Origin of the sequence: Nocardia sp. CA-107356, from assembly GCF_050946365.1 — a bacterium.
In the GTDB taxonomy this organism is placed as follows: domain Bacteria; phylum Actinomycetota; class Actinomycetes; order Mycobacteriales; family Mycobacteriaceae; genus Nocardia.
Genome location: NZ_CP191992.1, coordinates 5789994 through 6018343, shown reverse-complemented (window position 1 = coordinate 6018343; position 228350 = coordinate 5789994). Strand labels below are relative to the sequence as shown.

General features: G+C 65.1%; 202 protein-coding genes, 13 pseudogenes and 1 riboswitch (2 of these 216 cut by a window edge). Of the genes and pseudogenes, 115 read left to right on the top strand and 100 right to left on the bottom strand.

What is annotated here, in order from left to right; genetic code table 11:
• Both ACQP1G_RS27225 and ACQP1G_RS27220 read left to right on the top strand, forming a co-directional pair.
• Nucleotides 1–1532, top strand: the 3' portion of a protein-coding gene (locus ACQP1G_RS27225) for an FAD-dependent monooxygenase (RefSeq protein ID WP_433192400.1). It extends 13 nt beyond the left edge of the window; the window shows 1532 of its 1545 coding nt (coding positions 14–1545); its start codon lies beyond the left edge, outside the window; it ends in the stop codon at nucleotides 1530–1532.
• A gap of 399 nt (nucleotides 1533–1931) precedes the next feature.
• On the top strand, nucleotides 1932–2474 hold the full coding sequence (locus ACQP1G_RS27220; RefSeq protein ID WP_433192399.1) for a VOC family protein: 543 nt from the start codon (nucleotides 1932–1934) through the stop codon (nucleotides 2472–2474).
• Here the strand turns inward: ACQP1G_RS27220 and ACQP1G_RS27215 are convergent.
• The 4 genes from ACQP1G_RS27215 to ACQP1G_RS27200 all read right to left on the bottom strand — a co-directional run bounded on the left by ACQP1G_RS27215 (nucleotide 2453) and on the right by ACQP1G_RS27200 (nucleotide 5249).
• On the bottom strand, nucleotides 2453–2851 hold the full coding sequence (locus tag ACQP1G_RS27215; RefSeq protein ID WP_433192398.1) for a cold-shock protein: 399 nt from the start codon (nucleotides 2849–2851) through the stop codon (nucleotides 2453–2455). The genes ACQP1G_RS27220 and ACQP1G_RS27215 overlap by 22 nt on opposite strands.
• A gap of 31 nt (nucleotides 2852–2882) precedes the next feature.
• Nucleotides 2883–3983: an SPFH domain-containing protein gene (locus ACQP1G_RS27210; RefSeq protein ID WP_433192397.1), complete on the bottom strand. Its 1101-nt coding sequence runs from the start codon at nucleotides 3981–3983 to the stop codon at nucleotides 2883–2885.
• 46 nt (nucleotides 3984–4029) lie between these two features.
• On the bottom strand, nucleotides 4030–4263 hold the full coding sequence (locus tag ACQP1G_RS27205; protein WP_433192396.1) for a hypothetical protein: 234 nt from the start codon (nucleotides 4261–4263) through the stop codon (nucleotides 4030–4032).
• 65 nt (nucleotides 4264–4328) lie between these two features.
• Nucleotides 4329–5249, bottom strand: a complete 921-nt coding sequence (locus ACQP1G_RS27200; RefSeq protein ID WP_433192395.1) for a hypothetical protein — start codon at nucleotides 5247–5249, stop codon at nucleotides 4329–4331.
• Between the two features lie 124 nt (nucleotides 5250–5373).
• Here ACQP1G_RS27200 and ACQP1G_RS27195 point away from each other — a divergent pair, with 124 nt between their 5' ends.
• Complete coding sequence (locus ACQP1G_RS27195; protein ID WP_433192394.1) at nucleotides 5374–8310, top strand: tetratricopeptide repeat protein; 2937 nt, start codon at nucleotides 5374–5376, stop codon at nucleotides 8308–8310.
• Between the two features lie 65 nt (nucleotides 8311–8375).
• Nucleotides 8376–9494: a BTAD domain-containing putative transcriptional regulator gene (locus tag ACQP1G_RS27190; protein WP_433192393.1), complete on the top strand. Its 1119-nt coding sequence runs from the start codon at nucleotides 8376–8378 to the stop codon at nucleotides 9492–9494.
• Nucleotides 9495–9524: 30 nt separating this feature from the next.
• Here the strand turns inward: ACQP1G_RS27190 and ACQP1G_RS27185 are convergent, their stop codons facing one another.
• The 10 genes from ACQP1G_RS27185 to ACQP1G_RS27140 all read right to left on the bottom strand — a co-directional run bounded on the left by ACQP1G_RS27185 (nucleotide 9525) and on the right by ACQP1G_RS27140 (nucleotide 21923).
• Complete coding sequence (locus ACQP1G_RS27185; RefSeq protein ID WP_433192392.1) at nucleotides 9525–10853, bottom strand: ABC transporter ATP-binding protein; 1329 nt, start codon at nucleotides 10851–10853, stop codon at nucleotides 9525–9527.
• 34 nt (nucleotides 10854–10887) lie between these two features.
• Nucleotides 10888–12624 carry an ABC transporter permease gene (locus tag ACQP1G_RS27180; protein WP_433192391.1) on the bottom strand — a complete coding sequence of 579 codons (1737 nt, stop codon included), beginning with the start codon at nucleotides 12622–12624 and terminating at the stop codon, nucleotides 10888–10890.
• Nucleotides 12621–13340 (bottom strand): MgtC/SapB family protein, encoded by a 720-nt coding sequence (locus ACQP1G_RS27175; RefSeq protein WP_433192390.1) that lies wholly within the window; start codon nucleotides 13338–13340, stop codon nucleotides 12621–12623. Before ACQP1G_RS27175 ends, ACQP1G_RS27180 begins: the two co-directional genes overlap by 4 nt.
• 234 nt (nucleotides 13341–13574) lie before the next feature.
• A riboswitch (M-box (ykoK) riboswitch) is annotated at nucleotides 13575–13746 on the bottom strand.
• 53 nt (nucleotides 13747–13799) lie between these two features.
• The gene (locus ACQP1G_RS27170) at nucleotides 13800–14420 is read right to left on the bottom strand and encodes a TetR/AcrR family transcriptional regulator (protein WP_433192389.1); all 621 of its coding nucleotides are present in this window, start codon (nucleotides 14418–14420) and stop codon (nucleotides 13800–13802) included.
• 35 nt (nucleotides 14421–14455) lie between these two features.
• On the bottom strand, nucleotides 14456–15775 hold the full coding sequence (locus tag ACQP1G_RS27165) for a pyridoxal-phosphate dependent enzyme (protein ID WP_433192388.1): 1320 nt from the start codon (nucleotides 15773–15775) through the stop codon (nucleotides 14456–14458).
• The gene (locus ACQP1G_RS27160; protein ID WP_433192387.1) at nucleotides 15775–17391 is read right to left on the bottom strand and encodes a decarboxylase; all 1617 of its coding nucleotides are present in this window, start codon (nucleotides 17389–17391) and stop codon (nucleotides 15775–15777) included. Before ACQP1G_RS27160 ends, ACQP1G_RS27165 begins: the two co-directional genes overlap by 1 nt.
• Entirely contained in the window at nucleotides 17388–18674 is a 1287-nt protein-coding gene (locus ACQP1G_RS27155; protein WP_433208845.1) for a heavy-metal-associated domain-containing protein, read from the bottom strand. The genes ACQP1G_RS27160 and ACQP1G_RS27155 overlap by 4 nt, the downstream gene beginning before the upstream one ends.
• A gap of 2 nt (nucleotides 18675–18676) precedes the next feature.
• Nucleotides 18677–19990: an aminotransferase class V-fold PLP-dependent enzyme gene (locus ACQP1G_RS27150; protein ID WP_433192386.1), complete on the bottom strand. Its 1314-nt coding sequence runs from the start codon at nucleotides 19988–19990 to the stop codon at nucleotides 18677–18679.
• 153 nt (nucleotides 19991–20143) lie between these two features.
• Nucleotides 20144–20578, bottom strand: coding sequence for a CBS domain-containing protein (locus ACQP1G_RS27145; RefSeq protein ID WP_433192385.1), 435 nt, complete (start codon nucleotides 20576–20578; stop codon nucleotides 20144–20146).
• An 85-nt stretch (nucleotides 20579–20663) separates the two neighbouring features.
• Nucleotides 20664–21923, bottom strand: coding sequence for a PucR family transcriptional regulator (locus ACQP1G_RS27140; RefSeq protein WP_433192384.1), 1260 nt, complete (start codon nucleotides 21921–21923; stop codon nucleotides 20664–20666).
• A 291-nt stretch (nucleotides 21924–22214) separates the two neighbouring features.
• Here ACQP1G_RS27140 and ACQP1G_RS27135 point away from each other — a divergent pair, with 291 nt between their 5' ends.
• Nucleotides 22215–23369: an esterase/lipase family protein gene (locus tag ACQP1G_RS27135; protein ID WP_433192383.1), complete on the top strand. Its 1155-nt coding sequence runs from the start codon at nucleotides 22215–22217 to the stop codon at nucleotides 23367–23369.
• A 17-nt stretch (nucleotides 23370–23386) separates the two neighbouring features.
• Here ACQP1G_RS27135 and ACQP1G_RS27130 read toward each other — a convergent pair whose 3' ends face one another.
• The 3 genes from ACQP1G_RS27130 to ACQP1G_RS27120 all read right to left on the bottom strand — a co-directional run bounded on the left by ACQP1G_RS27130 (nucleotide 23387) and on the right by ACQP1G_RS27120 (nucleotide 25014).
• Nucleotides 23387–23584, bottom strand: coding sequence for a hypothetical protein (locus tag ACQP1G_RS27130; protein WP_433192382.1), 198 nt, complete (start codon nucleotides 23582–23584; stop codon nucleotides 23387–23389).
• Nucleotides 23585–23778: 194 nt separating this feature from the next.
• The gene (locus tag ACQP1G_RS27125; protein ID WP_433192381.1) at nucleotides 23779–24015 is read right to left on the bottom strand and encodes a hypothetical protein; all 237 of its coding nucleotides are present in this window, start codon (nucleotides 24013–24015) and stop codon (nucleotides 23779–23781) included.
• A 201-nt stretch (nucleotides 24016–24216) separates the two neighbouring features.
• Nucleotides 24217–25014: an SAM-dependent methyltransferase gene (locus tag ACQP1G_RS27120; RefSeq protein ID WP_433192380.1), complete on the bottom strand. Its 798-nt coding sequence runs from the start codon at nucleotides 25012–25014 to the stop codon at nucleotides 24217–24219.
• Nucleotides 25015–25461: 447 nt separating this feature from the next.
• Here ACQP1G_RS27120 and ACQP1G_RS27115 point away from each other — a divergent pair, with 447 nt between their 5' ends.
• Together ACQP1G_RS27115 and ACQP1G_RS27110 are read left to right on the top strand one after the other, a co-directional pair.
• The gene (locus ACQP1G_RS27115) at nucleotides 25462–25686 is read left to right on the top strand and encodes a DUF397 domain-containing protein (protein ID WP_433192379.1); all 225 of its coding nucleotides are present in this window, start codon (nucleotides 25462–25464) and stop codon (nucleotides 25684–25686) included.
• Nucleotides 25687–25774: 88 nt separating this feature from the next.
• Nucleotides 25775–26662: a helix-turn-helix domain-containing protein gene (locus ACQP1G_RS27110; RefSeq protein WP_433192378.1), complete on the top strand. Its 888-nt coding sequence runs from the start codon at nucleotides 25775–25777 to the stop codon at nucleotides 26660–26662.
• Between the two features lie 38 nt (nucleotides 26663–26700).
• On the opposite strand, the gene ACQP1G_RS27105 is transcribed toward ACQP1G_RS27110, so the two are convergent.
• The gene (locus ACQP1G_RS27105) at nucleotides 26701–27654 is read right to left on the bottom strand and encodes a carbohydrate kinase family protein (RefSeq protein ID WP_433192377.1); all 954 of its coding nucleotides are present in this window, start codon (nucleotides 27652–27654) and stop codon (nucleotides 26701–26703) included.
• Nucleotides 27651–28319, bottom strand: coding sequence for a class II aldolase/adducin family protein (locus ACQP1G_RS27100; protein ID WP_433192376.1), 669 nt, complete (start codon nucleotides 28317–28319; stop codon nucleotides 27651–27653). The genes ACQP1G_RS27105 and ACQP1G_RS27100 overlap by 4 nt, the downstream gene beginning before the upstream one ends.
• Nucleotides 28320–28372: 53 nt before the next feature.
• Here ACQP1G_RS27100 and ACQP1G_RS27095 point away from each other — a divergent pair, with 53 nt between their 5' ends.
• The gene (locus ACQP1G_RS27095; protein ID WP_433192375.1) at nucleotides 28373–29011 is read left to right on the top strand and encodes a TetR/AcrR family transcriptional regulator; all 639 of its coding nucleotides are present in this window, start codon (nucleotides 28373–28375) and stop codon (nucleotides 29009–29011) included.
• A 41-nt stretch (nucleotides 29012–29052) separates the two neighbouring features.
• Here ACQP1G_RS27095 and ACQP1G_RS27090 read toward each other — a convergent pair whose 3' ends face one another.
• The 4 genes from ACQP1G_RS27090 to ACQP1G_RS27075 all read right to left on the bottom strand — a co-directional run bounded on the left by ACQP1G_RS27090 (nucleotide 29053) and on the right by ACQP1G_RS27075 (nucleotide 31145).
• Nucleotides 29053–29280, bottom strand: a complete 228-nt coding sequence (locus ACQP1G_RS27090) for a hypothetical protein (protein ID WP_354956967.1) — start codon at nucleotides 29278–29280, stop codon at nucleotides 29053–29055.
• Between the two features lie 310 nt (nucleotides 29281–29590).
• Complete coding sequence (locus tag ACQP1G_RS27085) at nucleotides 29591–29929, bottom strand: putative quinol monooxygenase (RefSeq protein WP_433192374.1); 339 nt, start codon at nucleotides 29927–29929, stop codon at nucleotides 29591–29593.
• On the bottom strand, nucleotides 29926–30621 hold the full coding sequence (locus ACQP1G_RS27080) for an SDR family oxidoreductase (protein ID WP_433192373.1): 696 nt from the start codon (nucleotides 30619–30621) through the stop codon (nucleotides 29926–29928). The genes ACQP1G_RS27085 and ACQP1G_RS27080 overlap by 4 nt, the downstream gene beginning before the upstream one ends.
• 14 nt (nucleotides 30622–30635) lie before the next feature.
• Entirely contained in the window at nucleotides 30636–31145 is a 510-nt protein-coding gene (locus ACQP1G_RS27075) for a DUF2599 domain-containing protein (protein ID WP_433192372.1), read from the bottom strand.
• A 132-nt stretch (nucleotides 31146–31277) separates the two neighbouring features.
• Here ACQP1G_RS27075 and ACQP1G_RS27070 point away from each other — a divergent pair, with 132 nt between their 5' ends.
• Entirely contained in the window at nucleotides 31278–32393 is a 1116-nt protein-coding gene (locus tag ACQP1G_RS27070) for a lipase family protein (protein ID WP_433192371.1), read from the top strand.
• 5 nt (nucleotides 32394–32398) lie between these two features.
• Here ACQP1G_RS27070 and ACQP1G_RS27065 read toward each other — a convergent pair whose 3' ends face one another.
• On the bottom strand, nucleotides 32399–32686 hold the full coding sequence (locus ACQP1G_RS27065; protein WP_433192370.1) for a hypothetical protein: 288 nt from the start codon (nucleotides 32684–32686) through the stop codon (nucleotides 32399–32401).
• Nucleotides 32687–32960: 274 nt separating this feature from the next.
• Between ACQP1G_RS27065 and ACQP1G_RS27060 the strand changes: the two genes are divergently transcribed.
• From ACQP1G_RS27060 to ACQP1G_RS27030, 7 genes are all read left to right on the top strand, one after another.
• On the top strand, nucleotides 32961–34178 hold the full coding sequence (locus ACQP1G_RS27060) for a lipase family protein (RefSeq protein WP_433192369.1): 1218 nt from the start codon (nucleotides 32961–32963) through the stop codon (nucleotides 34176–34178).
• A 261-nt stretch (nucleotides 34179–34439) separates the two neighbouring features.
• The gene (locus tag ACQP1G_RS27055) at nucleotides 34440–35858 is read left to right on the top strand and encodes a lipase family protein (RefSeq protein WP_433192368.1); all 1419 of its coding nucleotides are present in this window, start codon (nucleotides 34440–34442) and stop codon (nucleotides 35856–35858) included.
• 95 nt (nucleotides 35859–35953) lie between these two features.
• Nucleotides 35954–37015: a fused (3R)-hydroxyacyl-ACP dehydratase subunits HadA/HadB gene (locus tag ACQP1G_RS27050; protein WP_433192367.1), complete on the top strand. Its 1062-nt coding sequence runs from the start codon at nucleotides 35954–35956 to the stop codon at nucleotides 37013–37015.
• Nucleotides 37016–37127: 112 nt separating this feature from the next.
• On the top strand, nucleotides 37128–38063 hold the full coding sequence (locus tag ACQP1G_RS27045) for a helix-turn-helix domain-containing protein (protein ID WP_433192366.1): 936 nt from the start codon (nucleotides 37128–37130) through the stop codon (nucleotides 38061–38063).
• A gap of 49 nt (nucleotides 38064–38112) precedes the next feature.
• A complete protein-coding gene (locus ACQP1G_RS27040) occupies nucleotides 38113–38955 on the top strand; it encodes an SAM-dependent methyltransferase (protein ID WP_433192365.1) in 843 nt (280 codons plus the stop codon).
• Between the two features lie 55 nt (nucleotides 38956–39010).
• The gene (locus ACQP1G_RS27035; RefSeq protein WP_433192364.1) at nucleotides 39011–39658 is read left to right on the top strand and encodes a TetR/AcrR family transcriptional regulator; all 648 of its coding nucleotides are present in this window, start codon (nucleotides 39011–39013) and stop codon (nucleotides 39656–39658) included.
• A complete protein-coding gene (locus ACQP1G_RS27030) occupies nucleotides 39655–40263 on the top strand; it encodes an Rv1733c family protein (RefSeq protein ID WP_433192363.1) in 609 nt (202 codons plus the stop codon). Before ACQP1G_RS27035 ends, ACQP1G_RS27030 begins: the two co-directional genes overlap by 4 nt.
• Before the next feature lie 205 nt (nucleotides 40264–40468).
• Here ACQP1G_RS27030 and ACQP1G_RS27025 read toward each other — a convergent pair whose 3' ends face one another.
• Nucleotides 40469–42019: an acyl-CoA carboxylase subunit beta gene (locus ACQP1G_RS27025; protein ID WP_433192362.1), complete on the bottom strand. Its 1551-nt coding sequence runs from the start codon at nucleotides 42017–42019 to the stop codon at nucleotides 40469–40471.
• Between the two features lie 444 nt (nucleotides 42020–42463).
• On the opposite strand from ACQP1G_RS27025, the gene ACQP1G_RS27020 reads away from it, so the two are divergent.
• Genes ACQP1G_RS27020 through ACQP1G_RS27010 form a run of 3 tightly spaced genes read left to right on the top strand, consistent with a single transcriptional unit; the run spans nucleotide 42464 to nucleotide 45446 of the window.
• Nucleotides 42464–43429: a transcriptional regulator gene (locus ACQP1G_RS27020; protein WP_433192361.1), complete on the top strand. Its 966-nt coding sequence runs from the start codon at nucleotides 42464–42466 to the stop codon at nucleotides 43427–43429.
• A 47-nt stretch (nucleotides 43430–43476) separates the two neighbouring features.
• Nucleotides 43477–44427 carry an acyl-ACP desaturase gene (locus ACQP1G_RS27015; protein ID WP_433192360.1) on the top strand — a complete coding sequence of 317 codons (951 nt, stop codon included), beginning with the start codon at nucleotides 43477–43479 and terminating at the stop codon, nucleotides 44425–44427.
• On the top strand, nucleotides 44424–45446 hold the full coding sequence (locus ACQP1G_RS27010) for an alpha/beta hydrolase (RefSeq protein ID WP_433192359.1): 1023 nt from the start codon (nucleotides 44424–44426) through the stop codon (nucleotides 45444–45446). Before ACQP1G_RS27015 ends, ACQP1G_RS27010 begins: the two co-directional genes overlap by 4 nt.
• Before the next feature lie 100 nt (nucleotides 45447–45546).
• On the opposite strand, the gene ACQP1G_RS27005 is transcribed toward ACQP1G_RS27010, so the two are convergent.
• From ACQP1G_RS27005 to ACQP1G_RS26995, 3 genes are all read right to left on the bottom strand, one after another.
• Nucleotides 45547–46185, bottom strand: coding sequence for an MspA family porin (locus tag ACQP1G_RS27005; RefSeq protein WP_433192358.1), 639 nt, complete (start codon nucleotides 46183–46185; stop codon nucleotides 45547–45549).
• A 311-nt stretch (nucleotides 46186–46496) separates the two neighbouring features.
• Nucleotides 46497–46964, bottom strand: a complete 468-nt coding sequence (locus tag ACQP1G_RS27000) for a hypothetical protein (RefSeq protein WP_433192357.1) — start codon at nucleotides 46962–46964, stop codon at nucleotides 46497–46499.
• 178 nt (nucleotides 46965–47142) lie between these two features.
• A complete protein-coding gene (locus ACQP1G_RS26995) occupies nucleotides 47143–49884 on the bottom strand; it encodes a discoidin domain-containing protein (RefSeq protein ID WP_433192356.1) in 2742 nt (913 codons plus the stop codon).
• Between the two features lie 165 nt (nucleotides 49885–50049).
• Between ACQP1G_RS26995 and ACQP1G_RS26990 the strand changes: the two genes are divergently transcribed.
• A complete protein-coding gene (locus ACQP1G_RS26990; protein WP_433192355.1) occupies nucleotides 50050–51093 on the top strand; it encodes an LLM class flavin-dependent oxidoreductase in 1044 nt (347 codons plus the stop codon).
• On the opposite strand, the gene ACQP1G_RS26985 is transcribed toward ACQP1G_RS26990, so the two are convergent.
• Entirely contained in the window at nucleotides 51054–52109 is a 1056-nt protein-coding gene (locus ACQP1G_RS26985) for a fused (3R)-hydroxyacyl-ACP dehydratase subunits HadA/HadB (RefSeq protein ID WP_433192354.1), read from the bottom strand. The genes ACQP1G_RS26990 and ACQP1G_RS26985 overlap by 40 nt on opposite strands.
• 101 nt (nucleotides 52110–52210) lie before the next feature.
• The gene (locus tag ACQP1G_RS26980; RefSeq protein WP_433192353.1) at nucleotides 52211–52360 is read right to left on the bottom strand and encodes a hypothetical protein; all 150 of its coding nucleotides are present in this window, start codon (nucleotides 52358–52360) and stop codon (nucleotides 52211–52213) included.
• 335 nt (nucleotides 52361–52695) lie between these two features.
• Here ACQP1G_RS26980 and ACQP1G_RS26975 point away from each other — a divergent pair, with 335 nt between their 5' ends.
• From ACQP1G_RS26975 to ACQP1G_RS26930, 10 genes are all read left to right on the top strand, one after another.
• On the top strand, nucleotides 52696–53904 hold the full coding sequence (locus ACQP1G_RS26975) for an esterase/lipase family protein (protein ID WP_433192352.1): 1209 nt from the start codon (nucleotides 52696–52698) through the stop codon (nucleotides 53902–53904).
• 576 nt (nucleotides 53905–54480) lie between these two features.
• Nucleotides 54481–55698: an acetyl-CoA C-acetyltransferase gene (locus tag ACQP1G_RS26970; protein WP_433192351.1), complete on the top strand. Its 1218-nt coding sequence runs from the start codon at nucleotides 54481–54483 to the stop codon at nucleotides 55696–55698.
• Between the two features lie 29 nt (nucleotides 55699–55727).
• Nucleotides 55728–56480 carry an SDR family oxidoreductase gene (locus ACQP1G_RS26965; protein WP_433192350.1) on the top strand — a complete coding sequence of 251 codons (753 nt, stop codon included), beginning with the start codon at nucleotides 55728–55730 and terminating at the stop codon, nucleotides 56478–56480.
• A gap of 10 nt (nucleotides 56481–56490) precedes the next feature.
• Nucleotides 56491–57474, top strand: a complete 984-nt coding sequence (locus tag ACQP1G_RS26960) for an NADPH:quinone oxidoreductase family protein (protein ID WP_433192349.1) — start codon at nucleotides 56491–56493, stop codon at nucleotides 57472–57474.
• Nucleotides 57475–57516: 42 nt separating this feature from the next.
• Nucleotides 57517–58278 (top strand): 3-oxoacyl-ACP reductase FabG, encoded by a 762-nt coding sequence (gene fabG, locus ACQP1G_RS26955; protein ID WP_433192348.1) that lies wholly within the window; start codon nucleotides 57517–57519, stop codon nucleotides 58276–58278.
• A gap of 111 nt (nucleotides 58279–58389) precedes the next feature.
• The gene (locus ACQP1G_RS26950; protein WP_433192347.1) at nucleotides 58390–59583 is read left to right on the top strand and encodes an acyl-CoA dehydrogenase family protein; all 1194 of its coding nucleotides are present in this window, start codon (nucleotides 58390–58392) and stop codon (nucleotides 59581–59583) included.
• Nucleotides 59580–60680 (top strand): acyl-CoA dehydrogenase family protein, encoded by a 1101-nt coding sequence (locus ACQP1G_RS26945; protein ID WP_433192346.1) that lies wholly within the window; start codon nucleotides 59580–59582, stop codon nucleotides 60678–60680. Before ACQP1G_RS26950 ends, ACQP1G_RS26945 begins: the two co-directional genes overlap by 4 nt.
• A gap of 49 nt (nucleotides 60681–60729) precedes the next feature.
• On the top strand, nucleotides 60730–61053 hold the full coding sequence (locus ACQP1G_RS26940) for a putative quinol monooxygenase (RefSeq protein ID WP_433192345.1): 324 nt from the start codon (nucleotides 60730–60732) through the stop codon (nucleotides 61051–61053).
• Nucleotides 61054–61085: 32 nt separating this feature from the next.
• Entirely contained in the window at nucleotides 61086–62087 is a 1002-nt protein-coding gene (locus ACQP1G_RS26935) for an NADP-dependent oxidoreductase (RefSeq protein ID WP_433192344.1), read from the top strand.
• A gap of 15 nt (nucleotides 62088–62102) precedes the next feature.
• On the top strand, nucleotides 62103–62729 hold the full coding sequence (locus ACQP1G_RS26930; protein ID WP_433192343.1) for a TetR family transcriptional regulator: 627 nt from the start codon (nucleotides 62103–62105) through the stop codon (nucleotides 62727–62729).
• A gap of 192 nt (nucleotides 62730–62921) precedes the next feature.
• Here the strand turns inward: ACQP1G_RS26930 and ACQP1G_RS26925 are convergent, their stop codons facing one another.
• Nucleotides 62922–63401 carry a hypothetical protein gene (locus ACQP1G_RS26925; RefSeq protein WP_433192342.1) on the bottom strand — a complete coding sequence of 160 codons (480 nt, stop codon included), beginning with the start codon at nucleotides 63399–63401 and terminating at the stop codon, nucleotides 62922–62924.
• 428 nt (nucleotides 63402–63829) lie between these two features.
• On the opposite strand from ACQP1G_RS26925, the gene ACQP1G_RS26920 reads away from it, so the two are divergent.
• Complete coding sequence (locus ACQP1G_RS26920) at nucleotides 63830–65320, top strand: glyceraldehyde-3-phosphate dehydrogenase (RefSeq protein WP_433192341.1); 1491 nt, start codon at nucleotides 63830–63832, stop codon at nucleotides 65318–65320.
• Nucleotides 65321–65447: 127 nt separating this feature from the next.
• Here the strand turns inward: ACQP1G_RS26920 and ACQP1G_RS26915 are convergent, their stop codons facing one another.
• Nucleotides 65448–66626 carry a hydroxylase gene (locus ACQP1G_RS26915; protein ID WP_433192340.1) on the bottom strand — a complete coding sequence of 393 codons (1179 nt, stop codon included), beginning with the start codon at nucleotides 66624–66626 and terminating at the stop codon, nucleotides 65448–65450.
• 183 nt (nucleotides 66627–66809) lie between these two features.
• Between ACQP1G_RS26915 and ACQP1G_RS26910 the strand changes: the two genes are divergently transcribed.
• Nucleotides 66810–67376, top strand: coding sequence for a hypothetical protein (locus ACQP1G_RS26910; RefSeq protein ID WP_433192339.1), 567 nt, complete (start codon nucleotides 66810–66812; stop codon nucleotides 67374–67376).
• Nucleotides 67377–67515: 139 nt separating this feature from the next.
• Here the strand turns inward: ACQP1G_RS26910 and ACQP1G_RS26905 are convergent, their stop codons facing one another.
• From ACQP1G_RS26905 to ACQP1G_RS26895, 3 genes are read right to left on the bottom strand one after another with little or no spacing between them, the layout of a single operon-like run.
• Entirely contained in the window at nucleotides 67516–67776 is a 261-nt protein-coding gene (locus ACQP1G_RS26905; RefSeq protein WP_433192338.1) for a hypothetical protein, read from the bottom strand.
• Nucleotides 67776–68432, bottom strand: coding sequence for an NAD-dependent epimerase/dehydratase family protein (locus ACQP1G_RS26900; protein ID WP_433192337.1), 657 nt, complete (start codon nucleotides 68430–68432; stop codon nucleotides 67776–67778). Before ACQP1G_RS26900 ends, ACQP1G_RS26905 begins: the two co-directional genes overlap by 1 nt.
• Nucleotides 68429–69058: a DUF6597 domain-containing transcriptional factor gene (locus ACQP1G_RS26895; protein WP_433192336.1), complete on the bottom strand. Its 630-nt coding sequence runs from the start codon at nucleotides 69056–69058 to the stop codon at nucleotides 68429–68431. The genes ACQP1G_RS26900 and ACQP1G_RS26895 overlap by 4 nt, the downstream gene beginning before the upstream one ends.
• 131 nt (nucleotides 69059–69189) lie before the next feature.
• Here ACQP1G_RS26895 and ACQP1G_RS26890 point away from each other — a divergent pair.
• Nucleotides 69190–69339 (top strand): annotated as a pseudogene (locus ACQP1G_RS26890) (esterase family protein); the annotation flags it as partial.
• A gap of 23 nt (nucleotides 69340–69362) precedes the next feature.
• On the opposite strand, the gene ACQP1G_RS26885 reads toward ACQP1G_RS26890, so the two are convergent.
• Nucleotides 69363–70580, bottom strand: a complete 1218-nt coding sequence (locus ACQP1G_RS26885) for a PucR family transcriptional regulator (RefSeq protein WP_433192335.1) — start codon at nucleotides 70578–70580, stop codon at nucleotides 69363–69365.
• 827 nt (nucleotides 70581–71407) lie between these two features.
• Here ACQP1G_RS26885 and ACQP1G_RS26880 point away from each other — a divergent pair.
• From ACQP1G_RS26880 to ACQP1G_RS26820, 13 genes are all read left to right on the top strand, one after another.
• On the top strand, nucleotides 71408–71671 hold the full coding sequence (locus ACQP1G_RS26880; RefSeq protein ID WP_433192334.1) for an acyl carrier protein: 264 nt from the start codon (nucleotides 71408–71410) through the stop codon (nucleotides 71669–71671).
• 3 nt (nucleotides 71672–71674) lie between these two features.
• Complete coding sequence (locus tag ACQP1G_RS26875; protein WP_433192333.1) at nucleotides 71675–77704, top strand: aminotransferase class III-fold pyridoxal phosphate-dependent enzyme; 6030 nt, start codon at nucleotides 71675–71677, stop codon at nucleotides 77702–77704.
• Complete coding sequence (locus ACQP1G_RS26870; RefSeq protein WP_433192332.1) at nucleotides 77701–78597, top strand: hypothetical protein; 897 nt, start codon at nucleotides 77701–77703, stop codon at nucleotides 78595–78597. The genes ACQP1G_RS26875 and ACQP1G_RS26870 overlap by 4 nt, the downstream gene beginning before the upstream one ends.
• On the top strand, nucleotides 78594–78848 hold the full coding sequence (locus ACQP1G_RS26865; protein WP_433192331.1) for an acyl carrier protein: 255 nt from the start codon (nucleotides 78594–78596) through the stop codon (nucleotides 78846–78848). Before ACQP1G_RS26870 ends, ACQP1G_RS26865 begins: the two co-directional genes overlap by 4 nt.
• Nucleotides 78845–80566: a fatty acyl-AMP ligase gene (locus ACQP1G_RS26860; RefSeq protein ID WP_433192330.1), complete on the top strand. Its 1722-nt coding sequence runs from the start codon at nucleotides 78845–78847 to the stop codon at nucleotides 80564–80566. The genes ACQP1G_RS26865 and ACQP1G_RS26860 overlap by 4 nt, the downstream gene beginning before the upstream one ends.
• 76 nt (nucleotides 80567–80642) lie before the next feature.
• Nucleotides 80643–82046: a cytochrome P450 gene (locus ACQP1G_RS26855; protein ID WP_433192329.1), complete on the top strand. Its 1404-nt coding sequence runs from the start codon at nucleotides 80643–80645 to the stop codon at nucleotides 82044–82046.
• A 158-nt stretch (nucleotides 82047–82204) separates the two neighbouring features.
• Nucleotides 82205–84916, top strand: coding sequence for a PEP/pyruvate-binding domain-containing protein (locus ACQP1G_RS26850; RefSeq protein WP_433192328.1), 2712 nt, complete (start codon nucleotides 82205–82207; stop codon nucleotides 84914–84916).
• Nucleotides 84913–86244, top strand: coding sequence for an aminotransferase class I/II-fold pyridoxal phosphate-dependent enzyme (locus tag ACQP1G_RS26845; RefSeq protein WP_433192327.1), 1332 nt, complete (start codon nucleotides 84913–84915; stop codon nucleotides 86242–86244). Before ACQP1G_RS26850 ends, ACQP1G_RS26845 begins: the two co-directional genes overlap by 4 nt.
• Before the next feature lies 1 nt (nucleotide 86245).
• Nucleotides 86246–87649 (top strand): nucleotidyltransferase domain-containing protein, encoded by a 1404-nt coding sequence (locus ACQP1G_RS26840; protein WP_433192326.1) that lies wholly within the window; start codon nucleotides 86246–86248, stop codon nucleotides 87647–87649.
• Nucleotides 87650–87672: 23 nt separating this feature from the next.
• The gene (locus tag ACQP1G_RS26835) at nucleotides 87673–88410 is read left to right on the top strand and encodes an HAD family hydrolase (RefSeq protein WP_433192325.1); all 738 of its coding nucleotides are present in this window, start codon (nucleotides 87673–87675) and stop codon (nucleotides 88408–88410) included.
• Nucleotides 88410–89342: a diacylglycerol/lipid kinase family protein gene (locus tag ACQP1G_RS26830; protein WP_433192324.1), complete on the top strand. Its 933-nt coding sequence runs from the start codon at nucleotides 88410–88412 to the stop codon at nucleotides 89340–89342. The genes ACQP1G_RS26835 and ACQP1G_RS26830 overlap by 1 nt, the downstream gene beginning before the upstream one ends.
• On the top strand, nucleotides 89339–90115 hold the full coding sequence (locus ACQP1G_RS26825; RefSeq protein WP_433192323.1) for an SDR family NAD(P)-dependent oxidoreductase: 777 nt from the start codon (nucleotides 89339–89341) through the stop codon (nucleotides 90113–90115). Before ACQP1G_RS26830 ends, ACQP1G_RS26825 begins: the two co-directional genes overlap by 4 nt.
• A gap of 200 nt (nucleotides 90116–90315) precedes the next feature.
• Nucleotides 90316–90789 carry an HAD-IIIC family phosphatase gene (locus ACQP1G_RS26820; protein ID WP_433192322.1) on the top strand — a complete coding sequence of 158 codons (474 nt, stop codon included), beginning with the start codon at nucleotides 90316–90318 and terminating at the stop codon, nucleotides 90787–90789.
• Nucleotides 90790–90889: 100 nt separating this feature from the next.
• Here the strand turns inward: ACQP1G_RS26820 and ACQP1G_RS26815 are convergent, their stop codons facing one another.
• Nucleotides 90890–91762 carry a LysR family transcriptional regulator gene (locus ACQP1G_RS26815; protein WP_433192321.1) on the bottom strand — a complete coding sequence of 291 codons (873 nt, stop codon included), beginning with the start codon at nucleotides 91760–91762 and terminating at the stop codon, nucleotides 90890–90892.
• A gap of 102 nt (nucleotides 91763–91864) precedes the next feature.
• On the opposite strand from ACQP1G_RS26815, the gene ACQP1G_RS26810 reads away from it, so the two are divergent.
• Nucleotides 91865–92770, top strand: a complete 906-nt coding sequence (locus ACQP1G_RS26810; RefSeq protein ID WP_433192320.1) for an MBL fold metallo-hydrolase — start codon at nucleotides 91865–91867, stop codon at nucleotides 92768–92770.
• 292 nt (nucleotides 92771–93062) lie between these two features.
• Here ACQP1G_RS26810 and ACQP1G_RS26805 read toward each other — a convergent pair whose 3' ends face one another.
• The gene (locus ACQP1G_RS26805) at nucleotides 93063–93920 is read right to left on the bottom strand and encodes an alpha/beta fold hydrolase (RefSeq protein ID WP_433192319.1); all 858 of its coding nucleotides are present in this window, start codon (nucleotides 93918–93920) and stop codon (nucleotides 93063–93065) included.
• Nucleotides 93921–94019: 99 nt separating this feature from the next.
• On the opposite strand from ACQP1G_RS26805, the gene ACQP1G_RS26800 reads away from it, so the two are divergent.
• Nucleotides 94020–94364 (top strand): winged helix-turn-helix transcriptional regulator, encoded by a 345-nt coding sequence (locus ACQP1G_RS26800; protein ID WP_433192318.1) that lies wholly within the window; start codon nucleotides 94020–94022, stop codon nucleotides 94362–94364.
• A gap of 8 nt (nucleotides 94365–94372) precedes the next feature.
• Here ACQP1G_RS26800 and ACQP1G_RS26795 read toward each other — a convergent pair whose 3' ends face one another.
• On the bottom strand, nucleotides 94373–95134 hold the full coding sequence (locus ACQP1G_RS26795) for an alpha/beta fold hydrolase (protein WP_433192317.1): 762 nt from the start codon (nucleotides 95132–95134) through the stop codon (nucleotides 94373–94375).
• Nucleotides 95135–95205: 71 nt separating this feature from the next.
• Here ACQP1G_RS26795 and ACQP1G_RS26790 point away from each other — a divergent pair, with 71 nt between their 5' ends.
• Both ACQP1G_RS26790 and ilvD read left to right on the top strand, forming a co-directional pair.
• Nucleotides 95206–95619: a MarR family winged helix-turn-helix transcriptional regulator gene (locus tag ACQP1G_RS26790; protein ID WP_433192316.1), complete on the top strand. Its 414-nt coding sequence runs from the start codon at nucleotides 95206–95208 to the stop codon at nucleotides 95617–95619.
• A gap of 57 nt (nucleotides 95620–95676) precedes the next feature.
• Entirely contained in the window at nucleotides 95677–97383 is a 1707-nt protein-coding gene (ilvD, locus tag ACQP1G_RS26785; protein WP_433192315.1) for a dihydroxy-acid dehydratase, read from the top strand.
• A 103-nt stretch (nucleotides 97384–97486) separates the two neighbouring features.
• On the opposite strand, the gene ACQP1G_RS26780 is transcribed toward ilvD, so the two are convergent.
• On the bottom strand, nucleotides 97487–98371 hold the full coding sequence (locus tag ACQP1G_RS26780; RefSeq protein WP_433192314.1) for a sigma-70 family RNA polymerase sigma factor: 885 nt from the start codon (nucleotides 98369–98371) through the stop codon (nucleotides 97487–97489).
• Nucleotides 98372–98473: 102 nt separating this feature from the next.
• On the opposite strand from ACQP1G_RS26780, the gene ACQP1G_RS26775 reads away from it, so the two are divergent.
• Nucleotides 98474–98821: a DoxX family protein gene (locus ACQP1G_RS26775; RefSeq protein WP_433192313.1), complete on the top strand. Its 348-nt coding sequence runs from the start codon at nucleotides 98474–98476 to the stop codon at nucleotides 98819–98821.
• Nucleotides 98822–99178: 357 nt separating this feature from the next.
• On the opposite strand, the gene ACQP1G_RS26770 is transcribed toward ACQP1G_RS26775, so the two are convergent.
• Nucleotides 99179–99841 (bottom strand): permease prefix domain 1-containing protein, encoded by a 663-nt coding sequence (locus ACQP1G_RS26770; RefSeq protein WP_433192312.1) that lies wholly within the window; start codon nucleotides 99839–99841, stop codon nucleotides 99179–99181.
• The gene (locus ACQP1G_RS26765) at nucleotides 99826–100179 is read right to left on the bottom strand and encodes a PadR family transcriptional regulator (protein ID WP_433192311.1); all 354 of its coding nucleotides are present in this window, start codon (nucleotides 100177–100179) and stop codon (nucleotides 99826–99828) included. The genes ACQP1G_RS26770 and ACQP1G_RS26765 overlap by 16 nt, the downstream gene beginning before the upstream one ends.
• A 66-nt stretch (nucleotides 100180–100245) precedes the next feature.
• Here ACQP1G_RS26765 and ACQP1G_RS26760 point away from each other — a divergent pair, with 66 nt between their 5' ends.
• Genes ACQP1G_RS26760 through ACQP1G_RS26750 form a run of 3 tightly spaced genes read left to right on the top strand, consistent with a single transcriptional unit; the run spans nucleotide 100246 to nucleotide 102406 of the window.
• The gene (locus ACQP1G_RS26760; protein WP_433192310.1) at nucleotides 100246–100914 is read left to right on the top strand and encodes an LppX_LprAFG lipoprotein; all 669 of its coding nucleotides are present in this window, start codon (nucleotides 100246–100248) and stop codon (nucleotides 100912–100914) included.
• A complete protein-coding gene (locus ACQP1G_RS26755) occupies nucleotides 100911–101669 on the top strand; it encodes an ABC transporter ATP-binding protein (protein ID WP_433192309.1) in 759 nt (252 codons plus the stop codon). Before ACQP1G_RS26760 ends, ACQP1G_RS26755 begins: the two co-directional genes overlap by 4 nt.
• A complete protein-coding gene (locus ACQP1G_RS26750) occupies nucleotides 101669–102406 on the top strand; it encodes an ABC transporter permease (RefSeq protein ID WP_433192308.1) in 738 nt (245 codons plus the stop codon). The genes ACQP1G_RS26755 and ACQP1G_RS26750 overlap by 1 nt, the downstream gene beginning before the upstream one ends.
• A gap of 6 nt (nucleotides 102407–102412) precedes the next feature.
• Here ACQP1G_RS26750 and ACQP1G_RS26745 read toward each other — a convergent pair whose 3' ends face one another.
• The 5 genes from ACQP1G_RS26745 to def all read right to left on the bottom strand — a co-directional run bounded on the left by ACQP1G_RS26745 (nucleotide 102413) and on the right by def (nucleotide 108928).
• Entirely contained in the window at nucleotides 102413–104008 is a 1596-nt protein-coding gene (locus ACQP1G_RS26745) for a GMC family oxidoreductase (RefSeq protein WP_433192307.1), read from the bottom strand.
• Between the two features lie 116 nt (nucleotides 104009–104124).
• The gene (locus ACQP1G_RS26740) at nucleotides 104125–105540 is read right to left on the bottom strand and encodes an NtaA/DmoA family FMN-dependent monooxygenase (RefSeq protein WP_433192306.1); all 1416 of its coding nucleotides are present in this window, start codon (nucleotides 105538–105540) and stop codon (nucleotides 104125–104127) included.
• The gene (locus ACQP1G_RS26735; protein ID WP_433192305.1) at nucleotides 105537–106625 is read right to left on the bottom strand and encodes an LLM class flavin-dependent oxidoreductase; all 1089 of its coding nucleotides are present in this window, start codon (nucleotides 106623–106625) and stop codon (nucleotides 105537–105539) included. Before ACQP1G_RS26735 ends, ACQP1G_RS26740 begins: the two co-directional genes overlap by 4 nt.
• A 114-nt stretch (nucleotides 106626–106739) precedes the next feature.
• Nucleotides 106740–108191, bottom strand: a complete 1452-nt coding sequence (locus tag ACQP1G_RS26730) for an MFS transporter (protein ID WP_433192304.1) — start codon at nucleotides 108189–108191, stop codon at nucleotides 106740–106742.
• A 107-nt stretch (nucleotides 108192–108298) separates the two neighbouring features.
• Nucleotides 108299–108928 (bottom strand): peptide deformylase, encoded by a 630-nt coding sequence (gene def / locus ACQP1G_RS26725; RefSeq protein WP_433192303.1) that lies wholly within the window; start codon nucleotides 108926–108928, stop codon nucleotides 108299–108301.
• A 162-nt stretch (nucleotides 108929–109090) separates the two neighbouring features.
• Here def and car point away from each other — a divergent pair, with 162 nt between their 5' ends.
• Nucleotides 109091–112570, top strand: coding sequence for a carboxylic acid reductase (gene car / locus ACQP1G_RS26720; RefSeq protein WP_433192302.1), 3480 nt, complete (start codon nucleotides 109091–109093; stop codon nucleotides 112568–112570).
• 3 nt (nucleotides 112571–112573) lie between these two features.
• Here the strand turns inward: car and ACQP1G_RS26715 are convergent, their stop codons facing one another.
• A complete protein-coding gene (locus ACQP1G_RS26715; RefSeq protein ID WP_433192301.1) occupies nucleotides 112574–112816 on the bottom strand; it encodes a hypothetical protein in 243 nt (80 codons plus the stop codon).
• Nucleotides 112817–112986: 170 nt separating this feature from the next.
• Between ACQP1G_RS26715 and ACQP1G_RS26710 the strand changes: the two genes are divergently transcribed.
• The 5 genes from ACQP1G_RS26710 to ACQP1G_RS26690 all read left to right on the top strand — a co-directional run bounded on the left by ACQP1G_RS26710 (nucleotide 112987) and on the right by ACQP1G_RS26690 (nucleotide 118667).
• Nucleotides 112987–114471, top strand: a complete 1485-nt coding sequence (locus ACQP1G_RS26710) for a bifunctional phosphatase PAP2/diacylglycerol kinase family protein (RefSeq protein ID WP_433192300.1) — start codon at nucleotides 112987–112989, stop codon at nucleotides 114469–114471.
• 182 nt (nucleotides 114472–114653) lie between these two features.
• The gene (locus ACQP1G_RS26705; protein ID WP_433192299.1) at nucleotides 114654–115217 is read left to right on the top strand and encodes a hemerythrin domain-containing protein; all 564 of its coding nucleotides are present in this window, start codon (nucleotides 114654–114656) and stop codon (nucleotides 115215–115217) included.
• Between the two features lie 202 nt (nucleotides 115218–115419).
• Nucleotides 115420–116318 (top strand): IS5 family transposase gene (locus ACQP1G_RS26700; RefSeq protein WP_433208092.1). Its coding sequence is split into 2 segments (ribosomal slippage): nucleotides 115420–115824 and nucleotides 115827–116318, totalling 897 coding nucleotides; the frame shifts between segments, so codons are not numbered across the junction.
• Between the two features lie 119 nt (nucleotides 116319–116437).
• On the top strand, nucleotides 116438–117328 hold the full coding sequence (locus ACQP1G_RS26695; protein WP_433192298.1) for a helix-turn-helix transcriptional regulator: 891 nt from the start codon (nucleotides 116438–116440) through the stop codon (nucleotides 117326–117328).
• Nucleotides 117329–117932: 604 nt separating this feature from the next.
• The gene (locus ACQP1G_RS26690) at nucleotides 117933–118667 is read left to right on the top strand and encodes an SDR family oxidoreductase (protein ID WP_433192297.1); all 735 of its coding nucleotides are present in this window, start codon (nucleotides 117933–117935) and stop codon (nucleotides 118665–118667) included.
• 295 nt (nucleotides 118668–118962) lie between these two features.
• Here the strand turns inward: ACQP1G_RS26690 and ACQP1G_RS26685 are convergent, their stop codons facing one another.
• Nucleotides 118963–119331: an antibiotic biosynthesis monooxygenase family protein gene (locus tag ACQP1G_RS26685; protein ID WP_433192296.1), complete on the bottom strand. Its 369-nt coding sequence runs from the start codon at nucleotides 119329–119331 to the stop codon at nucleotides 118963–118965.
• 418 nt (nucleotides 119332–119749) lie between these two features.
• Between ACQP1G_RS26685 and ACQP1G_RS26680 the strand changes: the two genes are divergently transcribed.
• The 4 genes and pseudogenes from ACQP1G_RS26680 (at nucleotide 119750) to ACQP1G_RS26665 (ending at nucleotide 122489) form a co-directional block, all read left to right on the top strand.
• Entirely contained in the window at nucleotides 119750–120583 is an 834-nt protein-coding gene (locus ACQP1G_RS26680) for an NAD(P)H-binding protein (protein ID WP_433192295.1), read from the top strand.
• An 83-nt stretch (nucleotides 120584–120666) separates the two neighbouring features.
• Nucleotides 120667–120870: pseudogene (locus ACQP1G_RS26675) on the top strand (IS21-like element ISAau2 family helper ATPase IstB); the annotation flags it as partial.
• A 272-nt stretch (nucleotides 120871–121142) separates the two neighbouring features.
• Nucleotides 121143–121763: a phosphotransferase gene (locus ACQP1G_RS26670; protein ID WP_433192294.1), complete on the top strand. Its 621-nt coding sequence runs from the start codon at nucleotides 121143–121145 to the stop codon at nucleotides 121761–121763.
• A gap of 225 nt (nucleotides 121764–121988) precedes the next feature.
• Nucleotides 121989–122489 carry a MarR family winged helix-turn-helix transcriptional regulator gene (locus tag ACQP1G_RS26665; protein ID WP_433192293.1) on the top strand — a complete coding sequence of 167 codons (501 nt, stop codon included), beginning with the start codon at nucleotides 121989–121991 and terminating at the stop codon, nucleotides 122487–122489.
• A gap of 655 nt (nucleotides 122490–123144) precedes the next feature.
• Here the strand turns inward: ACQP1G_RS26665 and ACQP1G_RS26660 are convergent.
• A complete protein-coding gene (locus tag ACQP1G_RS26660) occupies nucleotides 123145–123678 on the bottom strand; it encodes an MspA family porin (RefSeq protein WP_433192292.1) in 534 nt (177 codons plus the stop codon).
• 1555 nt (nucleotides 123679–125233) lie between these two features.
• Between ACQP1G_RS26660 and ACQP1G_RS26655 the strand changes: the two genes are divergently transcribed.
• The 3 genes and pseudogenes from ACQP1G_RS26655 to ACQP1G_RS26645 all read left to right on the top strand — a co-directional run.
• Nucleotides 125234–125725, top strand: a complete 492-nt coding sequence (locus ACQP1G_RS26655; protein WP_433192291.1) for a MarR family transcriptional regulator — start codon at nucleotides 125234–125236, stop codon at nucleotides 125723–125725.
• A 55-nt stretch (nucleotides 125726–125780) separates the two neighbouring features.
• Nucleotides 125781–126018, top strand: a pseudogene (locus ACQP1G_RS26650) (IS1380 family transposase); the annotation flags it as partial.
• Nucleotides 125972–126163: pseudogene (locus tag ACQP1G_RS26645) on the top strand (dienelactone hydrolase family protein); the annotation flags it as partial. The pseudogenes ACQP1G_RS26650 and ACQP1G_RS26645, both read left to right, overlap by 47 nt.
• A 468-nt stretch (nucleotides 126164–126631) precedes the next feature.
• Here the strand turns inward: ACQP1G_RS26645 and ACQP1G_RS26640 are convergent.
• Nucleotides 126632–127084 (bottom strand): annotated as a pseudogene (locus tag ACQP1G_RS26640) (transposase); the annotation flags it as partial.
• A complete protein-coding gene (locus ACQP1G_RS26635; RefSeq protein ID WP_433192290.1) occupies nucleotides 127045–127644 on the bottom strand; it encodes a TetR/AcrR family transcriptional regulator in 600 nt (199 codons plus the stop codon). The pseudogene ACQP1G_RS26640 and the gene ACQP1G_RS26635, both read right to left, overlap by 40 nt.
• A 68-nt stretch (nucleotides 127645–127712) precedes the next feature.
• Between ACQP1G_RS26635 and ACQP1G_RS26630 the strand changes: the two genes are divergently transcribed.
• From ACQP1G_RS26630 to gvpK, 3 genes and pseudogenes are all read left to right on the top strand, one after another.
• Nucleotides 127713–128651 carry a haloalkane dehalogenase gene (locus ACQP1G_RS26630; protein ID WP_433192289.1) on the top strand — a complete coding sequence of 313 codons (939 nt, stop codon included), beginning with the start codon at nucleotides 127713–127715 and terminating at the stop codon, nucleotides 128649–128651.
• 60 nt (nucleotides 128652–128711) lie between these two features.
• The gene (locus tag ACQP1G_RS26625; protein WP_433192288.1) at nucleotides 128712–130295 is read left to right on the top strand and encodes a sulfatase-like hydrolase/transferase; all 1584 of its coding nucleotides are present in this window, start codon (nucleotides 128712–128714) and stop codon (nucleotides 130293–130295) included.
• A 306-nt stretch (nucleotides 130296–130601) separates the two neighbouring features.
• A pseudogene (gvpK, locus tag ACQP1G_RS26620) lies at nucleotides 130602–130703 on the top strand (gas vesicle protein GvpK); the annotation flags it as partial.
• Nucleotides 130704–130719: 16 nt separating this feature from the next.
• Here gvpK and ACQP1G_RS26615 read toward each other — a convergent pair.
• The 3 genes from ACQP1G_RS26615 to ACQP1G_RS26605 all read right to left on the bottom strand — a co-directional run bounded on the left by ACQP1G_RS26615 (nucleotide 130720) and on the right by ACQP1G_RS26605 (nucleotide 133179).
• The gene (locus ACQP1G_RS26615; RefSeq protein ID WP_433192287.1) at nucleotides 130720–131583 is read right to left on the bottom strand and encodes a DUF1206 domain-containing protein; all 864 of its coding nucleotides are present in this window, start codon (nucleotides 131581–131583) and stop codon (nucleotides 130720–130722) included.
• 312 nt (nucleotides 131584–131895) lie between these two features.
• A complete protein-coding gene (locus ACQP1G_RS26610; RefSeq protein ID WP_433192286.1) occupies nucleotides 131896–132069 on the bottom strand; it encodes a CsbD family protein in 174 nt (57 codons plus the stop codon).
• A gap of 519 nt (nucleotides 132070–132588) precedes the next feature.
• Nucleotides 132589–133179 (bottom strand): TetR family transcriptional regulator, encoded by a 591-nt coding sequence (locus tag ACQP1G_RS26605; RefSeq protein ID WP_433192285.1) that lies wholly within the window; start codon nucleotides 133177–133179, stop codon nucleotides 132589–132591.
• A gap of 124 nt (nucleotides 133180–133303) precedes the next feature.
• On the opposite strand from ACQP1G_RS26605, the gene ACQP1G_RS26600 reads away from it, so the two are divergent.
• Nucleotides 133304–134272 (top strand): SDR family oxidoreductase, encoded by a 969-nt coding sequence (locus ACQP1G_RS26600; protein WP_433192284.1) that lies wholly within the window; start codon nucleotides 133304–133306, stop codon nucleotides 134270–134272.
• Between the two features lie 14 nt (nucleotides 134273–134286).
• Here ACQP1G_RS26600 and ACQP1G_RS26595 read toward each other — a convergent pair whose 3' ends face one another.
• Nucleotides 134287–135063, bottom strand: coding sequence for an alpha/beta fold hydrolase (locus tag ACQP1G_RS26595; RefSeq protein ID WP_433192283.1), 777 nt, complete (start codon nucleotides 135061–135063; stop codon nucleotides 134287–134289).
• Nucleotides 135064–135191: 128 nt separating this feature from the next.
• Here ACQP1G_RS26595 and ACQP1G_RS26590 point away from each other — a divergent pair, with 128 nt between their 5' ends.
• Nucleotides 135192–136001 (top strand): helix-turn-helix domain-containing protein, encoded by an 810-nt coding sequence (locus tag ACQP1G_RS26590; RefSeq protein ID WP_433192282.1) that lies wholly within the window; start codon nucleotides 135192–135194, stop codon nucleotides 135999–136001.
• 307 nt (nucleotides 136002–136308) lie between these two features.
• On the opposite strand, the gene ACQP1G_RS26585 is transcribed toward ACQP1G_RS26590, so the two are convergent.
• The 4 genes from ACQP1G_RS26585 to ACQP1G_RS26570 form a co-directional block, all read right to left on the bottom strand.
• Entirely contained in the window at nucleotides 136309–137196 is an 888-nt protein-coding gene (locus ACQP1G_RS26585; RefSeq protein WP_433192281.1) for an aminoglycoside phosphotransferase family protein, read from the bottom strand.
• Between the two features lie 147 nt (nucleotides 137197–137343).
• The gene (locus ACQP1G_RS26580; protein WP_433209525.1) at nucleotides 137344–137502 is read right to left on the bottom strand and encodes a hypothetical protein; all 159 of its coding nucleotides are present in this window, start codon (nucleotides 137500–137502) and stop codon (nucleotides 137344–137346) included.
• Entirely contained in the window at nucleotides 137462–137746 is a 285-nt protein-coding gene (locus ACQP1G_RS26575; RefSeq protein WP_433192280.1) for a Tn3 family transposase, read from the bottom strand. The genes ACQP1G_RS26580 and ACQP1G_RS26575 overlap by 41 nt, the downstream gene beginning before the upstream one ends.
• Nucleotides 137747–138011: 265 nt before the next feature.
• The gene (locus tag ACQP1G_RS26570; protein WP_433192279.1) at nucleotides 138012–138971 is read right to left on the bottom strand and encodes a GlxA family transcriptional regulator; all 960 of its coding nucleotides are present in this window, start codon (nucleotides 138969–138971) and stop codon (nucleotides 138012–138014) included.
• Nucleotides 138972–139024: 53 nt separating this feature from the next.
• Here ACQP1G_RS26570 and ACQP1G_RS26565 point away from each other — a divergent pair, with 53 nt between their 5' ends.
• Nucleotides 139025–140281, top strand: a complete 1257-nt coding sequence (locus ACQP1G_RS26565) for an APC family permease (RefSeq protein WP_433192278.1) — start codon at nucleotides 139025–139027, stop codon at nucleotides 140279–140281.
• A 1191-nt stretch (nucleotides 140282–141472) separates the two neighbouring features.
• Here the strand turns inward: ACQP1G_RS26565 and ACQP1G_RS26560 are convergent.
• Nucleotides 141473–141628, bottom strand: a complete 156-nt coding sequence (locus tag ACQP1G_RS26560) for a DUF6131 family protein (RefSeq protein ID WP_433192277.1) — start codon at nucleotides 141626–141628, stop codon at nucleotides 141473–141475.
• A gap of 355 nt (nucleotides 141629–141983) precedes the next feature.
• On the opposite strand from ACQP1G_RS26560, the gene ACQP1G_RS26555 reads away from it, so the two are divergent.
• Nucleotides 141984–142571 (top strand): transposase, encoded by a 588-nt coding sequence (locus ACQP1G_RS26555; protein WP_433192276.1) that lies wholly within the window; start codon nucleotides 141984–141986, stop codon nucleotides 142569–142571.
• Between the two features lie 106 nt (nucleotides 142572–142677).
• On the opposite strand, the gene ACQP1G_RS26550 is transcribed toward ACQP1G_RS26555, so the two are convergent.
• The gene (locus ACQP1G_RS26550; protein ID WP_433192275.1) at nucleotides 142678–143568 is read right to left on the bottom strand and encodes a LysR family transcriptional regulator; all 891 of its coding nucleotides are present in this window, start codon (nucleotides 143566–143568) and stop codon (nucleotides 142678–142680) included.
• Nucleotides 143569–143666: 98 nt separating this feature from the next.
• Here ACQP1G_RS26550 and ACQP1G_RS26545 point away from each other — a divergent pair, with 98 nt between their 5' ends.
• From ACQP1G_RS26545 to ACQP1G_RS26530, 4 genes are all read left to right on the top strand, one after another.
• Nucleotides 143667–144482: an inositol monophosphatase family protein gene (locus ACQP1G_RS26545; RefSeq protein ID WP_433192274.1), complete on the top strand. Its 816-nt coding sequence runs from the start codon at nucleotides 143667–143669 to the stop codon at nucleotides 144480–144482.
• Nucleotides 144479–145114: an NADPH-dependent F420 reductase gene (locus tag ACQP1G_RS26540; protein WP_433192273.1), complete on the top strand. Its 636-nt coding sequence runs from the start codon at nucleotides 144479–144481 to the stop codon at nucleotides 145112–145114. Before ACQP1G_RS26545 ends, ACQP1G_RS26540 begins: the two co-directional genes overlap by 4 nt.
• Before the next feature lie 350 nt (nucleotides 145115–145464).
• A complete protein-coding gene (locus ACQP1G_RS26535; RefSeq protein ID WP_433192272.1) occupies nucleotides 145465–146208 on the top strand; it encodes an SDR family NAD(P)-dependent oxidoreductase in 744 nt (247 codons plus the stop codon).
• Nucleotides 146209–146216: 8 nt separating this feature from the next.
• Nucleotides 146217–147428 carry an acetyl-CoA C-acetyltransferase gene (locus ACQP1G_RS26530; RefSeq protein ID WP_433192271.1) on the top strand — a complete coding sequence of 404 codons (1212 nt, stop codon included), beginning with the start codon at nucleotides 146217–146219 and terminating at the stop codon, nucleotides 147426–147428.
• Between the two features lie 91 nt (nucleotides 147429–147519).
• Here the strand turns inward: ACQP1G_RS26530 and ACQP1G_RS26525 are convergent, their stop codons facing one another.
• From ACQP1G_RS26525 to ACQP1G_RS26470, 12 genes are all read right to left on the bottom strand, one after another.
• On the bottom strand, nucleotides 147520–148257 hold the full coding sequence (locus ACQP1G_RS26525; protein ID WP_433192270.1) for a FadR/GntR family transcriptional regulator: 738 nt from the start codon (nucleotides 148255–148257) through the stop codon (nucleotides 147520–147522).
• Nucleotides 148258–148378: 121 nt separating this feature from the next.
• Nucleotides 148379–149572, bottom strand: coding sequence for an acyl-CoA dehydrogenase family protein (locus tag ACQP1G_RS26520; RefSeq protein WP_433192269.1), 1194 nt, complete (start codon nucleotides 149570–149572; stop codon nucleotides 148379–148381).
• Nucleotides 149569–150480, bottom strand: coding sequence for an HpcH/HpaI aldolase/citrate lyase family protein (locus ACQP1G_RS26515; RefSeq protein ID WP_433192268.1), 912 nt, complete (start codon nucleotides 150478–150480; stop codon nucleotides 149569–149571). Before ACQP1G_RS26515 ends, ACQP1G_RS26520 begins: the two co-directional genes overlap by 4 nt.
• Before the next feature lie 19 nt (nucleotides 150481–150499).
• A complete protein-coding gene (locus ACQP1G_RS26510; RefSeq protein WP_433192267.1) occupies nucleotides 150500–151258 on the bottom strand; it encodes an SDR family NAD(P)-dependent oxidoreductase in 759 nt (252 codons plus the stop codon).
• Nucleotides 151259–151272: 14 nt separating this feature from the next.
• A complete protein-coding gene (locus ACQP1G_RS26505; RefSeq protein WP_433192266.1) occupies nucleotides 151273–152421 on the bottom strand; it encodes an acyl-CoA dehydrogenase family protein in 1149 nt (382 codons plus the stop codon).
• Complete coding sequence (locus ACQP1G_RS26500) at nucleotides 152418–153200, bottom strand: enoyl-CoA hydratase/isomerase family protein (RefSeq protein ID WP_433192265.1); 783 nt, start codon at nucleotides 153198–153200, stop codon at nucleotides 152418–152420. Before ACQP1G_RS26500 ends, ACQP1G_RS26505 begins: the two co-directional genes overlap by 4 nt.
• Entirely contained in the window at nucleotides 153188–154450 is a 1263-nt protein-coding gene (locus ACQP1G_RS26495) for a CaiB/BaiF CoA transferase family protein (protein ID WP_433192264.1), read from the bottom strand. The genes ACQP1G_RS26500 and ACQP1G_RS26495 overlap by 13 nt, the downstream gene beginning before the upstream one ends.
• Nucleotides 154443–156116, bottom strand: coding sequence for an AMP-binding protein (locus ACQP1G_RS26490; protein WP_433192263.1), 1674 nt, complete (start codon nucleotides 156114–156116; stop codon nucleotides 154443–154445). Before ACQP1G_RS26490 ends, ACQP1G_RS26495 begins: the two co-directional genes overlap by 8 nt.
• The gene (locus ACQP1G_RS26485; protein WP_433192262.1) at nucleotides 156113–157111 is read right to left on the bottom strand and encodes an acyl-CoA dehydrogenase family protein; all 999 of its coding nucleotides are present in this window, start codon (nucleotides 157109–157111) and stop codon (nucleotides 156113–156115) included. The genes ACQP1G_RS26490 and ACQP1G_RS26485 overlap by 4 nt, the downstream gene beginning before the upstream one ends.
• Entirely contained in the window at nucleotides 157108–157884 is a 777-nt protein-coding gene (locus ACQP1G_RS26480; RefSeq protein ID WP_433192261.1) for an enoyl-CoA hydratase-related protein, read from the bottom strand. Before ACQP1G_RS26480 ends, ACQP1G_RS26485 begins: the two co-directional genes overlap by 4 nt.
• Nucleotides 157881–158648, bottom strand: a complete 768-nt coding sequence (locus tag ACQP1G_RS26475) for a 3-hydroxyacyl-CoA dehydrogenase family protein (protein ID WP_433192260.1) — start codon at nucleotides 158646–158648, stop codon at nucleotides 157881–157883. Before ACQP1G_RS26475 ends, ACQP1G_RS26480 begins: the two co-directional genes overlap by 4 nt.
• The gene (locus ACQP1G_RS26470) at nucleotides 158645–159505 is read right to left on the bottom strand and encodes a 3-hydroxyacyl-CoA dehydrogenase family protein (protein WP_433208842.1); all 861 of its coding nucleotides are present in this window, start codon (nucleotides 159503–159505) and stop codon (nucleotides 158645–158647) included. The genes ACQP1G_RS26475 and ACQP1G_RS26470 overlap by 4 nt, the downstream gene beginning before the upstream one ends.
• A gap of 88 nt (nucleotides 159506–159593) precedes the next feature.
• Between ACQP1G_RS26470 and ACQP1G_RS26465 the strand changes: the two genes are divergently transcribed.
• From ACQP1G_RS26465 to ACQP1G_RS26445, 5 genes are read left to right on the top strand one after another with little or no spacing between them, the layout of a single operon-like run.
• Nucleotides 159594–161114: a 3-hydroxyacyl-CoA dehydrogenase gene (locus ACQP1G_RS26465; RefSeq protein ID WP_433192259.1), complete on the top strand. Its 1521-nt coding sequence runs from the start codon at nucleotides 159594–159596 to the stop codon at nucleotides 161112–161114.
• A 10-nt stretch (nucleotides 161115–161124) separates the two neighbouring features.
• Nucleotides 161125–162420, top strand: coding sequence for an MFS transporter (locus ACQP1G_RS26460; protein ID WP_433192258.1), 1296 nt, complete (start codon nucleotides 161125–161127; stop codon nucleotides 162418–162420).
• A complete protein-coding gene (locus ACQP1G_RS26455) occupies nucleotides 162413–163153 on the top strand; it encodes a carboxymuconolactone decarboxylase family protein (protein WP_433192257.1) in 741 nt (246 codons plus the stop codon). The genes ACQP1G_RS26460 and ACQP1G_RS26455 overlap by 8 nt, the downstream gene beginning before the upstream one ends.
• Nucleotides 163146–164384, top strand: a complete 1239-nt coding sequence (locus ACQP1G_RS26450) for a CoA transferase (protein WP_433192256.1) — start codon at nucleotides 163146–163148, stop codon at nucleotides 164382–164384. The genes ACQP1G_RS26455 and ACQP1G_RS26450 overlap by 8 nt, the downstream gene beginning before the upstream one ends.
• Nucleotides 164368–165393: a MaoC family dehydratase gene (locus ACQP1G_RS26445; RefSeq protein ID WP_433192255.1), complete on the top strand. Its 1026-nt coding sequence runs from the start codon at nucleotides 164368–164370 to the stop codon at nucleotides 165391–165393. Before ACQP1G_RS26450 ends, ACQP1G_RS26445 begins: the two co-directional genes overlap by 17 nt.
• A 359-nt stretch (nucleotides 165394–165752) precedes the next feature.
• Here the strand turns inward: ACQP1G_RS26445 and ACQP1G_RS26440 are convergent.
• The 3 genes and pseudogenes from ACQP1G_RS26440 to ACQP1G_RS26430 all read right to left on the bottom strand — a co-directional run.
• Nucleotides 165753–165918, bottom strand: a pseudogene (locus ACQP1G_RS26440) (IS256 family transposase); the annotation flags it as partial.
• A gap of 34 nt (nucleotides 165919–165952) precedes the next feature.
• Nucleotides 165953–166741 (bottom strand): 3-hydroxyacyl-CoA dehydrogenase family protein, encoded by a 789-nt coding sequence (locus tag ACQP1G_RS26435; RefSeq protein WP_433192254.1) that lies wholly within the window; start codon nucleotides 166739–166741, stop codon nucleotides 165953–165955.
• Nucleotides 166738–167610 carry a 3-hydroxyacyl-CoA dehydrogenase family protein gene (locus ACQP1G_RS26430; protein WP_433208839.1) on the bottom strand — a complete coding sequence of 291 codons (873 nt, stop codon included), beginning with the start codon at nucleotides 167608–167610 and terminating at the stop codon, nucleotides 166738–166740. The genes ACQP1G_RS26435 and ACQP1G_RS26430 overlap by 4 nt, the downstream gene beginning before the upstream one ends.
• Before the next feature lie 723 nt (nucleotides 167611–168333).
• Here ACQP1G_RS26430 and ACQP1G_RS26425 point away from each other — a divergent pair.
• From ACQP1G_RS26425 to ACQP1G_RS26415, 3 genes are all read left to right on the top strand, one after another.
• Nucleotides 168334–169032: a hypothetical protein gene (locus tag ACQP1G_RS26425; protein ID WP_433208836.1), complete on the top strand. Its 699-nt coding sequence runs from the start codon at nucleotides 168334–168336 to the stop codon at nucleotides 169030–169032.
• 402 nt (nucleotides 169033–169434) lie between these two features.
• Nucleotides 169435–169983, top strand: a complete 549-nt coding sequence (locus tag ACQP1G_RS26420; RefSeq protein ID WP_433192253.1) for a hypothetical protein — start codon at nucleotides 169435–169437, stop codon at nucleotides 169981–169983.
• A 1030-nt stretch (nucleotides 169984–171013) separates the two neighbouring features.
• Nucleotides 171014–173629: a helix-turn-helix transcriptional regulator gene (locus tag ACQP1G_RS26415; RefSeq protein ID WP_433192252.1), complete on the top strand. Its 2616-nt coding sequence runs from the start codon at nucleotides 171014–171016 to the stop codon at nucleotides 173627–173629.
• Nucleotides 173630–175031: 1402 nt separating this feature from the next.
• On the opposite strand, the gene ACQP1G_RS26410 is transcribed toward ACQP1G_RS26415, so the two are convergent.
• From ACQP1G_RS26410 to ACQP1G_RS26400, 3 genes are all read right to left on the bottom strand, one after another.
• Nucleotides 175032–176276 carry a patatin-like phospholipase family protein gene (locus ACQP1G_RS26410; RefSeq protein ID WP_433192251.1) on the bottom strand — a complete coding sequence of 415 codons (1245 nt, stop codon included), beginning with the start codon at nucleotides 176274–176276 and terminating at the stop codon, nucleotides 175032–175034.
• Nucleotides 176277–176396: 120 nt separating this feature from the next.
• The gene (locus ACQP1G_RS26405; protein WP_433192250.1) at nucleotides 176397–176525 is read right to left on the bottom strand and encodes a hypothetical protein; all 129 of its coding nucleotides are present in this window, start codon (nucleotides 176523–176525) and stop codon (nucleotides 176397–176399) included.
• An 878-nt stretch (nucleotides 176526–177403) separates the two neighbouring features.
• Nucleotides 177404–177568, bottom strand: coding sequence for a hypothetical protein (locus tag ACQP1G_RS26400; protein WP_433192249.1), 165 nt, complete (start codon nucleotides 177566–177568; stop codon nucleotides 177404–177406).
• A 1035-nt stretch (nucleotides 177569–178603) separates the two neighbouring features.
• Between ACQP1G_RS26400 and ACQP1G_RS26395 the strand changes: the two genes are divergently transcribed.
• On the top strand, nucleotides 178604–178951 hold the full coding sequence (locus ACQP1G_RS26395; protein ID WP_433192248.1) for an NUDIX hydrolase: 348 nt from the start codon (nucleotides 178604–178606) through the stop codon (nucleotides 178949–178951).
• Between the two features lie 254 nt (nucleotides 178952–179205).
• A complete protein-coding gene (locus ACQP1G_RS26390) occupies nucleotides 179206–179367 on the top strand; it encodes a hypothetical protein (RefSeq protein ID WP_433192247.1) in 162 nt (53 codons plus the stop codon).
• A gap of 873 nt (nucleotides 179368–180240) precedes the next feature.
• Here the strand turns inward: ACQP1G_RS26390 and ACQP1G_RS26385 are convergent.
• The gene (locus ACQP1G_RS26385; protein ID WP_433192246.1) at nucleotides 180241–180480 is read right to left on the bottom strand and encodes a hypothetical protein; all 240 of its coding nucleotides are present in this window, start codon (nucleotides 180478–180480) and stop codon (nucleotides 180241–180243) included.
• A 414-nt stretch (nucleotides 180481–180894) separates the two neighbouring features.
• The gene (locus ACQP1G_RS26380; RefSeq protein WP_433192245.1) at nucleotides 180895–181221 is read right to left on the bottom strand and encodes a hypothetical protein; all 327 of its coding nucleotides are present in this window, start codon (nucleotides 181219–181221) and stop codon (nucleotides 180895–180897) included.
• A gap of 183 nt (nucleotides 181222–181404) precedes the next feature.
• Between ACQP1G_RS26380 and ACQP1G_RS26375 the strand changes: the two genes are divergently transcribed.
• Nucleotides 181405–181530 carry a hypothetical protein gene (locus ACQP1G_RS26375; RefSeq protein ID WP_433192244.1) on the top strand — a complete coding sequence of 42 codons (126 nt, stop codon included), beginning with the start codon at nucleotides 181405–181407 and terminating at the stop codon, nucleotides 181528–181530.
• Between the two features lie 728 nt (nucleotides 181531–182258).
• On the opposite strand, the gene ACQP1G_RS26370 is transcribed toward ACQP1G_RS26375, so the two are convergent.
• Together ACQP1G_RS26370 and ACQP1G_RS26365 are read right to left on the bottom strand one after the other, a co-directional pair.
• Entirely contained in the window at nucleotides 182259–182516 is a 258-nt protein-coding gene (locus ACQP1G_RS26370) for a hypothetical protein (RefSeq protein WP_433192243.1), read from the bottom strand.
• Nucleotides 182517–182671: 155 nt separating this feature from the next.
• Complete coding sequence (locus ACQP1G_RS26365; protein ID WP_433192242.1) at nucleotides 182672–183319, bottom strand: ankyrin repeat domain-containing protein; 648 nt, start codon at nucleotides 183317–183319, stop codon at nucleotides 182672–182674.
• Nucleotides 183320–184127: 808 nt separating this feature from the next.
• Here ACQP1G_RS26365 and ACQP1G_RS26360 point away from each other — a divergent pair.
• Nucleotides 184128–184460: a hypothetical protein gene (locus ACQP1G_RS26360; protein ID WP_433192241.1), complete on the top strand. Its 333-nt coding sequence runs from the start codon at nucleotides 184128–184130 to the stop codon at nucleotides 184458–184460.
• A 1267-nt stretch (nucleotides 184461–185727) separates the two neighbouring features.
• On the top strand, nucleotides 185728–185913 hold the full coding sequence (locus ACQP1G_RS26355; protein ID WP_433192240.1) for a hypothetical protein: 186 nt from the start codon (nucleotides 185728–185730) through the stop codon (nucleotides 185911–185913).
• A gap of 810 nt (nucleotides 185914–186723) precedes the next feature.
• On the opposite strand, the gene ACQP1G_RS26350 is transcribed toward ACQP1G_RS26355, so the two are convergent.
• Nucleotides 186724–186846, bottom strand: a complete 123-nt coding sequence (locus ACQP1G_RS26350) for a hypothetical protein (protein WP_433192239.1) — start codon at nucleotides 186844–186846, stop codon at nucleotides 186724–186726.
• Nucleotides 186847–186952: 106 nt separating this feature from the next.
• Nucleotides 186953–188318, bottom strand: a pseudogene (locus ACQP1G_RS26345) (ISNCY family transposase).
• A gap of 504 nt (nucleotides 188319–188822) precedes the next feature.
• On the opposite strand from ACQP1G_RS26345, the gene ACQP1G_RS26340 reads away from it, so the two are divergent.
• The 5 genes and pseudogenes from ACQP1G_RS26340 (at nucleotide 188823) to ACQP1G_RS26320 (ending at nucleotide 194551) form a co-directional block, all read left to right on the top strand.
• Nucleotides 188823–188984 carry a hypothetical protein gene (locus ACQP1G_RS26340; protein ID WP_433192238.1) on the top strand — a complete coding sequence of 54 codons (162 nt, stop codon included), beginning with the start codon at nucleotides 188823–188825 and terminating at the stop codon, nucleotides 188982–188984.
• Between the two features lie 518 nt (nucleotides 188985–189502).
• Nucleotides 189503–190846, top strand: coding sequence for an FAD-dependent oxidoreductase (locus ACQP1G_RS26335; RefSeq protein ID WP_433192237.1), 1344 nt, complete (start codon nucleotides 189503–189505; stop codon nucleotides 190844–190846).
• A 96-nt stretch (nucleotides 190847–190942) separates the two neighbouring features.
• On the top strand, nucleotides 190943–192547 hold the full coding sequence (locus ACQP1G_RS26330; RefSeq protein ID WP_433208834.1) for a GMC family oxidoreductase: 1605 nt from the start codon (nucleotides 190943–190945) through the stop codon (nucleotides 192545–192547).
• A gap of 26 nt (nucleotides 192548–192573) precedes the next feature.
• A complete protein-coding gene (locus tag ACQP1G_RS26325; protein WP_433192236.1) occupies nucleotides 192574–193017 on the top strand; it encodes a hypothetical protein in 444 nt (147 codons plus the stop codon).
• Between the two features lie 587 nt (nucleotides 193018–193604).
• Nucleotides 193605–194551, top strand: a pseudogene (locus tag ACQP1G_RS26320) (IS481 family transposase).
• A gap of 135 nt (nucleotides 194552–194686) precedes the next feature.
• On the opposite strand, the gene ACQP1G_RS26315 reads toward ACQP1G_RS26320, so the two are convergent.
• Nucleotides 194687–196363: a thiamine pyrophosphate-binding protein gene (locus tag ACQP1G_RS26315; RefSeq protein ID WP_433192235.1), complete on the bottom strand. Its 1677-nt coding sequence runs from the start codon at nucleotides 196361–196363 to the stop codon at nucleotides 194687–194689.
• 12 nt (nucleotides 196364–196375) lie between these two features.
• Nucleotides 196376–197023 carry an SRPBCC family protein gene (locus ACQP1G_RS26310; RefSeq protein ID WP_433192234.1) on the bottom strand — a complete coding sequence of 216 codons (648 nt, stop codon included), beginning with the start codon at nucleotides 197021–197023 and terminating at the stop codon, nucleotides 196376–196378.
• A 330-nt stretch (nucleotides 197024–197353) separates the two neighbouring features.
• Here ACQP1G_RS26310 and ACQP1G_RS26305 point away from each other — a divergent pair, with 330 nt between their 5' ends.
• From ACQP1G_RS26305 to ACQP1G_RS26275, 7 genes are all read left to right on the top strand, one after another.
• On the top strand, nucleotides 197354–197986 hold the full coding sequence (locus ACQP1G_RS26305; protein WP_433192233.1) for a hemerythrin domain-containing protein: 633 nt from the start codon (nucleotides 197354–197356) through the stop codon (nucleotides 197984–197986).
• A gap of 130 nt (nucleotides 197987–198116) precedes the next feature.
• Nucleotides 198117–200843, top strand: coding sequence for a sensor histidine kinase (locus tag ACQP1G_RS26300; protein ID WP_433192232.1), 2727 nt, complete (start codon nucleotides 198117–198119; stop codon nucleotides 200841–200843).
• A gap of 14 nt (nucleotides 200844–200857) precedes the next feature.
• Nucleotides 200858–201262, top strand: coding sequence for a roadblock/LC7 domain-containing protein (locus tag ACQP1G_RS26295; RefSeq protein ID WP_433192231.1), 405 nt, complete (start codon nucleotides 200858–200860; stop codon nucleotides 201260–201262).
• A 12-nt stretch (nucleotides 201263–201274) separates the two neighbouring features.
• On the top strand, nucleotides 201275–201673 hold the full coding sequence (locus ACQP1G_RS26290) for a DUF742 domain-containing protein (protein WP_433192230.1): 399 nt from the start codon (nucleotides 201275–201277) through the stop codon (nucleotides 201671–201673).
• Nucleotides 201654–202295 (top strand): GTP-binding protein, encoded by a 642-nt coding sequence (locus ACQP1G_RS26285; protein WP_433192229.1) that lies wholly within the window; start codon nucleotides 201654–201656, stop codon nucleotides 202293–202295. The genes ACQP1G_RS26290 and ACQP1G_RS26285 overlap by 20 nt, the downstream gene beginning before the upstream one ends.
• On the top strand, nucleotides 202283–203329 hold the full coding sequence (locus tag ACQP1G_RS26280; RefSeq protein WP_433208831.1) for a 3-oxoacyl-[acyl-carrier-protein] synthase III C-terminal domain-containing protein: 1047 nt from the start codon (nucleotides 202283–202285) through the stop codon (nucleotides 203327–203329). The genes ACQP1G_RS26285 and ACQP1G_RS26280 overlap by 13 nt, the downstream gene beginning before the upstream one ends.
• Nucleotides 203330–203343: 14 nt before the next feature.
• Nucleotides 203344–204204, top strand: coding sequence for a group II intron maturase-specific domain-containing protein (locus ACQP1G_RS26275; protein WP_433192228.1), 861 nt, complete (start codon nucleotides 203344–203346; stop codon nucleotides 204202–204204).
• 111 nt (nucleotides 204205–204315) lie between these two features.
• On the opposite strand, the gene ACQP1G_RS26270 is transcribed toward ACQP1G_RS26275, so the two are convergent.
• The 4 genes from ACQP1G_RS26270 to ACQP1G_RS26255 are packed head-to-tail and all read right to left on the bottom strand — an operon-like array spanning nucleotide 204316 to nucleotide 207710.
• On the bottom strand, nucleotides 204316–204441 hold the full coding sequence (locus ACQP1G_RS26270) for a hypothetical protein (RefSeq protein ID WP_433192227.1): 126 nt from the start codon (nucleotides 204439–204441) through the stop codon (nucleotides 204316–204318).
• Nucleotides 204441–206876, bottom strand: coding sequence for a hypothetical protein (locus ACQP1G_RS26265; RefSeq protein WP_433192226.1), 2436 nt, complete (start codon nucleotides 206874–206876; stop codon nucleotides 204441–204443). The genes ACQP1G_RS26270 and ACQP1G_RS26265 overlap by 1 nt, the downstream gene beginning before the upstream one ends.
• 3 nt (nucleotides 206877–206879) lie before the next feature.
• On the bottom strand, nucleotides 206880–207209 hold the full coding sequence (locus ACQP1G_RS26260) for a helix-turn-helix domain-containing protein (protein WP_433192225.1): 330 nt from the start codon (nucleotides 207207–207209) through the stop codon (nucleotides 206880–206882).
• The gene (locus tag ACQP1G_RS26255; RefSeq protein WP_433208828.1) at nucleotides 207210–207710 is read right to left on the bottom strand and encodes a tyrosine-type recombinase/integrase; all 501 of its coding nucleotides are present in this window, start codon (nucleotides 207708–207710) and stop codon (nucleotides 207210–207212) included.
• Between the two features lie 168 nt (nucleotides 207711–207878).
• Here ACQP1G_RS26255 and ACQP1G_RS26250 point away from each other — a divergent pair, with 168 nt between their 5' ends.
• From ACQP1G_RS26250 to ACQP1G_RS26240, 3 genes are read left to right on the top strand one after another with little or no spacing between them, the layout of a single operon-like run.
• Entirely contained in the window at nucleotides 207879–209036 is a 1158-nt protein-coding gene (locus ACQP1G_RS26250; protein WP_433192224.1) for a tyrosine-type recombinase/integrase, read from the top strand.
• A complete protein-coding gene (locus ACQP1G_RS26245) occupies nucleotides 209033–211513 on the top strand; it encodes a tyrosine-type recombinase/integrase (RefSeq protein WP_433192223.1) in 2481 nt (826 codons plus the stop codon). The genes ACQP1G_RS26250 and ACQP1G_RS26245 overlap by 4 nt, the downstream gene beginning before the upstream one ends.
• Complete coding sequence (locus ACQP1G_RS26240; RefSeq protein WP_433192222.1) at nucleotides 211510–212079, top strand: hypothetical protein; 570 nt, start codon at nucleotides 211510–211512, stop codon at nucleotides 212077–212079. Before ACQP1G_RS26245 ends, ACQP1G_RS26240 begins: the two co-directional genes overlap by 4 nt.
• Before the next feature lie 150 nt (nucleotides 212080–212229).
• Here ACQP1G_RS26240 and ACQP1G_RS26235 read toward each other — a convergent pair whose 3' ends face one another.
• From ACQP1G_RS26235 to ACQP1G_RS26220, 4 genes are all read right to left on the bottom strand, one after another.
• Nucleotides 212230–212859 (bottom strand): hypothetical protein, encoded by a 630-nt coding sequence (locus tag ACQP1G_RS26235; RefSeq protein ID WP_433192221.1) that lies wholly within the window; start codon nucleotides 212857–212859, stop codon nucleotides 212230–212232.
• Nucleotides 212860–212941: 82 nt separating this feature from the next.
• Nucleotides 212942–213868 carry a tyrosine-type recombinase/integrase gene (locus ACQP1G_RS26230; protein WP_433192220.1) on the bottom strand — a complete coding sequence of 309 codons (927 nt, stop codon included), beginning with the start codon at nucleotides 213866–213868 and terminating at the stop codon, nucleotides 212942–212944.
• A complete protein-coding gene (locus tag ACQP1G_RS26225) occupies nucleotides 213865–214791 on the bottom strand; it encodes a tyrosine-type recombinase/integrase (protein WP_433192219.1) in 927 nt (308 codons plus the stop codon). The genes ACQP1G_RS26230 and ACQP1G_RS26225 overlap by 4 nt, the downstream gene beginning before the upstream one ends.
• Nucleotides 214788–216005, bottom strand: coding sequence for a tyrosine-type recombinase/integrase (locus ACQP1G_RS26220; protein ID WP_433192218.1), 1218 nt, complete (start codon nucleotides 216003–216005; stop codon nucleotides 214788–214790). The genes ACQP1G_RS26225 and ACQP1G_RS26220 overlap by 4 nt, the downstream gene beginning before the upstream one ends.
• 259 nt (nucleotides 216006–216264) lie before the next feature.
• On the opposite strand from ACQP1G_RS26220, the gene ACQP1G_RS26215 reads away from it, so the two are divergent.
• The 8 genes and pseudogenes from ACQP1G_RS26215 to ACQP1G_RS26180 all read left to right on the top strand — a co-directional run.
• Nucleotides 216265–216891, top strand: coding sequence for a group II intron maturase-specific domain-containing protein (locus ACQP1G_RS26215; protein ID WP_433192217.1), 627 nt, complete (start codon nucleotides 216265–216267; stop codon nucleotides 216889–216891).
• A gap of 700 nt (nucleotides 216892–217591) precedes the next feature.
• Nucleotides 217592–217912 (top strand): reverse transcriptase N-terminal domain-containing protein, encoded by a 321-nt coding sequence (locus tag ACQP1G_RS26210; protein ID WP_433192216.1) that lies wholly within the window; start codon nucleotides 217592–217594, stop codon nucleotides 217910–217912.
• Complete coding sequence (locus ACQP1G_RS26205) at nucleotides 217897–218400, top strand: reverse transcriptase domain-containing protein (protein WP_433192215.1); 504 nt, start codon at nucleotides 217897–217899, stop codon at nucleotides 218398–218400. The genes ACQP1G_RS26210 and ACQP1G_RS26205 overlap by 16 nt, the downstream gene beginning before the upstream one ends.
• A 77-nt stretch (nucleotides 218401–218477) precedes the next feature.
• A complete protein-coding gene (locus tag ACQP1G_RS26200) occupies nucleotides 218478–218825 on the top strand; it encodes a hypothetical protein (protein WP_433192214.1) in 348 nt (115 codons plus the stop codon).
• 129 nt (nucleotides 218826–218954) lie between these two features.
• The gene (locus ACQP1G_RS26195) at nucleotides 218955–220706 is read left to right on the top strand and encodes a recombinase family protein (protein WP_433192213.1); all 1752 of its coding nucleotides are present in this window, start codon (nucleotides 218955–218957) and stop codon (nucleotides 220704–220706) included.
• Nucleotides 220627–221631 carry a group II intron maturase-specific domain-containing protein gene (locus tag ACQP1G_RS26190; RefSeq protein WP_433192212.1) on the top strand — a complete coding sequence of 335 codons (1005 nt, stop codon included), beginning with the start codon at nucleotides 220627–220629 and terminating at the stop codon, nucleotides 221629–221631. Before ACQP1G_RS26195 ends, ACQP1G_RS26190 begins: the two co-directional genes overlap by 80 nt.
• 80 nt (nucleotides 221632–221711) lie before the next feature.
• Nucleotides 221712–222425: a group II intron maturase-specific domain-containing protein gene (locus ACQP1G_RS26185; protein ID WP_433192211.1), complete on the top strand. Its 714-nt coding sequence runs from the start codon at nucleotides 221712–221714 to the stop codon at nucleotides 222423–222425.
• Nucleotides 222426–222844: 419 nt separating this feature from the next.
• Nucleotides 222845–223662 (top strand): annotated as a pseudogene (locus ACQP1G_RS26180) (IS256 family transposase); the annotation flags it as partial.
• A gap of 12 nt (nucleotides 223663–223674) precedes the next feature.
• Here ACQP1G_RS26180 and ACQP1G_RS26175 read toward each other — a convergent pair.
• Nucleotides 223675–225714 (bottom strand): annotated as a pseudogene (locus tag ACQP1G_RS26175) (ISAzo13 family transposase).
• 101 nt (nucleotides 225715–225815) lie between these two features.
• Between ACQP1G_RS26175 and ACQP1G_RS26170 the strand changes: the two are divergent.
• Nucleotides 225816–225991, top strand: a pseudogene (locus tag ACQP1G_RS26170) (transposase); the annotation flags it as partial.
• 185 nt (nucleotides 225992–226176) lie between these two features.
• Here ACQP1G_RS26170 and ACQP1G_RS26165 read toward each other — a convergent pair.
• From ACQP1G_RS26165 to ACQP1G_RS26155, 3 genes and pseudogenes are all read right to left on the bottom strand, one after another.
• Nucleotides 226177–226941, bottom strand: a complete 765-nt coding sequence (locus ACQP1G_RS26165; RefSeq protein ID WP_433192210.1) for a response regulator transcription factor — start codon at nucleotides 226939–226941, stop codon at nucleotides 226177–226179.
• Nucleotides 226942–226972: 31 nt separating this feature from the next.
• A complete protein-coding gene (locus tag ACQP1G_RS26160; protein ID WP_433192209.1) occupies nucleotides 226973–227743 on the bottom strand; it encodes a hypothetical protein in 771 nt (256 codons plus the stop codon).
• A 110-nt stretch (nucleotides 227744–227853) separates the two neighbouring features.
• A pseudogene (locus ACQP1G_RS26155) lies at nucleotides 227854–228350 on the bottom strand (IS110 family transposase); it runs 729 nt beyond the window's last position.

Sequence of the window (228350 nt, the reverse complement as noted above, 5' to 3'; positions counted from 1 at the left end):
CTTCAGCATCCAAAGCCCAAGTGGTCATCGCCGGCGCTGGTCCGACAGGCCTCATGCTGGCCGCTGAGCTGCGCCTGGGGGGCGTGGACGTGGTCGTGGTGGAGCAGCGCGCGTCCGGAACCGTCGGCGAGTCGCGCGCACCCGGCATCAACGCTCGCAGCGTCGAGATACTCACCCAGCGTGGGCTGGCCGAGGAGTTCCTCGGCCGCGGCAAGATCCTGCCAGGCGTACTGTTCTCCGGAATTCCCATGGCCCCACAGGATCTCGACCCCGACTGGCCCTCGGCGATGATCCTTCCGCAACATCAGACCGAACGGATCCTCACTGCCCACGCCGTGGAACTCGGCGCTCGATTCGAATGGTCCACCACCGTGGTGAACCTGCGCCAGGACGATCATGGAGTCGAGGTGCTCGTGGAAGGGCCGTCCGGGCCGAGCACGATCCACGCGGACTACCTCGTCGGTGCCGACGGCGGCCACAGTGCGGTGCGCCGGATCTGTCAGGTCCCGTTCCCAGGCGATGAACCGGTGTCCTGGTGGGTGGTCGGTGACGTGCAGTTCGATTCGCCGCCCGACGGCAACGGAGTCTTCGGACGCAACGAACGCATCGGCACCTACCAGATTTCGCGGGCCGAACCGGGATGGTTCCGCCTGAGCCTGATGCGGGCCACCCCACCGGCCGACCGCACCGCGCCGGTCACCCTCGATGAGCTACGCGAGGTCATGCGCGATGGCCTGGGCACTGATTACGGCCTGCGTGAAGCACGGTGGATGTCGCGATTCTCCGACGGATTCCGTCAGGTCACCGGCTACCGGCACGGACGGGTCTTCCTGGCCGGGGATGCCGGACACACCCATTCGCCGGTCGGTGGACAGGGCCTGAACCTCGGGATCCAGGACGCAGTGAACCTGGGCTGGAAACTGGCCGCTGTGCTCAACGGCGGCGCACGCGACGCACTGCTGGACACCTATAACCAGGAGCGGCATCCGGTCGCGGCCACCGTGTTGCAACTGACCAAGGCGCAAACGGCGCTGATCAAACCCGGCGCGCAGAATGACGCACTGCGTGCGGTGGTGGCCGACATGCTGGCGGTGCCCGAGACCTGCCGGTGGCTCAGCGGGATCCTCAGCGGATTGGACCTGCGCTACCCGCTCGGCGGCACCCACCCGCTCGTCGGGCGGCGCATGCCCAACCTGACTCTGTCCACCGATCAGGGCACCACCGAGGTGTTCGACCTGCTGCGCCCCGCACGGCCGCTGCTGATCAACCTCGGCGCCGACGGATTGACCGGCACACCCGCCACGTGGGCTGATCGCGTGGACTACCTCGAGGCCCGGCCCGGCCCCGCGCATTCGGCGAGCGGCTGGACGCTACCCGTGTTCGGTGAGGTCCCCGCGTGTGACGCGGTATTCGTCCGGCCCGACGGCTACGTCGCCTGGGTCGACCCCACCGACGCCCCTGCCGACCCCGACACCCTGACCTCTGCCCTCGACCAATGGCTGGGCACGCCCGCTGGCGCGATGACCGCCTGAATCTTCGTCGGCTTCAACAGCCGGGCTACCGGAGCGTCTTCGCTGTCCTGTCCGACGGGACAACGGTGGACAACCCAGGGTTTCTGCGGCGGGCGGGACGGAAACCGAGGAAAGCGCAGCGGGTGCTGTCGCGGAAACAGAAAGGCAGCAGCAACCGCGCCAAATCCCCGGCCTTTTAGGCCGGGGACGGCCGACATGTGCGCTGAAGCGAACGAAACACGCGAAACACCAAGCTGAAGACGCTCATGACTACTGGAGCGTGTCTGATAATTGCCGCGTCTAGACGAGGTCGGCGTTGCAGACGACAGTGTCGGTCGACGATGGCGACATTGTTTGATGTCGTCGGGTTCACGGATTGGGCTTGACCCCCACGTTGCGTGAGGGGGGACGGTAGACCGCATGAGTGATTTCTTTAACGCATTCGAGATGGGTCCCGTATCCGAGCGTGGACCGAAGGCGGTTGCGCCAGAGTTGTTCCGCGGCATCTACGCGATGCCGGTGTTCGTGACGGTTCCGACGTCGGACTTGGCGGCGTCGACGGATTTCTGGGTGCGGGGGTTCGGCTTTATCGAACTGTTCAGCGTCCCGGGGCAGGTGGTCCACCTGCGCCGGTGGGCGTTCCAGGATGTCCTGCTCGTTCCTGCCGCGGCCCGTGCCGAGGCGCCCGAAGTGCCGGTCATGAGCGTGAGTTTCTTGTGCGTGCTGAGCGAGGTTGATCACCTCGTCGAGGCGTGTTCGGATCTCGTGCCGGGCAGCGTGACCGGGCCGCGGGATACGCCGTGGCGTACTCGCGACGTCGAGGTGACCACCCCCGAGGGTGCGCGGGTCGTGTTCACCGCGGCGCAGGAGTTCGATCCTGACAGCCAAGAAGCGCGTGATCTCGCCTCGGTCGGAATCGTCGCCCCGGGATCGAGCGGAGTTCAGTCGAGCCAACCGTGTTGATCGGCGAAAGCGGTGAGGCGGTCACGGATGGTGAGGATCTCACCGGCGGTGAGGGCGGGGCTTGCGTCCAGCAGTAGCTCGGTGATCAGGCGTTTGTGTTCGGTGGCGGTGAGCTGGCTGGATCCGGATTTATCTTTTTTGTGCCGCGCCACGGGTGGGATCGGCTGGCCGCCGACCACGGCGAGGTTGACCGCCTTCGGCCCGCGATCACCCTCGGTCACATCGAATTCGAATACCCGGCCCTGGCGCAGCTCGTCCTCGTCCAGTCCGATGTCGTTCACATGAACGAACACATCCGGGCCACCATCGTCGGGCCGAATGAACCCGAATCCCCGCGAACTGTCGAACGACACCAATTTCCCGATGGACACCAACACCCGCTCCTCGCGCCGTCTCTACCCGGCCACTTTAGCCCGCATTATCCCCGTCGTTGGATGAAAGCGCCTTTTGTAACGAGTTGAATACAGTGAGGCCCTGACCAACCATTCCGTTGACCAATTCGCCGACACCGTCCGGCCCGTTCAGCACCGTCAAGTTGGCGTTTGCCAGCCCGTTGGATGCCTGCTTGACGATTTCGGGCAGCTGCTCGATCAGCAACTGGTCCAAGGCGATCCGGTTGTTGGAGGCCGCCGCCTCGGCCTGGATTCGGGTCCGGTCGGCCTCGGCCTCGGCCAGGATGCGCACCCGTTCCGCTTCGGCCAGCGCGGGTTTCACGACTTCGGCCTGCAACTGCTGCTCGCGCAGTTCGGCTTCCTTACGCGCCTGTTCGGCCTGCGCGGTGAGCACTTCCTGCAGCGCCTTGGCCTCGGCGAGCGGTCCGGCCTGGGCTGCTTCGGCATTGGCCTTGTCGATATCCTGCTGATACTGCGCCTGGAGAATGGCGGTTTCGCGCTGATATTCGGCTCGTCGGCGCAGCGATTCCTGTTCGGCCTCAGCGGCGTGCTGCGCGGCCTGAGATTGCGCGATCTGCGCATCGCGCTGCACCGCCGCGTTGTGCGGTGCGGCCAGCGCGGTGATGTAGCCGAGATTGCCGTCATCGATGGACTGGATTTGGAACGAATCGACCCACAGGCCGATATTGCTCATCTCCACCTTGGAGGCGACCAGCACTTCGTCGGCCAGCCGTTGACGTTCGCGGATGATCTCCTCGACCGTCATCGAGCCGACGATCGAGCGCAGATGTCCGGAGAAGATACGTCCGGTCAGCACCGACATCTCCCGTTCCTGTTCGGACAGGAAGCGTTGTGCCGCATTGACAATCGACTGGGTGTCGTTGGCGACCTTGAACGCGATCACCGCGCGCACCTCGAGCTGGATGGCCTGTTTGGTGACGCACCGCTCCTTGATCTCGGCCTCGAACATCGCCAGCGACAGATAGCTCACCTTGCGGAAGAACGGCATCACCCATTTGCCGCGCCCGATGACGACGCCGAATGGCGCGTTGTCCTTGCTCTTGCCGCCGCTGACCAGCATTGCCTCGTCAGGATCGGGAACGTGATAACCCAGCACAGTGTCTCCCTAGCAGTTTCATACTTCGTAGATCGTGGTCGCGATGTCACATTTCGTCGGACCGCGCGCGCTCCAACGGAATCCAGGGCACCACGTCGACGATGCGGCCCGGATGTACCGCGATGATCAAGACAGTCTCCCCGGCCGAGATCGGCTCGGCCGCCCGTGCGATGTATATCTCCGTGCCCCCGCGAATCGCAACCAATACCTCGCCGAGCATTCCGGCACCCCGGATCGGCGAGGTCAGCCTACCCGTCAAACCTTGCACGGGGTCGGTCATCGCGATGAACTCCTCGCACTCGGCGCCAGAGTTGTCAGCGTACGCGCGATGGGGGATTGCTCCGGTTACGAGAGGGACTCGGCGATGATGCGCCCGACCGATTTCTTGGTGAGATAGTGCGCCGCATCGTGCGGACTCGAGCCATTGTCGAGTTCGGGATGTGTTGTCGGCGCTACGTCCCGTCCGGGAGCGGGTGGAAAATACGGTGCGAGATCCAGATGCGCCGCGACGATATCGTCGCGATCGGCCAAATTCTCCCAGCGGGTGAGTGCGACGGGGACGGTGGGCGGCTGCGGTCGCAGCAGCGGATAGATGATGGACTGCAGCGCCAGTGGTGAACCGAGGGTGATCAGCGTGACCGGCTGCCCGGTCCGATGTAACGCCTCGTAGGCGACCACCGAGCCGAGCGAATGCCCGATGACGAGTCTGGTCTGCGGACCGATCAGATCGAGTACCTGCTGTTGCGCGTACTCGCGGACGGTCTCCTCGCCGAGATACCGGCTGACCTGAGCCAGCGACCGATTGACGAATTTGCCCGCCATGCCGAAACCGAAGGGCGCGAACCACTTCAGCTTGGTCAGCGCATTCGCCGCGGGTCTGGCCTTTCGGCCGATGCCCTGTGCGCCCTCGGCGCCGAGCGCCGAATTGTCCAGGTAGCGCTGCGCTTCGAGCCGATCGCGCTGATCGGCCGCCTGCCCGGCCGCGGTTGCCAACCAGGCCTCGGCGACCCGCTCGGTGAGTTCGGCGTCCTCATCGCCGACGGGCCCGCCACCACCCTGCGCACCGGGATCGAGAAAAGCATTGCCGTAGAACGCCATTCGAACATCGAGCGGGCCCGGCCGCTGCCCGCGCCACAGCTGATCCGCCAGTTCGCCATATCCGGCCGTGCGGACCCCCGCGGCCAGTGCCGGAAGCCACTGCGCCTCCAGAAGATCCGCACCGTACTGCTCCTGTGCGATCCCGTGCACCAACACGATCGCTGCCATCTTCGCGCCCCCGTTGTCGCTCGCCACACTGTGGTGTTCGGGTACTTTCCTACCACGCGCCGCCGACCCTGTCGGGGTGTCGAGGGTGGTCGGGGAGTCGATGGTGGGAGATGGTGGTGCTGGTATGGGAGGAAGGCTTGCCCTTGTTGTCGGGTCCGAATGCGAGGCGCTGGGGGAACTCGGATTCACCGGCGAGTTGGCGACGGGACTGTACGGGAGATTGACCGAGTCCGGCGGATGGCGGGCGGCGACGGCGGCGTCGGGTCCGGTGCTGAACCCGACAGTGGCACAGCTGGTTACGGCGGTGGACGAGGCATTCGAGGCGGCAGCGCGGGAGCAGGCGACGTTATTGATCGGCTTCGTCGGACATGGCACCGCGACCAGCGCGGAGGACTTCTTTCTGCTCGGCCATGATTCACCCGCGGTGCCGACCTCGCATACGGCATTCCATCTGACACAGGAGATTCGGGAGCGATTGAACCGATCGGTGCTGGATGGGCTGGTGGTGTTGGTCGACGCATGTGAGACCGAGCAGGGTGTGCTCGGCGCCGCCCGCCGCTGGACGGATTTGTTGTCGCGGGCGGCGGGCCGGATGGAGTTGCTGGTCGCCGCCGGTGACGGACCCGCGTATGCCGGATGCTTCACCCGAACCCTGTTGTCCACCTTCGAGGCCGGACTTCCCGCGCGCGGGGAGAATCTGCTGCCGTCGGATCTGGTCGATCCGATCGCCGCCGCCTGCACGCGACAGCAGCCAGAACATCTGTCGTTCACCTCGGGCACCGTATCCCCCGCCGAGGGCGGTGATCCCGGCCTGTGGCTGGTACCGAATATCGCACGCCGCCGCGATGCCGTAACCGGCCGCCCGGCAGCGGGTTTCGTCGATCACCTCACCCGCAGACTGTTGCTGACCCCGGCGGTGCGCGAGACGCTCGACGATATCGTCGGGTCCGGCAGCTACCGGCTGCGCGGTGTGATCGGACCGCCCGGTGTCGGTAAATCGACGCTGCTGGCGATGCTCATTCGGCCGAGTCTGGTCGACACGCTGCCGGTCGCGCCCGAATATATTACGGCGGCGGTGTTCTTGACCGTCAGCAGTTCCATCGAGGCGGTCGCCGCGGAACTGTCCGCACAGCTGAGCGCCCGCCTGCCCGGTTTCCGCGCGGTGGCCGCGGCCGCGCGGGGTCTGGCCGAACACAGTGCCGCCGAGCTCGATGTCTTCGATATCGAGGTGCGGCAACCGTTGGCGGACTTGGGCGGCTGGGGGCGCCGGGTCACGATCGTCGTGGACGGATTGAACGAACCGGAGGAGGGTACGCGGCGGCTGCTGGTCGCCGCCGTAGCCGAACTGACCCGCCGACCGGAGCTCGCGCACGTCCGGGTGATCGTCGGGATCCGGGAGGGCCTCGGCTTCGAAGACGATCCGGCGCTTGCGCATATGCACCGGATCGTGGTGGCCGAGCCGGTCGCCGAGGATATCGCCGCCATTGTGGAATCGGCCGGATATGAGCGCGCCGCCGTCGACGAGCAGGAGTGGGTCGGCTGGATCGATGCGCGGCTGGCCGAAACACCCACGGCGCGTACCGATTCCCCGGCTGCCGCGGCGGGCTGGTTGCTGGCCGGGTTGTTGGCGGAAGTCGCCACGGAGGTCACCGATCGGGTGGTCGCGGAGGATATCGGTGTCGACGGTCTGGTCGCGCTACGGGTCGGGGCGGCCCTGCGTTCCGCCGGGGGCGACGGACGGGATATCGCGCCGAATACCACTGATGCCTGGGCGATCGGCGCGCTGCTCGGCGTCCTCGTCGCGGCGGGCGTCGGGCCGGTGCTGCCGCTGGAGCTGCTGGTCGCGGCCATGCGAGAGCTCGGGGCCGATGCAAATATCGCCGGAATCCGTGATCTCACAGTGGGTTTGGGTGTGCTGGTCATCCGGAGTCGGCCGGGCACGGCCGACGAATCGCTCGGCATTACCCACGCCGCCTTGATCGCGGGACTGGCCGACGAATGTGACCGGCTCGGTGTGCACAGCGACGACGCGCACCGGGCGGTGATCGCGGCCATCGAAGCGGGTACCACCGATCGTGTGTCCGCGTATGCCCGCGGCGCGGCGGTCCGCCACTACCTGGCTTACGGCGATGCGGCCGCCGCTTTCGGCTACCTCGAATCATTGGAAACCACACGCGTGGTGGACAATCGGGATCTATGGGTGGCCTGGCTGCCGAGCTTCACCGCCGCCATGGGGCCCGACCATCGCGTCACACTGCTGGTTCGCAACCACCTCGCGAACTGCCGTGGCCGCAGCGGCGATGTCGCCGCCGCCGTCGCCGACCTGGAGGAACTGGCCCGTGACCAGACCCGCGTACTCGGCGCGGATGACCTCGATACCGTCACCACCCGCTACGACATCGCGGACTGGCGCGGACATATCGGCCAGCTGGAGCGGGCCGTCGCCGAATTCGAGCGACTCGTCATCGATCACACCCGCATCCTCGGCACCGACCACCCCTGGACGCTGCGCGCCCGCAACAGCCTGGCCTACTGGCGTAGTGAACGCGGCAGCCTGCGCCGCGCGGTGATCGAATTCGAACAGCTGATCGCCGATCAGCAGCGCATCCTCGGCCCGGTCGATCCGCAAACCCTGCGCACCCGACTGCATCTCGCGCGTTCCCGTGCGATGGCGGGTGAACTGGCCCGCGCCTTCACCGAATTCGAATTGCTGCTGGTCGACCAGATCCGCATCCTCGGCCCGGATGACGCCCAGACCCTGCGCACCCGCATCAGCATGGCGCGGTGGCGGCGGGAAAGCGGCGAAACGGCGAGGGCCATTACCGAATACGCGACCCTGCTGACCGACCAGTTGCGCATTCTCGGCCCCGATCATCCGGACACCCTGCACACGCGCAACTGTCTGGCGGGCTGTCACGGTGAAACGGGCGATATCCGCGCGGCCATCACCGAATACGAGCCGCTGCTCGCCGATCAGATCCGAGTACTCGGTCCCGACCACCCGCACACCCTGCTCACCCGCAGCAACCTGGAGTATTGGCGGGCTCGATCCGGTGGGTAGCGGCGGCGTATCGGCGTTACTGTTCTTGGGGGCCATCGGCTGGCCCAGTCGTAAGGAGTGCGGCGATGGCCGATATGCGGGCGCAATTCGGTGTGCTCGGGCCGGTGCAGTTGTCGATCGATGGCGTCATGCGGCCGGTCGGCGGGCCGAAACAGCGTGCGGTGCTGGCGTATCTGGTGATCAATGCCAATCATCCGGTCTCGGTGGACACGCTCGCCCAAGCGGTGTGGGAGCAGACGCCGCCCTCGGATGTGCGGGTGAGCCTGCATGCCATCACCTCGAATCTGCGCAAACCGCTGCGCGATGCGGGACTGGATGCCAGGGGCGTACTCGCCCAGGTCGGCGCCGGCTACCGGATCGCGGTGGCCGACGGGGCCTGCGATGTGCAACGGTTCCGCGCACGTAAGGAGTCGGGTCTGCGGGATCTGGCGGCGGGGCGATTCAGAGCGGCCAGCGAATCGCTGTCCAGCGCGCTGGGGCAATGGCGGGGGCCGGTGCTGGCGGATCTGCGTGGGCTCGGGTTCGCCGACGCCTACGCCGCCGCGCTCGACGACGAACGGATCGGCGTCATCGAAGCGCGCGCCTCGGCCGATATCGCGCGCGGGCGTGCCGAGGGTGTCGCCGCCGAACTCGCCCTGATCGTCGGATCACATCCGCTGCGAGAACCGTTGTGGGAGAGGATGATCACCGCGCTGTATCTGAACGGTCGGCAATCCGACGCGCTCGCGGCGGTGCGCCGGCTGCGGACCACCCTCGCCGCCGAACTCGGCATCGATCCGGGGCCGGCGATCCAGGAGTTGGAGGCGCGGATCCTGCGTCAGGAGCCGGTGAGCGCCCGTGCGGTGGCCGATGCGACGATCACCCGGGCGACCACCATTGTCGAGCAGTCGTCGGTGGGTGCCCGCGCGGAGTTGCGCGATCGGGACGGTGCCGTCTACCCGATCACCGGATCGGTGACGCGGATCGGACGGCTGCCCGATAACGATATTGTGCTCGAACACGGCAAGGTCAGCCGTCAGCACGCCGTGCTGGTGGACAACGGGTTGAGCTTCGTGATCAAGGATCTGTGGTCGTCCAACGGTGTGTACGTCGACGGCGAGCGTGTCATCGACAGTGTGGCGCTCACCGATGGCACGGTGGTGCGTATCGGCGGGTTCGAATTCGTATTCACCCTGGTTCAGTGAAAGACGTGGGGCCGCAGTCTATTCGACGTATCACGCCGATCGCGGTGCGAAGATACGTGCGGCCGGGTCGGCGGTGATCCGATCGGAATCGGTGTCGTAGTCGTACAACTCGGCGTAGCGACCCCAATCGATGGCGATATCCAGTTGGCGGCGGGCGTCGTCGGGGCCGAAGCCGCGGCGCAGCAGGTCGAGAAAGAATCCGGCGCGCAGGGTGCCGTCGCGACTGCCCGCCAGCCCCTTGCAGATGGTGCGCACCAGCGGCGCGCGGTGCCGGGCCTGATCGGCGAAGATCCGCTTGCTCTCCTGGATATCGGCGGTGGTGAAGCGGCTGCCGATCTCGGTGAGCAGGACGTCACCGGACTCCACCGTGCTGAAGCCGAGCATGGTGGCGGCGTCGACGAGGGGGAGTAGGTCATCGATTTCGAAGTTGAGTTCATCGGCGATATCGGGGAGGTCCGCGCGGCCGCCATTGGCGTAGACGAGTTCCACCAGACCGGCGAGACCGCCGACCGAGGCGTCGGGCAACGGGCGCGCGGTCGGCGTCGCGATATCCGGTGCGGGCGCGGCGGGTTCGGTGTCGCGACCGGTGAGCAGGCCGTAGATCTCGTCGACCAACGTCTCGAATCCCGCGGTGCGCCGATCGCGTGGACGCGGCTGGGTCACCGAGATTTCGGCGATGATGCGACCCGGATTGGCGCCGAGCACGACGACACGGTCGGCGAGCAGCACCGCCTCTTCGATGTTGTGGGTGACGATGCAGACCGATCGGGTGGGGAAACCGTCTGTGGCCCAGAGGTTTACCAGTTCGGTGCGCAGGTTCTCGGCGGTCAGCACGTCCAGGGCCGAGAAGGGTTCGTCCATCAGCAGCAGATCGGGTTCGAGGACCAGGGCCCTGGCGAAGCCGACGCGTTGACGCATACCGCCGGAAAGTTCTTTGGGATAGGCGGTTTCGAAGCCGTCCAGACCGATCATATCGATGGCGGCCAGCGCCAGCTGGCGGCGCTCGGCCGCAGCCACATTGCGGGCGGCGAGCCCGAGTTCCACGTTGTCCTGCACGGTCAGCCACGGCATCAGTGCGAAGGATTGGAAGACCAGTGCGGCACCGGGATTGGCGCCATTGAGTTCGGTGCCACGGTACCGGACGTGCCCGCTGGTCGGCGCGATCAGTCCGGCGATGATGCGCAACAGCGTCGACTTGCCCGAACCGGAACGGCCGAGCAGTGCGACGATCTCACCGTCACGCAGCCGCAGATCGATGCCGTCGAGTACGCGTAGCTCGTCACCGGCGGCACCGGTAAAGGATTTGCTGACACCCGAGATGTCCAGCAGCACTTCGCCATTGTCGGTTGAGGTGGTCATGATCGAGCTCCTGTCGAGGCGAGCGAGCGAGTGGTCACAGCGAATACCGCCGTTCGGCAAGGGCATACAGCCGCCGCCAGAACAGCCGGTTGATGCCGACGACGTAAATGCTCATCACCAGCACACCGATGAGAATGCGCGGCGAGTCGCCGACATCGGTCGCCTGTCTGATGTAGGAACCGAGTCCGGCCGCGACCAGCGTGGTCGACCCGTACTGCACCACCTCGGCGACGATGGACGCGTTCCATGCCCCGCCCGCCGCGGTGATGCCGCCGGTCACATAGCTCGGGAAGATGGCGGGCAGGATCAGCTTGCGCCACCAGAGTGCCCGTGGCAGTCGCAGATTCGCGGCCGCCTCGCGCAGATCGTTGGGTACCGCACTGGCTCCCGCGATGACATTGAACAGGATGTACCACTGCGCACCGAGCGCCATCAGGATGGTGCCCGCCCAGTTCAGGCTCGCGCCGCTCCACACGAGAACCGCTGTGAAGAGCGGGAACAGGAAGTTCGCCGGGAAGCTGGCCAGCACCTGCACGATCGGCTGGGCGATCCGGGACACCTTGGGGTTCAGGCCGATCCAGACACCGATCGGCACCCAGACCACGGTCGCGATGACGAGCAGCACAATGACACGCGACAGGGTGAGCAACCCCAAGCCGAACGCATGCCCCACCTCGCCGAAACCCGCGGTGGATTCGATGTAGTCGACCACTCGGTAGCCGCCGTAGGCGATCGCGGCCACCACCACCGTAGTGAACACCACATCACCGGCCCGGCGTCGGGAGACCGAAGTGTGCAGCGGATATTCGGCAAGCCCGAAGACCCTCATCGCCCGATCCATCGGTGCGACAAGCGGTCCGAAGACACGGCCGAGCAGGCCTGGAATATGTGAGCGACGCAGCAGATCGAGCACGATACTGCGCGGCGCCTCCGCCGCCTCGGAGTCCTCGACCCGGAAGCGCTCGGCCCAGGCCGCCAGCGGCCGCCAGAACAAGAAGTTCACCCCGACGACCATGACGATCATGACGCCGATGGCGATGAACACCTTCTCGAGTTGGCTGTCCGCGGTCGCGGTCGCCACATATGAGCCGATGCCCGGCAGTGCGTACTGCCGATTGTTCACACTGATCGCCTCGGCGGCGACCAGGAAGAACCAACCGCCGCCGAAACTCATCATGCCGTTCCAGACCAGCGGGATCATGCCGCTGGGCACATCGACGCGCCAGAACCGTTGCCAGCGTGACAATCTCAGATCCCGCGACGCCTCATCCAGGTCCCGAGGTTGCGATGCCAGGCTGTGGTAGAAGGCGAAGGTCATATTCCACGCCTGTGAGGTGAAGATCGCGAAGATGGCCGCGGCTTCCAGGCCCAGCTCGGATCCCGGAAACAGCGCGATGAATCCGGAGACGGTGATGGACAGGAATCCGAGGATGGGCACCGACTGGAGGATGTCGAGCGCGGGCAGCAATACCGCGCGGGTCCGCCGCAGTCGCGCCGCCGCGGTCGCGTAGACGAAGGTGAAGGCGATGGAGAGCGCGAGCGCGGCGAACATCCGCAGCAGCGATCGGGCCGCGTAGTACGGCAGCTCGCGCGCATCGGTGGATACCGTTGCGGCAGCAGTCGTTTCGTCGAACGGTACTGCGACACTCGTCGAGATCTGCACGACTGCCCAGATCAACACCGCCGCACCGACGAACACCACCACATCGGCCGCGCGATTGCGTGGCCGATCGAGGGCGTCCCGGGAGGGGTAGGCGCGCAGTACGGTCATGCCCGCGCCCCGTCCGCCGAGTCGTCGACCGAGATATGCCAGCCGACGCTGGTGACCGACGGTTCCAGGCTGAGCCTGCTCACCGCCGATTCCATCTGCCGGTCGTCGCGCTGATCACCGAACAATTCGGCGCGTACCTCCACCCGGCCGGGAATATCGGTATTCGCGCTGGCCACCGAGATCAGCCGGAAGTCGGTACGGGTCAAGGCCTGCACGAGCAGCGCCCGCACATGGGCCTCCTGCTCGTCGTTGGTCACCGCGACGAAGACATAGGACGCGGGTTGTTCGGCGGCAGCATCGGGTTGGCGGTCCACCGCACGTCCGGCCGCCCGCAGCGCCACATTGACCACCATGACCGCGACCGCGCCCGCGGCGGCGGTGGTGAACATGCCCGCACCGGCCAGCGCGCCGACGGCAGCCGAACACCACAGTGTCGCAGCGGTATTGAGCCCGCGCACATTCAAACCGTCGCGGATGATCACACCGGCGCCGAGGAAGCCGATGCCGGAGACGATCTGCGCGGCGACCCGGGTCGGGTCGGCGTCGCCGCCGTGGAAGCCGTGCGCGGACAGCAGCACGAACAGTGTCGCGCCCGCGGCGACGAGGGCATTGGTGCGCAGCCCGGCCATTCGGGCCCGGTACTGCCGCTCGAATCCGATCGCCGCGCCGAGGCCGACACCGGCCAGCAGTCGCAGCAGCATCTCTACCGTTGACATCACGCACTCCCTGACTAGGTCAAGCGCACCATCGAACAGCAGGCTACGAGCTCATCCCGTTGCGGATTCCGCCGTGGAGGTGTCGCCGGGTAAATATGTGGCTAACAGGGGTATGGGACTATTACCGCCGGTCATCCGGCCCACCTCCTTCCGTCGATCGGGCGCACGGCAACGCCGGGCGCGGTGTGTCATCGTCGCGGAGCCTGCGTGGGGAATCCGGCGAATATGCCGGTCAGTACCCCTCCTCGTAAGACCTTTGGCACTTCACGGCGTGAACCCGAGCGCGTCGGGAGCCAATCGGGATCACCCCTTAAGCCGGGGAGATCTGTCCTGACCCGGGGCGTCTCTCGACGTTCGGGGTCGCTGGCCTATATCCGTGAAGGAGCCTCAGCGAACGATCGGCACCTTGCGTTCGCCAGTAAACACCCGCCCCGCTCATCTGGCAAATCGAAGCTGTGGTCAGTAGATGGAGCGGTAGGCGGCGATCGTTGCCACGCAGTGGTCGATCACTTGCTCACGGCTGGCGCGCAGCGATCCGTTCAACCAGGCCGAGAACATGCCCGCATTACCGCTGGCCATGGTGACCGCGGCCAACCTGCGCCGCACCGGATCCTCGATATGGGCGAAGAGGTGGTCCTGCATGAGCCGGGTGAAGACCGGCATCACCGCGATGGTGGTCTGGCCGAGGCCGGTGCTCGAATACGGTTCGACCAGGAACAGCCGCGACTTGCGCGGATCGGCGAGCACCTTGTCGACCAGAATTTCGGACAGTTCGCGGTCGCGGGAGGGATCGGCGGCAGCGAACGCGGTCATCGGCTCCAGGAACTCGTCGGCGACCTGGCGGTAGAGCACGTCCAGGAGTTCGTCGCGGCTGGCGAAGCTCTCATAGAAGTATCGGTCGGTGAGATTGGCTCGCCGACATACTGCGCGCATGGTGACCCCGCTCGCGCCCGATTCGCCGATCAGGTCGAGTGCGGCCTCGAGCAGCGCGGCGCGGCGGGCCTCCCTGCGCTCGGTGAGCGTGGTTCCGCCCCAGATCCGGGGACCGGCATCGTCGTCTGATTCCTGGCCTGTCTGCACCCGCCCACACTAATGCCTGGCCGTAATGGCAAGGTTCAGCCGCCGCGTTCCAGCGCGAATCCGGCATCGCGCCATGCGACGATGCCGCCGCCGAGACTGGTGGCGTCGAAACCGTCGTGCCGGGCGATCGCCGCGAAGCGCAGCGACAGTTCACCGACCGGACAGACGAAGACCAGCGGCCGCGAACGTGGAAAGGGAACCCCGTGGGCGAACATATCGTCGAGTTGATCGTCGCGGATATTGATCGCCCCCGGCACATGGCCGATGCGATAGGCCATCGCACCGCGGGTATCCACGATGGTCGGGCGCGCGGTCCGGTCCAGTTCAGCCAGCTCGTGTGGGGTAAGGATCGGGGTGGCGGCGAGTTCGGCCGTGGTCGGTGCGCGGCGGCGGTCGGCGCGGTCGAACAGTTCCGGCCTGCGCTTCTTCACGTAGGACAGGTACGGTTCCAGCCGATCGCAGACGATGAAGACCGCGACGACCGGCTCCCGCGCCGAAACAGCCTGCTCGCCAAGGGTTTCCAAGGCGGCCGCATAGCTCGCCCCGCTGGTGGGACCGGCCAGGATGCCGTAGCCGGTGGCGAGTGCGAGGGTGGCGTCCACCGCGCGGGCGGAGTCGATGGTGACGATGCGGTCATAGAAATCGGGTTGGAACAGCCCGACATCCCACATCTCGCTCTCCGAGCGGATGCCGGGTATGAAGTCCGAGCGTTCGGAAACGACGGCGATGGTGCGCAATTCGGGATTGTGCTTACGCAGGTAGGTGGCAGCGCCGCGGGTTGAGCCGGTGGTACCGAGTCCGCCGACGAGATAGTCGACCCGGGTGATGCCGTCGGCGGCGAGGTCCTCGTGGATTTCGCGGCCGGTGCCGTGGTGATGCGCCTCGATATTCTTCTCGTTGGTGTACTGCGAGGGGTGATAGTAGGCGTCCGGATCCTTGGCCATGGTTGCCTCGATCGCTGAGTACACGTCATTGGGCGTGGTCGGGTCCGGACATTCGGACAGGCCGGGCAACTCCACGATCTCGGTGCCGAAGAGCTGTAAGAGCTCTCGCACCTCGGCGACCTTGATCCGGTTGGTCACCGCACGCAGGCCGATGCCGTGCACGGCGCCGAGTATCCGCAGTGCCTTGGCGGTATTGCCGCTGGACGCCTCGATGAGTGTCTGTCCGGCCGCACGGATTTCGTCGAGGTCGTCGCGGATCATGCCCCAGGCCACCCGGTCCTTGACCGAGCCGAAGGGATTGTGCGACTCCAGTTTCGCGTACAGCTCGACATTGTCCAGTCCGTGTACGGCGGGATCCAGGCGCAACAGCGGTGTATTGCCGATGAGTTCGGTGATGTGGTCGTAGCGCATTACGGCGCTCCGGTAGGTCGGCGCGGCAGCGGCGGACGACGCGGGCCGCGCGGGGGTGTACGGCGCGGCGGCGGCACGCCGACCGGGATGAGTGGTTCGTAGTCGGTATCGCGATATACCTGGAAACTGCCCGTCCGGTGTACGACAGCGAGTTTCGCGGGCAGCGGATGCATCGAGGCCGACGCCGCGGATAGATCCATATGGTAGGCAGCGGTATTCGGGAACACCACCAGATCGCCCTGCCGCGGGCATTCGGGCAGCCACACCTTGTGGTTGGTGATCAGATCGCGCTCCAGGCAGAGTCGTCCGGCGAAATACACACCGACAGGGCCGGATTCGGGGACGGAAGGCAGTGTGGGCATGGTGTCGGCGGCACTTCGCAATGGGGCTACGCCATCGCCGGCCACGCCGCCGTCGCGACCGGGCGCGGCCGGACCCGGTGCGCCGCTGGGCAGATGTGCGATGCTGGGCAGGACCACCGGATCGATCATGACCTCCTGATCGGCCGGGGTCACCTGATCGCGGCTGAGGTCGAGATTGACCAGCACCGTGCCGTCGGCGAGTTCCTTGACGAACTCCACCCGCGCTACCGTCACCCCGGCATGGTCCACCAGCGCCTTACCCGGCTCCAGCCAGATATCGAGCATATTGTCCCCGGCCACCTGGGCGACGGTGCGACCGCCGTGACGCTCCAACGGCGCGCCGAGCAGATCGTCGAGCATCCGCGTCGCCGGCACCGTGTTCGCGTATTTGTGGAAGACCGGAATCCCGTGCACCGCACCGTCATCGACGTGATAGCCGAAGGTATTATTCGACCAGCTCATCGGTTCCCCACGGCCCAGCAGCGATTCGCGCAGCGCGCGCACATATCTGTCGAACCGGTCCGCGTCCGCGGTGAACACCTGCCGGAAGCCGCCGCCGATATTCAACACCGAGGGGCCGAGGCCATGCTCGTACGCGCGCTCGACCAGTGCCAGGCACGCGTCGATGGCCCGGACGCGTTCCGCGGGCTCGCCGGAGTCGATATGAAAGGCGAAGCCGAGGAACGCGATACGTCGGCGATTGGCCGACAGCAGATCGAATGCGCGATCCATATGCGCCAGCGGCACACCGAACCGACTCACCGCCGTTTCGTCGAAGCCGGAAACCCGCAGCAGCACAGGGACTCTCGCGCGGTCGCCGGCCAGTTCGGTGATCCGGCGCAGCTCCCACAGGTTGTCGACATTGATGGTTACCCCGCAATCGATCAGATCACGTAGGAACGGTTCACCTTTCGGCCCGGTCACCTCGATGCGCATCGGCCCGAAGCCGGCGTCGATGGCACTGGCCAGCTCCTGCGGGGAGGCGACGTCGATCGCGATGCCAGCGTGTTCGGCGGTGCGCACGAAGGCGCGGGATTGATTCACCTTGTGCGCGTAGCAGATTCGATAACGCGCACCCCTGCGGTCCAATACGGCGCGGAACCGTTTCAGGTTCTCCGCGTAGACCTGCGGAAATACCAGGTGGATCGGGGATCCGAAGCGAATCAGCGTCTCTTCGACGGCTTCGTGGGTATCGAGAAAGGCGCGCACCAGCGGATGGATCTTCGCGGGTAGCGCCGGTAGCGGTGCCGTCATACCGCGGTTTCCGTCGGCTGCGACCCCGAAGGCTCCAACGGGGCGTGTGCCGGTTTCTCGGCCACCGGGTTGTAGCCGCCGTCGCGGATCGACTCGAACGCGCGGGCCCGGTTGCGCGGACTTCGGAATTCGGCGACCACCCGTTTACTGGGCAGATCGATCTCGATCACCTTGATGCCCATCGTCTCCAGCACCCCGGTGATGGTGCGGACACAATGCTGGCAACTCATATCCGGCACATAGAAGATCCGATCCTCGGCGGTGGCCGGTGCGTCGGCAGTGAGTTCGTCGAGATCGGCGCTCACCTCGGTGATCCGGATCCGTTCGACGAGCTGTCCGAAGATCGCGACGAACTGGTCGACCACCAGCGGCAGCAGAGTGTAGTGCCCGCCACCGAGGTGGTGGGGCATGGCGGCCAGGCATGCCGGCCGGGTATTCGGCGGCAGCAGCGCGTACTGGCGGGAAATGAGATCGAGGTCGTCGTGATACTTGGCAATGGCCGCCGCCACGCTCAGACCCTCCACCCGGGTGGCTCGCCGCATGACGCTGTGCGCCTCGTCGATGGTGGCATCCTTCATCGCGCGCAGCGTCGCCACGGTGTCGGCGGTGTAGCGCACCGTACCGTCCGGCTGGGCCGCCAGGGTTACCGGGATCATCCCGCGCCGGTAGGTGGAGGCCTGCAACTCCCAGAACCAGCGCGTGGCGACGGCCGCGAAAATGCCGGAATCGTGTATGCCCCTGGCAAATTCGGCCGAGCTGCGATACGGCGTCTGACGGGCGAGCAGTGCGTGCTGGGCCAGTGCGCGCCCGGCGGCCTCGATCCCGACCCGCAGGATCTCGATCGGATCGTGATCGGTGGTGGTGCCATCGAGCACCGCGTGCTCGCGCGGGCCGAGGCCGTCGACACGTTGCGCCAGTGCGGAATTCGCGGCAAGGGCATGCCAGAGCAGCAGGACGGTTTCGCGCATTGCTATCGGCACCAGCGGGCCGAGGCCGTCGGCGCGGAAATGCCCGGTATTGGGGATGCCGTCGCTGTCGGTCCAGGCGATGCGGTGCGTCGCACTGGTGACCTGAAGTGGCCGACACGGGCGCATGAATTGCTGCAGGTACAGCCGCTGCGAGTAGGTCAGGTGACTGTTGGGTTCGGGAAGCAGTGCGGCGCAGGTGTATTCGATATGCCGCGAGGAGGGGACCGTGATGGGGGTGGTGAACAACCCGGGTTCGGTGAGTCCCGCCAGCACCCGGGACGCGGCCCGCCGGTCATAGCGCGGGGTGTGGTCCATTTTCACATGACCTCCTCGGCAATCGTCGTAACGCATGTCGTGAAGCGGTCGATCTGATCGAGTGTGTTGTAGATGTGCGTGCTGACTCGCACCGAGTCCATACCGTCCTCGCCACCCGCGGGGGTGCAGTGTAAGCCGGTGCGAACCAGAAAACCCAACTCGCTCAACACAAATCCCAGATCGGTCGCGGAAATGCCCGCGAGCGTGAAGGACACGATGCCGTAGCCGATCGCGCACGGCGCGTGCGCGGGCCCCGGCAGGAATTCCAGTCCCGGCACCGGACGGAGATTGTCGATCAGCCGCAATGTCAGTGCGCGATTGTGCGCGGCGATGACGCCCAGATCCAGCGACTCCAGCACCTCCAGTGCGCTGCCGAGGGCCAGGATGCCGGGAATGTTCTGTGTGCCGCCCTCGAGCAGTTCCGGCATTCCGGCCGAGGTCAGTCCGGTGTCGGTGAGGTTGACCCCGGTATTGCCGCCGGGCAGGAAGGGCATGAGCCGATCGTGAACTCTGCGGTGGCAGTACAGGATTCCGGTACCCGGTGCCCCGAACATCTTATGCGCCGCGAAGATCGCGAAGTCGGCGCGAAGTTCAGTGACGTCCACCGGCAGATGTCCGCCGCTCTGACTGCAGTCGAAGCACAGCAGGATCTCGGGGTCGATCAGGCCACGTAACTCCTCGAGCGTGGTGAGCCCGCCGAAGACATGGTGCAGATGGCTGGTGGTGATCAGCCGGGTGCGCGGGGTGATCTTGGCCAGGATGTCGGCGGTATCGGCTTCGCCGAGTTCGGTCACCCGATAGGGGACCAGTTCGATGCGACGGCCGAAGCGGGCCAGCACCTGCCGCAGATGGTGCCACGGATGGACGTTCGAGGCGTGATCGCTTGGGTTGTAAAGGATTTCGTCGCCGTCATCGAGTTCGCCCAGGCCCCAGGACAGCGCGACGGCGTTGAGCGCCGCGGTCGCGCCGGCGGTGAAGACCACCTCCTCGGGCGTAGTGGCGCCGAGGAAAGTGGCGGTGCGGTCCCGAACCCGGGCCAGGCGGCTGGTCAGATCGGTGGCCCACGGGTAGGTGCCGCGACCGGCATTGGCCGTGCGTGAGCTGTGGTAGCGGTGGATGGTATCGATGACCGGCCGCGGCTTCTGCGTGGTGGCCGCGCTGTCGAGATAGACGTCGGTGGATTCGGCGAGCGCGGGGAACAGTCCGCGCACGGCGGCGGCAGTGGGGGTGGGTGGTTCCGGTATCCGCGGGGTGGAGACCGGCGGCGGGGTGGTAGATGGTCGGGTCAGGTGGGTCCCGGACGCAGGTGACCGCAACGTGCCGCTCCCTTCCGAGAACCGCGCTGGACGCCACCAACGATACGCACTTACCGTGGCGGCTGCTCGCGGGTCGCACGAAACCGTCGGCTGACGAGATCGAAGGTGTCTCGTAGCCAACGTCTTTCGGAAGTCGCAGGTACCTCGGGCCCTTCAGTACTGACCCTGCACGTACTCGACCAGATGCTGGCGTTCGGTCGCCAGTTCGGAGATCGCGCTCTTGACGACATCACCGATGCTGACGATGCCGATCAGGCGGCCGTCGTGGACCACCGGCAGGTGCCGGATGCGGTGCTCGGTCATCGTGCTGCGTAACCCGTCCACCCGGTCGTCGGGCTCGCAAGTACGCACATCGACGGTCATGATTTCCGAAACCGGGGTGTCGAGCAGCGCGGCGCCGCGCGCGTGCAGGCTGCGCACCACATCGCGCTCGGAGACGATGCCGACGATCCGGTTGCCGTCCGGCGACACCACCACCGCCCCGATATTGTGTTCGGCGAGCGTGCAGAGCAGGGTGCGCACCGTGGTCTCGGGCACGACGGTGGCTACCTCGCTACCCTTCCTGCGCAAAATCTCGGCTATTCGCATAATCCACCATCCAGATGTCGCGACACCTATCAGAATGACTCTTTGGTGACCTCGTGACCAGCACAAATCCGCATCAGGCGCGAATTCAGAGCCGTCGCGCCACGCTACGGTCGAGATCACGGGCCAGCAGGGCGATGGCCGCCTGCGAGATCCCGGCGGAAGTGGCCAGATCGATCGAGGTCAGCTGGGCGATGCGGCGCAGCCGGTAATCGACGGTATTCGGGTGGACGTAGAGCTGGCGCGCGGTGAGCTGGCGGTTCATATCGTTGCCGAGGTAGGCGCGCATGGTGTCGAAGAGTTCGGGATGGGCGTCGAGCGGGTCGAGAATGGTGGCGATGCGCCGGGTGGCGGGGCCACCGCGGGTGAGTTGGTACTCCACGGCCAGATCGGCCATCTGGTACAGGCCCGGATTGCGTCCGCCGACCCGCACCAGATTGAGTAGCTCATGGGCCTGTTCCGCGGCCGCCGGAATCGCATCGGTCTCCCCGGTGACCACGGTGGCGGTAAGCGGAACCTCGGCGGATTTGGCCAGCAGATCCAGTGTTCCGGTGGTCAGGATCGCCGCATCGTCCTCGATCGGGACCAGTAGCGTGCCACCTTTGGTGCTCAGCAGCGCGAGCACGCGGGAATCGAAGACGACGGCCAGTTCCGATTGCAGCCTGCGCAGCTTTCTGCGGGCGGCGACATGGCTGTCGACCCGCGGATCGCGCTCGTCGGGATGTTCGGGGATCGACAGCGCGACCACTTGATACGAGTCGGCGATCGGGATGCCCGCCTGACGGGCGAGTGCGGAACTGCCGCGACCACTCAACAATGCCGAGGCCAGGGTCTGGGTCGCGGTCTGGTGTTCCCTGGCGACCAGATGCTGTTCCTCGACGTAGGCGTCCGAGACAGCGACGGTGATCGCCTCCAGGAGTTCGAGCATGAGGTCGGTGGCGACGAGCAGTTCATCGATGTCGTCGGCCTTGGCGCGCGCGGTCACCAACCCGAACGCGATGCGCAGTCCCTCGTGGTAGGCGCGCAGGATGGTGCCCAGCGGCACCGCCTCGCGGGCCCATTGCGCCGCCGCCTCACGAACCTCGCCGAGCTGCTCATCACCGGGAACCATGCGTTTGTCGAACATTTCGGCGGCCAGCGCCAGACAGCTGCGGGTCAGCTTGGTGACATCGCCGCGCAGCTGCTCGCCGGGCAGTGTGCGGCACGGCGCCATACAAGTCGCGAAGTAGCCGACCATGCGCGAGGCGACACGGTCGGTATTCATCAGGGGAATCGACGCGGGCTGCCCGCCGATCTCTAGGACGGGGTCCGTCGATTCGACGGACAGATCCAGCGCGGAGAAGGTCATACGCGTCGCTCCAGTGCCACATCGGGCGTGATAGATCTGCGCCCGAATCGTTGCATCACTATACGAAAAGGTTATGAACCTGGGAAAGGGTACGCGAGATCGGTTGTGGGCTCGCATTGTTGTGCATTGCTCATAAGTGGGTCATGTGCCGTGGTGGGAAGCTCCAGCGCCGCACCGAGTCGCCGAAATCCGGTGACCAGCCGCCTTAACGTTGCCCATGGCTTCGGCGTTTGCGAACGGTTCGCCTGCGCCGTCGCGCCCACTGTCGGGCAGCTATGGAAGGTGCGAACAATGACACGACGTACTCGACGGAGATTACGACGTAAGGCGCTGTCCAGCGCGGTGATCGGGAGCGCGGCCGTCCTCGCGGTCGGGTTCGGGCCCGGCCCCGCTGGCGCTGATCCGGCCATCGCGCCGACCGAACAGGCCCTTGCCGACTACATCAGCGCGGCGCCGGGTGCGCCTGCCGACGGGCGTACCCCCGTGGCCTTCGCCGGCACCGGCAGTAGCTCGGGGTCGGCGGGGAGCCGGGCGTCGGTTCCGGTGAGCGCCGGGCCGGAGGTGGCGGCCTATCTCGCGGCGTTCGCCTATGGGGTCCTGCATCCAGATGCCTCGCCCGCGGGTGCGAACGACTGGAATTGCCATCCCACACAAGAGCATCCGCGTCCGGTGGTGCTGGTGCACGGCACCTGGCTGAACGCCTACGACAGCTTCGCCTACCTGGCGCCGCAGCTGGCGCATGCGGGCTTCTGTGTCTTCGCACTGAACTATGGACAGGCGAATGTGCTCGAGGGCGGTGGGTTGGGTGCGATCCTGCCCGGGCGCAACGGCGTTGGCTATATAGAGGATTCGGCCGAGCAGCTCAGCGAATTCGTCGATCGGGTGCGGGCCGCGACGGGTGTGGATCAGGTCGATGTCGTCGCGCACTCCCAGGGCGGCACCGTGGCCGATCAGTATCTGAAATTTGAAGGGGGAGTTGGCAAAGTGGCGCGGCTTGTCACCTTCGGCTCCACTCATCACGGCACCACGCTGCTCGGGATGGCAACCCTGGGGCGGGCGATCAACAATTTGGGTGTCGACATCTTGGGGTTCGACGAGTTGTTCGTCGGCCACGCGAATATCGAGCAGGTGATCGGGTCACCGTTCTACGCGAAGCTGAATCAAGCGGGGGATACCGTGCCCGGTGTCGAGTACACGGTCATCGGCTCCCGGCACGACGAGGTCACCAATCCCTATGAGCTGACCTTCCTGACCGCGGGTCCCGACGCCATGGTGCACAACATCACGCTGCAGGACGGCTGCGATCAGGATCTGTCGGATCACCTCACGATGATGTACTCGCCGCGCGCGGTATCCATCGCGCTGCGAGCGCTCGACCCGGCCGCGCATCCGACTCTGGTGTGCGCGTTCAATCCCTGGCTCATCGGCGGGGGCGGCGGACTCTAGGTGCTCGCGCGCGAAATCTAGGCGGCGCCTTGATGGTTGCGCAGAGCTATGCCGTCAACCACTGCGCCGCTTCGGATTTCACGTTCGATCGCGCGCGCGGCGTAGTGCTGGCCGCTGGCGTGTAACTCGGCGATGCGCCGCTGCAGCGCCTCGGTGCCATAGGCGGCCGCGATATCGGCTATCCCGAGTCGACCGGCAGCGTGTGGTTGATTCATGCGGACGCCCCTGTGCCTCTGGCAACCGGGAGGTCCCGGTGGCGACGATGGCACTGGCTCCCGGGTGCAAAATTCCCTTGTCGCGCACGAGCTTAGAGCGATGTGTTGTGCAGATGCAAGCACATCTGCACGAACATCGCCTCGTGCGAAGTGATTTGGAACCAGGTCCGGAACGGAGCTATTGGCGCCGAACGCTATTCGTCGTCGAGCCCGGCCGAGAGGTAGGCGGCCGCTGCCAGCCACTGGCGGCATTGCGGGCCGTGGACCTCGTGCAGATGCAGGATCTCGCGGGCCTGGCGATAGGTGAGACCGCGCGGTTCGACCGCACAATCGAGCGGCGCGTAGTCGGTCGCCGAGCCCTGCCGCAGGGTGTCGACCCCGGAACCACCGGTGATCGTGGCCCCGCGGGGAGTTCGGAATGGCGTACTCATCTCGACCGCCCCTCGCGTCTGCCGGTGGGGAGGTCGAATGTGGTGACGCTGGCGCGAACTCCCTGCGTACCTCCCGATGCTGGGTCCGAGTTTAGGCCGTCGGCACTTACAGATGCAAGTACATTTGTACGAACGACCGACAGAAATGTGAACGGCGGTCGTCGACCGGATGGCCGACGACCGCCGTTGTCCCGCTTGTGCTTAGGGCTTGCGAGCGACCGCGCCATAGGCGGAGATCGGCCGGATCTCGCCGACCTCGGTGGCATCGGCCCGCCACTGGGTAATGGAGACGACTCCGGGCTCCACCAGTTCCAAACCGTCGAAGACGGTGCGGATTTCGGCCTGGGGGCGGGGAACATAGGGTACGCCGCCGGTGCCGGTGTAGTTCTCACACAGCGTGACGTAGTCCTTGCTGTCGTCGGTACCGTCCCACATGACCAGGAAACTGCCGGAGGGCACCGCGGCAAGGATGGTGCCCACGATGCGCAGTAGGTCCTGGTAGGTCTTGGCATGACCGAGCACGCCCATGAACATCACCCCGATCGGCTCATTGAAATTGAGCACGTTCCTGGCGTCGGCGATGATCTGCTCCGGATCGTGGAAGTCGCAGTCGACGTAGGTGGTTACGCCCTCCGGGGTGGTGCTGGTGAGCAGCGCCCGCGCGGTGGCCAGTACCAGCGGATCATTGTCGACGTAGACGACCTTCGATTCGGGCGCGACACTCTGGGCGACCTCATGGGTGTTCTGCATGGTCGGCAGTCCGGTGCCGATATCGAGGAACTGGCGGATGCCCTGCTCACCCGCCAGGTAGCGGACCGCGCGAATCAGGAACTGGCGCGACTGCACCGCCATGGTGGTGATGTCGGGATCTACCTCGATGCCCGCGTCGCCGGCGATCCGATCGATTTCGTAATACTCCTTGCCGCCCATCCAGTAGTTCCAGATACGTGCGGAATGCGGGATGTCGGTCCGGATGAGCGGGCTGTGGTCTTCGGACATGGGGCTTGACTCCTCGGCGGGCGGATAAGCGTTGACCGGACTGTTCCGGCGGGCGGGTGTCGCGCATGGCTGGCACAGCCCGATGTGCACTGTGACAGTACAAGATTCGTGTCTGCTCGACCTGGAGGTTCGGGCAGTTCGGCCGACGTGCTCAGTGGCCGGCGTCGCGCGGAATCCATTGCGTACCAAGGAGTCTCTGTCAACGGCATGGTGCGCCGCGGGGGGTATACGGATCGCCCGCCGCTGAGTGGCGCATACGGCACTCCCGTAACCCGTCGAACAGTGGTCACGTAGCGGACCGACAGGTCTGAATTCTGCTCTCTCGCAGGCGGGGAGGTTCGTGCTATCTTGCAGATGTTGGTGCAAATGCAAGAACGTTTGAGCGCACATCTGTAAGGCCGCTCGAGCGTACATCTCACACCGGAAGTAGCCCGAGGAGTGGAGAAGATGTTGGACACCGGTATGCACAAGATCAAGGGCGCTTGGCGCAAGAGCTCCTTCAGCGGTCCGTCCGGCGGTAACTGCGTCGAGGTCGCGGAGGCATCGGATGGTTTGATCGCCGTTCGCAATTCGCGCGACCCGGAAGGTGGCATGCTGTTCTACACTCGACCGGAGATCGACGCGTTCGTGCGCGGCGCGAAGGCCGGGGAGTTCGACGACCTGACTAGCTGAGCGGTAACATGGGCGATCGGTGCGGTGTGTTTCCAAACGTGGTGTTTGTGACACACTGTGGTCAAACCCGAGTATCGGAGATGACTTCATGATCGCAGAACCCGATGACGACGGTCGTGTGCAATCGGTTGTAGTGGAACGTGGTCCGACCGTGTTGCGGATCGCGCTGGGCGGGCAGTTGCGCGACCTCCGGATGAAGAAGGGCATCACCCGAGAGGCCGCAGGTGACGCCATCCGCGGATCACACGCCAAGATCAGTCGTCTCGAGTTGGGTCGCACCGGTTTCAAGGAACGCGATATCCGCGACCTGCTGACCCTGTACGGCGTGTCGGACGCCGAGGAACGGGAACGATTCCTCGATCTGGCCAGGCAGGCGAACGAGCCGGGCTGGTGGCATCGCTACAGCGATCTGCTGCCGTCCTGGTTCGGCACCTACCTCGGCTTGGAGCAGGCGGCCAGTAAGATTCGTACCTATGAGGCGCACCTGGTGCCCGGGCTCTTGCAGACGCCCGAATATGCCAGGGCGGTAATGTCACTCGGGTACGAGGACGCCGATATGGATCGGCGAGTCCAAGTCCGTATCAAGCGGCAAGAGGTGCTGCGTCGCGCCGAACCGCCGACCGTATGGGCGATCATCGATGAGGCCGCGCTGCATCGGCCGGTCGGTGGGTCGCGGGTGCACCGCGAGCAGATGGAACACCTCATCGAGCTAGCGGAATTGCCGAATGTCACCATCCAGGTCCTGCCGTATTCGGCGGGGGAGCACGCTGCCGCGGGCAGTTCGTTCAGCATCTTGCGTTTCGCCGAGACCGAACTACCCGACATCGTCTACCTCGAACACCTGACCAGCGCGCTGTACCTGGATCGGCGGCAAGATCTCGCACTGTATCTCTCGGTCATGGACCGCTTGAGCGTGCAGGCCGAGTCACCCGGCGAGTCGCTGAAGATTCTCGCCGCGTACGCCAAGAACGCCTGACTGCCGTTGCGGCAGTGGTGATTCGGAGCCGACCCCGCTTACCGACCCGGCCGGCTCCGGTCGGTGGCTCGGGTCGGGCTTTCGGCCGCGAACGCGTCCGCTGCCGCGAGATCGAATTCGCCGTAATCACTGCCGAGACCCTGAGCCACGAGCGCGGCGACGGCATTGCCGAGGATCGTGGCATCCCGCAGTGAGCGGCCCAATGCGATGGCGCGGATGAATCCGGCGGAAAAGGCGTCGCCGCAACCGGTGGTGTCGACGACGTCGATGGCGAAGGCGGGAATGTCCTGATATCCGTCGGGGCCGACGAGCAGGGTCCCCTCGGCGCCCCGAGTGATCGCGAGAACCGTTGCGCCCGCGTCGATCAGCACCGCACTGCCCGCCCTGAGATCGGTGCTGCCGGTGAAGCCGAGCACCTGTTCGTCATTCGGTAGGAAGTAGTCGGTATACGGGAGTGCGGCGGCAATGGCGTCGAGGCTGCCGAGAGTGCCGGGCGCGATCAGATCGACCGAGGTGGTGACGCCATTCTCCTTGGCGTACCGCAGGATTCGCGCGGCATTGGTCACGCCGATCAGCTCCGGACCGCCGACATGTAGATGGTCGGCGGCGGCGAGGGCGTCCCAGTCGACGTCGTCGAGGGTGTAGAACGGGTTGGCGCCGAGCAGATGCAGACTGGGACGCGCCCCATCGGGCCGGATCGGCAGCACCGACGACGAGGTGGGCTGATTGTCCTTGCGCACCACCAGTTCTGTGTCGATGCCCGCCTTGGCGAGCAGTGTGAGCAGGATATCGCCGGAGGTGTCGGCGCCGATCGCACCTGCGGTTCGCACGCTCGCGCCGAGCTTGGCCAGCGTCAGCGCGGTGCCCGCGGCCGTGCCTGCCGCCGTGATGCGAATATCCTCGACCAGTGTGGTCTGCTGTCCCTCCGGTATGGCGGCAACGGGTCGGACGAGAATGTCCAATACCTGTGCGCCCAAAGCGATTACCTTCATCCGACGTCCTTCTCCAGCGGTTTGCGGGTGCCGTATCCGGTGCGCAGTGCCACCTCGACGACCGCGGCCTGTTGCTGCTCGGAGAGTTCACGCGGCCTGCCGATCGACATGGCGTCCAGGTACAGCGCACAGGCCCACTCCAGCAGCAGCGCGGATTCGACCGCCTGGTCCAGCGATGCGCCGACTGCGACAGCGCCGTGATTGGCCATCAGTGCGGATTGTTTGCCCCGCAATGCCTCTCGCACCGCCTCCGCGAGCTCTGTGCTGCCGAAGGGATGAAAGGGTGCGACCCTGGTCGCACCGCCGAGCAGCAGCTGCTGGTAATGGATGACCGGCAGTTCGTCCAGCACGCACGCGATGGCCGTGGCCTTGGGTGCATGTGTGTGCACGATCGCCTGCGTGGCATAGGTGCGATAGATATCGAGATGCAAACCCAATTCGGAGGTCGGCGCATAGCGACCCGCGACCACGGTGCCCGCCAGGTCGACCACGGTGACATCGTCGGCGGTGGCCTCGGCGAGGACGGCGCCGGTGGCCGTGATGGCGACCAGATCGCCGAAGCGCAGGCTCGCATTGCCCGCGGTGCCGATGAGCAGTCCGTGCCCGGCGAGGCGCAGACAGGCCGTGGCGACCTTGGCGCATTCGGTTGGCGCGATGGTGGTCATCCGGATACCCTACCGAAATCTGAATCTGATTCACATTATCTCGGAGGTGATCCTTGCCGGTCCGGGCTCTACCCGAAGCGGGCTTGCGCCGCGTACCGATTCAGGCACGCAGCCGGGAGCGACTGGCGCGCGTACTGGAGGTGGCCGACCGACTGATCGCCACCGAGGGCGTCGGGGCGTTGACGATGATCAGAGTGGCTGCAGAGGCCCGGATTTCGGTCGGATCGCTGTATCAGTACCTGCCGGATCGCGAGGCCGTCATCGAAACCCTCGCCGCGTTGTATCTCGAGCAGTTGGAGGCCAAGGCGGCGCTGCTGCTCGAGCTCGCGCGCCGCGAACGTTGGGGCGATCCGATCAGCGTGCTGGTCGACGCGTTCGCACAGGTGTACCGGGACGAGCCCGGCTTCCGTGCGCTGTGGTTCGGCAAGGACTTCAACGAAGCCGCACGGGCCGCTGATCGCGAGCATAAACGCCGAATGGCGGTGACGCTGCGCGATGTCATGCTCGCGCAGGGCGCCGTCGCCGATACCGAGGGACTCGATATCGCATGCCGCGCCGCACATCTGATGGGCGATGCGGTCATGCAAGAGGCATTCCGATGTAACCCGGACGGAGACCCGAATCTGTTGCGAGAGGCCAAGATCGCACTGCGCGCCTATGCGTCGCAGTGGGCTTTACCGCCCGTGTCGTGACGCAATTCGATTGGGTCGCTACATCATTGGATGCCGTGGGGTCACTGCTTGATAAAGCTGGAGGCGATGCGCCAGAAGGTGGCGGGTTGCAGCGCCTCGAGATCCCAATCGTCGGCCATCGCGTGCGCGGTGGTGACGATCCGGTCGATATCGAAATCGTGTCGAGTGGCCGCACCGGTGGACTCGACAGCATCGATGACGAAAGCGACTGCGGTTTCGCGCGAGTATGCGGTACTGCGCTGTCCGCTTCGGGTCGACGGTGTGCTCATAGTTGTTATACCGTTCGCTGGCTGGTCGGCCAGTGCGGCTTCGGCGATTCCGAGCCGGCCGCCGTGAATTGGTTGGTCCATTCGAACGCCCCTGACGTCTGGCGACAGCAAACCTCTGGCGACATCGGCCCTTGGTTCACCCACGCGGCCTCCCCTGGTTGTCCCCTGTAATGCCTTGCGGGACTGAGTTTAGGTCGGTGTGCCTTTCAGATGCAAGCACATCTGCACGATCGATTGTGTATTCGCAGTTGGGTTTTCGCATCTGCTAATCATCCGCGAACCGGCGATGACGGTAGCGAATTCGGCGCGATCATTTCGCATTGACCACCACATCGGTGCTGTAGTGCACCTGAGTGCCCGGCTCGACGAATCGCTCCACCGCGCTGCGCCAGGCCAGGAAATGTTCGGTGAAACGGTGTGCTTCGGCCGCCTCCTCATCGATATAGACCTGGTAGAGGAAAAACCGGTGCGGATCGACGCGGTCCGCGCACACATCGAATCGCAGGCAACCGGGTTCCTCGCGCACCGATGCGGAGGCACTGCGGTTCACCGCGGCGAGGAATTCGCCACGAGATCCGGGTCGGAGCTTGAGGGAAGTGATGCGGCTGAACACGGTAATGTTCTCCATTCCAGCGGCGAGAAATGTCAATCGGTAACTGTTGCACCACCTTCGGCGATCGACTGGCTACCATTTGTGGAGATTGCTGACGACACCGGTGTGTCGCCCGCGACGAGTTCCAGTGTGGCGTGCACGGTCTGCGGTGTGTGCAGAATTTCGGCGAGTACGGCGGCGACATCGGCCCGCGCGATGCTGCCGCGGGGCAGTGGCGGCGGGCCCAGTGTGACCCGATCGGTCGCCGCCGTATCGAGCAGGCGGCCGGGTCGCAGGATCGTCCAATCCAGATCGCGGGCGCGCAGATCGTCCTCCGCCTGGGTCTTGGCGTCGATGTAGGCGGCCCAGACCTCGTCGGTGCCCGGTGCGGGCGGCTGTCCGGCGCCCATGGTGGAGATCTGCACGAACCGCCGGATACCGGCCGCTTCGGCGGCATCGGCCAGCAGGACCGAACCGCCCTTGTCCACCGTGTACTTGCGGGCGGCACCGCTGCCCGCGCCCGCACCGGCCGCGAAAACGACGGCGTCGCTATCCTTGACGACGGCGGCGAGCTCCGAGACGGTGCTGTGTTCGAGATCGAAGACGACCGGCCGTGCGCCGGTGGCGGCGACCTCGGCCGCGTGCTCGGCATTACGGATCAGGCTGTCGACCTCGTCGCCGCGCCTGGTGAGTATTTCGCCGAGCAGTAGTGCGATCTTGCCGTGTCCGCCCGCGATGACGATGCGCATAGATGGGTCCTTTCTCATCGTTCGGGTCCGCCGGGATTGCACGAGGCCTGGACGGTGGCCTGATAGCCCACCGCTGGCCGCCAGGGTTCCAGATTCCAGCTCTCTTTGTTCGGCTGCACCATGCGGGCCCAGACCCAATGACAGACGAACTGGTCGCGCATGCCGGGGGTATCGGCGTCGGGGGATTCTGCGAGCACCTCCTGCCAAGCCCGTTCCTCGGTATCGGGGAAGGTCTCGTGCCGCCCGGCCTGGGTCGGGAAGACGAGCAGGCGCGGTCCGTCCACGCCCTCGGTCCAGGTGGTGTGGTCGATGAGCGGCATATCGGCATAGGGATCGACAGTCGGCACCGCGGCGAGGGGAGTGCTCGATGCCGCCGCGGTGGTCGCTATCGGGGTGACGGTGGTGGTGAGCGACGGTGATTCATCGGAACCGCAGGCGCCGACGGTCGTGGCGAGCGTGCCGCAGCACAGCAGCACGGCGCCCAATCGCACCGCTCGCGTCCGCTCGACGTTCCGCTGGGTCACTCGTCGATCCTTCCGCATGGATGTATGCCAACCGAGGGTAGTCATAGCGCGGCGGCGCAACACCCATACCGGGATCGGGGCCACCGATTGTGGTGTCTTGTCGGCCGGTGGCGGGCTGGCGATAGTCGTTCGATGGTGCGGGCTCTGCGAGTGGTCGGTGCGGCGTTGGTCGCGATGACGGTGGCGTCGGCCGGGTCCGTGTCGGCGCAGGGGCGCGACGATCCCGGTGTCGTCATCGAGACCATGCAGCTTTCCGGCGCGCTGCGGGTGCGCGGGGCGGCGCTGTCGCAGCGGATCACCTACTGGTCACGCGGACCGCGCGGACCGATGCAGAGTACGGCCGCGATCTACCTGCCGCCCGGTCCACCACCGCCGGGTGGCTGGCCGATCGTGGCCTATGCACACGGGAGCGTCGGCATCGCCGACCAGTGCGCCTTCACGCTCCGGCCGCGCGAGTTCTACCTGGAGACGGTCTATCCGGCGCTGCTGGGCGCCGGATTCGCCGTGGTGATCTCCGACTACGTCGGACTCGGTACGCCCGGCACGCATCCGTATCTGGATGGTCCCTCACAGGCTCGCAGCGTGATCGACGGCGTGCGTGCGGCTCGTGCGGTGGCACCGGCCCTCGACACCCGCTGGGCGGTCTTCGGACAATCGCAGGGCGGCCAGACCGCGCTGTTCACCGCGGCGCTCGGACCCGCCGACGCACCGGAGTTGGCATTGCGCGGTGCGGTGGCCACCGGCGCACCGTCGAATCTGGAGTACGGCGTGACGGTGGTCGGGCCGTGGGTGCCGCGGCTGCCATTGCGCAAGACCACCACGTATTTCGGGCTGATCCTGGCCGGATTGCGCGCTACCGCACCGGAACTCGATATCGACAGCTATCTGACGCCGATCGGCGAACAGGTGCTGCGGATAGTGGAGTCCGAATGTGTCGACGACGCCGACGCACTGGTGCACGACATCGCGATCGGGCAGATGTTGCGCAGGCCGTTGGCGGGGCCAGCGCTGGAATCGGCGGTGCGGTCGATGCTGCGGATTCCGACCGAGGCACAGACCGTGCCCTTGTTCCTCGGTCAGGGGCTGACCGATCTGGAAGTCCCGGCTCCGTTGAGCGTGAAGCTGATAGCCGATCTGCGATCCTCCGGCGCCGATCTGCAGGTGGGGGTCTATCCGGGTGACCATCTGAGCGCCGCGGCCGCGGCGCTGCCGGACGCACTCGCCTTCCTACACCGTGTACTGGCGTAATGCCTTCAGTGCCACAGCGATCGGCACGGCAGGCGACGTAGTCCCGGTCGCACCTTGCCGTCTACCGTGATGGTCAGGCCGTCGTGCAGTGCGGCCGAGGTGAATTCCCAGGCTTCGGCCCGGGTGGCCGCGTACTCCAGGATGAGCGCGTCCTCGGGTGTCGGACCGTCGAAGTAGACGGTGATCCGTCGCGTCGGCGATTCCTGGATATCCGTCGGGTACACCGACTGTCGCGCGGTATCGTCCGTCCCGGTCCAGTGTTGCCCGGTCGAGTTCTGCGCAGTGCCGTCCATGCCACCGTCTCCTTGTGACCCGACTCGTTGTGTCGACACCTCTGACGGTAAGTCGCGCACCATGGTGCGGAATATGTTCCCGCCGATCACCTGGACATATCACAGAGACGACACCTCGCGATGGGAGACAGTCACGAAAGCCGCTGCCCTCCGATCACAGCGAGTGCACCCGGGAGTTGTGACTTATCAATAGGATTGGCTCGGCCCCTGCCTTTCCCGGGCGTGGCCGTCGAGGATATTCGCAACGTTGGACCCACTCCGGAGGCAAGCGTCGATGAGACAGGCCCTACGAAGACCGTTGCGCGCATTCGCCGCGCTGGCGACCGGTCTGCTGATGGTGATCGCGGTGGCCGGGCCCGCCCACACCACCCCCCTCTATCCCGCCCCGGATCCCGATCCCTTCTACGCAACGCCGTCGGATCTCGCGGATAAGAAGCCCGGTGACGTGATCGCGACGCGGGTGATGCCGCCGCTGCCGATCTTCCCGGATACCACTGTGACCGTTGTGCGGTTCCGGTCCACCAGTTCCGAGGGACAGCCGATCGCGGCGACCACCACGGTTCTCACTCCGAAGGCACACGCCGCCGACGGCCCTTTGCTGTCCTATCAGCACATCATCAACGGCCTCGGGGCGGAGTGTTCGGTATCGCGGGTGCTCTACACCGGCGATCCGAACCTCATCGTCCGAGAGGCGCCGGGCTGGAATGTGCTGCTCTCGCGCGGCTGGAGCGTCGCGCTGCCGGACCATCTCGGTCCGAATTTCGCCTATGGCGCAGCCAAATTGGGCGGCATGATCACCCTGGACGGTATCCGGGCGGTGAAACAGGTCGCCGAATTGCAGGTGCGCAAGAGTCCGGTTTCGATGGTCGGTTACTCCGGCGGTGGCATGGCCACCGCGTGGGCGGCCGCGCTGGCGCCCGAGTACGCCCCGGAACTGGAGATCGCCGGAGCCGCGATGGGCGGTGTGCCGATGAATCTGGTGACGATGCTGGAGACCCTCGGCCTCAACTCGCATCCGGTCTTCGGGCTCGCCTTGGCGGCCGGACTCGGTCTGGAACGGGAGTATCCGGACCGCTTCCCGATCAGCGACCAACTCAACGACCGCGGCTTGGCCGCGCGTGCCGCGATCGCCAATAGCTGCACCAATGACATTTTGGCCACGGGCGCGGGCCGCGGCGCCCTGGACTTCGCGAAGTCGACGTCGATGATCACCGATGCCACCGCGCGCGCGGTGGTGGAGGAGAACAGCCTCGAGCTCTACGACGGCGTGCCGAAAGCACCCATCTTCGAATGGCATTCGCCGATCGACGGACTCATTCCGGTGGATGCGGTGGTGCATACCGATAAGCACTGGTGCGCGGCCGGTGCGCGGGTGCAGTCCGAACAGATCCCGGTGCCCGATCACCTGACCGCCGCGGTGCTGGGCATCCCGGCGGCGCTGACCTGGTTGGATGCGCGATTCCGAGGGGAGGCGGCACCGACCAACTGTTGAACGCGCACAGACGAACTGGTGAGATCCGGCGGACCGTCGGGTCGCGATCGAGTCGGATCTGCCTTGCTGGACAAGGGGATTCGGCTCGGATTATTGCGATTCGGTGACGTGACACACACAACTCGGGCACAGTGGGGTCTCCGGCCGGGCATGGTCGGTTAGCCTGACGCTCTGGCCTCGGTACACGGGGAATTTCGGGGTCGAAGGCACCTTATCGCCCGGGCGCCAGGGAACCCGACGTTGCACCCTGGGGCGTGTGCCATGAGCTGTTTGCGTGTCATCCTGTTCGCGCTGTTGTTGGTCTGTTCGGTCGCGACAGGACAAGCGGGCGCGCAGCCGCCGTCCGCACCGGGGCTGCCTGTCATTCCGGGGCTGCCGGTGTTGCCGATCCCGGCCGATGCCGGTCAGATCCTGCCCGATCTGCAGCAGTGGATCGATAGCGTCATCCCGCCACCGCCGATCGCCGCCGCTCCGCATCCGTCCGGTCCGATGTCGGAGGCCACCACGGTCTCCCCGGCGTTGGCCGCATTGCGTTGGGCCGCAATGCCGAGCGCCATCGGCGATCCGATCTTCGACGCGTGGCCAGCGAATCTGGACAGTTTCGCAGAGGGCGAGGTAGTGGAGGTCCGCGATATCAGCGCAACGGCCGCGCCGCTGGTGCTGGTCCCGATCCGGCAGGCGCTGCTGCTGAAGTACCGGACGTCGGATTCGCGCGGCGCGGCGTCCTATGCCACGGCGACGCTGATCATTCCGGCCACCGCCTGGTCCGGGCCCGGTAACAGACCCGTTGTGGTGAACAACCTGCCGATCGACGGTCTCGGCCGGGACTGCACGCCCGGCTATACCCTCGCGCACGGCTGGTCGCGCAATACCAGCTTCACCGACTTCCTCCCGCCGACGACGCAATTGGCGGCGCTGCGTGGATACGCCGTGCTGATTCCGGATCATGAGGGGCCGTGGATGGCCTACGCCGAGCCCTATGTCGCCGGCCATGCCGTACTGGATGCCATTCGGGCGGTGCGCGGACTGCGCCCGGACGAATTCGGCGAGAGCCGCTTCGGCATGACCGGATACTCCGGCGGCGCCATCGCCACCCATGGGGCGGTGAAGCTGATCGACAGTTATGCGCCGGAACTGGCCGGATCGGTCGTCGGCGCGGCGCTGGGTGGTGTGCCCGCCGATTACGAGATCCTCGCGCGCAGTATGAACGGCAACCTCGCCTCGGGGGTGTTCATGGCCGCGACCTTCGGTGTCGGCCGGGAACGCCCCGAGATCCTGGCCAGCATGAACAATCTGGCGCAGTGGGCGGCCACCTCGCCGCTCAAAGATCTGTGCGGTAGCACCTTCGGCGCGGTCGGTGTGCTCATGCTGCCTATCGATATCGCGGCGAATATTCCCGATCCACTGCACTCCGAGGTCGCCGCGGAAATCTACGCGGTGACGCGGATGGCGGGTATGAAGTCCGCGACGCCGCTCTACATCTACAACGGCGAGCAGGAATTCTGGATCCCGGCCGAGGGTGCTCGCAACCTGTACCGAGAACAATGCGCTCTGGGAGTGACGGCGGTGTACCGCAGCGTACTCGGCGAGCACATCATCGCCGGTGGTCTCGGGTATCCGGAGGCGATGATCTGGCTGGATGAGCGCCTGCGGGGTATGGCAGCGCCCGATGAATGTTGAGGCAACGGCCAAAATGAGGCAACGGTCAAAATAAGGATCCGCTGGCGATCGGTTGCCCGCGTTACATCGGACCCCGGACCAGCGATTTAACACACATGATGGTATTGACCGGGTCCGAACAGGCAAGGGAGTTGGTGGGGCGCCACTACCGAATGGCCGATCACTACGAGGTCGGCCGCGAGAAGATTCGGGAATTCGCCCGTGCGGTGCGGGATCCGCATCCCGCGCATTGGAACGAGGCCGCGGCGTCGGACCTCGGATATCACGGGTTGATCGCGCCGCTGACGTTTTCCTCGATCGTCTGGCTGCTGGTGCAGCACAAAATGTTCGATTCGGTGTTGACCGGTTATGACATCAGCCAGATGCTGCAAACCGAGCAGAGCATCAGAGTGCACCGTCCGCTGGTCGCCGGTGACCGGCTGCGCTGCGACTCCTTTCTGGAATCGTTCCGGCAGTTCGGCGATATGGACTTCCTGGTCACCAAGAATGTCCTGACCAACCAGCACCGGGAACTGCTGCAGACCGCGCACACCACGGTGGTCGCGCGCACCGGCGAGCAGGTGGCGACCGAACTGGTGACGGCGGTCGACGGTGTCATCATGAGCGGTCAGGCGCTGGCCCAGCGGCGGAACGCGACTCAGCAGAAGCACGCCGTGGAGACCGGCATGATCGAATGCTTCGACGGGGAACCGACCGGGTTCGCGGTGGACGAGACGCAGGTTCGGGTGCCGCGCACGGTGCCCGAGTTCGACGAGCTGGAGGTCGGGACCGAACTGCCGACCCGGATCGTCCCGCTCTCGCGCGGTGATCTGGTGAATTACGCTGGGGTATCGGGTGATTCGAATCCGATTCACTTCAGCGACCATGTCGCGGGCGCGGCGGGTCTGCCCGATGTCGTATCGCACGGCTTGCTCACCATGGGCATCGGCGCGAGCTACCTGACGGACTGGCTCGGCGATCCGGCCGCGATCATCGACTACGGTGTGCGATTCTCCGGCTTCGCGCCCGTGTCGGCCAACCGCAACAGCGAGCTCGAGTTCCGCGGCCGGATCAAGGCGCTGGATCCGGCGCGCCGCGCGGCGACCATCGCGCTGACCGCGACCTGCGAGGGGCGCAAGCTGTTCGGGCGGGCCACGGCCGAGGTGCTGCTGCGCTGAGCGTCGCGACACGCTGAGCGTCGCGAAATGTGCTTACCGATGCACGAATGCCTGTGGAAGTGGGGCATTTTGGTTCTAGAGAGTTGCGGCAATTTCATGGCAGACTCGCACTATGCGTGCTACAGAAGTGCGACATTCATTCGCCGGTAACGACCCGGCCGCTGCTGGTGGACCCACCGTGTTGCGGATGATGCTCGGCAGCCGCATGCGACGGCTACGCGAGGCATGTGACATCTCTCGCGAGGACGCGGGCGAGGCGATCCGCGGTTCGCATTCGAAGATCAGCCGACTCGAGTTGGGCCGCACCGGTTTCCGGGAACGCGATCTGGTCGATCTGCTCACGCTCTACGGGGTCACCGATCCCGTGGAGCGCGAGGAGTTCAAGGAGCTCGCGCACCAGGCGAATGCCTCGGGCTGGTGGCATCGCGACAGCGATTGGCTGCCCAAGTGGTTCGATACCTATCTCGGACTCGAACAGGCCGCCAAGCTGATTCGTTGCTATGAGCCGAGGGCCGTGCCGGAGCTGTTTCAGACCGCCGACTATGCGCGGGCGCTGCTCGCACTCGCACATCCGGCCGAATCGTCGGAGGGGATCGAGCGGCGGGTCGTGCTGCGGTTGCGCCGTCAGGAGATCCTGCGTCGCCCGCACCCGCCGCAGCTGTGGCTGATCGTGGAGGAGGCGGCGTTGCGTCGGCCGATCGGCGGGTCGACGGTGTGGCGGGCCCAGCTGGAACAGGTCCTGCGCATGGCGGAGGAACCGCACATCACCCTGCAGGTGCTGCCCGACCACGTCGGCGGACCGGCACTGGCCGATGGCGCGTTCACCATGTTGCGCTTCACCGAAGCCGATCTGCCCGATGTCGTCTACCTGCAGCAATTGACCAGCGCGCTGTATCTGGACAAGACCGCCGACCTCGACGCCTATCGCGCGGTGGTGAACCAGCTGTCGGTCCATGCCGCGCCACCGGAGTACACCCCGGGACTCTTGCGTGCGCTGTGCGAACGGCATCCGGCGACGGTCGATCACCCGGCTGCCGATCCGCGGTAAGGTGCCGAAGTCCGCAAGCGCGGCAACTGAACTCGGTAATGTGTCGAGAATGACCGACGACGTTGTGCCACCGATTCGGCTCGAACGGGAGATCGATCAGAGTAAGCCGAGCATCGCGCGGGTGTACGACTATCTGCTCGGCGGCAAGGACAACTACCTCGTCGACCAAGAGGTCGGTGATCACTTCAAGCTGCATCTACCCGGTTCGGTGGCGATTGCCTTCACCAGCAGGCAGGCGCTGATCCGCGGTGTCCGGGATATGGCCGTCGCGGGCATGCGGCAGTTCATCGACTTCGGCAGCGGCCTGCCGACCGCCGACAATGTGCACCAGGTCGCCCAGCGGCACGCACCCGGTGCGCGAGTGGTCTATGTCGACTCCGACCCGATCGTGCTCGCGCACGGCCGCGCCCTGCTGGCCACCGATCAGAACACCACGGTGATCCAGGCCGACGCTCGCGACCCCAAGTCGATCCGCGATCACCCCGAAGTCGCGCGGCTGATCGATTTCGAACAGCCCGTTGCCGTCATCTTCAGCTCGATCCTGCACCACCTCAACGATGATGAGGAACCGGCGGGTGTCGTGCAGTTCTGGAATGACCAGATTCCCTCCGGCAGCCACGTTTTCATCACGCACTTCCGTTCCGGCCACAACCCGGAGACCACCGCGGCCGAGCAGAAGTTGCAGGACACCTTCGGTCGCGGCCGTTGGCGCGACACCGAGGAGATCCGCACCCTCTTCGGTGATCTCGAGATCCTCGAGCCGGATATCGTTCCCTCGGCCCAGTGGCGCCCGGACGCGCCCGCCGATGAAGCCGCGTCGGTCGGGACCGTCGGCCGCGAATTGACGGTCTGGGAGCAGCTCATCGTCACCGGGCTGGCCCGTAAACCCTGATTCGGATCACACCGAACTAATGTCCCGTTGGGACAATAGCGCGTAGACTGCCGGTATGAGTATCGACGACGAAGTCGACCTCGACGGCCGTAGGCTGCGCACCCTCCGCAGCCGTGCGGCGATGTCACGCGCCGCATTCGACCTGCTCAACGAGCGGGGACTGGATTCGGTGGCGGTCGAGGACATCGCGGAGCGGGCCGGGGTCACCCGGCGGACCTTCAGCCGTCATTTCTCCTCCATCGAGGAGGCGGTACTCGGTGAAATCGATCAGGACGTGCACCTGTTCAACGAAGCCCTGTGCCGCCGCCCCCTGGCCGAGCCGCCGCTGGTCGCCTACCGCAATGCTCTGCACGACTGGCTGGCCGCCGAATACGCCGGGCCGAAGGCGGCGGGGCTGGCTCGACGCTGGGCGCTGTTCCAGCGCTTCGACGACGAGCCGACGCTGGCCGCGGGCTATCAGCGCATCCGACTCGACGGGCAGCGCGAATCCGTGCGGATCATCGCCGCCCGACTCGATGTCGACCCCGCGGTGGACCGGCGTCCGGATGCGGCGGTCGCGGCCGGGTCCGGGCTGCTCATCGCCGCCCTGCAGGTCTGGGGCGCGGGCTCGGACACCAACGCGTTGCCGGACCTCATCGACACATTCTTCGACACCCTTCACGGGCTGACAGCCGACTTCCAGAGCGAGGTGTCATCGCCATGACCGCAGCAACCGGATCACCGAACGTTGTCCGCCGCACGTGCCGCCGCGTCGGGTTGGATCGAAATCCGATGCGCCGCCGCGAGGACCGTCTGCAACTGGCGGTCGCCGCGGTCCTGACGGTGTTGTTCCTGATCACCGCTCCGCTGCTGTCGATGGCGGTCGGCAGCCGGGTCTATCAGACCGAAGACCGTCTCGCGCGGGCGCAGGCGGCGCAGTTGCATCAGGTCGATGCGACCGTACTCGAGGTCGGCAAGGCGCCGCTGTACGCGCCGATCACCCCGGCCCGGGTGCAGTGGAAAGATGAACTGGGGGTCGCGCACACCAGCGATTATCAGAGCACCGGAGTGGTGAAAGTCGGTGCCACCGTGAAGATCTGGCTCGACGGCTCGGGCAAGGTGACCGAACCGCCGTCGAGCACCCGGGCATTGAGCAAGGCATTGCTGATCACCACCGGCCTGGTCTTCGCGATCGGAGTTTGCTTCGGATGCGGTTACGCACTGCTGCGCCATGGCCTCGATCGTCGCCGGGCACGGCTCTGGGAGGCCGAATGGGCCACGGTGGAACGGATGTGGGGCAATCACGGCACGCGGCCCGATCAGACCTAGTCGCTTCGGGTGAGTGCGGCGTGCCCACCCCGGAGTGGGTAGGGACACACTCGGTGAGCACGCCGTGTGCCGGGCGGCGAACACGGGCCGGGCATGGATGACGTCAGGGCACAGCGCTATCGGGTCGCTCGGCCAGCGGACGAACCTCTGATATCGCACAACCGGTGCCCATTTGCGTTGTGGCGCAACACAAACGGGCTACAACCTAGACCGGGAAGAGGCTGTGCTTGCGCGGGTTGTGCTTCTTGACCGCGTCCTTCTCGCGCAGCAGGCGCAGCGCCCTGCGGATCTCCAGGCGGGTCTGCGACGGCTCGATGACGGCGTCGATATAGCCGCGCTCGGCCGCGGTCCACGGGGTGGCCACCGTGGCGTTGTAGAAGTCGATCATCTGCTGACGCACCGTGGCGCGCTGGTCGGCCGGGGTCGCCTCCAGCTGGCGTCGCCCGATGATGCCCACCATGCTCTCCGCGCCCATCACCGCGATCTGTGCGGTCGGCCAGGCCAGGGCGAGGTCGGCGCCCAGCGGCTTGCAGCCCATGACCGCGTAACCGCCGCCGTAAGCCTTACGCGTCACGATCGACACGATCGGCACGGTGGCCTCGATCACCGAGCGGAAGAATCGGCCGCCGCGTTTGATGACGCCGTTGCGCTCCTCCTCGAGGCCGGGCAGCACGCCGGGGGTGTCGACGACGAAGATGATCGGCAGGCCGAAGGCGTCGCACAGGCGGATGAAGTATGCCGCCTTATCCGAGCACAGGCCGTCCAGCGCGCCGCCGAGCACCTGCGGCTGATTGGCGACCACGCCGACGCTGCGGCCGTCGACCCTGGCGAAGCCGGTGATCAGATTCTGGGCGGTGCCCGCGCTGATCTCGTGGAAGTCGCCGTCGTCGAAGATGCGCAGCAGCACCTCGTGCATGTCGTAGCCGGACCGGGCCGAATCCGGGATGATCGAATTGAGTTCCAGATCGTGGCTCGTGGTCTCCGGCTCCAGGCCCGGATTCACCACCGGAGCCTGCTCGAGGCAGCTCGACGGCAGATAGCTCAGGTAGGTGCGGACCCAGTCGAAGGCGGCCTGCTCGTCGGCAGCGACATGGTGCACCGTGCCGTTGGCCTGCAGGGCGGCGGCGCCGCCGAGATCGTCGGCGCTGACCACCTCGCCCGTGACGCCCTTGATCACCTCGGGACCGGTGACGAACATGTAGGACTTCTCGGTCGCGACCAGCACATCCATATTGACCGGGCCGTACACCGAACCGGCCGCGCATTTGCCGAGCATGACCGCGACCATCGGCACGAAACCGGACAGATCCTCCTGACGTCGGCACATCAGCGCGTACCAGGCGAGCGAGGTCACCGCCTCCTGGATGCGAGCGCCGCCGGAATCGTTGATCGAGACCACCGGGCAGGCGTTCTCTTGCGCGAACTCCATTGCGGCGGCGACCTTTCGGCCGAACATCTCGCCGACCGAACCGCCGTGCACAGTCTGATCATGGGCGATGACCACGACCGGCCTGCCCTCGATATAGCCGCGACCGGTGACCACACCGTCGCCGTACATGCCGTCGGCGCTGCCCGGCTGGCGCATCAGCGCGCCCATTTCCACGAAGGAACCCTTGTCGAGCAGCATCCGCACGCGTTCACGCGCGCTGGGTATGCCCTTGCTCTTGCGCTTCGCGATGCCGGTCTCACCAGCAGGTTCTTCGGCGAGCTCCAGGATGTCCCGGAGCTCCTCCAGCTTTTCTCGCGTACCGCTCATACGGGGTTATGCCATCCTTCGAACTCGTCGCCGTTGCACCGCCTGGGTTCACCGAACGGGGGCAAGGCGCTCGATGCTATCGGGCGTATGACCCCTAGCACAGGGGATCCACTGTAGTCATGGGACAGCTCACAGGTGAGTTGGGTGTGCTCTGGTTTTGTATCACCAGCATCTGGGTATCGGCGTGCTGCCACGCCGATGCCGTCGTTGGATCGCCGCCCGGCGTTACACCGTTCGTTCCGCGGCGCCACCCGTGCGCCAGCAGCCGGGCGCCGCATCGGCCCGGCTGCCGGAATCCGATCATCTGAATGACCGGAATATTGCTGCCGAGAGTCGTTTCGCTGCTTGTGATTTCGCCCAAGGTTGTGGGTGCGGGGTGATGACTTTCCTAATTCCGGGACCGGGTATGCGATTTCGGTTCGAACTTGGCTAGCTTTTATGGTCATGGTGGGCAAACAGGCCGGTTCGGGCATCAAGAGCTTGGAAGCGAAACTGATCGAGCATTTGACATTTCAGGCTCGGCGCGCGCGACGAGAAGATCTCGGTACTATCACGCGCACCTGTTTGGCGGAGGCCGCGCGGGCGCTGGAGCCCCGGTTGGTTCCGGTGACGGCACGGCCTGCGGCGATCACCGGATCGGCCGCGCGCTGGGCCCGGGAGGGGATCGCGCTCGAAACCGTGCTCGACGCATATCACGATGGGGTCCGCGTCGGTTTGGCATTCCTCACCGAGCAGGCCGCCGGGGAACACCCCGATCAGGTGGCCGCCGCGGCCGGGCTGATCGTTCGGGTGCTGGAAATGGTGACGACCGCCACGTCGACGGCCTATCTCGATGAACATCGCCAGGTCGCGCGGGAGCAGCAGACCACCGCGCAGACGCTGGTATCGGCCCTGCTCAGCGGCCACGGCGTCGCCCGCCTGGCCCGCAGGGCCGGAATCAGCGTTGCCGGGTCGTACCAGGTTGTCGCCCTCGCGATTCCCGCGCATCCGGATGAGCGAAGACCCGGCATGGGCGCGCCGTCCGCGGCGCGCCGGAAGCTGCGCCGTGTCCAGGCGGCGCTGGCGACTCCGCTCGGTTCCCGGGCGCTATCGCTGCTGTCCGACGAGGGGGGCACGGTGCTGGTCCCGATCGACGAGATCTACGCCATGACCCTGCTCACCCCCGAGGTACTCGACCTGCTCGGCGAGGCCGCCGAGGTTCCGCTGACGGCGGTGGTGACCTCCGGCGATACCGCCCGGATTCCCGAACTGGCCGGGCTGGCCCAGGAACTGCTCGCCAGCCTGCAGGCCGATGGCCGACCGCCGGGGCTCTACCGGCTGGCCGACCTGCCGGGTTGCGACTGCCTCCAGCAGGTACGCCGACCGGTGGTCACCTCGCCCAATGATCACCGAATCACTCGTTCGGCCTGAACAAACGCCCTTGATCTCAGTACCGGGGTGCGAACGAAGGAGCACATGTGACGAGCACGCTGACCGATCTCGATATTCTGCGCGAACTCGAGCCCGTCGCCGAACGCCATCTCGAGGAGCATCTGCGCAAGGCCAGGGCGTGGCATCCGCACGATTATGTGCCGTGGGACGACGGCCGGAATTTCGCGGCCATGGGCGGTGTCGATTGGGAGCCGGGACAATCGAAGCTCTCCGAGGTCGCACGCACCGCGATGATCACCAACTTGCTCACCGAGGACAATCTGCCCTCCTATCACCGGGAGATCTCGGAGTCGTTCTCCCCGGACGGCGTCTGGGGCACCTGGGTGGGGCGCTGGACCGCGGAGGAGAACCGTCATGCGATTGTCATGCGCGATTATCTGGTGGTCACCCGTGCGGTCGATCCAGTGGCTCTCGAGCAGGCCAGAATGGCGCAGATGACAACGGGGGTCGCTAAACCTGTGCAGGGGCAGCAGTTCCTGCGTTCTGTCGCATATGTGACATTGCAAGAACTGGCGACCAGAATAAGTCACAGAAATACCGGTGCGGCCTGCAATGAGCCGATCGCAGAGCGTATGCTGCAAAGAATTGCCGCCGACGAGAACCTGCATATGATCTTCTACCGCAACCTCAGTGCCGCAGCCCTCGATCTCACGCCGAACGACACCGTGCGCGCGATCAGCGATATCGTCACCCGATTCCAGATGCCCGGACTCACCCAGCCGAACTTCCGGCGTAATGCCGTGGTACTGGCCAAGAACGGCATCTACGATCTGCGCCAGCATCTCGACGGTGTGCTGCGCCCGGTGCTGCGGAGCTGGAATGTCTTCGAGCGCACTGACCTATCCGGCGACGGCGAACGCGCCCGAGACGAGATCGCCGCCTACCTCGACGAGTTGGCACTCGAGGCAACACGTTTCGAGGAACGGCGCGACCGTGCCGCAGCCAGACAGGCGGAGCGAGCCGCCCTCGCACCATGAGTCGTCGAGCACCGATCACCGCGGCGGCGATGGCCCTCATCGCCGTGGCGGCGGCTGTGCCCGCGCTCGCGGATCCACCCGCCGCACCGCCGCCCGTGGATCCCGCCATGACGCGGACCGGCACCATCAGTATCGAGACCGTCGGACCTCGGCACGAACGTTTCGCCATCGCCTCGGCCGCGATGCGCCGGGTCATTACCGTGGATGTATTGCGCGGCAGCGGTTCCGGGCCGCATCCGCTGCTGTATCTGCTGGATGGCGTTGACGGCGAGCAGATCTCGGGGTGGCTCAGCAAAGGCCGGGCAGCGGAGTTCTTCGCCGATAAGCCCGTCGACGTGGTGTTGACCAGCGGCGGCACCGGGAGCATGTACAGCGACTGGCTGCGTCGCGACGCCAACCTCGGACTGAATCGGTGGGAAACGTTCCTCACCTCGGAACTGCCGCCGATCATCGAGTCGTATCTGAAAACCGATGGGCGGCGGGCCATCGCGGGCGTCTCGATGGGCGCGCAGGCGGCCATGATGTTGGCCCAGCGGTATCCGGGCCGGTTCCGCGCGGTAGCGGGGATGAGCGGATGCTATTCCACCGCTGACGAACTCGGCCGCGCTGTCACCACCATCACGGTCGCCTCACGCGGCGGCAATGTCGAAAACCTCTGGGGCCCACCCGGGGCGCCGGAGTGGGGAGCGCACGACAGTGTGCTCGGTGCGGCCGATCTGCGGGGTACGGCGATCTACCTGTCCGCGGCTTCCGGTCTGCCGACCAAAGCCGACCTGGTCGCCGTCTCGAACGCACCGAATATCGTCCAAGCCCTGCAGACGGCAGGAGGGGGAGTGGCGCTGGAAGCCGGTGCCCGCGCGTGCACCGAACGCTTCGCCGCCCGCCTCGCCGAGCTCGATATCCCCGCCACCGTCGACTATGCCCCGACGGGGATGCATACCTGGCCCGACTTCGAGGCCCAACTGCCGCGTGCCTGGCGCATGCTGGCCCCGGCGCTCGGTCTGCCCGATCCGCACTGATCCGCGCGACACCCCTGCGCTGATGGGCTCGCCTCGGCTCATCGCGTCACCCAAGGGCGCCTGACGATTCGGCAGGCGCTGAAAGCGCAGGACTGAGGATTCACAGCACGATGGGGTCGCCGTAGCTCGCGCCACTGGCGTCCACCGCCGTGGATTCGGCGGTGACCCTGGCGTACGCGCGGATGGTCAGCGCGCCGCCGCAGCCGGATACCTGGATGTGGAAGTCTCGGCTGACGATGGTACCGAGGGTGTCCGGTTGGAGCTTCTTCGTACTGACCGCGATATCGGCGATTTTGCCCGGGGACATGGACAGTTCGGCGCCGAGCCCGCCGCTGAGGTCGGGGATGAGATTGACATCGATACTCGGCGTCACCGAACCGGGGGTGATATCCAGTCCGAGGTCCAGATTGGCGTCTGCCTGGAGTTTGGTTTCGAGCTCGGCTTTGGGAGCGAGGTCCACCGCGCACGCGACGTAGTACCCGGATGTCAGTGTGCCGGAATCGGAACCCGAGATCCGGCCGTAGAAGTCGGTGTCCAGCAACACTTCCCGGTTCGTCGGCAGACCGTTCAGTGCGGCGAGCGGGCGGGCACCGACGTCGCGCTGACCGACGATGAATTGCATTGTTCCGGAAAGGGAGTAGGTCTTCTCATTGGACGTCGCGGCGTGCGCGGACGGGGCGGTGGTGACCGCGCATCCCACCATCGTCAGGGCGGCGATCAGAACACACTTCCGGTACATCGTTCTCCATGCTTTCGATGGCCATGTCCGGGCGCGCGAACGACGATGGCTGCCGACCAGGACCTTGGCGGCCCAGGACTGAGCCGTAGCGAGCGTCTCCGCTGAACCTCAGAACTAGCTGGGATGCGGCTGGGAACTACCCGAATGCGTGACTGTGGAAGCGGTTCCACCCACTTGGCGTTGACGGCCGGGCTCGAAACAATCTGATCCACAAGCGCTGCCGGGCTTCAACCGTCGAGGTGAGTTATATGGTGGTTGGCGCCGAGAGGTGTCGAGCCGCCAAATGACTCCGCTCGACGTCAGCGGTGCCGCTAACTCGGGAGCGGGATCGTTATGGTGCAGATGGTGTCGCGCAGGAGTTTGGGGGCGGTATCGAGCGGGATGTCGTACCAGAGGTCGAGTTCCAAACGGTTGCCCGCGCCGATGGTGACGTCGGTCGGTTGACGTTTGATCGCCATGGCGTCATTGCTGACCGGGTGGGCAACCTCGGCGGCATCGTCGAGCTGGTAGTCCGTGGTTCGGGTGGTGTGAAATGTGTTGTCGGTGTTGGTGATTGCCACTCGGATACGAACGAGCTGGCCCTTGGGCAGCCATTCGGCATGCGTGCCGAAGAGGTAGCCGTGGCCGGGGTCGACCGTCAGGGCTTCGATGGCCAGCTTGGCGCAGTCCGTCGGTGTACGGAGGTATTCGGTGGGGGTGACCGGCGGTGGGGTCGCGGCCGGTGTCGGGTCGGAGGCGCAGGCCGCGAGCAGGAGTAAGAGCGGGAGCAACCGGCGCACCGTTCCATGCTAGGACCGGACCCGTCGAGATATGCACGAATTGTGTAGCGAAGCCGGTGGGATGTTCGTCTGCGCTGTCGCAACGGAGTGCGGGGCTAGGGAATCCCGGCCCTGATACTCGATTCAGTCGTCTATGCCGGATGGAAGCAACGTGTCGACCGGCGTCATCGGTCACCGATTATGTTCGGGGGCCGGAGATTTCGAGTTCGCGGAGGCCGGGGTGCGTGGTCGGGTTCGTGGCCGTGAGTTCGAGACGTACGTAACGGGCTGAGATCGGGCTGGGCAGGGTCCCTGTCGCCGGATCCACCGTGACCGGAGTCCAGGCGTGCTGATCCGCGGAGACCGTGAAAGTGGTTGTGGCCGGGGCTGGTTCGGTCCAGCGCGGAACGATTCGATCGATACTGGTTTCCTTTCCGAGATCGACGGTGAGCGCACCTCGCGGACCGTCGGGTGCCCAGCCGGTGGCGGTGCTGCCGTCGACGGCGGCGTCGGCGTATTTGCCCGGCTCGTCGGAGGTGGTCGTGACCGGCTTGCAGCGGGCGAGATTGTGGGTCGGGGTCAGGTCCGGGCGTCGGGTGGTGAACGTGGCGTCACCGGTCAGGAGGCGAGTTTCGGATTCCGCTCGGACCGGCATCGGTGGACCATCGGTCAGCGTCAACTTCGTCTCATCCGGTCCGATCGTGGCGTCGAAAGTTCGCCCCTGCCAGTGGATTCCATGGATCGTGACGCCCTTGCTCAGTTCGGGCGCAAGCGTGGGGGCGATGCGTATTCCGTCGACGTCCAAACGCAGCCCGAGCAGTCCATTGGTGAAGGTTTGCAGGAACCCGCCCGCGGCGGTGACGAAAGTAAAGGCGGGTGCGCCTGCCAGCGGGTCCTTGGCCCCGACCTTCGCGCCGCGCGCCTCGTCGAACTGGCCGAAGGGCGCGCGCACGAAGGGGCGTGCGGCACGTTCGAGGAAGGTGTCGGTCGCACAGCCGGGGACGCCGATTTTCGCGGCGTCGATGGCATGCACCGAATCGGTCATCGCCGGGCCGTCGGGATCTGTTCGCTCCGAATAGTATTCGAGCACATTGGCCGCGACGTCCGGCGGCATCGGCCAGTCCAACGGGTAGATCAGCAGTACAGTGTCGGCCTGTTTGATGGGAGTGCCGGTATACCCGTCGAATTGGACGAAGATCCGTCGCGCGCCGTCGAACGGCATGCGCAGGCCGTCGGCGATCGTCGTCCACACGGGCGGGTGCTGTTCGCCCAGAATCTCGGCGGCCCGGGCGGCATTGCGCAGGGCGAGGGCGGCGACCGCATTGGTGTAGACCGCGTCGTTCACCCCGTTGCTGTATTCGTCGGGGCCCGCGACATTGCGAATGGAGTAGCTGCCGTCATCGTTGCGCGTCACCCGCGACGCCCAGAATTCGGCGAGTCCGCGCATGATCGGCCAGCTGCGATTGCGCAGGTAGTCGGTGTCGCCGGTGGCGGTGTAGTACTGCCAGGCGGCGAGGGATATATCGCCCTGCAAATGGATTTGGGTCAGGCAGTGTGGCGGATCCCAGCTGTGGCATTCGTCGAGATCGCCGCGACCGGCGCTGGTCCACGGGTAGAACGCGCCGCGATAGCCGAGCCGTCGCGCATTCGCCTGTGCGGCGGGCAGGGTCCGATAGCGGTACTCCACAACGGATTTCGCCAATTCCGGGGCGAATTGCAGCAATCCGGGAAACATCCAGATGTCCGCATCCCAGAACACCGCGCCCGCATAGTTGTCGCTGCTGAGCCCGACGGGTGAAATGCTGTTGTCCTGTTGGGAATTCGTGCTCGAGTACAGCGAGTAGAGTGCGCCGCGCGCCCAGGTCTGCACATCCGGCTGATCGGGCACCTCGATATCAGCGCGCCACAGAGCCCGCCATGCCGCGGACGTGTGCGCGAGCAGTTCAGCCCACCCGGACCGAACGGCTCGATGTGCGGCCTCGTACGCCGCAGCGGCCGGATCGGATGCGGTGCGGGTGGTGTCGACGCCGATGAACTTCGTCACCTGGTACGTGTCGCCGTCCCGGACCGGAAACCGGACGTCTTGGCGCGCACTCAGGTCGTGCGCCGGGGGTATCTGTTGAATCGGGGACGACTGAATGCCCCGGCCCGGGCGCAGCACCGAGACGATATCGCCGCTGATATCGGTCCCGTCGGTGCGGAAACCGACCCGAATGGTGTCGTCATCGCGGGCACCCGCATCGGTCCGGCTCAGCCGCCGGGCTCCCGCGCCGTCGACCAGATCGGAGACCACCAGCTCGCCGGACCAGTGTGGAACCACTGTGAGGTGGACCGCGCCGACGTGCTGATCGGGTCGATCGGTGAGCACGTCGTAGATCAGATCGGTGGCATGCCCGTCGGTTGCGGTCCAGGTCAGGCGGGTGCGGACCAGTCCGCATCGGAGGTACAGGGTCTGTGCGAAGTCGGTGATCTGGGTCGAGGGAGTGGCGGATGAATAGGTTTGATCGCCGACGCCGACCAGCAGCCCGGACCAGTTCGGGATGGCCGCGGCGACCTCGCGGTTATCGGCGACACCAGGTGTGTGTGCGTAGAGACCCGCGACGAAAGCGCCGTCGTATGCGGGCGTGTACAGCGGCCAGCCGGTCATTGCGTCGGTGGCGGAATAGCCCATGCCGCGTGGCGGAACACGCAACCCGAGATAGCCGTTGCCGAGGAACGGGTGCGCATCGATCGGCGCGTCCACCTGCGTATTCGACAGCGCCCACGCCGGGGACGATGCGACGGGATCACCTGGGCACACATCGCTGGACACCTGGTCGGTATTGCGCACGGCGACGATCACCGCCGTTGCCACCACCGCGACGATGGCGGCGAGCGCGATACCCAACAGCACGGTAGTGCGACGGCCTGCTCGTTCGAAAGACTGGACGATCCACGACATTCGCGCCTCCACGGCGTGCGCCGACATTCGTGCCGAGCCGCGATGTGCGCCGACCACCGCGGGAACACCGGTTTTCGCAGTTGCGGCCCCATTCTCGCATCAGGAGTGTGTTATCCGGCTCATCGCGCGGTGGAATGCGCCGGGGCCGGGCGTGTTGACACAGATATGACTTCGGGACTCGGTGCGGTGCGGTATTCGATTCTGGATCGTTCGCGGGTTCGACGCGGGCAGAGCCATCCGGAGGCGTTGCGCGAGACCGTCGAATTCGCGCGGTTGGCCGAGGAGTGGGGCTATCACCGATTCTGGGTGTCCGAGCATCACAGTGTGCCCGGGGTCGCGGGTTCAGCGCCGACGGTACTCGCGGCGGCGGCCGCCGCGGCGACAACACGGATCAGGATAGGGACCGGCGGGGTGATGCTGCCGAACCATCAGCCGCTGGTGGTGGCCGAACAATTCGGGGTCCTGGAGTCGCTGTATCCGGGGCGGATCGATATGGGACTCGGTCGGTCGGTCGGCTTCACCGATGGGGTGCGGCGCGCGCTCGGGCACGGCAAGACCGATGCCGATGATTTCGATCAGCAGCTCACCGATGTGCTCGAGTACTTCGCGCGCGGCAAGTCGGGTGTGCACGCATGGCCCGCGCAGGGACTTCGGGTGCCCGCATTCCTGCTGGCCACCGGATCGGGGGCCGAGCGGGCGGCACGGTTCGGGCTGCCCCTGGTGATCGCCTCGATCGCCGGGATGGACCGCATGGTCGAGGCGATCGAGCGGTATCGAGCGGAATTCCGTCCGACATCGTGGGGCGCGCAACCGTATGTCGTCGTCTCCGGGGCAGTGGTGATCGCCGATACCACCGAGGATGCCCATCGGCTGTTGCTGCCCGAGGCCTGGTCGGCCGCGTATGCACGCACGCGCGGCGAATTCCCGGTTCTCATTCCGCCCGCGGAGATCGAATCGACGTCGATGACCGAGCGGGAGCGCCGGATCTTCGACGACGCGCTGCGCGATCACATCCACGGCACCGAGGACGAGGTCGCCGAGGCATTGGCGGCACTGGTGTCGCGCACCGGTGCGGATGAGATCCTGGTGCACACCAGCACATACGACCGGGCGGCGCGGCTGGACTCCCATCGCAGACTCGCGCGGCTGACCGGACTGCTCGATACCGATCAATCCGGTACGGGGAAGCGGACTTCCGCGGCGGCGTAGCCGAAAAGCCTACGGCCGTGCGATCTCGCGTCCAGGGCGATGGTCGCCTTGCGACGGAACGAATCGAGTGAGGTTACCCGGCCACGGAATTCGATGGCGCTGGCCTGCAGCGGTGGGATGTGCAAGTAGTGTGTGTAATGCGCGAACTGGGCGCGGAAGCGGGTGGCGGCGGCGGGATCGCCCAGCCAGCCGCTGAGGAATCCGGCGGCCAAGCCGAGTTTGAGCATGCCCGGCGCGACAACGGTCGGCAGTCCGGTCGCGGCGGCGACCTGCTCGCTGAACAGCACAGGATTGCTGTCGCCGGTCACTCCCGCGTAGTTGACCAGATCACCGCGGGACAGGTGGAGCACCCGAGCCGGCAGCTCGGTACCGACCGACAAGGATTCGAAATCTACTGTGGTGCAGGGTATTCGGGGAATGATCGGTGCCGCGATGCCGTCACCTTCGGCCGCGACGACGACGCCCGGCGTGCGCGGCGCCCCGCCGAGGGAGTGCATGGCGATCTTGCCGACCCGCTCCGCGAATCTGGCGCCCGCGGGCCCGGTGCGCGCGAGCAGCGCCGTCGACCCGGTCTGCACCACCTCGCCGTGCTGATCGATCAACACGCTCTTCACCGCGAGCACGTCGTAATCCGCGAAATGCCGGAATGATTCGAAATAGACATCACAGGTCAGCTGATCGCCCGCGACCAGCGGCCTGCCGATGTCGAGCACTTGGTCGGCGTGCAGAATCCGGGCCGCGTCATAGCCGGTGATGAGCGTATCCAGTATTTCGCGATGGACCCGCAACAAGATTATCGAGGCGAATGTCGAGGGTGCGATGAGCCCATCGAATCCGAGCTGTTCGGCCGCATCTTCATTCCAATGCGCGGGATGGAAATCCTGTATCGCACGGGCGAATTCGCGAATCTTTTCCCTGCCGACCTCATAACGGGTCGCGGACCGATATCGGTGGTCGAGTAGTGCGCGAGCCTGGGCCGCGGGATCGGCAACGGCATCGACGACGTTGTCATTCATATTCGCTCCTGTTTGCGGTGGTACGCATGCGGCTTACGGTGTCGGGCCGAAGTTCCAGGCGAGCGGCGGCACTTGTTCCGGAGTAACCCTGGCGACCACGGCTACACCTGCTTCGCCGAAAAGGGCGGCGGCCCGGTCGATGTGGTCGCCGGAGGTGCCGCCGCCAGGGTCGCCGTTCCGAGCAGTGCACCTGCCGTCATCCGTGCGATGCCGCGGCCGAAGCGGACGGTCGATTCGATCGGGTCGAACATGGCAGCTCCAGTTGTCAGTCATCGGGTGGCCGCCGACGGCGTGGAAACGTGGAACCATGGTCGGTCCGGTTGCCGCAAATTCCTTGTGATCAGTTGGTGATCTGGAGAATTCACCGAATTCTGGCGCTCGAGTTGTGACTATTGCCGCGCGGTCGAAAACGTGCGCTTGTGTCGTATCCCTAACGGGGACAATGGCGTTTGGTGAGGTATCCAGTTAGCCGTTCGTCCCATCGGTTTCGCTGCCGCACCGCTTTAGCGTTGGCCCAGTTTCAGCGCCGTCGACCGACATCTCGGCGCTGTCACTCGAACGCTGACGTTCTGCAGGAAGGCAAATCATGAAACGAAGTAGATGCGGTCGGTCGGTCAGCGCCGCGGTAATGATGGGCGTCTCGGTGCTCGCCATGAGCATGACGGGCGTCGTGGCCAATGCGAATCCGGATCCAGCGCCGACCGAGCAGGCGCTGGCCGACTATATCGCCGCGGGCCGCAAGGCCGCGCCGGTCGCCGATTCGGGCAGCGCGGGCAGTTCCGGTTCGGCGTGCACCTCCGGCAGCGGCGCCGGATCGGGTAACGGCTCCGGTAACTGTTACGGCGGATCCGGCAGCAGTTCCGGATCATCGGGCGGATACGCCAGTGACACAAAGGGTTACGGCCCGCCGATGACATCGTGGCTGGCCGCGTTCGGCTACGGTCTGCTGAATCCGGATGTCGCGCCGCCGGGCACCAACGACTGGAACTGCAAGCCGACCGCCGAACATCCGCGCCCGGTAATCGCGCTGCACGGCACCTGGATGAACGCCTACAACGGGTTCGCCTACATGGGCCAGCCGATGAAGGATGCGGGCTTCTGCGTGTTCACCTTCAACTACGGTCGCTCGAACCTGTTGGAGGGCGGCGGCCTCGGTTCGGTGCTGCCCGGTGTGATGGGCACCGGCTATATCCAGGATTCGGCCAAGGAGCTGGCCGCCTTCGTCGATCGGGTACTGGCCGCGACCGGCGTGTCCGAGGTGGATATCGTCGCGCACTCCCAGGGCGGCTCGATGGCCAACTGGTACACCAAGTTCGAGGGCGGCGCGGCCAAGGTGAAGAATCTGATCACCTTCGGCGCCACCCACCACGGCACCAGCCTCGACGGCATCGGCGCACTGGGCCGGGCCATCAACAACTTCGGCATCGACATACTGGGCTTCATCGAGATCTTCGTCGGTCACGCTGGCATCCAGCAGACCATCGGCTCGGATTTCGTGAACCAGCTCAACGCACACGGCGATACGATCCCCGGGGTCGATTACACCGTTGTCGGCACCCGCTACGACGAAGTCACCAATCCCTACGATCTGACCTTCCTGAAGGCCGGACCCGGTATGACCGTCAACAACATCACCCTGCAGGACGGTTGCGAACAGGATCTGTCCGACCATCTGACGATCATGTACTCACCGCGCGCCCTGTCGATCGCCCTGCATGCGCTGGACCCGGCCGGGCATCCGAATCTGGAGTGCACCTTCAATCCGTGGCTGCTCGGTGGTGGTGGCCGATTGTGACAGTGGCGGTGTGCCCACCGAGCCGATCCCGCACTATCGGCCCGGTGGGCATTCGCCTGTCCGCGGAGTGCTGCCCCCACCCGGCACGGTCTGCCAGCAGGACCGTTCACCTGAGCCGGCTCCAGCACATCAACCCGGCGGATATGGCGCGGCCGAGGCGTGTGCGGGCATGTCGGCGATCCTCCTTACGGGTAGACCGATCCCGAGTGGGTAGTGCGGTGCGACGATCCCGGAGCCGGATGCCGCCCTTGTGCAACGTAGCGGGGTGGCACAGGGCGGCAATGGCGTGACGGCCGTCGCAAGGGGCATTCCGCCGGCCGAGGAGGCATAGTTCGACACCTGCCCGGCGCAGCCGGTTGCGCCCACATCCGAAGTTGAATATGAATTCGGAATCGAGTTGTATACCAGCAGGTAGAGACATGTATTCGAAGCCGGCCGACGGCGAGGTCGCGACCCGGCACTGTGCCATGTGTCACAGACCGAATTGGCTGTGACGTATTGACCATCGCCGATCCGTCCAGCATGGTGGCCAGAGGTTAACAAGCGCTCAGTAACTTGCGTGAAAGGTTCACAGTCATGCCCGAAGCCGTCATAGTCTCTGTCGCCCGGTCACCGATCGGCCGCGCTGGCAAGGGAGCGTTGCGAGACCTGCGGCCCGACGACTTGGCGGCGCAGATCGTGCAGGCCGCACTGGCGAAGGTGCCGGCCCTCGGTCCGAACGACATCGACGATCTGATGCTCGGTTGTGGCCAACCCGCCGGTGAGTCGGGCTTCAATCTCGGCCGAGTAGTGGCGATTCTGGCGGGCCTGGATCGGGTGCCCGGCACAACGGTCAACCGGTACTGCTCATCGAGTTTGCAGACAACCCGGATGGCGCTGCACGCGATCCGCGCCGGAGAAGGCGACGTCTTCATCTCCGCCGGTGTGGAAACCGTGAGCCGCTACGTCAAGGGCAATGCCGACGGCCTGCCCGACACCGAGAACCCGGTATTCGCCGACGCGGTGGGCCGGACCGCGAAATTCGCTGCGGGAGGCGAGATCTGGGCCGATCCGCGCACGGAGGGTCTGCTGCCCGACGTCTATATCGCGATGGGGCAGACCGCCGAGAACGTGGCGCAGTTGTGCGGTGTGACCCGTGTCGAACAGGACGCCTTCGGTGTCCGCAGTCAGAATCTCGCCGAAGTCGCTCTCGCCAACGGGTTCTGGGAGCGTGACATCACTGCGATCACCCTGCCCGACGGCAGCATTGTCTCGAAGGACGATGGCCCGCGGCCCGGAGTCACCCTGGAGCGGGTCGCCGAACTGAAGCCGGTATTCCGGCCCGACGGGACGGTGACGGCCGCCAACTGCTGTCCGCTCAACGACGGTGCCGCCGCGGTCGTGATCATGTCCGACACCAAGGCCGCCGAGCTGGGTCTGACGCCGCTGGCTCGAATCGTTGCGACCGGAGTCAGCGCGCTGTCCCCCGAAATCATGGGCCTGGGGCCGGTGGAGGCGTCCAAGCAGGCGCTGGCTCGTGCCGGGATGACCATCGACGATGTCGACCTGGTCGAAATCAACGAAGCCTTCGCCGCCCAGGTCATCCCCTCGGCGCGGGAGTTGGGTGTCGACTTCGACAAGCTCAACATCAACGGCGGCGCGATCGCGGTCGGTCACCCGTTCGGCATGACCGGCGCCCGCATCACCAGCACACTGATCAACTCGCTGCAGTTCCACGACAGGCAGATCGGCTTGGAAACCATGTGCGTCGGTGGGGGTCAGGGGATGGCAATGGTGCTCGAGCGCCTGTCCTAACCGCACACATTCTTCAAAAGGACTTATTTGTGAACAGATTCGAAGGCAAGACAGCGATAGTCACCGGTGCCAGTCGAGGCATCGGGCTGGGCATCGCGCAGCGCTTGGTCGACGAGGGGGCGAGAGTCGTGATCACCGCCCGCAAACAGGACGCCCTCGACGAAGCGGTGGAAGCACTGGGCGGCCCCGACCGGGCGCTGGCCGTTGCGGGTCGCGCCGACGACATCGACCACCAGGCCGAGACCGTCGCGCGGGCGATCGATACGTTCGGTAGCGCCGATCTCCTTGTCAACAACACCGGCATCAACCCGGCGTTCGGGCCGATGGTCGATCTGTCGTTGGACGTGGCCCGCAAGATATTCGAGGTCAACTGTCTGGCCGCGCTGTCGTGGGTGCAACAGACGTATCGGGCCTGGATGAAGGACTACGGGGGCGCGATCGTGAACGTGTCGTCGGTCGCCGGTGTCAAGCCCGCACCGGGCATCGGCTTCTACGGTTCCAGCAAGGCGATGCTCACCCACATTACCCAGGAACTCGCGGTCGAACTCGGCCCGAACCTGCGGGTCAACGCCGTCGCCCCGGCGGTAGTGAAGACGAAGTTCGCCACCGCTCTGTACGAGGGCAGGGAGGACGACGTCGCCGCGGCCTACCCGCTGAAGCGGCTCGGCGTGCCCGAGGACATCGGCAGTGTGGTGGCATTTCTGCTCTCCGACGACGCGAGCTGGCTGACCGGACAGTTGCTGGTCGTGGACGGCGGCATCACGCTCACCGGCGGGGTCTGACATGGCGCGGATGAAGGCATGGCGAGTCCACGAGCTGGGTGAACCGGGGGCGGTGCTCCGGCTCGAGGAGGTGGACCGTCCGGAGCCGGGCCCGAGCCAGGTTGTCGTGCGGGTCGCCGGTGCCGCGGCGAACTTTCCCGATGTACTGATGTGCCGCGGCCTCTATCAGGTCCGGCCGCCGTTGCCGTTCACGCCCGGCGTCGAATTGTGTGGCGACGTGGTGGCGGTCGGTGCCGACGTGGCCGGGATCGCCGTCGGTGACCGGGTGCTCGGCGGCGCGGTGTTGCCGCACGGTGGTTTCGCGGAATTCGCCGTGCTGGATGCCGCCCAGACCTTCCCGGCGCCGCCGTCGTTGGATGACGCCGAGGCGGCCTCGCTGTTCATCGGCTACCAGACCGGCTGGTTCGGGTTGCATCGGCGCGCCGGATTGAAAGCGGGGGAGACCCTCCTGGTGCATGCCGCGGCAGGCGGTGTCGGCAGCGCCGCGATCCAGCTCGGCAAGGCCGCCGGAGCCCGGGTGATCGGGGTCGTCGGCGGCGCCGAAAAGGCCGCCTACGCCCAGGCTTTGGGTGCCGACGTGGTCATCGATCGTAACCAGCAGGATTTCGTCGAAGTCGTCAAGGAAGTCACCGGCGGTCGTGGTGCCGACGTGATCTACGACCCGGTCGGCGGCGAGGTCTACCAGCGGTCCACGAAATGCATCGCCTTCGAAGGCCGCATCCTGGTCGTCGGGTTCGCCGGCGGCGAGATCCAAACGGCCGCACTGAATCACGCGTTGGTCAAGAACTATTCGATCGTCGGTCTGCACTGGGGTTTGTACAACTCCCAGGATCCGAGCGCCGTCGCCGAATGCCACCGCGCGCTCACCGTACTTGCCGCCGACGGTGCGATCCGTCCGCTGGTCAGTGAGCGGCTGGGACTGGAGGACGTCGCCGACGCCGTGCAGCGGCTCGCGGACGGCAAAACCGTCGGCCGCGTGGTCTACACGCCCTGAGACCAGCAGTTTCCACCGCAATCACATCTTCGAGGAGTATTCATGACCAATCCGACACAGCGGACCGCGGTCGTGACCGGCGCCGCTCGCGGTATCGGCGCCGCCGTCGCCCGTCGGCTGGCGGGTGACGGTATGGCAGTAGCCGTGCTCGACCTGGACGAGGCCGCGTGCAAGACGGTCGTCGACGGGATCGAGTCGGCTGGTGGCCGCGCGCTTGCGGTCGGTGTCGATGTTTCCGACGAGGCCAGGGTCACCGAGGCGGTCGATCGCGTGGCTGCCGAACTCGGCGCACCGACGGTGTTGGTCAATAACGCCGGGATCCTTCGCGACAATCTGCTGTTCAAGATGAGTGTCGACGACTGGGATGCCGTCCTGAACGTGCACCTGCGCGGGTCGTTCCTGCTGGCGCGGGCGGTGCAGACGCACATGATCGAGCAGAAGTGGGGGCGCATCGTGAACCTGTCCAGCACATCGGCACTCGGCAACCGTGGCCAGGCCAACTACGCGGCCGCCAAGGCCGGGCTGCAGGGATTCACCAAGACGCTCGCACTCGAGCTCGGCAAGTTCGGCGTGACCGCGAACGCGGTCGCCCCGGGTTTCATCGCGACGGAGATGACCGCAGCAACGGCAGCCCGGATGAACATTTCCTTCGAGGAGCTCGAGAAGGCCATGGCCGCTCAGATTCCGGTCGCCCGGACCGGCACGCCCGCCGATATCGCGCACACCGTGTCGTTCCTGGTGAGCGAGGGCGCCGGATTCGTGTCCGGCCAGGTGATCTACGTGGCCGGCGGCCCGCGGAACTGAACCGAGGAATGAGAGCCATGAAGGTATTTCAGTGCCTGTCCGGAGGCTCGGACAAGCTCGCGTGGGCGGTTGCGGTGCTGGTGCCGTGATGGCCGATCAGGAGGATGATAGATGACCGATCTCGACGCGGTCCGTGATGACCTGCGCGGCCGAGTGGAAGCCGTACTCGCGGAGCACGATCCGGCCACCACCGATGCCGCGACCTTTCACCGAGCCAGGTTCGACGCGGGTCTGGCCTGGGTTCACTTTCCGAGCGGGTTCGGTGGCCGAGCCGTCGACCGGGAACTGCAACCGTTCGTCGACGCCCTGTTCGAGCAGGCCGGATCTCCGGATAACAATCCGGCGATCAACGGTATCGGCCTGGGTATGGCCGCGCCGACGATCCTGGCCCACGGCAGCACGGAACAACGGCAGCGCTTCCTGCGTCCCCTGTGGAGCGGCGAGGAGATCTGGTGCCAGCTGTTCAGTGAACCGGGCGCCGGCTCGGACCTGGCCGCGATCGCCACTCGGGCAGTGCGCGACGGCGACGACTGGGTCGTCAACGGGCAGAAGGTGTGGACCTCGGTCGCGCACAAGGCGCAGCTGGCAATCCTGGTGGCGCGCACCGATCCCAGCCAGCCCAAGCACGCGGGGCTGACCTACTTCATCTGCGATATGACCGCCCCCGGAGTCGAGGTCCGGCCGCTGCGGCAGATTACCGGCGAAGCGGAATTCAACGAAGTCTTCCTCACCGACGTGCGGATCCCCGATGCGCACCGCCTGGGCAAGGAAGGGGAAGGCTGGCGAGTCGCCACCACCACTCTGAACAATGAGCGCGTCTCGATCGGGGGGCGCGCGCTACCCCGCGAGAGCGGAGTACTCGGTGTCGCCGCCGGCCTCTGGCGAGAATTCCCGGAAAAGCGCACCCCCGAACTGCACCAACGGCTGTTGCGATTGTGGGTGGACGCCGAGGTCTCCCGGCTGGCGGCAACCCGGCTGCGTCAGCAGGTGGCCGGCGGCCAGCCCGGGCCCGAAACGTCCGCAGTCAAGCTGTCGTTCGCCCGCGTCAACCAGCAGGTTGCCGGATTGGAGGTCGAACTGCTCGGTGAGCACGGCCTGCGATACGACGATTGGACAATGGTGCGCCCGGACCGGGTCGATTTCGCCGGTCGGGGCGCCGGCTACCGCTTCCTGCGGGCCAAAGGCAATTCGATCGAGGGCGGAACCTCGGAAATCCTGCGCAACATCATCGCCGAACGGGTCCTCGGCTTGCCGGGCGAACCCCGCGCGGACAAGGACATCGCATGGAAGGATTTGAGCCGATGAGCGACATCCTGCTGCTCGACACCGATGTCGAGACCTCCTTGCGGAGCGCGGTGCGTGACCTGCTCACCACCCGATGTGATTCGTCCGCGGTTGTGCGGGCCTACGAAGGCGACCGGACACTGACCCGGACGCTGTGGAAATCGATCGCCGACGACCTCGGGCTCGCTGGTCTGCTCATCCCCGAGGACCGCGGTGGAGCCGGCGGTACGGCCCGTGACGCCGCTGTCGTACTCGAGGAGTTCGGGCGGTTCGTCGCGCCGGTACCGTTTCTGACCAGCAGCGTGATCGCCGCGACCATCCTGCTCGCGGGCGAGTCCGCGCTGGTCGGTCAACTCGGCGACGGTGAATGTAGCGCGGCGCTGTTGACGCCGTTTTCCACCGCGTCGGTGACGCAGGTCCCTACGCTGACGGCTGATGCGCAGGGCCGGGTATCCGGCCGCGTCACCAGTGTCGCCGGTGCGCTCGATGCCGACGTACTGCTGGCCGCCGTGCAGACGGCGAACGGTACGCAGGTGCACGCATTGGCGGCCGCCGCGGCGACAGTCGAGCCGGTGGTCTCCCTGGACATGACCCGCCCGCTGGCCGACGTCACTGTCGACTCCGTGCCCGGCCGGGTCGTCGTTGGCGCCGAATCTGGTTGGGCGGCACTGCAATCCGGCTTGACGATCGGTGCCGCACTGCTGGCGTCCGAGCAAGCGGGGATCGCGGCCCGGTGCCTGGAGACAACTGTCGAGTATCTGAAGCTGCGACGTCAGTTCGGCCGAGTGGTCGGTGGATTCCAGGCGCTCAAGCACCGTCTCGCCGACCTCTACGTCGAGGTCGAGTCGGCCGCGGCCGCCGCGCGGTATGCGGCGGGGACATTCGCGGCGGGCGACCCCGACAGCGCGATCGCCACCGCCGTCGCCGCGTCCTACTGCAGCGATATCGCGGTGCGGGCCGCCGAGGAGGCCATCCAACTGCACGGCGGGATCGGCATGACCTGGGAGCACCCGGCGCACCTTTACCTCAAACGTGCCAAGGCCGACCAGCTCGGGCTGGGAAGTCCCGGCCACCATCGGGGGGTGCTGGCGGACCTCGTCGGGCTGCCGGTGGAATAAGGCTGAATCCGCCCAATTCCGAGAACGACCGAATACAAAGGAGTAGCCAGTGGCCGATCCGTATGTGGTGGTAGCGACCATGATTGCAAAGCCGGGGCAGGAGGAACTCGTCGAGCAGACCTTGACGACCGCGGCTGCGGCAGTGCACGCCGAACCGGGCTGCCTCAGGTATGCGTTGCACCGGAAGACGGGGACAACGGGCCATTTCGTCATGATCGAGAAATGGGCATCGAAAGAGGCCCTGCGTGCGCACGGTCAAGGTGCCGCACTGCGCGACATCGGGGAAGCGCTGGGCGACGCACTCACCGGCCCGGCCGAGATCCTGGTCTTCGACCCGCTCCCTGCCGGGGACCCGGAACTCGGCGCTCTCTGACCTGATCTGTTCTGCGAACGAGAGGAGATTACGTGACAACGACCCAGCAGGTGCGGCTCGCGAAACGGCCGTCGGGGCTGCCCGACGCGGCCACATGGAACCTGATGACCGAGGAGCTACCCGCGCTCTCCCCGGGGCAGATCCTGGTCAAGGTGGATTTCATATCCCTCGACCCGGCGATGCGCGGCTGGCTGAACGACGTGCGATCGTATGTGCCGCCGGTCGGCGTCGGGGAGGTCATGCGGTCGCTGGATATCGCGACCGTTGTCGAGTCGACGCATCCGGACTTCGCCGTCGGCGACACCGTCAGCGGTACTTTCGGCGTGACCGAATACGCGATCCATAACGGCCGGGGGGTACAGAAGGTCGATTCGAGTATGGCGGGCGGCCCGACCTGGTTGGGAACGCTCGGAATGCCGGGGATGACAGCTTATTTCGGTTTGCTCGACGTCGGTCGGCTGCAGGCCGGAGATACGGTGGTGGTTTCCGCGGCCGCGGGCGCCGTCGGCAGCATCGCCGGTCAGATCGCAAAGATCAAGGGCGCGAACGTGATCGGGATCGCGGGCGGCCCAGAGAAATGTCGGATGCTGACCGAGGAACTCGGCTTCGACGCGGCCATCGACTATCGGCACGAGGACGTCCTGCAGCGGCTGCGGGAGGTCGCTCCGGGCGGAATCGACGTCTATTTCGACAATGTCGGGGGAGACATCCTCGATGCCGCGCTTGCCAATCTCCGGCGCGGCGCCCGCGTCGTCATCTGTGGTGCGATCTCGGCATACAACGCGGAGAAACTACCTCCGGGACCTTCGCGGTATATGTCGCTGCTGGTTCACCGGGCGTCCATGACGGGCTTCGTCGTTTTCGACTATGCGGATCGTTACGGTGAGGCGGTTGCGGAGATCTCCGGTTGGCTGGCCGAGGGCGGGATCAAGAGTAGGGAACACGTCGTGGACGGCGGTGTCGCCGCTTTCGGTGAAACCTTGAACATGCTGTTCACCGGTGCCAACACCGGCAAACTCGTGCTCGCTGTGTAGAGCCATACTGTCCAGGTGACCGATACAGAGGATCTCTCGCGCGCGGACCAGACCCGTGCGCGGCTGCTCGACGCGGCGGTGGTCGCCTTCGCTGAACGCGGCTTCCACGGCTCGACGACCCGCGACATCACATCGATCGCCGGGGTGAGCACGGGTGCGATCTACGTGTACCACCGCTCCAAGGAAGAGTTGCTCTACCAGATCTCGCGCACCGGTCATCTGGACACCCTGCAGCGAATCCGCGCTGCCATCGCTTCGGCACAAGACCCCGCCGACCAACTCATCGCGTTGATGCGGGAATTCACGATCCATCACGCACGCGCCCACACCGTGGCCCGGATCATCAACTATGAGCTCGCCGCATTGAATCCAGAACATCAACAGGAGATCAAGGAAATCCGGCGTGCGATCGAAGGGGAGGTCCGGAGCTTGATCGAGCGCGGTGTCGCCACCGGGGTATTCGAGAACTCGAATACCCACATGGCCGCGACCGCCCTGCTTTCGCTCGGCATAGATATCGCGCGCTGGTATCACGAGGGTGGTTCCTGGTCACCGGAGGACATCGGCGACTACTACGCAGACCTTGCGCTACGGATCGTAGGCGGTCGGCGATCGAGTCCGCCCGAGCCCGCTCGATCGTGAAACAAGTCGTGACCGCGTACCAGGACGAGCGGGACCGGTGGCTGCAGAACCAGATGGCCGTCCGCACCGCTCGGGCGCGCTCGATTCTGTCCGGACAGCGTGTCGACCCGGGGGACAGCGGCGCTGGGATATCGGCTCGACCGAACGCGCTTGGTGCTCCGCATCCGACGCGGGTGGCGCAGATAGCCGGGCTCAAAGAGCCGTGAACGTACCGAACCCCGAGGAAACAGTGATGGCGAGGCCGCCGGCGGTCGCGAGGGCGACGATGCGGCCCGCTCCGGTGAACACCGGCACCGGCGCCGGCGCGCAGTCGCAGGGCTGCTGCGCTGTTTCCCGATCTGCTACGTCGACCACACCGGCTGCTCCGGTCGTCAGGTTCAACCAGTGGATCCGGGCGTGGGAGTCGAGAATGCTGCTGCCGCCGAACGGTCCGGGGTTGGCTACGCCGAAGGTGCTCACTCCGGGTTGATCGCCGATGGTCGATGTCAGGTAGATGCTGAATTGTGTTGGAATACCCCATGATTGGGATATTTTCACCAGCGGGAGCTGGAACGTGGTCGTCTCCGCGGCGCGAGCGACGGTGTGCTGCCCCAGCACCAGCGCAGTTACCAGCGCACCAGTGAAACTCAGCTTGATGCCCATGCCGGCAGCCCGACGAATCTCGTTCGTCACTAGCCCTCCTCACAGTCGATTCCGGCCTACATCGATGCCATTCGAACGCTTCCTGCATGACGACGCGATGGCGATCGATGACATGATCGCCGGGTCGGCGTTGCCGACAGCCGCATTCACGGTGCTGCCTGCGCATTCGACGAGGCGTCGTGAACGAGCACGCTGCCAAGTAAACAACCCGAGGTGTGATATTCACGGCACCGACCCGCCCGGACTCTCGGATCAATCCGCATGCCGGGTCGGCGCAGCACAGTGGACCTCGACCGAGATTCGTTGGTATTGCTGGTTCTTCGCGTAACCGCTCGGTGATGGTGCTCGATCGGCCTCGCCACCCGGCGATCTCACGAGTGGGTATCCGGCCTCGGTGATATCGGGGCCCTCATTAGCATCGATACGGAGAACAAATCGAGGAAACCCGAGGACATGCGTTGACTACCGAACAACTCGACCGCTGGAACGCCCAGGAAGCCGCCGCGGAGGCGATGATTCCCATCATCGGCACGTTGTATCGGCGCAAGGGCGTGACGATCCTGCTGCACAGCCGGCCGCTGGTGAACAAGTCGGTGATCAGCATCCTGCGGACGCACCGCTTCGCGCGGCAGATCGAGGGCGAAGAGTTGTCGGTGGACGAGACCCTGCCCTTCCTGCGAGTGCTCAGCGAGCTGGATCTGGGGCCCTGCAAGATCGATCTCGGTCAGTTGGTCATGGCCTATCGCGCCGACGATCGCGGACTGTCGGTCCACGAGTTCACCGCAGCGGTCCTGGCCGAGGTGACCAATGGCAACAAGGCCCAGTCACCGGGCCCCAGGGATGTCGTCCTCTATGGCTTCGGTCGTATCGGTCGTCTGGTCACTCGCCTGCTCATCGAGAAGGCCGGATCCGGCAACGGGCTGAACCTACGGGCCGTGGTGGTGCGCAAGGGAAGTGACGACGATCTGACCAAGCGTGCGTCGCTGCTGCGCCGGGATTCGGTGCACGGCCACTTCAACGGCACGATCAAAGTCGATACCGACAATGACACGATCACTGCGAACGGGAACGTCATCAAGTTCATCTACAGCGATGATCCGACAACGATCGACTACACCGAGTACGGGATCAACGACGCGATCCTGATCGACAACACCGGTAAGTGGCGTGATCGTGACGGGCTGTCGCAGCATCTGCGCCCCGGCATCGCGAAGGTCGTTCTCACCGCACCCGGTAAGGGCGACGTTCCGAATATCGTGCACGGCGTCAACCATCGCGGCCTGGACCTGTCGCAGCAGATCTTCTCGTGCGCCTCGTGCACGACCAACGCGATTGTTCCGCCGCTCAAGGCCATGGATGACGAGTACGGCATCATCCGCGGTCATGTGGAGACGGTTCACTCGTTCACCAACGACCAGAACCTGCTGGACAACTATCACAAGGCGGACCGTCGCGGTCGGTCCGCGCCGTTCAATCTCGTGCTCACCGAAACCGGTGCCGCGTCCGCGGTCGCGAAGGCGATGCCGGATTTCAAGGCCAAGATCACCGGCAACTCGATTCGTGTTCCCACCCCCGATGTATCGGTCGCGATTCTGAACTTGCAGCTCGAGCGGGAGACGACGAAGAGCGATGTGCTCGCGTACCTGCGTCAGGTTTCGCTCGCCGGGCCGTTGAGCCGGAACCTCGATTACACCGCCGCCACGGACGTGGTTTCCAGCGATTTCATCGGATCGCGCGCAGCGTCGATCATCGATGCCAATGCCACGATCGTCGAGGGTGACACCGCGATTCTGTATGTCTGGTACGACAACGAATTCGGCTATTCGTGCCAAGTGGTGCGGACGGTGCAGTACATCTCGGGCATCGAGTATCCGACCTACCCGCAGATCGGCGCCGGGCTGGACCGTGCCGCCGACTCTCCCGTGCTGACTACGACCCACGCGCGGTAACTTGCGCGGCCGGATGCGGCCGAAATAGCGGTGGGCACCCGAGACCTACGGCCCCCTGCTCTGTTGGCAAGGGGCCTTCGTCTCGGTGTGGCGATCACGCTCATGAAGGGGGAGTCATCAGGCCGAATCAGATCATCGAGCGGTGGATTCCCTGTGGCTCACCGCCGAGCTGAGTCAGCGCCGACGAATGGAAGATCGAGCCCGGTACGTGGATCGCGTGGGACAGTCCCGCGTGCGCGTCCCGCCAGAACCGCTGCAGCGGCGTCTTCATCTGCAGCGCACCGCCGCCCGAACGAGCGAAGATCTCGTCCACGGCCCGGACCACCCGCCACGCGGCGGCGGTCTGGGTACGACGACCGATCGCGCGCATCTCGAAGGTGACTTCGTGCCCCTTCTCGCTCAGGTCCCAGAACCGGTCCACCGTTTCGAGGATCGCGGCCCGCGATGCCGCGATCTCGGCAGCGGCCTCACCGATCGCGTACAGCACGTACGGATCGTCCTTGATCGCGGTGCCCGCCACCGTCACTCGCGCTTTCTGCGCGGCGAGGTGGCACGCCAACGCGCCCTCGGCGATACCGATCAGCGACGAAGTGATACCGAGTGGGAAGATGCACGAGAACGGAAAGTTGTAGAGAGTTTCGGTGCGGCCGGCCTCTTTCGGTGCGGTGCCATCGAACACCTTCGACGCGTCCACGGTGCGGTACGCCGGAACGAATGCGTTCTCGACGATCAGGTCCTTGCTTCCGGTACCGCGCAAACCGACGACGTCCCAACTCTGCTGATCGATCTCGTAGTCGCTGCGCGGCAGCAACACATGCAGCATCCGCGGCGGCATCAGCCGTTTGCCGTCCTGGTCGCCGACAGCGGCGCCGATCATCACCCACTGACAGTGGTCGGTGCCGGATGAGAACGACCAGCGCCCGCTGAGAAGGTATCCGCCGTCCGCCGGCGTCGCGACACCCATCGGCGCGTACGGCGAAGCCATCCACGTATCGGGATCCTGACCCCACACCTCGTCTTGGGCCTTGGGGTCGAAGAACGCCAGTTCCCACGGGTGCACGCCGACGATGCCGGTGACCCAGCCGGTGGCGCCGTCCATCGCACCGATCGCCATGGTGGTCTCCGCGAACTCTCGCGGGTGCACCTCGAGACCGCCGTACCGCTTCGGCTGCAGCATCCGGATCGCGCCGGTCTCCCGCAGCCGCTTCGTCGCAGTGTCGGACAAGCGCATCAGCTTGTCGCCCTCGGCACCCGCTGCGCGGATCTCGTCCGCGTACTGCTCGATCCGATCCAGAACCTGCCCCATGACTTTCCCCGTCCCTACTGGTGATCCGGCCATGCCCTATAAACTAGAACACGTTCCAGTATGTCTGGGGTGGAACGGCCCGACCGGGATCGTGCGGTTCTGTACGCCACCACCGGAGCAGACGCGCGCGCATCGGAATATCGTGTCTTCCAGCATGTCCGGAGGTGCTACTACAATCCCCGCGTGACGCTCACCCTCGCCGACCTGGTCGGCTATACCGATCGCGACCTCGACGCCGATCTGGCGCGTTGGTTCCCCGATGCCGCGCCCGTCGACGTTCCTGAGCAAACCCGGTCGGTGGCACCGTTTCTCGCGCGCCTGGCTCCTGCGGACGCGGCGGCGCTGGCCGCGTTCGACCTACGGGTGCGTTCGGGCCGGCTACCGCAGTTCCTGGATATCTTCTCCTGGTCGTACGGTTTCGACTTCGCCGTAAACGATTGCGGCATACGCGATTCGGATTACTCGACCGAGCTCACCGACGACGACGTCTACTCGATCGGCGCGGACGGCGGCGGCAATCTGTATGTCGTGCTCACCAATGGCCAAGTGGCCGTATGGTTCCACGAGGAGGAGGTGCTCGAAGGCGGCACCCGCTTCGACAATATCGATGTCTTTCTCTGGTCGTACGTGCGCTACCGCGCGGTGCGCGCGGGGAAACTCGCGCGCTCGGCCGTAGCGGCCGACTTCGTGGCGCTCGGTCAGGACGGCGCACTCGAACCGGACCTCGGCCTGCTGAGCCTCATGAAGTAGATGCCCGCCTCCGCGCCATTCCACTGCGCCGCACGGCCGTGCTGCCGACGACCGGTCCACGAGCGGACGCCGAGCGCCGATGCGCGGATCCTGGTGCCGGCGAGTACGTGGCGCACCTCGGACCCAAGCATGTGCTCCGTCAGCGGGGGTGGTCGGCGCGCCACGCGGCGTAGTCGGCGATCGCCTTGGCGACGTCGAAGGTCGGCGCGAACCCGGTGTCGCGGGTGAGCCGGGTGGTGTCCAGGTAGGGGTCGTCGCCGGGGCCGTCTTGTCGTCCGGGCAGGAGGTCGAGCCGCAGGCCGGGGGTGATCGCCTGCAGGGCGTCCGCGAACTCGCGGTTGGTGGCCGGCCGGCCGCTGGAGACGTTGTAGGTGTCGTGCCGCAGGGTCTGCGCGGTCATCAGGAGGGCGATCGCGCGCCCGGCATCGGGTGCGTAGCAGCGGTCACCGCCGTCGTCGGCGTGCAGCGGCGTCGGCTCCTCGCCGCGGAGCACGGCGTTGATGTAGGAGGGGATGGGGAAGAACGGTGATTCCGGGTCGACGAGCGGTCCCAGATGGTCCCGATCCGGAGCACGACCGGCTGGACACCGCTGCCCCGGAGGCTGTGCGTGGTAAGTGGCTCGACGGCCTTCTTGAAGGCGACGATCAGGTGCGGCAGCTCCGCGGCGGGCAGCGCGAGTTCCTCGTGCCAGCGGGTCTCGGTCCGGCCGGCGTACACGCCGATGCTGCTGGCGACGGCGAACCTGCGTACGCCCCAGGTGCGGGCGGCGTCCAGCGCGTTGAGCAGGCCGGTCGTCTCCCTGCGGAAGAAGCCGACGGGGTCCTGGTCGGGGAGGCTGCCGGCGAGATGGACGATCCCGCTGATGTCGTGGCGACCGCCGAGGGCGAGGAAGGCGTCCCGGTCGGTGACAACGGGTTCTACGGTGACCCGGCCGGCGAGGAACGACGGCACCTCGGTCCGGCGGTGCGTGGTGACGACGACCTCGTGTCCGAGGTCGAGGAGCGCTCGGGCGGTGTGGGCGCCGATCATGCCCAGCCCTCCGGTGACGAGGATCATCGGACGACCTCGTAGTGGAGGTGGGTATAGCCGTCGACCGAGACGGCGTGGGCGCTGAAGACCTTGGGACTCACCCCGACCGCTTGCAGGCAGCGGCGGCGCAGTTGGCTCGTGGACAGTGCCAGGTGGCCGGCCAGGGTGTCGATATCGACCGGGTGCCAGGGCATCAGCACCTTCACGGCTTCGCCCACCAGTGGATCCATGTGGACCGCACTTCGAAACTCCTGCAGGAGGTGGGCCTGCAAGAACATGAGCGCCTGCTCGGGCGTCCCGGCCCGGGCCATCGTCTCCACCAGGCGGTCCACCGAACTTCCCCACACTTCCGCCAGGCCCAGGCGTTGGCCCACCAGGTCGTCGAGCACCGTCGGAAGGGGCGGCGCGGTCCCTGGTTGGAATCGCACACCCACGATGGTGGTGTGCGCCGGAATGACCTCGATCTCCGGACCGGTCAGCGGACCAACCAGTTGGGGATGGCCACCGATCGGAAAGTGGATCTCGACCCCGCCCGTGGGCAGGTGCCGTTGCACGTACGCCGCCGCACCGGTGCGCTGGATCCAGACTGTCCGCACCACCCCCGCCAATTCCGGCGACGGCGGGCGCTCGATGTAGGACTCGATGACGGTCATCCACGCACTGAAGCGTCCGAGCGGGATCGACGTCAAGGCCCCGCCGGATTCGGCGAACAGCTTTGGCGCCCAACGCCGCACGTTGTCTGTGCCTACGCACCAGCGGATGTTGGAAATGGCGGTTTTGGTAAACCCAGAACCTGCGCACCGAACTCGATCGGCTGGGTATCCCGGCCACCTATGACTTCCAGCCCATCGGTACCCACTCGTGGGGCTATTGGCAAGAGGCGCTGAAGAATTCGTGGCCGGTGCTGGCCGAGGGGCTCGGCATTTCGTCCTGACGTATCCGCCCGGCAGACCCGCGTCAGGTGCGGTACGTGCGCGCGACCAAGGCGGAGCGCAGGTACCAGAGTCCGGACGGCTGGGACGGATCGAACCCGGTGAGCTGTCCGATGCGCTTGAGCCGGTAGTCGACAGTATTGGTGTGCACGTGCAGGACCCGGGCGGTGCGCTGCCGGTTGAGGTTATTGGCGATATGACGTTGCAGGGTTTCCAGCAGTTCGGGATGTTCGTCCAGCGGATCGAGCAGTGAGCCGAGGTATTCGCGCCCGGGTCCCGGGCGGGTGAGCTGGTACTCGAGGGCGAGTTCGTCGAACTGATAGAGCCCGGCCACCGCTTGCAGCCGATGCACCATGTCGAGCAGTTCGTGCGCCTGGTCGGCCGCGTTCGGAATCTGTTCCGGCGTGGCCTCGACCATCGTCACCGTGATCCCGACCTGCGCGGCCTGCGACAGGTGCGTCACCACCGCCTCGAGCTGATCGTTGTCGAATTGCGTCGAGGGGATCAGAACGGTGCCGCCGTCCACACTCAGTAGTGACAGCGCGCTCGCACCGCACTGCGTCGCGAGTTCGGCCTGCAGCCGACGCAACTTGCGTCGGGCCACCACCTGGGCGTCGAGCATCGGATTGTGCTCATCGCGGTGTGGCGGAATGGCAACGGCGAGAACGCGGTACGACTCCGCGATGGCGATACCGCATTCGCGTGCCATGGTCGAGGTGCTGTGCCCGCCGAGCAGCGCCGAGGTGAGGGTGTGCACCGCGGTGTGGTGCTCGCTGACGACCGAGCGCAGCTCGCGGATATAGGCGACCGAGATCGCCGAGGTGAGCTTGTCCAGCAGTTCGATGACCATCTTGGCGCCGTCGACGAGATTGTCGTAGTCCTTGACCGTCGCGTTGGACACCACCAGCCCGAGGCCCATCTGGAAGCCCTCGTGGATGGAATGCAGGATGGTGTCGATCGGCACGCCCTCGCGGGCCCACCCGGCGGCATGGTCCTCTAGCCGCTGCACCTTTTCCGGGATGTCCTTGCCGTCGAGCATGCTGACCGCGATCTCGAGGCAGACGCGGGTGCTGGCCGTGAAATCGCCGGTGATGGCTTCCCCCGGCATCGTCGCGCACGGGATGACGTTGTCCACGAAGTGGCCGACCATCTGCCGGGACAGCGCGCGGACGTCCTTGAGTGAGGACGACATCGGCTTACCCGAGAGGGTCAGGGTCGGCCGGGTCGAGTGGTCCACGGACATTCGCGACTCCTTTTGCCCCCGGTTTTGCTGTGTGGCGCATTCACACTAACCGTCCGAGGTCAGCTGCGGTCCGGTTCGCGGGGTTCTGTGAGAGTGCGCTGGCCGGGCCGGTGCGCCCTTGTGACCGGTCACAGTGTTTCAGAGGTGCTACCGGCGAGTAATGAGAGCGGTCACATCCGTGGACGGGACCAGAAGTTAGCCGGGAGTTCAGGTCTGGCGCGTGCTGTGCGGCGCGTTGTAAAAATGTCGTTACGTGACTTTGCATTCGACGCGGAATGTGTTAGGGCCCAATCCAAAACAAAAATACCGATGAGTTGGTTTGGAAACTCTGCTGTCTGCTCAGTGAACCGGGCGTGAACAGCGGATTTATTGGAAATTGATGCCGTCATCCGGTGGCGCAGTCGAATTGACGAATTATCTGTAATGTCAAATCGCGGAATGTGTTGTCTCAGACGGGGACTCGTCACGCCCCCTTTTCGGTGGGTGCACGCGGGTCTCGTGCACTGTGTCGAGTCAAATTAGCAGGACGGTTGCTGGTGACTTGAACAGACTGCGCGGCAAGGCTATTCGGATTGCCAGCCGCAAATCAGCGGTGTACAGATGTGTGCATGCACCGCTGTGATTGCTAACAGTTGTGCGCATCGACGAGATATTGGACGTGACGGTCCTGATTGCCGTATCGGAGGGCAAGTGAGCGCAGTCTCGGCTGGCGTTGAATTCCGCACTGAACAGCGAAGATTCATGTTGGATACGGCGGAGTCCGCGGTCTCGGCCCGTGTTGCGCGCACGGCGAGCACGGTAGGTTCGAGCGCGATGGAGGACGTGGGATGACCGGGTTGAACGATGTTCACGAGCGGGTGTGCGACCTATTTTCGCAGGGCTTGCGGGTGTCCGAGATCGATGTGAATACGCCGTTGCTGGATTATGGCTTGGATTCGGTCCGGTCGGCCGAACTCGTCATCGAACTCGAGCGAACCTTCGACATCGAGATCTCTGACGAGGAGGCCGCCGCTCTGCACACCGCCCGCGACGTAATCGACTGTGTGGTCGCCAAGTCCGCCACGAATCGGCACTCGGGCATCGGAGCATAGGTCGTGTCCGCGAGCGTTCTGTTTCCGGAACAAATAAATACCGGCGCCATTGTTTCCGAACACGAATTATTTGATGATTTCGCTCGGCACAACCGTCCGGGGCTGGCTCGGCTGCTACGTGCCTGCCATCTGGATCTCGTGTATGTGGGCGCCGAAAGTGACCACCTGATCCGTCCGGATGGCGCGCGGGTACTGGATCTGGTCGGCGGTTTCGGCGCGGCGCTGTTCGGACACAACCATCCGGCGCTGGTGCGGGTGGCCACCGCGCGGCTCAACCAGCAGACCCCGTTCGTCGCCCAGGGCAGTGTCCGGCCCGGGGCCGCGCGGCTGGCACGACGGCTCTCGGCATCGGTGGCGGCCAGCACCGGCCGCGAGTACGTGGTGACCTTCGGATCCACCGGTGCAGACGCGGTCGAGGCGGCGATCCGACATGCGGCCGTGGCACACGCGCGCACACTCGGTGAGCTGGAGACCGAACTGCGCCGCACACTGCGTCGGGTTCGGCGCGACGGTCTGCACGATGTGCGTCCGATCACCGTGGCCGACAACGGATCCGGCGCTCCCGACGACGATGGCCGTTCGGTCACGGAGATGCTCACCGCAGCACTGCGCGAGATCGACGAACTACGCCGTCGCGGACCGGTTTTCGTCTCGTTGACCGGCGCCTTCCACGGTAAGACCGCCGGTGCGTTCGCCCTCACCGAACAGGCCGACACCCCGGCGGATCTGGTGGTGCCCGGTCCGGAACGGCGCAGGCTCGAGACCTGGGAGCCGAATGCGGTCGCCGAGGCGTTTGCCGAGGAACTGCGGCCGGTATGCCGGATCACTTTCGACGGAACGGGTCGGCCGGTGCGGTCGTCGATCCGGATCTCGCCGATCGCGGCGGTATTCGCCGAGCCGATCCAGGGCGAGGGCGGTGTCCGCGAGGTTCCGGCGGCGACCTTGCGCGCGCTGCGCGAGTTGGCCGATCTGCACTCGGCGGCACTGGTTTTCGATGAGATCCAGTCGGGTATGGGCCGCACCGGAACCTTCCTCGCCTCGGCACCATCCGGGGTCGGCGCGGACTACTATCTGCTCTCGAAATCGCTGGGCGGTGGACTGGTCAAGATCTCCGCCCTGCTGGTCGACCGGCAGCACTCGATCGCCGATTTCGGCCGCTACCACACCTCGACCTTCGCCGACGACGACCTGTCCTGCGCGGTCGCCGATGCGGCACTGGACCTGCTGCGGGACAACCAGATCCGCATCTCGGACACCGGCGCGCGACTGCGATCCCGGCTCGACGCGGTGGCGTGCCGCTGGCCGAAGGAGATCGTCGCCGTGCGCGGCCGCGGACTGCTGCACGGCATCGAACTGTCACCGCTGGAACCGGCATCCGCACTCCTGCGCGAGATCTGCGATCCGGAGATGTTCGGGTACGTGGTGGCGGGCTATCTGCTGCACACCCACCAGATCCGTATGCTGCCAACACTTTCCGCGCCGACCACACTGCGCATCCAGCCCTCGGCCTTCCTCGCCGACGCGGAACTGGACCGGTTAGCGGCGGCGCTCGACGATCTGGCCGCACTGCTGCATCGCGGCGACTACCCGCGACTGCTCGCGCACCTGGCCGCACCGGTCACTACGAATTGGCCGGTGCCGGAACGCAAGTCTCCGTCTCGGCGGCGCACCCACGAGGTTGCGCGCGACTGGAACGCACCGACCAGGGTGGTCTTCCTCGCCAATCTGCCCGACGCGGCGGACCTGCGCCGATTCGCGCCGGAACTGGCCGAATGGTCCGACGGCCAGTTCGCCGCGCTGTTCGAACGGCTGCGCGGGGTGGCCGAACCCTTCGAACTGACCAGACAGATCGTCACGTCGCCGGCCGGCGCCGCGGTCGAGGTATGTCTGATCGCGGTGCCGATCTCGGCGGAGCAGATCATCGAATGCCAGCGCGCCGGACATCGGGCCTGGCTGCGCGATCTGGTGCTCGAGGCGGTGGAGCAGGCGATCGCCTTGGGCGCCACCGTGATCGGGCTCGGCGGCTACACCTCGATCGTCACCAACGCCGCGCGCGATGTCGTGGAGGATACCGTCAAGGTGACGTCGGGCAATTCGCTCACCGCGGCCTGCGCCTACGAGGTCGTCCGTGCCGAACTCGCCCGGCTCGAACCGGGGCAGCGGCGGGTCGGCATCCTCGGCGCGCTCGGCAATATCGGCGCGGTGATGGCGGAACTGCTAGCGCCGCACGCGGACTCGGTGACCCTGGTCGGGCGCGCCGGATCGGCGTCGCGGCTGAAGCAAGTCGCATCGTCGCTGCCAGCAGCGGTGACGGTCAGTGAGGATCTGACCGCGCTGCGTGCCTGCCGCATCGTGCTCACCGCCACCAATTCGGCCGTGCCCGTGGTCACCGCCGAGCGGCTGGCCGACGACCATCCGGTGCTCGTGGTCGATCTCGCGGTCCCCGGCGATGTGGATCCCGCGGTGTCCGATCAACCGAATATCACTCTGGTCTCCGGCGGGCGCATGGCGCTGCCGCTCGGCCAGACACCCCCGTTTCCCGAAACCGGGTTGCCCGCCGGGGTCGTCTACGCGTGCATGGCCGAAACCGTTCTGCTCGGTTTCGAACCGCGCACCGCGAGTCCCTCCTACGGCGGCCTGACCGCGGCAGGTGTGCGTGCCGCGCGCGATCTGGCCGCACGTCACGATGTGCGCCCGGTTCTGCTTCCGACAGGAGCTCCCACCGTGTCCGAAACTCCCACTGCCGCCACTGCCGCCCCGATGTTCCTCGGCGCGGCCGATTTCGCACCGGACCGCGCCGGTGGCAAGGCGGCCACGCTGCACGAATTGATCGTCGCCGGATTCGAGGTCCCGCCCGGCTTCGTCGTCACCGCCGATCTCGATCTGGCCGAGGTCTCCGATGCGGACCTGAGTGGCTGGGTGCGCGCACTGGGCGGATTCCCGGTTGCCGCGCGCTCGAGCGGCGTGCTCGAAGACCTCGACGATGCCAGCTTCGCCGGTCAATACGAGTCCTATCTCGACATCACCGATGTCGCGGCACTGCGCGGATATATCGACCAGTGCCGCGAGTCGGTGCATAACGAGCGAGTTCGCGCCTACCTCGCCCGGCACGGGTACCACGAGGCGGGCGCCTCGGTGGCCGTGCTGGTGCAGCGCATGGTCGACGCCCGTTGTGCCGGAGTAGGTTTCAGTATCGACGCGCTCACCGGCGTCGAGGACAACGCGGTCGTCGAAGCGTGCAACGGCCTCGGCGAGCGACTCGTCTCCGGACATGTCACACCGACCAGGTACACGCTGCGGCTGTTCGACGGTTCGGTGGTCGAGCGTGCGGCAGGCGATGAGGATGTGCGGCTCGATCCCGGCGCGACCACTGAACTGGCCGCGCTGATGCTCGCGGTGCAGGCACACCGGCACCGTCCGCAGGACATCGAATGGGCCATCGACGGTGACGGGAAGCTGTGGCTGCTGCAGGCGCGCGCCATCACCGCGATCACCTGGCGCACCGATATCGACCAGTTCTCCGATGCCGATCTGCGCGACGGCGGTGTTTCGGCGCGCGTCTGCACGCCGATGATGTTCTCGCTGTACGACAACGCCTTCCAGTACTCGATGCAACAGTTCTTCGAGCGGTTGAAACTCGCCGAACCCGGTGTGGAGCCGGACTGGATGGCCATGTACTACGGCCGCGCCTACTGGAATGTCAGCGCGGTGAAGCAGTGCTTCTTCCGTATTCCCGGCTTCGACGAACAGCACTTCGACGACGACCTCGGGGTGCTCAACGACTACGGTCCCGACGGACCGCATCGCACCCCGACGAATGCGAAGACGATCGCCAGGGCGCTGCCGGCGGCGCTGGCGGTGCAGAAGAGCTACCAGGATCAGTTGGCCGCGGTCGAGGTGTTCGCGGTGCAGTGGCCAGCGAAGTACGCGGTGTGGCGCAAGCGGGTTCGTGAACTGGCGCAGACCGACGAGGCCACCTTCGTCGCCGATCTGGCGGACTGCCTGCTGACCTTCCACGCCGCCACCGAGCGCACCTACTTCACTACCATCTACAACAACTCCAGCGTGCAGACCGACTTCAAACAGCTGCTCGACAAGGTCGACGCCATGACCGGCGGGACCACTTCGGCCATCGACCTGATGGGCGGGCTCGCCGATATCAGCCATATGCAGCTGCAGCGTGGCATCGTCGAATTGCACCGGGTGGCACGCGATCACGGTCTCGACAGTCCTGAATGGACCAAGGCCATCGAAACCTTCCTGGACGAGCAGGGTTTCCATGCCGACGCGGAACTGGATCTCACCAGCCCGCGCTGGTCGGAGGCGCCCGAGCGGGTGCGATCGATGATCGCGGTCATGCTCGAACACGGCACCCCGCCCGCGAATCCCGATGTGACGCTGGTGGATCAGCGTAAACGCTACGAGGACGAGTTGGCAGCGGTGCGTGCGCGGGTGCGGGCCAAACCGCTGGCACGGGTGAAACACGCCAAGGCGTTGGACAAGCAGATCGAGCGGATGCGCCGGTATCTGGTCGCCCGCGAACGCATGCGGGAATTCTCCTCGCAGTGCTATGCCATCGTGCGCGCGTATGTCGTCGAGGCCGGGGTGCGGCTCGCCACGGCGGGCACGCTCGAACATGCCGATGATGTCTTCCAGCTGTCCATCCACGAACTGACCGACTTGGCGGCCGGGCGAGTGCGAATCGCGACGCTCGCGCCCCAGATCGCTTATCGCCGTGCGGTTTACGCGGGCTACCGGGATCTGGTGCCGCCCCATGAGCTCGGCGGTGGCGTCACGGTGGGTGCGGTCCGCGAGATCGGCGACGGCGATCTGACCGGACTCGGATGCAGTCCCGGTGTCGCCGAGGGCACCGCCCGGGTGATCACTTCGCTGGCCGATATCGACCAGTTGCGCGAGGGCGACATTCTCGTTACCCGGTTCACCGACCCGGGGTGGACGCCCGCGCTCGGGCTGGTGGCCGCCGTGGTGACCGAGGTCGGCGGGATGCTCTCGCATGCCGCGGTCATCGGGCGGGAGTACGGAATTCCGGCTGTGCTCAATGTCGCGGGTGCGACGACGGCGGTGCGCTCGGGACAGCGGATCCGGGTCGACGGCGGTGCCGGAGTCGTCAGTGTGCTGGAGACGGCGGTCGCATCCGAGGCAGCGCCGGTCGCACGGTCGTCCGATAAGGCCGACCACGAGCAAGGACCCGATACCAGCGCAGCGACCGTCGCGGAACCGGAGCCATCGCGAGAGCGTCCGCGGCCGGTACCCGGCGAACCACCGATCCCGGAGCCGGATGAGCCCGCGCCTGCGCGTGCGGTGCCGTTGCGGCCCGTTGAGCCCGAGCAACAACCCCAGCCCCCGGAGCATCCGCGCCCGGCGGCCAGCAGAACGGATGAACCACTGACCGCACGCAAGCGCCTGATCTGCATCGCCGGTGCCGACGGATCGGGTAAGACGACCCAGGTGGCCCGCATCGCCGCGGAATTCGAGGCGCAAGGTCACAGCGTTGCCGCCGTGACCATTTGGGATGCGTTCCTCGACCCGAAGGTTTCCTCGAAACTGCCCTGGCGCAGTCCGGCCGAGATCTACGGCTACCTGAAGCTGCTGTCCCCGCTGAGCCGCGCGCACTTCCTGTTCCACGCCATGCAGCTGTCCTTCGATCTGGCCGCCGAGCGCGGTGCGGACATCCTGCTGGCGAATGCCTACTGGTACAAGTACTTCGCCACCGAAGTCGCCCACGGCGGCGATGCGACGGTGCTGCGCAAGCTGGCGGCGGGCTTCCCGGAACCCGACCGCACCTTCTACCTCTCGGTGAGTCCGCAGGATGCCCTGGGGCGCAAGCAGTTGCGCAGCGACTACGAAAGCGGCTACGGCGACGAGGAGACCTTCCTGGCGTTCCAGCGCCGCAGCCACGACGCACTGGAGGCATTGTCGGAGGAGTTCGGCTGGATCCGCCTGGACGGCACCGCGGCGCCCGCCGATATCACCAAGGCCGTACTCGCCCAATTGCGGGAGGACGACCGGTGACCACGGAAACGGCGCGCAGCGATTCGATGGGGCGCGGTGGTCGGGCGATAAGCGGGACCCGTCGCGTCGCGATCGTCGGCATCGACGGCGCTGGCAAATCATCGGTCATGGCGCGACTGCGCGAATTGGCACCGGCCACCGGCTCGTTCGCCTCGATGACCTGCCCGGACTTCCACAACACCAGCAATGTGCCGCTGACCGAGCTGTCCAGGCAGCTCAAGGCATTCAGCGTCGGATGCGACGAAATCGCCGGTCTGGAGATGAAAGCCACGGCGATGTATCTGCAGATGACGCTGTTCGGCCCGGTGGAGCGGCATTTCCTGAGCACCTGGTCGCCGGATGTGCTGGTGTTCGAACGGCATCCACTGATCGAACTGCTCGTCTACGGACCGCTGTATGTCGCACTGGCCCGCCCGGAATGGAACGGTCACGACCGGGCCGCGGCGATCGCGGCCGTTCTGGAACGCCACCAGCCCGGCACCTTCGATGACATCTTGGCCTGGCACCGGTCCGAATCCACACGCCTCGGCAGTTCTCCGGATATCTGGGACCTGCTCTCGGAGATCGCGGATCTGGTGCGCCGGGACGTGACCGAATCGGTCCCCGGCTTCGCCGACCGCTTCCGCACCACACTGCCGGATGCCGTGCTCTGGCTCGACGTTCCGCCTGAGCAGGCCGCGGCGCGGTGCGCGCAACGTTCGGGGGACGGGCCCAAGGAAGCCCATGAAACAGCAGAGCGGCTCGCAGCCCTGCGTGACGGTTATCTCCAGGTACGCGACACCCTCGCGGCGGCCTTCCCGGAAGTGGGATTCCACCGCATCGACACCGGCGACGGCGTCGACCTCGAAGAGTCGGTGCGCGCCTGCGTGACGGAAGGGAAGTTACTCGGGTGAGTACACAGGCACATACCCCGGCCACCGAGATCGAGGCGCGGGTGCGCGCGATTGTCGGCGAGGTGCTGTGGGTTTCGGCGGACGATATCGATGCTTCCGCCCAACTGATCGACTACGGACTGGATTCGCCGACGGCCATCGAACTGACCATTCAGCTGGAGCAGGCGTTCGGCATCGTCATCCCGGAAGACGCGGCGGCACAGTTGAATACCGTCGGCGAGATCGTGCGGTACGTGCGGGGTGAGCAATGACAGCGCTGACTCCCCGGCATCCGACGATCGTGCACGCGCTGCTGGCCAATGCCGGTCGCGGTGCGGCCGGCCCCTCGACGATCTTCGTTCCAGAGCGTGGCGGCGATAGTTCCGGCCGCGAAACCGCTTGGCGCCATGATGATCTTGCCGCGGCTGCGGCACGCACCGCGGCCGCGTTGTCCGCCGAGGGTGTCGAGCCGGGGGATCGGGTGATGCTGTGCCTACCCACCTCCCCGGAGTTCGTCACCGCATTCTTCGGCGCGCTGCTACTGGGTGCGGTGCCGACCGCGGTGGCGACGCCGGGTGGCTTCGGTTCGGCGGATATCTTCCGGGACAAATTCACTCGGCTGCTCGCCTATCTGGAACCCGCGGCGGTGGTCGCGACCCCGTCGGTGCTCGCAGGGGGAGCACTGCCGGACGCCGTGGCCGCCATCGACGGCGATGTGCTGCACGCCTGGGCCTGTGCACCGGATGCGCCCACGTTGGCCCCCAGACTTCCCGAACCCGGAGATCTGGCCTTTATCCAGGCGACCTCCGGGTCGACCGGAACACCGAAGGGCGTGCAGATCACCCACGCGAATCTCGCGGCCAACTGCGAACAGATCGCCATGGCCGCATCGATGGGGCCGGGCGATACCTGGGTCGGCTGGTTGCCGCTGCACCACGATATGGGGCTGATCGGCGGATTCCTGACACCGGTGTTCCGTGGCTTCGATGCGGTGCTGATGCCGCCGAGCCGATTCCTGCGCAGTCCGGGGGATTGGCTGCGCGCGGTCAGCCGGTATCGCGGAACCATCACGGCGGCACCGAATTTCGCGTACGGATATGCCGCGGCCCGAATTACCGACGCCGAGCTCGACGGCGTCGACCTGTCGAGCTGGCGGTTCCTGTTCTGCGGCGCGGAGCCCATCCATCCGCCGACCGTGCAGTACTTCGTCGACCGGTTCGCGGCCCGGGGACTGCCGAAGGACGCGCTGGTCCCGTGCTACGGAATGGCCGAGGCCTCCCTCGCGGTCACCGTGAACCGCCCGCACGCGCCGGTCGCCTACGACTCGGTATCGCGGCGTGCGCTCACCGGAGACGGTGTGGCCTTCGATATTCCGGAGGACGACAGCGACGCGTTGCACATCGTCGATTGCGGCGCACCGCTGCCCGGCACCGAAGTACGCATCGTGGCCGAGGACGGCGCGATCTGCGGCGCGGATGTCATCGGCCGCATCCAATTCCGCGGCCCCTCCATGACCATCGGCTACTTCCGGCTGCCCGGCGAGACCGCGGCCGCCACCCACGACGGCTGGTGGGACACCGGCGATATCGGCTACCTGCGTGACGGTCGATTGCGCATTACCGGCAGGCATAAGGACCTGATCATCATCCGCGGTGCGAACTACCTGCCGACCGACTTCGAGCTCGCCGCACAGGAAGTCGCGGGTGTTCGACTGGGCGGCGTCGCCGCGGTCGGTCATGCCGATACCCATGGGCTTTCCGAAGAACTGCACCTGATCGTCGAATCCGGTGCGGACACCACCGAACACGATGCGCTGCGGCGGGCCGTGCGCGTCGCGGTGAGCAAGCGCACGGGTGTGTTGCCAGCCGGTGTTCGGGTGGTGCCGCCGCGTAGCATCCCGAAGACCACCAGCGGCAAGGTCCAGCGCGCGGAGGCCCGGCGGCTGTTCCTGGTCGAGGACGATCTGGTCGGTGCCGGGGGAGCGGCATGAGCGAACGCAGTGAGCGCACCGTCAACACCGCTGTGACCACAGTTATGGCAGAGCCGCGCGTCAGCGAGGCGCAGCCATGAGTGTGCAGCCGAAGCTTCGCGGCCGTCGACTCGGCGGTCCGACGCTGCGACATCCCCTTGGCGCGTATCCGGATTACCGCGCTGATCCGCTCGCGCTGTTCTACGAGCAGGCCGTGGACCAGGGCGGCAGCGTCCGGCTGCGCTTGGTGCACCAACAACTGCACCTGCTGGTCGAACCGGACCATATCAACCAGGTGCTGGTCACCAATGCGGCCAAATACGAGAAGGGGATCAGCTACCAGAGCCTGAACTATCTGCTCGGACCCGGCCTGCTCACCAGCGGCGGCGAACTGTGGAGACGGCAGCGCGCCTTGATCAAACCGGCCTTCGCGCGCCGGCATGTCGATACCGAGATTCCACTGATGCAACAGTGCGCGCAGCGGATGCTCGACCGTCTCGATGCGCACGCGGCGACCGGCGCGGCCTTCGATCTCGTGCCCGAGGTGATGGGTTTCGCAGCCGATGTGGTGTGCCGTGCCGTCATGGGCTCCGATATCGACGGCGTGTTGCCGCAGATCGAAGACGATGTGCGTGAGGGTGTTTCGTGGGTGATGCGGCATATGTCGGCCCCCATCCAGGTGCCGCCGAGCGTGCCGACTCCGGCCAATCGGCGCTTCCAGGGTGTACTCGAACGGCTGCACCGTGTGGTGGACAGCGTGATTCAGCGGCATCGGAATGCCGAGACCGACACCACCTCTTTGCTGACCCGGCTGCTCGCGGCCCGCGACGACGCCGGGCACGCCATGGACGACGAGCAACTGCGCCACGAGGTGCTCACCTTCCTGCTCGCCGGACACGAGACCACCGGCGGCGCGATGGCGTGGACGATCTACGAACTGTGCCGCAACCCAGCGGTTCTCACCCGCGTGCGTAATGAGATCGATGTCGCGCTCGCACTTGCCGACGGCGTCGGCCCGGCGCTGCCCGCGCTGGAACTGACCGGTCGTGCGATCGATGAGGCGATGCGCCTGCACCCACCCGCGTGGGCGTTCAGCCGCACCGCACTGGAGCCGGACAGCTTCGACCGCTTCGATCTGCGACCGGGCGCGATCGTGGTGATCAGCCCGTTCGTGAATCACCGTTTCCCGGAATTCTGGGATTCCCCGCTGACGTTCGATCCCGACCGGTTCACCAAGGAACAGAACAAGGCCCGCCCGCCGTTCCGCTACTTCCCGTTCGGCTGGGGCGCACATCTGTGCGTCGGCCAGCATATGGCGCTGATGGAGGTACGGGTCGGCATCGCGATGCTGTTGGCCCGCTACGACATCGAACTCGTCAACGGCATGCGGGTGCGGGAGAACCCGGAGATATCCAATACCCCCGATCCGGTACTCGTGCGGCTCACCCGGCGTGCGCCCGCGGTTCCGACGGCCGAGACCATGCAGGAGGCCGCGCAATGAGTACAGCATCGCGAAGCGATTCGGTGAGGGGTGGTGGCCGGGTGACGGGTGGGCGTACAGCATCGCGAAGCGATTCGGTGGGGGGTGGTGGCCGGGTGACGGGTGGGCGTAGCGCATCGCGAAGCGATTCGGTGCGGCCCGAACCCACCCTCGGCGTGATGGTCAGTGATATCGCACTGGCCGCCGATCCCACGATGACGACCCAGGTGGGCGCGAAGGCGGCGAATCTCGGCAGGTTGGTGGCGGCCGGATACCGGGTGCCGCCGTTCGTGGTGCTGAGTTCCGCCGCCTGCGCTCGCACCCTCGAACCGATCCGCGAATCCATTGCCGCGGTATTGAATTCGCTCGACCACACCGATCCGGCATCGCTGCGTACGGTGTCGGCGGAGATTCGCGCGATCATTCTCGCCACGGCGATACCCGCGGATATCCGAGCCGACCTCGACGTCGAGGTGAGTGAAATCGTCGATCGCGCAGCGCGATCCGGCAGTCGACTGGCCGTACGCTCGTCGGTGAGCGGCGAGGATTCCGCGACCGACTCCTTCGCGGGTCAACTCGATACGTTGCTGAATGTCGCGCCCTCGGACGTATCCGCGGCGGTGCTGGAAGTTCTCGCCTCCGCCTACTCGGAGCGGTCGTTGTTCTACCGCGCCCATCGCGGTTTGGACAATGCCGCGATCGACTGCGCCGTCCTGGTTCAGGTACTGATCGACAGTGCGGTCTCCGGTGTCGTCTTCAGCTGCAACCCCCAGACCGGCGATCCGGCCGAAGCCGTCGTCTCGGCGGCGCTCGGCCTCGGGGAGGGCGTGGTCGCCGGAACCGTCGAGTGTGACACCTATTTCGTCGACACCGCCGCGCGCACCATCGTGTCCCGGTCGGTCGCGGAGAAGCAGAGCAGAGTCGTGGTGGCCGCCGATCGTTCCGGCACGGTCATCGAACCGATCGACGCTGTCACCGATCAAGCTCTCACCGATGCCGAGGTCGTCGAACTCGTCGACACCGCGACGGCATTGGCCGAAACCTTCGGCACCCCACAGGATGTCGAATGGGCCCATGATGCTGCCGGGGTGCTCTACCTGCTCCAGGCCCGCCCGATCACCGCGACGGGCGCGCGCGAAACCATCTTCGACAATGTCAATGTCGCCGAGTCCTATCCCGGCCTGTCCAGCCCGCTGACCTTTTCCATCCTGCGCAATGCCTACGAGCAGGTATTCCGAGCCTGCCATAAGGACTTCGGCGCCACCGACGCGATCGTCGACCGCAATGCCGCAAGCCTGTACCCGTATCTCGTCGGCACCGCACACGGTCGCATCTACTACAACATCAGCAACTGGTACCGGCTGTTCCTGCAGATTCCCGGTATGGAGTTCGCGATCGAGGGCTGGGAGGCGGCTCTCAATATCGAGAACCGCTACCAGCGGCCCGCGGCACCGAAACGCGGTATGGCACGGGCGAAGATGTATCTGCTGCGGCTGCGCATCGCCGCCATCATCACCGTTGGCTGGTTGCGCCTGCCGCGCCGACTGCGCGCGTTCTTCACCGAACTGCAGTCCTTCACCGCCGACCTCGACCATCGGCTCGCCCCGGAAACATCGGAGCGGGAACGTGATCCGGAGGCGCTGCTGGAGTGGATGGAGCGCTGCCTGCACGAACTCGTGCCCGCCTACGCGGTGCAGATCTTCAACGACTTCCTGGCTCAGCAGATGTTCCACGTCGTCGGGCTGCTGCTGGAACGCGAAGGTCTCACCGAGACGGCCGCCATCACGCTGCGCAACGAATTGTTCTGCGGCGAAGAGGGGGTCGACAGCGTCGATCCGGTGCGCTCTGCACTTGCCCTGACCGACACGGTGCGGTCCGATGCCGCACTACGCGAACTAGTCGAGGGGCCGCTCGAGCCGCATGAAGTGTGGAAAGCCCTGGCACAAACCGGATTCGCCGATTTCCGTGCCGCCTGCCTGCGTCATATCACGCTGTTCGGCGACCGCACCGTCGACGAGCTGAAGCTGGAAACCGACCCGCTGGGCGAACATCCGGAGCGGCTGGTGCCGATGCTGCGTAACTACCTGCGTGGCGGTCAGAATATCGACGAGATGGCGGCGCGCGAGAAGCTCATTCGGCGCGACGCGGAGCATACCGCGGCGGCCCTGTTCCGTGGAAAGTTCCTACAGCGCATGGCATTCCGGTTCGCGCTGGGTCGCGCGCGCGAGCATGTGAAGCAGCGCGAGAACATGCGACTCGGCCGCAGCCGCTCGTTCGGCCTGGTGAAGCGCGTGTTCCGCGAGTACGGCAGGCAGCTGCACGCGGCGGGATTGCTCGACGATCCACGCGATATCTTCTGGCTCACCTACGAGGAGATCGCGGCACTGACCCGGGGCACCGCCGTCGATACCGATGCCGCGCGCACGGTCGCCACCCGCAAACACGACCACGAGCGGTGGCGCACCGAGGAGTTGCCGACGCGGATCGTCACCGCGGGTATCGCGGCCGTCGGCATCAACGATCCGTCCTTCGAACATCCGGCCCCGACCGTCGATTCCGGCAATGTGCTGCACGGAATCGGCTGCGCGCCGGGCCGAGTCGAAGCCCCGGCGCTGGTGCTGACCACACCGGAACCGGATGTGGTCATCGACGGCCAGATCCTGGTAGCCGCCAGTACCGATCCCGGTTGGGTCTTCCTGATGGTGGCCGCCGGGGGACTGGTCAGCGAGAAGGGCAGTCCGCTCTCGCACACCGCAATTATCGGCCGTGAACTCGGCATTCCCACCGTCGTCGGCGTCCCTGGCGTCACCCGCTCGGTCGCCAGCGGGGATGTGCTGATTCTCGACGGCAAGGCCGGAACCGTAACTATTGTTCAGGAACGCAGCTCATGACTTCCACCGCGGCCGTCCCGCACCAGACCAGCGCCGGGCACGGCGAGAACTTCAGCCTCGAACACTATCTCGATCCCGCCGCGCATACCTTCGAACAGCGCTTCGCGGAGTTCCGGCCCTATGTTGCGAATGCGCGTGGCACCGGGTTCGTCCTGCGTGAGATCACCGGACCGGCGGGACCGGTCGTGCAGGTTCGTGATCCCGACGGCGGCGCGGTCCGCGACCTGATCATGCTGGGCTCGAACAACTACCTGGGGCTCGGCAACGAACCCGAGATCGTCGAGGCCGCCGTCCGTGCCGTCCGCGAATTCGGTGTCGGCCACGGTGGGCCGCCGCTGTTGAACGGCACCACCTCGGTGCATCGGCAGCTGGAGGAACGCCTCGCCGAGACCAAGGGCTGCGAATCCGCGCTGGTCTTCTCCTCCGGCTATGCCGCCAATGTGGGCTGGGTGACCGGTCTGCTGCGCAAGGGCGACATCCTGCTGTACGACGAGCAGAGCCACGCCAGCCTCTACGACGGCATTCAACTCGGGCGGGTCCGCTCGATGGCCTTCGACCACAATGACCTTCGGCATCTGCGGCACCGGCTGATGCAGATCCGCTGGCGCAATCCGGGCGCGAATATTGTGGTCGCCGTCGAGGGCGTGTACTCGATGGACGGCGATATCGCTCCGCTGCCGGACATCAGGGCACTGTGCGATTCGTTCGGGGCCTGGCTGGCCATCGATGACGCGCACGGCACCGGTGTGCTCGGTGCGAAAGGCCATGGCACCGCAGAGCATTTCGGCATGGGGCCCGGGTCGGTCGAGCTGTACATGGGCACGTTCTCGAAGGTGTTCGCGACCACCGGCGGCTTCGTCGCCGGCTCGAAGGACCTGGTCGACACGCTGCGCTTCTTCGCACGTTCGTACATGTTCTCGGCAGCGCTGGCGCCCGCGGTCGTCGCCTCGGTGCTCGCCGCCATCGATTTCATCGACGCGCACCCCGAGCGCGTCCGGCAATTGCACGACAATGTCGAGTATTTCGTGCGGGAACTGCGCCGGATGGGCTTCGCGGTCGATCCGCAGACCGCGATCATTCCGATCCTGGTGCCGCAGCGTCTGGCTGTCGCCGAGGTGGTGGCGGCGCTGCATGCCGAGGGGGTCTTCGTCAATGGCGTCGAATTCCCGGCGGTGCCACGCGAACAGCAGCGGCTGCGAGTCAGCATGATGGCCACCCTCAGCCGGGAGCAGCTGGATTTCGCGCTGGAGAAGATCTCGGCCGTCGCGCGCCGCTTCGCCTTCCACCCCGAACAAATCGGCACCACCGAATACGAAGGATTGCGCTGATATGACCGGAACCGAGATTGCCGCGGGCGCAACCACTTCCGAACGCCTGCTGGTGCACGCCGCACTGGCCGACCCCAGTGCGGACGAGCGGGCACAGTTGGCGAAGCTCGCCCACGAGATCACCGATTGGGCAGAGGTGTTCGAGCTGGCGAAGCTCAATGCGACTGTCCCGCTGGTACAGCGCCGCCTGGAAACCGAAGACCTCTACGAGCTCGTACCCGAAGTGGTGCGCGCGCACTTCGCCAGCGTGACCGATCACATTGCCGCCGTGAATGATCGGCGCCTGTCCGGCGCACGCGAACTGCTGCGCCGATTCGACGAACGCGGCGTGCGCTGTGTGGTGCTCAAGGGCATGCTGTTCTCGACGGAGATCTACCACGACCCGCGCTACAAGCGCATGAACGACCTCGACATCCTCATCGAACTCGACCAGGTCGACACCGCCATCGAGATCTACCGGGAGCTGGGGCTTTTCGCCACCTCCGAACTGCTCGGCAAGGCGCCCAAGGTGCGGGCCGAACGTTCCCACCACCTACCGTCGTTCGTCTCCCGTGACGGCGCGCTGGTCGTCGGCACGCACTGGGCCCTCATCACCCCGCTGGCCCCGTACACCATCGACTACGCCGCCATCTGGAAGCGGGTGCGGCGCATCGACTTCTACGGTGTGCCCGCCTGGGCCATGTCGCACGAGGACAACCTGCACCACCTCGGCATCCACCTGCCCTACTACAAGACCGGTGTGCGTGAACTCGCGGACATCTGGAATCTGGCCCGCTACGCGAGCGACCTCGACTACGACCTGCTGGCCGGTGAAATCTCCAAGGCGGGCAGCGAAAGCCTGATGTACCACGCCCTTTCGCTGGCTGATCGGCTCGTTCCCGTTCCCGAGTTCGCGGCCCTGATCGGCTGGATCGCCCCGAATATCAATCGCTTCACCCGCTATGACACCGCGCGCAAGACCGCCGATATCCACGCCTTGCTGCACAGCCGCTCCACCCACACCTCGCGCATCGAGAAGGCTTACACCGAATTCAATATGACCGCGGTCGCCGCCGAGAAACGCGGCAGCTTCGGGCGGCTGTGGTCGGATCTGCTGCTGGTGCCCGGCGTGGAGGCACGCAAGATGAGTTCGCTGCGCGATCCGTCGGCGCTGTCGGAGCTCGGCGCGCGAATTTCGGCCCCGTACCGCCTGACTCGGGTATTCCAGCGCGATCTCGGCCGCTGGCTGTTCCCGGCGGCACTGGCCAAGACGGTTGTCGATCTCGGTGTCGCCTATGGTTCGGAACTGGCGAGCCGGACGGGAATCGGCACCGGCGCGACGGAGCGTCCCGGCATCGACGAATACGCGGCAGAACTGGGCCTGACCCGAGAAGACCTGCAAGCGGTACTGGACAGCCAGGAATGAATACAGCCTCGCGAAGCGACTCTATGGGGGGTGGTGGTCGGGAGACGGGCGGGCAAACGGTGCTGTGGGACTTGGACGGCACCTTGGTGCGGCTGCACAGGCGCCGATTCAAGACACTCATGCCGCTGGCGGCCGCGCAGGCATTCCGCGAGTTGACTCCGCCGCATCGGTTTCTGCGCGTCCTGTACGGCGTGCTGAAGCAAGTGCGCGCGAACGACACCGAGCACACCAATACCGAACTCATGGTGCGGCTGCTCGCCGACCGGCTCGGCGTCGCACCCGACGCCGTCGCGGCCCAGCTGACGGCTTTGGCGGAAGCGGGTTTTCCACGCTTGCGGAGGTGTTTTCCGCCCGAGCCGTGGGCGCTGGATACGGTGACCAGGCTCCAGGAGGCGGGCACCACGCAAGTGGTCGCGACCAACCCGCTGTGGCCGGACAGCACGGTCAGCACCCGGCTGGGCTGGGGCGGTTACGACCCGTCCGTGTTCACCTTTCGCACCAGCGGCGAGAACATGCGCCGTTCGAAGCCACGCATCGAGTTCTACCGAGAACTGCTGGATCGGCTCGGCGCGGAACCGGGGGAATGCGTGATGATCGGCAACGACGCCATCAACGATGCGCCAGCGGCGCGGATCGGTATCCCCGTATTCCTGGTGAATGTGCCGGAATCTGCTGTGCCGCAAAACTGTTCGGGGACCGGGTTGGTAAGTACAGGGGGTTGGCCTCGGCTGCGCGAGTGGCTGGGTATCGAGGAGGAGTAATGCTCGTCGTTCTTAATCCACAGTCCAATGCCGGGACCGCGCTGCAGCGATGGCGCCCGGTGGAACACGCCTTACGCGGGCGGGATACCGATCTCACCGTCGAAATGCCTAGCGACGCAGAGCAAGCCGCGAAGCTGGTGCGCGCGAGTCTCGAGTCCGAAGCGCCCGATGTCATTGTGGCGGCGGGCGGTGACGGCATGGTGAACCTGGTCCTCAACGCCATCATGGATCCGGAGACCGACCGGCCGCGGCGCGGCGCGGAAAATACCGCGCTGGGCGCGGTCGGGCTCGGCAGTTCCAATGACTTCCACAAACCCGGGCGTACCAGGATCGCCGATATCCCGGTCCGGCTCGGTCCGGCCGAGACCGTTGATGTGGGCAAAGCGACCATGCTGCTGCCCGACGGCACCCGCACGGTCCGCTACTTTCTACTCAATGCGAGTATGGGACTCGTTGCGGCGGGCAATCATTCGTTCAACCATGCCCGCGGCCTGATCGGCTGGCTGAAGTCACGCAATGTCGAGGCGGCCATCATCGCCACCGCACTGAGCAATATCGCCACCCACCAGCCACTGGCCATTGAGCTGCGCGGCTCGGACTGGGTACACACCGCGCCGATCACCAATGTCGGCGTACTCAAGAGCGTGCACTTCGCCGGTGGCATGTACTATGACACCCCGGTCACTCGAGCCGACGGCCGGTTCGATGTCAATATCTGGGAAGCCGCTGGGCGTGCCCGAATTCTGGGTCTCATCGCCGGTCTCTACCGCGGCAAGTTCGCGGGCTCGGCACTGGCCACCTGCCACCGCGACACTGCGGTGGAACTGCGCCCTGCCGCGCCGGCACCGCTCGAATTGGACGGCGAAATCGCGATCGTCGAATCGGCGCGCCTGGAGGTACTGCCGCAGGTGCTGCAGGTGTGTGCCCGATGACCGTCGTTCTGGTGACCGGCGCCGCCAACGGTATGGGTGCGGCAACCGTCGAATACCTTGCGCGCGTCGGCTATACGGTCGAAGGCAGTGACAAGGTCGCTCGCGACGGTGTGTGCGCGGTCGATGTCCGCGACAGCGAGGCGGTGGCGGATTGGGTGAAGTCCGCGCACGCACGGCACGGGCGGATCGACGCCGTGGTCACCTTCGCCGCCTACGGCATTGTCGGCTCGGTAGAGGAGACCGACCCGGACGAGGCCGCCGCGCTCGTCGACACCAATGTGATCGGCACGCACCGCGTACTGCGCGCGGTGCTGCCGATCATGCGGGCCCAGGGCAACGGCCGCGTGATCGTGGTGAGCTCGGGTGCTGGCGCGATCGCCGAACCCTACGGCGGCTGGTACTCGGCCACCAAGGCCGCCATCGAACGTCTCGGTGAGGCGACGCGCATGGAGACCGCCGCATTCGGCATCCATGTTTCGGTGCTCGCACCGGGGTGGACGGTCACCCCGATCATCGATTCCGCGGTGCGCGTTGCTGATCCGATCGAGTCCTACACCCCCGATCGGATCTCGGTGCTGGAGCGGGTCACCGGCTATCTCGCGGCCGGACAGTCCGCCGAGGCGGTAGCCGAGAAGGTGCGGACGATCCTGGAAACGGATAGACCGCGCCAGACCTACCTGTGCGGCAGCGATGTTCGGCTGTCGTTCTGGACCCGGCGATTCGCGCCCGCGCGCGTCTACGAATGCCTCGTCCGCCGCTACTACGGCTTTTGACAGAGCATTCCCGGGCGGTACCGGTAGTATCACGTCGGCCGGACGGGCTCCCAAGAAAGCGGGGGCTTGCCCGGCACCTGCCGTTCGCTGGATGGTGTGCTGGTCGTAGCGACTGCTTTGTAAGTCGCTCGAAACAACCAGCCCCATCTGCCGACGACACGGCAGGAGCGGCAGCGATGACCAACCGATAGGGGCAGGCGATGACACCGGCTCTGAGATGTCTTGTCTGGGAACTGGACAACACCCTCTGGGATGGTGTCGTGTGCGATGCGACCAGCGGCGCACCACGGCCCGCCGCCCTACGCACACTGCATATGCTCAGCGAGCGCGGCATCTGGCACGCCGTCGCCAGCCGCAGCGACCGCGACCTCACCCTGAACAAGCTGTACCGGCACGGGCTCTACGATATGTTCTCGGCCATCGAGATCGGCTGGGGTCGCAAGTCGTCATCGCTGGTCCGTATCGCGCAGACCCTCGGATTGTCCCTGGACACCATCGGTTTCATCGACGCCGAACCGGTGGAACGCGCGGAGGTCACCCGAATGCTCCCGCGCGTGCGCTGCTACGCCGCCCGCAATGCCGACGTCCTGCCCGCACTGCCCGACTTCCGCCCGGTGCTGCGCACGGGGCCCTCGGCCACGCCGCCGATGGGATTCGCGAGCGTCCGGGGGTAGACGCCGGGGCGAGTTCGCGAATGAACTTGCCTACGTCGCGAACTGCGACTGATCCGGGCGCGGAGCCGGCGGCCAGGGGGCTGATTGTGTCGGACGATCGCTATTCGCCGATCGGGTCAGCGCGGTAGATGGCGGCGGCAATGCGAATGAACGACCGGATCAGTGGGCTGTTGTCACCCTTGTTCCAGGCTACGACCAGGTCGCTCGACGGCATATCGGTCAGCGGTACCGCGATGAGACCGTCGGGGAGGTCATGGGTGAGGGGGGCGAGTCCGACGGAGCCGTTCCACAGGACAGCCTGTAGGCATTCGTGGACCGTTCGCACAACCGGGCCGTCCTTTTCGTGACCGGTCGTTTGCGTCCAGTAGGCGCGCCATAGCGGGTCGGTGTCGTCGGGCAATCGGAACCAGGGACGGTCGGCGAGATCGGGTCGGCGCAGGCTGTCGCGGTGAGCGAGTGGATCGTCGGCGCGCAGCACAACGCCGATCCGGTCGGTGCGCAGTATGTGGGTCGCGATACCGGTCTGATCGAAGGGGGTACGGGTGAGGGCGACGTCCACGAGGCCGGAGCGGAGTCCGGTGGTCGGATCGGTGAAATCGGCCTCGCGGATGCGGATGTGCACGCCGGGGTGGTGGTGTCGATAGGCGGCGGCGAGTCTTGTTCCGGCCTGTTCGGCGCTGTGGGCGAGGGTGCCGATGGTGAGTGTGGCGGTGCCCGCGGCCGCGATGACCCGGACTCGGGCCCGCTCGGCCTGGGTCAGCAGCAGGCGCGCTTCTTCGTAGAGAGCGCTTCCGGCGGGGGTGAGTGCGACGCCGATGGGCGAGCGGTGCAGCAGGACACAGCCCAAGTCGGTTTCGAGCTGTTTGATGGCCCGACTCAGCGGCGGCTGGGACATATGCAGCCGTGCGGCGGCACGGCCGAAGTGCAGTTCCTCGGCCACCGCGACGAAATACCGCAGCAGGCGTAAGTCCATCAGCGGCAACGATACCCGCCCGGTATCGGGGGCGCGGAATCGGTCTTGGACGCGACGATCGGCAAGAGCTGGACTTGGGACATACCCAGATAAGGAGTCTTCATGGCCGAAATGCTCGAACCCGTGGTCGAACTCACGGATGTGACCGAGATTGCCCACGACATCGTTGTGATTCCGAACCGGCGGGTACCGCTGGTGCCGAATATCGGGGTCATCGGTGGTCGAGATGCGGTGCTGGTTGTCGAGACGGGGATGGGGCCGCGCAATGCCGAGACCGTGCTGAAATTTGCCACCGAAGTCGCCGACGGCCGCGAGTTGTACTTGACGACAACGCATTTCCACCCCGAGCACGCATTCGGCGCACAAACTTTCGCCGATGCGGCGACCTATCTGATCAACCGAGATCAGGCGGCGGACCTGCGGCTGAAAGGTCCGGGATATCTCGAGATGTTCACCGGCCTCGGTGCCGCGGTGGCCCGCCAGCTCGAGGGAGTGCATCTGGCGCGGCCCGATATCGTCTACGACCGGTCCTACGAACTCGATCTGGGCGGGCGGGTGGTGCGGTTGCGGGCCACCGGGCGCGCGCACAGCAATGGTGATCAGGTGGTGGAGGTGCCCGATGCGGGTGTGCTGTTCACCGGGGATCTGGTGGAATCCGGGCAGTTCGCGATATTCCCGTGGTTTCCACCGCACGACACCGATGTCTCCGGTCTCCGGTGGCTCGCGGTCATGGAACGACTGGCTCGCGAACATCCGCGGATCGTCGTGCCCGGACATGGTGCCGTCGGCGGCGCGGAGCTGCTGGCCGATGTGCGCGACTATCTGCGAATGCTGCGGGACGAGACCTGGATTCGCCGCGATTCGGCCATGGCCGAGGAGACGATCATCGAAGAGGTCCGGGCCCTGCTGATTACTCGGCGTCCCGGATGGGACGGCCAGGAGTGGATCGAGAAGGGTGTCGGCTGCTTGTGCGCCGAGCATCCGCATACCAGCGTCGCGCCCGCATAGCCCGCCGCGCGGGCGGCTCATGTCATCCTCTGACGGTGTCGGCGATCGTGTCCGGGCCCAACGGCTATGCCTCCTCGGCGGTTCGTCGTCGGATTCGGCGGGGTCGGCCTGCTCGCCGATATCGGCTACGAGGGCGCTCGCGCGGTCACCGGACCGGTATCCGGCCGCACTCGGCAAGTGTGGTGCTCGCCAGCGTGGGTGAGGCATTCGCGCTCGCCGGTCGAGTGGTGCGTGCTGTGGTCAGGCCATCCAACTCGTGGCGGTGCTCGTCTTCGTTACCCGGCACCTTCGCTCAGGGCGCCGAATCGACCTCGGCCGCAAGGAAATCCGCAAGCAGATCGAGAAGGGCAGTGGTGCCGTCCAGCGGAATGATGTGACCGCAGTCGGGAATCACGTGGGCGACCAGGTCATCGGCGATAGGGCGCAGTTGCCGTGCGAGCGCGTCACCGACCGGATGCGCGCCGACGGCCATGGTCGGCACGGTAAGCCGCCCGGACATGACGGCCTGCTCGATCTGACGCGCGGTGCTCGGCATTGCTCGGTAGTAGGCGAAGGCGCAGCGCAACGCCTCATGTCCGGTGTAAGCGGTGACGAAGGCGTCCCGCAGGTGTGCGGGTACACCGCGTCCGTGGGTGCCGATGGTGAGAAACCAGTCGATGTACTCGGATTCGTGTCCGGCGAGCACGGTTTCGGCGAGGCCGGGTACCGCATGGAAGCCGAACCACCAGGGTGGACCGGCGGCGAGAAAGTCCTCGGCACCGGGCAGCGTCCCCAACAGCGATTCCATCAGCACGAGTCGTCGCACGCGTTCGGGCCGCCGCATCGCCAACAGGAAGGCGGGCGGCGCACCGGCGTCGATTGCGATCACCGTTGCGCTCGCCTCGCCCAGTGCGTCGAGCAGGTCCGCGGCGTCCTCGGCGAGCGTGCCCGTGTCGTAACCGTCCGACGCACGGGTCGCGCCGCCGAGCCCACGCAGGTCCGGCGCGATGACCCGATGCCGTTCGGCGAGCGGGCCGATCACCGCGCGCCACAGCTGCCAGGTGTGCGGGAAGCCGTGCAGCAGTAGGACGGCCGGGCCTTGCCCCGCGATCGCGACCTCTGTGCGAATGCCGTTGGTATCGATGTGCTGTACCGAGATATCGGATGCCATTGCTCTGCTCCGTGTGGTTACCAATAGTTACCACCTGAAACTAGGTAACGTGGTCGGTGCTGCCAAGACGGCACTTTCACGACAGGTGGTGAGGTTCAGGTGACTACCCGAGGCGATCTGTTCGACCCCGACTGCCCGACGCGCCGCCTCCTGGACCGGATCGGCACCAAGTGGGTATCCATGGTTGTCAAGATCTTGGCCGAGGCCGGTGAGTTGCGTTTCGCCGAACTGCGGCGACGGATACCCGGTGTCTCGCAGAAGATGCTCTCGGTAACCCTGCAGGGCCTGACCGCCGACGGCTTGGTCGCGCGCCGAGTGGAACCGACAGTCCCGCCCCGCGTTCACTACCGCCTCACCGACCTCGGCGTATCCCTCGAAGTGCCCCTGGCGGCGTTGCGCACGTGGGCGGAGGAGCATATGGCCGAGATCGATCGGCGTGTCTGACCGATCCGCTACCGCAGTGCCGGGCGGAAGGTCTCGATGTGAGCGAAGGTGGCCTCCGGTTGCTCTAGTTGGGGCAAATGGCCTGCCGCACGGATGATTTCGAATCGAGCATTGCCGAACGCGGCGGCATAGGCCGCGCCGTAGGCCGGGGTGAGGATGCGGTCGCTTTCGCCCCAGAGCAGCAGCGCTGGTGTCATGACGGCGGCGAGTTGGGGGAGCAGTTGCGGGTTGTGCATGTACGGGTCGCCCGCGTAGTGCCGTAGCGCGACCATATTCCCTTGGCGCGCAACCGATTGCGCAACGGGGATGTCGGCGGGGTCTTGGTAGAAGCGGGCCGGGTCGTGGTAGGAGTGCTCGGCTACGCCGCGGGCGTCGAGGGCGAAGAAGTCGGTGATCGGTTCGTCGTCGAACCAGACGCCGGTCGCATCGATCAGCACCAGCCCGTTGATCCGGTGCTCGCGATCGCGGACGGCCATTTCGGCGGCGATCCAGCCGCCGATGGAGGAGCCGATGACGAGGACGTCATGCAGATCGCGGTCCTGGAGCAGGTTCAGATAGCCGCGGGCGAGGTCGCCGATGCTGTCGAATGCCAACGGTGTGCCATTCCAACCCGGATGCGTCGGAGTAACGACATGGGACGTGCGGGACAGGTGCTCGGCGATACCGGCCACCGAAGCGGGGCCAGCACCGCCATGTAATACGAGAATTGTTGGGCCGCTGCCTGATTCGGCGATCGTGAGCGGCGGTTGCGGCTGGGGGAGTGCGGTCATCGACAGTGCCTCGATCCATAACTAAATATATTGATATAAACAAGTTTAGTCACACTGTTAGGCTTATGTCCATGCCTGGTGATCTGCAAGCCCTGGGACGCGCCGTCAAACAAGCGCAGTACCGCCATCATCGCGCGCTGGACGGTCGGCTCGCGGCCATCGGCAGCACCCTCGCCCAGTGGGATGCCTTGCGCGCCATCGACCGCAATTCCGGTTCTACCGCGCGCGCCCTGGCCGAGGAAACATTTCAAAGCGAGCAGGCCTTCGGCACCCTCGCCAACCGCCTCGTGGCCCGTGGTCTGATCGAACGCACGCCCGGACGCGGTCGCGCCATCGAACACCGGCTGACCGCCGCGGGCGAACAGGTACTGCGCGCCGGAAACCAGATCGCGAACGACGTGCTGGCCGACTCGTTCGCCGCATTGTCGACCGACGAACGCGCGACCCTGCTGAATCTGCTCCAGCGAATCGGTACGCACCGATAATCACGGCGATCGGCGTGGGCGGCGGCGCTCGGCGATCCGGGCGGGAATGATGTGGCCATGGCGAATGATGCGAACGGTCCCGATATCAAACCGCGCAGCCGCGACGTCACCGATGGTCTCGAGAAGACGGCCGCGCGTGGCATGCTGCGGGCCGTCGGCATGGACGACGGGGACTGGGGCAAATCCCAGATCGGGGTGGCCTCGTCGTGGAACGAGATCACGCCGTGCAACCTTTCGCTGGATCGGCTCGCCAAGGCCTGTAAAGAGGGCGTATTCGCGGGCGGCGGGTATCCCATGGAATTCGGCACCATATCGGTGTCCGACGGCATTTCCATGGGCCATGAGGGCATGCATTTCTCCCTGGTATCGCGGGAGGTGATCGCCGACAGTGTCGAGACCGTGATGCAGGCCGAGCGGCTCGACGGTTCCGTGCTGCTGGCCGGATGCGACAAATCGTTGCCCGGCATGCTGATGGCGGCGGCGCGGCTGAACCTGGCGAGTGTGTTCCTGTACGCGGGCTCGATCCTGCCCGGTATCGCGAAGCTCTCCGATGGCAGCGAGCGCGAGGTGACGATCATCGACGCGTTCGAGGCCGTCGGCGCATGCTCACGCGGGTTGATGAGCCGCGCGGATGTAGACGCGATCGAGCGCGCCATCTGTCCCGGCGAGGGCGCGTGCGGCGGGATGTACACCGCCAACACCATGGCCAGCGCGGCCGAGGCCTTGGGCATGTCGCTGCCCGGCAGTGCAGCGCCACCCGCGACCGATCGGCGACGCGACGGCTACGCCCGACGTAGCGGCGAGGCGGTCGTGGAATTGCTGCGGCGCGGGATCACCACCGCAGACATCCTCACCAAGGAAGCCTTCGAGAACGCGATCGCGGTCGTGATGGCGTTCGGCGGCTCGACCAATGCCGTATTGCACCTGCTCGCGATCGCACATGACGCGAACGTGGATCTGACACTGGACGATTTCGCCCGTGTCGGCCGCAGGGTGCCACATCTCGCCGACGTGAAACCCTTCGGTCGACATGTGATGACGGATGTGGACCGGATCGGCGGCGTGCCGGTGATGATGAAGGCGCTGCTCGATGCGGGGCTGCTGCACGGCGACTGCCTGACCGTGACCGGCCGGACCGTGGCCGAGAACCTCACCGATATCGCCCCGCCGGACCCCGACGGAAAAGTGGTGCGGGCCATGACATCCCCGATCCACCCGACCGGCGGCATCACCATCCTCGCCGGATCCCTCGCGCCCGGCGGCGCCGTGGTCAAGTCGGCGGGCTTCGACTCCGACGTATTCACCGGCACCGCACGGGTTTTCGATCGCGAGCGGGCCGCGATGGATGCGCTGGAGGACGGCACGATCGCGGCGGGCGATGTGGTCGTCATCCGCTATGAGGGCCCCAAGGGTGGTCCAGGAATGCGCGAAATGCTCGCGATCACCGCGGCCATCAAGGGTGCGGGACTCGGCAAGGATGTGCTGCTGCTCACCGACGGCCGATTCTCCGGCGGCACCACCGGACTGTGCGTCGGCCATGTCGCCCCGGAAGCGGTCGACGGCGGCCCGATCGCCTTCGTCCGCGACGGCGACCAGATCCGCCTCGACGTCGCCGCGGGCACCCTCGACCTGTTGATCGACCCCGCAGAACTCGCCGACCGCCGCGACGGCTGGAAACCATTGCCGTCCCGCTACACCCGCGGCGTACTCGCGAAATATTCGAAACTGGTCGGCTCGGCGTCGTTCGGCGCCGTCTGCGACTGACGCACGGCGGTCCGCTGAATCCTCGTGTGCCCGGCACCATCTCACCGACATCGGCCGCCGCTTCCTCGCCGGGCACCGCCGCGCTGCGTCACGGCCCAGCGGTTCAGGGCAATTCGGGCAATACCGCCAGATCGAGTTCGGCCAGTCGGACAGGGTCCGCGATCACCTCGTAACCGGCGATCCGATTGTTCTCGACCGTGACGGCCAGGGCGAGGAGCAGGTTGCCGCGTGGGGCGACGATGATGCCGACCGCGCCATTGACGAGTGCGAGCGTGGCGACCTGGGAGCGGCGCCGCAGGATGACGGTTTCCCGCGCCACCGTCTGCGCGCCGCGAGCGACCAGCGCCATACCCGAGGGCAGCGCGGCGGGATCGGCCGTGCGCACCACGTCGGGAGCCAGCACGGCCAGTAGTGCGTCGAGATCACCGCTGCGGGCGGCGGCGAGGAAGGCATCCACGACGTGGCGCTGTTCGGCGAGTTCGGCGGTGGACGCGGTCGCGTCGCTGTGCGCTCGCGCGCGGGCCCGGCTGGCGAGCTTCTTGGTGGTGGCCGTTGTGCGGCCAACGATGGGCGCGATCTGGTCGAACGGTACGGCGAACATATCGTGCAGCACGAACGCGACCCGCTCGTCGGGACCGAGCCTATCCAGCACCACCAGCAGCGCCCGCCCGACCGAATCGATCAGCACCGCTTCGCTCTCCGGATCGCGGTCATAGGCGGAGTCGCCGAGATCGGCGATCCGATCGATCGGATCCTCGCGCCGAGCGGCCCGCGAGCGCAGCATATCGAGGCAGATCCGGGAGACCACCGTCGTCAGCCAGCCCGCCAGATTCTCGACCTCGCTGATGTCGGTGCGGGCCAGCCGCAGCCACGCCTCCTGCACCGCGTCATCGGCCTCGCTGGCCGCCCCCAGCATCCGGTAGGCAACTGCGCGCAGGTGGTCGCGATGCGTCTCGAATTGTCGCGCCAACAACTCCTGTGCGTGCATCGGTCACCTTTCGCGATCGGCATCCGTCACGTGAATTAGGCGATCGGGTGCGACACCACGATCGCAGACCCAGTGAATCGAGACTCCCGGAGGGTATTTCCCATGTCTATCGCATACGTCGTCGTCACCGTCCTCGCCGCTGTTGCCGCCCTCTTCGCCGCAGGCTTCGATGTCGTCGAGGCGGATAAGGTGCGCGAGACCATGCAGGGCTACGGCCTCCCACAGTGGGCACTCAACCCCTTGGCCGCTCTCAAAGCGCTCGGCGGACTCGGCCTACTGATCGGCCTGGCCATCCCGCCCCTCGCCCTGGCCGCCGCCACCTGCCTGGTCCTGTTCTTCCTCGGCGCGGTGATCACGATCGTCCGCGCCAAGTGGTACAGCCACATCACCTACCCGCTCCCATACCTGGCCCTGGCCGCAGCCTCCCTCAGCCTGTTCGCCTTCGCCTGATTCCGGCATTCCGCCCGATAGCCACGCACCCCGTGTCGCTGGCGCACCCCGGTGTAGAGCGGGTGTGCGGCAACGACACCGGGTGTGCGGATCAGTCGGCGAGGTATACCGGCGCGGGACAAGCGTGCACTACATCGCGACATTCTGTGCGGCACAGCACCCTCTGCATCCACGCGCCGAATGCAATGTTGCACTGCATGCCAATTCGGGGCCACTATTGGCGCGGAAGGGCCGAGGGTAGCGGATCGCATTGGCGTGAACGCCATTCCCGTCCCGATCACGCGGGATTCTACGGTTCAGCTCAGGAATGGGCACTCGATGCCGTGAACTGATCGGCGCCCCCGGGGGGCAGTTGCGCTACGAAGTCAGGGCCCGGGCGGGGCCGAGGCGCGGAATGCTGGCCGTGGCCATGGCGATGCGGGTGAGGCTGGCGAGTGCGCCGAGCGCGACCGGCAATACGACCACACCCTGTGGCGCGAGGGCGACTACCGTCGCCAAGGTCGTGATCAGAATCGTGTCGACGGTCAAGGCGACGACCGCGGTCACTACCAATGCTCTGGCGGCCAGTCGGGTCTCCATTCGCAGCCAACGGCTCATGCGTCCCGTCGCGGCGGTCGCGACCGCGGTGAATGGTGCGCCGATCATGACGGCGACCGCCATCACGACCAAGCCCGTCACCGTGAGCGGCCATGGCACGGCGGCGAAGGACCCGAGCAATGCCGCTGTGCCCCACAGGATTCCGATCAGTGGTCCGATCATCAGGAACCCGCGACCATAGCGGTTGATCCGCTTCGAGGAGTTGACCGGCGCGAAATCGGCGGCGAGCAGCGCGGGCGCGCCGAACTCTCGTATCGCCGCCGCGCGGGCCTGCGGCAGGGAAAATCCACGCGCGAGAAAATGTTCCACCGATTCGTGCAGTCCGTCACCGATCTCGGCTAGGACCATGCGCCGATCGCGGCGTGCGCCGGTCAGGCGTCGGTCGAGATCGTTGAGGTAGTCATCGATTACGTTGCCGGACACGGTGTTTCCCCCATTCCTCCGTTTCCGTCCATCAACGCGCCAACGGCGCTGACGAATTCGCGCCAGGATGCCCGCTCGATCCCGAGTCGTCGGTGTCCCGCGGCGCTGAGCACGTAGGTGCGCCGCCGGCGTCCACCCTCGGTCGACCACGCACCGTTGATCAGTCCGGCCTGTTCGAGGCGATGCAGCGCCGGGTAGATCGTGCCCTTGGGCAGATCGAAGCGGCCGTCTGTCCGGTCCCGGAGCGCGTCGATGACACCGTAGCCGTGCCGCGGGCCGTCGGCGAGCACGGCCAGGATCATGCCGTCCAAATGCCCTTTCAGCAATTCCGCGCTCATGGGTAGTAATCCTACCCTTAGCCGCCTAGCCTATGGGTAGCGACACTACCCATAGGAGGTGCTTCGGTGCGCTATCGAAGGGCGGCCCTCGTGGTCGCGGGCACGGCGCTGGTCGCGGGGTGTGGCGACGGCGGATTGCCCGATGCCGATTTGATGCTGCGTGATGCCGCAATCTCCACGGGCGCAGTGCATTCCGCGCATCTGGTGCTGCGGGCGGAGGGTGCGGTGCCGGGGCTTGCGTTGCGCCGACTCGAGGCGGACCTGTCGACCGCGGACGGTGGTACCGCGACGGGCACGGCGATACCGGTGATCGGGTCGACGACCCGGTTCGTCGCATCCGAGGGCAAGGTGGTCGGCATCAACGCGGACGGAACCAGGACCCCACTGCCGCCGAATCTCGGCGTGGGCGATCCGGCCGGACTGATCGGCAGGGACGGTGCCATCGCTCGCCTGATCGGCTCGCTACGTGACGCCGAAACCGTTGCGCGAGAGGACTTCACCGGTGTCGATGCGTTCCAGGTGCGGGCCGTGGTGCCCGCGGAGGCGCTGCGCGCCTTGCTGCCCGCCGCTCGAACCGACGCCACCCTGACCGTGTGGTTGCGCGTCCGCGGTGCGCACCTGCCACTGCAGACAACCATCACCTTCCCGCATGCCGCGGGCGCGCAACTCGAGGTAGCGGTCTCCGACGTGAGCACGATCTCGCCGATCAAGACCCGACAGGGCGGAAAATCATGACAGAACTCGAAATGGCGCTCAGCGCAATCGAAGTACGGCAACTAACAGTCGAGCGCGGCAAGTCGGAGGTACTGCACGAGCTCGATTTCACCGTCGCCGCGGGCAGTGTCACCGGTTTGCTGGGCCCCAGCGGCTCCGGCAAGACGACGCTGCTGCGCGCCATCGTCGGCGTACAAAAGATCACCGGCGGCCGCGTCACCGTGCTCGGATTGCCCGCGGGCGCGGTCGCGCTGCGCGCGCGGATCGGCTATGTCACCCAACAACCTTCGGTCTACGGCGATCTCACAATCCGCCAGAACGCCCACTACTTCGCCCGTGTCCAGGGCAGCGGCATCGCCGCCGCGGACGAAGCAGTGCGCGATGTCGGACTCGCCGACCTCGCCGATCGCCTGGTCGACTCGCTGTCCGGCGGCCAGCGCGCCAGGGTCTCGCTGGCGTGCGCACTGCTGGCCCGTCCCGCCGTCCTGGTGCTGGACGAACCGACCGTCGGTCTCGACCCGGTGCTGCGCCGGGACCTGTGGCGGCAATTCCACGCCCTCGCCGCTGCCGGCACCACCCTGCTGGTATCGAGCCATGTCATGGATGAGGCCGACCGCTGCGACCGTCTGTTGCTGTTGCGCGAGGGCCGGCTGCTCGCCGACGAGACGCCCGCCGACCTGCGCGCGGCCACCGATGCCGACAATCTCGAAGAGGCATTTCTCCGCCTGATCCTGGCACGGGAGGTCACCTCTGAGACGCGAAAGGTACTGGCCTGATGTCGATTTCACGCACACTCTGGACCGCCGCCCGGGTACTGACCCAGATCCGCCACGACCGCCGCACCCTGCTGCTGGTCCTGTTCGTGCCCAGCCTCCTGCTGACGTTGCTGCGGTTCATCTTCGTGGATCGACTCGATATCTTCGACCAGATCGGCCTGATGTTGCTCGGCATCTTCCCGTTCACGTCGATGTTCTTGGTCACGAGTGTGGCCATGCTGCGTGAGCGGGTGAGCGGCACGCTCGAACGCCTGCTCAGTACACCCTTGCAGAAGCTGGATCTGCTGTTCGGCTATGCCCTCGCCTTCGCGGCACTCGCCGCGCTACAGGCGTGTATCGCCGCGGCCGTCGCCTACGGGCCGCTCGGGCTGCGCACCCAGGGCAAAATCGCGACGGTACTGCTGATCGGGGTGTCCACGGCCATCCTCGGCTGCTGCACCGGCCTGCTGACCAGTGCCTTCGCCCGCACCGAATTCCAAGCGCTGCAATTCATGCCCGCCGTTGTATTTCCGCAGGTCCTGTTGTGCGGGCTGATCTGGCCGCGTGCGGAGATGTCCACCGCGCTGCAACTGGCCAGTGATGTCATGCCGCTGCGCTACGCGGCCGACGCCATGAGTGAGGTCGGCACCTTCCCGCTGCCGACCACCACGCTGTGGCTGGATCTGCTGGCCATCGCAGGGTTCGCGTTCGCGACGCTGCTCGGCGGCGCGGCGACCCTGCGCCGCAAATCCGAGTAACGCGGGTCAGCCGAGGATGAAATCGGCCGCCTGCTCACCGATGAATACGCTCGGCGCGTGTGTATGGCCGCGGATGAGCAGCGGCATTACCGAGGCGTCCGCGACGCGAAGCCCTTGCACCCCACGCACTTCCAGTCGCGGTGTGACAACGCTGCCCGCGTCGGTGCCCATCCGGCAGGTGCCGACCGGGTGGTACAACGTGTGCGAGAAGCCGTTCAGGGTCAGTTCCATCGCGGCCTCCATTTCCGCGGGCGCCTGCGGCGGATAGATGAGGGGACCGAGTACCGCCTTCATAGCCGGGGCGGCGGCGAGTTCGGCGCAGACCCGCAGACCCGACATGATCGCGGCCCGGTCCGCGCCGCCGCTGTCGGCCAGGTAGCGCGGGTCGATGACGGGCTTGGCGGTCGGATCGCCGGACGCCAGCGAGATGCGACCCCGGCTGTGCGGGCGCAGCAGCACTGTCGCCAGCACCACCCCGTGCTCGGTCGGATCCACCAGGCCCTCGTAGTAGAACGGCGCTGGCGCGAAAACCAGCTCTAGATCCGGCAATTCGAGATCGGAGCGACTGCGGATGAACCCATAGGCCTCGCCGACATTGGAGGTCAGCATGCCCCGATGCCGGATCAGATAGTCGACGAGCTGTCGTGGTTTCTCCGCGGTGAACAGCGAATCGGATTCGACCCCATAGCCGAGCGCGGCCACCAGGTGGTCCTGCAGATTGGCACCCACCTCGGGGGCATGGTGCACCAGCGGAATGTGGTGGCGTGCGAGCTCGTCCTCGTCGCCGATACCGGAGAGCATCAGCAGCTGCGGGCTATTGATCGCACCACCGCACAGCACCACTTCGCGCCGGGCCGCCACCGAATGGGTGCTGCCGCCCTGGCGGTATTCCACGCCCGTCGCGCGCCGCGCCCCGGTGGGCGAGGTCTCGAAGATGACCCGTGACGCGAGCGCCTCGGCATGCACGGTGAGGTTCGGGCGGCGCATCGCGGGCTTCAGATAGGCGTCGGACGTGCTCCAGCGCCTGCCACCATGCTGGGTCACCATGGTCTCGCTGAAACCTTCCGGCTGCGGCCGGTTCGGCGGCTCCACCGGGAACCCGGACTCCTTGACCGCCGCGAGAAAGGCCGCGGTGAGCGCGCGCGGGCTGCGCTGCCGCGAAATATGCAGCGGTCCGGTCGCGCCCTCATCCGGGTATTGCGCGTCCTCGACGTTCTCGATCTTGCGGAACTGCTCGACCGCCGCCGCGAACCCCCACTCGTCCCCGGCCAGCAGCGCCCACTCGTCGTAATCGGCGCGGAATCCGCGCACCCACATCATCGCGTTCATCGATGAGGAGCCGCCGAACATTTTGCCGCGCGGCCAGTAGATCTGCCGATTCTTCAGCTCGGGCTGTGGTTCGGTGAGGTAGTCCCAATCCACCTCTGTGCGGAACAGTTTCGCGAACGCTGCGGGAATATGGGCGAACTTGTTCGTATCCGCAGGTCCCGCCTCCAGCACCACCACCGTGACATTCGGATCGGCGCTGAGCCGGTTGGCCAGGACCGCACCGGCGGACCCGGAGCCGACGATCACATAATCCGCGGTAGTCCCTGCTTGCACTGTCCCACTCCGATCTGCGCTGCGTATGGCAAACATACGAGCAAGACGCGGTCCCAGGTTCGATTTCGGTGACAAACCGACGATCTTTTGCGCATCGGACCTGGCGGGCGTCGAGGTCAGCGCCTGGTCAGCGGCGGTCGGAGCCCGAGGTGTTCGCGCAGAGTGGTCCCGGTGTACTCGGTGCGGTATGCGCCGCGCTCCCGTAGTTCCGGAATCAGCCAGTCGACGATCTCATCGAGTCCGGTGGGGACCAGATACGGCGAAATATTGAACCCGTGCGTCGCGCCGCTGCGCACCCAGCGGGTCAGTTCATCGGCGACCTGGCCCGGCGTACCCGCGAAGCCGGACCGCTGCGAGGTCTCGATGGCGACCTGCCGCAGCGAAAGGTTCTTGGCCTCGGCCAGCGCCCGCCACTCCCGCGCGATCGCCACCGGGTCCTGACCGTCGCGCTGAGCGCCGCGTTCACCGGAAATCACCCGAGGCTGTGGATCCTCCGCGGGCAGCGGGCCATCGGGATCGAGGTCGGACAGGTCTCGACCCCACACCTGGCCGACCAGGGAAAGCGCGGTCTGACCGGTGAATTGCCCCTCGAGCACCCAGCGCGCCTTCTCCTCGACCTCGGATTCCTTCTCGGCCAGCACGATCTGGGTGCCGGGCAGGATCTTGATGTCATCGGCCGGGCGACCCGCTCGCTCCAGCCGTTCGCGAATATCGTTCGCGAATGTCAGCGCGGCATCGAAATGCGTTCCGTGCCTGGAGAAGATGACATCGGCATTGGCTGCCGCGAAATCACGGCCCGCGGGTGAGTCACCGGCCTGGAAGATCACCGGGTGGCCCTGCGCGCTGCGCGGCAGGGTCGGGGTGACCGAGACCTGGAAATGGTCGTTGTCACGAGTCACCGTCCGCGCCGAATCCGGTGCGGCCCAGTGCGTGTCGTGGCGTGAGGTTGCGATCGCGTGGTCGGCCCATCCGTCCCAGATCGCCCGGGCCGTGCGGATGAATTCGCCCGCGCGCTCGTAGCGCTGCGCGTGGTCGAGGAAGCCGCCGCGCCGGAAATTCGCACCGGTCCAGGCATTGTCGGTGGTGACGGCGTTCCAGCCCGCGCGGCCGCCTGAGAGCAGGTCCAGTCCCGCGAGTCGGCGCGCGAGGTCGGCGGGTTCGTTATAGGTAGTGTTCTGGGTGGCGACCAGGCCGATGTGGTGGGTGATCCCGGCCAATGCCGCCAACTGGGCGATGGCATCGGGACGGCCCGCGATATCGGTGTCGAGCAGCTGACCGTTCTGCTCGCGCAGGCGCAGACCCTCACCGAGGAAAAACGCATCGAAGAGTCCGCGCTCGGCCGTGCCGACGATACGCCGGAACGTCTCGAAGTCGATCTGGGAACCGCTGGTCGGATCAGACCAGATGGTGGAGTGGTTGACGCCCTGGAAGAAGACGCCGAAATGCACCTGGGCGTCGGGGAACGCAAGCGCGGGCCCACCCGTTACCCGACCGCCACCGCTCACGGAATCGCTATGCGATGCAGTACTCATTGCTGATCCTTCGCGTATCGATTGATCGGCCGTATCAGGCCGAGATTGGCGCGCAGGGTCGAACCCGGCACCGGGCGGTGGGTCACTCCGGATCGGAACAGTGCAGGCAGGACGTAGCGCGCCAGCGCCGAGAGGTCTTCGTCGATGACGGCCGGATGCAGGCGCACGCCGTCGACGTGGTGTGCGAGTTCGGTAATGAGGCGGACGAGTTCGATGGGAGCGCCCGAGAACGTCAGGTGTCCTGTGGGATTCGCGGTCTGATACTCGTCGAGGGCAGTCAGGCGTTCAGCGGCCGTCGCATGCGGGATGTCCAGGGCGACATCGAGTTCGGCGAAGACCAGTGCGCCGGTGGCCCGCGCGCGGTCGGCGGCAGCGAGGATCTGTGCGAGATCGTGCCCCGTGACCAGGATTACGTCGGCTTCCCCGGATTCGGTTGTGCCATCGGCGAACACGACCACCTGCCCCTGCGGTGGCCGCGGCACGATCGCCGGACCCTGCACCGAAAAGGTCTCGCCGCTGAAGTCGATATAGTGCAGCTTGTCTCGATCGAGGAATCTGCTCTTCGCGTAGTCGCGCACGACCGCATCGTCTTCCCACGAGTCCCACAGTCGGCGCGCGACCTCGATCGAATCCCGTTGTTCGCGTGCGAGTTCCGGCTCGGTGCCGCGAGCGGGCCGACCCCAGGTAATGGCGGCCGCCGGGTCGGCAATGGTCGTCGCGATCCAACCGCCGCGCCCGCGCGAGGCATAGTCGAGCGTGGCCAGCTGCGAGGACGTGTGAAACGGTTCCGCGTAGGTGGTTGCCACGGTCGCCACCAGTCCGATGGTGCTGGTCGTCGCCGCCACGAACGATGCCCGCGTCACCGCGTCGATGCGCGCCGCCGGATGCCCGGCGGGCGGCAGGATCGAATCGTCGAACGTCGCAAGCGTAAAGCCGGCATTCTCGGCCGCGCTGACACGTTTGCGCAGCGTAGCGCCGGTAAGAAAGGCATCGGGCGCATGTGCGGCGCGCCGCCACGCGGCGGGATGATATCCCTCGCCATCCAATTCGATGCCCACCGCGAAGGCGTTTCCGCTCCTGCTCATAGGTATGACGATCGTCAAACTTGGCCGATACCGCCAGCATTTGCGTCGCGCTGATCCGAATCCGCGCAGCAGTGATCCCGGGTTCGCCGTCCGAACCCGGGATCGCTGCCGTGGTTACCGCGCCGCGCGAGCCGACAGGGCCGCGGCGACCAGAACCGTGACACCTTCCGCGATCGCCGTGCCGCCCAAGGCATGTGCTGCCGAGAGCGCCGCACTGCCCGCGAGGCCGAGGAATACCGACCCGAAGCAGGCGATGCCGACCACGATGCCGAGTTGCACGCTGGTGACCAGAATGCCGCTGGCGTCGGCTGCGAGGGCCATCGGAATGCTGGCCAGGGTGCGGGTCATCAGCGGGCTGAAGGCGAGGCCGAAGCCGATGCCCTGGATGCCGAAGATGACCAGCGGTAGCGGGCCGAAGTCGGCGCCGTTGCGCAGCATCATGCCGAGCACCACCATCGTGGTCGCGCCGAGCACAAGGCCGAGCGGAATCATGCTGGCGTGCCAGCGATGTGGGATGCGCTCCCAATTCAAACTGGCCAGTGCGAAGGTTGCGCCCATCGGGATGAACAGCAGGCCCGCATGCAGCGCGGTGTAGCCGAGGGTGCTCTGCAGGTGGATCGCCATCACGAACATCCAGCCGCCGAAGGTGGCCATGATCGTGAACAGTGTGCCCGCGGTCAGCGCCAGCCCCGGCGACGTCAGCACACGCTGGGCGAAGAGCGGTTCACCGTCGCGGGCCGCAACGGCGCGCTCGATCGCCACGAACGATCCGATACCGATCACACTGGCGCCCAATGCGATCCACGTCCACAGCGGCCAGTTCTGCTCATATCCCAACACCATGGGCAGCACGAGGAGCAGCACCGACACGGTGAGCATCGTCAGACCCGCCAGGTCCAGCTTCCGATCGAATCGCGCTGTGGCCGAGGGCAATACTTTCGGGGCGATCAGCAGTAACGCCACGCCGATCGGCACATTGACCAGGAACACGCCACGCCAGCTACTACCGAAAAGGTCGGCATTCACGATCAATCCACCCGCCACCTGGCCAACGACCATGCCGCCGGAGATGATCGCGGAGTACGCGCTGAGCGCCTTGGCCCGTGCGTTTCCGGTGAAGTTCCGCTGGATCATGGTCATGATCTGCGGAATCATCGCGGCGGCACCCGCGCCCTGGACGAACCGGAATATGATGAGCGACAGCTCATTCCACGCCAGCCCGCAGGCCAGCGAGGCAACGGTGAACACCGCGAGCCCGGTGATGAAGGTGCGACGCTGGGTGAACCGGTCACCCAACCGCGCACCCGTGACGAGCAGCACGGCATAGGCGATCACATATCCGGCGACGATCAACTGCAACGCGGATCCGCTGGTATGCAACGAGGTACGAATAGAAGGTATGGCGACATTGACGATCGACGCGTCGAGCACCGCCATGAACTGTCCGGTGAGCAACACCGCGAGCACCGCGATGGTTCGCCGCGCACCGAACGCGGCGGGCTGAACTGCCGGACCCGCAACGGCCGACGTGGCCGCAGTGGTACTCGGCTGCAAGGTCTGGGTCATGTCCTAGAGCTTGCAGCCGATCCGACACCAGTAACAGGAGTCCGATAACACTGGTACTGGCAACACCTGGATAACGACGGGCCCTCGCTCCCATCGCAGTATGCACGTCAGGGGAGATCGAAGCCGAGTGCGGCGGCCGCGGCGGCGGGTGTCGGTTGGGACCAGCGGTCGGTGAGGGCTTGTGCGGAAGTGAGGGAGCGGGTGATGGCGCGGTCGATGTAGAGGGTGCCGTTGAGGTGGTCGGTCTCGTGTTGCACGATGCGGGCGGGCCAACCGGACACCTCCTCATCCAGCTCGCGGCCGCGGTCGTCGTGGCCGCGCAGGCGCACGCTGGCGTGGCGTGCGACCACGGCCTGCCAGCCCGGCATGCTGAGGCAGCCTTCGAAGAATGCGGAACGGGTATCGCCGATCGGTTCGTAGGTCGGGTTGATCAGGATCCGGAACGGCAGTGGAATCCGGGCGCGGGCTGTGCGCACCTCATCGGTCACCTCGGCCGGATCCTCCAGCACGGCCAGCCGCAGCGGTATCCCGACCTGTGGCGCTGCGAGCCCCACTCCGGGCGCGGCATGCATCGTCTCCCGCATAGCGAGCACCAATCGGTCCAACTGTGTGTCCGTCAGTTGCCCGTCGTACGGCGCGGCAGGGGAGCGCAGTACAGGGTCGCCCGCAGTAACAATGGGCAGTGGGCGTGGACCATCGAGCAGGGTCTCGACCAGATCGGGGAGGGGGATCGCCATGGTCTCAGGATCGCAAGTCGGCGGGCGGCGCCACGATCTGGCCGGGTAGATCGCCTATTTTGGTCGAACCTGGAATATTTAGGCAAGCTAACGTCTTACTCAACGTAGGGGTCTATCTGCAGAAACAACCGACATTTGCGAAACCACCGAAGGAGGCTGGCCATGATGAGTGATCCCCGGATGGAACGGCTGATCGGTCGCATCACCGACCTGTACGCCACCCATCAGGACATCCGCGATGCCCGGCCGGACCCGGAGATCTTCGCCGCGGTTCGAGAACCCGGACTCGGTCTGTCCCAGATCGCGGAGCTGGTGATGACGGGCTATGCGGATCGTCCCGCGTTCGGGCATCGCGTATCCGAACCGACCGCTGACGAGGCGGGTCGCCGGACCCGTCGCCTGCTGCCCGAATTCGCGACCATCACCTATGGGGAGCTGTGGGCGCAGGTCGGCGCGATCGCCGCCGATTGGCACCACGATCCCGAAAATCCGTTGCGCGCCGGTGATTTCGTCGCGATGCTCGGTTTCACCAGCGGCGACTACACCGCCCTCGACCTGGCGTGTCTGCACCTCGGTGCGGTCGCCGTGCCGCTGCAGGCGAGCGCGTCGCCCGCGCAGTTGTCGGCGATCGTCGCGGAGACCGCACCGCGCATCCTCGCCGCGACGCCCGAAAACCTCAATGCCGCAATCGAATGCGTACTGGCGGGACCGACGCCGCAACGGTTGGTCGTCTTCGACTACCACCCCGAGGACGACGATGAGCGCGACGCATTCGAATCGGCCCGCGACCGCCTCGCGAGCACGCCGATCGTCGTGGAGTCGCTGGACTCGGTACTCGAACATGGGCGCACCCTGCCACCCGTGCCACTGTTCGTTCCCGACGACGACGCGCTCGCATTGCTGATCTACACCTCCGGAAGTACCGGAACCCCGAAGGGTGCCATGTACACCGCCGGGTTGGTGAAGGCGATGTGGCTGGCCCAGCTCGAGTTGCCCGCGATCAACCTGAACTACATGCCGCTGAGCCACGTCGCCGGGCGAATGTCGCTGTACGGGGTCCTCGCCCGCGGCGGCACCGCGTATTTCGCGGCCAAGAGCGACGTCTCGACGCTGTTCGAGGATATCGGCCTGGTGCGCCCGACCGAGTTGTTCTTCGTGCCTCGCGTGTGCGACATGGTCTTTCAGCGCTATCAGAGCGAAATGGAGCGGCGAGCCGAACCCGATACCGACCGCGCCGAACTCGACCGAGCTGTGAAAACCGAACTGCGCGAAGACTTTCTGGGCGGCAGATTCATCACCGCGATCGTCGGCAGTGCACCGTTGGCCGCCGAGATGAAGACCTTCATCGAATCGGTCATCGACACGGACCTGCACGACGGCTACGGCTCCACCGAGGCGGGCGGCGGTGTCATGGTCGATGGCATGATCCGCCGTCCAACGGTCATCGACTACAAGCTGATCGACGTGCCCGAGCTGGGGTATTTCGGCACCGACCAGCCGCATCCGCGCGGCGAACTGCTGTTGAAGACCACCACCATGATTCCCGGCTACTACAAGCGTCCCGAGGTCACCGCGGAGATCTTCGATGCGGACGGCTTCTACAAAACCGGCGATATCGTGGCCGAACTCGGGACCGATCAGCTCGTCTACGTCGATCGCCGCAACAATGTGTTGAAGCTGTCCCAGGGCGAATTCGTCGCGGTCGCACATCTGGAGGCCGTCTATGCCAGCAGTCCGCTGCTCGAGCAGATCTTCGTTTACGGCAACAGTGAGCGCGCCTATCTGCTCGCGGTGATCGTGCCGACCGAGGAGGTACTGCGCAGCGCCGATCCGAAAGCGGCACTGAGCGATTCGCTGCAAAGGATCGCCAAGGAAGCCGAGCTGAACTCCTACGAGATCCCGCGCGATTTCCTGATCGAGACCGAACCCTTCACCGCCGAAAACGGTCTGCTCTCCGGTATCGGCAAGTTGTTGCGCCCCAAACTGATCGAGCGCTACGGCGACCGGCTGCAGCAGCTGTATGCCGAACTGGCCGACGGGCAGGCGAACGAACTGCTCGTGCTGCGCCGTGAAGCCGCGAATCTGCCGGTGCTGGACACCGTGAGCCGCGCCGCCAGGGCGCTACTCGGTTGCGCCACAACCGATCTGCGACCGGAGGCGCTCTTCACCGATCTGGGCGGCGATTCCCTGTCCGCGCTGTCGTTTTCGAATCTGCTCCGCGATATCTTCGATGTCGAGGTGCCGGTCGGCGTTATCGTCAGCCCGGCCAACGGGTTGCGCGAGTTGGCGGCCTACGTCGAATCGGCGCAGGGCTCCGGAGCGATCCGGCCCAGCTTCGCCTCGGTACACGCCCACGCTGATCTCGCGCGTGCCGATGAACTGACACTGGATAAGTTCATCGATGCGCAAACGCTCACCGCCGCAACGACTCTCCCGCACCCGACCGAGACCCGGACGGTGCTGCTGACCGGCGCCAACGGCTACCTGGGCCGCTTCCTGTGCCTGGAATGGCTGGAACGACTGGACAAGACCGGCGGCACACTGATCTGCGTCATCCGCGGCAAGGATGCGGCAGCGGCCCGCGCCCGGCTCGAGGATGCTTTCGACAGCGGTGATCCGGAACTGATCCGGCACTACCGAGATCTGGCCGCCCGCCGCCTGGAGGTACTGCCCGGCGATATCGGCGAGCCGAATCTCGGCTTGGACGAGGCGACCTGGCATCGGCTGGCCGATACCGTCGATCTGATCGTGCACCCCGCCGCGCTGGTCAATCACGTCCTGCCCTACGACCAGCTCTTCGGCCCCAATGTTGTTGGTACCGCGGAAGTCATCCGCCTGGCCATCACCGCGCGGCTCAAGCCCGTCACCTATCTGTCCACCGTGGCGGTCGCGGCCCAGATCCGTCCCTCGGCGTTCGAGGAGGATGGCGATATCCGCGAAATCAGTTCCGTGCGCGCCATCGACCAGAGCTACGCCAATGGCTATGGCAACAGCAAATGGGCGGGCGAGGTGCTGCTGCGGGAAGCGCACGATCTGTGCGGGCTACCCGTTGCGGTCTTCCGATCCGATATGATCCTGGCCCACAGTCGATTCGGCGGCCAACTCAACATTGCGGACATGTTCACCCGGCTGGTGCTCAGTCTGGTCGCCACCGGCATCGCCCCGTACTCCTTCTACGAGACCGACGCTGACGGCAAACGGCAACGGGCACACTACGATGGCTTACCCGCCGACTTCACCGCCGAGGCGATCACTACTCTCGGTGCCGAGGCGCGCGACGGTTTCCGAACCTTCGATGTCCTCAACCCGCACGACGACGGCATCTCGCTCGACGAATTCGTGGACTGGCTGGTCGAATCCGGCCACCCCATCCAGCGGATCGACAACTATCAGGAGTGGTTCACCCGGTTCGATACCGCGCTGCGCGCCCTGCCCGAGAAGCAGCGCCAGGCTTCGGTGCTACCGCTGCTGCACGCCTATCGCCGTCCCGGCCCGCCGATCCGCGGCTCCGCCATCCCGGCAAAGGGTTTCACCGCCGCGGTCCAAGCCGCGCATATCGGGCCCGAGCACGATATTCCACACCTGACACCCGCGCTCATCGACAAGTACATTGCCGATCTGCGGCTGCGCGGCCTGCTGTAACGCTCAGCCGAGCCCGAGGATGGTGATGGTGCGGCGGGTGGCGTAGTCGACCACTTCGTCGCCGTCGGGGTCGACATCGCCGTCGAGCCAGTCGAGGAACAGCACGAGCAGCGCACCGGATATCGCGCTGACCGGCCGGGGATGTCGACCGGAATCGGCGGTGAACCGCGCGGCCTGCTCCGGTGCGAGCTGGGTTTGCGACGAGTGTGGCGAACGCCGGTAGCGCGTCGGCGCCGTGGGGCCCAAGGTGTCATCGGCGAGTGTCCGGGTGTCAAGCGGAGGGGCTGGAAACCATCGTCTTCGGCGCTCGATGCGTTCGACCTGGCGTTCTGCTGGTGTCGATCATGATGCGCGGTGCTTTTGACCAGCAGCGATGGCTACGGGCGCAGTGGTACGGGCGTGGATAGCCTGGGAGGATGAGGCAGCGGATACCGAATCCGTCGCGACGGAAGCTCGCGGGGCGGGTGGACGCGTGGTTGGTGGCGCGCACTGCACGGGTACGGCCGACGCCCGCCGATCGATTCCTGCGGACCTTGAGTAGGAGTGCCAACTACAACCGGCTGTGGCTGGTGATGGCGGCGATGCTTGCGCTGGGCGGCGGTCGGGGACCACGGCGGGCGGCCCTACGTGGGCTCGTATCGGTCGCGCTGGCCGGCTCGGTGGCGAATGGTGTTGCGAAACCGCTGTTTCCGCGGCGCAGGCCGCCCGATGAGTCGGTGCCGTTCGTGCGGCGGCTGGTGACACCGCCGGTGTCCTCCTCGTTCCCCTCCGGGCATGCCGCCTCCGCCGCGGCCTTCGTGACCGGTGTCGCCCTCGAATCTCCGGCGACGGCGGTCGCTATCGCGCCGATTGCGGCGGCCGTCGGCTATTCACGCGTGCACATCGGCGTGCATTGGCCTTCGGATGTACTCGCGGGGGCGGCGTTGGGCAGTGCGATAGCCCTCGGCACCCGGCGGTGGTGGGCGCGGCGCGAGGATGTGCCCGCCGAACTCGGGCAACTTCGACAGATCGCCCCGGTGTCCAACGGTTCCGGTCTCCTGCTGGTGACGAATGCGCAATCCGGCGGCTCCGGTGCCGACCAACTGCGGTCACTTCGCGAAAGACTAACCGCCGCAGAGATTGTGGAGGTGAACGACGATCTCGCCGCGCAACTCGACCACCGAGCGAGCCGTGATGATGTCGTCGCACTGGGCGTATTCGGCGGCGACGGAACGGTATCGGCCGTCGCGGCGGCAGCGATCGAACACGGGCTGCCGCTCGCGGTATTCGCTGGCGGCACCCTCAACCACTTCGCCCGCGATACGGGCGTGGAACGGCTGGAACACACCCTGACCGCATTGGAATCGGGCGAAGCGGTCCAGACCGATACGGCCCTGGTGCGATCGGACGGACTCGCGCCACGCACCTTCGTCAACACCGCCAGCCTCGGCGGCTATCCGGACTTCGTCCGGACCAGGGAACGCTGGGAGCCGCGTCTCGGTAAATGGCCCGCCGCGGGAATCGCCATGGTGACTGCGCTGTCCCGGGCCCAGCCGCTGCCTGCGACCATCGACGGCGTCGATACCGCCATCTGGATGCTGTTCGTCGGCAACGGCCACTACCGGCCCACCGATCAGGTCCCGATGGCGCGCCCGCTACTGCACCAGGGCACCCTCGACGTGCGGTATCTACGCGCGGACGTGCCGTTCTCCCGAATCCGCCTGATCTGGGCCACGCTCACGGGGACCCTCGACCGCTCCGCGACCTACGTACACCGTCGCGCCGAACGGCTGACCGTGCACATCGACAGCGGACCGGTCGCCTTGGCCACCGACGGCGAGGTCGACAGCAGCGGCACGGACTTCGCCTTTACCAGCCGACCCGCGACATTGACCTTGTTCCGCCCGGCCGATCCCCATTGACCGCCTCGAGCGCGGCGGATCAAGATCCACCTTCCCGGGGCGCTGAGGGCAAACGGCTCGCAACCGTGCTTCGGCGCGGACCACGGTCGGCTAGTTCTTCCACCGGAACGTGGCGCGCTGGCCTGTCTACGGAGGAGTATATGAAATACACCGCCGCCGTCGGCGCAGAAACGAGGTGCACGATGGGAAACCTGGATGAGAATGCGATCGACCTGCTGACCTCGCAGCACCAGCAGATCCGGCACCTGCTCGACAAGCTGAAATCGGGGCAGGACGATAAGCGAGAAATGTTCACCGAGATGGTGCGGCTCCTGGCGGTTCACGAAACCGCAGAAGAAGAAGTCGTGCACGCGGTGGCGCGTCGCTCGTCATTCGGCGCCGAGGAAATCATCAGACCCAGATTGGTGGAGGAGAACGCGGTCAAACGCGCGCTGGCCGAACTGTACGACCTCGGCGTCGACCATCCCGAATTCGATACGAAGCTATCTGATTTCGCCGCTACGTTCACCGCGCATGCCGCGAACGAGGAGACCGAGGAATTCCCGTTCCTGCGCAAGCAGTTCTCGGTGAATCAACTGGAGCGCTGGGCGGGCATGCTGCACGCCGCCGAGAAGGTCGCGCCGACCCGCCCGCATCCACACGCGGGCGAGACCGGACTGGCGAACCTCGTGACGAGTCCGCCGTTGGCGGTGTTCGACCGAGTCCGTGACGCCGTCCGGGATTGGCGCCACAAGAACGGTCGCTGACGAGCAGCTGAGCCGCGACAGCGACGCCGACCGCCCGCGCGGCCTGAAACTAGTACTAGGACGTGTTTAAGAAGTAGGTTCGCGTTGGTCGCGCGGGTGTGAAAGCGCTTGTCGGGCATGGTGTGTCGTTTACTGGGAATGGGCGAGGTCTCCGGTAAATGGTTTGTTTACCAAGACGAACCAGAACACCGGAGACCTCGTGATCAGCGTAGCAACGAGGCGGGCGGACTTGACCGAGGAGCAGTGGGTGGCGATCGAGCCGTTGCTGCCCGTCGGGAAGAAGTCCGGTCGCCCGCCGAAGTGGACGAAACGGCAGCTCATTGACGGGATTCGGTGGCGAGTCCGGGTCGGGTCGCCATGGCGGGATGTGCCGGCGTGCTACGGATCGTGGGAATCGGTGTACGGGCTGTTTCGACGGTGGCAGCGCGCCGGGGTGTGGACCCGGATTCTGTCGGCGTTGCAAGCGCTCGCCGACTCCGAAGGCCGGATCGCCTGGGATGTCAGCGTCGATTCCACGATCGCGCGAGCGCACCAGCATGCCGCTGGTGCGCGGAAAAGGGGGACCTACAGACCGAACCGCCGTGCACCGGGGATGATCCCGAGCCCGACGATCACGGGTTGGGCCGCTCGCGTGGCGGATGGACCACCAAGACACATCTGGCGTGCGAGCAGGGACGAAAGCCGTTGGCGGTGGTGATCACCGCTGGTCAGCGTGGTGACAGTCCACAGTTCGAGGTCGTGCTCGAGCAGATCAGCGTGCCGCGCGTCGGCTCGGGGCGGGCGCGGACCCGCCCCGACCGGGTCTTGGCGGACAAGGCATACAGCTCCCGTGGCAACCGGGCCTACTTGCGGCGGCGCGGTATCAAGGCGACTATCCCGGTGAAGGTCGACCAGGCCGCCAACCGCCGCAAGAAAGGCTCGGCCGGTGGGCGAGCGCCGGCCTTCGACAAGGACACCTACAAACAGCGCCATGCCGTCGAATGCGGCATCAACCTGCTCAAACAGAACCGTGCCGTCGCAACACGATTCGACAAGCTCGCGGTCCGATACAAAGCAACCGTCGAAATCGCCGCCATCAACATCTGGCTCTCAACTTCTTAAACACGGCCTAGCAGCACCTGGATACCGCTAGCAGCGTCAGGGATCATCATGGGATGAGTGCAACATCGCGCAGCGATTCGATGAGGGGTGGCGGCCAGGTGACGGGTGGGCGCGATGTTGTGGATGTCCGCGCAGTACGCAAGGCGCGCCGCGCCGAACTGGGCGCATTCCTGAAGTCCCGGCGCGCGCGGATCACCCCCGAGGACGTCGGCCTGCCCCCGGGGCCCCGGCGCCGCACACCAGGCCTGCGACGCGAAGAGGTCGCGCAACTGGCGGGGATCGGAATAACTTGGTACACCTGGCTGGAACAGGGTCGCCAGATCAATGTCAGTGTGCAGGTGTTGAATGCGGTGGCGCGGACGTTGTCGTTGGATGCTGCGGAGAAGGCGCATTTGTATCGGTTGGCTGATGTGCCGACGGTGCCGACGGCGCATGCGGGAACTGCCTTGCCGGAAGAGCTTCAGGTGATTTTGGATCATCTGGAGCCGTTGCCGGGGGTGGTGTTGAGTCCGCGTTATGACGTGTTGGCACATAATAAGTCGTATGAGGTGTTGTGCCCGGGTTTCGTGAAGGGGGAGCGGAATGTGGCCCGTCGGGTGTTCCTGACCCCGGAGTGCTGCAATACCTATCACCACAATTGGGATGACTTGCGGCGCATGGTGGGTTATCTGCGTGGTTCGTATGCGAAGAATCTCGGTGATCCGGGGTGGGAGGGTTTCATCTCCGAATTATGTGCCGAGAGTGAGGCTTTCGCGTCATTGTGGGCTCGTAATGATGTTGCTGTTCCGGCGAGTCGTACGAAGCAGATCCGAAATTTGGCGGTGGGGGAGTTGGAGATGTTCTTGACGAGCATGAGTTTGCCTGCACTGCCGCATGCGTGGATGCAGATTTATACCCCGGTCGATGAGGTGGCGTGGGGGAGGTTGCGTGAGTTGTTGGCGATGAGTGAGGAACAGCGCCAACAGCCTTGGATCGAGCATCGCGAGCAGTATCACGCTGCTGCGGGGTAGTGGGCGGCTCGTTGTGACCGGGCGGGCCCGTAGCAGAGGTAGTGGGCGCTGTCGGTCCGGTCACTGATGCTGCGCCTGGCGAGCAGCCAGTGTCCTCGTCGGCGGCTCCAGCGTCCGTCGATCGGCTTTCTGGCCCAGCGGTATTCGCGGGGTCCGTGAGCTACGGCCCCGACCGGCAGAAGTCGCGGCAGCACCGACAATCCTCGCTGGGGAACCGCACCCACTCGTGGACGGAATGATCCGCGACGTTCGCCGAGTCCGTGTCGGTTCGCGCCCTGGCACGGCTCCATCCAGAACCATATCGTCAACCAGACCGGCAGACCACTGCTGGTAGAGGCACGAATCGGCCTCCCGAAGGTGGGCTGAGCGCGAGACTGGCTCAGATCAAGAGGGTTGGATTCCAGTGCGGTTGCGACCGCCGTCGTATTTCGCTAATATAATATTGGAGTCATATAATATTAGCTCGGTAAGAAGGCTTCAGCTAGTGCCTCGAGATCAATGCGGCTCCGGCCGAACGCCAGCCGCCACGATCTGGACTCCAGTCGCGCGTTCTCTGCTGGGCCGACGCTGATCTGAGCTTCATCCACTATCAATGGAGAATTCCATGCCGAATACCGATCGTGTCGCCATTGTCACCGGCAGTGCGCGCAGCATCGGCCGGGCGATCGCGCTGCGTCTGGCCGCAGACGGTGCGAAGGTCGTCGTCAACTACAAGGGCAATGCCGAGGCGGCCGAGGAGGTCGCCTCTACGATCGAAGCAGCCGGTGGGCAGGCCACCGTCGTGCAGGCGGATGTGTCCGATCCGGCCCAGCTGAGGTCGCTCTTCGATGCTGCAGAACACCGGTACGGCGGGCTGGATGTGTTCGTGCACAATGCCTATGGGTTTGCTGCCGGGCCGATCGCGGGGGCGTCCGACGACGACTACACGCGGTCGTTCGCCACCAACGCCCAGGCCACGTTCGTCGCGTTTCGGGAGGCTGCCGCGCGGGTACGCGACGGCGGCCGGATCGTGTACATTTCCTCGTCGGCCACCCGGGCGAGCGACCCGTCCACGTCGTTGTACTCCGCGAGCAAGGCGGCGGGTGAACAGCTGGTCCGGGCCTTCGCCCGCGAGGTGGGGCCACGGGGAATCACGGTGAACAGTGTATTGCCGGGTCCGACAAATACCGATGCGATGCAGCCCATGAAGGAGATGTTGACGGAGCGGGTCGCCCGGACTCCGCTGGGCCGCTTCGGTGAGCCGGAGGATATCGCCGATGTCGTCGGTTTCCTGGCCTCTAATGACGCTCGATGGGTTACCGGTCAAAGCATCGCCGCCGACGGGGGCCTCACAGCGTGACAGGCAGGCCATGTACAGCGACATCCCACAGGCTCGGCCGTTGACAATTTCGAGAACATATCCCCGGTGCTGCTGGGCAAGAGCCCCGCGCGCGGCCAATGCCACAATCGGGGCGACTCACCGAGCAGATTCTGACCCGGCTGATGCGCCGACGCCGGACAGCCTCGGCGGCGCATCGGATCGGGGTATTTCGCGTCGAGCCGACCTGATCGGAACGTGGGGTCCGCGAAGCCTTCCCGCCTACTCCGGGTCGATACCAAACCGCGGACCCTTCGGCGAAAGAAGGGCTGCCGCGTCAGGGAAGCGTGTCGCCGGGCGCTACGTCGATCGCGGTTTGGTACACCATCGGTCGCGCGGTGACGTCGAGTTCGGGGTCGTTGTTCATCCGCTGGATCGACTGCTGCCACTCGGGATCGGTTCGCGCCGCGTCCAGTGCCGTGCCGCTTGCCCATTCCGCGACATTGATAAACGTCAGCTCGGCGTTGCCGCTCACAGCCTGGAGCATTCGGGCGCGAATGAATCCCGGTGCCGACGTCATACACCGAGCGTTGTCCTTCCAACGGCTCAGGAAGCGATCCTTCTGCGACATGGGCACAGAGAAGGCGTTGATGAGGGTCACGGGCTGGTCGGTGCTGGAGGCCGTGTGGCCGGCTGGAAGCGTCATATTGTCATATTAGATGACAATCATGTTAGTTTGCTACTGCGTTGGCGCGTGGAATCAGCCAGCCATTGGATCGGGTCACCGACGATCTCGTCGCAAACGGTCCGGCCGACTCCCCGCTTCGCAGCCGCTGAGCCCGGCCGGCAGGATAGACCTGTGGCGAGTTGTTGACGCCGAGGCCCGAGCGACATACCGCCGGGCGCTCGAGCCGGCCAATCGACCCTCTGGCGGCGGATCCTGATCTGACGGCTCGAACAGAACCTTCGATGAGACCGACACGGCGACTCACCCCATGCTCGACACCGGTCGCGCCGAACCCTCGGCAACTACGTTTCTAACACTATATGAAACACATATATTATGAGCTAAGCTGATTCGTGTCAGCCGGAGCGATCCGGGACCGACTCGAGAAGGAGCTGCTATGTATCTCGTCACCGGCGCAACGGGGGTGATCGGTCGACCGCTCATGGACACACTCCTTGCGAGCGGAGCGCAGGTCAGGGCGGTGACCCGACAGCCCGCCGTGAGCCTGCCCCAAGGGGTCCAAGCCGTGACGCCCGACGATCTCGACTCCGTCCTGCAGGGCGTCGACTCCCTTTTTGTTCATCCACGAGCGACCAAGGACGACATCGCGAGCCTGCTCGCTCACGCCGCCGAACACCGCGTCGGACGTGTGGTGGTGATGTCGGCGATCAACGCCGACGCCGACGTGTCGCTGCAGCCTTCATGGTTCAACGGCGACCGTAATACCGAGGTCGAACGCGCGGTTGTGAACAGCGGGTTGCCGTGGGTGAGCGTACGGCCGAGTTCTTTTGCGATGAATACGCTTTCGATGTGGTCCGGTCAAGTTGCCAACGGCGACACGGTGTTCGGCCCGTTCGCTGAATTCGCTGAACCACTGATCCACGAGTGGGACGTCGCCGACGTGATCGCACGGGCCATGGTCGATGATTCACTGCTCGGCCGAACGATCCCGATTACCGGGCCCGAGGCGCTGCGTATGGACCAGCTTGTCGCCATCATCGGAGATACGCTCGGCCGGCCTTTGGGGTTTCGAGAGGTCCCCTCCGAGATAGCCGCCAAGGGCATGATCGCGCACGGGCTCGACAAGCAGTTCGTGGACGCTCTGATGGCGCGATACGCCCGCGAGATCAAACAGCCGATCGCGGTCACCAGTTATGTCGAGGACATCCTCGGCCGTCCGGCTCTCCCGTTTGCCACGTGGGTAGCCGATCACAAGGATGACTGGTCATAACCCACGGTATTCAGGGTCGAGCAGCGCAGCCTCGCCGATTACGGCCGGATGTTCGACCTCGATTTCGGCGGGGAGATCGCCTGATGCCAGCTAAGACCGCAAACACCAACGCCCGCAACATCACCAGCGAGCTGGCGTTCCTCACCCGAGCGTTGAAAGCGTCGGCACTGGCCAGCTCGGTCGAGCAGCTGGCCTAACGAGCCCGCGCCGAAACCTGGAGCTACGAGGAGTTCTTGATCGCTTGCCTGCAACGCGAAGTCGCTGCCCGCGACGCTCATGGCGGTGAACCTGCAACTTTCCGACCTGTAGCCCGCCGGAGGAAGTCTGCACTTCCCAATGGCCGCAGGAATGATATCCATACGGCACGATACGCATTAGATCTAATATGGAACACGAATAATTGCTACGTCTTGCCACGAACGAGGGGTTGAGAGGTTGCCTGGTATGGGTGAATCGCTGCGGGTTGATCCGGACAAGCTGCGGACAGCAATCGGCGGCATCGCACATGAGCTGACGGCGCAACTGTAGTCCACACTCCACCGGGAGGGCGGATGCTGGGGTGACGAGCCCGGCCGAATTCCGGGCGAAAGCTCCCCTGCCCGACTGGTACCCAGAATCCGGGGACTCGGAAGGGTTCCTGCGGATGCTCGCCGAATACGACGAACGCAACTACCAAAACTTTCGCAAAGTCCCCTGGCTACGCACGGCATTCAAACACCTCGGCTTTCCGAAATCTCTGACCGGTCGCCTGAACAAGATGTTCACGGAAGCCAGACCACAGACCTTTGCGCTCATCCACGCCGACCTGACCCACGGCAATATCCTCAGGGGAGCAAACGGAGTAACTGTTGTCGATTACGGTCTCGCGCTCTACGGTCCACCGGATTACGACGACGCCGTCAAAGCACACCGAAATGCTGATTCCGCGGAGCTCCGCGTAGAGTTGCAGCCGCACCTCTATCAACTCGATGTCAGCCGGGCGCTCCACGACACCGTTCGTCTACTCAGCGGACTACGCACCGGCACACTGGAACACGATCAGGCACTAGCCCTCGCCACAAACGTGACCACGGCACTGGCCAGAGCCAACGTGGTCTGGGGGCGAACCCCCACAGATACGGCCCGCACCTATCTCTTCGATCTAGTGCGGGAGTCGTTCAACGAACCACCTTATTTGTAGAAATTCGAAACATGCACGCCATGGTTCGCGGCCCGACATCAGGGGCGGATTGTTGTTCATCCGCTGAATCGATTGCCGCCACTCCGGATCCGTCCGTTCTGAAACATGGACACCGGCGCATTGGCGAGCGCGACAGGCATTTCGATGAGAGCCATCGCATGGCAAGCGAGGAGTAAATTATTGTCATCTTATACGACAATATGACTAGCATGCTACTGTTGATGTGTGCCGAATCAATTGTTGGACGATCGTGGGGCGTTTCTGCTGTCCCAGATCGGCCATCACGTCTCACGCAGATTCACGACACGGCTTGCCCCGCTTGGACTCACCCCCGCCCACTTCGGGATTCTCAGCCATCTCGCCGCCGCCGACGGGCGCAGCCAGCAGGAACTCGCCGACCTTCTGCAGGTTCACCGCAACACCATGGTTGGGCTTGTCGATGAACTGGAAGAGCGGGGATTGGTGCAGCGCCTACCGCATCCGGCCGACCGCCGCGCGCATGCGATCCATCTGTCCGATCGCGCTCGCACGCTACTCGCAGCCGCCGAGGTCGAGGCCAATTCGATCGAGGACGAAATTCTCGCCTCGCTCGACAACGCCGACCGGACTCAGCTCAATCGCCTGCTACGGCGCATCTCCGCGCACGCCGGGTTGCCCCCCGGTGTACATCCCGGTCTGCAGCGCAGACGACACACGGCCCGCACCACATCAGCCGAACCCGAGTGAGGTCGGCGTCGATTGCTTTCGATCGAATCGGTGCGGAAGGGGGTACCGCCAGACCGGGAACAGCTCGTTCTGGCGGGCGGCGTCTTTGACACAGCGCACGATCACGCCGGGCGGTGCCCCTTGGGGTTTGGAAGTGAAGGCGGGATACGGGATTCGACGATCTCGGCGTCGGCGATCCACTCACTGCTGTCGGGGTCTGGGACTGCGCCCGGGTAGTTCACTGGTGTCCATATATCGTCGATGTTGTCCGCGACAGCGCACATCCCAGCCGTCAGCGCCACCAGCTTCGGGCCCGATGCGGTCGTGTTTCCAGCTGGTTGGCATCCGTTCGATCAGTTGCCGTATGCGGGTACGATCGGCGCATCGTGGCCTGGGCCAGAGGATGGTGGGGTCAATGCACCTGCGGGCGGTCTCAGCGATGCATCAGGTCTCGACGACGGCGGTGGTGGTGGCGGCTCGAGCCGAGGCTGCATCGCGCCCGGTTGCCCGGCCGGGGCTGGGGTGTCGTCGCACCTGGTTGCGGTGCCGTTGTTCTCGCAGACCGCGTCTGGGAAAGGGATAATCGGAGCCGCCTGTCCGGAGCCGGGGGCAAGCACGGTCATCGCGGCCACGGAGCAGGCCACCATCCAACGCCGCCGTATTGTCGGAATGCGCATCACAACCACACCGGGTCGCCGTAAACCGCCGTTGAATTGTCGGCAGTACCCGTCGACATCGACACGATGGCGAATGAACGCAGGCTGACCTGGCCGAGGCATCCATCGATCTTGATTTCCACTTGGTCGACCGATATCGAACCGTGCGCGCCGGCGAGGGATTTGGTGCCGAGCGGGATCGAGGTGATGGTACCGGGCTTGATATTCGCCGCAAGGCTTGGCATGAGCTGGGCGTTCGCTCCCACCGCGACCCCCGGGGCGGGCACAATTGTCACCATCGCGTTCGGCCCTATGATGGCAGCCATCCCGGCGGTGATGCCGTTTGTGACATCTGCCTGGCAGCCCAGTTGATAGCCCACTTGGACTGTGCCGGTATTGGCCGCCGCGCTTCCAGGTCCAGTGATGTCGGCAGATGCGGACAGGCTGACGAATCCCTCGCGAGTGAACGGCGAATCCGCCAGATTCGGTTGCCTTTCAACCTGTTCTGCTGTCTTCGTGATCCGCAGTTCCCACCCGTCTGCGGTATCGACCACACGGGATTTGTCCGCCATCCCGTCCGCAGGGGCGCCACACATCGCTGCGATCGAAGCGCACACCAGCGCTATTGGGTGTTTCATGAATGCTTTCCCTATTTCTCCGCCATATGGGTGCAGGCAGGTTTCTGCGCTGAATTTCAGGTCCCCGACCGAGGTGTCGCGCGTCGCGCACCATCGGCCTGGTGTCGAGTATGTTTCGATGGCTGGTGCCGGTAATGTTGAGTGCTATAGGCGCTTCGGATGCGAGGCAAAGCTGCTACCCACGCGCGTGATCGCCCCGCGAGACGGTGGCTGCAACGAAATGCCCCTGGATCACTCCTCGTGCGTCATGTGCCCGCCGAGAATTTTGTACAGCGCATCGATCCGCTCCGGCAGATCGGCAGTTCGTCTGCGAATTCCTGTTGCAGGTGTCGCACGGACCAGGAATTAATGTCGGCGACCAATGCACGTCGCCGGCGGTCGGTTTCAGCGGCCCGCCCGCGGTGTTCGCGCCGCAACCGATGCACCAGGACAAGATCGTATGCTCGCGAGCACACGTAACCCCGCAGGTGCTGGCCTCTGAGCGCGCACAAGAACTCCCTGGCGGTCGGCAGAACTACAGTGGGGTCACTCATAGCCATCGGCTTGATTCGTCGGCGTCCGTTCGTCATTCCGCATCGCCACTCGCGAACCACACTGTCAAACGTCCTGCATCCTCGCGCATTCCAACCTCCGACAGGACTGGGGCCCGTCTCGAATATGAACCAGCACTCTCACGTGCCGTCCAACCGGCCAGGGTGACACCTGGCGGCAGTTGCTCAATCACATAAGATATCCATATCATAGAATATGGCATGGATACCTTAAGTCAAGAGTTACCGGGCGTGAGGAGTCCGAAGATGGTCAACGCAAGGTTTCCCATAGGTGCTGGGCAGTCGATCGCGGTGGTGCGTACGCCGGAATCGCGATTCGAAGGCTTGCTGGGCTATCCGTTTGCGCCGCGCTACACCGAGATCGACGCGGGTGATGGCGTCGGCACGCGGCCGCGGGTCCACTATCTCGACGAACGCCCTGTTGACCCGGCGAGTGAGTCTGGGGAGACGGTTCTGCATGGTGTGTCAAGACTGGGGCGGCCTGCTGGGGCTGCGCCTGGTGGGGGAGCATCGGGATCGGTTTCGTCGCGTGGTTGCGACGAACACCTCATTTCCGACAGGCGACCAGGATCTCGGAGGTTCCTTCGCCCTGTGGCTGCAGCTCAGTCAGCGCTCGAATCCCTTCGATATCGGCCAAGTCGTCGACCGGCCGCTCTGGCCGTTATCGTCGACGAATTCATTCGATCGACTCGCTGAATCGGTCGCGGGGTGCGCCGTCGTGGCCGTGGCGGAATCCGCCGGTCGATCGAGGCGTTCGGCGGTGACATGGCGGCGCATACACCGAATTGTGGTCTTGACATGGCGCCCGTTGACGATGTGAATTCGCCCGCCGTTCGGTCGGTTCTGCGCCCCGTTTCTATGTTTGTGCCAGGTCTGCGTATGATATGTAAGCCGTATAAACGTGGGCGAGGTGGCGCAAGATGAGTTCAGTAGCGGGTCGTGCTTCGACGCCGAGTAAGCGGAGGTTGACCGCTGACGTGCGGGAAGCGTTGCGTGACTTGAATATTCAGTTGTCGCTGCTCAATCGGAGGTTCGGTGGCCGGGTTGAGCTCAAGGATGTCGATTGGACGTGCCTGGATCTGATCAACCGATATGGCCCGCTGTCACCGACGGCGCTGGGGCGTCGCGCTGGGCTGCATCCTGCGACGATGACAGGGATCTTGGATCGATTGCAGAAGGGCGGGTGGATCGTGCGTGAGCGTGATCCAGAGTCCGCGGATCGTCGTGCGGTCACGTTGCATGCTGTGCGTGAGCGGAATGCCGAATTGTTCGAGTTGTTCTCCGGGATGAACAACCGCATGGATAAGTTGTGTGCTCGTTATTCGGTGGCCGAGCTCGAAGTGATCGCCGACTTCCTGCAGCGGACCGGCGCAGCGGGTCACGAGGCAGCCGAGGAGTTGGCAGAAGACTGAGCGGTAACAGCCCCCATCTGTGTTGTGGGTCTTCTGGCCGTTCGGTTGTGCCGACGGGTATTCCAAGCAGGGCGCGTCCTACAGGTTCACCAAGATTGCTGGCAAACAGGTTCTGCGCAAAGGAACTTTCACCGCTGGCGACCACGATCAGCACCGATCTGGCCGCGCCGGTGATCTCCGGAATGCGGCTGCGCGCCCGGAAAGCCGCCTCGGCCAAAGGGGTGGGCGCTTTTTTGCTGGGCGAGGCTCGGCGACCGATTCGCCGCGCGAGTGCTTCCGGACTGCGCGGCCAACCCCGACCCGCCGCCGTTCTTCGCGGAGGTGGTGGCCAGCCCCCACAGTGTGGTGACGGCCCATCTCATCGACGCCACCGGTGAGCCGACGATCGCCGCCCGCGACGAGATTCTGGCCTTTCTCGCCGAGCAGCTCGCCCGATGACCGACCGGGGGCGGGCACTACGTGCTGATCGTCCACGAGGTCGCCGACTTCGCCGTGTGGAATTCGCAGATCTCTCCATGCAAACCAATCCCTCGCGCTTTCAGATCATTTGCGCTGCCCTACTTCAACATTGGATCAAGCGCGAGACGACGTAGCCGGTCGGTGAACGAATCTGGTATGCCGATCGTGGCCGAGGTGAGGTCCTGGGTGGAGTCGGCGTATTGGGCGGTCGTGGAGACTTCCCCTGCGGAGCTGGGGCACATTGTGGGGTATCACGTTGGCTGGTGGGATGCAAAGGCGCGGCCGGACACCGGCACCACCAGCGGCATCAATCCCGAAAATGCCATGGAGGCAGGCACATTCACCTCGCATACTGCAACGTCGTGCCGTCACAGCGACATCACCACCGAAAGTGGGACAGAGCCGCACAAGCGGATCCGCGAGGAGCGGCGGCGGATGGCCGCGGCCCGCCAGGTCGGCCGCCCGAGAGCCGGGCCCCTTGGTCACCTTGGTTCTCAAACGCACTGTGGCAAAAGTAGATTCGATCGGATTGGTCGTTCTCAGATGGATCCAGTGCTCGGCCGGGCAATGGTAGAACTCGAGCAGCACGTCGCCGTCGTCGACGATCTTGGCCACGGCTTTGGGATGCTTGGCGCCGTAAGCTTTCTCGAACGCTTTGATCGCCAGACCCGCATGGCCGACGTCCTCGGCGTTGTAGACCTCCTTCATCGCCGCGATCGCACCCGGATGCGCCGACTTCGGCAGTGCTGCAAGAGCATCGGCCTGTTTGTGAAGCCAGCACCGCTGCTCTTTCGTCTCCGGGAACACCTCCCGCAGTACCTTCCAGAACCCGAGCACGCCCTCACCGACGGCCAGCACGGTCAGCCGCTGACCGCGGCGGCGGTTCCGTCGATGACGGTCGGTGCGGGTGCGAGCAGGGCGGTGAGGGTAGCGCCGACGGCGGCTCGGGCAGCATCCGCGGAGAGGCCTTGATGGCGGCGGAATACCTCCCAGGTCTCCCATGAAGCGGCGGCGTAGGCGGCCTCGCGAGCGGGCTGGTCGAGGCGCTCGAGTTCGGGGAGGTTGGCGCGCAGGTGGGTGCGCAGGGCGGCGCGGCTTTCGTGTAAACGCTCGGCGAGGAAGGCGGATTCGTGCTCGCGCAGCACGGCGGCGCGGCGGGTGCCCGAAATGCGCTCGTACAGTTCGGCTCGCAGCTCGACCAGAGTCTCGATGCGATGACCTGGATCGCCGGTCACCGGACGGAGCAGGGGGACCCAGTGTCGCTCCATCTGCGTCTGGGCGGCGTCGGCATACATCGACTCGAGATCGGTGAAGTGATGGAACAGCGACCTGGTCGCGACCCCGGCTCGCTCGGCCACGGCCCGTGCGGTCGGTTGCAGGTTGCCTTCTTCCGTGAGCGCCAGCACGGCATCGAGCACCGCTTGACGGTTCCTTGCCGCCCGAGCGGTGCGTCCATCCATCGCGGATCATCCTAACAAGCCGCGACAAAAGTTGCACTCATGATGCAAGAACATTTAGTGTCAGGACTATGCACGCACTGCGCACGCCGGAGGAACGGTTCTCGGCCTTGCCCGACTTTCCGTTCCCGCCGCACTATGTCGAAGTTGCGGCCGGTGACGGCGGCGACACCCGCCTGCGGGCGCACTACCTCGACGAGGGCCCGCGAGATGGCGAAGTCGTCGTACTGCTGCACGGCGAGCCGTCCTGGAGTTTCCTGTACCGCAGCATGATTCCGGTGCTCGTCGCGGCGGGCCGGCGGTGTGTGGCACCGGATCTGATCGGCTTCGGCCGCAGCGACAAGCCCGTCGACCGAGCTGACTACACGTATGCCCGCCATGTCGAATGGCTGCGAGAAGCGCTCTTCGACCAGCTGGATCTCGCGTCCATCACGCTGGTCTGCCAGGACTGGGGCGGTCTGATCGGAATGCGGCTCGTCGCCGAACATCCCGATCGCTTCGCTCGGGTGGTCGCGGCCAACACCGGACTTCCTGACGGAACGGCAACACTGAGCGACGCCTTTCTCGCTTGGCAGCGGTTCTCACAGGAGACGCCGCAGTTCCCGGTGGGGGCCATTATCGAAAATGGTTGCCGGGCAAAGCTTTCCCCCGAGGCAGTGGGCGCATACGACGCCCCGTTTCCCGATGAGAGCTACAAGGCCGGTGCCCGTGCCTTCCCCCTCCTGGTCCCGACCCGGCCCGACGACCCGGCCGCCGCGGCGAACCGTCGGGCTTGGGAGCAGCTGGCCCGCTTCGACAAACCGTTTCTCACCGCCTTCTCCGATGGCGACCCGATCACAGCCGGCGGCGAGAAGATCTTCCAGCGCAAGATTCGCGGGGCGTCCGGTCAACCGCACACGGTGATCGAAGGCGCGGGACATTTTCTGCAGGAGGACAACGGTCCTCGGCTCGCGTCGGTGGTGAACCACTTCATGGACGCTTCTTCTCAGCATCCGACCGAAAGGCAGTAAGACACAGTGTCGATCAGCAGACGTGGGTTCTTCGGTAGCGGAGCGGCGGCGACCGCTGCCATGACCATCGGGAGCTCGAGCGCATCGGCGCGGCCGCGCATGGACATTCACCCCGACAAGCCGAATATTCTCGTCGTCATCGTCGACGAGATGCGGGCCCCCATGTGGTTCCCGGACCAGCCCGTGCTCGACACCATCCTTCCGAACATCGCCGGGTTGCGGTCCAAGTCGGTCTCGTTCGAACAGCACTACACCGCCGCCAACGACTGCACGCCCTCCCGCGGCGCGATGGTGACCGGCCTGTACTCACATCAGACCGGCTGTATGTCGACCTCGACCTCGCAGCTGTCGCCGAGCTTCCCGACCTGGGGCTCGATGCTGCGCGAACAGGGCTACCGCACCTCGTGGTGGGGCAAATGGCATTTGGGCCACGACGCCGACACGACGCCGGGCGGGTTGGAGCGCCACGGCTTCGACGGCGGCACCTACCCTTCGCCCAATGGCACGCCCGAGCAGGGCCTGCAGATGGACGGCCGGATCGTTGACCAGTTCGTCGACTGGTTCAATACCGATGCGGGCCAAGGCCCCTGGTGTACGACGGTGTCGCTGGTCAACCCGCACGATGTCCAGTGGTGGCCGCGCTGGACCCGGCGCACCTTGGCGTTCAACAACATTCCGCGCTGGATCGACACCTTGCCCGCCAATCATGAGACCCTCGAACAACTCTCGCGCAAGCCCCGTCTGCAGCAGGCCTTGGTACAGGTGTCGGCGGTGACCTTCGGCGTCGCGCCGTACGGCACGCCCGACGCCGACCGGGAGTGGATCGACCTGCTCAATCTCTACCTGTGGTTCCAGCAGCAGGTGGACATCCAGATCGGCCGGGTACTGACGGAACTGGCGACCCGTCCGGAGGTGGCGGCCAACACCGTGGTGGTGTTCACCTCCGATCACGGTGACTACGCCGGCTCCCACGGCCTGCACGGCAAGGGCGGCGGCGCCTACGACGAGGCCATCCGGGTGCCGCTGTTCGTCCACGACCCGCGCGGTGACCTCACTCCGGCTGCCGGCACCCGCACCCAGCTGACCTCCAGCATCGACCTCGCACCACTGCTGCTGACCATCGGCGCGGGCAACGACTGGCGCGGCGACGACCGCTACGCCCATCTGGCAAGCAGACACGACATCGCCGCGATCTGCCGCGACCCGCGCGCGCCGGGGCGGCCCTGGATCGTGCACACCACCGACGAACACTCCATCGAGGAAGCCGCGGTGCTGTTCGACCGCGACGCACCCGGCCATGTGGTGGCCGTCCGGACCGCCGACGCGAAGTTCGTCCGCTACTCGCACTGGGTGCAGGGCTCCGCGGAGATCGACCCGTCGCTCGAGGAGGAGTACGAGCTCTACGACTACTCGACCCGCGACGGTGAACTCGAACTGGACAACACCGCAGCGGCGGGCGGGAGCCTGCGCGAGGCGATGAGCCGGCTGCACGACCGAGCCGTCAGCGAAGAACTGCACCGACCGCTGCCCGACTACCTGCAGCAGGCGCAGCAAGAGGGCTGGAACGACTACAACACCCAGACCGCCGAGCCGCTCGGCGAGCAGCTCAGCGACTTCTTCCGCGACGGCATCGGCGCGAAGTAGCCCGCGGCTCGCGCGGCACCGGTGTTCCGCACCCGGCTCGCCTCGAGAGAAACCGAACCGCAAACGCATGGCCACCCACACCGCCGTCTACGCCGCCCCGGTCCCGCGAAAGTCTGAGTTGGACGGCCGAGCACGCCGCTGAACCCGGTGTCGACACGCAGGCGATTGCGATCGGCGAGCACAGCGCCGACGGAAACGTCGCGGCCGCGATGGCGTTGCGGGCGCGGACCAGCAGGGTCGGTTCGCACTGCGACTAGGCCGACTTTCCATGGGGCTCGAGTCGGGATTCTGCTCGAAAGGCAACATATGGACGAACTACGCGACCACTTCGGCCTCACCCCCGAAGACCTCAACATCGACATCGGCCCCCTCGGTCTCCTTCTCCCACGTGACTCGACCGACCGCTGACGCCAGGTGGACTCGACTACATCTTGGTGTACCGGGCCATGGCGAAGCTGTAGAGGCCGTAGGTGATGATGCCCAGGCCGGACACTATGAGGAGGACCGCTCCGAAGGGTTGAGCTCCCACGGTTTTGAAGGCGCCGTCGAGTCCGGCGGCTTTGTCCGGCTCGGATCGACTCACGGCGAGGATCACCAGCAACCCGACCGCGGCGATGGCCAGCCCCTTGGCGATGTATCCGACCGTGCCCAACCTTCGTACGAGATCGCTGGTCGTGCCCTCGAGGTCGTCGACGAAGTTCTGGCTCACTCCTTTGTAGACGTGGTAGCCGCCGATCGCGATGATGATCAGCCCGCTTGCGGTGAGGGCGGTCGTGCCGGCGGTGGTGTGCATCATGCGGGCGGTGATCCCCGTGCTCTGGCCGCTGCTGGACGTGCCGCTGCCGCGGGCGAATCCGAACGCGGAGAGGGCGAAGGCGAAGTAGACCACGGCCAGCCCAGCCGCCTTGACGCGATCGATCGCTTCGAACTTCTTACTGTCGGCGTCGGGTTTGGATGAGCTGCCGAGCGCCGCTTCGGCGAGCCGCCACAGCGCCATCAGCCCGAATGCGACTACGCACACCCAGAGGGCGATGACGCCGCCCGGCTTGGAGGCCAGTTCGGCCATGGCCCCGGATTGGTCGGCGGTGCCGGCTGCGCCGCCGAGGGCGATCCGGATGGCGATGTAGCCGATGATGAGGTGCACGATGCCGCTCACGACGAAGCCCACGCGGGCGAATCGTTCGAAGACGCTGTTCTGGGCTACCCGGCCCGCGACCGTGGACGAGTTGTCGTACGACGACGCCGACGATCCGCCGGTCGACGTCGAGGACGGCTTGTTGTCGGGCATGATGCTCGCCTCGTGGTAGTGGTGGTGAAAGCTTCGCCGGGGGTGCGATGAGAGGTGTGCAGGGTAGGGAGCGCGGTCTGATCGGCAGTGAAACGGTGTTGCCGTCGCTGGATGAGCGTTAGCTATCTGTGGGCTCGATGAGGGCGCGGACCGGTCTGCCTGGATTTTCATGCGGGTCGGGATCGGAGTTCAGCAGGCTCGCGAGGTAGACGCGTTGTGGGCCAGCGTGCTGGTGGTGGATGCGGGACCGATTCTGCGAACGGATGGCCTCGCTGGACCACCCGTCCGTAGCCGACGCTGGCGAGCGTCGAGTCAGTCGCGAAAGGCATCCTTGACCTTCTCGCCTGCGCCCTTGAGGTTGGACTTGGTCTGGTCGGCCTTGCCCTCGTTCTGCTTGTCCTTGTCGTCGGTGGCCTCGCCGAACTTCTCCTTGGCCTTACCGGCGAGTTCCTCTGCCTTGTTCTTTGCCTTATCTACAGTGCCCATGATCGCGGCCCCTTTGTTCGAAGGTGCCCGGCCTGCGGGTTCCAGCCGGTCTTCTGGCGGATAACCCGCATTCGGACAGCCAAACAACGCCGGCAGAGGAGATCGCTGCCAGGAGCCGGGCAGAGCCCACGGTCCATGCAGCTCTACGGGGTTGATCCGAAGACTAGAAGCAGTGAAAAATATTGTTGGAGAAGGGCTTTCAGACCACATAGCCCTTTAAAAGGGGCGAAAGTCCCTTATCGGCGGGCGCGATCGAATCGCTCAACTGGACCCGGAATACGCGGGGCGCGGCACCGTTTTCGCTGCGACCCCGGCTCGCGGATCGTGAAGAAGACACTCGAGTTTGTGAGGTAGTTACATCCCGGCGGTTTGCGGTGGCGCCTCGTGCGCGCGCTGCGCCGACTTCTGGTCCTCTACGACGGCGACAAGGTGCTCGAATGTTCGGTACGCAGGCTCTGGCGGCCTTGCATTCGTGACGCGGTCCAGTTGCGACGTTTCGATGATCGCAGGCGGGCGGTATCAGTGTTCGGGCCCCGGCTGCGGTGGTTGGGTGGTCGCGGAGAGGGCGCGCAGATCGTCGAACGCTTGGGAGAGGTGCGCGTCCAGACTGTGCGCGGGGTCGTCGATCCAGGCTTGGACCGCGTGCTGAAAGGCGGCCCAGCCGGTCCGAGCGGCCAGGTCGGCCAACCCTTCGTCGATGCCGCGCTGCCGCAGCGCCTCCGCCGCGGCGTCGGTGAGCAACGCATGCTTGGCCAACTCGCGTTCGCGGAGCGCCGGGGTCACCGCGATGACTTTCCACCGCGGTTCGGAGAACGGGCGGTTGTTCTCCAGATTCCGTGCGGATTTCCGGAAGGAGCACAGCAGTATCTCGAACGGTCCCAGCCCCTCGGGCGCTTCGGCAACTGCCTGCATCAGCGTGGCGCGTAGGTCGGCCTCGCCGTCGAAGAGCACCTCGCGCTTGTCCGGGAAGTGCCGGAAGAACGTGCGCTCGTTGACCCCTGCACGGGCGGCGATCTCCGCCGCCGTGGTCTGGTCGAACCCCTGCTCCTGATACAGCTTCAGTGCCGCCTGTCGAAGGCGGCCGCGCGCGTCTGCTCCGCTCCGTGGCACCCCCCGAATCTACCGCAATGTGTCAGTGACTGGCGGTACGTTACGCCAGCCACTGACACTACGCGTAGAGTCGGCGAGTGCATTACGTAGTGTCAGTCACTGGCGTTAAATGGGAGAGTCTTTCATGCATGTCTTTGTTACCGGTGGCACCGGCCAGACCGGCCCCACCGTCGTCGCTGAACTCGTCGCGGCCGGCCACACCGTCACCGGCCTGGCGCGCTCGGACGCAGCCGCCGCTCGGCTGGAGTCGCTCGGCGCAACACCACACCGCGGCTCCCTGGACGACCTCGACAGCCTTGGCCGCGGCGCCGAAGCCGCCGACGGCGTCCTGCACATGGCCTACGGCGGCGACTACGCCGATCCGGACGACCTCATCCGTCGCGACTGCGCCGCGATCGAGGCGCTCGGTCAGGCGCTGGTCGGGTCCGGCAAGCCGTTTGTCAGCACGTCGGGCACGTTGGTGACGCGGACCGGCCGGGTCAGCACCGAGCGGGACGCGCCGGATCCCGATTCGGTTGCCGCCTTTCGCATCCCGGGCGAATGGGCATGCCTGGTCTTTGCCGATCGGGGTGTCCGATCCAGCGTCGTGCGACTCGCACCGACCGTGCACGGCCCGGGCGATTACGGGTTCATTCCGGCTCTCATCGCGGCCGCACGCAGGGCGGGTGTCTCGGCCTACATCGGGGACGGCGCCAATCGTTGGCCGGCAATCCACCGCTGCGACGCCGCCCGGCTGTTCCGCTTGGCGCTGGAGGAAGCCCCCAGCGGCAGCGTGCTGCACGGCGCCGGCGAAAGCGCCGTCACGATAAAGAGCATCGCCGAGCAAATCGCACAGATGCTCGACATCCCCACCATCAATCTGACCCTCGAGCAGGCCACCGAGCATCTCGGAAACCCGTTCCTGGCCAAATTCTTCTCCCTCGACGTGCCCGTCTCGAGTGAGCACACCCAAGCCCTGCTGAGCTGGGCACCGAAGCACGCAACCTTGCTCGACGACCTGAAAATCGGCGACTACTTCACCCCGCAGGCCAGCAAACGCGCCGAGGAGATCTGGCTGCCGCACCGAGGCTCGCACGAGCACAACCAGAGCTGATCGCGGTTTTGCGATCAGGCAACCGGTGCGAAGGCGGCGATGGCGTCGACGAGTTCGGCGGGAGCTTCGAGCGGGATCAAGTGACCCGTGTTCGGGATCACCATGAAGTCGGCTCCAGAGAGGTAAGGCACCAGGTTGTCGCGGAGCACGTCGACGGGCTCGACGTGGTCGTTCTCTCCGGCGATAACGAGGGCGGGGACGCTGATCCTGCGGGCGTGCTCGGTGATGTCCTCCGCGATGCCGCGCAGCGGCCACTCCCTACGGGCCTCGTCGGTACCGGAGCGAGAATCGGTCGCGACCTGCGACTTGATGGCTTCGGGCAGTTCGGTCGCGGTGAGGATGTTGTCCCGTGCGGAGATGACGGACTCGGCGGAGTCGTAGGCGTGGGAGAGGCCCTCCCGGTACTCGGCAGTAATCTCCGCAGCAGGTTTCGCGGGACCGGAACCGACGAGAATGATTCCGCGGAGGCCGGTGGGCCGGGTCGCTGCGATCAGCTGCGTGACCTTGCCGCCCATGGAATGGCCGACGAGGACGTAGTCGGTTACTCCCGCGTCGGCCATCACGGCGAGGGTGTCCTCGGCGAGCTGACGGAGCGTGTAGGGCCCGGGCAGGCTGCTCGAGCGACTCCATCCGCGAAAGTCGATCGCGAGCGCATCACGATCCGCGAGGCGGTCGACGACGAGGTCCCAGGTGCGGGCGGAACCACCCCAATAATGCAGGAACACCAGGGTCGGTCCGGTGCCTGGACGGTGGTCGTAAGTGGGCAGCAGAGGCTGTAGCGACGTGGTCATAAGATCTCCTTCGATCTGATTCCGGGTGGTTTTTCCCTCCTTCCATTTGACGTCGACAGCCGATGCGGGGCATCGGCGCGAGTGGTCATCCGATGGTGGAAACTGGACACGTGGATGCGATCCGGCAGATGAGCTACCAGCCCGTCGGGCGGGGTACGGCCGCGGTCGAGACGATGACGTTCGATCGTCTTCGTGCCCTGAACGACGGCGGGACGCAGCGCGCCAACTTCTACGTCCTCGCCGTCGTCGATACCGGGTACGGATCCGTCATGGTCGACTTCGTCCTGCACCCTCTCAGGGGGCGATCCGCGGTGTGGGTCGCTCCTGGCGCGGTGCACCGATGGGAAGACATCGTCGGCGTGGCAGGGCATGTCGTGCTGTTCGTTCCGACCGCGCCGGTCACTCATGGCACTCGAGAGCTCGTCGCGTCGCCGGACCTGGTCGCAGTATGGACGATCCCTGACGCCGACTGGCCGTTCGTCGACGCCGCGCGGAACCATCTCCTACTCGAAGCGTCCGCGTCGCGCGAAGGCGCGTCGAAGGAGCTCCCCGAGATCCTGCTATCGGCGCTCGTTGCTCGGCTCCGGCCATCGCACGGCGAAGCACGGCCGACGAATGCGGTTTTCCAACTCTTCCGGTCGAGCGTCGAAGTGCACTTTCGGGAACATCACGATGCCGGCTACTACGCCCGGGCCCTGGGATACGCGCCCCGCACCCTCTCGAGAGCGGTGCAACAGGTTGCCGGCCGTACTGCGAAGGCGTACATCGTCGATCGCATCGTCCTGGAAGCGAAACGACTCCTCGCGCACGACCGTTTTCCGGCGGCCCGCTGCGCAAGCGAGCTCGGCTTTCCCGACGCGTCCAACTTCTCGGTGTTCTTCCAGAAGGCGACAGGCATGCGCCCGGGCGCGTGGCAGGCGACGGTGACCGTCGAGTGAGGTATACACGCCATTGAAACTCGCTCCGACCGTCCCGGACAGCATTCGACTAGTTGTAGCCGTCGTGGAGCCGATCCGCGCTGGAGTATGGGGGATTACGACGCGTTTGTCGGTCGGCGGTACGGCATCGAAGACCTGGAACGCATAGGTGGATGCGGTGTGGCCGATGAGCGGCAAACCTCTCATCCTCGACCGACTTGGCATTGGCGCGTACACGGCAACCGTTACAGATATGACCTGCGGGAAAACCCTGCGCCGCAGAGTGTCTCGCGAACCTTCGTCTTTGATCCACCGGGCCGCGCGCGGGTCAGTTCGCCGCCAGGACCCGTTCGAGTGTGGCGTAACCTGCGGGTTCCCAGGTTGGTTTGCCCCCGGGCAGACCAAGCCTCCCGTTTCGTCCGATCCCGATCAGGCCCAGGGCGAGCAGGACAGCCCAGCCACGGGCCCGGGTGATGGTCGCTTCGTCGGCCTGCCCATAGGCGTCGAAGAATCGACTTGCCGCGTCTGCAGGCAACAGGATCCAGGCGGCTGAAAGATCGGTCGCGGGATCGCCTGCGCACATCTCGCCGAAGTCGATCACCCCAGCGAGCATCCCGTCCCGGACGACCACGTTCGCCGGATGCAAGTCACCATGCAGCCACAGCGGCGCGCCCTGCCAGACCGGCGCTGCTACCGCCTTCTCCCAGACTTCCCGTGCGCTGTCAGCGCTCGCGTGGTCGGCGATGACCTCGAACCCGCGGTCGACCCGTTCCCGCAATCCAGCCAGTGGGATGCCGCGCGCAGGGTTGGTCGGTGCGTCGGCGGGCGCCTGGTCGTGCAGCGCACCAAGGAATTCCGCGAGGATCTCGGCCGCATCAATGCGTGTGACCGGCGCGTGATCGGCCGGCTCACCCTCGACCCAGCGCGCGATTGTCCAGGTGTGCTCGAACAGGCTCGAAGGTTTGCCGATACGCACCGGGGTGGGTGTTGGCAGCGGCAGGCGGTTCGCCAACACCGGCAGCCACCTCTGCTCAGTGTGCAGCAGAGCAGGCGCGCGCTCGGTGCGCGGCAAGCGCACGGCCAACTCCTGCCCGAGTCGCCATTGCTGGTTATCCCAGCCTCCGTCGACGTCTCGGAGCACGAGGTGTGCCAGATCCGGATGCTGCTCCCGCAGCAGCGCCCGCACCAGGTCCTGCTCGAACTTGATCTCGTCCATCAATGAGCCTCCGATCGCTGGATGCACAGGCACGCTAGCATCGGTCGAACATGCAGCGGAATGAACTGGTGCACGGCCCTGGTTCGGCTGACGACGGCCCGCAGACATCGGACGAACGCTCGCTCAGAACAAGGTGTCGCGGACACGCTACGGGCGGTAGCCGGTGGGTCCGAGCTGGGCGAGTTCGGCGTCGATGTCGACCTCGATGGCGCCAAAGAAGTTGATGTTCCCGCTGTGCGCGGGCGAGATGTGTGCGAGTACCGCATCATCGATGCGCCGCCCCTCGCGCCGGCATCTGCGCCACACCGAGACCGTAATACTCTGTGGTCCAAGCGATTACGGCATTTGTCGCCAGGGTACGGTACCAGCCTTGTTCGGTTTGGCTTCCAGGTGCCGCGCCCGGATCATGCCCTTCGTGGGCATACAGCAGGTCGCAGCGCAGTGCGTGCAGGGACTCCCCCTTGTCGAGCTGGCGGGTGATCTTGCGCCGATAATCCGGGGCCGACAGGTATCTATTAGTTACGCCCTGCTGGAAGCTCAACCGCGGCATGAAGCAGATTCACGGTTGGCGTGTGCAGATGCTCGCTCGCATTGGTCAGCCGTCGACGGGAGCGCCGACGAGGTGAGCCCGCGATCCTCAGCGGCCGCCGTCCGGCAGTCCGCTCCACGAACCTGGACCTGGCCCGTCGATACCGTCTGCTACGACCGGCATCCCGGCCTCATACCAGCGTGAGGGTCATTGGCCGTGGTGGGCGAGCGCCGGGAGTGGACCAGTGACGGTTTGTGGCACCCGTGGTCGGTGGCTTACCGCCGATTCAGGCTGCCCAGGTCGAACGATAGTCGCTTGGTGAGGTCTGGAGGTGTTTCGCGAATGCCGCACGGAGCCCGGCCGCGGTGCTGAATCCGCTTTCGGTCGCGATGGCGGCGATCGTGAGGTCGGTGGTTTCGAGAAGCGTCTGCGCGCGTCGTAGGCGTTCACGAGCGAGCCAGCTGCCCGGAGTTCGGCCGAACGCTTTGAGGAATTGGCGCGTGAGCTGCCGCTCGCTGAGGTGTATGCGTGCCGCGAGGTCACGAAGCCGGATCGGTTCGGCCAGATTCTGCATGGCCCATTCGGTGAGTTCGCTCAGAGGTGGGGCGCTGGGCGAGTGGACCGGGGCGAGCATGTACTGAGCTTGGTCCGCGGGTCGGTGCGGCGGGGTCACCATGCGGCGTGCGAGGGCGTTGGCGACCGCGGTGCCGTGGTCCTGGCGGACCAGCTCGAGACAGAGATCGATACCCGCGGCAGTTCCCGCTGAGGTGTGGACGCGGTCGTCCTGGGCGTAGATCACGTTCGCGTCGAGGTCGACGCGTGGGTAGCGGCGGCGCAGTTCGTCCGCGTGCATCCAATGGGTCGTGGCGTGACGGCCGTCGAGCAGTCCGGCTTGGGCGAGCACGAACGCGCCAGAACAGATCGCGGCGATCCGCGCGCCGCGCCGGTGGGCGTCGCGGACCGCGTCGACGAGCTCGGTGGGCTGTTGGCCATGGATGTTCGTGCAGGCGGGCACGATCACCGTGTCCGAGGTGACGAGGTCGTCGAGCCCGTGGGGCGTGGTCGCGGCGAATCCGGCGGCGATCACCGCTCCGGGTTCGGTGGCGCAGACCCGGAACTCGTACCAGGGGTCGACGATTTCCGGGCGAGAGATTCCGAACACCTCGCAGGGAACCGCGAGTTCGAAGATCGGAGCACCCGGCATCACCGCGAGCGCCACCCGATGTGTGTCTGTTCTCTTGCGCATGTCGTCAACTATGACACTCACCGTGCGCGGGGTGAGTCGACTGGGATAGGAGAGTGACGAGCGAAAAGACGACAGTGACCGACTCTGCGACCACGATCGGGGTGGCGCAGGGGGTCGCACTGTATGTGTGCGCGATCCTCGGTGCCGGGGTTCTGGTGTTCCCCGGTCAGGCTGCGTCGCTGGCCGGGCCCGGGTCGTTGATCGCTTGGGCATTCAGCGCGGCGATGGGCCTGCCGCTCGCGTTCACCTTCGCTGCCCTGGCGTCACGATTTCCGGACGCGGGTGGTGTCGCGTCGTTCGCTTCCCGGGCGTTCGGAGCCTCCGCTGGTGGGGTGGCCGGCTGGTGGTACTTCATTGCGGGCTCTATCGGGCAGACCATCGTGCCGCTGACCGCCGGCTACTACGTCGCGGACGCGCTCGGCCTGTCCCAGCACTGGGAGCCGCTTATCGCCGCGGGCGTGCTCGCGGTCGCGGTCATCGCCAATCTCGTCGGTCTCGAGCTTGGTGCCCGTGTTCAGATCGTCCTCGCGATCGGCGTCGCGATAATCCTCATCACGGTGATCCTGGTGGCGCTCCCACACATCCAGTTCGGGAGTTTCACGCCGTTCGCACCGCACGGTGTCAACGGGGTCGGCCACGCCGTGGTTGTGCTCTTCTTCGCCTTCGCCGGATGGGAGGCGATCGCACACCTCTCCGCCGAGTTCCGCGATGTCAAGCACACCCTCCCGCGCGCGACGCTGCTGACGATCCTGATCGTCACCGTGCTCTACCTCGGTGTGGCCTTCGCGGTCGTCGGCACCGATTCCTACGGCAGTCGCGCGCTCGATCGCATCTCGCTCGGCGTCATCATCGAGCAGGGGCTCGGCTTGTCCGCAGTCGGCGTCGTCGCTGGGGCCGCCGTTGTCATCTGCCTCGGCACGAGCAACGCCTTCGTCGTCTCGGTCTCCCGGCTCGGCTTCGCCCTCGGACGTGATGGCTGGGCACCCCGGATCCTGACCCGCCGCAACCGGCACGACGCTCCGATCGTCGCGATACTCGCTGTCGCGGCAATCGGCGGTGCGGGGTTGGTCGGTGCTGCCGTCTTCGGCTGGGGCACCGACGACATCGTCTTCATCCCCGCTGTCCTCGTACTCGCGACCTACCTGCTGGGCACGGCTGCCGCAGCACGTCTGTTCACGGGAGGGCAACGCTTGGTCGCCGTCGTCGCTGTCGCACTTCTGGTCGTGACCGTGCCGTTCGCGGGCTGGCACCTGCTGATCCCACTCGTCGTCGCGATCGCAGTACTCGGCTGCCGTCGGTGGCTCGGGTGATGTTGCGGTTGATGGCCAACCGGCACAGCCGAACCCAGCGACTACTGGCACTTGGTGCACGCTGGTAGTCCACCCACATTCTGTTGGGCGTCATTGCTTCGGCAGGAATGTCCCCGAATCGAGCGATCGGCGCGGTGGCGGTCGGTGACGCGCCTGGTCCACGAATAAATCGCGTGGCGCGTTTCAGATTTCTCACGATCATTCTCGGAGTAATCCTCCTCATCGCCGGATTCCTTTTCGGAATTCCAGCGCTGACCACTATCGGAGTAATTGTCTTGATTATCGGTGCAGTGTTGATGGTCGCCGGTACGAGTGGCCGACCGATCGGCGGCAGGCGCCATTATCGGCCGCAATTTGCAGTCCAGTTCCCATGTGAGGTGCACTCCACCAGGCCTGCCTTCCAGCAGGCCAGGTAAGTTCGATCAGGCAATCCAAGTGGCCGACACAGCGCTGAACTCGGGTCACCTCCCCAGTGTGCACCCGCGTCCGATAACCCCGCGCCGATTGGCAACCGACATGTGCACGCTGACCGGAGAACGCACATCGTCCAGCGCAAATTCGGCTGACAGGCGGGAGGGCCCAGCAGGTGATCAATCTCCTTGGCCCAGGCTGTGGACGAACTCGCGTTTAGCGCGTCTGGCTGTTGGCTGGGTTTGCGAGTACGGGCCGCCATCGGATTGCGGGAATTCCTCGAATCCGTGCGCAATCTTCCATCCGGTCGCTCTGGCGGTCGGTCTCACTACATGGGCATGGTGGGGAACATCATGTTCCACATGTTTCGGATCATGTCCATCATCTGCATAAACATCGGTGAATTCACCTCCTGATTACTCATTGCTGGGTAGTTTGTGGCTAGTGACTACTGGGGCGAGATGCTCGGTGGCGGCAGCCTCGAACCACATCGGCGAACAATGGCGAGGATGTGATTCTGGTGCGGCAGAAGAATTCCGGCCGGGAACGCGCGTCCGCGCAAGCATCTGCCGAGCAGGTCGAGCTGACGGTGATGGTGCCAGTGGGTGGGCCGCGTATGGCCATACAGTGTTTTCGGCCAATTCGATCAGTGTTGCCCGGTCGGTGTGTGACACGTGGAGCGAACTCTGACGCGGGGGCGGATACCGACGACGCTTACCGCGGTCAGCACGACAGTGGTGGTGGTGACCGCGATCTGAAGCGCAGACGCGATCCCAGGGGCTAGTAGTAATGGCGTCGGCCGCCGACGGCGCGGCCCGTCGACCCCAACAGCAGTAATACGAGCCCGACGACGAGGACCACGATCCCGATGGTCCAGAGGATCGGGATGCCGAATATGAACCCAACAATAAGAAGGATGATTCCGAGAACGATCATGGCCAGCTACCTGGTTTCGCTGCTGTACTCGAAGGGGGCTCGAGAAACCCTCCGGTGCTGGTATCGGTCATGTGCGCAATGCCAGCACCGCTCACTACGCCCACCCGACCACGGCCACGGGAAGAACAAAGCCACGATGATCAACCCGGTGTCCTGCGTATTCCAGTAGACGCCTCAGGATCAGGGATGTACACCCCTGTTTGTCGAACTCGGGCTCGACAGCGTTGCTGCGGTGTGTTCGGGCTGGGATGCACTGCATAGGGATCGGCCTGGCTATGACGTTCACCGGTCGGGCGCGGATCACGAGCAGTTCTTCTTCGCATGCTCAACGACCCGCGCCTAATATCGGTCCGCATTGCCGGGGAGAAAAGGCTGGCCATTGTGTGAGACCGAGCCGGCGCAGCGGCCGCCCGGTCGCGCCCCGGACGGCAAGATCGAGTATGCGCGGCTGCCGCGCCCGGAGAACAAGTCGCTGGCGGAGGTCGCGAAAAAGACCGGTATCCGCGCCCATGGCGCAATCGGCCGACTACACCAAGCGGATGCGCCGTCGCCGGAGTCATTCGGCGCAACATCCAACTGCTGTGACACCGCCGGGACCAGCGATCTGCGAGTGCGCCCAGCCAACCGCAACATCGCTCGCGGCCCCGACGGCAGCCTTCCCGAATGCTGGCTGCTGGCCGAATGGGCCACCGGAGCACCCGAGCCCACCGACTACAGGCTTTCGACCCTCCCCGCCTCGATCCCGCTGCCGAACCTGGTGTGGCTGGCGAAAATCCGTTGGCGCATCGAACACGACTACCGCGAACTCAAAGACGGTCTCGGGTTGGACCACTTCGAAGGACGGTCTTGGCTGGGCTGGCACCGTCACGTCACCCTCGCCTCGATCGCCCAGGCCATCTGCACCCAGCTGCGCCACACCCCAAAAGCCCCTGCGCCGGCCTGACCCTCTACGCCGTCCTGCGCCGGCTCCAACACCTACTCGCCACCTGGACCGGACACTGCCACACCTGCCACCAACCCCTACCTGTCCGTACGCAGCCACCCCACACCTAACAAAGCACTACTAGGGCCGCGGCGGTTTCCGAGCGCAGCCATTGGTGGGCGCGGTCGCCGTCGTAGCGCTGATGCCATGCCATGACCACGGGTGTCGGGGCGAGGTCGAAGGGCAGGGGGTGGACGCGGAGAGCAAGGTCGTGGACGGCGGAGCGAGTCATATGTTCGGGCACCACGACCAGCAGGTCACTGTGTCGCACGATATGCAGCGCGGTCGTGCTGGTGGGCACGGCGGCGACGGTGTGGCGGTGCCGATCCTGCTGGGCGAGAATGTCGTCGATGCGGTCGTGCAGGCGGCCGCGGCGGGACACCGTGATGTGTTGCGCGGCGGCGTAGTTGTCGAGGGTCATGTCGGTGATGGGGTGGTCGTGGCGGGTAACGACCACGAGGCGATCGTGGGCAACGGTCGTGTGCGAGATATCGGCCTGCTCTGGGGTGGTGGCACCGATTTCGAGGTCGACTCGGCCGTGGCGCAGATCGTTGGTGTCGGTGCTGGCCTCGGCGAGCAGTCGGAGCCGGATGCCGGGCGCGCGCCGGGACACCGTCGCCAGCAATTGCGCGCCGATCGCGGTGGTGATGGCCTCGTGCCAGCTCAGGGTGAACGTGCGTTCGACGGTGCCCGGATCGATATCGCGTTCCGGTGCCAGGATCGCCTGCGCCTGCTGGACCAGCGCGTGCACCTGTTCGCGAACGGCGACCGCGCGCGGGGTCGGGGTCATCGTGCGGCCGCTGCGAACCAGGATCTGATCGTCCATCGCATGCCGCACGCGGGCCAGCGCGCGGCTCATGGCGGGCTGTGTCAGGTGGAGCCGATCCGCAGCGCCCGCGACGCTGCCCTCCTCGAGCAGGGCATCCAGGGCAGTGAGCAGATTCAGATCAACATGCATGTCAGTCATGTTATATCTGACTAACATGCATTTGCGGTTATATCTCATGGCTCCTAGCGTGGATTTCACCAGATCCCAGTTCCTCGCAGGAGAAGATCATGTCCGCACGTACTGTCCTATCTACTGACGAAGCCTTGCTTCCCGAGGCCGTCGCCGCGGTCCGCAAGGCAGGTGCCCGACTGCGCGAGCGATTCGACATCGATTCGCGCCCAGGCGATCTCGACGACATCACCGCCGTGCTGGAGGCCAATGACGCCGCGGTGCTGGAGTTGCTACGTCCGGCGCTGGAGGCGGCACGCCCCGGCGCGGGCTGGGTCGAGGACGAGTTGGCAGGCGGTGCCCTGCCCGACGGCGAATGGTGGGTGACCGACCCGGCCGAAGGCAATATCAACCACGGCCACGGCATGACCGAATGGTCGGTGACCGCCACCCTGGTGCGCGACAACGACCCGGTCGTCACCGTCGTCTACCTGCCCCTGACCGAGGACATCTACACCGCGGTCCGGGGACAAGGGGCCTACCTCAACGGCGTGCGGCTGCACACCTCGAACAAGGCCCGGCTGAACGCCGCGCTGGTCGGGACCGGCCAGGCCAAGCCCGGCGAGACCGCCGAGACCTTCCGCCAGATCGGCCGCACGGTGACAGCGATGCTCGAAAATGCCTTGGTGACAAGGGTTTCGGTACCGGCCACCATGCAGTTGATCCAGGTAGCCGCGGGCCGGATGGATGTGTTCTGGCAGCACAGCGATGTGCGGTCCGGACTGGTCGCCGGTGCGCTGCTGGTCGCCGAAGCGGGCGGCACCGTCACCGATCTCGCCGGAAACCCGTGGTCCGCGGCCAGCCGGGACTTCCTCGCGGCCACACCGGCGCTGCACGCCGCGGCCGTCGAGGTGCTGGCGGAGGCGCTGCGATGACCTCGATCGCGATTCTCGGCGCGGGACGCGTATCGGCGAACCTCGCGACCAAACTGCTCGAGGCCGGACATAGGGTAACCGTCGGAACCCGTGGCGGCGTGGACAATTGGGCGGGCCCGCCGGTCACGCTCGCCGGAATGGAGCAGGCCGCCCGCGACGGCGAGATCGTCGTCAACGCCACACCGGGCGAAGGTTCGGTCGAACGGCTGGTCGCGCTGCGCGACGCCCTCGACGGCAAGATCCTCATCGACCTCGCCAACGCCACCGGCCGTGACGACGAGGGCAGACCGAGCGGATTGCTCTACACCGGCCGCAGCCTGGCCGAGCACATTCAGCAGGCCCTGCCTGCAACCCGCGTGGTGAAAACCCTTAACACCATGCTGTTTCCGGTCATGACTGCCCCGGGATCGCTCTGCAGCCCGCCCACCGCGTTCCTGTCCGGCAACGACGCCGGGGCGAAGGCGACCGTGCGGGATCTGCTGGCCGACCTGGGCTGGGCCGACGAGTGGATCGAAGACCTCGGTGACATCACCACGGCGCGCGGCACCGAAGCGCTCATGCTGCTGGTCCCCTCGATCGTCCGCAACCACGGATTGAAACCCTTTGCACTGACCATCGCCAGCATGCGATAACCAGAATTCCCCACCCAGCGGTGGCGAGAAATCAGCCCCTTGGTGGCGATTCGTGCACCCGGTTGCCGTTCTGGCCCTCGATCATGTGGTGCCCTTCGAACTGGCCGTCCCCTCGAAGTGCTCGGCCGCGCCCGGCTCCCAGCCGTATCGGATCCGTGTCTGCGGACCGGCCGCCGAGATCGATGCCGAAACCCTCGTCATGCGGGTTCGGCTGTGGAGACTGCGATCTGATTTCGTGCCAGCGACACGGCGATGCGATCCGGGCGGGTGTCCTGAGCCAGTGGTAGCCAGAGCCCTGGCAACATGTCGCCAACATTGACATATTGGTAATTGTCAGACAGCATGTGGTCATGTCGCCTTCAGTCGCCATCGTCACTGGTGCCAGTCGCGGATTAGGCAGGGCCACAGCCCTCGCTCTCGCTGAGTCAGGGGTACAAACCGTTCTCGCGGCGCGCGGCGCCGACGAACTCCGATCGCTGACGGACGAGATCAGCACACTCGGGGCGAAATCTCTGGCCTGCGTCACCGATATCTCGGATGAGTCCGCCGTTGAACACCTCTTCGCCACCTGCCTGAACGAGTTCGGCCGACTCGACATCTTGATCAACAACGCCGGTGTCGCGTTGCAACGAAATCTCGTCGATCTGACCGACTCGGACTGGCAACGCGTCTTCGACATCAATGTCCGTGGAATGTTCCACTGTTCACGTGCTGCGGCAAGACATTTCGCATCGGTCGGTGCTGGGCGGGCGGTGAATGTGGCCTCCGTATTCGGCCTCGTCGGCCGACCGGGATACACATCCTATTGCGCCTCCAAGGGGGCGGTGATCAACTTTACGCGCGCCGCTGCCGCGGAATGGGCACGCTTCGGTGCGCAGATCAATGCGGTCGCACCCGGCTACATCGCCACCGACATCAATGCCGAGTTGCGTGGAAACGCCGAGGCCATGAAGAAGGTGCTGCGCCGCATTCCCGCCCACCGAATGGGCGAGCCCGAGGAAATTGCCAACGTGGTCCGGTACCTGGCGCTGGATGCCCCGACTTTCCTCACCGGACAGACCATCGTCGTCGATGGCGGCGAGACCAGCGTTTAGGAGATCTCATGCGTGATGCAGTCATCTGCGAGCCCCTCAGGACACCGGTCGGCCGCTACGGCGGCATTTTCAAGGACGTCCCGGTGGCAGAGCTTGCGTCCACCGTCATCAGAGGGCTTGTCGACCGGACGGGCATCGCTTCCGTGGACATCGACGATGTAATTTTCGGGCAGGGCTACCCGAATGGCGAAGCGGCAGCACTCGGCCGGATCGCTGCGTTGGATGCAGGATTGGACATCACAGTCCCCGGGCTTCAGGTCGACCGCCGGTGCGGATCAGGGCTGCAGGCTGTGATCTATGCGTGCATGCAGGTCGCGAGCGGCGGGTCGGACCTGGTCCTCGCCGGCGGCGCGGAGAGCATGAGCCAGACCGAGTTGTACCTGGCGGACGCTCGGTGGAATCACGGCGGCACTCCTGTCGTGAAGGACCGGCTCGCCGAGCCGCGCAAGAACTCCGGGGGTAAACGATTCCCGGTACCCGGCGGAATGATAGAAACCGCAGAGAATCTCCGGCGTGACCATGGAATCAGCCGCACCGAGCAGGACGAGTGGGCGCTGCGCTCGCACCGCCGTGCGGTACGGGCAATCGACCAGGGGTTATTCGACGACGAGATCGTCCCGGTTGTCCTCCCCGCCACGCGAAAGGACCCGGAGCGGGTGGTCGTCCGCGACGAGCATCCGCGGCCGGACGTCTCGATGGACAAGCTGGCCGCGTTGACTCCCATACTCAGGTCTGTCGATCCCGAAGCAACTGTCACCGCGGGCAATTCGAGCGGCCAGAACGATGCAGCCGCGGTGGCGATCGTGACAACGCCAGAGCGGGCCGATGCCCTCGGTCTGCGCCCCTACGGCAGGCTGGTCAGCTGGTCGCTGGCCGGAGTGGAACCGGCGCGAATGGGTATCGGACCCGTCCCGGCGACACATGCGGCGCTCGTGCGCGCAGGGTTGCAGTGGTCCGACATCGACCTCGTCGAACTGAACGAGGCATTCGCGGCTCAGGTATTGGCGTGCTTCCGCGAATGGAAATTCGCCCAAGCGGACCTAGAAAGGGTCAACGTGAACGGTTCAGGCATCTCGCTCGGACATCCGATCGGTGCGACAGGAGGACGTATTATGGCGAATCTGCTGCGGGAGATGCAGCGTCGGCAAGCGCGCTACGGGATCGAGACAATGTGCATCGGCGGCGGCCAGGGTCTGGCAGCTGTGTTCGAGCGGATATAAATGCGACTAAGTTGCGCATAGGTCGATGACGAGGCGATTCGGGGGAGCGTTCTGATGGTGAAACACTCCCCGAATCGTTGCGCCGTCGAACTCAGGATTCGGTCTCGGGGTAGTCGCGACTGCGCTGACGAACATACGTCAGGTGTTCGCGCATAGCCTCAGCGGCGGCTCGTTCGTCACGATCCTCGATGGCCTTGATGATCTTCGTGTGTTGGCGGATCGTCTCATGACCCACCTCCGGTGTGAGTTCGAGATAGCTGACAGGCGCGGTGCACGCGTGCAGTGCCTGCACGAAGGCCACGAGCAGACGGTTCTCTGTCGCCTCCGCGATGATTCGGTGGAATTCCTGATCCAGTACCGAGACCTGGGGGTCGAACAGGTCGATTGTCTTCTGCCGCGAGACGACCGCACATGCGGCGGCGACCTGCTCGTCGGTGCGGTTGCGCGCCGCGAGGCGGGCGCAAGGAACCTCGACGATCTCTCGGGCTTCGCTCACTTCCTCGATGTTGAGGGATCCGAGCCGCAGCACATGCGACATGGAGTCCTGGAGCATCCGGCCCAGCGCCCTGCTGTCGACCTCACGGACGAATGACCCACCGCTCACACCGGGGATCTTGCGAACCAGTCCAGCGGCTACCAGCGATCCGAGTGCCTCTCGGACCGTCGGCCGGCTGACACCGAACATGTCGGCCAGCGCGTTCTCCGACGGCAACTTCTCTCCCTGCGCGAACCGTCCATCCAATATGGCGTCCGTGATCTGCTTCTGCACTTGTTCACGCGGCCTGAGCACCTGCTGCGCAACGAACGGCCCAGCCCCTGGCTCTGTCATCGATCCATCCCCTCACTCGCTATGACCCTTTGGTACAAGCTTAACAATCAATGAATTGCCTGACTGTTAGCAGTTGGGAAATAGTCGGGGGTCACGGTGTGCGTGCCCCCCGAACTCATTGTCAGAGCTGGTACTCCTTCAGCAAGCTCCGACCGATGATGAGCTTCTGGATGTCGGACGTACCCTCCCCGATGAGCATGAAGGCTGCCTCACGGTAGAGGCGCTCGATCTCGTACTCCTTCGAATAGCCATACCCACCATGGATCCGGAACGCATTCTCGACCACCTCATTGCAGTACTCGGATGCCAGCATCTTGGCCATCCCAGCCGCGACATCGTTGCGTTTCCCCAAATCCTTGAGCCGAGCCGCGCGAACGACCATCGAATGTGCGGCCTCGACCTTTGTGGCCATCTCCGCCAAGCGAAACAGGATCGCTTGGTGCTGGGCAATCGGTTTACCGAACGTCACCCGTTGCTGAGCGTAGGCAATGGCGAGCTCGAACGCCCGATTGGCGATGCCCACCGCGCGGGCACCCACGTTGACCCGGCCGACCTCGACACCGTCCATCATCTGGTAGAAGCCCTTGCCGGGGACTCCGCCCAGGATCTGATCGCTCGACGAACCATGCTGGTCGAGAACCATCTCCGTGGTGTCGATGCCCTTGTAGCCCATCTTGTCGATCTTGCCGGGGATCGTGACGCCCTCGGCTGTCTCGCCGAACCCAGGCTCTTTCTCGACCAAGAAGGTCGTCATGTTCCGGTATACCGACTCGGAGCCCTCATCGGTCTTGGTCAGAACCGCAACGAGATTCGAGGATGCGCCGTTGGTCAGCCACATCTTCTGGCCGGTGATCGAGTACGAACCGTCGTCGTGCCTGGTCGCCTTTGTCGTGATCGCCGCGACATCCGAGCCGAGCGCAGGTTCGCTCATGCTGAACGCGCCGCGTACGTCTCCCGTCGCCATCCGCGGTAGGTACTTACGCTTCTGCTCCTCGGTTCCATGCTGCATCAGCATGTAGGCGACGATGAAGTGGGTATTGATCACACCGGATACACTCATCCAGCCACGAGCGATCTCCTCGACCACCAATGCGTAGGTCAGCAGCGACTCACCGACTCCCCCGTACTCCTCCGGGATCATCAGACCGAATACGCCGAGTCCCTTCAGACCGTCAACGATCGCGGTGGGGTATTCGTCTCGGTGTTCGAGTTCGGTGGCAACCGGAAGGATCTCCTTCTCCACGAACTTCCGGACGACTTCGAGGATCTGATGCTGGTCCTCGGTAAGACCTTCTGTTGTGATTAGTCGACTCATGGCGTTCCTTTCATGGGCGCCTCACCATTCACATGTGTGGTGGGCTCGATTCTGGCGACGATCCGCTGCGCCCACTTCTGTGTGGCCTCGTCCACCATCACCCCGTCGAGTACGGCAACACCATTCCCCGTCGAGGCCGAGTCATCCAGCGCGGCAATGATGCGTGTGGCGAGTGTCGTCTCTTCTGCGGTAGGCGCGAATCCGGCATGCGCGATCGCTATCTGTCCCGGATGCAGGAGCAGGCGTCCGTCGAAACCCTCACCTGCACACCGCATCATGTCCACACGAAAGGCATCCGGATCGCGGACCTTCGTGAACGGTCCATCAACGACAGACTTGTCATTCGCCCGCGCAGCTCCGACGATCGCCAGTCGCGCCGACTGCTGAAGGTCCCCAGCGGCCCCGGCACGGAAGCCCATCGACGCACGATGATCGATCGCACCGAAACACAAGCAGCGCAGACGTTCCCCTGCGGCGGCGATGGAATCGAGCTGAGCGAACCCAGCTGCATCCTCGATCAGCGCGTCGATGCGAATTCCGCCCGGTGTGAGGCTGCCTTCACCCTCGAGTTGGCCGAGGATCCGATCGAGGCAGATTACATCGACTACGGACCGGGTCTTCGGCAGCATGATCGAGTCGATGTTTGCGCCGCACCCACGAACGAGTTCAGCGACATCGCTGAGAAGCCACGGCGATTCCCAAGCGTTCACGCGCACACTCAGGCGCGGGCTCGACCAATCGCCCGAGGCGATGGCCTCGATCGCCCGCCGTCGCGCGGTCTCCTTCTGCCGTGGAATCACCGAGTCCTCGAGATCGACAATGATCATGTCGGCGAGAGCGGTCCGTGCGGAGGCGAGGATGCGTTCATTCGACGCGGGGACGAACAGGCACGATCGTGGTGCTGCCATCGGTTCGATTGCCGCCATGCTAGTGGGCGAAGTAGTGCATGCCGCCGTCCACGGGTAGCACCGCGCCGGTGATGTAGTCGGCAAGAGGGGAGGCGAGGAAGGCCACCGCATTACCGATTTCGCTGGGCTCTCCGAAGCGGCCTGCCGGGATGTTTCTGCGGATGAACTCATCCCGCGCGGCAGGATCCGGATGCAGCCGGTTCATTGTCTGCTCACTGGTGATCCTGCCCGGTGCAATGCAATTGACAGTGATGCCGGCGCTGGCAGCATCGCATGAGAGGCCCTTGGACCAGATATGCAGCGCTGCCTTCGCGGCAGAGGCCGCATTGAGCGAGCGAGGCTCCATCGAGCCGCTGATATTGATCACGCGGCCCCACCCGGCATTCCGCATTGCGGGTAAGAGTGCTCCGGTCAGGCGTCGCGCGGCGGTGAAGTTCAGCCCGAGGGCTTCGTCCCAGAACTCGTCTCCCGCATCCAAGGGAGTGGGCCGTGATCCGCCGGCATTGTTGACGAGAATGTCTACGCGTTCGCCCAATTCGGAAATCGAATCGAGAAGGCGCGAGATCCCGTCTGCGCTGGACACATCAGAGACCACGACCGAGGGAGTTTCATATCCCAGTTCGGCGACGCTCGCGGCTACCTGCTCGAGTTGGTCACCTCGGCGGCCTGTGACGATCACGCGGGCACCGGCAGCGCTCAGCGCATGGGCACATCCAACGCCGATCCCCGCGGAACTTCCCGTGACCAGAGCAACCTTGCCCCGCACATCAATCTGCATAGAACTCTCCTTGATCATTGGACCGCGGCCGCACTGATGCGGATATCGCGGGCGATGAGCATGCTCTGGACCTGATTTGTGCCGTCGTAGATCTCGGTGATCTTGGCGTCGCGCAGGCGACGCTCCACGCCGAGGTCGCAGCGGTCACCGTCATCACCGAGGAGCGCGACACATTCGGCCGCCACCCGGACGCCGAGCGCCGTGCAATGCAGCTTTGCTACTGACACCTCCGCGGCTGCTTCCGGCGCCCCGGAGTCGACCAGGTCGCAAACCTCGCGCACAAGCGCGCGGCCGGCAGCGATCTCCGATCGGATACGCGCAAGGTCGAACTGGAGGTCCTGTGCATCCCGGCGCTGGGCCGAGAGCAGTCCGTCCCTCATGAGATGCCGCACTGTTGCGTCGAAGGCGCCTTGGGCGAAGCCGACACCCTGGGCGGAGGCACTGATCCGGGAGTTCAGGACAGACCGGAGCAGCAGCGGGTATCCGGCGCCCTCATCTCCCAGACGCCAGTCGACGGGTATCCGGCAATCGGTGAACGTGAGTTCGACGGTTGACGCCCCCTTCTGGCCGAGCTTCTTCATCGGTCGACCGGCGTCGAACCCTTGGAGATTCTCGGTGGCGACCAGGAAAGCGGTGATGCCGTCCTTGCCCAGCACGGGATCGACTGTCGCGAACAAGACGATCACATCGGCCATATCGCCGTTCGAGATGAAAATCTTGCTTCCGTTGACGACGTAGTGATCGTCGTGCCGCGTGGCGACGGTACGCATCGCCGCCACATCGGAACCCGCGTCGGACTCCGTCAGGGCGATCGCTCCGATCGCCGCGCCCGAGCACAGCGCCGGAATCCACTGATCGACCTGCTGCGGCGTGCCCGCGAGGTTGATGGGGTGTGCGCAGTGCATTTGTGTCATGTAGACCGTAGCGGTGGCGCCACAGGCAGCCGAAATGAGTTCCATCGCCTCGGCGTATTCGCGGGTCGGTCGGGCCTGACCGCCGTACTCGACGGGCATGAGCAGCCCACCGGCGCCAGCCTCTGCGAGCGCGCGAATCGCGGCACCAGGGAAGGTGGATGTCTGATCGACCCGTTCAGCGTCCGGGGCGATCATCCGCGCGATCACATTACGGACGGCCGCAAGTTCATTGGACGGCTCCGGGGTCATGACGAGCTTCCTCTCGCGAAAATCGGCGGCCTGCGTTCGGCGAACGCAGTGATTCCTTCCTGACCGTCGGCCGATGCGATCGCGGCCGCCGCCAGTGCTGCCTCGTAGTCGAGAGCGGCCGGCCGCGCGGCTGCTCCCGCGGCATCGAGAATGCGTTTCATTCCTGTGCGGCTACCGGATGCGATCGATTCGGCGAGTGCGCGCACCGTCGGCTCGAGATCGGCAGGCGGCACCGGCGGCTGGGACAGCAGTCCGACCTGCCATGCGGTCTGTGCATCGATCGGCTCACCGGACAGCATCATGCGCAGCGCGACCGGCTTACCCACCGCGTGCAGAAGACGCTGTGTACCACCGAATCCGGGCATGCACCCGATCTTCGCCTCGGGCAGCCCGAAGCGGCTCGAGGTGGACGCGACAACGATGTGGCAGGCAAGCATCAATTCGAACCCGCCGCCGAGTGCCCACCCGTCGACGGCGGCGACAACGGGAACTCGAGCGTGGGCGATCGCGGTCATCACCCCGTGCCCGCGCGAAAGGAAGCGATGCGCCGCTTCATAGTCCAGCCCGCGGATCTCGTCGAGATCCGCACCGGCGCAGAACGCGCGGTCACCCGCTCCGCGGATGACGACACATCCGACACCGTCATCCGCCTCGATTTCGGCGAGGTGGTGCTGGAGCGAGAACAGCATCTCACTGTTGAGTGCGTTCAGGCTGTCGGGCCGATCCATTGTCAGAACCCGGACGCGTCCCTCATCGTGCTTGCCTATTACCGCGACCATGCCACGCCCTCTCTGATCAGTTCGTCGATCTGCTCGTCCTCGAGGTCGAGTTCGGCGAGCACCTCTCGGGTGTGCTGTCCCTTGAGCGGCGCCGGGGTCGCAATCGTGCGTGCGTTCGGATCGGACGCGAGTTTCCATGGACTGGCGACACTCTCGAAAGGCCCTGCGACGGGGTGGTCCTGCTTGACAATCCCCTGCCGGGCCACGACCTGCGGATCTGCCACGACCTCGGAAAGGCGTTGGATCCGGGAAGATGGAACGCCCACGGATTGCAGCATTTCCAGGGCGCGGTCCGCCGTGACGGTCGAGAAGACGTCTTGGAACATTCGGACGATCTCCTGCCGGCGGTCCCGGCGCCCGGCATTCGTAGCGAGGTCGGACTGCGTCGACAGGTGCTCGAGACCGAGAACCCGGCAGGCCTTCAACCAGTGCCGGTCGTTGCCGATGGCGACGACGATTGGGCGATCGACCGTTTCGAACGACTGGTAGATGGCAACGACGGAGTCGGTCCCGCCGCTGGGGTGCGGTTCGGGTTCGCCCGCAAGGTAACTCGCGATCCTGGGCGACAGGAAGGCAAGGTCTGCTTCGAGCAGGGAAATGTCGATGATCTCCCCGACCCCTGTCGTTCGCTGCCTGACCAACGCGGACGATACAGCGAAAGCCGCGATCGTTCCGGCGGCGACGTCGGACAGTGCTGTACTGACTCGTTGTGGTGCGCCGCCGGCCGGGCCGGTCACGCTCATCAGTCCAGACCGTGCCTGCGCGATGAGGTCGTAGCCAGGAAGCGCGGAGTCGGGCCCATCGAGCCCGTAGCCGGACAGCGCGCAGATCACCAGCGCAGGGAAACGCTGTGCGAGTGCGTCCAGCGCCAGACCGTGCTTGGCCAGCTTGGCCGGAGTCAGATTCTCCACGAAGACGTCCGCGGACTCGAGCAGGTTCATCAGTGTGGCGTGGCCTGCCGGAGTGGTGATGTCGAGGCAGACGCTTCGCTTGTTGCGATTGACCGACAGGAACCAAGCCGCCTCGCCGTTGAGAAACGGAGGCCCCCAGCCCCGCGCGTCATCACCACGGATCGGTTCGACCTTCACAACGTCGGCACCCATATCCGCCAGATACATCGACGTGGTCGGTGCGGCATAGGACGACGAGATATCGATGACCCGCACTCCCGACAGCGGTAGTGCGGTGCTCGTGGCTTCATCGCTGCGGATGAACGTGCCCGGCGTGCCGGCACGGTGTGTGTCAGGCATGCTCGGTGTCCTTTCGAAGTCGTTCCCGCAACTCGACTTTGCGAATCTTTCCGCTCATCGTCTTGGGCATGTCGGTGATGACCATCAGCTTTTCGGGCAGATAGCGCTTGGACAATCCGGCATCGAGGAGAAACGCCGACAGTTCGGTGAGGTCGAGTTTCGCTCCCGCAGTGAGGGATACGAATGCGCATGCGCGCTCACCCAGTCGCTCATCGCGGTAGCCGACGACAGCGACGTCCGTGACCGAGGGATGGCGGAAGATCAAGCTCTCGACCGCAGCGACGGGAATGTTCTCCCCGCCACGAATGATGATGTCCTTGGTACGGCCGGTAATCGTTACGCACCCATCTGTTTCGACCACAGCCCTGTCACCGGTGATGAACCAGCCATCCGCTCCGAAGGCGTCACGGGTGAAGTCCGGCCGGGCGTAGTAGCCGGCGAACAGCCCGGCACCTCTGATCTGTAGTTCGCCTTCCACGCCTGCCGGTAGCGGGGATCCGGCCTCGTCGCATATCCGAATCTCGCACGCCGCGACGGGTGTTCCGTCGGTCTCGTAGTTGCGTCGTCCGAGAGCTGGACGGCCGGAGATCGCGACACCGAACTCGGTCATCCCCCATGCCGGGATCACGTCGCAGTCCAATGCCGCACGCGCCTCCGGCACGAGAGGCCGTGGAATCGGCGCACCGGCAACCACGACAAGGTTCAGGTCCGGAGCAGACGCGGCACTGAGATTCGCGGTCCGCAACAGGTCGATGAGGAATGTCGGCGACCCCACCATGCAGGTGATCCGCTGCTCGGAGATCACTCGAGCTCCGGCGGCCGGCGACCACCGGTCGACGTAGACCGCAGTGCCGCCGAGATGAACGGTGAGCAGCACGCCCCACATGAACCCGGTCGCGTGGCCGACCGGCGACATCACGAGGTTGCGCATCGGATCGCCGTAGCTCGTCGGGCCCACGTGTGCGGACCAGCCGCGCACCACCACATCGAGGGTTGCGTGGAGGTTCATCACAGCTTTGGGTTCGTCGGTCGTCCCAGATGTGAAGGCCAACTGGGCGATAGCGAGGGGATCGACATGTGCGGGCCCGGCGTAGCTTCCGTGCGCGATCAGGTCGGTGAACGCCATTCCCTGGTGGCCACGGGGACCGTCGACAACGACCACGAGCACCTCATCGCGATCGGCGAGGGTCGCAGCTGCGAGCCCGGCGAGGTCCCGACCGGCGTGTGATCCCGCGACGATCATCACGTCGGCCCCGGCCCGCCTGGTCATGAACTCGATTTCGTGCGCGCCATAGGTGATCGGAATCCCTGAATAGGTGGCGCCTACCCGCAGGATGCCGTAAACGACCGCAGGAAACTCGGCACAGTTGGACATCATCACCGTGACTACGGATCCAGGCCCCACACCATTCGCGAGCAGTCCGGCCGACACCTGCCGACTAAGTGCATCGAGTTCTGCGTAGGTCAGCGTGCGGACGGTATCGCCGCGTTCGTCGACGGTGATTGCTGCTGTTCGGTCGGGAAACGCGGCCACCGCCTCATCGAGGAAGACAACAAGGGAACGCTCGACCCACACTCCGGATTCGAATCGTTGCGCGATCAACCTCTGAGTGAGGGCGGTCCCGGGTAGTTCGACGGCCCTGCGGGCGATCTCAGCGATAGTCATCGGGCCTCCTTGCCTGTGTCGCTGGAACCCAGGTGCTCGGAGGCGATCAATCGCCGCGCGATCAGGGTGCCCGAGCAACGCGCTCGCAGGCTCAGGGCATCACGTACATGGCCGGCGACCGCGAACTCGTCGATATATCCGTACCCACCGTGTACCTGGACCGCCGAGAGCGCGACACCGACGGCCGCTCGGCATGCGCGGGCCGCTGCAGCGGCGGCGGCCACGCGACGGTCTCGCGGATCGGGACGGGAAGTGACAGCTGTCGTCAACAACCCACGGGCACAGTCGATTTGATCAGCCATCTCCGCGACAATGGCCCGGAGACCGGCGAATGATCCAATGGCACTACCGAATTGGCGTCGAGTCCGAGCGTAGTCAGCCGACGCGGACAGGGCCGCGTCGGCCACTCCCAACGCAGCCGACGCGACCAAGATGTCCCAGTCAGCGCACGCCGCCCACGCGTCCTGGTCCGGCAGTCTGTCATCGGGGCGGGCGACCGCACAGATTCCACCAAGTGCCGCGCCGCCGAGTCCGGTGCGCTTCGGCACCTCGGTGACCACCTCGAACTCTGTCGTCGAAACGGCGAGGACGCCGGCATCCGTAGGGTCGAGGAGAAGGACAGCGGCTGGAGTGACCACAAGCGGCGCAGTCGTCGATCGCAGTTCGCCGCTGGCCGAGTGGGCAATTGCGGCCACGGAGTCGCTAGTGAGCAGATCGACTCCGCGACGTAGTTGTGCGCGGTGGGATACGTACCGGGACGCGAGAAAATACGCTACGGAACCCGATTCTCGACCCACTTCCTGGATAACCTGTGATGCCCAATCGAGCGCGTCGATCTCAGCGATTTCGAATGTGTCGGCCGCGAGATCGAGGAGGCCGGTATCGCGGAGCGGGCCGAGCATCGACGCGGCGTCGGCGTTGGAGTAGGGCTTCTTCGTCGCAAGTCCGCGGACCATCTGCAGCAGGTGCGTCAATTCGCTTTCGATCTCGGTCATCGATTGAACCTGCTTCGATCGGGCTCACGACGCGCCTCGAACGCGTCGGACAGCTCATGGCACTCCGCGGTACTGCGGTAGGCGGTCAGGAGCAGGTCGTGCGCCATTCTGGCCTGACCAACGACGCCTGAGTGTCGCCCGGAGAACGCGGTCTTGACCGCGGAGATGGCGAACGGGCCGCGCTGGCGCAGCACACCCGCGACCTCGAGCGCTCGGTCGAGGGCCGACCCATCGGAGCTGATCTCGTTGATCAGCCCCATGTTCAGCGCCTCGTCCGCCGAGTATTTCTTGTTCAGATACCACATCTCCTTGGCGCGGCGGCGTCCGATCGCCTCCTCGAGGTACCAGGTGCCGTATCCCGCGTCGAAGCTTCCGACCATCGGTCCGACCTGCCGGAAGACGGCATGGGGTGCCGCGATCGATAGGTCGCATACCACCTGCAGGACATTTCCTCCACCGACGGCGTAACCGTTGACCGCCGCGATGACAGGTTTGGGCATGGTGTCGATGAACTCGTACAGGTCGATCACAGGCATGACACTGGAGTAATCGAGCGACTCCAATGGTTCGTGCTCGCCGCCGATACAGAAGAACTTGCCCCCGGCTCCAGTCAGGATCGCGACGTCGATAGTTCGATCCTCGCGCACCCGCCGGAAGGCATCGAGCAGTTCCCTTGCCGTCTGGAACCGAAGCTTGTTGGCGCGATCGGGGCGGTTGATCGTCACGACGGCGACGCCGTCGGTGACGTCCATGATGATGTCCTGGTAGGTCATTTGATTCGTTCCTCCGTCATGTCCGAGATGGCCTGGATTGTCTCTTCGTGATCGGTCAGCCTGGTGGGCACTTCGAACGCCGGGTCACCGAATTGGCGGTAGAGGTTGTCGGCAACCTGTATGTGGTCGTCGAGGCCGGCGCGCTTCAACGCAACCAAGGGGCCAACGGGATGACCCAGTCCCAGATTTACGACACGGTCGATGTCCTGCGGTGACGCGACACCGCGTGCCGCGGCGTCGAGTACCTGGTTGATGAACGGAACGAGCAGCCGCCGCGTCACCCGTCCGGGAACGTCGGATACGCGCATCCACGGTATCCCCAGTGCGTCGCTCAACGTGACCGCCGCGTCGATGGCCTTGTTCCCGGTCGAAGTAGCGCCGGATATCTCGATGAGCCCACTGCCGGCCGAGGTGGGCAGGAAGTGGAATCCGGCCAGACGCTCGCCGAGTCCGGACGCGCGGGCGAGCTGCGCCACCGTGAACGACGATGTCGCGGTCAGCACCGCCACCGCGCTGCTGTTCGCCAACCGGCTCAGGACGCTGATCTTGCTGTCCAGCTCATCCGGTATCGCCTCGAGCACCACCTCGCAGTCGCCGACTTCGGAAACTCGGTCAACGGCGGTGATGGTGGGCTGGGTGTCAGCGAGACCATAGGCTTTGTCCGCGAACTTATCCACCACGATCACGTGGTGGCCACCGCGCGCGAGACCCATCGCTACCGTCGAGCCGACACGGCCCGCTCCGACAATCCCATAACTCGTCATGCCTGCTCCTTCGAGTACGTGTAGAAGCCGTGCCCGGCCTTGCGGCCGAGGCGTCCTGCGGCGATCATTCGCAGCACTGTGTCCGGTGCCCGGTACCGATCGTCGCCGAGTTGCCGATGCAGGCTGGTGGTCACGGCGAGGTGCACATCGAGCCCGACGATGTCGAGCAGTCGGAAGGGGCCGATCGGAAATCCCATACCAGCGGTGACAGCGCGGTCGATCTCCTCGACTGTGGCGAGCCCGGATTCCAGCGCTCTGATGCTGTGGTTCTCGAAGGCAACCACAAGGAAGTTCGTGATCAGCCCAGGGCTGTCCCGGAGTGTTACCGGTGTCTTGCCGACCGACTCGAGCAGAGCGACGGCAGAGTTGACGGTGTCGTCGCTGGTTCTCGGCCCCCGGGCGACTTCGACAAGCGGCATCAGCGGCGCGGGGTTGCAGTAGTGGGTGCCAACGAGATTCTCGGGTCGGGCAAGGCTGTCGGCGATCGACCCGATGAGAAGGGTCGACGTGTTGGTGTGGATCTGCGTGTCGGCTGCACAGATTTCCTCGACGCGGGCCAGCACTTCGGTCTTGAGCGCCAGGTCCTCCGGGAGTGCTTCGACAACGAACCCGGCCCCGGCGATATTGGTGAGATCCGCGACGTATTCGATTCGCTGCAGCGCTGATGTCGAGTCGTCCTCGGTCATCTTTCCGCGCCGCACACTCTCGGCGAAGAAGTCGCGAACCAGGTCAGCGGCGCGCGCCAGCTGCGGGCTGTCGCGGTCCAAGAGCCGGACATTGCGCCCCCCGCGCGCAAGTGTCACCGCGATCCCTTGACCCATCGTGCCCGCTCCCAGCACGGCTACCACACTCTCCATGTCAGTCACTTGACAGAGGTTACAAATGTCTTACAGTTTATGCAAGAAGTGACCGTGAACACAGTTCAAGCTCCTCGGAGGATTCCGAATGACAAATAGCGCGCTGCGGATCTGCGTGATCGGCGCCGGCACGATGGGGCAGGGGATCGCCCAGGTGGCACTGACCGCCGGCCATAACGTCGGCCTGGTCGACCTCGATCCCGACCAGCTCGCTACCGCGGTGAGCGACATTCGTTCTCGGCTCACCCGTCGAGCGCCTGGACTGCTACAGCACCTATCCGAACGGCTGCTGACCGCACCGTCCGTTCGCGACCTTTCCGCCGAGCCGAACACCGTAGTCGTCGAAGCCGTCGTCGAGAATCTGGCGATCAAACATGCAGTGCTCCAAGAGGCGCTCGATCACTTCGGGCCGTTGTGCCGGATCGCGACGAACACGTCTTCGCTCTCGATCACGGATATCGCAGCAGGGCTGACCCGACCAGACCGCGTGATCGGTATGCATTTCTTCAATCCGGTGCCGGTCATGCAACTCGTCGAGGTGGTTCCCGGCGTGCAGACCGATCCCGCGCTCGTCGACGAGATCCGGCAGTTGGCGGTGTCCTGGGGAAAGACGCCGACAGTGGCACGATCGACGCCCGGCTTCATCGTCAACCGGATCGCCCGGCCGTTCTACGGCGAAGCCCTCCGGCTCGCGGAAGAGAACGTTGCTCCGTTCGACGTCATCGATCGCCTCATCCGGGGAGCCGGGGGCTTTCGCATGGGGCCGTTCGAGCTCATGGATCTGGTCGGCAATGACGTGAACGAGACCGTCACCCGAACCGTCTGGACCGCCTTCAACTTCGACCCCCGGTTCGCTCCGTCCTTGCTGCAGCGTGAACTGGTCGCGGCCGGCCGTCTCGGACGCAAAACCGGGGCAGGGTTCTATGTCTACGCCGACGGAGTCGCCATCACTGCCTCGTCGCCGGAACCGGAGCCCACCCGTCCTGTGCCGGGGGGCATCGAGCTGCACGGGGACTCGGCTGAGCTCGAGCAGTGGCTCCTGCGCGGCGGAATCACCGGCGAGCTCATTCCCGGCCCGCACCCGTACCTGTCGCTGCCCGGGCTGGGCAACGTTCGGATCACCCGAGGTGTCAGCGCGCAGGAGGAGGCCTCGATCGACAAAGTTCCCGTTGTCCTGATCGACCGGCCACTCGACATGAACGCCGTTGCCTGCCTGGCGTTTTCGGGATCCGAGGATTCCGCCGACCTCGCAGGTGCAGTGACCGGGCTCCTTCGTCGGGCCGGAATCGATCCGATTCGGGTGGGCGACGCCCCCGGCCTGATTGTTGCCCGCGTGGTCAGCATGATCATCAACGAAGCGGCCGAAGCGCTCCACCTCGGAATCGCCTCGGCCGCTGACGTCGACACCGCTATGGAACTCGGCACCAACTATCCGCTCGGTCCTCTGGCGTGGGCGGACAGGTGGTCACCGGCTTACGTTCTCTCGCTACTCGATTCGCTTCACGACGAATACCGGGACTCCCGCTATCGCGCCAGCCAGTGGCTCCGTTCCGCCGTACGCCGGGATCGCCGCTCTCTTCGTCCGTCGCACCTGTCGGCAGAAAAATAAGGAGACACCGATGTCTGATACATCAACCAAATCCCGACGGGTGGCGCTGGCCAGCCTGGTAGGGACCACGATCGAATACTATGACTTCTTTATATATGGAACGGCGGCGGCGCTGGTGTTCAGCACCGTGTTCTTTCCCTCAGTGGACCCTTTGACCGGCACCATATTGTCACTGTCGACTTTCGCGGTTGCCTTTATCGCGCGACCGATCGGCGCCATCGTGATAGGTCATCACGGTGACCGGATCGGGCGCAAATCGATGCTCGTGTTCACACTCATGTCGATGGGCGGAACAACACTGCTGATCGGTCTCGTCCCGTCCCACGCCACCATCGGTGTCGCCGCGCCGATCCTGCTGGTCGTGCTGCGCTTCATCCAGGGCTTCGCACTCGGCGGAGAGTACGGCGGCGCCGTCCTCATGGCTACCGAGCATGCCGAGGAGGCCAAGCATGGATCACGCGCTAGCCTCGTCCAGCTCGGTGCACCCCTCGGCCTTATCCTCGCGAACATAGTCTTCTTCGTCCTTGCTCCACTGTCGCCTCATGCTTTCGAAACCTGGGGCTGGCGCGTCCCGTTCATTCTCAGCATCGTCCTTGTCGCCTTCGGTGTGGCCATTCGAATGAAGATCGAGGAGTCGCCGTCGTTCAAGCACGTAGTGGAGTCCGGGGCGGTCGCCGAAATGCCGGTGGTCGAGGTCTTCCGCACGAATACCCTGCGTGTACTGCTGGTGGCGTTGACCAGCGTCTCGGTCGGTGTCACGTTCTACATCGGCACGGTGTACAGCCTCACGTATGGCACAAAGCAGCAGGGCCACTCACGCAACACCATGCTCGCCATCGTCATCGTCGCGATGCTCGCCGTCATCATCGGCGTCCTGCTCTTCGGCAAGCTCGTGGACAAGGTCGGCGCCCGTAAGGTCTTCGTCTACGGGTCCGTCGGCATGATCGCCGCAGCCCCTGTCTTCATCGCAACGCTGCAGACCGGCAACATCGCGTTGACCGTCATCGGATATCTCATCCTGTTCATTCCCTACAGCGCGGCGTGGTCGGCTTTGAGCAGCATGCTCGCGGCGTGCTTCGATACCCGGATCCGATACTCGGGCCTGTCGATCGGGTTCACCCTCGGCCAGATTCTCGGTAGCGCTTTCGCGCCGATCGTCGCCACCGAATTGCTCTCTCGCACAGGGTCGTTGTGGTCGGTCGCCGCGTATGTCGTCATCGCGACCGCGCTGTCAGCGGTCACGGCGACACTGATCCGTGAACGCCGGCTCGCGCCGACGCCGACCCAGGATCTGGTCGGTGCCTGATTCCGAAGCGCCGTCGATCGCTCCGCTCGGCGAACTCGCCGAGCAGAGCCTTCTTCGGCGCGATCCCCGATATCTGACCGCACTCCGCGCCCTGGACGCAGTCGCTTGGGCCAACCCGTCCCTGACCCTCGCTGAGAAACACCTCATCTGCCTTGCTGCAACGGCTGCGGTGACCGATTTGGATGCGCAGCGTATTCGTCTGCACATCACACGCGCATTGGAAGCCGGCGCCACCGAACCTCAAGTCGTCGAAGTCATCGAACTCACCAGTGCGCTCGGGGTGCACGCATGCACCGAGGGACTGCCCGCACTTCTCGACGCCATCGAACCGCTCGACGGCTCGCCGCTGTCGGCGCGGCAGCAGCAGCTTCAGGCGGCCTTCATGGACAAACGCGGCTACTGGAGCGCCGTGTGGGACGGGCTGCTGCGCCTCGACGAAGCCTACTTCGAGGCGTATCTCAACTTCTCCGCGCATCCGTGGGCAGCTGACCATCTGAGCCCCGCAATGAAGGAACTCGTGTATGTGGCGTTCGATGCGACAGCATCGCACCTCTACCGTCCCGGAATCGACATACACGTGCGAAATGCCCTGAAACTCGGTGCCACGCCGCAACAGGTAGCAAATGTCTTCACCCTGCTGAGCACCCTCGGTGCGCGCACGGCATCCATCGCGATGGAGATCCTCGACGATATCCATCGCACCCGAACGGGACCGGAGGCCGCCGATGTCTGAAGCCCAGGCGCACACCCATCGCCCGCTTGCGGGGTTGAGGGTCATCGAGTTGTCGAGTTTCGTCGCCGCTCCGCTCGGCGGAATGACACTCGCTCAACTCGGAGCCGAAGTCATCCGCGTCGACCCGATAGGCGGAGGCCCGGACCGAGATCGCTGGCCGCGCACCGCCGCTGGACAAAGTCTTTACTGGTCCGGCCTCAACAAAGGTAAGAAGTCCCTCACCATTGACATGAAGTCCGAACCCGGCCGGGAGATCATCCGAAATCTGCTACGCAGTGGCGGGCGGTCATCCGGGATCCTGCTCACGAACGCGGTAGGCCGCTCGTGGCTCGGCTACGAACAGTTCCGCGCACTCCGTGAGGACGCGATCATCGTTCGCGTCGAGGGAAACTGGAAGGGGCAGGCCGCAGTCGATTACACAGTCAATGCCGCTGTAGGGTTCCCCACTGTCACCGGGCCGGATGGGTTCGCAATTCCGATCAATCACGTGCTCCCCGCCTGGGACGTGACCTGCGGAATATACTCGGCACTGGCCATAACGACCGCCGTCCTGAACCGGCAAACAACAGGCCGGGGGGCGCATATTCGGATCGCGCTCGAAGATGTCGCACTCGCCACAGCGGGGAACCTGGGCCTATTGAGCGAAGCCCAGATCAACGAGACGAGCCGCCCCAGAATCGGCAACCATCTCTACGGTGGATTCGGACGCGATTTCACCACCCTCGACGGTCACAAGTTGATGATCGTCGCACTCACCGAACGCCATTGGGCCGACCTGCTCGACGTAACGGGACAGGAGCACGTTGTGACCGCACTCGAGAAGTCGCTGGGCATCGATTTCACGAGGGAGGACGACAGGTATGCATACCGTGAGGTGCTGGCCGGACTTTTCCAGGTGTGGTTCGAAAGCCAGAGCACACAGGAAATAGAGGCGGCGTTGCGGCCGACCTCATTGTTGTGGGCGAGGTACCGCTCGTTCGACGAAGTCGTTGATCCCGCGTCAACGGATGTGTGGGACAACCCCATGATGTCGATGCTGACGCAGCCCGGAATCCCGACGCATCTAGCACCGGGGTCCCCTATCCGCTTCGACGACGTGCCCCGAACGGCCGAACCGGCACCGGAACTCGGTGCCCACAATCGAGAAATACTCACCACTCTCATGGGGTTCGGCGAACGTGAACTCGGTGAACTCGAACGCAAAGGTGTAATCGGTGACACCTCTCGCTGACAACTCCGCACTCTCCGACAAGTTCACGTTCGCGGACGGCCCGACCTTCGACGATCTCCGGATCGGCGACACGTCGCACCCGACAATCGGAATGACGATCACCGACGGAACCGCATCGCACCACCAGGCCATAGTCGGCGACCGTCTCCGGCTCGCGCTCGACGAGGAGCTCGCTATGCGCGTGACGGGCGGCCCACGAATAGCCCACCCGGCGCTGGTCTGGGATGTCTCGATCGGCCAGTCGACCCTTTTCACTCAGAAGGTCAAGGCAAACCTGTTCTACCGAGGTCTGTCGTTTCACCTGGTTCCACGGATCGGGGACACCCTGAAGACCACCACAACTGTGGTCGGGCTGCATTCGAACTCTCCGAAGCCGGATCGCGCACCAACTGGTATGGCGCTACTTCGAATCGACACTGTCGACCAAAAAGATCGGCTCGTCTTGTCGTACTACCGGTGCGCGATGCTCCCACGTGGAAGTGAAACCGCCAGAAATGAAGGCGCGCGGGACGTATCACCTGCATACACGCGCGTCAATCTTGAGCCGTACAAACGATGGCGTATCGGACGATCGGACATAGTCGCGCCCCGGCGGCTGGCCGGATTGGCGCCCGGATCGGTCCTTGATGTTCGGGCAGGCGACGTCGTCACGAGCGCACCGGAGCTCGCGCGGCTCACTCTCAACGTTGCCGCTGTGCATCACGATGAAAGGGCAGGCGGCGGACGCCGCCTGGTGTACGGCGGCCATACCGTGGGAATAGTGCTGTCCCAGGCGACGCGTGCACTACCCGACATTGCGACTGTCCTCTCCTGGGAGCGTTGCGACCATATCGCACCCGTATATGAAGGCGACACCGTCACAAGCGATCACGAGATTCGCTCACGCCAATCGCAGGACGGATGGCTCGTGACAAGCATCCGCTCGCGCGGGTTCGCAATGCGATCGGGCACGTCAACGGAAGTCTTGAACTGGGAATGGACGGCCTTACTTCCAGCACCGGCGAAATAGCACGCGAGCCGTACCAAGGGCCTCGATCCGATGACAACACCACCTGTGGTCGTCGTGCGCGAGACAGCACTAATCGTCGGCATGCTTCCTCAACAGTTTTCCTCACAGCCCCACCGAGGGCCGTGGCGAAAGGGCATCGAATCTTCTCCAAAGTGTTGGTTGCCAATTCGGCCGGTCGCCGCTCCGCCGCATCGGGCCAGGAGTGGTCCCGGGGTGGTTCGACGGATGTCAATGGACCGATCAGATACACCCGAACCCGTAAACGACGGCGACGGCCCCCGACCTCGAAAGGTCGGGGGCCGTTGCTGTTTCAGGCGGACGATTCCCGCCGCACGGGAGCCTGGCCCCTTGGTGAGCTATGTCCGTAACCGCACACTGGCGAAGGTCGACTCGATCGGTTGGTCTTGCGGAAATGGATCCAGTGCTCGGCCGGGTACTGGTAGACCTCGAGCAGCACGTCCGCGTCGTCGACGATTTTCGCGACAGCTCGGGATATTTTGCGCCGTAATCTATTTCGAACGACTTGAATCTCAGGTGGGGCGGGGGATGCCCGAATGACTCACTGTTGCTTCTCAACGAAGAAACCGGCACCTGTCTTGTCGCCGAACTGGCCGGCCGCGACCAAATGGGCGAGCAACGGCGGGGGCGCAATCGCCGGGTCATGGAGTGCGTCGAACATCGCTTCAGAGGTGGCAAGTTGATCGTCCAGTCCGGTGCTGTCGAGTACTGCCAACGGCCCGCGCCGATGTCCCAGACCCAGAGTGACAACGCGGTCTATATCGGCAGCGGAGGCGAGCCCGTCATCGAGTGCTTGAACGACCTGATGGAAGAACGGAAGGACGAGTCGCCGGGTCAGCCGTCCGGGGCGGTCCCGCACATCCAGGGGAGTCCATCCCAGGCTGGTGGCCAACATGCGCGCCTTCGCGACATATGCCTCGTCGCTGCGTGAGCCCGCCGCGATCTCGGCAAGATTCCCGTGCGGTGTCGCGGGCATGACGTGAACTCCTACCAGTCGTTCGGGTTGGGGGAGTGCGGCAGCCAACTCGGTCACAGTGAACGCCGATGTAGTGGTGACCAGCAGAGCATCCGCACGGCCGGTCAATCGGGTGAGGACGTCGATCTTCACGGAGCGCACCTCGGGCACAGCCTCCACCAGCACATCGAATCCGGCCGGATCCGTGATGGATTCGACGGCCGACGCACGCTCGGAGTGCGGCAGGCTTCGAACCAGAGAACAGGCGCAATCGTGATCCAGATCGGCCACGATCACAGTGATCCCGGCCGCCGTACACGCTGCGGCGAAGTACGAGCCGACCGTTCCCGCACCGACTATGCCCACGGTGGTCATTCAAAACCTTCTACGCCGTAACGGTAGAAACCGCGCCCTGCCTTACGCCCGAGTTCGCCAGCGGCAACCATGCGTTCGATCAGTGGTGGCGGTGCGAACCGCGGATTGCGCAACTGCCGATACAGGCTGAGCGACACTGCGCGGTGCACATCCAGTCCGACGATGTCCAGCAGCCGGAATACTCCCATCGGGAAGCCGGCGCCGGTAGTGACCGCCAAATCGAGTTCCTCGACGGTTCCCCATCCCGCTTCCAGCGCCCGAACGCAATCGTTTTCGAACGGGACGAGCAAAAAGTTGGTCAACAATCCAGGCGTGTCCTTCAGAACAATAGGTTCCTTGCCCAGACTGCGAAGGAAGTCCTCTGTGCGCTCGAGGGCCACGGCACTGGTCTGCCAGGCAGGTGCAACCTCGACCAGAGACATCAGCGGCGCGGGATTGCAGTAGTGAGTGCCGACGACGTTGCCGGGTCTCCGCATCCGCCCAGCGATGGCAGTGACCGGTAATGTCGAAGTGTTCGTGTGGAACAGAACATCATTGGCACACACAGCCTCGACAGTCCTCAGCGTATGAGCCTTCAGATCGAGATCTTCTGGGATCGCCTCGATCACTACCGCGGCGTCTCGCATAGCGGCAATCTCCGCAGATGGCTGGACGCGTGCCGATATCGCCAGCCTTTGCTGCGAGTCGAGTTTGCCCCGCCGCACACTCTCGGACAGGTACGCGTCGGCTGCCTGCACCCCGGCCCGAGCTCTCTCCCAGCTGACGTCTGCGAGTAGCACCGAATACCCGGCCCTCGCGACGGTGATGGCGATGCCGACACCCATGGTTCCGGCGCCGAGTACTGCCACTAGAGTCCCTCGAACTACCATATTGACAATGGTAGCAAAAGTCTTACAGTTAGCGTATATGTAACCCCGCCGATCAAAGAGGAGGGACGGGTGACTGCCAGCCAAGCGATTCGGAAGCAATCGCTGCGCGGTGCCAGAGGGCGGATGCGCCATGAGGAGACGGCAGCGAGGAAAGCGGCTCGCGGCTGATTCCCTGGATGACGCGACCATGATCGAATTGCCATCAGGCGCAACGTGAGGCGCGCGAACGCCTGTACAGCGGCGACGTAGTCGGCGAACTCCGCAGACTCGTTATAGCGCGGCGATACTCGCGGTCGACATCGTGAATAACGTTCCGGGCTGAGCTTTTGTACGCGCAGTCGTAGCGCCGGCCGACAATGTTTATATCGTCCGGCGCGCGCATTGCCTGGACCACCGATATCGATACCGCGATGAGATTTGGCACGAACCCTTCACTCGGCCGCTCGAATACAGAGATCGGCGAGACTGGCCTGTTGACGAGCAAGGGCGATCTCGGTTCGGTCTCTGGCGGCGGACATTTCAGTGCCGGCCTTCTACGCCGTAGGTGAGTAATTGCCCGGACTCTGACGCCAAATCGAATTAGCGATGGCCAGCTCATCGCTACCACTTAGTCGGGCACTCTCGACTTCGAACTCCACGGCGACTGCAGCGCGCATGTCGTGCATTCGTCATGGTCGCTTCCCGTGAAAAACCGGAGAAGAACCTGAGAAGAAAGGAACAATGATGAGGAAATTTGTAACGGTAACGGCGGGTCTGGTCACAGCGGTCGGCATTGCCTCAGGACCGGTCGGTGCGCAGCCCGCTCCGGAAGGTGCGGTCGACTTCGCGGCGTACGCCACCGACACCCAGTCCAGCATCACCACCGATGTCGGTTCCATGGTCGTCGAGGAGGGTGTTTTCAAGATCAAGGCGGCCAGTGGCGCCGTGCTCACCGGCATGCCCTTGAAGTTCCGGGTCGACGACTTCGAGTTCCCGATCGCGGCCGACATCGCCGGCCACACCGCGACGCTGACGCCGCAGTTCGACGTGGCGCACGCGGCGTACAAGCCGGTCGCCCTCCCGTTCGAAGACAAGGCGCCGTGGAAGAACGAGTACGACCGTGAGCAGGCGGCCTGGTCCCGCATGACCAGCACCATCACCATGGGCGCCACCATCGGCACCCTGGTCGGCGGCGTCGGCGGCGCGGCGGTCGGCTGCGTGCTCGGCGGCGTCGCCGGTGCGACCGTCTCCGCGGCGGCGATCGTCGGCCTGTTCGGCGCGTTCATCCCGGCCGCGGCCATCGGCTGCCTCGGCGGCATCATCGCGGTAGGCGCACTGGGCGCCGTCGCGGGCCAGCTGCTCGTCGCCGCCCCGGTCGCGATCGGTGCCGCGATCCAGTACTTCACCACCATCAACCAGCCGCCAGTGGCGCCCACGAAGTAGGTAGTTCGGACGACGCCAGTGGCGTTCGGCAGGGCGCACAGACCCCGTCCGGCCCTCGGGTCGGGCGGGGTCATGATTCGCGGCGGCGAAACATCCATCGACGGCGGTACGAACGCTGGGCCCAACGTAGATCTCTCCAACGTAGATCTCTATGGGATATTCGGCGTGGGGGAAACGGTGAGTCACCGCGCTTCGAGCGCGTTTTCCGCTGGTTACTTCGTGAAGCATGTGGGAGATGAGCCGATGCTGTGGCCTGCCGCTACTGCTTGTCAGCACTTCCAATCCTGTCATGCGCGCGTCCATAGGTAGATAGGTCGACAGGCTCTCTGCAAACAAATTCGAAGCCTCCTGATGTGTGGCGCCCCCTTAGAACCTCAAGCTGAAGAGACGAGGAGGTGCGCGATGTATCTGAACGAATATGCATCCGATTCGGCGCAGTCGGGCGGTCGGGCGCCACACGCATGGATGGTGCCGCTATTAGAGCCTGATCAGCTGATTCAGGCGATCTCGGGTCACATGCAAAGCGGCTTTGCTCTTGTCGGCTGGGCGCGAGAGCTCGGCGATCTCCACGCCGAACTGATACCGCACAAGCTCGACCGGGCATCGAGGCCTAGAAATTTCGATTGCGAGAAAGTGCGAGCGGAGATCGATCGAGTTGTGGGCGAGATAGATGCATGGGCAGCGAGCAATGCGCCGCGTATGGAAGGGGCCCGCATGCACACCCACTCGCTCGGCGAGGTCATGAGCCACATTGCCATGGCCTTCGCTGATGCCTGGTGGACGGTATTGCATTCAACGGATGCCGAACTGCGACATCGGGCGTGGTTGCATTTGGGTCAGGCGCGTGAGGGGTATGCGGAAATGGTGATCGAAATGCGAGCGCGACGTCTTCGACTACCTTTGGGTACGAGTGGAATCAGAAGACGCGAAGTCGAACCGCATGCAGATTGAAATGCGCGCTTCCGGACGGTCGAAGACGCACTGAAGAGGAAGACTATAAGGAATATCTGTATATCAGGAGAATGAAATGGACTCCAAGGTCGAAGACGAACTGAAGGGCGGACTTTCAGCGCTGGATAGATCTGGTGGATTTTGCTGCGCATGCCGAAAACGAAGTCGAGAGAGAGAAACCCGCGTTACGAGCGGCGGAGCTGGAGCGGAAATGGAGGTCTGCTGCTGTCGAAAACTGGAATGAAATGCGCAAGCTGAACCTGCGATGGGCTCGCTGACCGAGAGCTTGATCGACAAGACAAGCTGGTTCTACTGCATCTGATGGGCCCGTATTTGGACAGAATCTATTCGCATGTTGAGGTGGCGGCGTTCTTCGCTTCCGCTGTTCGGCAATGGCGCCGAAGCAGTTCACAATGATGTGGACCTCGGCATGAGGGTTGGATGTCGGCCTTTCGATAGGAGTAATTCGACTGTGCTGAAAGAGAATGACAATCGATCGGTAGGCGATGGGAAAAGTATATTGCTCCCGATGTGGACGGGCATTGTCTTCGGAAATGGATCGCCATCGCCGTCGGCACATGCACTGCTTCGTATTGGAGAAAAAGCCGTACACACGAATGACCTCGGAAGATTGGAAAGCCGTGTCCGGTTGGCTCAATCCGCAGAGAGGCTCCCTTACGGGACAAATGGGAGCAGAATAGGTGCTTCACGATCAATACGCCGATGCTCGATCCAAAGGTAGGCGTATCGCGGGAACGGTCGGTAGCATGCAACACGGCATCGGCCAAGGTGGGAGCCCAGCACGTGCGCGGCCGCCAGCTGCGCCGTTCCGTGCTTCTAGCGCCTCCAGATGGGGACCACTCTCCTGCAGCCGGAGGCGCCATCGAGAGGCTGACGTCCAGCGACCGCGAAACGCAGGCGCTCTCCCCGGCCGAATGGAGCCCAAGGCGATTGTGCAGGTGTGGGCTCTATGCATTCTGCGGAAGCATTCGCCGGCGAATGGTGCAGGGGGCGGCTATGCTCTGGTGGTATGTCAGCGCAGCGCCGGGCGCGGACGGGGGATGAATCTGCGGCAACGGATCGTTTCGTTGGCCGGGATCCGGAGTTGGACCACATTATCGAGTTGTTGCTGTCCTCGGCGCGTCTCATCACCCTGATCGGCCCCGGGGGTATCGGGAAAACGCGACTTGCCACCGAGGCCATCCGCCGATTCCGCAAGACGCATCGGGCCCCGGTCTATTGGGTACGGCTGGCACGGCTGGTCAAGGGTGCGGACGCGGACGCGGTCGAGGAGGAAGCCGCCCACGCGGTGGTCGATACCGACTTTTCGGGGCGGTCCGGGTGGGATGCGCTCGTCGACAGGTTGACCGTGACCGACGACGTGGGGCGGCCTCTGCAGTCGGTGCTGGTGATGGATAACTGCGAACACGTGCTCGAAGGCGGCGGTCAGGTGATCGCGGAGTTACTGGAGGCGGTGCCGGGGTTGACGATCCTCGCGACCAGTCGGGAGGCAGTGGGGTGGATAGACGAGCATGTGGAGACGGTTCCCGCATTGTCACAGCAGCAGGCTTTGGATTTGTTTCGTCAACGCGCAGCACTCACTGGTCGACCTATAGTCGACAGAGACGACGCCAGCAAGGCGACCTTGATTTGCCGTCATATGCACAATCATCCGCTGTATATCCGATTGGCGGCGGCGCGGTTGTCACGGCAGCCATTGGCGATAATCATTCGAGAACTCAGTGGTGAGGTGACCGACAAACGACTGCGATGGCAAGGGCCCCGCGTCGGAGCGGAGCCGCGGCATCGCGGGGTCGGTGATGCCATCGCCTGGTCCTATAACCTTTGCCTGGATCAAGAAAAATTGCTTCTCGACCGAATGTCGGTCTTCGCTGCCGGATACGACACCAACCCCGACGACGACACGAATTCTGTTTCGGATATCGGCGTCGACTTGGAAGCCATTGAGGCCGTCTGCGCGGACGCCCCCTCAAATGAGGGGAGTCCGTCGAGCGATGAAGGCTCGTCGGTTGGGCTGCCGACCGAGGATGTCGAAGGCGTGCTCGAGCGCCTGGTCGACCAGTCACTCGTAACTACCCATATCACGCCGAACACGGTGCGGTACTCCCTGTTGGAAAGCGTTCGGGTGTTCGCTGGGCAACGTCTGCACGAACACTCGATCCGCGAGGTCGACGAGTCCGAAATATTTGCGCGGCGTCATCGCCAATACTATCGGGAGAGAATTATTGCGGCGCAGCTCAATAGGTCCAGCCCTGCCGGGCAAGGGTTATTGGAATGGGTTCGCGTATCATGGGACAACCTTGTCACCGCAATCGAGACAAGCCTGACCTCGGGCGAGCCGACAGTCGGCTTGGAAATTTCCTCGAGCTTGATTTTCATGCCGCTGGTCAAAGGCTCGTTCCGAGAAATGCGCCGGTGGACCGAACGCACGCTCCGGGCGACCCGCGGCCTGACCCCACAGCCCACTGATCTGCAGATCAAAGCCATGGCCATGATCGGGTGGCAGGACCTACTTCGGGGCAAGAACAACGACGCCGAACACATGCTCGAAGAATGCGTGATCGCTTCGCTTTCCGACCCGCAGATCCCACACGACTGGCGGGAGCATCCAGAAATCGACATCGGTGTTCCCGCTCCGGTCGAATTCCTATGGGCCGCGGAGCTAGCGATCGCACGCCGCGACCGCAGAGCGCTCACGGCGTTCACCCGCGCCCGCGAAAAATTCCATGCCCTGGGCGACCACGGTGGTGAGGATAGGAGCTCGGATGTGGAGGCTTGGTCCGCGGGGTTCGTGGGATCGGCGGAGCAGGCCCTGCAGATCACCCGACGCCACCTCGATCGCGCTACCGCGTCCGGCGCGAAGTGGGCGAAGGCTTGGGCAGAGATGGCGCGGGCGATCACCCTGACCAAGTACGGTAGTCCGACCGAGGCGTTGGCCCTCGGGCGTAGCGCACTGTTGTACCACCTTCAGGCACACGATCATTGGGGTGAGTTGTGGGCAGTGCATATACGGATGTGGTCGTTGGCGCAAATTGTCAGTGATATGAATGCGGCCGGAAGCGCCGACCGTACTGAGCTCCGTGCATTGGCCACCGAAATCGCTCAACTCGCCGGCGGGGCCGCAACGTTGCGAGCGGCGCTGGGTTTCGACAAGGGTGATCTGGGGCCCTATGCCGATGAAACGCGCAAGGCGATCGATGTCGCCCGTGGGATGCTCAGGCCTGAGGAATTCGCCACCGGGCAGCGACAAGGCTCCCTCTTGCGTTCGGAACTGAGTGAGGTGCAGCAACTGGCGTTGGGCATGCTGTCCGTGGACAGGCTTCCGATGCATCATCCCGCCAGGCGGGACAGTCCCTCACACTGGCACGATCTGTCGTCCGCCGAGCAGCAGGTGGCGACGTTGGCGGCGGCAGGATGGACGAACTCCGCGATCGCTACTCGCAGAGGGAACTCTGGTAAGACCATCGACGCTCAGATGGCATCGATCTTCCGAAAATTGGCGATCACGTCGCGAGGCGACATCATCGAACTCGTTCCGGAAGACCAGATCGATCGTATCCAGGCCGAAGTAGCCAAACAACGACTGGGGACAACCGAGAAGCGGCCTCGACCACGGCCGCGGTGAAGACAACTCGAAGTTGCCTGTTCCCAATGAATGAGACCACTTGATCCCATTGATCGCGGGTTCGTGCCCCGCCCGATGGCATGCAGTTGAGCGGCCCTCGTCGTTCCCGTGACAGGTCGCGAAGGCTCGCATGCGGGCAAGACGACGGGTGGCGGTCACGGTTCGGCGTACCGGAAAATGTTGTGCGTCATCTGTCCCGAACGAAACACCGTGTCGCAGTTGACTCTCGGCATAGTCGTCAAGGCAATGGCGGGCTGAACGTGAGAGCGCCTCGGGCTGCACTGTTCTCGCGAGCCCACGGAGAAGTCGAGCCATCGGCACGAACCGTTACCAACCTGTGTGCCTCGGGCTGCGATGAATGACGGCCGAGGTGCGCCGGACAGACCATTGCGGAACGAATACACGGGTAACTCAATTCTGACCCGATCCGCGATTCATCCCCAACCTCCATGAAACCCCAAATCCCGGATCCACGCCACCAAAAGCGGATTCGCCCGCGATTGCTGCGTGCTCAATGGCGTGGGTCAAGTGCTGTTCGTGGGGGAGCCGGGCGACAGCTGACAGGCAGTGCTGTGCGCACGATTCGACAGCGATGAAGCACTCAGCTTTTAGGCTGCTTCCCCGCAATTCGGCCATCCGCGTCAACTACGCATGGCGAGCTGTCTCGATCCGGATGGCCAGTGTGACTTTCCTGGTCGACGGTTCGGGCATCGCTCCTCCTCGGTGCGAGCGGCCGGTAAACGCTTGTTGCGGTTACGAGTACGGCCGCAGGACACCAACGAGGCACCGCCCTCGGTCCGCCGCCGCGCAGGGTAGACACATCAGCCGAACCGAGAGCTATTGGTTCCCGGGGAACCGCCTTCAGTTAATTTCGGCAGAAGAGCACGCTCAATCGTCTGTCCGGTCGAGAAGTCGGGCGCGCGGACGCTCGACGAGACAGGATCGGCGACGGTCGGACTTCCGCCCCAATGCCCGCTTGTGGCTGCCGTTCTCGGCAGGCAACACCGAACCGACCGCAGAAAGGCGCCAGCGGGCCGACTGGCGGCCGAAAACGGCCAAACACAAGGGCCGACCCTGGCCGGCGGTCCGCCCAACGGCTAAGGCCTCCGTTAAGCAGCCATATGCGGCGTTCGCTCGCGTCCATACGGTAATAATGGACGTCGCCGTGGATGGGGTACATGGGGCTGGGGCGATGGACGCCGAGTCGACGAGGCACCGGCGGCGCCCGAGCCGGTCGACCGTTCGTTCTGACGGGCCACGGTAGCGGCCGGGTCATCTCGCCCGGTGCACCAAGAGGTGTCGGCTCGTGGGCGAACGGGCGTGGTGGCCGCTGTAGATCAGCGGATGTAGTCGATGCGGACTTTGGTGACCGGGTTGTCGGTGTGGTTCGATTACTGCTTTTTCATGCGGTCGAGAGTGGTTGTCGTGGTCGGATCCGCCATGGCAGCTGGTGTGGTGGTGCTGCGTTGAGTGCCGCGTTGGCGTGACGTTGGCCGAGTTCTATTGATGCTTCGATGAATTCGGGGTCGAAGTACAGGTAGCTGAACAGGTCGCCGCGGCGTGGGCCGTCGCCGCCCAGCACGCGGCCCAGTATCTGTAGCTCTGCGTGACGCAGCGTCGAGACGATGCCGCTGCGTCGGTGGCGTTGATTGGCGAATACCTCTTCGGCGAGGTTGCCCAGGGTCGCTCGTGTGGGTGGAGTGATCGCAAGGAAGGGGATGACCTTTCGTGGCCGCCCGGTCATGGTGGTGGCGGGTTCGGTCGCCTCGGCCAGCGTGTTGATTTTGGCGAGCGTGCGCAGGTCCTCGATCATCCGGTCGACCAGCGCAGCGTCCATCAGCCGCACGGTGACGTCGTCGATGTCGGGTGGCTGGTTGTTCGTGGGTGCCGGTGGCGTGTCGTCGATGACGGGGTGGGTCGCCACGACGGCGATCGCGTCGGTGCCCAGCGCGATGGCGGGTTTGAGTGGTGCGTTGAGTCGTATTCCGCCGTCGGAATACCAGCCGGCCCACTGTGGTGGGTCGCTGATGTGCTCGGGTGGGAACACGATCGGGATCGCCGCCGAGGCGAGCACATGCTCGGCCGTGATCTCGGCGGCCACGTAATCGATCGGCCGTTCATCATCGGGCGGCGGCAGCGGTGCTGTGTCGGCGCGGTCGACGAACACCACGGTGCGGTTGTCGGCGCCGGAGGTCGCGACCACTGCCAGCGCGGCACGCCGCTCGGCGATATTGGTCCGCAGCTGATCCCAGTCGATGACGGTTCGGGCGGTGCGACGCAGGGGAGAGGTGTCGAGCAGATGGGTCAGCTGCACTCCCGGTATGCGCAGCAGTTGACCGGCGGCGTGGCCGGCCAGGCGAGGAAATCCGATGGTCGGGGACCGGAACACGTCGCAGACGGTGATCTCACGCCACACCTGCAACGCCTGCTGCGTCTGTTCGGCCGGCGGCAGGTGCGACAGGGCGGCGAAGATCGTCGCGTTGATGGCCCCGGCGCTGGTGCCGACGAACCGCACCGTTTCCGCGCCCGCGCTGTGCAGGCGCGGCACCAGCACCGAGAGCACGCCCGCCTCGTAGCCGCCGCGGGCTCCCGCGCCCGCCACGACGACACTCACTCGGCGGGGCGGGGTGCCAGACCAGTTGGTCATCAGTGACCTTCCTTCGTTGGGTGGAGGTGGGTTCACTCACCGATGTGCACCCGCCCGGGGTACGGCCAACACCGAACACACCGAACTGCTGCTGGTGTGCCGGCCTGTCGGCCCGATATTTCAGGGTGACGCGCCATCCCGGACGCCTGCATCGCTCTGCATCGCCGACTGGCGTGCGCTGTGCGCCTCCTGCCGAGCCTCGTCCAAGCGCACACGCAGCAACTCGATCTCGGCCTGCACGTCCATCACGCCGGACCCCGAACCTCCGACGTCGACCGGTTACTGGTCACTGTGTCCTGTGTCGCCATACAAGCTCCTTTCCAGAAAACGAGACGGTTGCATGTTCACTGGCACGAACTCGTGATCGGCCTACTCCCCGATCCCAGCAGCCGATAGCAACTCTGTAGCAACATTAGCTGGATGGGGTTGAAACACGCCGAAATCGACGACACAACGCAGAGGTGGCGATGACGGCGAGGCCGCCCGAGACGGCGGTGTTAGTGCTGGCCCCAGGTATAGCCCAGGCATGCGGACACTTGTCGCCACGGACTGTCGCCGTGGTTGTGCCGCCGGCTGGTCGTCGTCGGGGGGCGGTCCGGCGGTGACGGCCTCGAACACGCTGGTCTATCAGGTGCGCATTCCGCGCCGGGGGACTTTCACCGTGGTGGCACATCCGTAACAGCGGTTCGCCCGGGCAGGTCGCCGCCGCGCTCACCGAGCTGGCCGCTCGGCTGTCTCGTGACCTCGATCCACTGACCCGGTCGTGGTGTTGGTTCGACTGCCCGGTGCACCGCGGCGGCGACTGCGTGATCGAACAGGTCGCCAGGCCCGTCCACGCCCTCGACATCGCACCCGAGCCCTGTGATCTGGCCTGCCGCCTCACCAAGTGGTGCGCCCGCACCGACGCGCCGCCCCACCAGCCGCACCGGCTTGGAGAGCCCAAGCGTCCGATCCGACGCTAAGGATTCCTTGAGGTCGATTCGCAATGTGCCGAAGAAGGCGATCCGCGTGCACCGCGGTGACAGTGGCAGAATACGTCGATGGGTGTGGCGGTAGCAGCTGCCCGTCCGCTGAGCATCCGGCAGGGCTTCAACCGTTGGCTTGCGGCGGCAAGAGTTGTCTGCCCGTCATCCGCCTGGCCATGGGGGTGTGGTTTCGTCCACTATCCGGTAGTAGCTGCTCGTCGGTGTTTCCAGCAGCGCCCGCAGGAAGCGGCTTCCCTCGCGTCGGCCGATTCGCTCGGGTAAGTCGTAGACGGTGATGTCGCGGTCGTACCAGTGTTGCGCGACCACTCAGCCACCTCACCGATCAGCACGACCGCCTGACATTCCTCGACTGCGAGGCCTGCCAGACCCAGGGTGTGCTGGTCTGGATCGCCGAACTGACCAACGGCGGCGAGTTGTGGCGCTGCAGCGACTGCGGCGACGAAGAACTCACCGACTGAACCGACCCGCGCCAGCTGGGGCAGGTGGCTGTTCGCCAGGAGTGTAGCCTGCGGATCGGAACGTCAGCGGGGTCGGATCGTCGCCGTCAGAGCACGCTGCTGCCGAGGGACAATGCGCTGCTTCCGGCGCTGAGGAGCAGCGACAGAATCGATGGAATACTCACTTCGGACTCTCTTTCTCCTGGTCACCGCCAGGGCTTTCCTGGGCCGGTCCGGGAGGTTTCGGGCATTCGCCCCCTCGTTTGCAGACCGCTCGGCGCTAGCGTAAGCGCTCACTCCGGTTCGGCGGCGCGTTGCACTGCCCACCCCTGGCAACAACCGACACCGAGCCTTCCGGTCGGCGTACCCTCCTCTGACAACCGGTGAACCTGCGAGAAACCAACTCGCATACCGAACGCTGTGGATCCAGTGGCGGTGACAACCCGATCATCCTTTCCGGATCGCCAAGTCATAGCTCATCGGCTGATCTACCTGTGCCTCGAGACCCGTAACGACCGGCGCGCCGCGCCCGGTCACGGGGCTGGTCGGGGTCTGCTGGCAGGCAGGGTGAATGGGCGTGGATGGCGATTTCCGGTCGGCGACTGACATGGCGGCCCAGCAGTTGTGCGCGGCACCGCGTGATGACCACGCTGACAGCATGGCCACAAATAGCCCATTCGACACCAGCCACCTAGCGACCGGATGGTGTGGTGATACAGCTCGATGCGTGGGGGATGCCACGAAACTCGTTGTGCGAGTGTGTAACTCGCTGCGAGCCGATACGCTGAGCGGGCATGACTGGCAAAGGTATCATCCGACGCGTTTCCGGAGACGACACACTGAGGCAGACCCCCATAGCGCTCGCAGTTGATACGGCTCGACTCTGTGCTGCAGTGGTTGGTCCATGCCCAGTGGTCCGCACGAGCTCGGCGAATCCCTCCGCGACACCGTCGTCCGTAAGACTCGCGAGGAGACCGGAATCGCTATCCATCTCTCCAGCCTGGTCGGCATCTTCATCACCCCGGACCACGTCATCGGCGACATGAGCAACGACAAGGTCGGGCAGGTTGTCACCATCGTCTACCGCGCCGAGCCCGTGGCCGGTGAACCGACACCGAGCAGCGAAAACGCCCGCATCGAATGGGTGCACGTCGGCGCCATCGCCGGCCTGCCGATGGACTCCGGCCAGCGCGAATGCCTCGACTGGGCATTGACCCAGCCCGAACCGCACATCGACGTGTCCGTGCCGTGAACCGAGACCGAGAACGGGACTGGAGCGCGACCAGCGGGCTGGCCCAACCAAACGCGCCGCCGCCCAGCGATACCCGACCGTCGACGCTTCCGCAGAATCGACGCGGCTGTAGGTCATGTAGGCGGTCCGGGTCCGAACCAGCCCACGTACTCCGTTCCCCGAGGTGCCCCCAGTCTCCGACACATTTCTCACCTTCCGGCACGCCAACGCAAGCAAACAGATCGGCTCCATATCCAAGCAAGGAGTGAATACCGATGGCCACCAGGAACCGCACATCGGACAAGCAGGGAATCCAACCCCACCAGCAGCTGGCCGATCTGTTGTCGGCGATCGACGCCGAGGAGGATCAGCTGCGTCGACTTGTCAGTGATATCGCATCCATAGCGCCGCAATCCCCGGGAGCCGCAGACCACTGACGGTGCTGGCTCGGCCGGCTCGAACCAGCTTCAGGGTCTTGGGCTTTTCGCGAACACCTGGTCTGAGGGTGACCTCAGGTGTGTTCGATGATTCGCTCAAGGGCGCTGGTGGGTTTCGATGTGCGGGCATCGAGTGCGTCCACGTCGAGGCTGCTGAAGGTGTTGACGTGCATGGCGATTCGGTCCTCTGATTCGCCCGCGGCAGGGCCAGCCTGCATACATCGTTGTAGGGGCGGTTCCTCCGGTGGTCGGTGGCGGGTTTCGGTTCGCTTGTAGGGGGCGACTTCGTTGTCGACTCACCGGCGTCGTTGTCGAGGGCGGGGTGTCCGATACGACAAGGCTATGGCTGGCATCGTTGAAGCATGAGTGTCGGAAGCGACATCTTTCGACCCGTTTCCGACCAAAGTCGGTGTATCGCCGCAGGCGACCCCGCGACTTCCGAAGCCCCGTATGCGCATACCGGAGTTTTGTCCCCGCAATTGCGGCAAGAGTGCGCTGGGTCGGTTCTGCTTCAGCAATGGCGGGCCGACGACTCGATGGCCAGCTGTGGGACCGTGATGCTCGAAGGGGGCCGGCAGAGGGCGAACACACCTGCACCGAACCGCGCGTCCAGTCCGGTTGCGTCCGTTGCGCTTTCAGAAACGTCACTGAATGTCAGCGGTACGCCGCACGAGATGTCAGCGGCGGCTGCATCGAATGTCGGCAGGTCGGGTCGGGTTCGGGGTGCTGAGCTGAGGGAACGACGAAATCGTTCATGATCCGGGCGCAAGTTGTCGCAGGAGTACGGCGGAATTGCCTGTCAAGGTGCTGAACTGGATGTTTGCCTATGACCGCCGATAAGCAGGGGGAACCGGCGGGTATTCGCCCTTGCTGCTACCAGGCCTGGATGGACCCGGCCATGCCGAGGTGGTCGACGATTTCGGTGGCTGCCAAGGGGCGTTGCGTGGTGCGGGTGATCTCGGCGACGCGGGCAGCCGGGCAGGTGGTTTCCGGGCTGGACACGGTGGCGCAGACCACGCAGTCCTCGACAGTATCGGTGAGGTGGGCTTGGATGTTGCGGTCGTCGAGTGCGGCGACCAAGCCGAACATGCTGAACGGATTTGTGGACATCATAATGGGGTTTCTGGTTCGTGGCGTTGTCGAGTCCGCCTGCGCGGCCGACTCCCTTGTCGGCCTATCCGACGCCATTGTCGAGGGCGGGGTCAGGTGACGGCGTTGTCACCGCAGTTGTGCTTGCTGCACGGCAACCATGCTCATCGGATAGGTACCGGCCCCGCATCGGTCATTCGCACGGGCATATACCTGTTTATGTAAGCGGCTCCCTACCTATCGGCGTTCGGGGCAGTGGCGCTCGCGTGGATCTGGGGTTGTCGTTGTTCGAAGTCGACTGCGCGTTTGCCGGGGGTGTGAATCGCCAGGTAGAAGTGCGTATTTGGGGTATGTCTTCATACCACCCCCGGCGACCGGTTCGAGCGGTGTTGGGATGAAGTGCTTCCGTGTCGTTTCTGGACGCTGTCCGGCTGACTCCTAACCATGCGAGGGGTGGGCGTTGGGTGAGACGTCCCGAGCAGGGGGGATGCGTCCAGGATGCAGCTCGCGTTGGCGGGCGGCCTGGGCGGTGTCGAGGTTGTGGCGGACACGTTCGGTGGCATCGACGAGCAGGCCTTTGGCTTGGCGGCTGCGCAGGATCAAATCGTAGCGGCGCTCATCGGCGGTGGGGACCGTTCGGCGCACTTCGGTGACCAGCTCGTCCAGCCGCGCGCGTAGCTGCTCGACACGCTCCGGATCCGGGGTAGGCCCGAGCCGCTTCAAATCGTCAATGGTGTCCTGGATCTGTTCTTCCAGACTGGGCATGCCGGGTCCCCTCGTCTCTTCGTGACCCGATCAGGCCTCGATGACCGGCCAGACTACGGGCACGTATCGTCAACAGCCACCCGCTTGATCCGGCTGTGGGGCAATGCGCCGAGGCCACACACGGCGGGCGCCCTCTGGATGAGTGTCAGCAGCTGTAACCGCTGCCGCCCCGGCTCGCGGGCTATGGCATCAGAGGATCTCGAGGCACGTGTGTCCGCGCTGGAGGAGCTGGCTGGGCGGATGCGCGATGTCGAGCAGGACGCGGCGGCGGCGCGGGTGCCGGCCGGTGGCGCGGACCGGGGAACGTGACCGAGGTTCGTTCGCCGATCCGCGATTTCCCCCGAGTCTCCGTGTCCGGTCTGAGCGATCTGTGTGGTCGGCGGGGTTCGCGTGTTCTTTTTGCGATAGGGGTCGAGGGGATCTTGTTGCGGACCACCCCACCCGGCGGCAAACACGACGCCCTGGTCGGCAAAGTGCCCGCCCGCAACCGGGATGCCGACGGTTTCACCGACCCAACCGGCCCCGTTCCCGGACCCCATGCCCAGCTCGGTCACGGATGCATGCGCCTGGCTTGGCTGAGACTCCCGGATAGACGATTCCTGACTGTCCACCTGTTTTGAGCGCATCAAACCGACTGTCGGTCAGTAGTTTTCATATACTTTGACGAAATGTGTGTCAACAATCGTGGTGCACAACAGAATTCGTGATCGAATAGATTTCGTCGCGCCCAGGACTTCACAACACAACACCGGGGGTGCGGCAACCGCAGATAGCCAGCGACCCCGGCCTCCCTCATCAGCCGTAAGAGCGGGAGCCGGGGTCGCTGGTTCGGAGTGAAGGCGGCATCGATCGGCCCGACCGCCGAGGTAACGCAGGATCGCGCGGTCACCGTAGACCCGACCGTCTGCTGCCGGCCCGACACGATCGCTGACTGCCGCTACCGCCACCTCACACCCCCCACGCTGCCGGCCACACCAGTCGACCGGTCCAGCGTGGCTACCTGTTCTGGCTCGCCGCGTCCACCGGCAGTGTGACTGTTATTCCGGGTCGGCGCGGGCAGTGGGTCGCCGGGGCAGTGCCGCGTAACCGCGCAGGTCGGCGTCGATCTCCGCTGGGCGCAGTTCACCGCCCCTCATGTCGATGATCGCCTCTTCCTCGGCCCGCGACACCTGGACCTGGTAGCCGCGTTCGGCGCGGGCGGGTGGATCGTTGGTGATCCCGGCGGCGAGCACCTCCAACCCCGACGGCGGGTTCGACGGCCGCCACATGCGCGGTGTCGCACCCGGTCTCGTCAACGACGTTGACACTGCCGGTCGACGCGGGACCCGACGGTTTGCGATGGTCACGATCGGTGATTGTCACCAGCCATCACCGGCGAACCCGGAGTTTTCCACGCCCACCCCATCCGGGCGGACCGGAACGCATCTTCGGCTCGGTCGGTCATGGGTGTCTAGGAGCCTTCGACAGGAATGTCGTGGGTGTGCAGCCAGTCGATGATGCGGTCGCGGTCGCGGCGCGCTCGGTCGGTGAGCGACTCCGGCGGGGTCAGCAACAGGGTGCGGTCGAACGTCGACCCTCGTCCGTTGGTGCGGGTCGGGTCGGCGCCGGCCGCCAACAGATCCACGACGCTGCGGTAATCACCGATTTCGGCGGCCAGGTGCAAGGGTGTGTCCCCGGCACGGTCGGTGGCGTCCGGACACGCTCCGGCGGTCAGCAGCATGTGCATCTGCGGGCGGCGCCCGGACAACACCGCGCTCATCAGCGGAGTGTGCCCGGTCTGCGGATTCACCAGATCCACGTTTGCCTGCCGGGCCAGCATCGCCCCGAGATAGCGGGGGTCTTCGGCCACCGCCGCGTAGTGCACCACGGTGTCACCGGCATCGTCGAGGTGACCGGTGTCCGCGCCCGCGTCGAGTAGGACCCAGACCGCCTCGGCGCTGCGGTTGACGATCGCCCACCCGAGCAGACTCACCCCGCCGGCACCGACCGCGTCCGGGTCCGCCCCGTCCTGGATCAACTGCGCCACCCGCGCGTAATCACCGTGCCCGATCGCCTTCGCGACACGCGCACCCATCGGGTCCGTAAACACAATCGCCACGCCACCAACACCCTCCCCCCTCACCCTAGCAATACTCGAGCAGCCCCCACCCACACCAGCACACCGCGGGGGTGCCGACGATACGTGCTGGGTACGACGTATTCGGCGAACAGGTGAAACCGGACGGTGGCGAATTGTGGGCGAATGCGCCGAGCGACCTCGCCCACCCAAACCACCGCCATCACTGCCAGCCCGTACCCACCGCCGCGCGTGCCTGACTCTTGACATTCACTGCAGTGGGCCGCGCGCTGGGTGAGGCCAGGCCGGGTCCCCGCAGCGGACTGGTCCAAACGCCGCGGCCTCGGTCGTGGTGCATGAATGGAACGGCCCTGCGCTGTTGAGCGCCACCGGGTACCACCAGTCCCCACGCAGCGACGACATCCCAGGACACGCGCGAGAGCGGCCGGGAAAAGACGTGTATCGGTGTCGATTCCGTTTATGCTCGCCGTTGCGGCGCAAGTCCGCCCGCAGCGAATCCGATCTGGGTGGATAAACACCAACCCTGGTGAGCCGCCGCTTCATTCGCCCGACAGGGCAGCGGCCCGCAACCACCCCTCGGGTCTGTGGGCCGTTCGCCTGAGATGAGCAACGACTACCGCACACCGCGAGCAGGAGGCACCGGCCTCGCGGTGTTCGGTTTGAGGATTTCGGTGTCAGCGGCTGTCGGGCATGCGCATGGATGGGGCAGCGTTAGGCGGTGTGTTCGTGGTGATATCGGGTATGGCCCAGGCATGCGGGCGCCTACCGTTACCGGCTACCGCCGTGGTTGCGCCGCCGGCTGGTCGTCGTCGAGGGCGACGGTGCGGCGGTGACGGTCTCGGACACGCTGGTCTACCAGGTTCGCATTTCCACACCAGGGGACTATCACCGAGTGTGGTGGCGCATCCGCAACCTCGGTTCGACCGCGCAGGTCGCTAGCGCGTTCACCGAGCTGGCCGCCCGGTTGGCTCGGGATCTCGATCCACTGACGCGGTCGTGGTGTTGGTTCGACTGCCAGGTGCACTGCGGCGTCTGCGTGGTCGAACAGGTCGCCGGGCCGGTCCACGCCCTCGATATCGCGCCCGAGCTGTGTGATCTCGCCCGCCGTCTCACCCAGTGGTGCGCCCGCACCGACGCGTTGCCTCACCAGGATTGGATGTGAGAGTCCCTCGCCTGCGGAGCACCTGCTGCGCGGCTGACGACTCGCTATGGGTCGGTGCAGGCGTTGTTCGCGGTGTCGAACCGACTGCGCCGACACCACCGCAGCCGTCGAGGACTGTGCCCGCACACCACCGGCAACCGGTATCGGGCTCATCGGCTGGACTCCGCCACGCTCTGCACGGGCATATCGTCGACGACCAGGTCGTTTGCCGGATTCAGCCCGGGCCGGGCCGAAATGAGTAATGCCGTCGAGCATGCAGGGCGCGACGGCATCCGGGCTCGCGGCACCTGGAGGGGGAGGGTCGGTGGCCGCGAGCATCTATCAGCCGGGGGGAGGGCTGATAGGCGTCGAGCCTAACCGGTACACGGTGGCCGCGGCCAGTCAGGGGGCGACGGTATCGTCGGAAATCCTCGCGCGACAACACATTTCACGTTACTGGCGGGTCCGCGCTGGTCATGGGGTTGCGGACTGGTCACATCGGGCGCCATGTTCCCGGAAACGGCTTCGGGAGTCTCTGCTCGCTTTGCGGCTGTGGGGCTTCAGGATTGCCAGGGGCTCGTGGTGATCGAGCTCGGCTGGCCGGTCCGCACCTACAGGGTTGGTTTGCCGGTGTGTGGCATGAAAGTATTTGTGCCGCAAGGACTATCGGATCATCGGTGGCGGTGTTGGCGCCGCGTACCTGTCGAGGGAATAGGAACGGTTGTTGTTGATCGGCGGATCTATCGTGGGCGTCATCGTCGTGCTGGTGTTGCTTGGTATCGCGGCCGCGGCTTTGGATCCACGTGGCCGTGCGGAGCGGCGTGAGCGGGTCGATTCCGAGGTGCACGAGCATGTTCGGCGCCAGTCTCAGTGGCCCAGAACTGATCAGCTACACCGTCGATGACTCCCTTGTCTGTCCGGCTTCGGTTGTGTCGCGGCCCAGATTCGACTGTCTGCAATGATGCCCGCGCGTGCCTGGTACTCGATGGACACGCGGATTGGCGCAGCAGCACGCTGCGGTCGGGCACGCATCGGCCCCGCGCGGCATCAAAGCAAAACCAAGTTTCCTCGCCCCTCGCCTTGCCCGCAACGAGCTCTGGCTCATCCCTGAGCGGCAACGTGGCTGCGGTGGGCGGGTATCCGGCGCGCACCGGTTTGGGGTTCGCGAGGCGATGGTCGAGGTAGCGGTACCAGGGGCAGTTCTTGTCGGCGACCGCTGCGGTCGGGCTGCAGCGTTGGCAGCTCGCGCACATGACCGTGGCAATGGGTCACCTGCAGGTTCACCGAGTTGGTCGAGCACGGCTACTTGGCCGCCCAACGCCGGCCCGGCGGGCAGCTCAGCACAGCCGAATGGGTCGTCACCGGCACACCCGAGGGGACCGAACCGAAACATCGTGAGACCGGCCAGAAAACGTGGCGCGCAACACTTGCCGGGATGCGTGCCTGCGGCTACATCACTGGTCGCGGCGAGTGAATCCAGCCGGGCCGGCCCGGACATGGCGCCGCCCAGGGCGCCGCGTGCGCCGTCCTGGGCGGGTGGGGAGGGTGAGTCGCACAACGCATCCCTCGAACCAGTCGCCGGATCAGAGCAAATCCGGCGACCCGCCCACGGTAACACCGCACGGTCTGTTTTGCCGGAGGGTTGCTCATTCAGTGCCGATCCGATGAGGACGCGCCGTGGCACAGGTTTATCGAAGCCCTATCGGTCCGGTGCTCCAACAAAACACCGCAGGCTCAGTACCGACCGATCGCTTCACCACGACTGAGCCTGCGGCGTTTCGACCGGTGTCCGAACTTCACGCTGCGCGACCCCGGCCTCTACCCAGCACACTGCCACGCCGAGGTGATATGTCAAGTGCCGGTGAAAAACCTCGGTCACGCGATGGTGACCCGCCCGACCCGTCTAGGTAGTGGTCTGGAAGAAATTCGTTGTTCGCTGAGAATGCTGGGCTACTTATGCGACCACGGTCAGAGGTGTCGGCGGGCGCAGGTGTCGGCGGGCAGCGTTCTACCGCGCGGTTGATGCCCGTCGTGGGCAATGGCGACCCCTGCGGTGCACAACGACGTGGAGCCGAGACGGGCAACGACGCTTGGTGGAGTCACGCTCATCAACTGGATACCGGTGTCTACGAGCGTCGGGCTCGGCTTTGCGGACAAGGCTACGGCGAACAAATCCATCCGGCTGGCGGCGGCGGTTGTCTGCGGTGGTCGATGCGGAACACCCGCGTTGCCGCCCCGGGTGGTTCGCCGAGTTGGTCCTCGAACTGGGCGCCAGCCGAGGCGTTCACACACGGTGATCGGCCGACGCGGTCGCCGCCTGTGGCTGTTGTCTGGTCAACGTCGCGGACAGTGCACCGGAGCCGACCTGTTCGGCCAACGCCAACGCCTCATCGCCCTCGGTATCCACCCGGGCGAGCCCGTTTCGCCGGTTGGAAGAGCCTGTGCGACAGGGGGATCGCTGATCGCTGTGCGGACCGATTGCTTTTCGGGCCGTGCTGGCTGAGCCTCGGTTTTCACCGGGCGATTACGGTCATCCGCTGGAGGTTGTAGGCGAAGATGCCGAGCCCGACGCAGGTCTGGGCTCCGGTGAGGCGGCGCATCCGGCTGCGGTGCAGCCAGAGTCCTCCTTTGAGGTGGCTGATGCGGGCCTCGACGTCGACGCGCCAGTTCCGCATGCGCCGGAAGGCGCGGGTGTTCGTGCTCGTGGCGGGTCTTGCTCAGGGTGCCGCTGCGTTGCAGTCCGATGTGCCGAACGCCGAGTTCAGCCTTGGCCTTGTCGTTGGCGGCGGTGTCGAAGCCGCGGTCGGCGACCACAGTGGCCGGGATGCAGCCTGTGGCTGCGATGCATGCTCGACGGCTGGGACCAGTTGCCGTGCGTCGTTCGGGTTGCCCTTGTTGACCTGGTGGAACGGGATGAAACCGTGGTCGTTTTCATTGATGAGGGTGGTGTAGCCGAACTGGGTGGGGTGCTGGGGTTTGCCCTTGCGGATCGGCCGTGCGTCCGGGTCGGCCAGCGACACCATGCGATCCGGAATGACACGGTTGCCCGCCAGCCGTTGCGCGGTCTGAGCCAACAATCCGGCGGGGTGCCTGTGATCGTGTCTTCCGGGTCGGTGACCAGCCTCCGCAACCGCCGTGACGGACGTCGGTCCAGCATCCGGCGGGCATTGCGTGCCACGACAGTCACCTCGGTGACCGTGGCCGTCGCGATGTCGGCGATCTCACCGGTGAGCCGGTCGATCTCACCCAACCCCTGGCCGGTGCGGCGGCGCAGCGTGCGGCTGATCTGCCTGATCCGTCGCCCGGCAGCGCGACTGCGGTCCCGGAACGTCGTACGTGTCGCCGCGCTGGCTGCCCTGATCCGCCGCACCAGCCCGCCCAGCTTGCGCGCGCCGTGATCGAGCAGATCCGCATCGGTGGGATGGCCGATGTCGGCCTCCACCACCGTGGTGTCGATGCGCAGCTTGTGCGCCCGCAGCATCCTGTCCTGGGACAGTTTGCCCACCAGCGCCGCGTTGAGCTGATCGAACACCTCCGGACCGGCCCGCCCGACCAGCTTGACCAGCGTGGTCGGGTGCGGCACACGCTTCCAGTGGGATCCGACAGAACCTGCGCCAGGTCATCGAATCCGACACCTCCCGGCACAACGTCTCGTATCCGAACTGGTAACGGTGCTTCAGATACGACAGCCGCAACAGCGTGTCGACCGGCACCGACGGCCACCCCAACCGGGCATCGAACATTCCCCGCCAGGGTGTGAGGAACCGTTCGTCGTCGAGATAGACATCGATGCGGGCCAACTCGTCGGTAAGCGGGAGCAACTCCGGCGGCAAACACCACATCCCACAACGACAGCTGCTCATCCGCGACCCGCAACATCGACCGCCACAACCCTCCACCGCGAACGACGCCGATACGAGTATCGCAACGAAATGCTCACTGCCACAGCGTATTCCGTGAATACATCCCTGTTTCCAGGGCAGAATTTTTCAGGGGCAAGTAGCTAAACCGCACCACCGCCGAAACCGCAGGCCAGTAACCATCAGGGGCCCGCCCGTGGCGTCATCGTATGACGGCACCGCTCCGACTGTGCATCCTTGCACGAAGATCGAGTGCACCGATCTCAACACTCAGACTCCACTTTCGGCCCATGTCAGTTCATTCAGCGCCGGTTTAGTGTCATGGCATGTCGTGTCTGCTCAGATCTCGGAGAGTTCCCTTGCGCCGACTCATCCACGGAAGAGTATGGCTCGGGCGAGCTGCGCTCACGGCGGATGGATGATGTGCGCCAACCAAGGCCGACGGGCTGCGAGGAAGTGGCGCGTATTTCAGTTCATCCGCCTGGGCCGGACTCCGCCGATTCGAGTGCCAGGCTCGGCCTATGTGCGGGCAACGTACTCCGACGCGGTCGAGATGGCCGCCGATATGGGCTTCCGCATGTACATGCAGGACTATTTCGCCAGGCCAGGCGCCGAGGAGCGATACCTCGGTCTGATGCTCGAGAATGTCGATGTCGACCTGATCGGTGTGGGGCCGGGCTCTTAGGGCTACATCAACCATCATCGGATCGCCACCGGAAAGCGTGTCGAATGAGCGTGGCCTACGACCGGTCCAGCTCGGGAATAAGCCGCGACTTTTGTTAAGCCCGGAAGTCCCTGGCCCGCGAGTGCGCCAGTAACGGATCAATCCCTCCGACTCCCGAATACCCGCTGCGCCTCCGCGGCCGTCATCCCGTCCCGCATCGCCCCTTCACCCGCATCCACAACGCCTTCCTGCTGCCCCCGGGGAAAGTTTGCGCATGTCCATCCTGAGATCATCGCCCACCCCCCCGAAACATCATGTAGCACAGCAGATCCGTTTCAAAATCAACATCTGCTCAGATCGCTGGCATCGCTCGACCAAGCCCGGACCTTATGGGAAATCTTCGGAAATGGGTGCGATCGTCAGCCATAGCTGAACGACTGATGAGAAGAAAGCCGTCAGTCCGCAATGCCGTCAGACCGAAGGGGTAGAAGCCGTGGCGGGGACTTTGCTTCGCGCCTTCGACTCGACTAGGAGCCGAAGTGGAAGAATTTCACGACCATGTTGTAGTCGGCGGCGGGTTCGCCGGACTGCATTGCACGGCCAAGCTCGCCGAAGCCGGTTTTGGCATAACAGTTTTCGAGGAACGACCCGAGCTGATGGCCGGGTCCAGCAGGCACAACTTCGCCCGCCTCCACCATGGGTGGCATTACCCGGGCAGTCTGGAGACTGCTGAAGAATGCCTCCCACCCGCCTTCGATTTCCTGGTGGAATTCGGGCACACCTTGCTTCCGGCGCCGCCGAATTCCGCAGGCGGCCCACTGCGCAACGGTTGGGTGGCACTGGCCACGTCGTCGTTCACATCGAGAGAGCAGTGGATGGCGAATGCCGAACATCTGATCGAGTGTTACCGCGCGGAGCGCGAGCTGCGTCGTGCCAGTTTCGGACCTACGGAGGAGTTCTTTCGACGACTGCCCAAGTCCGAGTGGCGGACCAGTTTCAACGAATGCCTGATCTCGGATATGGCGTCGACCCTGGAACCGTTCATCGATCTGAGCGTATTGGCCGGCACGGTGATCGAGCGACTGCGGCGATACCAGAATATACAAGTGCGAACGAATCATCGAGTTGTGGCTGTCGATGCATCGGGTTCCGGCGACTACCCGGTGCGGTTGACGGTAGTCGCCGGGAAGGAAGCTCGTCGGATCCACGCGCGACGTGTCATCAATGCTTCGTGGCTTTCCCGGGCGATGCTGGACAGGCAGATCGCCGAGAGCGCAGGTTTGCCGCCACCCGATGACCTGACCTACCGTCTGAAGACATTCGTCAGAATCGAGCTTCCATCCGATTGCCGTGACCTGCCTTCTCTGCTGGTGGTCCACGGCGCATTCGTTAGCTTCACAAACTTCGGTGACGGCAGTGGATTGGTCGACTACGCACCGGTGTCGAATGAACGTCCCTCCGTAGGACGGATTCCGGATCACTGGTATTCGGCGTTGGCGCAACGCTGGCCGGAGAAGCAATGCCAGGAACTCATCCGGGCGACGATGCAGGGCGTGATCGCGTATGTTCCAGCGCTCGCGAACGCCAGGCCGATCTCTTTGCATGCCAGCGCGCTGTATCACCCGGGGACGGCAGCTGACGTGTTCGACCCGACCTCCGCCGCGCACCACCGCCTCGGGACCGGAGTTACAGCATTGACGCCCCACTGGTTTTCGCTCGACACCGGAAAGCTGTCGTGGGTGCCACGCCATGTCGCCACGGTCGCACGGGCGGTCACCGGGTTCCGCGAGCAACTGCTGGAGTCCGTGGACTCTGTGGACGACCGCGAAGGAGCCCGTTCCAGGGAAGCCCCGGATTTGATCAGTCCTGCATGCCGGTATTGATTCATGTAGTGCGCTCGAGCGCCACCGCGTTTATCCCCGCTGGTCGGCGTGCCGTTCATTTCGAGGTTCATCCCGTACCCCAGGAGAGGAAATGTGATGGAAAAGTCTGATGTGCTGATCATCGGAGCCGGCGCGTCGGGCGGAGTCGCCGCGAGCGCGATGGCCGAGGCCGGGTTCGACGTGATCTGTCTCGAGCAGGGGAACTGGCCAGAGCCAGCCGAATACCCGGCGCGGCGCGCAACATATGAGTTGGAGGCCCGCAAGCAGTGGTCGGGCAGCCCCAACATCCGCGCGAATCCGATCGACTATCCGATCAACGATGCGCAGTCCGCCGTCGCGCCGCTCATGCATGCCGGGGTCGGCGGCAGCATGGTGCTTTATGCCGGCGACTGGCCACGGTTGCTGCCATCGGATTTCCGGGTGCGGTCACTCGACGGCGTGGCCGACGACTGGCCGCTGCGCTACGCCGACCTGCAACCGTACTACGAACGCACCGATATCGCGTTCGGGGTGTCCGGAGTCGGTGGCGACCCCGCCTATCCCGGCGGCGCCGAACCACCGCTTCCTCCACTGCCGATCGGCGCGATCGGGGCGCGGATGGCGCGGGCCCACGACCAGCTCGGCTGGCACTGGTGGCCCGCGGCCCAGGCAGTATTGTCGGCTCCGTATCGAGGACGCCGCCGATGTGCGCAGCTCGGCGCCTGCATGCAGGGATGCCCAGAAGGCGCTAAGGCATCCACCGACATCACCCACTGGCCGACGGCACTGGCCCATGGCGCACGATTGTTCACCGGAGCACGAGTGTCACGAATCCTAATGTCCCGCAATGGACTTGCCACAGGAGCGGAATTCATGCGCTCGGATGGCTCGTGGCATGTTGTGCACGCGGACGTGGTCATCCTTGCCGCGAACGCGATCGGCACGCCGCGTATTCTGCTCAATTCCGCGTCGCCACGCCATCCCGACGGACTCGCCAATTCCAGCGGACTGGTCGGACGTCGGCTGATGGTGCATCCGTTCGCGAACGTGATGGGTTACTTCGACGAGGATATGGCCAGTTGGCGCGGCCACGTGGGGGCAAAGATCACATGCTATGAATTCTATGAAACCGACACCAGCCGGGACTTCCTGCGGGGTGCGAAATGGAGTCTGGCACCCACCGGCGGGCCACTCAACGCGGCGCTGCCCACCCGGGCAGGGGAGGACCTGTGGGGAGCTGGCCACCACGAGCAGGTGCGACGCCAACTCGGGCGAACGATGAGCTGGGGAATTTTCGGTGAGGATCTCCCCGACGAGACGAACCGGGTCACCATCGACGAAGCGTTGACCGACTCGTCGGGCATCCCCGCACCGAAGATCACGTACACGGTGAGCGAGAACTCGCGGCGGTTGCTCGATTTCCACATCGCTCGCGCCGTCGAATCGCTGAGAACCGCAGGCGCTTACGACACGGTGACGGAGTCGCTGATGCGTTATTCGGGTTGGCATCTGCTGGGCACGGCACGGATGGGCGCGGATCCGCAGACCTCGGTAGTGGACCAATTCGGCCGATCCCACGACATCCCCAACCTGTATGTCATCGATGGCAGTGTATTCGTCACCTCCGGAGGGGTGAACCCCACCAGCACCATCGCCGCCCTTGCCCTGCGATCGACGGAGAATCTCATTGCCAACCGCCGACACCAACCCGTTCCGGCATGATACGCATATTCGACACGGAAGAATCGATGAACGACACCGAAGAGCCCATCACCGATCGCTCGGCCACCGGGGTTCCCTCGGAATGCCGCGAATGGCTCCGGGAAATCGCCGATCACCTTATACCGGCATCCGCGACCATGCCGTCGGCCCGCGAAGCTGGGGTCGGCGACACACAGCTGGACGTGGTGCTCAAATCCCGGCCGGATCTCTCGCGCCACCTGTTGCGGGCCTGGATTAGCACCGGTGAGCTCGGCGCCGACGCGGCGCTGGGGGAGCTACGCCAACTCGACGTGCCGGCGTACCAAGCGCTGCTATTGGTCGTCGCGGGCGGCTACTACTCCAACAGCGAGGTCCGGGACCTGCTCGGCTACACGGGACAGCGACCCAGCGCGATACAGATCGCCGACGACATCGACGAGGAACTGCTCGCACGAGTTGTGCGACGAGGCAGTCGCTATCGCGAGGTATGACCTGGAGGACCGTCGATCGTGCGCGCCAGCTGGCTAGCCGGAGGAGGGTTCAGGTGGTGGATCCGTCCGCACGTACCACCGACCTCTCGGACCCTCCGGGCCACGTCGACGACCGCCGGTGCGACGAACACAGCATGTCGATACCTCCGAACGTGGCGGCCAGCCGGTCAATCTGCCAGTGGACCGCCCGGGCGGTCCACGATTTCCGGACGCCCTGGGAAACGTCAATTCCGGCGCGGTCGCGATTTGCCGGGTGAGGACAGAATGGATCAGCGTTGCGGCTCGGTTTGGTCTGCGTGTTTGGGTGAGTGCGATCGCCCCCAGCTGCCGAATCGTCTGAACATCATCCAGCGGGTTGTTCGGTGTGGGGCTATTCGTCTTCGTTGGGTGGAAAGGCGCGGTCGAAGAAGGTGTCGTAGGCGTCGTCGGGGAGTTTGCCGTCCATGACCAGCACGGGGCGTGGATGCTGGTGCGGCGGGGCAGGTCGAGTTCGCGCGTGTTGCGGGTCCTTCTCATATAAAACTGATGGAGATGCTTGACACTCGGATCCCTTGAACCCTAAGGAGATTCGGGTGAGCGAGCCGGTAATGGACCGCGAGGTGCGTCGGCGCCTGGCGGTCCTTCGTCATGTCGAGGAAGTCACCGGCAATGTCGCGATGACCTGCCGGTACTTCGGCATCAGCCGTCCCACGTACTACACGTGGCTGCACCGATACGAGACTGAGGGAGTTGATGGTCTGCGCGAGCGATCAGGCGACCGCGGACCAGCCCGACCGCGACCCGCGCCGAGGTCATCGAGAAGATCATCCACCTGCGGCAGCACTATCACTTCGGCCCGGACAAGATCCGGATGTACCTCAAGCGCTACCACGACATCGAGATCAGCAAATCCGGGGTGTGGCGCATCCTCAAACGCCTGGACATGGGTCGGCTGCCGGCCTCCCAGCGCTACAAGCGGCACGACCGCCGCTGGAAACGGTACGAGAAGCAACGCCCCGGCCACCACGTGCAGATCGACGTCAAGTTCGTCGAGCCCTTGCCCGGCAAGGCGGGCACCCCGGTTGCGAAACCGGTTGGTCGACGCGGGAAGTTCTACCAGTTCACCGCGATCGACGATTGCACGCGGCTACGGATCCTGAAGATCTATCCGCGTAACAACCAGAAGACCGCGATCCAGTTCCTGGACTATGTCCTGTCGCAGCTGCCGTTCGCGGTCGAGACGATCCAGACCGATAACGGCGCCGAGTTCCAGTCCGGGTTCCACTGGCACGTACTGGACAAGGGCATCAACCACATCTACATCAAGCCTCGAACCCCGCGGCTGAACGGGAAGGTAGAGCGATCGCACCGCATCGATGCCGAGGAGTTCTACCGGCTGCTCGAAGGCGTTGTGATCGACGACGTCAACATCTTCAACGCGAAACTCAAAGAGTGGCAAGACTATTACAACTACCACCGACCCCACGGCGGCCTCGACGGTCAGACCCCGTATGAGAGACTGCGGCAGAAGACACAATCCGGGGACCGGGTGTAGTCGATCTTCGTCAGCGGCACATGCGCCGAGTCGCTGCACAGGGCGTTCAGTCCGCGACCTTCACGCACTGGCAGTACTTCGTGTAGATGCGTCCTCGGTTCGGCGGTGCTCAACTAGCGTGTCGGTCCCGAAACACTACGCTGATGCTTCAGTCAAGAACGGTCCGAATGGGGGAAGCTCGTCGGGGTCGCATTCGATCGCGACGAAACGGGGCCCGGCATGCCCGATGTGCCCGGACAGCGCGACGCGCAACTCATCCAACTCGCGCACCGCATGACACGGCAGCCCTGGGAACATCGCTGCCATCCCCTCGGCTAACATCGCGTGGCTGAAACGGTTGCGGTCGTCGTCGTTTCGACAGTACAGCCGCTCCCGCACCACACACATGGCATGCGCGTTGTTATTGAATATCAGAAACGTGATCGGTAAGCCATGCTCGATTGCGGTGTGCACTTCCATGCCGTGCATGAAGAACGAGCCATCACCGGCGATAACGTAGGTCGGGCGTCGGGTGGCGAACGCGGACCCGATCGCGGCGCCGAAGCTGTAACCCATACCGCCCATGCCCAGCGCGAGTCCGAACCGGGCGTCCACGGGTAGGTCGAGGTAGTGCACAGCCGCCGCACCGGTGTTGCCCGCATCCGCGAAGATCGCGCTGCCTGCGGGCAACAGTTCGGAAATCGCCTCCATCGCCTCCCGGTAACGTAGACCCGGCCCGTGCGTGGCGGGCGGGCGCAACCGGACCGTGGCAGCGGGCAGGTCGGAACCAACAACCTGCTCTGATTCGACTGTGCTGCTCGCTCTTTGCCGCAATGCCGCAGTGAGCTGCGGCAGAGCCGCAGCCAGGTCCGGAGCAGCGGCGTAGACAGCGGGTACGTAGGGCGACTGCGCTCCGACACAGGCCAGCGGGACATCACCGAGCGGGATCTGCGCCATCGTCGGCAACCGGGTGCCCACCAGCAGACACAGGGCGGCTGACTGCGCCATACGGACCAACTCCGGGTGACCCATCGCACCCACGACACCGCAGTAACCCGGTTCGCGCGGACCATAGACATCCTTCGCATCCGGAGTCACACCCACCGCAGCGTCCAATGTCGCCACCATATCGCGCAGCGCGTCACGCGCGTCGTCACGCACCACCTGGTCTCCCGCAATCACAAGAATCTTGCCGGTCGCCCGCGCCGTGTTCAGTGCCGCGCCTACTGCGGCCAAGTCGGACGGATCCCCGGCCGGGCGTGATGGCGCGCGCAACTGCCCCGGTCTTGCTCCGATTGGCGAGCGTTGTATGTCCTTCGGCAGCAACAGCACCGCCGGTCCACCGCCGTACGCCGCTTCGACTGCGGCCGCGAACTGTTGCGGAAGGTCCGCCGCGTCGTCGACCCGCGCGCAATAGCGCGACACCGCGCCGAACAGTCGCACCGCATCGATGCTGCCTGCCCGACCGCTTGTGTCCTGGAAAGCGCCGTTGCCCTCTAGATTCCGTGGCGGCTGCCCGACCAGCGCCAGTACCGGCACCTGCGAAGTGAACGATTCCGCCAGCCCCGCAATCAGATTCATCGCGCCACCGCCGGACGTGGCCACCATGACGCCCAACCCGCCGGTGGCGCGGGCGTATCCGTCGGCCATCGTAGCTGCCGCGAATTCGTGCTTGGCGACCACACCATGGACACCGGCACCGCTGTCCGGAGCGTAGTAGGCAGCCGCATCGTAGACGTCCTCGATATTCGCGCCGTCCACCCCGAAGAAGTGCCGAACACCCAACTCGGCGCATCCTCGGACGAGGTAGTCGGCCACCCGCCAGTCTTCCATGCCGAGGGGGCCCTAGCTGTCGAGAAGAAGGTGCGGGCCGACCGACAGTTGACTACTGTGGCGGTACTCCAGAATGGCCTTGAGGTTATCCAATTCGATGGTATGGCCGGCGCCGAAAATTCCCCACATGTCGCCGACCCACCCCTGCCGGTCTGCCGGAGCTGTTTGCGGATAAGGGTTTTCATTGTAGTAGGGGTGCCGGCAGTTGGTCCACATCACCAAGGACCCGGGGCGTTTGAGGACCAGTTCGGCCGAGACGACTCGCATCAAGTAGATCATCCAGAGATCGCGCCCCTGATCCCACGCGCAGTGGTAGTCGACGGTCAGAGCCTCGGCGTTGGCGACAACCTTCATGAAGATCTTGGTATCGACGCCGAGCGTGTCAATGCCTTGGTATAAATTCGGCACGTCGGTCAGCTCGAAATCGCGTGTGCTGTAGGTCCATTCGGACAAGCTATGAATATTTGCGAGGTACTCGAAGGTATCTTGCGGCGGGCAATCGATGTAGCCTTGAACAGTGCAGTATTTGCCGTAGATATCGTCATACGAGTAACTATCCTGCGTCAGGGCGGCGCATCTTGCCATTACCTCTTCGACGCTGACCTGTTCTCCCCGAACCAGTCCTGGAATGTCGGAAAGCTGTTGCTCATCGATCTTCATGCGCCGCAGCGTACACCGCTATCGAGTGGAATGTGCGGTTGTCGTCGGTGGGTGGCTTGAGAGCTGGACCGCATGAAACCTCCTCGTAGGAAGCGGATTCGGCACACAGCCGCCGATGTCGTGCGCGTGGCAAGCCGCCCCCTTCCCTAGAATGGGAATAGTCGATCCATGGGGCTAATATCGCGTATACCGCTCTCGCACGGAGCGCGCCGACCGATAAAACGCGAAGTAAACAGATTGTAATTGAACGGCAACGTAATGTCGAAGTGCAGACTTTGTCGTGCCGTGCATAGGCGTGCAATGAGACTCGGAAATCTCTAGGAGCTGACAGTGAATCCGTCCTTTTCCGGCTTGCCCACTGGTCATCAGACGATGCTTTTGGCCCACCGTGCCATGGTGACCGATCTACCACGGATCGCCGATTCCGCTTCGCGGTTGGCCGAGACCCCGGATCCGACGCGTGCTGCCGCACTGCGTGGCTATATCGATCGGGTGCATGCACTGATCGCCCACCACCACGAGGGCGAGGATGAGTTCCTCTGGCCCCGGCTGCGAAGCCTCGGTGCCGACGAGGATGCGATCGGCCTCCTCACTGCCGAGCACGAAGAGTTGGACAAGTTTCTTGTCGAATGGCATCGGGCAGTGCAACATTTGGGTGACGGTGGTACTGCGGCGGCCGAGCTGGCTCGCCTCACGCTGGAGGTGCACCAACGACTGGTCATCCACGCCGCGGACGAGGAGACGGAGTTGGCAGGCAGGCTCGCCCCGGTTCTCGACAATGCCGTGTGGAATGGCTTCGAGACTCATATGCGCAAGACGGCCCCGCTCTGGACGCTGCGATTCATGCCTGCCTGGCTACTGACCGTCGCGGCACCGGACGAACAGACCGGAGTGCCTGCCCTGCCGGTGGCGCGGCTGTTCCGCGGCTGGCTCGAACGCCGGCAGCGCGCCGCCCTCGGCTAGCGCCGCGCGAGGGCATCCCGCACCACAACTCGATACCCGGGCCGAGTCGGCTCCCCCGGGGTCCGTTACCGAATCCGACAGCATCCCAAGCCCTTCCGGGGGATGGGAAGAGATGATTTGTGGACAGACTATGCACAAAGTCAATCGCGCCATCTGGTTTAGGCCCAGTGTGCGATTCCGCGTTCTCGCGATAGCGCTCATACCCAGCTTGTCGCTGCTGCTTGTCGGCGGCGGCATGGCCGGATACCTGTTGAACAAAGCCAACGACATCCGGTCCTGGTCGACCGCCGCCACCCAAACAGCTGGTCCTGCACTGAACTTCGTCGAAGCGGTGCAGCAGGAGCGCCGCACCAGCATGCTTGTGCTGGCAGGCGATGAGTCGGCCGCCGCAGGCCTTGCAGCCGAGCGGGGTCGACTCGACGGCGCGATTCCCCCGATGATGGTCGCAGGCGACGCCTTGATCAAACTGTTCGAGGGGTCGGTGGGCGATGCGGTTGTGCAGATGCAGGCGACGTTCGGGCAGCTACCGCTGATTCGGCAGCGCGTCGACCTGAAGGCAGCTCAGGTCGACGAGGTCTACGACTACTACAACAAGGTCATCCAAACGGTCATCGTCGCCGGGCGGCTGGCGGCGCGCACGTCCAAGGTGCCAGAGGCCGCCAATGAACAGGACACGCAGGTAGGCCTTTTCGAAAGCGCCGAGGCGATGTCGCGCAGTAGCGCTTTGGCCGCGGCGGCGGCGATCCAGGGCGGATTCGCTCCTTCGCAACAAGTGGAGTACAGCAAACTCGTCGGGTTCTACCGCGCAGAACTCGACAATCGGGCAGTTCAGTTGCCCCCGGAGGAGATGGCCGCATATCAAGCGCTGGTGTCGAGTCCAGCGTGGCTGCGGATGGGAACGCTCGAAGATGGCCTGCTCCGACGCGCGATCACGACGGAGATTCCGTCTGCGCCAGGGGCTGCGTCCGCTCCGGGGGTTGCGTCCGCTCCAGGGACTTCGTTCGGTTCTGGGGATTCCACCGCTTCTAGGACTTCCTCGCCTACGGCGAACTCCGCTGGTCAAGGGAATGCCTCCTCGACGGGGAATTCCTCGAATGGCAGCACAAACCAAGTAGGAACCTCGGCGAATGGCGCAGGACCCGCGTCCACCCCACCGATGCCGCCCTTCGCCGGGTGGAAAGATGCGGCCGAGGAGGTCAGCTCTGTGCTGCGCGGGTTGTGGAACTCGCACTTGCGCTATGCCGGAGGCGTGGCCGAGCGGGAAGGGGATCGGCTATCCCGCCAATCCATCCAGGGCGGCGTGGCCGTGCTGGGGTTGTCGCTGATCGCATTCATCGCCGCAGCGTGGCTGTCGCAGCGGCTGATCGGGCGACTGCGCAGGCTGCGGGCAGAAACCCTTGCGGTTAGCGAGACACGGTTGCCCAAGATCATGGCTCAAATCGGACGCGCCGAACCGCTCGACCTGGACCGGGAATTGCCGAAGCTCGACTTCGGCCGTGACGAAATCGGGCAAGTCGCTGATGCGTTCAATCAGGCGCAAATGGCCGCTACGACCGCTGCTGTGAACGAGGCTCAAACCAGGCAGGGCGTTCGTTCGGTCTTCGTCAACATCGCCCACCGGAGTCAGGTGACGATGCACCAATTGCTATCGCTGTTGGAGACGGCCGAGCATCGCCACGATGACCCGGATACGCTGAAAATGCTGTTCGAGTTCGACAATCTTGCTACGCGGGAGCGGCGCAACGCCGAGAACCTGGTGATCCTGGGCGGCGAACAACCTGGCAGACAGTGGCGTAACCCGGTGCCGCTGCGTGATCTGGTGCGCAGCGCAGTGACCGAGACCGAACACTATCCGCGGCTCCACGTCGTCCGGCTGCCCGACGTAGCCATTGCCGGTGCGGCCGTGGCAGACCTTATCCATCTCATCTCTGAGCTGATCGACAACGCTGCGACCTTCTCACCGCCGAAGACGCGCGTGGAAATCAGCGCGGCATTGGGAGGGTCCGGCGTGATCGTCGAGATCTCCGACCTGGGCGTGGGTTTGACCAGAAATGAAATCGCCCAGATCAACGAAATGTTGACCAACCCGCCGGACTTCAATGTCGCTGCGCTCTCCAGTGACCCGCGGCTCGGTCTGTTCGTAGTCGCGCAGCTGGCAAAGCGCCACGACGTCGTGGTGCGCCTGAACGAGTCCGATTACGGCGGTATCCGCAGCGTCGTGCGACTGCCGTACGAACTGGTTGCCGAGGACGCGCCCGTTGTGCCGGCTCCGCAGGCCGAGGCCGACGACGAAACCGTCGAAGAGGACGCCGGTGACCTGATGCACCGGTCGCGCAAGGTCATTCGGCAGCCCAGTCCGGCCGAGTCGGAGGATGGCGACGAGGCGATTTCGCAGGCCGAGTTCGACGCTGACCCCCTCGATGACGACCTTGGTGAGGTGCGGCGCTGGTCGGATCGGCTCAACCGGGAGCACAAGCCGGTTGAAATGGACACTCCTGGTAAGCCGCCAGAGGTACTGATGTCATCGGGTGCACAACCGGTTGCTCACGTCGATGCGTTCAGCAGCCGAACATTGGACGAGACCCAGAGAGTGCACTCCGATGACGTTGAGCTGGAGCATATCCCGTGTGACGACGGACCTCCGCTGCCGCAGCGCAGGCGACAGACTCATTTGATCCCCCAGCTCTCCGAGCCTCCGGCCCCCATGCCGGACGACCACCCCAGCGCCCGTATTCAGCGGGACAGGCCATCGGGGCAGGGGCGGCCAGTCGACCTTTGGACCGCGTTGCAGGCCGGAACCAAACTCGGTCGCTCAGGCGTCCCGGCCGGAACACACAGGGAAGACCTCGACCGATGATGAAGGAGAATGGAATGAACGAAGGCTTCGGTAAGTTCGGCTGGCTCCTTGACGAACTGGCGGAGCGCCTGAACGGTGTTCGCTACGTCGTGATGCTGTCGAATGACGGATTGATGCTCGGACACTGCGCCCAAATCGGCAGGGAAGACGCCGAACGCTTCAGTGCGCTGGCGTCGGCGTTGAACAGTCTGGGAGCCAGTGCGGGGCGGCAGTTCTCGGCAGGCAATCTACAGCAGGTCATGGTGGAACTCGACGATGCGATGCTATTCGTCACCTCGGCGGGTGCGAATGCCTGTCTAGGGGTCCTCGGCGAAGCCAACGCGGACTGGGGCTTGGTCGCGCACGAGATGAACCTGACAGTTCAGCGGATGGGCACCTGGCTGTCCACCAAAGCGCGCCACAGCAATCAAGTCAAATGATTTGACGCTGTCATGGTTCGCGAACGGAACCCCTGGTACGACGAGGCGGCCGGCCCGTTGGTCCGCCTGTACGGCGTCACGCGCGGACGCACCCGCGATGTCACGCCCGAACTGAGCCTGATCACGATCGTGGTCGCGATCGCCGACAGCGCCGATGGCCGACTACGCCAGATGGATACCGAATACCGGCGCATCTTTGCGATGGCGCGAAGACCACGGGCGATAGCCGAAATCGCGGCAAGGCTCGGTCTTCCCCTTCGGGTGAGCAGGATTCTGATCGGCGACCTTATTGCGGACGGCTATCTCAGCATCAGCTCGACGCACGCCAGACACGCGGCAGAGAACTACGACAAGAACCGTGAAACCGCGGATTTGATAAGGGCGGTACGTGATGGCCTCCTCAGACTATGACACTGTGGCACCGCCACAGATCACGTCGGCAAAGATCCTCATCGCAGGAGGATTCGGCGTCGGCAAGACCACTTTGGTCGGCGCGGTCAGCGAGATCGCGCCGCTGTCCACCGAAGAGTTGATTAGCGACAAGAGCAGCGAAGTCGATGATCTCTCCGGCGTGGAGTCGAAGGTGACCACCACGGTCGCCCTCGATTTCGGACGAATTACGATAAACCCGAATCTGATCCTCTACCTGTTCGGCACCCCTGGACAGGATCGGTTCTGGTTCTTCTGGGACGAACTCGCGACCGGGGCACTCGGTGCCGTCGTCCTGGTCGATAGCCGCCGCCTCGACCAATCGTTCGCTGCGATCGACTTCTTCGAACGCAGGAAGCTGCCGTTCGTGGTCGGGGTCAACTATTTCGAGGGTGCACATCGCTACCGCCTCGCGGACCTGAGGGCCGCGCTCGATCTCGACGACGATGTGCCGCTGAGGTATTGCGACGCGCGCAGTCGCGACTCGGCCAAACGGCTGCTTCTCGGCCTGACCGAGCACCTGCTCGAACGGCTGGAGGGCGTCGACGACCGGCCGATGTCCGAAAGCAGCACCGCCACAGATCCGATGGGATTATCGACGTGAGTGTCACCGTCAGTCTGGCCGACGTCTCCAGTTACCGTCCCGGAGAACCTATTTCGGCCGAATACTTTGCCCGGTTCCACGATGCCGCCGATACCCCATCGGCTGTCATGTTCAATCCGCCCCGCTTCCGGCACCATGTCGGTGCGGGCGAAACCCCGGCTGACATGGCCGAGCGGGCAATCGCACCGATGCTCGCACGCCACGGCGCGGACCTATTGGACGACGTGGATGTCTTGGTCGTGCACACACAACTGCCCCAGAGTTGGTTCGTCGGCAATGGCGGTGAGATCGCCGCCCGATTCGGCATTGCGCCGGAATGGCTGATAGATCTGAGCAATGGCGGCTGTGCCAGTTTCATCCACGCGATAAAACTGGCACGAGAGATCCTGCAGAGCACCGAGGCGAGGAGCGCTCTTGTCGTCAACGTGACGAACACCGCCGGGCAGGTGTTCGCTCAAGACGGTGTGCTGGCCATGGCGCAGGCGGCCATTCCCGGAGACGGTGCAGGCGTGGCATGGCTGACCAAATCGGACCAATCCCCGATACTGGACATCGAGACGCGGCATTTGCCGCAATACGCGGGTGAAATGGTATCGGTCGCCGACCCGCCACGCCGGTATTGGGAGGCAGGCACCGGCGAGCACCACATCGGATTCACCGAATCGAATATCGCCAAGGTGCTGCACCGCGGAAACCAGATCGTCCCGGAAGTCGTTCGCACCGTCTGCGAGCGGATCGAGATACAGCCCAGCCAGTTGGATCTGTTGGTGACCAACCAACCCAACCGGACGTTTCTGCAGAACTGGCGCGACTCGTTGGAGTTGCCCGCGCAGCGCCACCCGGACACCTTCGAAGAGTGCGGCAACCTGTTCGGCAGCGCTATGCCGCTGACCTTCGACTACGCGGTGACCTCCGGGCTGGTACCGGAGGGAGCCGTCGTCATGTTCGCAGGTTTCGCGCATGCAGGAGACTTCGCCGCCGCAGCCGCCGTTCGATGGGGCGGACGGGTCTCATCTCGCGGCGCGTCGTGCTGAGCACACACAATTCCGTGCGATTCCCACTCGCACTCAACGAAAACCCCTATGGTCCGCTCCCGTCGGTCCGCCGAGCCTTGACAATTGCACTCGGGTCGGCGAGCCGTTATCCGGAATTTCTGCCGCACCGGCTGCCGCAGCTCATCGCCGCACGGATCGGTTGTTCTCCCGAGCAGATCGTTGTCGGCGCCGGAGCTACCGGCGTAATCATGCACATTCTGCAGGCGTATCTCTTCATGCATTACGCGTTCGACTCGTGGTTGGAGCGTGAGTTCCCGACCGTGGAGTTCGAGCGGTTTACCGATGACGCGGTGGTGCATTGTGTGACGGAGCGGCAAGCCCGACAGGTATGGGTTGCGCTGTCTGAGCGGTTAGAAAGCGTTGGGTTGCGGTTGCACCCCGACAAGACCAAGATCGTCTACTGCAAGGACAAGAATCGGCGGCAGGAGTTCGCGTGCACGTCGTTCACGTTCTTGGGGTATGCGTTTCGGCCACGGGAAGCGAAGTCGGGCAGGACCGGAAGATATTTCGCGTCGTTCCAGCCCGCCGTTAGCCCCGTGGCGCTCAAGGACAAGAGCCTGCAAGTTCGTCGATGGCGAATGCATAGGCATACCACCAACAACCTGGCAGAGTTGGCCGAGTGGATCAACCCGATTGTTCGCGGTTGGATGAACTACTACGGTGCGTTCTACAGGTCGGAGCTGTATGGCGTCCTGCAGCGTCTCAACACCTACTTGGTGCGGTGGGCCGGTAAGAAATTCAAACGGTTACGTGTCTACAAACGCTGCAAAGTGTGGTGGGAAAGGCTCGTCGAACGACAGCCGGACTTATTCGCGCACTGGGCGTGGATGCGTGCGTTCTCCTGGGCTGGATAAGAAGAGCGGAATGACGGGAATATCCCGAGCCCCGGATTATGCCGAGTGGACGGTAGCTGCTCAGCATAGTCGCAGGTCACCGTGATGGTGGTGGTTGCGGGCTCGGCATATTCAGAGTGCTTCGAGGAAGGCGAGCAGGGTGTCGTTGGGGCGATAGCGGCCTGGTGGTGTTGATGGCGGGGCGATCCGGGCGAGAGCTTTCTCCTTCAAGGCAAGGTCGGCGTGCTCTGGCGACATCAGATATCAGAACTGTTGGAATGGGTTGGTGCGGGAGTGACACCGCGGCGGCTGATTTCGGCTGCGTAGCTCATCCAGTCGCCGCTGCTGAGTTGTTGCCAGGCGGCGGCGACGCTGATGTGGATGCCGAGCAGTCGGGCCAGGACTGCGGCGGGTAGTTCGGTGGCGAGTTGGAACAGTGCGGTGTTGCGGGCTTCGCCGGTTCGGATTCCGAGGTCGTGGAGTCGTTCGATGAGGCGGTCGGCGCTGAGGGGTTGTCCGGGGCGGCCTCCGGGGAAAAGCCAGGTGACCGCGGCGGGTTCGCCGATTGTGGCGTGGCCCCGGCGGGTTTGGGTGAGTTGCCGGATCAGGTCGGCCAGCGGCTCGGGCAGGGTGATCGGTTCGTCACCGAGTTGAAGTTGTGTTCGATCCCCGTCGATGTGGACGTTGTCGATGGTGAGTCGGCTGATCGTGGTGGCTTTCTGGGCGTAGAGCAGAACGAGCAGGCCAGCGACGCGGTGTTCGGGATCGATGGTGTTGTCGTGCAGCAGTCGGCGGGCTTGTGCCCAGCGGTTTGCGGCGTCGATGCGGGTGACGGGCCCGCGCCAGCGTTCAGCCGGATAGTCCAGGCGGGTGAGTTTGTTTCGGCGGGCCCAGCGGACGAAATTGCCTGCGTTCGTGCGTCTGGTCGACAACCAGGTGTCGAGATCGGATTGGGTGGCGCTGGCGAGGGTGAGCCCGCGTTCGCCGAGCCAATCCAGTAGTGAGACGGCAGCTTTGATGGCGGTCTTCGCGGCGGTGGCTTGGCCTCGTGTGGTGTTGTGGCCGCGTGTGCGGTGGCGGAGTCGGCGGATGACGTGCCATATCGCGTAGCGGTGGAGCAGTTTTCGTTCGTCGGGGTCGACGCGGTCGGCGATGGCGTGGCTGGTCCAGCGCTCGAGCCAGGCCATGTGGTCGTCGCGTGGTGGCAGTGTGCCGATGGCGACGAGCACGCTGCGGAAATGCTCGACGGTCTTGCCGGGCGGCAGATTGTCCAGGCTGGCGTGGGATAGCTCTCTGCCGCTGGATCGCAGTGCGCGAAGGATGTCGGGTGCTCCGCCTCGACGCAGCCATGCCTCGATCGTGGGAAGCCGTTCGGTATGGATGAGCGCCTGGTGCAGGGCCTGAAATTGGGAGTGAATCTGTCCTTGGTCGTCGCCGAGAAGTTCGTGCAGACGGTCGTCGAGAAGGCAACGGCCGCAGACCGTGGCCAGGATCTGGCCTGGCTCCCCGCATCTCGGGCAGGACCGCCAGAATCCGGGCTCATCACGGGTGCAGGCGGCGCAGAGCGGGGCTGCGACGGTGCCGCCGCGGACGGGTCGATGTTGTCCGCAGCTGCTGCAGCGTGCGCGGCGTGATTTGCAGATCCGGCACCACGGTTGGCCCGTGGCCGCGGAGATGGTGCAGGTCCCGACCCGCCCGCAGATCGAGCATTCGGCGGTGACGTCGGGAACACATGCCCCGCAGAGCGGGCCTGCCGCCGTGCGGATGCTCACCGGGCGCGGGCGTCCGCATTCGATGCAGGTTTCGCGGTTGATCGGATCCTGGATCAGGCAGCCCGCGCAGAGCGGGCGGCCTTGCTCGTCGCGTGTGGCGGTCTCCCGGATCACTCCGCAGCGGGCGCATGGTCGTGCCCGGCTCTTGGCAGTGCAGTTGCGGCACAACCACTTTCCGCCGATCGGCCGGTGCAGATGGATCGTGCGCCCGCAGTCGGGGCAGGCGGGCTGGACGATGATCGTCGAACCTGCGTCGCAGAGTCGGTCGATCAGCCGCAGCACCGCCGGGTTCGGCGCCTCCGCGCCCGCGCCGGTGAGCAACGCGGGTCGCGATTCCACCGCCCAAGCCAGCGGCCATCGCTTTCCCGGTTGCGGCACGGCCGCTTTCACTGCTGCCACGACGGTGTCGACCGGCAACTGCGGGTCGAGGGCTGTGATAGTCGCGGTGGTGACATCGACCGGATCGCGGTTGGGTTCGGGCGGACAACTGTTGCAGCGTGGTCGACCATCGCGATCTCGGCTATGGATCTTGCGGAGTTCTCCGCAAGCCGAGCAGGGCTGTTCGTAACGGCGCGCGAAACAGACATGGCAGTACCAGTCTTGGGTGTCCCGTTGCAGACTGCGGCCCACTTGCTTGCCGCATTCGGCGCATATCAGTGCTGAAATCTTCGACGCGCCAGCCCTTTTCAGCCTCGCCAGGAGGTTGGCGACCACTCGAGGCCCAGGTGAGCGGCCGTCGGCGAGCACTTGCGGGCGATCGAGCAGGGCCTGGGCCAGTCGTCGCCGCTTGGCGCGACCACCGGCTACTGACTCGACGATTCCGGTCACCACCGAGACATCGAGGCTGTTGTCGTAGCTGGTGACCAACTCGACGACCACGCCGATCGGATCGGCGATCACCTGAGGTGCGAGCGGGGGCATGGCTTACTCGACAGAATCGGCGATCCGTGCCCGCCGCGGCCGGAAGTCACCGACCCCGGCTTCCTCGCCGCTGCGTTTGCGAGGTGTCGAGGCCGAGGCGGCGACGATCGGTTCGACCAGTTCGTCCATGCGGCAATCGAGGATGTCCATCAGCGCCATCAGTACTTTCAGGCTCAGTCGCTCGGGGCGTTCGGTGACCAGTCGATAGATCTGGCTCGACGACAGCCGGATTCCGCGCTGCGCCAACGGTTCGGCCAGGTCGGTGGTCTGGAACATCTCGCGGGTGGCCATCACCTGCCGCAGGTTCCAGCGATAGTCGAGTTTGCGGGCCATTCAGGTGTCCTTCCGGTCAGGCGCAGGCGTTCCCAGCGCTGGCGTGAGGGCCTTGCGCAAGGCAGTGTTCATGAAATCGCTCGACACGTGGGTGTAGATCGCCGTCGAGGTATCGCATCGATGCCCGACAGCCTGCTGGATGAACAGCCGGTCAACCCCGGCCTCGGTGAGATGACTGACCCCCGAATGCCGAAGACTGTGCGGGGAAAGCGATTTCGGTAACTTCAACGCGTCGCGATAGGTCACGAACCGGGCATTGATCTCCGCCGGTTTGACCCGGCCGCCCCGCTCGGTCAACCACAAGGCCGGATGCTCGTCGCATCCGAACTTCGGGCGGATGTGCTCGACGTAGTCGGCAGCCGCCTCCACCGCCCACCCCATCACCGACGGGACGTTGCGGCGCCGCGGCGGTTGCCCGCGCACCGCCTTGCCGAAGCGGACATGCAGCATCCCGTAGTGCCCGAACTCCGGTGCCTTCGGATTGCGACCGAAGTCCACCACGTCCAACTTCGACGTTTCGGTTCGTCGCAGACCCTCTCCAGGGTTTCCTGACCTGTTGCAGGACGTTGCCCAACCGGGGTAGTCCCGCCGGTGCTTCGGCGATTCTCCGTGGGTGTGGTGCTCGTGGCTGGTAGTCGTATCGGGTTGCCGACCAGAAAGCGAGCATCTATGCGGGCATTTCCGGTGAGTTTGCCGTCCGGGCAGCGGTATTGGACGGTGCTGGACGAGGAGTTGCGGATCGTCGGCGTCGCCGACGAGTATTTGCGGCATCTGCGGTTCGGCCGCGACGCGGCCGAATCCACGACGAAGGCGTATGCGCACTCGATCACGTTGTTCATGCGCTGGTGCGCCCGGTCGGGCCGGACCTGGCAGGCCGGGGTCGAGCAGTTCGCCCTGTTCATGACGTGGCTGGCGCATGCCCCTGCGTCGGCTGATGCCGCGACGGTGGTCGCGGGTCCGGGTGCGGCACTGCGATGCCCATCGCGGATCAACGGTGTGCTGACCGCAGTGCGGGGCATGGTCGTCCACGCGATCGCGGCCGGTCACGGTGAACCGGGACTGGTGGCGATGCTGTACGAGGTAGCCGACGATCGCGACCTGCCGGCCGAGGCTCGCGGCGAGGACGGGCGGATGGCGTGGCGGATGCGAGTGCGGCATCGGCTGCCCGAGCCGGAGACGATGGTCGAACGAGCCAGTGACACCCAGATCGTCGCGCTGCTGCGCGCGTGCAGGTCCGCGCGGGACCGGCTGATCGTGCTGCTTTTGGCTCGCGCCGGGCTGCGGCGTGGGGAATTGTGCGGGCTGCGCCGCAGCGACGTGCATCTGCTGGTGGACTCGCGGCGGCTGGGTTGCGAGGTTGAGCGTGCGCATCTGCATGTGGTGCGCCGCGAGGACAACCCAAATGGCGCCGTGGCAAAGTCCCGCCGTCAGCGGGTGGTGCCGCTGGATTTCCTTGTGGTGCAAGCCTTCGATACCTACGAGTTCGAGCGCATGCGCATCCCTTCTGCTGCCAGCAGTGATTTCGTGTTCGTCAACATGTTCCGCGGAACCATCGGCGCGCCGATGCGCCCGGACGCTGTCGCGGAGTTGATGGCCGCCGCGTCGCGGCGGGCCGGGCTCGACGCCCCGGTCCGGCCGCATCAACTGCGGCATGCCTTCGGCAGCAACGCCGTCGACGCCGGAGCCGGCATCGACGTGGTCGCCGACCTTATGGGACACGCGTCGATCACGTCCTCCCAGGTCTATATTCATCCGGACTCCTCCAGGCTGCGCGCGGCCGTCGACTCCGTGCCCAGTCCCCGCGAGCTCGGCGCGGTGAACCGATGACAGCCGCCGTCGTAGACCGCGCGGTCGAATGGAACGGCCTGGAGGCGATCGAGTTCCCGCATGTGCTCGCCGGTGTCGGTCTCGCCGGCCCGGCTGCGGTGCTGGCACGAGCACTGGATAAGGAGCTGCTGGCCGAGGCCGGGTGGGATCCGGTCGCCCGGATTCTGTTCCTGCCTGCCGAACATCGGCTTCTCGGCCGGAAGGTATGCCGGGTCCACCAGTGCATCGGGACCGCCCACGACGATTACCCAGACATCTGCCACCGGTGTTTCACCAGGCTGTCCCGCATGGGCATGACCATGGCCGAGATCACCGCCAGCGATGCGCTTCCTGCCGCGCCGCTGCCGGCGCCGCGCTGCGCGGTCCCCAAATGTCGACGCCTGCCGATCGTTCCGGGTGCCCAGTTGTGCGAACCTCACGCAGCAAACTTCCGCGCCAGGCGCATTCGTGTGAGCGTCGCAGAGTTCGCGCGGCATCCGCGTGTTCGTCCCCACCCGCTGTCGCCGGATTGCTTGGTTTCGGCGTGCACCCGCGCCGCTGACGGGGCGGTCGGTTACTGCGGCACGCACTTTCAGCGGCGGTCGGTAGCCCGTCGCGATGATCCGAATATCGACGAACGATCCTGGCGGACAACGGAATCGGGAGTGGCTGAACCAGGGCAGGTGAACCTGCGGGCACTGCCCGAGCTGGTGGTCGTGGAGGTGCTGATCGGCATGCAGGCACGCCTGCGTGACGGGTTGCGGCTCACCGATGTCGCGATTCGGGCAGTCTGCGACACCCTGCGCCGCCACCAGGTCGCCACCATCCACGACTGCGATCCGAAACTTGCCCCCGACCGGCGGCCGAGGTCGATCATGACGTCGTTCACCCGCGACGTGCGCCGGATGCTCACCGACCCCGGCATCGAACAAGCAAAGGACACTTGGGATCTGGCCATCTTCGGTCACCCGGGGAGGCTGTCGTTCACCATGATCACCCAGCCATGGTTGTCCAACGCAGCGAAGCGGTGGGCGGCCGAGCAACTGCCGCACCATCGAGGCAGTGGCGCATCGCGGGTTCGCGGCAAGATCAATAACATGGGGCGGCTGTCCGAACACCTCGCTCGCCGGCCCGACCATGGTCTGGATCCCGCCGCTCTCGGACGCCCCGATCTGGAAGGGTTCCTCAACCGGCTCGGCCACCTGGAAGCCACCGGACGAATCGGCCGCTATCAACGCAACATGATCTGCCGCGACGTGCGTCAGGTGCTCGCCGGAATCCGATCCCTGGGCCTGACCCGGCCCGGTCAGCACGCGGCCGGACTGCCTGGCGACTTCGCCGTCGAACACGTCGACATCCCTGCCGATCCCGAACGCGGCGAACCCGGACGCTGCCTGCCGCCAGAGATCATGACAGTGCTGTGTGCCAACCTCGACACCCTCCGGCCTGCCGAGGTCCGGGTCGCCACCCAGATCGGCATCGACACCGGCCGCCGTCCCGAAGACATCCTGAACCTCACGCTGAACTGCCTCGACTACGACAAGGACGGCGGCCCAGTGCTGGTCTACGACAACATCAAAGCCAACCGGCTCGGCCGACGGTTGCCGATCAGCAAGGCCACCGCCGACGTCGTCATCGCCCAGCAGCAACGGGTCCGGGAACGATTCCCCGACGCACCCTCGGCGCAGCTGAAGCTGTTGCCCACCCGGTATCGGAATCCCGACGGGCGCAAGGCGATCAGCAAAACAACCCTGCAAGCGCGTCACCGCGACTGGCTGGCCACGCTGCCGACATTGCGCACCCGCGACGGCGTCGACTTCGACAAGTCCCGGGTCGTGCCCTACGGATATCGCCACACCTACGCCCAAAGACATGCTGACGCCGGGGTTCCGATCGATGTCCTGGCCGAGCTGCTCGATCACCGCAGCTTCTCCGTGACCCGCCGCTACTACCGCATTGGGGAAGACCGGCGCCGCGCCGCGGTCGACACCGTCACCGCGCTCAGTTTCGATCGGCACGGCAACCGGATCTGGCGTGACGCGCGGATGCTGCTGGAATCCGAACGCGTCCGTCACGCCGTCGGCGAGGTCGCCGTCCCCTACGGCACCTGCACCGAACCTACCAACGTCACAGCCGGCGGAGGAGCCTGCCCGGTCCGGTTCCGCTGCGCGGGCTGTGATCACTTCCGCACCAACATCGCCTACCTGCCCGACCTGCAAGCACACCTCGACGACCTGCTGCGCACCCGGGAACGCCTGTCGGCCGCCGTCGACGGAGTCGACGACTGGGCCCGCGTCGACGCCACACCAACCCAGGAAGAAATCACCCGCATCCGGCGGCTGATCAACCGGATCAAAAGCGACATCGCCGACCTCGACGAGGACGAGCGCGCCCACATCGACGAGGCGGTCGCCGTCGTGCGCCGTCACCGCGCTGCCCACAGCGTCCCGCTCGGCATGCCGACTCTCACCACTCCCACCACGGAGGCCAGCGCATGAGTTCAACGAAATCTGCCCGCGCGCAACACACCACGAGCTCCGGCCCGATGCTCGACGGCCGCCGCAACGACTCGATGCGCCGCCGCCAACGCGTCATCGCGATACTCGACCGAGCCGCGGCCGACGGCGAGCAGCCCAGCACGGCCGCCATCGCTCGCGCCGCCGGAGTCGACCGAACTTTCCTCTACCGGCACCGTGACCTGCTGGAGAAAATCCATGCGCTGCAAGCAGATCCAGCCACCACGTCCGGGACCGGACCGGCGGTAACCCGTGCCTCGCTGCAAGCCGACCTTCTCGCTGCCCACGAACGCGCTGCACGGCTCAACGCCCGGGTCCAGCACCTCGAGAAACGGCTGTCCGAAGCACTCGGCGAACAGACGTGGCGCGAGTCCGGGCTCGGCGCACCCACCGACATCGACGCCCTCCACCAGCGGATCAACCAGCTCGAACAACACAACCTCGACCTGCAGCAGCAACTCGAGGAACGTGACCACGACATCGCCGCAGCCCGCGCCACCAACTGCGAACTCATGGCCCGGCTCAACACAACAACCCGAACGCGATGACACGCCGCGAGCCCGCTTGCACCACGGCTGTTGCGACCGCTAGCATTCCTCGCATCAGCCTCTGAACTGCACAAATTCAGAGAATCGCGGAAGTGCACGCGGCTGGAGCCCCGGAGAACAGACCCCACCCATACATCACCTTGAACAGTGTCACATCACCTTGAACAGTGTCGCGTCCCGGTAAGCGGCAAGCGCGCCTTTGCGTTTCGCGCGGACCGCCCGCTCGACCTGCTCGTCCGCGTAGTCGAGGAACCGCTGCAACTGCCCGCGGGTGAACGGACGCGCCTCCGGATCACCTTCATAGTCGTTGAGGTGCACGATCGTGTTCCACTCGTGACAGATCGGCACCGGATGTTTCCCGATTCCGAACTGCTCCTCACACGCTGCCGCCCAGCCGTAGCGGGCATCGCAGAGGTACTCGCTGAACAGCCGCAGATCTGTCTGATAGCCGCGAATCGTCGCCGGGGCCAAGTGTTTCTCGCTGGTCATCCACAATGTCCAGTCCTCGACGTTGCCCGGCAGCCAGGTCCACGGGTATTCCTTGGTGAACTCGATGAACCGGCGCATCAATCGCTCCCGCGGCTCGATCGTGTGCACCTGCAACCCGCGCGCGATCTGCTGGGCTCGCCACCCTCGCAGCATCGCCTCGACCATCGCGTCTTGCGGATGTAGCTGGACCACACCGGAAACCAACTCGAGACGCGCCGATCCCTCCAGATCACGCCGGGCCACCCAGCCCTCCTCACCCGAAAACGTGCAACCTTCCAGGGCAAGGATCATGCATCAGAAGGGTGCGGTTCGGAATCGGTTCAGCTCAATCGGCGTGCTTGGTCCGGTTCATGCCACTATTGCCGCAGCCCCATCAGCAGGCAACCTGCGAAGACTCACCCGTCTGATGCAATTCCCGAGGGTTCAGGTAGATCTGGGTGGTCTCGACACTTTCGTGACCGAGCCAGAGCGCGATGACGGAGGTGTCGAGGCCGCTGTGGAGCAGCTGCATGGCAGCGGTGTGGCGCAGGGTATGGGGTGTGACATGTTTGACGTGCAGTGATGGGCATTGCTGGGCCGCGGTGGCGGTATGTTTGGTCAGCAGCGAGGCGACCGCGTCGGTGCTCAGGGGGCGCCCGCGGCGGGTGGGGAAGACGGGATCGGTGGGACCACAGTCGTTTTCGTGAAGCCAGTTGGTGAGTGCGGTGATGGTGTGGCTGGTCAGGGGTGTGGCGCGTTCTTTGCGTCCTTTGCCGTGGCAGCGAACGTGAGCGCCGCCGCCGAGGTGAAGATCGGTGCGGACGAGTCGGGTTATTTCCGAGACCCGCATGCCGGTCTGGATGGCCAGGGTGAGCAGGGTCTGGTCTCGGCGGCCGAACCAAGTGCTGGTGTCGGGAGCGGCCAGCAGTGCGTCGATCTCGTCTCGGGCCAGGTAGCAGACGATTTTCTGGTCGTGGCGTTTGGTGGGGATGGCCAGCACTCGCTGGATCTGTTCGGCGTGTTCGGGATGCTGCAGTGCGGCGTAGCGGAACAGGGAGTGGATGGCGGTGAGCCGGGCGTTGCGGGTGGAGATGCTGTTGCCGCGTTCGGTTTCCAGGTGCGTGAGGAACGCGGCGACCAGGGGCGCGTCGATGTCGGCGACGTCGAGCACCGATGGCTGTTTGCCGGTGTGGTCGCGGGCGAAGACAAGCAGCAGCCGCAGGGTATCGCGGTAGGCGGTGATGGTGTGCGGGCTGGCGTCACGTTGAACCGTCAGCCGGTGGGTGAAGAACGCTTCGAGGGTGGATGCCAGGGCGGTCATGGCCGCTGTCCTCGATGCTGTTGGAGCCATTGCCCGGCCATCGCCAGCAGCTCCGGGGTGGCCTGCAGATACCAGTAGGTCGACGACGGTCCGACGTGACCGAGGTAAGCCGACAGCGACGGCATCCGGGCGGCGACGTCCGCGTCGTCGCGATACCAGTCGATCAACGTTGCGACGGTGAAGCTGTGCCGCAGGTCGTGGACGCGGGGCAGTGCTTCGTTGTGGGGCGGCAGCCCGGCCGCGGCGACGATGCGGGCGAACATCGCATTCGCCCGGCGGGTGGTGATCCGCCCGGCACGGCTGGACACGAAGAAGCACCGCGCGGCCGGACGCGGACACAAGCGTCGACGCACCTGCGTGTAATCGCGCAGTGCCGCAACGGTTGTAGCGTGCACCGGGATGCGCCGTTGCTTGCGATACTTGGTCTGGCGGATCGTGATCACCGCAGCGTCGAGATCGACATCGTCGATGTCCAACCCCACGGCTTCGCCCACCCGCATGCCGGTCACGGCCAGCAGCCCGAACAACGTGTAGTAGGTCGCCGCGCTCAACGGCCGGGGCCGCCGAGCCGCCGTGTCCAGAAGGGCAGTGATGTCGTCGGCCGACATCACATACGGTGTCGGGCGCCGGCGCCGATAGGCCAGCAGATCACGCGGCGGCACCGGCACCGCCGGGTCGATACCGTGCAGCCAGCGCAGGAAACCACGCACGACGGTCAGTCGCTGTTTCCAGCGAAATGGTTGAACCCCTTGAGGTTCGGTAGCCCAATCCAATGCAGCTTCAACGGTCGGCATGGACGCGCCGGTGCGTTCGAGATGAGTGATGAACGCCGGCAGCAGACGGGCGTGGTCGTCGAGTTTGAACCCCAGCCCCCGCCGGATCCGCAGGTATTCATCGACGCGGGCATGCAGTTCGGGACTCATTTCCGGCTCCCAGGCCATGAGCGGGCGACCACTCGCAACGCGGTCATGTCGTCACGGGCGTAGAGCATGGTGGTGGCCGTGTTCCGGTGCCGAAGCACCTGCCCGATTTCCAGCAGCGGTGCGCCGGCGGCACGCATCTCGGTGGCCGCTGTGTGACGCAACCGATGCGCGCCGACAACCGGTAACCCGGCGCGGGTGCAGGCGCGGGCCACGATCTGGCCGACACCGCTGGGCGACAACGGTTCCCACGGCGCCAGCGAGCCCAGGAACAGGCTGCGGGAGCCACCGCCTGGTCTGCCGTCACGGCAGTAATCGGCGATCGCTTCGCCGACATCGACCGGCACCGGCAGCGCTTCACGCCGGTTACCCTTGCCCGTCACCATCAATTCCCCGGCGCGCCAGCCAATATCGTCCACGGTCAGGTCGGCCACTTCCGACCGCCGCAAACCCAGCCTGGCAAGTACCTCGAGGACGGCGTAGTCCCGCAGCCCGACGCGGGTTCGCCGATCACAACAGGCGAGCATCCCGGCGACATGGTCGGCGGGCACGGCACGCACCACACCCTGATCACGCCAGCTCGGCGCGACCGGGACCGCGTCCACCAGCAGGGCGGCGGTATGCGCGTGGAGATACAGGAATCTCAGCAACGCCCGCAATCCGGTGGTCACCGTGTTCAACGATCCTCTGCTGCGCCGGGAAGCCTCACCCAGCACGAAAGCGTTCACCAACCCACCCGACAGGAACGCCGGATCACCCGGCTCCCAATGACATTCGCCCAGGAACCGCTCGGCGACCTTGCGGTAGTTACCGACAGTCGACGCCGCCAACCCGCGCTCGGCGACCAGATAGGCAGCGAACTGCTCGATCACCAGGTCCCGCCCACCCCAAAGGCGCTGCACCGGCTCCGCCGCAGGCACGACACCGACGCCGCGCAAATGATCGAGCAGCGGCTGCATCCCCTTCACCGTCAACGTCCGGTCGACCCAACTACGGTCCCTACGAACCTCCAGGAATCGTTCGACCTGCGGCATCACCAATTCCTCAGGCGGCAAACCGATCTCGGCCAGCCAACTGCTCAGGTGAGCCATCCGCAGCAGGTGCTCAGCACACGACCGCTCCGAATACCCCCGCTCGAGCAGGTCCGCACGGAACCCCACGACATACACCCGCAGCGGCCCCGACACACCCACCCGCCACGGTGACGGCCTGTTCATGATCCACGCCTCCTTCACCGGGACACCCTGTTCCGGTGAAACCAGCATCAACCCGATCAGCCGACCGGAATATGCCGAACCGCGACCCAGCTTTCAGGCCATCACCAGCAGGAATGATCATCCACTCGGCATAATCCGGGGCTCGGCATATTCCATGCTATGCCGAGTTCGGCATAGACGGGAGACTGTCACGTTCCGTTCCGTGGGAGCCCAGGGGTGAGATTCCCTTGGGCGACCCGACTATGCGTTCGACGCGTGGATGGTGCGGGAACTTCCGAACATTCCGTTCGAACGCTACTGCGATGACGCGGTCGTGCACTGCGGCAGCGAGTCTCAGGCCCGCGTGGTCCGCGACGCTATCGCTGCTCGTCTGGCGCAGGTCGGTTTGGAGTTGCATCCGGACAAGACGCGCATCGTCTACTGCAAGGACGCGGACCGGGTGGGCACTTATGAGCACACCAAGTTCACGTTCCTCGGGTACGAGTTCCGTCCCCGGCTGGCCAAGAACAAGCGCGGCAAGCATTTTGTGTCGTTCTTGCCCGCAGTCAGCACAGATGCGATGAAGACGATGGGCCGGGAAATTCGATCCTGGCATTTGGCCACACGCAGTGACAAGTCCCTTGACGACCTGGCACGAATGTTCAACAGCATCGTGCAGGGGTGGATCAACTATTACGGACGCTTCTACAAGTCCCGGTTGCTCTACTTCCTACGGAGGCTCAACCGGCACTTGGTGCGGTGGGCCGGTCGGAAATACAAACGGCTGCATCGCAGGGAACGACGCGCGATGGCATGGCTGGGCGAGATCGCTCAGCGGTCTCCCCGCCTGTTCGCGCACTGGAAACTCGGTGCCCGCCCTGACAATTGGGCAATGGGAGCTGGATGAGCCGAGAGGTTCATGTCCGGTTCTGTGAGGGCGTGCGACGTGAAAGTCGCACGCGTTGAGTGGATCACATCGATTGGAGGTTCGATCGCAAGGTTGAGGATGTGATCTCGGGCTAGTGTCCGAGAGCCCGTTCCCGCCTCGACAGGCGTCGCGAGTGATCGCGGGGTCTGAAGCTCGGGGTTCACGCCCAAGGGCGCCCGCTCCATCCGGGCGTTACAGGTCAGGGAAATGGTCGAAAGGGTGAACGAGAGTGAACCTCTGTTGATGCCTCGTCACAGATGGCCCCGGAGATGGGATGTGTTGCCGGGGTGCAGGACTGGCCGCTGGGAAGCGGCGGGTGGCGGCAGTAGCGCTATTATCAGCCGTGTGGACACCACCGTCCCGGGGGAGAGGAGGCACCCGACCCGACCGCATCTCACGCGTGCGGAACACGGAAACCCTGTCGGGGTCCAGCGACCGCTGGTAAGCCGACCGCGAGGAAGGCCCAATTCCCCGGCAGGAACAGGATGTCCACGAAGCAACGCCGGCAGCCGAAAGGCAGCAGGAAACCGGGACAACACGGCTGATCTTCCACGGTCGTCCCGCATAACTGGCCGGATACGGTCCTGGTGGCCCGGCCTGAAAGGGCGCTGACATGGACTGGTGAGTCTTTGACGATTCTTTGTGAGCGGCAACCGAACCGAAGGAGAAGTTGGACGCCATGGCAACCGAGGTGGTCGCGGTGACCGCGACTGGGGTGTTTGTGGTGAACGGACCGGAGGACGATCCCGACGGTGAGACCGGCATCTACATCAGGTGGTGCGACGCCGAGGACAACGTAGTGCGTCTCGGGCAACGGATTTTCAAGGCAACGCAGGCCGGAGATTTCCGCAAGGCCGGGAATCTTCAGAAGTTGTTGCTACGCAGCCTGTCCAACACGCTGATCAGCGTGCGGCAGGTCGCGCAGCGCAACAGGGCCGCGCGACCCCAGGGATCGACGGCGAGGTCGCTTTCACGCGTCCTGCCGTGGCCAAGCTGGTAACCGCCGTCCATCGGACGCGCGGGAGCTGGCGGCCCCTGCCGGTCAAGCGGGTGTATATCCCGAAGGCACGCAGCAAAACCAAGCTGCGCCCGCTCGGCATTCCTGTGCTGATGGACCGGTGCCACCAGGCTCGGGTCCGCCATGCGCTCGAGCCCGAATGGGAAGCCCGGTTTGAGCCCCGTTCCTATGGGTTCAGGCCGGGACGCAGTTGCCAGGACGCGCAGGAGGCGATCTTCAATACGTTGCGCGGCAAGACCGCCCGGCGATTGTGGATTCTTGACGCGGATCTGGAATCGGCGTTCGATCGAATCGATCATGACCACCTTCTCGCCCGGCTCGGGTCGTTCCCCGCGCGGGGACTGATCCGCGGCTGGCTCGAGGCGGGAGTGTTCGAGCGCGGCAAGGGGTTCGCGCCGACCGAGCGGGGCAGCCCGCAAGGCGGCGTGCTTACGCCTCCAACGCAGTTGGCAACTTCTGCTTCGACGTGACGCTGAGTTATCGGCGGCTGGAACGGCCGCGTCGTGTTCCGGGGACGGTGTGACGTGTCCGGTAGTAGGTTTATGTCGTGGCTGGAAGTCGTTGCGACGCTGCTGAATTCGCTTGCCGTGTCAACGCGGCTGCGGAGTTGGTGGATGGTGGTGTGCCGGTGGCCGATGCTGCGCGCGGGTTGGCGGATCGGTTCGGGTGTTCGCTGCGGCAGGCCCGCCGCTACGTGGATCGCGCGGTCGCCGACGGTCCGATACCGGTCGCGGAACCCACGGTGGTGTTCAGCGTCAAACTCAAACTCCCTGGGGCACTGGCTGTTCGGGTGCGTGAACACGCACGGGACTCCGGTAGCACGCTGTCGGAGGTGGTGTCGCAGGCGTTGGCGGATCACTTGGTGCGGGGCCGGGCGCGGCCCCAGCCCCGGTGAACGAGAGGCGGGTCGAGACGGAGTTCGTGTTCGACCGGCACGCGGCCACGGATGTGTCGGTGGCCTACGAGATATTGGTTCCGCAACGTCGAGCCCGCATCACGCGGGCTCAGGAAGGACTGCCACCACGTGAGCAGCACGGTGATCTACGCCCGGGTGTCCTCGGCCCGGCAGAAGAAGAACGAGACGATCGGCTCGCAGATCGCGGCCCTGCGCGCCCACGCCGAGCACCTCGGGCTCGCGGTGCCTGAGGAGTGGATCTTCGCCGACGACGGCCACTCCGGCGCCACCCTGGTCCGGCCGGCGCTGGAACGGCTGCGAGACCTGGTCGCCGGGGTCGGGGTCGAGGTGGTGTTGTGCTACTCGCCGGACCGGCTGGCCCGCAAGTTCGCCTACCAGGCATTGCTGATCGAGGAATTCACCCGCGCGGGAACGAGAGTCGAGTTCGTCAACGGCCCGCGCGGCGACTCCCCGGAGGATCAGTTGCTGGTGCAGTTCCAGGGCATGTTCGCCGAATACGAGAAAGCCCAGATCATGGAGCGTTACCGGCGCGGCAAGACCCACCGCGCCAAGACCGGGTCGGTCAACGTGCTCTCCGGCGCTCCCTACGGCTACCGCTACCTGCGCCGCAACGACCACAGTGGCGCGGTCTACGAGATCGTCGAGCACGAAGCGGCGCTGGTCGCGGAGCTGTTCCGTCGTTACGCCGACGACGGCGCCTCGCTCGCCGAGCTGACACGCTGGCTCACCGACGACCCAGCGACACCGACCCGGACCGGCAAACAGCGGTGGGACCGCTCGACGGTGTGGGGGATGCTGCGCAACCCCGCCTACGCCGGTCGCGCAGTGTTCGGCAAGACCATGGTCGTGCACGAATCGCCCAGTCTGAACAGGGCCGCACGGCTGGCCGGGCGCGAGACCCCGAAAGCGTCGAAGACGGTCGATCGGCCACGCGAGGAGTGGACCGAGATCCCGGTCCCAGCGATCGTCACCGACGAAACCTTCGAACGAGTCGCGCAGCGACTGGCCGACAACAAACGATTCGCCTCGCGCAACAGCAAGGACCCGTCGCTGCTGCAGGGCCTGGCCGCCTGCGCGGGCTGCGGATACGGCTACTACCGCACCTCCACCCGCACCACGAACAAGAAGATCTACTACTACCGGTGCCTGGGCTCGGACGACTACCGCTACGAAGGCGGCCGGGTCTGCACGAACAAACCGGTCCGCGCGGACTACCTCGACACCGTCGTCTGGGACCACATCACCGCCCTGCTGGCCGACCCGCAACTGATCCGCACCGAGATCGACAAACGACTCAAGACCGCGAAAACCTCCGATCCCGTTGCTACGCAACGCAAAAGGCTCGACACCGCGCTGACCAAGGCCCGCTCGGGCATCGCCGCGATGATCGAGGCGTTCGGCGAACAACTGATCACCATCGACGAGCTGCGCGCCCGCATGCCCGACCTGCGCGCCCGAGAAACCAACCTGCGCAACCAGATCGACGCCCTGGACGCCCAGCTCGCCGACCGCAACGCCTACCTCGCCCTCGCCGCGGACCTGCAAGGATTCCTCACCCAACTCAACAACACCGCCGAAACCGCCACCGTCGACGAACGCCGCCGCGTGCTGAAGCTGCTGGTCAAAGACGTCCTCATCGGACCTGAGAAGATCACCATCCGCCACCGCATCCCCATCCGCGAACGCACCAACAGCGACACCCCAGCCACCGGCACCGACCAGGAGGGCGAACATTGCCAACTGCGTTGGAGGCGTAATATCCCCGTTGCTCCTGAACGTCGTGTTGCATGGCCTGGAGGAGGCCGCTGGCGTCCGTTACCTCACCTCCGGCGTGGATGCCGGGGACGTGCGGCGCGATAGCCCGGTGCTCATCAGATACGCCGACGAGGTGCTCGCCCTGTGTCATTCGCGGGAACAAGCCGAGCAGGTCAAGATGCGGATGGCGGCATGGCTGCGACCCCGGGGACTGGCCTTCAACGAGGCCAAGACACGCATCGTCGCCGCGAGCGAGGGATGTGACTTCCTGGGGTTCAACATTCGCCGCTATCCCAACGGCAAACTGCTGATCAAACCGAGCGCAGCGGCCATCGGACGGGTCCGGGAACGGCTCGCGGCTGAGGTTCGCTCACTGCGTGGTGACAACGCGGTAGCGGTGATCGCCGCGCTCAACCCCATCATCCGGGGCTGGGCCGCCTACTACCGGGGCGCGGTGTCCGGAGAGGTGTTCAACGCGTTGGACGCCTACGTATGGAGGCTCACTTACCGGTGGGCGCTGCGCGGGCACCGTAACAAGTCGAAGTGGTGGGTCGTCGGCCACCACTTCGGCGCGTTTCATCCGTTCAGGAACGACAGGTGGGTTTTCGGCGACCGCGCGAGTGGTGCCTACCTAATCAAGTTCTCCTGGACACGGATCGTTCGGCACCAGATGGTCAAGGGCCGGGCCTCACCATATGACCCGGCGCTGGCCGAGTACTGGAGGAAACGGCGTGACAAGAACCCACCGCCGCTGGGTCGGGCCACGCTGCGGCTGCTGCAGATTCAGCAGGGGCGCTGCCCGAACTGCGGTGACTACCTTCTGCACGCCGATCACCATCCAGCCACACCCACCGAATGGGAACAATGGCTGGCCGCTACCCGCAAAGCGATCACCAAGCACGCGATCGCTACAGCGGACGGCGAAACGCCGGACGACCACCCCCGCCTGATACACGCACACTGCCGACCAGACCCCACCGGGTCCAACGGCACCCGCCCCACAGCCTGCCTGCCCTCGCGGCTCGCTTGAGCCGTGTGCGGCGACGAGTCGCTTGCACGGTTCTTAGGGGGGACCGCCGCCGAAATGCGGCGGTCCTACCCGACCGGGCGGTGCGACTCCGCCCGGCTACTCACCTGGTCGTCTGCTGCTACTCCGAACAGCAAGCCGAACAGGTCAAAACGGGGCTTGCCGAGTGGCTGGCTCCGAGGGGTCTGGTCTTCAACGAGGAAAAGACGCGCATCGTCCACCTCGAAAAGGGCTATGATTTCCTCGGGTTCAATATTCGCCGCTATCGCCGCGGTGGCCGACCGGGCAAGCTGCTGATCAAGCCGAGCCCGAAGGCGGTCAAACGGATTCGTGCGCGACTGGCCGAGGAGATGCATGGGTTACGCGGCTCCAACGCCAAGGCGGTCATCGCCCGGATGAACCCGATCATCCGGGGCTGGTCCGCCTATTATCGGGGTGCGGTGTCCAGCAAGGTTTTCCGATCGCTGGACCACTATATGTGGCAGCTCACCTTCGGGTGGGCGCGCCGCACGCACCCGAGGAAGTCGGGCACATGGATCGCGCGCCGCTATTACGGCCGGTTCAACAAGTTCAGGAACGACCGGTGGGTGTTCGGTGATCCCGGCATCCCGTCGGACCGAGCCCGCGAGAACACCGCATGCCTGGTGAAGTTCTCCTGGACTCCCATCGTCCGACACGTCCTGGTCACCGGACGGGCTTCACCCGATGACCCGGACCTGACCCGATACTGGGTCAACCGGCGGCGCAGGATCACACCTGTACTGGACAGCTACAACCTGCGCCTGCTCGCCAGGTAGGACGGACGCTGCCCACTATGCGCGGATCACCTGCTCACCGCCGACCAACCCCCACAATCGCCCTACGAATGGGAACGATGGTGGCTGGGCACCGTCAAACGGGCCATCATCGCCGACCATCTGACCCACCACGGACGAGCGGGCTCGTGGACGACACACGCCTCGTGCACGCCTCCTGCAACCGGAGCCTGCGGGTCCGGATGCGCAGGAGCCCAACAGATTCCGCAACCGCGCCGCCCTCGCGGCTTGCTTGAGCCGTGTGCCGCGACGAGTGGCACGCACGGTTCTGAGGGAGGGCCGCCGCCGCAATGCGGCGGCCCCACCCGACATGACCGGGAGGGAGTACCTTCCCGGATGATCTGAAAGACAACGGGTTTCGATCGCCTGGCGCGCCAACGCCGGGCGGGAAGGTATGTCCCATGCTCAAGGTAATCGACGGTGGCGCCGAGTCCAATCAGGACGGCGCGTCGGGGAATGTGTCGGGTTCGCCGATCGATGAGATCGTGCGCGAGGGCGCACGGCGGATGCTCGCAGCAGCGTTGCGAGCCGAGGTCGCTGCTTATATCGACCAGTTCGCCGGCCACGTGGACGAGAACGGCCACCGGCTGGTGGTGCGCAACGGCTACCACGCCGAACGGCAGGTGCTCACTGCCGCCGGTGCGGTCAGTGTGAAGGCGCCGCGGGTCGACGACCGCCGCGTCGATGCTGAAACCGGTGAGCGCCAACGGTTCTCCTCGGCGATCCCGCCCGCCTGGTGTCGCCGCTCCCCGCAGGTCAGCGAGGTGCTGCCGCTGCTGTATCTGCACGGGCTGTCCACCGGTGACTTCGGTCCCGCGCTCGAGCAGTTCCTCGGTTCCGGGGCCGGATTGTCGGCGGCCTCGATCACCCGGCTGACCGCGTCGTGGCAGAGGCGAAAGCGGTCGCCGCCCACGACCTCTCAGGCACCGATTACGTGTATCTGTGGGTCGATGGCATCCACACCAAAGTCCGGTTGGAGCAGGAGAAACTCTGTTTGCTGGTGATGCTCGGCGTCCGCGCCGACGGCCGCAAGGAGTTGGTCGCGATCAGCGACGGCTATCGCGAATCCACCGAATCCTGGGCCGATCTATTGCGGGACTGCCGTCGTCGCGGCATGACCGCGCCGGTGCTGGCGGTCGGTGATGGCGCGCTCGGGTTCTGGCGGGCGTTGCGGGATGTTTTCCCACAGACCCGCGAGCAACGCTGCTGGTTCCACAGGGACTGTAAGGAATCAAGGTGTCGAGTCGGCTGTGTTGGTGTCCGATCGTGGTATTGCGGCGAGAAGGTCTGCGGCGGTGCGGAATCGGGTGGGCGCGGGGGTGATGGTGGTGCCGTCCTGTTCGAGGAGGGGGCTGACCAGGAGGGCTGCGTTGCCGATGGTGCCGCGGCTGACGCCGAACAGTTCGGCGAGGGTCTCGCGGGTGCAGAGTTTGCGGTGCAGCAGCACTGTCGCCAGGACTCTGTCGGCGTCGGTGATCTTCTCGACGAAGACTCCGCCGCGTGCGCCGGGCATGCGTTCGCCGCCGCGGCGAGTGTGCCGGTATCGCTCGGTCACGGCGGCCTGCCGGGGAGCGAGGCGTTCGATGAGGTGGTGGAGTTTGTGCTGGGGCATTCCGGTCAGGGCCGGTTCGGACAGTACCGGTGACGGCGGTGGGGTGGGTCCGGGTTCAGACCTGTCGTGTAGGAACGTGCGGACGGCCGTGGCGCTGGTGAAGCGCAGTTGTGTGGCCGGGGTGACGCGATGATCGTGCTCGTCGAGGAGTGCGCGGGTTTCGGCGATGATTTCACCGATCGAGTTCGGGTTGAATTCGAGCAGTTCGGACAGCACCTTCTGCGAGCAGAGTTGGCGCAGGTAGACGATGGTGATCAGTACGCCCGCCGCATCGGAGAGCAGACGTCTGCTACCGGCTCCGGGCGCATGGCGACGTCGGCCACCGCGCTGTTGCCAGCGGCGTTGCGCCGCGCGGGCGGCCTGGCCCGGCGCCAGCTGTGCTGACAGTTCGTCCAGTTCGACGCGCGTCATGCCGGTCACGCGCGGGTCGGTGAGCAGTTCCAGCACCTCGGCCCGGGCGCGGTCACGATCTTGCACGTGTTCGGAGGCAGTGGCCCCGGTGGGTGCGATGGTGTAGTTCCAGCTGCCGTGCCAACTATGCGGCTGAACCGGGAGCGCTTGGAACTGTTCGGTATTGACCGCGATGCCGGTCGGGTAGTCGCCGGTGTCGAGTTCGGCGTGAACGCGCAGGCCGGTGCGGGTGCGGGTCGAGGCGATGGTGTTGACCACGACCTCGTGGCTGGTCAGTGGTCGGCCCCGCCAGTTCATGGTGATTTGAGAGAACAGTCGATGCTCGATCTTGTTCCATTTGCTGATGCCGGCGGGAAGTGGCAGACGGTGATCGCCAGCCCGGTCTCGGCGGCCAGCGCGGCCTTCCACGACCGGTAGCGGTAGCTGTTGGAACCACCCGCGTCCGCGGTGATCAGCAACTTGCTCGGCTGCGGGTAGTCCTGGCATCCACGGTTGTGCCACCAGCGGCGGATCGAGGCCACCGCGAACGCGGAGGTGTCGTGGTCGACCCCGACGTTGACCCAGCCCGCGTCGGCGGCCAGGTCGTAGACGCCATATGGGATCGCCTGCGCCACATCGGGTCCCGTGAAGAAGAAGCTGTGGTCTTCCACCTCAATCGGTTCGCCTTGCGGCCGCCATTCCCGCCCGCCGTTGGGCAACCGACCCAGTTGTTCTTTCTTCTTCGAATCAACGCTGATCACAGGCTCGCCGGCGCCGAGGTGTTCCTTGACCTGCTCGTTGATGTAACGGAATTGCCCGTCCCGGTCCGGATGCTGGCGTCCCTCCAGTGTTTTGGCGTTCGCCTGCATGCTGAAACCATTGTCCCACAACAGTTTACCAACCGTCGGTGCGGAGACTGGATGTCCCTGCCGGGTCAGTTCCTCGGCCAGATGCCGCAGAGATTTGGTCGTCCACCGCAACGGTGACTCCGGATCGCCACGCTCGTCTGGCTCAACGAGCCGCAGCAGCGCCGCCAAGAGCTGCGGATCGACCTCGTCGGCGGGCTTGCGGCCCCCCGCCGACGCGTCGCACCCGCCCCTCGGGCAACGGCGCCCTGGCCGGACTCCAACTCGAAAACGCCCTCGCGGACCGTGGTTTCGCTGACTCCCGCGATCCGGGCCACCGTCCGCACACCACCATGTCCCAGCAGTCCGCTTCGGTGGCCAGCGTCAGACGCCTCTGACGCTCGTTCAGGTGAGGCAACAGCACATCAAACCGCTCCTACAACCGCTCGACATCCTCCCTCACCGCCCCCATAGCACTCCGAAACACCTTGCACCACAAAACAACACGTTATTACCTTACAGTCCCACAAATCCGCGAATGTGCTTGCCTCGTTGCCGAATCGGCGCATCCAGGCGCGATAGCGGCGATGAAGGAGATCTACAACGCCGAGGATATCGACAAGGCCCAGATCGCGATCAAGGCATTCGACATCGATTACGGCGCAAAGTATCCCAAAGCGGTGGCGAAGATCGTCGATGATGCCAACGGTGGGCAGCTCGTGTCGGGTGTTGGTCTAGCGTGGCACACTTCATCGCCTGCTGGACTACCAAGCATGGCGTTCCGTACGCTGTGCCCGCCGCGTCCTGGGTGGGGCCTTCTGACGAGTCTCAGCAAGTAACGTGTTCCTCGAGAAGGAACGCAGCCCCAAACCCGGAACGGGGGCTTTTACCTGTGTTGGACAGTCCAGTAGAGGCCGAGTTGGGTCCGGCTGCGACAGCCTGTGGCGATAAGCGCCTGTGAAATGTGCTTTTTCACGGTGTCGACGCCGATGAAGAACTCACGGGCAATCTCGGTGTTGGTTAAGCCTTTGGCAACGAGTGCGACGACGTCGGCTTGTCGTGGCGTCAACCTGGACGCGGTCAACCCGGTCGGATTGACTGTCCGAATTAATTCGTCGGTGTGCCAGCGGACGAGATTGCCCAGGTGACGCCGGAGAAGCTCGACCAGTTGCAGATCGACCGGGCCGAACGCGCCGGACTCGGGATCCATCACTCCCATCATCACGACGGAGGTCGGCGATAGGCGGAGGTTGACGGCCAGTTCCGCGTGGATACCGTTCCGGAACAGCCAGTCATTCGTGAAGCGGGCGAAACCTTCGGTCCGCAGCCGTGGTATTTGATCCAGCGAAATCACAGGCTGGCGGCGAATCAGATTCAGGGCGGGAGGCTCAGCGAAGACGTTGTGCCGATAGAATGTCTCGAGGTACGACTCGATCATTCGCTCGGAGATGCCGTGCCCGACCATTCCCCGATCTTGGCGACACAACTCAACCGTGGGACCGGCTAGGAACAACGTGTGCCGATAGCCGAGATGGCGTGCCATCCCTTCCACCGTACTGTGGCGAAAGGTCTCCAGGTTCGGAGCAGTCTGACAATCCTCGAGAACGCGAAGCACTCCGTCCAGGTGCTTAGAGTCGAGCAGCGAATTCATTGTCGATATCACACTCCCGATACCGCGCCCATCAAGGATTCAGGCTGCCGATTGGCCAGGTTTTACCTGTGTTGGACAGTCCCAGTAGAGGTCGAGTTGGGTCCGGCTGCGACAGCCTGTGGCGACAAGTGCCTGGGAGAGGTGCTTTTTCACGGTGTCGACGCCTACGAGGAGGGGGAGGTCTTTGGCGACGAGTGCAACAACGTCGGCTTGCCGCGGCGTCAACCTGGCGGGGGCTATCGTGGCCGGATTTGGCTGTCTCGATCAGTTCGTCGGTGTGCCAGCCGACGAGATTGCCCAGGTGGCGCCCGAGGAGCCCGACCAGCTGCAGATAAATCGGGCCGAACGCGCCTGACTCGGGATCCATTACCCCCATCGCCACGACGGATATCGGCGTATAGCGCAGGACGGCAGCCAGTTCCGCGTGGATGCCGTACCGGAACAAGTAGTCATTTCTAAAACGGGCGAAACTTTCGGTCCGTGGCTGGGGGAATTGATCCAGAGAGACCACGCCCTGACGGCGAGTCAGACTCACTGCGGCAGGCTCCGCGAACACGTTATATCGATAGAACGTGTCGAGGTACGGCTCGATCATGCGCTCGACAAGGCCATGCGCCCCGGTCATTTGGGGGTCTTGGCGGCACAACTCAACCGTCGTACCGGCCATGAACAAGGCGCGCCCGCAGCCGAGATGGCGTGCCATCCCTTCCAGGGCGATGTGACGGAACGCCTCCAGGTCGGTGACGGACTCGCAGTCCTCAAGGACGCGTAGCAGGTGCCTGCCGTTCAACAACGCATTCATCGTCGATCTTGCACTTCCAACATCCGCCCCCGAGGAACCAGTGTAGAACTGTTTCCCGAGAAGAGCGACTGTGTGACCCCTGCGTGTCAGACATCCCAGGAGCTTGGATGTCAAGCGGCGGGGTGTTGGTAGCGGTGTGCCCATCCAGCGTTTCGGCTGTAGGGGGTTTTGGTTTTCAGGCAGCCGTGCAGGATTCCGACGAGCCGGTTGCCGAGCTGGCGTAGGGCGGCGTTGTGGCCGATCTCGCGGGCGCGTAGCTCGTCGTAGTAGGCGCGGGCTGCTGGGTCGTGCGGGATCGCCGCGCCTGCTTGCATATGCAGGGCGTCGACGAGGCGGTCGTTGTGGATGAATCGTGCGTGGACGGTCTTGGTTTTGCCGGATTGCCGGGTGATCGGGGCGGTGCCGGCGTAGTTCTTGCGGGATTTGGCGTCGGCGTAGCGGCCCTCGGCGTCGCCGAATTCTGCGAGCACCCGGGCGTCGGTGATCACGCCCATGCCGGGTTGGCTGAGGTAGATCTCAGCGTCCGGGTGCCGGCCAAAACACGAATCGACCTCGCCTTCGAGGATTTTGATCTGCTCGTTGAGGGTGCGCAGGACTGCGACTGTGG

What these genes read in the sequence shown, in the direction of transcription:
- ACQP1G_RS27220 (WP_433192399.1), top strand. Translation starts at nt 1,932, where the DNA reads ATGAGTGATTTCTTTAACGCATTCGAGATGGGTCCCGTATCCGAGCGT.
- ACQP1G_RS27205 (WP_433192396.1), bottom strand. Translation starts at nt 4,263, where the DNA reads ATGACCGACCCCGTGCAAGGTTTGACGGGTAGGCTGACCTCGCCGATC.
- ACQP1G_RS27200 (WP_433192395.1), bottom strand. Translation starts at nt 5,249, where the DNA reads ATGGCAGCGATCGTGTTGGTGCACGGGATCGCACAGGAGCAGTACGGT.
- ACQP1G_RS27195 (WP_433192394.1), top strand. Translation starts at nt 5,374, where the DNA reads ATGGGAGGAAGGCTTGCCCTTGTTGTCGGGTCCGAATGCGAGGCGCTG.
- ACQP1G_RS27190 (WP_433192393.1), top strand. Translation starts at nt 8,376, where the DNA reads ATGGCCGATATGCGGGCGCAATTCGGTGTGCTCGGGCCGGTGCAGTTG.
- ACQP1G_RS27185 (WP_433192392.1), bottom strand. Translation starts at nt 10,853, where the DNA reads ATGACCACCTCAACCGACAATGGCGAAGTGCTGCTGGACATCTCGGGT.
- ACQP1G_RS27180 (WP_433192391.1), bottom strand. Translation starts at nt 12,624, where the DNA reads ATGACCGTACTGCGCGCCTACCCCTCCCGGGACGCCCTCGATCGGCCA.
- ACQP1G_RS27175 (WP_433192390.1), bottom strand. Translation starts at nt 13,340, where the DNA reads ATGTCAACGGTAGAGATGCTGCTGCGACTGCTGGCCGGTGTCGGCCTC.
- ACQP1G_RS27165 (WP_433192388.1), bottom strand. Translation starts at nt 15,775, where the DNA reads ATGCGCTACGACCACATCACCGAACTCATCGGCAATACACCGCTGTTG.
- ACQP1G_RS27160 (WP_433192387.1), bottom strand. Translation starts at nt 17,391, where the DNA reads ATGACGGCACCGCTACCGGCGCTACCCGCGAAGATCCATCCGCTGGTG.
- ACQP1G_RS27155 (WP_433208845.1), bottom strand. Translation starts at nt 18,674, where the DNA reads ATGGACCACACCCCGCGCTATGACCGGCGGGCCGCGTCCCGGGTGCTG.
- ACQP1G_RS27145 (WP_433192385.1), bottom strand. Translation starts at nt 20,578, where the DNA reads ATGCGAATAGCCGAGATTTTGCGCAGGAAGGGTAGCGAGGTAGCCACC.
- ACQP1G_RS27140 (WP_433192384.1), bottom strand. Translation starts at nt 21,923, where the DNA reads ATGACCTTCTCCGCGCTGGATCTGTCCGTCGAATCGACGGACCCCGTC.
- ACQP1G_RS27135 (WP_433192383.1), top strand. Translation starts at nt 22,215, where the DNA reads ATGACACGACGTACTCGACGGAGATTACGACGTAAGGCGCTGTCCAGC.
- ACQP1G_RS27130 (WP_433192382.1), bottom strand. Translation starts at nt 23,584, where the DNA reads ATGAATCAACCACACGCTGCCGGTCGACTCGGGATAGCCGATATCGCG.
- ACQP1G_RS27125 (WP_433192381.1), bottom strand. Translation starts at nt 24,015, where the DNA reads ATGAGTACGCCATTCCGAACTCCCCGCGGGGCCACGATCACCGGTGGT.
- ACQP1G_RS27120 (WP_433192380.1), bottom strand. Translation starts at nt 25,014, where the DNA reads ATGTCCGAAGACCACAGCCCGCTCATCCGGACCGACATCCCGCATTCC.
- ACQP1G_RS27115 (WP_433192379.1), top strand. Translation starts at nt 25,462, where the DNA reads ATGTTGGACACCGGTATGCACAAGATCAAGGGCGCTTGGCGCAAGAGC.
- ACQP1G_RS27110 (WP_433192378.1), top strand. Translation starts at nt 25,775, where the DNA reads ATGATCGCAGAACCCGATGACGACGGTCGTGTGCAATCGGTTGTAGTG.
- ACQP1G_RS27105 (WP_433192377.1), bottom strand. Translation starts at nt 27,654, where the DNA reads ATGAAGGTAATCGCTTTGGGCGCACAGGTATTGGACATTCTCGTCCGA.
- ACQP1G_RS27100 (WP_433192376.1), bottom strand. Translation starts at nt 28,319, where the DNA reads ATGACCACCATCGCGCCAACCGAATGCGCCAAGGTCGCCACGGCCTGT.
- ACQP1G_RS27090 (WP_354956967.1), bottom strand. Translation starts at nt 29,280, where the DNA reads ATGAGCACACCGTCGACCCGAAGCGGACAGCGCAGTACCGCATACTCG.
- ACQP1G_RS27080 (WP_433192373.1), bottom strand. Translation starts at nt 30,621, where the DNA reads ATGCGCATCGTCATCGCGGGCGGACACGGCAAGATCGCACTACTGCTC.
- ACQP1G_RS27070 (WP_433192371.1), top strand. Translation starts at nt 31,278, where the DNA reads ATGGTGCGGGCTCTGCGAGTGGTCGGTGCGGCGTTGGTCGCGATGACG.
- ACQP1G_RS27065 (WP_433192370.1), bottom strand. Translation starts at nt 32,686, where the DNA reads ATGGACGGCACTGCGCAGAACTCGACCGGGCAACACTGGACCGGGACG.
- ACQP1G_RS27060 (WP_433192369.1), top strand. Translation starts at nt 32,961, where the DNA reads ATGAGACAGGCCCTACGAAGACCGTTGCGCGCATTCGCCGCGCTGGCG.
- ACQP1G_RS27055 (WP_433192368.1), top strand. Translation starts at nt 34,440, where the DNA reads ATGAGCTGTTTGCGTGTCATCCTGTTCGCGCTGTTGTTGGTCTGTTCG.
- ACQP1G_RS27050 (WP_433192367.1), top strand. Translation starts at nt 35,954, where the DNA reads ATGATGGTATTGACCGGGTCCGAACAGGCAAGGGAGTTGGTGGGGCGC.
- ACQP1G_RS27045 (WP_433192366.1), top strand. Translation starts at nt 37,128, where the DNA reads ATGCGTGCTACAGAAGTGCGACATTCATTCGCCGGTAACGACCCGGCC.
- ACQP1G_RS27040 (WP_433192365.1), top strand. Translation starts at nt 38,113, where the DNA reads ATGACCGACGACGTTGTGCCACCGATTCGGCTCGAACGGGAGATCGAT.
- ACQP1G_RS27035 (WP_433192364.1), top strand. Translation starts at nt 39,011, where the DNA reads ATGAGTATCGACGACGAAGTCGACCTCGACGGCCGTAGGCTGCGCACC.
- ACQP1G_RS27030 (WP_433192363.1), top strand. Translation starts at nt 39,655, where the DNA reads ATGACCGCAGCAACCGGATCACCGAACGTTGTCCGCCGCACGTGCCGC.
- ACQP1G_RS27025 (WP_433192362.1), bottom strand. Translation starts at nt 42,019, where the DNA reads ATGAGCGGTACGCGAGAAAAGCTGGAGGAGCTCCGGGACATCCTGGAG.
- ACQP1G_RS27020 (WP_433192361.1), top strand. Translation starts at nt 42,464, where the DNA reads ATGGTGGGCAAACAGGCCGGTTCGGGCATCAAGAGCTTGGAAGCGAAA.
- ACQP1G_RS27010 (WP_433192359.1), top strand. Translation starts at nt 44,424, where the DNA reads ATGAGTCGTCGAGCACCGATCACCGCGGCGGCGATGGCCCTCATCGCC.
- ACQP1G_RS27005 (WP_433192358.1), bottom strand. Translation starts at nt 46,185, where the DNA reads ATGTACCGGAAGTGTGTTCTGATCGCCGCCCTGACGATGGTGGGATGC.
- ACQP1G_RS26995 (WP_433192356.1), bottom strand. Translation starts at nt 49,884, where the DNA reads ATGTCGTGGATCGTCCAGTCTTTCGAACGAGCAGGCCGTCGCACTACC.
- ACQP1G_RS26990 (WP_433192355.1), top strand. Translation starts at nt 50,050, where the DNA reads ATGACTTCGGGACTCGGTGCGGTGCGGTATTCGATTCTGGATCGTTCG.
- ACQP1G_RS26985 (WP_433192354.1), bottom strand. Translation starts at nt 52,109, where the DNA reads ATGAATGACAACGTCGTCGATGCCGTTGCCGATCCCGCGGCCCAGGCT.
- ACQP1G_RS26980 (WP_433192353.1), bottom strand. Translation starts at nt 52,360, where the DNA reads ATGTTCGACCCGATCGAATCGACCGTCCGCTTCGGCCGCGGCATCGCA.
- ACQP1G_RS26975 (WP_433192352.1), top strand. Translation starts at nt 52,696, where the DNA reads ATGAAACGAAGTAGATGCGGTCGGTCGGTCAGCGCCGCGGTAATGATG.
- ACQP1G_RS26970 (WP_433192351.1), top strand. Translation starts at nt 54,481, where the DNA reads ATGCCCGAAGCCGTCATAGTCTCTGTCGCCCGGTCACCGATCGGCCGC.
- ACQP1G_RS26960 (WP_433192349.1), top strand. Translation starts at nt 56,491, where the DNA reads ATGAAGGCATGGCGAGTCCACGAGCTGGGTGAACCGGGGGCGGTGCTC.
- fabG (WP_433192348.1), top strand. Translation starts at nt 57,517, where the DNA reads ATGACCAATCCGACACAGCGGACCGCGGTCGTGACCGGCGCCGCTCGC.
- ACQP1G_RS26950 (WP_433192347.1), top strand. Translation starts at nt 58,390, where the DNA reads ATGACCGATCTCGACGCGGTCCGTGATGACCTGCGCGGCCGAGTGGAA.
- ACQP1G_RS26945 (WP_433192346.1), top strand. Translation starts at nt 59,580, where the DNA reads ATGAGCGACATCCTGCTGCTCGACACCGATGTCGAGACCTCCTTGCGG.
- ACQP1G_RS26915 (WP_433192340.1), bottom strand. Translation starts at nt 66,626, where the DNA reads ATGGGGCAGGTTCTGGATCGGATCGAGCAGTACGCGGACGAGATCCGC.
- ACQP1G_RS26905 (WP_433192338.1), bottom strand. Translation starts at nt 67,776, where the DNA reads ATGACCGCGCAGACCCTGCGGCACGACACCTACAACGTCTCCAGCGGC.
- ACQP1G_RS26900 (WP_433192337.1), bottom strand. Translation starts at nt 68,432, where the DNA reads ATGATCCTCGTCACCGGAGGGCTGGGCATGATCGGCGCCCACACCGCC.
- ACQP1G_RS26895 (WP_433192336.1), bottom strand. Translation starts at nt 69,058, where the DNA reads ATGACCGTCATCGAGTCCTACATCGAGCGCCCGCCGTCGCCGGAATTG.
- ACQP1G_RS26885 (WP_433192335.1), bottom strand. Translation starts at nt 70,580, where the DNA reads ATGTCCGTGGACCACTCGACCCGGCCGACCCTGACCCTCTCGGGTAAG.
- ACQP1G_RS26880 (WP_433192334.1), top strand. Translation starts at nt 71,408, where the DNA reads ATGACCGGGTTGAACGATGTTCACGAGCGGGTGTGCGACCTATTTTCG.
- ACQP1G_RS26860 (WP_433192330.1), top strand. Translation starts at nt 78,845, where the DNA reads ATGACAGCGCTGACTCCCCGGCATCCGACGATCGTGCACGCGCTGCTG.
- ACQP1G_RS26855 (WP_433192329.1), top strand. Translation starts at nt 80,643, where the DNA reads ATGAGTGTGCAGCCGAAGCTTCGCGGCCGTCGACTCGGCGGTCCGACG.
- ACQP1G_RS26850 (WP_433192328.1), top strand. Translation starts at nt 82,205, where the DNA reads ATGGTCAGTGATATCGCACTGGCCGCCGATCCCACGATGACGACCCAG.
- ACQP1G_RS26845 (WP_433192327.1), top strand. Translation starts at nt 84,913, where the DNA reads ATGACTTCCACCGCGGCCGTCCCGCACCAGACCAGCGCCGGGCACGGC.
- ACQP1G_RS26840 (WP_433192326.1), top strand. Translation starts at nt 86,246, where the DNA reads ATGACCGGAACCGAGATTGCCGCGGGCGCAACCACTTCCGAACGCCTG.
- ACQP1G_RS26835 (WP_433192325.1), top strand. Translation starts at nt 87,673, where the DNA reads ATGGGGGGTGGTGGTCGGGAGACGGGCGGGCAAACGGTGCTGTGGGAC.
- ACQP1G_RS26830 (WP_433192324.1), top strand. Translation starts at nt 88,410, where the DNA reads ATGCTCGTCGTTCTTAATCCACAGTCCAATGCCGGGACCGCGCTGCAG.
- ACQP1G_RS26825 (WP_433192323.1), top strand. Translation starts at nt 89,339, where the DNA reads ATGACCGTCGTTCTGGTGACCGGCGCCGCCAACGGTATGGGTGCGGCA.
- ACQP1G_RS26820 (WP_433192322.1), top strand. Translation starts at nt 90,316, where the DNA reads ATGACACCGGCTCTGAGATGTCTTGTCTGGGAACTGGACAACACCCTC.
- ACQP1G_RS26815 (WP_433192321.1), bottom strand. Translation starts at nt 91,762, where the DNA reads ATGGACTTACGCCTGCTGCGGTATTTCGTCGCGGTGGCCGAGGAACTG.
- ACQP1G_RS26810 (WP_433192320.1), top strand. Translation starts at nt 91,865, where the DNA reads ATGGCCGAAATGCTCGAACCCGTGGTCGAACTCACGGATGTGACCGAG.
- ACQP1G_RS26805 (WP_433192319.1), bottom strand. Translation starts at nt 93,920, where the DNA reads ATGGCATCCGATATCTCGGTACAGCACATCGATACCAACGGCATTCGC.
- ACQP1G_RS26795 (WP_433192317.1), bottom strand. Translation starts at nt 95,134, where the DNA reads ATGACCGCACTCCCCCAGCCGCAACCGCCGCTCACGATCGCCGAATCA.
- ACQP1G_RS26790 (WP_433192316.1), top strand. Translation starts at nt 95,206, where the DNA reads ATGCCTGGTGATCTGCAAGCCCTGGGACGCGCCGTCAAACAAGCGCAG.
- ilvD (WP_433192315.1), top strand. Translation starts at nt 95,677, where the DNA reads ATGGCGAATGATGCGAACGGTCCCGATATCAAACCGCGCAGCCGCGAC.
- ACQP1G_RS26780 (WP_433192314.1), bottom strand. Translation starts at nt 98,371, where the DNA reads ATGCACGCACAGGAGTTGTTGGCGCGACAATTCGAGACGCATCGCGAC.
- ACQP1G_RS26775 (WP_433192313.1), top strand. Translation starts at nt 98,474, where the DNA reads ATGTCTATCGCATACGTCGTCGTCACCGTCCTCGCCGCTGTTGCCGCC.
- ACQP1G_RS26765 (WP_433192311.1), bottom strand. Translation starts at nt 100,179, where the DNA reads ATGAGCGCGGAATTGCTGAAAGGGCATTTGGACGGCATGATCCTGGCC.
- ACQP1G_RS26755 (WP_433192309.1), top strand. Translation starts at nt 100,911, where the DNA reads ATGACAGAACTCGAAATGGCGCTCAGCGCAATCGAAGTACGGCAACTA.
- ACQP1G_RS26750 (WP_433192308.1), top strand. Translation starts at nt 101,669, where the DNA reads ATGTCGATTTCACGCACACTCTGGACCGCCGCCCGGGTACTGACCCAG.
- ACQP1G_RS26740 (WP_433192306.1), bottom strand. Translation starts at nt 105,540, where the DNA reads ATGAGTACTGCATCGCATAGCGATTCCGTGAGCGGTGGCGGTCGGGTA.
- ACQP1G_RS26735 (WP_433192305.1), bottom strand. Translation starts at nt 106,625, where the DNA reads ATGAGCAGGAGCGGAAACGCCTTCGCGGTGGGCATCGAATTGGATGGC.
- ACQP1G_RS26730 (WP_433192304.1), bottom strand. Translation starts at nt 108,191, where the DNA reads ATGACCCAGACCTTGCAGCCGAGTACCACTGCGGCCACGTCGGCCGTT.
- def (WP_433192303.1), bottom strand. Translation starts at nt 108,928, where the DNA reads ATGGCGATCCCCCTCCCCGATCTGGTCGAGACCCTGCTCGATGGTCCA.
- car (WP_433192302.1), top strand. Translation starts at nt 109,091, where the DNA reads ATGATGAGTGATCCCCGGATGGAACGGCTGATCGGTCGCATCACCGAC.
- ACQP1G_RS26710 (WP_433192300.1), top strand. Translation starts at nt 112,987, where the DNA reads ATGAGGCAGCGGATACCGAATCCGTCGCGACGGAAGCTCGCGGGGCGG.
- ACQP1G_RS26705 (WP_433192299.1), top strand. Translation starts at nt 114,654, where the DNA reads ATGGGAAACCTGGATGAGAATGCGATCGACCTGCTGACCTCGCAGCAC.
- ACQP1G_RS26690 (WP_433192297.1), top strand. Translation starts at nt 117,933, where the DNA reads ATGCCGAATACCGATCGTGTCGCCATTGTCACCGGCAGTGCGCGCAGC.
- ACQP1G_RS26685 (WP_433192296.1), bottom strand. Translation starts at nt 119,331, where the DNA reads ATGACGCTTCCAGCCGGCCACACGGCCTCCAGCACCGACCAGCCCGTG.
- ACQP1G_RS26680 (WP_433192295.1), top strand. Translation starts at nt 119,750, where the DNA reads ATGTATCTCGTCACCGGCGCAACGGGGGTGATCGGTCGACCGCTCATG.
- ACQP1G_RS26655 (WP_433192291.1), top strand. Translation starts at nt 125,234, where the DNA reads ATGAGTTCAGTAGCGGGTCGTGCTTCGACGCCGAGTAAGCGGAGGTTG.
- ACQP1G_RS26635 (WP_433192290.1), bottom strand. Translation starts at nt 127,644, where the DNA reads ATGGATGGACGCACCGCTCGGGCGGCAAGGAACCGTCAAGCGGTGCTC.
- ACQP1G_RS26630 (WP_433192289.1), top strand. Translation starts at nt 127,713, where the DNA reads ATGCACGCACTGCGCACGCCGGAGGAACGGTTCTCGGCCTTGCCCGAC.
- ACQP1G_RS26625 (WP_433192288.1), top strand. Translation starts at nt 128,712, where the DNA reads ATGACCATCGGGAGCTCGAGCGCATCGGCGCGGCCGCGCATGGACATT.
- ACQP1G_RS26615 (WP_433192287.1), bottom strand. Translation starts at nt 131,583, where the DNA reads ATGCCCGACAACAAGCCGTCCTCGACGTCGACCGGCGGATCGTCGGCG.
- ACQP1G_RS26610 (WP_433192286.1), bottom strand. Translation starts at nt 132,069, where the DNA reads ATGGGCACTGTAGATAAGGCAAAGAACAAGGCAGAGGAACTCGCCGGT.
- ACQP1G_RS26600 (WP_433192284.1), top strand. Translation starts at nt 133,304, where the DNA reads ATGCATGTCTTTGTTACCGGTGGCACCGGCCAGACCGGCCCCACCGTC.
- ACQP1G_RS26595 (WP_433192283.1), bottom strand. Translation starts at nt 135,063, where the DNA reads ATGACCACGTCGCTACAGCCTCTGCTGCCCACTTACGACCACCGTCCA.
- ACQP1G_RS26590 (WP_433192282.1), top strand. Translation starts at nt 135,192, where the DNA reads ATGAGCTACCAGCCCGTCGGGCGGGGTACGGCCGCGGTCGAGACGATG.
- ACQP1G_RS26585 (WP_433192281.1), bottom strand. Translation starts at nt 137,196, where the DNA reads ATGGACGAGATCAAGTTCGAGCAGGACCTGGTGCGGGCGCTGCTGCGG.
- ACQP1G_RS26575 (WP_433192280.1), bottom strand. Translation starts at nt 137,746, where the DNA reads ATGCCGCGGTTGAGCTTCCAGCAGGGCGTAACTAATAGATACCTGTCG.
- ACQP1G_RS26570 (WP_433192279.1), bottom strand. Translation starts at nt 138,971, where the DNA reads ATGCGCAAGAGAACAGACACACATCGGGTGGCGCTCGCGGTGATGCCG.
- ACQP1G_RS26560 (WP_433192277.1), bottom strand. Translation starts at nt 141,628, where the DNA reads ATGATCGTTCTCGGAATCATCCTTCTTATTGTTGGGTTCATATTCGGC.
- ACQP1G_RS26550 (WP_433192275.1), bottom strand. Translation starts at nt 143,568, where the DNA reads ATGCATGTTGATCTGAATCTGCTCACTGCCCTGGATGCCCTGCTCGAG.
- ACQP1G_RS26545 (WP_433192274.1), top strand. Translation starts at nt 143,667, where the DNA reads ATGTCCGCACGTACTGTCCTATCTACTGACGAAGCCTTGCTTCCCGAG.
- ACQP1G_RS26540 (WP_433192273.1), top strand. Translation starts at nt 144,479, where the DNA reads ATGACCTCGATCGCGATTCTCGGCGCGGGACGCGTATCGGCGAACCTC.
- ACQP1G_RS26535 (WP_433192272.1), top strand. Translation starts at nt 145,465, where the DNA reads ATGTCGCCTTCAGTCGCCATCGTCACTGGTGCCAGTCGCGGATTAGGC.
- ACQP1G_RS26530 (WP_433192271.1), top strand. Translation starts at nt 146,217, where the DNA reads ATGCGTGATGCAGTCATCTGCGAGCCCCTCAGGACACCGGTCGGCCGC.
- ACQP1G_RS26525 (WP_433192270.1), bottom strand. Translation starts at nt 148,257, where the DNA reads ATGACAGAGCCAGGGGCTGGGCCGTTCGTTGCGCAGCAGGTGCTCAGG.
- ACQP1G_RS26520 (WP_433192269.1), bottom strand. Translation starts at nt 149,572, where the DNA reads ATGAGTCGACTAATCACAACAGAAGGTCTTACCGAGGACCAGCATCAG.
- ACQP1G_RS26515 (WP_433192268.1), bottom strand. Translation starts at nt 150,480, where the DNA reads ATGGCAGCACCACGATCGTGCCTGTTCGTCCCCGCGTCGAATGAACGC.
- ACQP1G_RS26510 (WP_433192267.1), bottom strand. Translation starts at nt 151,258, where the DNA reads ATGCAGATTGATGTGCGGGGCAAGGTTGCTCTGGTCACGGGAAGTTCC.
- ACQP1G_RS26505 (WP_433192266.1), bottom strand. Translation starts at nt 152,421, where the DNA reads ATGACCCCGGAGCCGTCCAATGAACTTGCGGCCGTCCGTAATGTGATC.
- ACQP1G_RS26500 (WP_433192265.1), bottom strand. Translation starts at nt 153,200, where the DNA reads ATGGTCGCGGTAATAGGCAAGCACGATGAGGGACGCGTCCGGGTTCTG.
- ACQP1G_RS26495 (WP_433192264.1), bottom strand. Translation starts at nt 154,450, where the DNA reads ATGCCTGACACACACCGTGCCGGCACGCCGGGCACGTTCATCCGCAGC.
- ACQP1G_RS26490 (WP_433192263.1), bottom strand. Translation starts at nt 156,116, where the DNA reads ATGACTATCGCTGAGATCGCCCGCAGGGCCGTCGAACTACCCGGGACC.
- ACQP1G_RS26485 (WP_433192262.1), bottom strand. Translation starts at nt 157,111, where the DNA reads ATGACCGAGATCGAAAGCGAATTGACGCACCTGCTGCAGATGGTCCGC.
- ACQP1G_RS26480 (WP_433192261.1), bottom strand. Translation starts at nt 157,884, where the DNA reads ATGACCTACCAGGACATCATCATGGACGTCACCGACGGCGTCGCCGTC.
- ACQP1G_RS26475 (WP_433192260.1), bottom strand. Translation starts at nt 158,648, where the DNA reads ATGACGAGTTATGGGATTGTCGGAGCGGGCCGTGTCGGCTCGACGGTA.
- ACQP1G_RS26470 (WP_433208842.1), bottom strand. Translation starts at nt 159,505, where the DNA reads ATGGAGAGTGTGGTAGCCGTGCTGGGAGCGGGCACGATGGGTCAAGGG.
- ACQP1G_RS26465 (WP_433192259.1), top strand. Translation starts at nt 159,594, where the DNA reads ATGACAAATAGCGCGCTGCGGATCTGCGTGATCGGCGCCGGCACGATG.
- ACQP1G_RS26460 (WP_433192258.1), top strand. Translation starts at nt 161,125, where the DNA reads ATGTCTGATACATCAACCAAATCCCGACGGGTGGCGCTGGCCAGCCTG.
- ACQP1G_RS26450 (WP_433192256.1), top strand. Translation starts at nt 163,146, where the DNA reads ATGTCTGAAGCCCAGGCGCACACCCATCGCCCGCTTGCGGGGTTGAGG.
- ACQP1G_RS26435 (WP_433192254.1), bottom strand. Translation starts at nt 166,741, where the DNA reads ATGACCACCGTGGGCATAGTCGGTGCGGGAACGGTCGGCTCGTACTTC.
- ACQP1G_RS26430 (WP_433208839.1), bottom strand. Translation starts at nt 167,610, where the DNA reads ATGGTAGTTCGAGGGACTCTAGTGGCAGTACTCGGCGCCGGAACCATG.
- ACQP1G_RS26425 (WP_433208836.1), top strand. Translation starts at nt 168,334, where the DNA reads ATGAGGAAATTTGTAACGGTAACGGCGGGTCTGGTCACAGCGGTCGGC.
- ACQP1G_RS26420 (WP_433192253.1), top strand. Translation starts at nt 169,435, where the DNA reads ATGTATCTGAACGAATATGCATCCGATTCGGCGCAGTCGGGCGGTCGG.
- ACQP1G_RS26415 (WP_433192252.1), top strand. Translation starts at nt 171,014, where the DNA reads ATGTCAGCGCAGCGCCGGGCGCGGACGGGGGATGAATCTGCGGCAACG.
- ACQP1G_RS26410 (WP_433192251.1), bottom strand. Translation starts at nt 176,276, where the DNA reads ATGACCAACTGGTCTGGCACCCCGCCCCGCCGAGTGAGTGTCGTCGTG.
- ACQP1G_RS26395 (WP_433192248.1), top strand. Translation starts at nt 178,604, where the DNA reads ATGCCCAGTGGTCCGCACGAGCTCGGCGAATCCCTCCGCGACACCGTC.
- ACQP1G_RS26390 (WP_433192247.1), top strand. Translation starts at nt 179,206, where the DNA reads ATGGCCACCAGGAACCGCACATCGGACAAGCAGGGAATCCAACCCCAC.
- ACQP1G_RS26385 (WP_433192246.1), bottom strand. Translation starts at nt 180,480, where the DNA reads ATGATGTCCACAAATCCGTTCAGCATGTTCGGCTTGGTCGCCGCACTC.
- ACQP1G_RS26380 (WP_433192245.1), bottom strand. Translation starts at nt 181,221, where the DNA reads ATGCCCAGTCTGGAAGAACAGATCCAGGACACCATTGACGATTTGAAG.
- ACQP1G_RS26375 (WP_433192244.1), top strand. Translation starts at nt 181,405, where the DNA reads ATGGCATCAGAGGATCTCGAGGCACGTGTGTCCGCGCTGGAGGAGCTG.
- ACQP1G_RS26330 (WP_433208834.1), top strand. Translation starts at nt 190,943, where the DNA reads ATGGAAAAGTCTGATGTGCTGATCATCGGAGCCGGCGCGTCGGGCGGA.
- ACQP1G_RS26325 (WP_433192236.1), top strand. Translation starts at nt 192,574, where the DNA reads ATGAACGACACCGAAGAGCCCATCACCGATCGCTCGGCCACCGGGGTT.
- ACQP1G_RS26315 (WP_433192235.1), bottom strand. Translation starts at nt 196,363, where the DNA reads ATGGAAGACTGGCGGGTGGCCGACTACCTCGTCCGAGGATGCGCCGAG.
- ACQP1G_RS26310 (WP_433192234.1), bottom strand. Translation starts at nt 197,023, where the DNA reads ATGAAGATCGATGAGCAACAGCTTTCCGACATTCCAGGACTGGTTCGG.
- ACQP1G_RS26300 (WP_433192232.1), top strand. Translation starts at nt 198,117, where the DNA reads ATGCACAAAGTCAATCGCGCCATCTGGTTTAGGCCCAGTGTGCGATTC.
- ACQP1G_RS26295 (WP_433192231.1), top strand. Translation starts at nt 200,858, where the DNA reads ATGAACGAAGGCTTCGGTAAGTTCGGCTGGCTCCTTGACGAACTGGCG.
- ACQP1G_RS26290 (WP_433192230.1), top strand. Translation starts at nt 201,275, where the DNA reads ATGGTTCGCGAACGGAACCCCTGGTACGACGAGGCGGCCGGCCCGTTG.
- ACQP1G_RS26285 (WP_433192229.1), top strand. Translation starts at nt 201,654, where the DNA reads ATGGCCTCCTCAGACTATGACACTGTGGCACCGCCACAGATCACGTCG.
- ACQP1G_RS26270 (WP_433192227.1), bottom strand. Translation starts at nt 204,441, where the DNA reads ATGTCGCCAGAGCACGCCGACCTTGCCTTGAAGGAGAAAGCTCTCGCC.
- ACQP1G_RS26265 (WP_433192226.1), bottom strand. Translation starts at nt 206,876, where the DNA reads ATGCCCCCGCTCGCACCTCAGGTGATCGCCGATCCGATCGGCGTGGTC.
- ACQP1G_RS26260 (WP_433192225.1), bottom strand. Translation starts at nt 207,209, where the DNA reads ATGGCCCGCAAACTCGACTATCGCTGGAACCTGCGGCAGGTGATGGCC.
- ACQP1G_RS26250 (WP_433192224.1), top strand. Translation starts at nt 207,879, where the DNA reads ATGCGGGCATTTCCGGTGAGTTTGCCGTCCGGGCAGCGGTATTGGACG.
- ACQP1G_RS26245 (WP_433192223.1), top strand. Translation starts at nt 209,033, where the DNA reads ATGACAGCCGCCGTCGTAGACCGCGCGGTCGAATGGAACGGCCTGGAG.
- ACQP1G_RS26240 (WP_433192222.1), top strand. Translation starts at nt 211,510, where the DNA reads ATGAGTTCAACGAAATCTGCCCGCGCGCAACACACCACGAGCTCCGGC.
- ACQP1G_RS26235 (WP_433192221.1), bottom strand. Translation starts at nt 212,859, where the DNA reads ATGATCCTTGCCCTGGAAGGTTGCACGTTTTCGGGTGAGGAGGGCTGG.
- ACQP1G_RS26230 (WP_433192220.1), bottom strand. Translation starts at nt 213,868, where the DNA reads ATGACCGCCCTGGCATCCACCCTCGAAGCGTTCTTCACCCACCGGCTG.
- ACQP1G_RS26225 (WP_433192219.1), bottom strand. Translation starts at nt 214,791, where the DNA reads ATGAGTCCCGAACTGCATGCCCGCGTCGATGAATACCTGCGGATCCGG.
- ACQP1G_RS26220 (WP_433192218.1), bottom strand. Translation starts at nt 216,005, where the DNA reads ATGAACAGGCCGTCACCGTGGCGGGTGGGTGTGTCGGGGCCGCTGCGG.
- ACQP1G_RS26215 (WP_433192217.1), top strand. Translation starts at nt 216,265, where the DNA reads ATGGTGCGGGAACTTCCGAACATTCCGTTCGAACGCTACTGCGATGAC.
- ACQP1G_RS26210 (WP_433192216.1), top strand. Translation starts at nt 217,592, where the DNA reads ATGGCAACCGAGGTGGTCGCGGTGACCGCGACTGGGGTGTTTGTGGTG.
- ACQP1G_RS26165 (WP_433192210.1), bottom strand. Translation starts at nt 226,941, where the DNA reads ATGAATTCGCTGCTCGACTCTAAGCACCTGGACGGAGTGCTTCGCGTT.
- ACQP1G_RS26160 (WP_433192209.1), bottom strand. Translation starts at nt 227,743, where the DNA reads ATGAATGCGTTGTTGAACGGCAGGCACCTGCTACGCGTCCTTGAGGAC.